The sequence below is a fragment of the Streptomyces sp. R44 genome (assembly GCF_041053105.1).
Taxonomy (GTDB): Bacteria; Actinomycetota; Actinomycetes; order Streptomycetales; family Streptomycetaceae; genus Streptomyces.
Map to the genome: position 1 here is coordinate 5,006,462 of NZ_CP163444.1, position 223,994 is coordinate 5,230,455.

216 protein-coding genes, 4 tRNA genes and 1 pseudogene (1 of these 221 cut by a window edge) are annotated in these 223,994 nt (G+C 71.3%); 148 read left to right on the plus strand and 73 right to left on the minus strand.

The window, feature by feature from the left end:
• Positions 1-16: 16 nt before the first annotated feature.
• The 14 genes from AB5J54_RS23360 to nuoN all read left to right on the plus strand — a co-directional run bounded on the left by AB5J54_RS23360 (position 17) and on the right by nuoN (position 15,884).
• The gene (locus AB5J54_RS23360; protein ID WP_019888619.1) at positions 17-376 is read left to right on the plus strand and encodes an NADH-quinone oxidoreductase subunit A; all 360 of its coding nucleotides are present in this window, start codon (positions 17-19) and stop codon (positions 374-376) included.
• Positions 377-395: 19 nt separating this feature from the next.
• On the plus strand, positions 396-950 hold the full coding sequence (locus tag AB5J54_RS23365; protein WP_351185255.1) for an NADH-quinone oxidoreductase subunit B family protein: 555 nt from the start codon (positions 396-398) through the stop codon (positions 948-950).
• 88 nt (positions 951-1,038) lie between these two features.
• Positions 1,039-1,770, plus strand: a complete 732-nt coding sequence (locus tag AB5J54_RS23370) for an NADH-quinone oxidoreductase subunit C (protein WP_369145868.1) — start codon at positions 1,039-1,041, stop codon at positions 1,768-1,770.
• Positions 1,770-3,092, plus strand: coding sequence for an NADH-quinone oxidoreductase subunit D (locus AB5J54_RS23375; RefSeq protein WP_369145869.1), 1,323 nt, complete (start codon positions 1,770-1,772; stop codon positions 3,090-3,092). Before AB5J54_RS23370 ends, AB5J54_RS23375 begins: the two co-directional genes overlap by 1 nt.
• Entirely contained in the window at positions 3,089-3,829 is a 741-nt protein-coding gene (gene nuoE / locus AB5J54_RS23380; protein ID WP_369145870.1) for an NADH-quinone oxidoreductase subunit NuoE, read from the plus strand. Before AB5J54_RS23375 ends, nuoE begins: the two co-directional genes overlap by 4 nt.
• On the plus strand, positions 3,826-5,178 hold the full coding sequence (nuoF, locus tag AB5J54_RS23385) for an NADH-quinone oxidoreductase subunit NuoF (protein ID WP_369145871.1): 1,353 nt from the start codon (positions 3,826-3,828) through the stop codon (positions 5,176-5,178). Before nuoE ends, nuoF begins: the two co-directional genes overlap by 4 nt.
• On the plus strand, positions 5,175-7,682 hold the full coding sequence (locus AB5J54_RS23390; protein ID WP_369145872.1) for an NADH-quinone oxidoreductase subunit G: 2,508 nt from the start codon (positions 5,175-5,177) through the stop codon (positions 7,680-7,682). Before nuoF ends, AB5J54_RS23390 begins: the two co-directional genes overlap by 4 nt.
• Positions 7,679-9,043 carry an NADH-quinone oxidoreductase subunit NuoH gene (gene nuoH / locus AB5J54_RS23395; protein WP_369145873.1) on the plus strand — a complete coding sequence of 455 codons (1,365 nt, stop codon included), beginning with the start codon at positions 7,679-7,681 and terminating at the stop codon, positions 9,041-9,043. Before AB5J54_RS23390 ends, nuoH begins: the two co-directional genes overlap by 4 nt.
• Positions 9,018-9,614 (plus strand): NADH-quinone oxidoreductase subunit NuoI, encoded by a 597-nt coding sequence (nuoI, locus tag AB5J54_RS23400; protein ID WP_369145874.1) that lies wholly within the window; start codon positions 9,018-9,020, stop codon positions 9,612-9,614. Before nuoH ends, nuoI begins: the two co-directional genes overlap by 26 nt.
• Positions 9,611-10,429 carry an NADH-quinone oxidoreductase subunit J gene (locus AB5J54_RS23405; protein ID WP_369145875.1) on the plus strand — a complete coding sequence of 273 codons (819 nt, stop codon included), beginning with the start codon at positions 9,611-9,613 and terminating at the stop codon, positions 10,427-10,429. The genes nuoI and AB5J54_RS23405 overlap by 4 nt, the downstream gene beginning before the upstream one ends.
• On the plus strand, positions 10,426-10,725 hold the full coding sequence (gene nuoK / locus AB5J54_RS23410; protein WP_017239464.1) for an NADH-quinone oxidoreductase subunit NuoK: 300 nt from the start codon (positions 10,426-10,428) through the stop codon (positions 10,723-10,725). Before AB5J54_RS23405 ends, nuoK (AB5J54_RS23410) begins: the two co-directional genes overlap by 4 nt.
• Before the next feature lie 10 nt (positions 10,726-10,735).
• Positions 10,736-12,652: an NADH-quinone oxidoreductase subunit L gene (gene nuoL / locus AB5J54_RS23415; RefSeq protein WP_369145876.1), complete on the plus strand. Its 1,917-nt coding sequence runs from the start codon at positions 10,736-10,738 to the stop codon at positions 12,650-12,652.
• Between the two features lie 5 nt (positions 12,653-12,657).
• Positions 12,658-14,238, plus strand: coding sequence for an NADH-quinone oxidoreductase subunit M (locus tag AB5J54_RS23420; RefSeq protein WP_369145878.1), 1,581 nt, complete (start codon positions 12,658-12,660; stop codon positions 14,236-14,238).
• Positions 14,235-15,884 carry an NADH-quinone oxidoreductase subunit NuoN gene (nuoN, locus tag AB5J54_RS23425; protein ID WP_369145880.1) on the plus strand — a complete coding sequence of 550 codons (1,650 nt, stop codon included), beginning with the start codon at positions 14,235-14,237 and terminating at the stop codon, positions 15,882-15,884. The genes AB5J54_RS23420 and nuoN overlap by 4 nt, the downstream gene beginning before the upstream one ends.
• Positions 15,885-15,953: 69 nt before the next feature.
• Here the strand turns inward: nuoN and AB5J54_RS23430 are convergent, their stop codons facing one another.
• The 3 genes from AB5J54_RS23430 to AB5J54_RS23440 form a co-directional block, all read right to left on the minus strand.
• On the minus strand, positions 15,954-16,658 hold the full coding sequence (locus AB5J54_RS23430) for a DUF6445 family protein (RefSeq protein WP_369145881.1): 705 nt from the start codon (positions 16,656-16,658) through the stop codon (positions 15,954-15,956).
• Between the two features lie 140 nt (positions 16,659-16,798).
• Positions 16,799-18,025 carry a fumarylacetoacetase gene (gene fahA / locus AB5J54_RS23435; RefSeq protein ID WP_369145882.1) on the minus strand — a complete coding sequence of 409 codons (1,227 nt, stop codon included), beginning with the start codon at positions 18,023-18,025 and terminating at the stop codon, positions 16,799-16,801.
• Between the two features lie 220 nt (positions 18,026-18,245).
• Positions 18,246-18,824 carry an SMI1/KNR4 family protein gene (locus tag AB5J54_RS23440; RefSeq protein ID WP_369145883.1) on the minus strand — a complete coding sequence of 193 codons (579 nt, stop codon included), beginning with the start codon at positions 18,822-18,824 and terminating at the stop codon, positions 18,246-18,248.
• Positions 18,825-19,120: 296 nt separating this feature from the next.
• Between AB5J54_RS23440 and AB5J54_RS23445 the strand changes: the two genes are divergently transcribed.
• Positions 19,121-20,446 carry a peptidase gene (locus AB5J54_RS23445; protein WP_369145884.1) on the plus strand — a complete coding sequence of 442 codons (1,326 nt, stop codon included), beginning with the start codon at positions 19,121-19,123 and terminating at the stop codon, positions 20,444-20,446.
• Between the two features lie 31 nt (positions 20,447-20,477).
• Here AB5J54_RS23445 and AB5J54_RS23450 read toward each other — a convergent pair whose 3' ends face one another.
• Complete coding sequence (locus tag AB5J54_RS23450; protein WP_369145885.1) at positions 20,478-22,475, minus strand: CocE/NonD family hydrolase; 1,998 nt, start codon at positions 22,473-22,475, stop codon at positions 20,478-20,480.
• A gap of 18 nt (positions 22,476-22,493) precedes the next feature.
• Positions 22,494-23,999 carry a peptide MFS transporter gene (locus AB5J54_RS23455; protein WP_369145886.1) on the minus strand — a complete coding sequence of 502 codons (1,506 nt, stop codon included), beginning with the start codon at positions 23,997-23,999 and terminating at the stop codon, positions 22,494-22,496.
• 198 nt (positions 24,000-24,197) lie between these two features.
• Between AB5J54_RS23455 and AB5J54_RS23460 the strand changes: the two genes are divergently transcribed.
• Together AB5J54_RS23460 and AB5J54_RS23465 are read left to right on the plus strand one after the other, a co-directional pair.
• Positions 24,198-25,208 carry a polyprenyl synthetase family protein gene (locus AB5J54_RS23460; RefSeq protein ID WP_369145887.1) on the plus strand — a complete coding sequence of 337 codons (1,011 nt, stop codon included), beginning with the start codon at positions 24,198-24,200 and terminating at the stop codon, positions 25,206-25,208.
• A 131-nt stretch (positions 25,209-25,339) separates the two neighbouring features.
• Positions 25,340-26,527 carry an outer membrane lipoprotein carrier protein LolA gene (locus AB5J54_RS23465; protein WP_369145888.1) on the plus strand — a complete coding sequence of 396 codons (1,188 nt, stop codon included), beginning with the start codon at positions 25,340-25,342 and terminating at the stop codon, positions 26,525-26,527.
• Between the two features lie 79 nt (positions 26,528-26,606).
• Here AB5J54_RS23465 and AB5J54_RS23470 read toward each other — a convergent pair whose 3' ends face one another.
• The 3 genes from AB5J54_RS23470 to AB5J54_RS23480 all read right to left on the minus strand — a co-directional run bounded on the left by AB5J54_RS23470 (position 26,607) and on the right by AB5J54_RS23480 (position 29,247).
• Positions 26,607-27,914 carry a M28 family peptidase gene (locus tag AB5J54_RS23470; RefSeq protein ID WP_369145889.1) on the minus strand — a complete coding sequence of 436 codons (1,308 nt, stop codon included), beginning with the start codon at positions 27,912-27,914 and terminating at the stop codon, positions 26,607-26,609.
• Between the two features lie 189 nt (positions 27,915-28,103).
• Positions 28,104-28,889 carry a HEAT repeat domain-containing protein gene (locus AB5J54_RS23475; RefSeq protein WP_369145890.1) on the minus strand — a complete coding sequence of 262 codons (786 nt, stop codon included), beginning with the start codon at positions 28,887-28,889 and terminating at the stop codon, positions 28,104-28,106.
• A gap of 13 nt (positions 28,890-28,902) precedes the next feature.
• Entirely contained in the window at positions 28,903-29,247 is a 345-nt protein-coding gene (locus AB5J54_RS23480) for a hypothetical protein (protein WP_369145891.1), read from the minus strand.
• 169 nt (positions 29,248-29,416) lie between these two features.
• Between AB5J54_RS23480 and AB5J54_RS23485 the strand changes: the two genes are divergently transcribed.
• Positions 29,417-30,064: an NADPH-dependent F420 reductase gene (locus AB5J54_RS23485; protein ID WP_369145892.1), complete on the plus strand. Its 648-nt coding sequence runs from the start codon at positions 29,417-29,419 to the stop codon at positions 30,062-30,064.
• On the opposite strand, the gene AB5J54_RS23490 is transcribed toward AB5J54_RS23485, so the two are convergent.
• Positions 30,013-30,654 (minus strand): DUF4291 domain-containing protein, encoded by a 642-nt coding sequence (locus AB5J54_RS23490; RefSeq protein ID WP_369145893.1) that lies wholly within the window; start codon positions 30,652-30,654, stop codon positions 30,013-30,015. The genes AB5J54_RS23485 and AB5J54_RS23490 overlap by 52 nt on opposite strands.
• Before the next feature lie 47 nt (positions 30,655-30,701).
• Positions 30,702-31,151: a winged helix-turn-helix transcriptional regulator gene (locus AB5J54_RS23495; RefSeq protein ID WP_369145894.1), complete on the minus strand. Its 450-nt coding sequence runs from the start codon at positions 31,149-31,151 to the stop codon at positions 30,702-30,704.
• Between the two features lie 99 nt (positions 31,152-31,250).
• Here AB5J54_RS23495 and AB5J54_RS23500 point away from each other — a divergent pair, with 99 nt between their 5' ends.
• Together AB5J54_RS23500 and AB5J54_RS23505 are read left to right on the plus strand one after the other, a co-directional pair.
• Entirely contained in the window at positions 31,251-32,705 is a 1,455-nt protein-coding gene (locus tag AB5J54_RS23500; protein ID WP_369145895.1) for an MFS transporter, read from the plus strand.
• A gap of 29 nt (positions 32,706-32,734) precedes the next feature.
• Positions 32,735-33,052, plus strand: coding sequence for a DUF6401 family natural product biosynthesis protein (locus AB5J54_RS23505; protein ID WP_369145896.1), 318 nt, complete (start codon positions 32,735-32,737; stop codon positions 33,050-33,052).
• A 6-nt stretch (positions 33,053-33,058) separates the two neighbouring features.
• Here AB5J54_RS23505 and rarD read toward each other — a convergent pair whose 3' ends face one another.
• On the minus strand, positions 33,059-34,024 hold the full coding sequence (gene rarD, locus AB5J54_RS23510; protein WP_369145897.1) for an EamA family transporter RarD: 966 nt from the start codon (positions 34,022-34,024) through the stop codon (positions 33,059-33,061).
• Between the two features lie 93 nt (positions 34,025-34,117).
• Positions 34,118-34,993, minus strand: a complete 876-nt coding sequence (locus AB5J54_RS23515) for an SDR family oxidoreductase (protein ID WP_369145898.1) — start codon at positions 34,991-34,993, stop codon at positions 34,118-34,120.
• A 98-nt stretch (positions 34,994-35,091) separates the two neighbouring features.
• On the opposite strand from AB5J54_RS23515, the gene AB5J54_RS23520 reads away from it, so the two are divergent.
• The 4 genes from AB5J54_RS23520 to AB5J54_RS23535 all read left to right on the plus strand — a co-directional run bounded on the left by AB5J54_RS23520 (position 35,092) and on the right by AB5J54_RS23535 (position 40,829).
• Positions 35,092-35,472 (plus strand): winged helix-turn-helix transcriptional regulator, encoded by a 381-nt coding sequence (locus AB5J54_RS23520; protein WP_369145899.1) that lies wholly within the window; start codon positions 35,092-35,094, stop codon positions 35,470-35,472.
• 85 nt (positions 35,473-35,557) lie between these two features.
• On the plus strand, positions 35,558-36,370 hold the full coding sequence (locus tag AB5J54_RS23525) for a hypothetical protein (RefSeq protein WP_369145900.1): 813 nt from the start codon (positions 35,558-35,560) through the stop codon (positions 36,368-36,370).
• 68 nt (positions 36,371-36,438) lie between these two features.
• On the plus strand, positions 36,439-38,643 hold the full coding sequence (locus AB5J54_RS23530; protein WP_369149434.1) for a bifunctional serine/threonine-protein kinase/ABC transporter substrate-binding protein: 2,205 nt from the start codon (positions 36,439-36,441) through the stop codon (positions 38,641-38,643).
• 2 nt (positions 38,644-38,645) lie between these two features.
• Positions 38,646-40,829 carry a bifunctional serine/threonine-protein kinase/ABC transporter substrate-binding protein gene (locus tag AB5J54_RS23535; RefSeq protein WP_369145901.1) on the plus strand — a complete coding sequence of 728 codons (2,184 nt, stop codon included), beginning with the start codon at positions 38,646-38,648 and terminating at the stop codon, positions 40,827-40,829.
• A 47-nt stretch (positions 40,830-40,876) separates the two neighbouring features.
• Here the strand turns inward: AB5J54_RS23535 and AB5J54_RS23540 are convergent, their stop codons facing one another.
• From AB5J54_RS23540 to AB5J54_RS23560, 5 genes are all read right to left on the minus strand, one after another.
• Positions 40,877-41,938 (minus strand): 2-oxoacid:ferredoxin oxidoreductase subunit beta, encoded by a 1,062-nt coding sequence (locus AB5J54_RS23540; protein WP_369145902.1) that lies wholly within the window; start codon positions 41,936-41,938, stop codon positions 40,877-40,879.
• Positions 41,931-43,868, minus strand: coding sequence for a 2-oxoacid:acceptor oxidoreductase subunit alpha (locus AB5J54_RS23545; protein ID WP_369145903.1), 1,938 nt, complete (start codon positions 43,866-43,868; stop codon positions 41,931-41,933). Before AB5J54_RS23545 ends, AB5J54_RS23540 begins: the two co-directional genes overlap by 8 nt.
• Before the next feature lie 283 nt (positions 43,869-44,151).
• The gene (locus tag AB5J54_RS23550) at positions 44,152-44,823 is read right to left on the minus strand and encodes a response regulator (RefSeq protein ID WP_369149435.1); all 672 of its coding nucleotides are present in this window, start codon (positions 44,821-44,823) and stop codon (positions 44,152-44,154) included.
• A 492-nt stretch (positions 44,824-45,315) separates the two neighbouring features.
• Positions 45,316-46,605 carry a sensor histidine kinase gene (locus AB5J54_RS23555; protein ID WP_369145904.1) on the minus strand — a complete coding sequence of 430 codons (1,290 nt, stop codon included), beginning with the start codon at positions 46,603-46,605 and terminating at the stop codon, positions 45,316-45,318.
• A gap of 134 nt (positions 46,606-46,739) precedes the next feature.
• A complete protein-coding gene (locus AB5J54_RS23560; protein ID WP_369145905.1) occupies positions 46,740-47,975 on the minus strand; it encodes a sensor histidine kinase in 1,236 nt (411 codons plus the stop codon).
• Positions 47,976-48,134: 159 nt separating this feature from the next.
• On the opposite strand from AB5J54_RS23560, the gene AB5J54_RS23565 reads away from it, so the two are divergent.
• The 13 genes from AB5J54_RS23565 to AB5J54_RS23625 all read left to right on the plus strand — a co-directional run bounded on the left by AB5J54_RS23565 (position 48,135) and on the right by AB5J54_RS23625 (position 59,993).
• Positions 48,135-48,563 carry an NADH-quinone oxidoreductase subunit A gene (locus AB5J54_RS23565; protein WP_327163673.1) on the plus strand — a complete coding sequence of 143 codons (429 nt, stop codon included), beginning with the start codon at positions 48,135-48,137 and terminating at the stop codon, positions 48,561-48,563.
• Positions 48,554-49,132 (plus strand): NADH-quinone oxidoreductase subunit B, encoded by a 579-nt coding sequence (locus AB5J54_RS23570; RefSeq protein WP_369145906.1) that lies wholly within the window; start codon positions 48,554-48,556, stop codon positions 49,130-49,132. The genes AB5J54_RS23565 and AB5J54_RS23570 overlap by 10 nt, the downstream gene beginning before the upstream one ends.
• Positions 49,129-50,502 (plus strand): NADH-quinone oxidoreductase subunit C, encoded by a 1,374-nt coding sequence (locus AB5J54_RS23575; protein ID WP_369145907.1) that lies wholly within the window; start codon positions 49,129-49,131, stop codon positions 50,500-50,502. The genes AB5J54_RS23570 and AB5J54_RS23575 overlap by 4 nt, the downstream gene beginning before the upstream one ends.
• Complete coding sequence (locus AB5J54_RS23580) at positions 50,499-51,467, plus strand: NADH-quinone oxidoreductase subunit H (protein ID WP_369145908.1); 969 nt, start codon at positions 50,499-50,501, stop codon at positions 51,465-51,467. Before AB5J54_RS23575 ends, AB5J54_RS23580 begins: the two co-directional genes overlap by 4 nt.
• On the plus strand, positions 51,467-52,096 hold the full coding sequence (locus tag AB5J54_RS23585) for an NADH-quinone oxidoreductase subunit I (RefSeq protein ID WP_369145909.1): 630 nt from the start codon (positions 51,467-51,469) through the stop codon (positions 52,094-52,096). The genes AB5J54_RS23580 and AB5J54_RS23585 overlap by 1 nt, the downstream gene beginning before the upstream one ends.
• Positions 52,093-52,644 (plus strand): NADH-quinone oxidoreductase subunit J, encoded by a 552-nt coding sequence (locus AB5J54_RS23590; protein WP_369145910.1) that lies wholly within the window; start codon positions 52,093-52,095, stop codon positions 52,642-52,644. Before AB5J54_RS23585 ends, AB5J54_RS23590 begins: the two co-directional genes overlap by 4 nt.
• Complete coding sequence (nuoK, locus tag AB5J54_RS23595; protein WP_356903044.1) at positions 52,644-53,003, plus strand: NADH-quinone oxidoreductase subunit NuoK; 360 nt, start codon at positions 52,644-52,646, stop codon at positions 53,001-53,003. The genes AB5J54_RS23590 and nuoK (AB5J54_RS23595) overlap by 1 nt, the downstream gene beginning before the upstream one ends.
• A complete protein-coding gene (locus tag AB5J54_RS23600) occupies positions 53,000-54,979 on the plus strand; it encodes an NADH-quinone oxidoreductase subunit L (RefSeq protein WP_369145912.1) in 1,980 nt (659 codons plus the stop codon). The genes nuoK (AB5J54_RS23595) and AB5J54_RS23600 overlap by 4 nt, the downstream gene beginning before the upstream one ends.
• Positions 54,980-55,006: 27 nt before the next feature.
• Positions 55,007-56,560, plus strand: coding sequence for a NuoM family protein (locus AB5J54_RS23605; RefSeq protein WP_369149437.1), 1,554 nt, complete (start codon positions 55,007-55,009; stop codon positions 56,558-56,560).
• Positions 56,560-58,098 (plus strand): NADH-quinone oxidoreductase subunit N, encoded by a 1,539-nt coding sequence (locus tag AB5J54_RS23610; protein WP_369145913.1) that lies wholly within the window; start codon positions 56,560-56,562, stop codon positions 58,096-58,098. Before AB5J54_RS23605 ends, AB5J54_RS23610 begins: the two co-directional genes overlap by 1 nt.
• Before the next feature lie 34 nt (positions 58,099-58,132).
• Positions 58,133-58,588 carry a large conductance mechanosensitive channel protein MscL gene (mscL, locus tag AB5J54_RS23615; protein WP_369145915.1) on the plus strand — a complete coding sequence of 152 codons (456 nt, stop codon included), beginning with the start codon at positions 58,133-58,135 and terminating at the stop codon, positions 58,586-58,588.
• A gap of 146 nt (positions 58,589-58,734) precedes the next feature.
• On the plus strand, positions 58,735-59,598 hold the full coding sequence (htpX, locus tag AB5J54_RS23620) for a zinc metalloprotease HtpX (RefSeq protein WP_369145917.1): 864 nt from the start codon (positions 58,735-58,737) through the stop codon (positions 59,596-59,598).
• A complete protein-coding gene (locus tag AB5J54_RS23625; RefSeq protein ID WP_369145918.1) occupies positions 59,595-59,993 on the plus strand; it encodes a YccF domain-containing protein in 399 nt (132 codons plus the stop codon). The genes htpX and AB5J54_RS23625 overlap by 4 nt, the downstream gene beginning before the upstream one ends.
• 320 nt (positions 59,994-60,313) lie before the next feature.
• On the opposite strand, the gene AB5J54_RS23630 is transcribed toward AB5J54_RS23625, so the two are convergent.
• The 4 genes from AB5J54_RS23630 to AB5J54_RS23645 all read right to left on the minus strand — a co-directional run bounded on the left by AB5J54_RS23630 (position 60,314) and on the right by AB5J54_RS23645 (position 63,345).
• On the minus strand, positions 60,314-61,552 hold the full coding sequence (locus AB5J54_RS23630) for an APC family permease (RefSeq protein ID WP_369145919.1): 1,239 nt from the start codon (positions 61,550-61,552) through the stop codon (positions 60,314-60,316).
• Positions 61,553-61,562: 10 nt separating this feature from the next.
• Positions 61,563-62,192, minus strand: coding sequence for an alpha-ketoglutarate-dependent dioxygenase AlkB (locus AB5J54_RS23635; protein ID WP_369145920.1), 630 nt, complete (start codon positions 62,190-62,192; stop codon positions 61,563-61,565).
• A complete protein-coding gene (locus tag AB5J54_RS23640) occupies positions 62,189-62,746 on the minus strand; it encodes a methylated-DNA--[protein]-cysteine S-methyltransferase (RefSeq protein WP_369145922.1) in 558 nt (185 codons plus the stop codon). Before AB5J54_RS23640 ends, AB5J54_RS23635 begins: the two co-directional genes overlap by 4 nt.
• Before the next feature lie 107 nt (positions 62,747-62,853).
• Complete coding sequence (locus tag AB5J54_RS23645; protein WP_030757368.1) at positions 62,854-63,345, minus strand: YajQ family cyclic di-GMP-binding protein; 492 nt, start codon at positions 63,343-63,345, stop codon at positions 62,854-62,856.
• A 171-nt stretch (positions 63,346-63,516) separates the two neighbouring features.
• On the opposite strand from AB5J54_RS23645, the gene AB5J54_RS23650 reads away from it, so the two are divergent.
• Positions 63,517-63,598, plus strand: a tRNA-Tyr gene (locus tag AB5J54_RS23650).
• A gap of 89 nt (positions 63,599-63,687) precedes the next feature.
• On the opposite strand, the gene AB5J54_RS23655 is transcribed toward AB5J54_RS23650, so the two are convergent.
• Both AB5J54_RS23655 and AB5J54_RS23660 read right to left on the minus strand, forming a co-directional pair.
• A complete protein-coding gene (locus AB5J54_RS23655) occupies positions 63,688-64,344 on the minus strand; it encodes an NAD(P)H-binding protein (protein ID WP_369145923.1) in 657 nt (218 codons plus the stop codon).
• 2 nt (positions 64,345-64,346) lie between these two features.
• Entirely contained in the window at positions 64,347-65,627 is a 1,281-nt protein-coding gene (locus AB5J54_RS23660) for an amidohydrolase family protein (protein WP_369145924.1), read from the minus strand.
• Between the two features lie 206 nt (positions 65,628-65,833).
• Between AB5J54_RS23660 and AB5J54_RS23665 the strand changes: the two genes are divergently transcribed.
• The 8 genes and pseudogenes from AB5J54_RS23665 to AB5J54_RS23700 form a co-directional block, all read left to right on the plus strand.
• A tRNA-Thr gene (locus AB5J54_RS23665) sits at positions 65,834-65,906 on the plus strand.
• A gap of 44 nt (positions 65,907-65,950) precedes the next feature.
• Positions 65,951-66,023: transfer RNA gene (locus tag AB5J54_RS23670), tRNA-Met, on the plus strand.
• Positions 66,024-66,111: 88 nt separating this feature from the next.
• Positions 66,112-66,276: a 50S ribosomal protein L33 gene (gene rpmG, locus AB5J54_RS23675; protein ID WP_003956487.1), complete on the plus strand. Its 165-nt coding sequence runs from the start codon at positions 66,112-66,114 to the stop codon at positions 66,274-66,276.
• A gap of 105 nt (positions 66,277-66,381) precedes the next feature.
• Complete coding sequence (locus tag AB5J54_RS23680) at positions 66,382-66,834, plus strand: MaoC family dehydratase N-terminal domain-containing protein (protein WP_317874077.1); 453 nt, start codon at positions 66,382-66,384, stop codon at positions 66,832-66,834.
• Between the two features lie 2 nt (positions 66,835-66,836).
• Positions 66,837-67,265: a MaoC family dehydratase gene (locus AB5J54_RS23685; RefSeq protein WP_369145925.1), complete on the plus strand. Its 429-nt coding sequence runs from the start codon at positions 66,837-66,839 to the stop codon at positions 67,263-67,265.
• A 91-nt stretch (positions 67,266-67,356) separates the two neighbouring features.
• Positions 67,357-67,926 (plus strand): TetR/AcrR family transcriptional regulator, encoded by a 570-nt coding sequence (locus AB5J54_RS23690; protein ID WP_369145927.1) that lies wholly within the window; start codon positions 67,357-67,359, stop codon positions 67,924-67,926.
• Between the two features lie 84 nt (positions 67,927-68,010).
• Positions 68,011-69,480: an MFS transporter gene (locus AB5J54_RS23695; protein WP_369145928.1), complete on the plus strand. Its 1,470-nt coding sequence runs from the start codon at positions 68,011-68,013 to the stop codon at positions 69,478-69,480.
• 80 nt (positions 69,481-69,560) lie between these two features.
• A pseudogene (locus AB5J54_RS23700) lies at positions 69,561-70,634 on the plus strand (UDP-N-acetylmuramate dehydrogenase); the annotation flags it as partial.
• A 34-nt stretch (positions 70,635-70,668) separates the two neighbouring features.
• Here the strand turns inward: AB5J54_RS23700 and AB5J54_RS23705 are convergent.
• Entirely contained in the window at positions 70,669-71,301 is a 633-nt protein-coding gene (locus AB5J54_RS23705; RefSeq protein ID WP_369145929.1) for an NAD(P)-dependent oxidoreductase, read from the minus strand.
• An 87-nt stretch (positions 71,302-71,388) separates the two neighbouring features.
• On the opposite strand from AB5J54_RS23705, the gene AB5J54_RS23710 reads away from it, so the two are divergent.
• Positions 71,389-71,985, plus strand: coding sequence for a TetR/AcrR family transcriptional regulator (locus tag AB5J54_RS23710; protein ID WP_369145930.1), 597 nt, complete (start codon positions 71,389-71,391; stop codon positions 71,983-71,985).
• On the opposite strand, the gene AB5J54_RS23715 is transcribed toward AB5J54_RS23710, so the two are convergent.
• Complete coding sequence (locus AB5J54_RS23715) at positions 71,982-72,998, minus strand: adenosine deaminase (RefSeq protein ID WP_369145931.1); 1,017 nt, start codon at positions 72,996-72,998, stop codon at positions 71,982-71,984. The two genes, AB5J54_RS23710 and AB5J54_RS23715, sit on opposite strands and share 4 nt — an antisense overlap.
• A gap of 131 nt (positions 72,999-73,129) precedes the next feature.
• On the minus strand, positions 73,130-74,356 hold the full coding sequence (locus AB5J54_RS23720; RefSeq protein WP_369145932.1) for a pyridoxal phosphate-dependent aminotransferase: 1,227 nt from the start codon (positions 74,354-74,356) through the stop codon (positions 73,130-73,132).
• Between the two features lie 206 nt (positions 74,357-74,562).
• Here AB5J54_RS23720 and AB5J54_RS23725 point away from each other — a divergent pair.
• From AB5J54_RS23725 to AB5J54_RS23770, 10 genes are all read left to right on the plus strand, one after another.
• Positions 74,563-74,635 (plus strand) — tRNA-Trp (locus AB5J54_RS23725).
• A 103-nt stretch (positions 74,636-74,738) separates the two neighbouring features.
• The gene (gene secE, locus AB5J54_RS23730) at positions 74,739-75,026 is read left to right on the plus strand and encodes a preprotein translocase subunit SecE (protein WP_369145933.1); all 288 of its coding nucleotides are present in this window, start codon (positions 74,739-74,741) and stop codon (positions 75,024-75,026) included.
• Positions 75,027-75,070: 44 nt separating this feature from the next.
• A complete protein-coding gene (nusG, locus tag AB5J54_RS23735) occupies positions 75,071-75,937 on the plus strand; it encodes a transcription termination/antitermination protein NusG (protein WP_369145934.1) in 867 nt (288 codons plus the stop codon).
• 158 nt (positions 75,938-76,095) lie between these two features.
• The gene (gene rplK / locus AB5J54_RS23740; protein ID WP_030687894.1) at positions 76,096-76,530 is read left to right on the plus strand and encodes a 50S ribosomal protein L11; all 435 of its coding nucleotides are present in this window, start codon (positions 76,096-76,098) and stop codon (positions 76,528-76,530) included.
• A 107-nt stretch (positions 76,531-76,637) separates the two neighbouring features.
• Positions 76,638-77,366 (plus strand): 50S ribosomal protein L1, encoded by a 729-nt coding sequence (gene rplA, locus AB5J54_RS23745; protein ID WP_369145935.1) that lies wholly within the window; start codon positions 76,638-76,640, stop codon positions 77,364-77,366.
• Between the two features lie 118 nt (positions 77,367-77,484).
• Positions 77,485-78,417, plus strand: coding sequence for a hypothetical protein (locus tag AB5J54_RS23750; protein ID WP_369145936.1), 933 nt, complete (start codon positions 77,485-77,487; stop codon positions 78,415-78,417).
• A 251-nt stretch (positions 78,418-78,668) separates the two neighbouring features.
• Entirely contained in the window at positions 78,669-79,199 is a 531-nt protein-coding gene (gene rplJ, locus AB5J54_RS23755; RefSeq protein WP_030687887.1) for a 50S ribosomal protein L10, read from the plus strand.
• A 111-nt stretch (positions 79,200-79,310) separates the two neighbouring features.
• A complete protein-coding gene (rplL, locus tag AB5J54_RS23760; RefSeq protein ID WP_319310704.1) occupies positions 79,311-79,694 on the plus strand; it encodes a 50S ribosomal protein L7/L12 in 384 nt (127 codons plus the stop codon).
• 564 nt (positions 79,695-80,258) lie between these two features.
• Positions 80,259-83,741 (plus strand): DNA-directed RNA polymerase subunit beta, encoded by a 3,483-nt coding sequence (gene rpoB, locus AB5J54_RS23765; protein WP_369145937.1) that lies wholly within the window; start codon positions 80,259-80,261, stop codon positions 83,739-83,741.
• A 100-nt stretch (positions 83,742-83,841) separates the two neighbouring features.
• Positions 83,842-87,741, plus strand: coding sequence for a DNA-directed RNA polymerase subunit beta' (locus AB5J54_RS23770; RefSeq protein ID WP_369145938.1), 3,900 nt, complete (start codon positions 83,842-83,844; stop codon positions 87,739-87,741).
• Between the two features lie 73 nt (positions 87,742-87,814).
• On the opposite strand, the gene AB5J54_RS23775 is transcribed toward AB5J54_RS23770, so the two are convergent.
• The 14 genes from AB5J54_RS23775 to AB5J54_RS23840 all read right to left on the minus strand — a co-directional run bounded on the left by AB5J54_RS23775 (position 87,815) and on the right by AB5J54_RS23840 (position 99,865).
• The gene (locus AB5J54_RS23775) at positions 87,815-88,078 is read right to left on the minus strand and encodes a hypothetical protein (protein ID WP_369145939.1); all 264 of its coding nucleotides are present in this window, start codon (positions 88,076-88,078) and stop codon (positions 87,815-87,817) included.
• Positions 88,065-88,298: a hypothetical protein gene (locus AB5J54_RS23780; RefSeq protein WP_369145940.1), complete on the minus strand. Its 234-nt coding sequence runs from the start codon at positions 88,296-88,298 to the stop codon at positions 88,065-88,067. Before AB5J54_RS23780 ends, AB5J54_RS23775 begins: the two co-directional genes overlap by 14 nt.
• 17 nt (positions 88,299-88,315) lie before the next feature.
• Positions 88,316-89,227, minus strand: a complete 912-nt coding sequence (locus tag AB5J54_RS23785; RefSeq protein ID WP_369145941.1) for a peptidoglycan-binding protein — start codon at positions 89,225-89,227, stop codon at positions 88,316-88,318.
• 74 nt (positions 89,228-89,301) lie between these two features.
• The gene (locus AB5J54_RS23790; RefSeq protein ID WP_369145943.1) at positions 89,302-89,682 is read right to left on the minus strand and encodes an ATP-binding protein; all 381 of its coding nucleotides are present in this window, start codon (positions 89,680-89,682) and stop codon (positions 89,302-89,304) included.
• Positions 89,683-89,716: 34 nt separating this feature from the next.
• Positions 89,717-90,286, minus strand: a complete 570-nt coding sequence (locus AB5J54_RS23795; RefSeq protein ID WP_369145944.1) for a hypothetical protein — start codon at positions 90,284-90,286, stop codon at positions 89,717-89,719.
• A complete protein-coding gene (locus AB5J54_RS23800; protein WP_369145945.1) occupies positions 90,286-91,425 on the minus strand; it encodes a hypothetical protein in 1,140 nt (379 codons plus the stop codon). Before AB5J54_RS23800 ends, AB5J54_RS23795 begins: the two co-directional genes overlap by 1 nt.
• Positions 91,426-91,435: 10 nt before the next feature.
• Positions 91,436-92,575 carry a hypothetical protein gene (locus tag AB5J54_RS23805; protein WP_369145946.1) on the minus strand — a complete coding sequence of 380 codons (1,140 nt, stop codon included), beginning with the start codon at positions 92,573-92,575 and terminating at the stop codon, positions 91,436-91,438.
• 49 nt (positions 92,576-92,624) lie between these two features.
• A complete protein-coding gene (locus AB5J54_RS23810) occupies positions 92,625-93,833 on the minus strand; it encodes a hypothetical protein (protein WP_369145947.1) in 1,209 nt (402 codons plus the stop codon).
• A 36-nt stretch (positions 93,834-93,869) separates the two neighbouring features.
• Positions 93,870-95,063: a hypothetical protein gene (locus tag AB5J54_RS23815; protein ID WP_369145948.1), complete on the minus strand. Its 1,194-nt coding sequence runs from the start codon at positions 95,061-95,063 to the stop codon at positions 93,870-93,872.
• A gap of 53 nt (positions 95,064-95,116) precedes the next feature.
• The gene (locus tag AB5J54_RS23820) at positions 95,117-96,049 is read right to left on the minus strand and encodes a phage tail protein (protein ID WP_369145949.1); all 933 of its coding nucleotides are present in this window, start codon (positions 96,047-96,049) and stop codon (positions 95,117-95,119) included.
• A 59-nt stretch (positions 96,050-96,108) separates the two neighbouring features.
• A complete protein-coding gene (locus AB5J54_RS23825; protein WP_369145950.1) occupies positions 96,109-97,356 on the minus strand; it encodes a tape-measure protein in 1,248 nt (415 codons plus the stop codon).
• Positions 97,353-98,555, minus strand: coding sequence for a phage tail protein (locus AB5J54_RS23830; RefSeq protein WP_369145951.1), 1,203 nt, complete (start codon positions 98,553-98,555; stop codon positions 97,353-97,355). Before AB5J54_RS23830 ends, AB5J54_RS23825 begins: the two co-directional genes overlap by 4 nt.
• Before the next feature lie 29 nt (positions 98,556-98,584).
• Complete coding sequence (locus tag AB5J54_RS23835) at positions 98,585-99,559, minus strand: hypothetical protein (RefSeq protein WP_369145952.1); 975 nt, start codon at positions 99,557-99,559, stop codon at positions 98,585-98,587.
• Positions 99,560-99,652: 93 nt separating this feature from the next.
• Positions 99,653-99,865 (minus strand): hypothetical protein, encoded by a 213-nt coding sequence (locus AB5J54_RS23840; protein WP_369145953.1) that lies wholly within the window; start codon positions 99,863-99,865, stop codon positions 99,653-99,655.
• A 303-nt stretch (positions 99,866-100,168) separates the two neighbouring features.
• Between AB5J54_RS23840 and AB5J54_RS23845 the strand changes: the two genes are divergently transcribed.
• Positions 100,169-100,963, plus strand: coding sequence for a hypothetical protein (locus AB5J54_RS23845; RefSeq protein ID WP_369145954.1), 795 nt, complete (start codon positions 100,169-100,171; stop codon positions 100,961-100,963).
• 31 nt (positions 100,964-100,994) lie between these two features.
• Here the strand turns inward: AB5J54_RS23845 and AB5J54_RS23850 are convergent, their stop codons facing one another.
• The 4 genes from AB5J54_RS23850 to AB5J54_RS23865 all read right to left on the minus strand — a co-directional run bounded on the left by AB5J54_RS23850 (position 100,995) and on the right by AB5J54_RS23865 (position 102,920).
• Positions 100,995-101,285, minus strand: coding sequence for a hypothetical protein (locus AB5J54_RS23850; protein ID WP_369145955.1), 291 nt, complete (start codon positions 101,283-101,285; stop codon positions 100,995-100,997).
• Positions 101,286-101,398: 113 nt separating this feature from the next.
• Positions 101,399-101,689, minus strand: coding sequence for a hypothetical protein (locus AB5J54_RS23855; RefSeq protein ID WP_369145956.1), 291 nt, complete (start codon positions 101,687-101,689; stop codon positions 101,399-101,401).
• A gap of 88 nt (positions 101,690-101,777) precedes the next feature.
• Positions 101,778-102,389: a hypothetical protein gene (locus tag AB5J54_RS23860; RefSeq protein WP_030687846.1), complete on the minus strand. Its 612-nt coding sequence runs from the start codon at positions 102,387-102,389 to the stop codon at positions 101,778-101,780.
• A gap of 123 nt (positions 102,390-102,512) precedes the next feature.
• The gene (locus AB5J54_RS23865) at positions 102,513-102,920 is read right to left on the minus strand and encodes a hypothetical protein (RefSeq protein WP_369145957.1); all 408 of its coding nucleotides are present in this window, start codon (positions 102,918-102,920) and stop codon (positions 102,513-102,515) included.
• 277 nt (positions 102,921-103,197) lie between these two features.
• Between AB5J54_RS23865 and AB5J54_RS23870 the strand changes: the two genes are divergently transcribed.
• Complete coding sequence (locus AB5J54_RS23870; RefSeq protein ID WP_369145958.1) at positions 103,198-104,031, plus strand: hypothetical protein; 834 nt, start codon at positions 103,198-103,200, stop codon at positions 104,029-104,031.
• A 53-nt stretch (positions 104,032-104,084) separates the two neighbouring features.
• On the opposite strand, the gene AB5J54_RS23875 is transcribed toward AB5J54_RS23870, so the two are convergent.
• The 3 genes from AB5J54_RS23875 to AB5J54_RS23885 form a co-directional block, all read right to left on the minus strand.
• On the minus strand, positions 104,085-104,288 hold the full coding sequence (locus tag AB5J54_RS23875; RefSeq protein WP_030687838.1) for a hypothetical protein: 204 nt from the start codon (positions 104,286-104,288) through the stop codon (positions 104,085-104,087).
• Positions 104,282-104,986 (minus strand): hypothetical protein, encoded by a 705-nt coding sequence (locus tag AB5J54_RS23880; protein WP_369149438.1) that lies wholly within the window; start codon positions 104,984-104,986, stop codon positions 104,282-104,284. Before AB5J54_RS23880 ends, AB5J54_RS23875 begins: the two co-directional genes overlap by 7 nt.
• A gap of 61 nt (positions 104,987-105,047) precedes the next feature.
• Complete coding sequence (locus AB5J54_RS23885; protein ID WP_369145959.1) at positions 105,048-105,323, minus strand: WhiB family transcriptional regulator; 276 nt, start codon at positions 105,321-105,323, stop codon at positions 105,048-105,050.
• A gap of 252 nt (positions 105,324-105,575) precedes the next feature.
• Between AB5J54_RS23885 and AB5J54_RS23890 the strand changes: the two genes are divergently transcribed.
• From AB5J54_RS23890 to tuf, 5 genes are all read left to right on the plus strand, one after another.
• Positions 105,576-106,028, plus strand: a complete 453-nt coding sequence (locus AB5J54_RS23890) for a helix-turn-helix domain-containing protein (protein ID WP_369145960.1) — start codon at positions 105,576-105,578, stop codon at positions 106,026-106,028.
• Between the two features lie 283 nt (positions 106,029-106,311).
• Positions 106,312-106,683: a 30S ribosomal protein S12 gene (gene rpsL, locus AB5J54_RS23895; RefSeq protein WP_003948652.1), complete on the plus strand. Its 372-nt coding sequence runs from the start codon at positions 106,312-106,314 to the stop codon at positions 106,681-106,683.
• Between the two features lie 2 nt (positions 106,684-106,685).
• On the plus strand, positions 106,686-107,156 hold the full coding sequence (gene rpsG / locus AB5J54_RS23900) for a 30S ribosomal protein S7 (RefSeq protein ID WP_015035567.1): 471 nt from the start codon (positions 106,686-106,688) through the stop codon (positions 107,154-107,156).
• A 39-nt stretch (positions 107,157-107,195) separates the two neighbouring features.
• Positions 107,196-109,325 (plus strand): elongation factor G, encoded by a 2,130-nt coding sequence (gene fusA / locus AB5J54_RS23905; protein ID WP_369145961.1) that lies wholly within the window; start codon positions 107,196-107,198, stop codon positions 109,323-109,325.
• A 153-nt stretch (positions 109,326-109,478) separates the two neighbouring features.
• Positions 109,479-110,672: an elongation factor Tu gene (gene tuf, locus AB5J54_RS23910; RefSeq protein ID WP_369145962.1), complete on the plus strand. Its 1,194-nt coding sequence runs from the start codon at positions 109,479-109,481 to the stop codon at positions 110,670-110,672.
• Between the two features lie 95 nt (positions 110,673-110,767).
• On the opposite strand, the gene AB5J54_RS23915 is transcribed toward tuf, so the two are convergent.
• Complete coding sequence (locus AB5J54_RS23915) at positions 110,768-112,738, minus strand: PIG-L family deacetylase (protein ID WP_369145963.1); 1,971 nt, start codon at positions 112,736-112,738, stop codon at positions 110,768-110,770.
• 198 nt (positions 112,739-112,936) lie between these two features.
• Here AB5J54_RS23915 and AB5J54_RS23920 point away from each other — a divergent pair, with 198 nt between their 5' ends.
• The 33 genes from AB5J54_RS23920 to truA all read left to right on the plus strand — a co-directional run bounded on the left by AB5J54_RS23920 (position 112,937) and on the right by truA (position 133,187).
• Complete coding sequence (locus AB5J54_RS23920) at positions 112,937-113,299, plus strand: YciI family protein (protein WP_369145964.1); 363 nt, start codon at positions 112,937-112,939, stop codon at positions 113,297-113,299.
• A complete protein-coding gene (locus AB5J54_RS23925; protein ID WP_369145965.1) occupies positions 113,296-114,537 on the plus strand; it encodes an RNA polymerase sigma factor in 1,242 nt (413 codons plus the stop codon). The genes AB5J54_RS23920 and AB5J54_RS23925 overlap by 4 nt, the downstream gene beginning before the upstream one ends.
• 459 nt (positions 114,538-114,996) lie before the next feature.
• Positions 114,997-115,305 carry a 30S ribosomal protein S10 gene (gene rpsJ, locus AB5J54_RS23930; RefSeq protein WP_003948644.1) on the plus strand — a complete coding sequence of 103 codons (309 nt, stop codon included), beginning with the start codon at positions 114,997-114,999 and terminating at the stop codon, positions 115,303-115,305.
• A gap of 13 nt (positions 115,306-115,318) precedes the next feature.
• The gene (rplC, locus tag AB5J54_RS23935) at positions 115,319-115,963 is read left to right on the plus strand and encodes a 50S ribosomal protein L3 (RefSeq protein ID WP_030687820.1); all 645 of its coding nucleotides are present in this window, start codon (positions 115,319-115,321) and stop codon (positions 115,961-115,963) included.
• Positions 115,964-115,970: 7 nt separating this feature from the next.
• The gene (gene rplD, locus AB5J54_RS23940; protein ID WP_369145966.1) at positions 115,971-116,621 is read left to right on the plus strand and encodes a 50S ribosomal protein L4; all 651 of its coding nucleotides are present in this window, start codon (positions 115,971-115,973) and stop codon (positions 116,619-116,621) included.
• A complete protein-coding gene (gene rplW, locus AB5J54_RS23945; protein WP_024755407.1) occupies positions 116,621-116,944 on the plus strand; it encodes a 50S ribosomal protein L23 in 324 nt (107 codons plus the stop codon). The genes rplD and rplW overlap by 1 nt, the downstream gene beginning before the upstream one ends.
• 40 nt (positions 116,945-116,984) lie before the next feature.
• Entirely contained in the window at positions 116,985-117,821 is an 837-nt protein-coding gene (gene rplB / locus AB5J54_RS23950; protein WP_030208986.1) for a 50S ribosomal protein L2, read from the plus strand.
• A gap of 12 nt (positions 117,822-117,833) precedes the next feature.
• Positions 117,834-118,115, plus strand: a complete 282-nt coding sequence (rpsS, locus tag AB5J54_RS23955) for a 30S ribosomal protein S19 (RefSeq protein WP_015035577.1) — start codon at positions 117,834-117,836, stop codon at positions 118,113-118,115.
• A gap of 42 nt (positions 118,116-118,157) precedes the next feature.
• Positions 118,158-118,505: a 50S ribosomal protein L22 gene (rplV, locus tag AB5J54_RS23960; protein WP_004571827.1), complete on the plus strand. Its 348-nt coding sequence runs from the start codon at positions 118,158-118,160 to the stop codon at positions 118,503-118,505.
• Positions 118,505-119,344: a 30S ribosomal protein S3 gene (gene rpsC, locus AB5J54_RS23965; protein ID WP_015035579.1), complete on the plus strand. Its 840-nt coding sequence runs from the start codon at positions 118,505-118,507 to the stop codon at positions 119,342-119,344. Before rplV ends, rpsC begins: the two co-directional genes overlap by 1 nt.
• A gap of 5 nt (positions 119,345-119,349) precedes the next feature.
• Positions 119,350-119,769 (plus strand): 50S ribosomal protein L16, encoded by a 420-nt coding sequence (gene rplP, locus AB5J54_RS23970; protein ID WP_017239579.1) that lies wholly within the window; start codon positions 119,350-119,352, stop codon positions 119,767-119,769.
• On the plus strand, positions 119,769-119,993 hold the full coding sequence (rpmC, locus tag AB5J54_RS23975) for a 50S ribosomal protein L29 (RefSeq protein WP_017239580.1): 225 nt from the start codon (positions 119,769-119,771) through the stop codon (positions 119,991-119,993). The genes rplP and rpmC overlap by 1 nt, the downstream gene beginning before the upstream one ends.
• The gene (gene rpsQ / locus AB5J54_RS23980; protein ID WP_024755411.1) at positions 119,993-120,274 is read left to right on the plus strand and encodes a 30S ribosomal protein S17; all 282 of its coding nucleotides are present in this window, start codon (positions 119,993-119,995) and stop codon (positions 120,272-120,274) included. The genes rpmC and rpsQ overlap by 1 nt, the downstream gene beginning before the upstream one ends.
• A 129-nt stretch (positions 120,275-120,403) precedes the next feature.
• Positions 120,404-120,772, plus strand: a complete 369-nt coding sequence (gene rplN, locus AB5J54_RS23985) for a 50S ribosomal protein L14 (protein ID WP_003956455.1) — start codon at positions 120,404-120,406, stop codon at positions 120,770-120,772.
• Between the two features lie 2 nt (positions 120,773-120,774).
• On the plus strand, positions 120,775-121,086 hold the full coding sequence (rplX, locus tag AB5J54_RS23990) for a 50S ribosomal protein L24 (protein WP_024755412.1): 312 nt from the start codon (positions 120,775-120,777) through the stop codon (positions 121,084-121,086).
• Positions 121,083-121,640: a 50S ribosomal protein L5 gene (gene rplE / locus AB5J54_RS23995; RefSeq protein ID WP_026058276.1), complete on the plus strand. Its 558-nt coding sequence runs from the start codon at positions 121,083-121,085 to the stop codon at positions 121,638-121,640. The genes rplX and rplE overlap by 4 nt, the downstream gene beginning before the upstream one ends.
• Positions 121,641-121,645: 5 nt before the next feature.
• Positions 121,646-121,831 carry a type Z 30S ribosomal protein S14 gene (locus tag AB5J54_RS24000; protein WP_003948630.1) on the plus strand — a complete coding sequence of 62 codons (186 nt, stop codon included), beginning with the start codon at positions 121,646-121,648 and terminating at the stop codon, positions 121,829-121,831.
• A gap of 208 nt (positions 121,832-122,039) precedes the next feature.
• The gene (rpsH, locus tag AB5J54_RS24005) at positions 122,040-122,438 is read left to right on the plus strand and encodes a 30S ribosomal protein S8 (RefSeq protein ID WP_015035585.1); all 399 of its coding nucleotides are present in this window, start codon (positions 122,040-122,042) and stop codon (positions 122,436-122,438) included.
• 21 nt (positions 122,439-122,459) lie between these two features.
• Entirely contained in the window at positions 122,460-122,999 is a 540-nt protein-coding gene (rplF, locus tag AB5J54_RS24010) for a 50S ribosomal protein L6 (RefSeq protein WP_073810162.1), read from the plus strand.
• A 3-nt stretch (positions 123,000-123,002) separates the two neighbouring features.
• Complete coding sequence (gene rplR, locus AB5J54_RS24015) at positions 123,003-123,386, plus strand: 50S ribosomal protein L18 (RefSeq protein ID WP_015035587.1); 384 nt, start codon at positions 123,003-123,005, stop codon at positions 123,384-123,386.
• 45 nt (positions 123,387-123,431) lie between these two features.
• Positions 123,432-124,034, plus strand: coding sequence for a 30S ribosomal protein S5 (gene rpsE / locus AB5J54_RS24020; protein WP_015035588.1), 603 nt, complete (start codon positions 123,432-123,434; stop codon positions 124,032-124,034).
• Entirely contained in the window at positions 124,034-124,216 is a 183-nt protein-coding gene (gene rpmD / locus AB5J54_RS24025; protein ID WP_041130781.1) for a 50S ribosomal protein L30, read from the plus strand. Before rpsE ends, rpmD begins: the two co-directional genes overlap by 1 nt.
• A gap of 1 nt (position 124,217) precedes the next feature.
• On the plus strand, positions 124,218-124,673 hold the full coding sequence (gene rplO / locus AB5J54_RS24030) for a 50S ribosomal protein L15 (protein ID WP_369145967.1): 456 nt from the start codon (positions 124,218-124,220) through the stop codon (positions 124,671-124,673).
• 213 nt (positions 124,674-124,886) lie between these two features.
• Entirely contained in the window at positions 124,887-126,206 is a 1,320-nt protein-coding gene (gene secY / locus AB5J54_RS24035; RefSeq protein WP_369145968.1) for a preprotein translocase subunit SecY, read from the plus strand.
• Entirely contained in the window at positions 126,206-126,853 is a 648-nt protein-coding gene (locus tag AB5J54_RS24040; RefSeq protein ID WP_369145969.1) for an adenylate kinase, read from the plus strand. Before secY ends, AB5J54_RS24040 begins: the two co-directional genes overlap by 1 nt.
• 97 nt (positions 126,854-126,950) lie before the next feature.
• A complete protein-coding gene (gene map / locus AB5J54_RS24045; RefSeq protein ID WP_369145970.1) occupies positions 126,951-127,802 on the plus strand; it encodes a type I methionyl aminopeptidase in 852 nt (283 codons plus the stop codon).
• 1,189 nt (positions 127,803-128,991) lie between these two features.
• Positions 128,992-129,213: a translation initiation factor IF-1 gene (gene infA / locus AB5J54_RS24050; protein ID WP_003956442.1), complete on the plus strand. Its 222-nt coding sequence runs from the start codon at positions 128,992-128,994 to the stop codon at positions 129,211-129,213.
• 63 nt (positions 129,214-129,276) lie between these two features.
• Positions 129,277-129,390: a 50S ribosomal protein L36 gene (gene rpmJ / locus AB5J54_RS24055; protein ID WP_003956441.1), complete on the plus strand. Its 114-nt coding sequence runs from the start codon at positions 129,277-129,279 to the stop codon at positions 129,388-129,390.
• A 189-nt stretch (positions 129,391-129,579) separates the two neighbouring features.
• The gene (gene rpsM, locus AB5J54_RS24060) at positions 129,580-129,960 is read left to right on the plus strand and encodes a 30S ribosomal protein S13 (RefSeq protein WP_015035595.1); all 381 of its coding nucleotides are present in this window, start codon (positions 129,580-129,582) and stop codon (positions 129,958-129,960) included.
• Between the two features lie 66 nt (positions 129,961-130,026).
• Entirely contained in the window at positions 130,027-130,431 is a 405-nt protein-coding gene (gene rpsK, locus AB5J54_RS24065; protein ID WP_003956432.1) for a 30S ribosomal protein S11, read from the plus strand.
• A 133-nt stretch (positions 130,432-130,564) separates the two neighbouring features.
• A complete protein-coding gene (locus AB5J54_RS24070) occupies positions 130,565-131,587 on the plus strand; it encodes a DNA-directed RNA polymerase subunit alpha (protein WP_003966937.1) in 1,023 nt (340 codons plus the stop codon).
• 189 nt (positions 131,588-131,776) lie between these two features.
• Positions 131,777-132,247 carry a 50S ribosomal protein L17 gene (rplQ, locus tag AB5J54_RS24075; protein ID WP_189847048.1) on the plus strand — a complete coding sequence of 157 codons (471 nt, stop codon included), beginning with the start codon at positions 131,777-131,779 and terminating at the stop codon, positions 132,245-132,247.
• Positions 132,248-132,329: 82 nt separating this feature from the next.
• Positions 132,330-133,187 (plus strand): tRNA pseudouridine(38-40) synthase TruA, encoded by an 858-nt coding sequence (truA, locus tag AB5J54_RS24080; protein WP_369145971.1) that lies wholly within the window; start codon positions 132,330-132,332, stop codon positions 133,185-133,187.
• Here truA and AB5J54_RS24085 read toward each other — a convergent pair.
• Positions 133,158-134,138, minus strand: coding sequence for a hypothetical protein (locus AB5J54_RS24085; protein ID WP_369145972.1), 981 nt, complete (start codon positions 134,136-134,138; stop codon positions 133,158-133,160). The two genes, truA and AB5J54_RS24085, sit on opposite strands and share 30 nt — an antisense overlap.
• 56 nt (positions 134,139-134,194) lie before the next feature.
• Between AB5J54_RS24085 and AB5J54_RS24090 the strand changes: the two genes are divergently transcribed.
• From AB5J54_RS24090 to glmM, 4 genes are all read left to right on the plus strand, one after another.
• Positions 134,195-135,817 (plus strand): ABC-F family ATP-binding cassette domain-containing protein, encoded by a 1,623-nt coding sequence (locus tag AB5J54_RS24090; RefSeq protein WP_369145973.1) that lies wholly within the window; start codon positions 134,195-134,197, stop codon positions 135,815-135,817.
• A gap of 291 nt (positions 135,818-136,108) precedes the next feature.
• Positions 136,109-136,552: a 50S ribosomal protein L13 gene (gene rplM / locus AB5J54_RS24095; RefSeq protein ID WP_041130788.1), complete on the plus strand. Its 444-nt coding sequence runs from the start codon at positions 136,109-136,111 to the stop codon at positions 136,550-136,552.
• A gap of 44 nt (positions 136,553-136,596) precedes the next feature.
• Positions 136,597-137,109, plus strand: coding sequence for a 30S ribosomal protein S9 (rpsI, locus tag AB5J54_RS24100; RefSeq protein ID WP_015035601.1), 513 nt, complete (start codon positions 136,597-136,599; stop codon positions 137,107-137,109).
• Between the two features lie 116 nt (positions 137,110-137,225).
• The gene (gene glmM / locus AB5J54_RS24105) at positions 137,226-138,584 is read left to right on the plus strand and encodes a phosphoglucosamine mutase (protein WP_369145974.1); all 1,359 of its coding nucleotides are present in this window, start codon (positions 137,226-137,228) and stop codon (positions 138,582-138,584) included.
• A gap of 61 nt (positions 138,585-138,645) precedes the next feature.
• Here the strand turns inward: glmM and AB5J54_RS24110 are convergent, their stop codons facing one another.
• Positions 138,646-139,590, minus strand: coding sequence for a DUF389 domain-containing protein (locus AB5J54_RS24110; protein ID WP_369145975.1), 945 nt, complete (start codon positions 139,588-139,590; stop codon positions 138,646-138,648).
• An 18-nt stretch (positions 139,591-139,608) separates the two neighbouring features.
• Complete coding sequence (gene coaA / locus AB5J54_RS24115; protein ID WP_369145976.1) at positions 139,609-140,661, minus strand: type I pantothenate kinase; 1,053 nt, start codon at positions 140,659-140,661, stop codon at positions 139,609-139,611.
• 131 nt (positions 140,662-140,792) lie between these two features.
• On the opposite strand from coaA, the gene glmS reads away from it, so the two are divergent.
• The 8 genes from glmS (at position 140,793) to AB5J54_RS24155 (ending at position 148,915) form a co-directional block, all read left to right on the plus strand.
• Complete coding sequence (glmS, locus tag AB5J54_RS24120; protein ID WP_369145977.1) at positions 140,793-142,640, plus strand: glutamine--fructose-6-phosphate transaminase (isomerizing); 1,848 nt, start codon at positions 140,793-140,795, stop codon at positions 142,638-142,640.
• A gap of 7 nt (positions 142,641-142,647) precedes the next feature.
• Positions 142,648-143,016 carry a holo-ACP synthase gene (locus tag AB5J54_RS24125; protein WP_351192667.1) on the plus strand — a complete coding sequence of 123 codons (369 nt, stop codon included), beginning with the start codon at positions 142,648-142,650 and terminating at the stop codon, positions 143,014-143,016.
• A gap of 351 nt (positions 143,017-143,367) precedes the next feature.
• Complete coding sequence (locus AB5J54_RS24130; RefSeq protein ID WP_369145978.1) at positions 143,368-144,819, plus strand: NAD(P)H-hydrate dehydratase; 1,452 nt, start codon at positions 143,368-143,370, stop codon at positions 144,817-144,819.
• Positions 144,820-144,960: 141 nt separating this feature from the next.
• The gene (locus AB5J54_RS24135) at positions 144,961-145,788 is read left to right on the plus strand and encodes a L,D-transpeptidase (RefSeq protein ID WP_369145979.1); all 828 of its coding nucleotides are present in this window, start codon (positions 144,961-144,963) and stop codon (positions 145,786-145,788) included.
• 20 nt (positions 145,789-145,808) lie between these two features.
• Entirely contained in the window at positions 145,809-146,957 is a 1,149-nt protein-coding gene (gene alr / locus AB5J54_RS24140) for an alanine racemase (RefSeq protein ID WP_369145980.1), read from the plus strand.
• A gap of 6 nt (positions 146,958-146,963) precedes the next feature.
• Positions 146,964-148,127 (plus strand): alpha/beta fold hydrolase, encoded by a 1,164-nt coding sequence (locus tag AB5J54_RS24145; RefSeq protein ID WP_369145981.1) that lies wholly within the window; start codon positions 146,964-146,966, stop codon positions 148,125-148,127.
• Positions 148,128-148,137: 10 nt separating this feature from the next.
• Positions 148,138-148,638: a tRNA (adenosine(37)-N6)-threonylcarbamoyltransferase complex ATPase subunit type 1 TsaE gene (tsaE, locus tag AB5J54_RS24150; RefSeq protein ID WP_369145982.1), complete on the plus strand. Its 501-nt coding sequence runs from the start codon at positions 148,138-148,140 to the stop codon at positions 148,636-148,638.
• 115 nt (positions 148,639-148,753) lie between these two features.
• On the plus strand, positions 148,754-148,915 hold the full coding sequence (locus tag AB5J54_RS24155; RefSeq protein ID WP_369145983.1) for a hypothetical protein: 162 nt from the start codon (positions 148,754-148,756) through the stop codon (positions 148,913-148,915).
• Positions 148,916-148,933: 18 nt separating this feature from the next.
• Here the strand turns inward: AB5J54_RS24155 and AB5J54_RS24160 are convergent, their stop codons facing one another.
• Positions 148,934-149,500 carry a hypothetical protein gene (locus tag AB5J54_RS24160; RefSeq protein WP_369145984.1) on the minus strand — a complete coding sequence of 189 codons (567 nt, stop codon included), beginning with the start codon at positions 149,498-149,500 and terminating at the stop codon, positions 148,934-148,936.
• Between the two features lie 96 nt (positions 149,501-149,596).
• On the opposite strand from AB5J54_RS24160, the gene tsaB reads away from it, so the two are divergent.
• The 7 genes from tsaB to AB5J54_RS24195 all read left to right on the plus strand — a co-directional run bounded on the left by tsaB (position 149,597) and on the right by AB5J54_RS24195 (position 154,745).
• A complete protein-coding gene (gene tsaB, locus AB5J54_RS24165; RefSeq protein ID WP_369145985.1) occupies positions 149,597-150,253 on the plus strand; it encodes a tRNA (adenosine(37)-N6)-threonylcarbamoyltransferase complex dimerization subunit type 1 TsaB in 657 nt (218 codons plus the stop codon).
• Positions 150,254-150,285: 32 nt separating this feature from the next.
• Positions 150,286-150,750 carry a ribosomal protein S18-alanine N-acetyltransferase gene (gene rimI, locus AB5J54_RS24170; protein ID WP_369149439.1) on the plus strand — a complete coding sequence of 155 codons (465 nt, stop codon included), beginning with the start codon at positions 150,286-150,288 and terminating at the stop codon, positions 150,748-150,750.
• Positions 150,750-151,856 carry a tRNA (adenosine(37)-N6)-threonylcarbamoyltransferase complex transferase subunit TsaD gene (gene tsaD / locus AB5J54_RS24175; RefSeq protein WP_369145986.1) on the plus strand — a complete coding sequence of 369 codons (1,107 nt, stop codon included), beginning with the start codon at positions 150,750-150,752 and terminating at the stop codon, positions 151,854-151,856. Before rimI ends, tsaD begins: the two co-directional genes overlap by 1 nt.
• An 11-nt stretch (positions 151,857-151,867) precedes the next feature.
• The gene (locus AB5J54_RS24180; RefSeq protein WP_369149440.1) at positions 151,868-152,113 is read left to right on the plus strand and encodes a hypothetical protein; all 246 of its coding nucleotides are present in this window, start codon (positions 151,868-151,870) and stop codon (positions 152,111-152,113) included.
• 57 nt (positions 152,114-152,170) lie between these two features.
• On the plus strand, positions 152,171-153,019 hold the full coding sequence (locus AB5J54_RS24185) for a polysaccharide deacetylase family protein (protein WP_369145987.1): 849 nt from the start codon (positions 152,171-152,173) through the stop codon (positions 153,017-153,019).
• A 99-nt stretch (positions 153,020-153,118) separates the two neighbouring features.
• Complete coding sequence (locus tag AB5J54_RS24190; RefSeq protein WP_369145988.1) at positions 153,119-153,484, plus strand: YciI family protein; 366 nt, start codon at positions 153,119-153,121, stop codon at positions 153,482-153,484.
• Between the two features lie 61 nt (positions 153,485-153,545).
• The gene (locus AB5J54_RS24195; RefSeq protein WP_369149441.1) at positions 153,546-154,745 is read left to right on the plus strand and encodes an RNA polymerase sigma factor; all 1,200 of its coding nucleotides are present in this window, start codon (positions 153,546-153,548) and stop codon (positions 154,743-154,745) included.
• Here the strand turns inward: AB5J54_RS24195 and AB5J54_RS24200 are convergent.
• The 3 genes from AB5J54_RS24200 to AB5J54_RS24210 are packed head-to-tail and all read right to left on the minus strand — an operon-like array spanning position 154,739 to position 158,012.
• Positions 154,739-156,175 carry a hypothetical protein gene (locus tag AB5J54_RS24200; protein ID WP_369145989.1) on the minus strand — a complete coding sequence of 479 codons (1,437 nt, stop codon included), beginning with the start codon at positions 156,173-156,175 and terminating at the stop codon, positions 154,739-154,741. The genes AB5J54_RS24195 and AB5J54_RS24200 overlap by 7 nt on opposite strands.
• A complete protein-coding gene (locus tag AB5J54_RS24205) occupies positions 156,168-156,815 on the minus strand; it encodes a hypothetical protein (RefSeq protein WP_369145990.1) in 648 nt (215 codons plus the stop codon). Before AB5J54_RS24205 ends, AB5J54_RS24200 begins: the two co-directional genes overlap by 8 nt.
• 9 nt (positions 156,816-156,824) lie before the next feature.
• Entirely contained in the window at positions 156,825-158,012 is a 1,188-nt protein-coding gene (locus AB5J54_RS24210; RefSeq protein ID WP_369145991.1) for an SAM-dependent methyltransferase, read from the minus strand.
• A 99-nt stretch (positions 158,013-158,111) separates the two neighbouring features.
• On the opposite strand from AB5J54_RS24210, the gene AB5J54_RS24215 reads away from it, so the two are divergent.
• The 4 genes from AB5J54_RS24215 to groL all read left to right on the plus strand — a co-directional run bounded on the left by AB5J54_RS24215 (position 158,112) and on the right by groL (position 161,486).
• The gene (locus tag AB5J54_RS24215) at positions 158,112-159,056 is read left to right on the plus strand and encodes a polysaccharide deacetylase family protein (RefSeq protein ID WP_369145992.1); all 945 of its coding nucleotides are present in this window, start codon (positions 158,112-158,114) and stop codon (positions 159,054-159,056) included.
• Positions 159,053-159,292 carry a hypothetical protein gene (locus AB5J54_RS24220; protein ID WP_369145993.1) on the plus strand — a complete coding sequence of 80 codons (240 nt, stop codon included), beginning with the start codon at positions 159,053-159,055 and terminating at the stop codon, positions 159,290-159,292. Before AB5J54_RS24215 ends, AB5J54_RS24220 begins: the two co-directional genes overlap by 4 nt.
• Positions 159,293-159,438: 146 nt before the next feature.
• The gene (groES, locus tag AB5J54_RS24225) at positions 159,439-159,747 is read left to right on the plus strand and encodes a co-chaperone GroES (RefSeq protein ID WP_017239619.1); all 309 of its coding nucleotides are present in this window, start codon (positions 159,439-159,441) and stop codon (positions 159,745-159,747) included.
• A 110-nt stretch (positions 159,748-159,857) separates the two neighbouring features.
• The gene (gene groL / locus AB5J54_RS24230) at positions 159,858-161,486 is read left to right on the plus strand and encodes a chaperonin GroEL (protein ID WP_369145994.1); all 1,629 of its coding nucleotides are present in this window, start codon (positions 159,858-159,860) and stop codon (positions 161,484-161,486) included.
• 64 nt (positions 161,487-161,550) lie between these two features.
• On the opposite strand, the gene AB5J54_RS24235 is transcribed toward groL, so the two are convergent.
• The 6 genes from AB5J54_RS24235 to AB5J54_RS24260 all read right to left on the minus strand — a co-directional run bounded on the left by AB5J54_RS24235 (position 161,551) and on the right by AB5J54_RS24260 (position 167,682).
• Positions 161,551-162,249 carry an ester cyclase gene (locus AB5J54_RS24235; RefSeq protein ID WP_369145995.1) on the minus strand — a complete coding sequence of 233 codons (699 nt, stop codon included), beginning with the start codon at positions 162,247-162,249 and terminating at the stop codon, positions 161,551-161,553.
• 82 nt (positions 162,250-162,331) lie between these two features.
• A complete protein-coding gene (locus AB5J54_RS24240) occupies positions 162,332-163,351 on the minus strand; it encodes a hydroxyacid dehydrogenase (protein WP_369145996.1) in 1,020 nt (339 codons plus the stop codon).
• 17 nt (positions 163,352-163,368) lie between these two features.
• Positions 163,369-164,220: a carbohydrate ABC transporter permease gene (locus AB5J54_RS24245; protein WP_369145997.1), complete on the minus strand. Its 852-nt coding sequence runs from the start codon at positions 164,218-164,220 to the stop codon at positions 163,369-163,371.
• Positions 164,217-165,161 (minus strand): carbohydrate ABC transporter permease, encoded by a 945-nt coding sequence (locus AB5J54_RS24250; protein ID WP_369145999.1) that lies wholly within the window; start codon positions 165,159-165,161, stop codon positions 164,217-164,219. Before AB5J54_RS24250 ends, AB5J54_RS24245 begins: the two co-directional genes overlap by 4 nt.
• A gap of 4 nt (positions 165,162-165,165) precedes the next feature.
• Positions 165,166-166,482, minus strand: a complete 1,317-nt coding sequence (locus AB5J54_RS24255) for an ABC transporter substrate-binding protein (protein WP_369146000.1) — start codon at positions 166,480-166,482, stop codon at positions 165,166-165,168.
• Positions 166,483-166,584: 102 nt separating this feature from the next.
• Positions 166,585-167,682 (minus strand): substrate-binding domain-containing protein, encoded by a 1,098-nt coding sequence (locus AB5J54_RS24260; RefSeq protein ID WP_369146001.1) that lies wholly within the window; start codon positions 167,680-167,682, stop codon positions 166,585-166,587.
• A gap of 163 nt (positions 167,683-167,845) precedes the next feature.
• Between AB5J54_RS24260 and AB5J54_RS24265 the strand changes: the two genes are divergently transcribed.
• Both AB5J54_RS24265 and AB5J54_RS24270 read left to right on the plus strand, forming a co-directional pair.
• Positions 167,846-169,678: a DUF2264 domain-containing protein gene (locus tag AB5J54_RS24265; RefSeq protein WP_369146003.1), complete on the plus strand. Its 1,833-nt coding sequence runs from the start codon at positions 167,846-167,848 to the stop codon at positions 169,676-169,678.
• Positions 169,675-171,195: a right-handed parallel beta-helix repeat-containing protein gene (locus tag AB5J54_RS24270; protein ID WP_369146004.1), complete on the plus strand. Its 1,521-nt coding sequence runs from the start codon at positions 169,675-169,677 to the stop codon at positions 171,193-171,195. Before AB5J54_RS24265 ends, AB5J54_RS24270 begins: the two co-directional genes overlap by 4 nt.
• A 6-nt stretch (positions 171,196-171,201) precedes the next feature.
• Here the strand turns inward: AB5J54_RS24270 and AB5J54_RS24275 are convergent, their stop codons facing one another.
• Positions 171,202-171,975, minus strand: coding sequence for an SDR family NAD(P)-dependent oxidoreductase (locus tag AB5J54_RS24275; RefSeq protein WP_369146005.1), 774 nt, complete (start codon positions 171,973-171,975; stop codon positions 171,202-171,204).
• Between the two features lie 28 nt (positions 171,976-172,003).
• The gene (locus AB5J54_RS24280) at positions 172,004-172,678 is read right to left on the minus strand and encodes an MOSC domain-containing protein (protein ID WP_369146006.1); all 675 of its coding nucleotides are present in this window, start codon (positions 172,676-172,678) and stop codon (positions 172,004-172,006) included.
• 80 nt (positions 172,679-172,758) lie between these two features.
• Between AB5J54_RS24280 and AB5J54_RS24285 the strand changes: the two genes are divergently transcribed.
• A complete protein-coding gene (locus AB5J54_RS24285) occupies positions 172,759-173,652 on the plus strand; it encodes a LysR family transcriptional regulator (RefSeq protein WP_369146007.1) in 894 nt (297 codons plus the stop codon).
• 58 nt (positions 173,653-173,710) lie between these two features.
• Here AB5J54_RS24285 and AB5J54_RS24290 read toward each other — a convergent pair whose 3' ends face one another.
• The gene (locus AB5J54_RS24290; RefSeq protein ID WP_369146008.1) at positions 173,711-174,085 is read right to left on the minus strand and encodes a WhiB family transcriptional regulator; all 375 of its coding nucleotides are present in this window, start codon (positions 174,083-174,085) and stop codon (positions 173,711-173,713) included.
• A 431-nt stretch (positions 174,086-174,516) separates the two neighbouring features.
• Between AB5J54_RS24290 and AB5J54_RS24295 the strand changes: the two genes are divergently transcribed.
• The 4 genes from AB5J54_RS24295 (at position 174,517) to AB5J54_RS24310 (ending at position 178,933) form a co-directional block, all read left to right on the plus strand.
• Positions 174,517-175,128 carry a response regulator transcription factor gene (locus tag AB5J54_RS24295; RefSeq protein WP_003948568.1) on the plus strand — a complete coding sequence of 204 codons (612 nt, stop codon included), beginning with the start codon at positions 174,517-174,519 and terminating at the stop codon, positions 175,126-175,128.
• 243 nt (positions 175,129-175,371) lie between these two features.
• Complete coding sequence (locus AB5J54_RS24300; RefSeq protein ID WP_308433031.1) at positions 175,372-175,974, plus strand: sigma-70 family RNA polymerase sigma factor; 603 nt, start codon at positions 175,372-175,374, stop codon at positions 175,972-175,974.
• Between the two features lie 226 nt (positions 175,975-176,200).
• Positions 176,201-177,703 carry an IMP dehydrogenase gene (gene guaB, locus AB5J54_RS24305; protein WP_369146009.1) on the plus strand — a complete coding sequence of 501 codons (1,503 nt, stop codon included), beginning with the start codon at positions 176,201-176,203 and terminating at the stop codon, positions 177,701-177,703.
• Positions 177,704-177,808: 105 nt separating this feature from the next.
• Positions 177,809-178,933: a GuaB3 family IMP dehydrogenase-related protein gene (locus AB5J54_RS24310; protein ID WP_369146010.1), complete on the plus strand. Its 1,125-nt coding sequence runs from the start codon at positions 177,809-177,811 to the stop codon at positions 178,931-178,933.
• Between the two features lie 49 nt (positions 178,934-178,982).
• Here AB5J54_RS24310 and AB5J54_RS24315 read toward each other — a convergent pair whose 3' ends face one another.
• Positions 178,983-180,224, minus strand: a complete 1,242-nt coding sequence (locus tag AB5J54_RS24315; RefSeq protein WP_369146011.1) for a nucleotide sugar dehydrogenase — start codon at positions 180,222-180,224, stop codon at positions 178,983-178,985.
• Between the two features lie 316 nt (positions 180,225-180,540).
• Here AB5J54_RS24315 and AB5J54_RS24320 point away from each other — a divergent pair, with 316 nt between their 5' ends.
• From AB5J54_RS24320 to AB5J54_RS24345, 6 genes are all read left to right on the plus strand, one after another.
• Entirely contained in the window at positions 180,541-182,247 is a 1,707-nt protein-coding gene (locus AB5J54_RS24320) for a glycerol-3-phosphate dehydrogenase/oxidase (protein ID WP_369146012.1), read from the plus strand.
• Positions 182,248-182,479: 232 nt separating this feature from the next.
• Positions 182,480-184,894, plus strand: a complete 2,415-nt coding sequence (locus tag AB5J54_RS24325; protein ID WP_369146013.1) for a protein kinase — start codon at positions 182,480-182,482, stop codon at positions 184,892-184,894.
• A gap of 158 nt (positions 184,895-185,052) precedes the next feature.
• Positions 185,053-188,100 carry a protein kinase gene (locus AB5J54_RS24330; RefSeq protein WP_369146014.1) on the plus strand — a complete coding sequence of 1,016 codons (3,048 nt, stop codon included), beginning with the start codon at positions 185,053-185,055 and terminating at the stop codon, positions 188,098-188,100.
• A gap of 112 nt (positions 188,101-188,212) precedes the next feature.
• Positions 188,213-189,919: a protein kinase gene (locus tag AB5J54_RS24335; protein WP_369146015.1), complete on the plus strand. Its 1,707-nt coding sequence runs from the start codon at positions 188,213-188,215 to the stop codon at positions 189,917-189,919.
• Positions 189,920-190,143: 224 nt separating this feature from the next.
• Entirely contained in the window at positions 190,144-191,811 is a 1,668-nt protein-coding gene (locus tag AB5J54_RS24340) for a succinic semialdehyde dehydrogenase (protein WP_369146016.1), read from the plus strand.
• 66 nt (positions 191,812-191,877) lie between these two features.
• A complete protein-coding gene (locus AB5J54_RS24345; protein WP_369146017.1) occupies positions 191,878-193,683 on the plus strand; it encodes a GMC oxidoreductase in 1,806 nt (601 codons plus the stop codon).
• A gap of 671 nt (positions 193,684-194,354) precedes the next feature.
• On the opposite strand, the gene AB5J54_RS24350 is transcribed toward AB5J54_RS24345, so the two are convergent.
• The gene (locus AB5J54_RS24350) at positions 194,355-194,660 is read right to left on the minus strand and encodes a chorismate mutase (protein WP_369146018.1); all 306 of its coding nucleotides are present in this window, start codon (positions 194,658-194,660) and stop codon (positions 194,355-194,357) included.
• A gap of 374 nt (positions 194,661-195,034) precedes the next feature.
• Between AB5J54_RS24350 and guaA the strand changes: the two genes are divergently transcribed.
• The 4 genes from guaA (at position 195,035) to AB5J54_RS24370 (ending at position 199,704) form a co-directional block, all read left to right on the plus strand.
• On the plus strand, positions 195,035-196,627 hold the full coding sequence (gene guaA / locus AB5J54_RS24355; protein WP_369146019.1) for a glutamine-hydrolyzing GMP synthase: 1,593 nt from the start codon (positions 195,035-195,037) through the stop codon (positions 196,625-196,627).
• A 114-nt stretch (positions 196,628-196,741) separates the two neighbouring features.
• Positions 196,742-197,530, plus strand: a complete 789-nt coding sequence (locus AB5J54_RS24360) for a class II aldolase/adducin family protein (protein WP_369146020.1) — start codon at positions 196,742-196,744, stop codon at positions 197,528-197,530.
• 178 nt (positions 197,531-197,708) lie between these two features.
• Positions 197,709-198,950 (plus strand): hypothetical protein, encoded by a 1,242-nt coding sequence (locus tag AB5J54_RS24365; RefSeq protein WP_369146022.1) that lies wholly within the window; start codon positions 197,709-197,711, stop codon positions 198,948-198,950.
• A 304-nt stretch (positions 198,951-199,254) separates the two neighbouring features.
• Positions 199,255-199,704 carry a DoxX family protein gene (locus tag AB5J54_RS24370; protein ID WP_369149443.1) on the plus strand — a complete coding sequence of 150 codons (450 nt, stop codon included), beginning with the start codon at positions 199,255-199,257 and terminating at the stop codon, positions 199,702-199,704.
• Between the two features lie 156 nt (positions 199,705-199,860).
• Here AB5J54_RS24370 and AB5J54_RS24375 read toward each other — a convergent pair whose 3' ends face one another.
• Positions 199,861-201,201 carry a PspC domain-containing protein gene (locus AB5J54_RS24375; RefSeq protein ID WP_369146023.1) on the minus strand — a complete coding sequence of 447 codons (1,341 nt, stop codon included), beginning with the start codon at positions 201,199-201,201 and terminating at the stop codon, positions 199,861-199,863.
• Between the two features lie 156 nt (positions 201,202-201,357).
• On the opposite strand from AB5J54_RS24375, the gene AB5J54_RS24380 reads away from it, so the two are divergent.
• Positions 201,358-202,620 carry a PspC domain-containing protein gene (locus AB5J54_RS24380; RefSeq protein WP_369146024.1) on the plus strand — a complete coding sequence of 421 codons (1,263 nt, stop codon included), beginning with the start codon at positions 201,358-201,360 and terminating at the stop codon, positions 202,618-202,620.
• On the plus strand, positions 202,617-203,333 hold the full coding sequence (locus AB5J54_RS24385; RefSeq protein ID WP_369146025.1) for a LuxR C-terminal-related transcriptional regulator: 717 nt from the start codon (positions 202,617-202,619) through the stop codon (positions 203,331-203,333). The genes AB5J54_RS24380 and AB5J54_RS24385 overlap by 4 nt, the downstream gene beginning before the upstream one ends.
• Positions 203,334-203,339: 6 nt before the next feature.
• On the opposite strand, the gene AB5J54_RS24390 is transcribed toward AB5J54_RS24385, so the two are convergent.
• Positions 203,340-204,449, minus strand: coding sequence for an NlpC/P60 family protein (locus AB5J54_RS24390; protein WP_369146026.1), 1,110 nt, complete (start codon positions 204,447-204,449; stop codon positions 203,340-203,342).
• A gap of 345 nt (positions 204,450-204,794) precedes the next feature.
• On the opposite strand from AB5J54_RS24390, the gene AB5J54_RS24395 reads away from it, so the two are divergent.
• Together AB5J54_RS24395 and pcrA are read left to right on the plus strand one after the other, a co-directional pair.
• Positions 204,795-205,148 carry a hypothetical protein gene (locus AB5J54_RS24395; protein WP_369146027.1) on the plus strand — a complete coding sequence of 118 codons (354 nt, stop codon included), beginning with the start codon at positions 204,795-204,797 and terminating at the stop codon, positions 205,146-205,148.
• A 79-nt stretch (positions 205,149-205,227) separates the two neighbouring features.
• On the plus strand, positions 205,228-207,675 hold the full coding sequence (pcrA, locus tag AB5J54_RS24400; protein ID WP_369146028.1) for a DNA helicase PcrA: 2,448 nt from the start codon (positions 205,228-205,230) through the stop codon (positions 207,673-207,675).
• A gap of 72 nt (positions 207,676-207,747) precedes the next feature.
• Here the strand turns inward: pcrA and AB5J54_RS24405 are convergent, their stop codons facing one another.
• Positions 207,748-209,325 (minus strand): M23 family metallopeptidase, encoded by a 1,578-nt coding sequence (locus AB5J54_RS24405; RefSeq protein ID WP_369146029.1) that lies wholly within the window; start codon positions 209,323-209,325, stop codon positions 207,748-207,750.
• A gap of 223 nt (positions 209,326-209,548) precedes the next feature.
• On the minus strand, positions 209,549-210,388 hold the full coding sequence (locus tag AB5J54_RS24410; protein ID WP_369146030.1) for a lipase family alpha/beta hydrolase: 840 nt from the start codon (positions 210,386-210,388) through the stop codon (positions 209,549-209,551).
• Positions 210,389-210,690: 302 nt separating this feature from the next.
• On the opposite strand from AB5J54_RS24410, the gene AB5J54_RS24415 reads away from it, so the two are divergent.
• Positions 210,691-211,098: a cobalamin B12-binding domain-containing protein gene (locus tag AB5J54_RS24415; protein WP_369146031.1), complete on the plus strand. Its 408-nt coding sequence runs from the start codon at positions 210,691-210,693 to the stop codon at positions 211,096-211,098.
• Positions 211,099-211,219: 121 nt separating this feature from the next.
• On the opposite strand, the gene AB5J54_RS24420 is transcribed toward AB5J54_RS24415, so the two are convergent.
• Both AB5J54_RS24420 and AB5J54_RS24425 read right to left on the minus strand, forming a co-directional pair.
• Positions 211,220-212,884, minus strand: coding sequence for a DUF5691 domain-containing protein (locus tag AB5J54_RS24420; RefSeq protein WP_369146032.1), 1,665 nt, complete (start codon positions 212,882-212,884; stop codon positions 211,220-211,222).
• 131 nt (positions 212,885-213,015) lie between these two features.
• The gene (locus AB5J54_RS24425; protein ID WP_369146033.1) at positions 213,016-214,362 is read right to left on the minus strand and encodes an SWIM zinc finger family protein; all 1,347 of its coding nucleotides are present in this window, start codon (positions 214,360-214,362) and stop codon (positions 213,016-213,018) included.
• Between the two features lie 129 nt (positions 214,363-214,491).
• Here AB5J54_RS24425 and AB5J54_RS24430 point away from each other — a divergent pair, with 129 nt between their 5' ends.
• The 5 genes from AB5J54_RS24430 (at position 214,492) to sucD (ending at position 221,693) form a co-directional block, all read left to right on the plus strand.
• Complete coding sequence (locus AB5J54_RS24430) at positions 214,492-215,649, plus strand: AAA family ATPase (protein WP_369146034.1); 1,158 nt, start codon at positions 214,492-214,494, stop codon at positions 215,647-215,649.
• On the plus strand, positions 215,646-218,087 hold the full coding sequence (locus AB5J54_RS24435) for a DUF5682 family protein (RefSeq protein ID WP_369146035.1): 2,442 nt from the start codon (positions 215,646-215,648) through the stop codon (positions 218,085-218,087). Before AB5J54_RS24430 ends, AB5J54_RS24435 begins: the two co-directional genes overlap by 4 nt.
• Positions 218,084-219,208, plus strand: coding sequence for a VWA domain-containing protein (locus tag AB5J54_RS24440; protein ID WP_369146036.1), 1,125 nt, complete (start codon positions 218,084-218,086; stop codon positions 219,206-219,208). The genes AB5J54_RS24435 and AB5J54_RS24440 overlap by 4 nt, the downstream gene beginning before the upstream one ends.
• A 400-nt stretch (positions 219,209-219,608) precedes the next feature.
• Positions 219,609-220,787, plus strand: a complete 1,179-nt coding sequence (gene sucC / locus AB5J54_RS24445; protein WP_369146037.1) for an ADP-forming succinate--CoA ligase subunit beta — start codon at positions 219,609-219,611, stop codon at positions 220,785-220,787.
• A 21-nt stretch (positions 220,788-220,808) separates the two neighbouring features.
• On the plus strand, positions 220,809-221,693 hold the full coding sequence (sucD, locus tag AB5J54_RS24450; RefSeq protein ID WP_369146038.1) for a succinate--CoA ligase subunit alpha: 885 nt from the start codon (positions 220,809-220,811) through the stop codon (positions 221,691-221,693).
• Positions 221,694-221,815: 122 nt separating this feature from the next.
• Here sucD and AB5J54_RS24455 read toward each other — a convergent pair whose 3' ends face one another.
• Positions 221,816-223,147, minus strand: coding sequence for a sigma factor-like helix-turn-helix DNA-binding protein (locus tag AB5J54_RS24455; RefSeq protein WP_369146039.1), 1,332 nt, complete (start codon positions 223,145-223,147; stop codon positions 221,816-221,818).
• Positions 223,148-223,266: 119 nt separating this feature from the next.
• On the opposite strand from AB5J54_RS24455, the gene AB5J54_RS24460 reads away from it, so the two are divergent.
• Positions 223,267-223,994 carry the beginning of a DUF6350 family protein gene (locus AB5J54_RS24460; RefSeq protein WP_369146040.1) on the plus strand. The gene runs 748 nt beyond the window's last position, so 728 of the gene's 1,476 nt are visible here — the first part of the coding sequence; the start codon lies at positions 223,267-223,269; its stop codon lies off the right edge, out of view.

Consider the following 223,994-nt stretch of genomic DNA (forward strand, 5'->3'; position numbering starts at 1 on the left):
GGAAGGAGCGAGGAGCGTGAATGCGTACGCGCCCGTCCTCGTGCTCGGCGCCCTGGGTGCGGGGTTTGCGATCTTCTCCGTGGTCATGGCCACGCTTATCGGGCCAAAGCGGTACAACAGGGCGAAACTAGAGGCGTACGAGTGCGGCATCGAGCCGACGCCCACTCCCGCCGGAGGCGGCCGCTTCCCGATCAAGTACTACCTGACGGCGATGCTCTTCATCGTCTTCGACATCGAGATCGTCTTCCTCTACCCCTGGGCCGTCACCTTCGACGCCCTGGGGCTTTTCGGGCTCGTGGAGATGTTGCTCTTCGTGCTCACCGTCTTCGTCGCCTACGCGTACGTGTGGCGGCGCGGCGGGCTGGAATGGGACTGAGGGGCTGAGAGGCACACTCATGGGACTCGAAGAGAAACTCCCGAGCGGCTTTCTGCTGACGACGGTCGAACAGGCCGCGGGCTGGGTGCGGAAGGCGTCCGTGTTCCCCGCGACCTTCGGCCTCGCCTGCTGCGCCATCGAGATGATGACCACCGGCGCCGGCCGGTACGACCTGGCCCGCTTCGGCATGGAGGTCTTCCGCGGCTCGCCGCGCCAGGCCGACCTCATGATCGTCGCCGGCCGGGTCAGCCAGAAGATGGCGCCCGTCCTGCGGCAGGTCTACGACCAGATGCCCAATCCCAAGTGGGTCATCTCGATGGGCGTCTGCGCCTCCTCGGGCGGCATGTTCAACAACTACGCGATCGTCCAGGGCGTCGACCACATCGTGCCGGTCGACATCTACCTGCCCGGCTGCCCGCCGCGTCCGGAGATGCTCCTGGACGCGATCCTCAAGCTCCACCAGAAGATCCAGACCTCCAAGCTCGGCGTGAACGCCGAGGAGGCGGCCCGCGAGGCGGAGGAGGCGGCGCTCAAGGCGCGGCCGACGATCGAACTGAAGGGGCTGCTGAGGTGACCGACGCACGCGCGGCCGCCGGGCCGCAGACGACAACTATGGCCGCACCTCTGCGCCGCGTGGGCGGAGAAGGGAACAGGGCTGCACAGTGAGCGACGAAACCCCGAACCCCGAGAAGGACCTCAGCGAGCAGAACCTGCCGGGTCAGCGCGGGGACCACGGCGAGGAGGTCCGCGTCCAGCGCGGCATGTTCGGCGCCAACAACGGCGGCGACACCTCCGGCTACGGCGGCCTCGTCCGCTCCGTCCGGCTCCCCGGTCCGGCCGCCCGCCCGTACGGCGGCTGGTTCGACGAGGTGGCCGACGAGCTGGAGGGCGCACTGGAGGAGCAGGGACTCCTCCCTGAGAACGCCATCGAGAAGACGGTCGTCGACCGCGGCGAGCTCACCTTCCACGTCGAGCGCGAGCACCTCGTCCGCGTGGCCCGCACCCTGCGCGACGACCCGGCGCTCCGCTTCGAGCTCTGCACCGGCGTCTCCGGCGTCCACTACCCCGGGGACAAGGGCCGCGAGCTGCACGCCGTCTACCACCTGCGCTCGCTGACCCACGGCCGGCTGATCCGCCTGGAGGTCTCGGCCCCGGACAGCGAGCCGCGCATCCCGTCCCTCGTCGCGGTCTACCCGACGAACGACTGGCACGAGCGCGAGACGTACGACTTCTTCGGCATCGTCTTCGACGGCCACCCCGCCCTCACCCGGATCATGATGCCGGACGACTGGCAGGGCCACCCGCAGCGCAAGGACTACCCCCTCGGCGGCATCGCCATCGAGTACAAGGGCGCCCAGATCCCGGCTCCGGACCAGCGGAGGTCGTACAGCTGATGTCCACCGAACACGCGTCTCCCCGCGAGACGACCGAAGGCGCCGTCTACACGGTCACCGGCGGCGACTGGGAAGAGGTCGTCCAGTCCGCCGCGAAGGCCGACGACGAGCGCATCATCGTCAACATGGGCCCCCAGCACCCGTCCACCCACGGCGTGCTCCGCCTGATCCTGGAGATCGACGGCGAGACCGTCACCGAGGCCCGCTGCGGCATCGGCTACCTCCACACCGGCATCGAGAAGAACCTCGAGTACCGGACCTGGACGCAGGGCACCACCTTCGTCACGCGCATGGACTACCTCACCTCGTTCTACAACGAGACGGCGTACTGCCTCGGCGTGGAGAAGCTCCTCGGCATCACCGAGCAGATCCCGGACCGCGCCAGCGTCATCCGCGTCCTGCTGATGGAGCTCAACCGGCTCTCCTCGCACCTGGTGTGCATCGCCACCGGCGGCATGGAGCTCGGCGCCACCACGATCATGATCTACGGCTTCCGGGACCGCGAGATGATCCTGGACCTGTACGAGCTGATCACCGGCCTGCGCATGAACCACGCGTTCATCCGCCCCGGCGGCCTCGCCCAGGACCTTCCGCCCGGCGCCGTCGACGCCGTGCGCGAGTTCGTGAAGACCATGAAGAGGAACCTGCCGGAGTACGACAAGCTCGCCACCGGCAACCCCATCTTCAAGGCCCGCATGCAGGACGTCGGCTACCTCGACCTCACCGGCTGCATGGCCCTCGGCGCCACCGGACCGATCCTCCGGTCGGCGGGCCTCCCGCACGACCTGCGGAAGACCGACCCGTACTGCGGCTACGAGAACTACGACTTCGACGTCCCGACCGCCGACACCTGCGACTCCTACGGACGCTTCCTCGTCCGCCTGGAGGAGATGCGGCAGTCCCTGCGGATCGTCGAGCAGTGCCTCGACCGCCTGGAGCCCGGCCCGGTCATGGTCGGCGACAAGAAGATCGCCTGGCCGGCGCAGCTCGCGCTCGGCGCGGACGGCCTCGGCAACTCCACCGACCACATCGCGAAGATCATGGGCACCTCCATGGAGGCCCTGATCCACCACTTCAAGCTGGTCACCGAGGGCTTCCGGGTCCCCGCCGGGCAGGCCTACGCGGCCGTCGAGTCGCCCAAGGGCGAGCTCGGCGTCCACGTCGTCTCCGACGGCGGCACCCGCCCCTACCGGGTCCACTTCCGCGACCCGTCCTTCACCAACCTGCAGGCGATGGCCGCGATGTGCGAGGGCGGCCAGGTCGCCGACGTCATCGTCGCCGTCGCCTCCATCGACCCCGTGATGGGAGGCGTCGACCGATGACGGAGAACGTCAGCCTCGGGATGCCCCAGCTCCCGGCGCCCGCGTACCCGGCGGACGTCCACGCCCGTCTGGAGGAGGACGCCCGGGCGATCATCGCCCGCTACCCGGACTCCCGCTCCGCACTCCTGCCGATGCTGCACCTCGTGCAGTCGGAGGAGGGCCATGTGACCCGTACCGGCATGCGGTTCTGCGCCGAGATCCTCGGCCTGACCACCGCCGAGGTCACCGCCGTCGCCACCTTCTACACGATGTACCGGCGCAAGCCCTCCGGCGACTACCAGGTCGGCGTCTGTACGAACACGCTCTGCGCGGTCATGGGCGGCGACGCCATCTTCGAGGAGCTCAAGCAGCACCTCGGCGTCGGCAACGACGAGACGACGGACGACGGCAGGATCACGCTCGAACACATCGAGTGCAACGCGGCCTGCGACTTCGCGCCCGTCGTGATGGTCAACTGGGAGTTCTTCGACAACCAGACGCCCGAGTCCGCCAAGAAGATGGTCGACGACCTCCGGGCCGGACGCACCGTCGAACCCACCCGGGGCGCCCCGCTCTGCACCTTCAAGGAGACCGCCCGCATCCTCGCCGGCTTCCCCGACGAGCGCCCGGGCGCCGTCGAGGCCACCGGCGGAGCCGGACCCGCCTCCCTCGTCGGCCTGCGCCTGGCCAAGGGCGAGACCCCGCACCGCCGAATCGTCCACCCGCGCGGTGAGGCAGCCAGTCAGGAGGGGGAGTGATGACCTTGGCCGCCGAGATCAACAACAGCAGCCCCGAGAAGCTGCTCGCACCCGTCCTGTCGGCCTTCTGGGACCAGCCCGACTCCTGGACCCTGGAGACCTACCGGCGGCACGAGGGCTACGAGGGCCTGCGCAAGGCCCTCGCGATGAGCCCCGACGACCTCATCGCGTACGTCAAGGAATCCGGCCTCCGCGGACGCGGCGGCGCCGGCTTCCCCACCGGCATGAAGTGGCAGTTCATCCCGCAGGGCGACGGCAAGCCGCACTACCTCGTCGTCAACGCCGACGAGTCCGAGCCCGGCACCTGCAAGGACATCCCGCTCCTCTTCGCCAACCCGCACTCCCTCATCGAGGGCATCGTGATCGCCTGCTACGCGATCCGCTCGAACCACGCCTTCATCTATCTGCGCGGCGAGGTCGTCCCCGTCCTGCGCCGTCTCCACGAGGCCGTCCGCGAGGCCTACGCCGCCGGCTACCTCGGCACGAACATCCTCGGCAGCGGACTCGACCTCGAACTCACCGTGCACGCCGGCGCCGGCGCGTACATCTGCGGTGAGGAGACCGCGCTGCTCGACTCGCTCGAAGGGCGCCGCGGCCAGCCCCGGCTGCGACCCCCCTTCCCCGCGGTCGCCGGTCTGTACGCCTGCCCCACTGTGGTGAACAACGTCGAATCCATCGCCTCGGTTCCCGCGATCCTGAACAAGGGCAAGGACTGGTTCACGTCGATGGGGACCGAGAAGTCCCCGGGCTTCACCCTGTACTCGCTCAGCGGGCACGTCGCCTCGCCCGGCCAGTACGAGGCCCCCCTCGGGATCACCCTGCGCCAGCTCCTCGACATGAGCGGCGGCATGCGGCCCGGGCACCGGCTGAAGTTCTGGACGCCCGGCGGCTCCTCCACGCCGATGTTCACCGACGAGCACCTCGACGTGCCCCTCGACTACGAGGGCGTCGGCGCCGCCGGCTCCATGCTCGGCACCAAGGCGCTCCAGTGCTTCGACGAGACCACCTGTGTCGTCCGGGCCGTCACCCGCTGGACCGAGTTCTACGCCCACGAGTCCTGCGGCAAGTGCACACCCTGCCGCGAGGGCACGTACTGGCTGGTCCAGCTGCTCCGCGACATCGAGGCCGGCAAGGGCAGGCTCTCCGACCTCGACAAGCTCAACGACATCGCCGACAACATCAACGGCAAGTCGTTCTGCGCCCTCGGCGACGGCGCCGCCTCGCCGATCTTCTCCTCGCTGAAGTACTTCCGCGAGGAGTACGAGCAGCACATCACGGGCAAGGGCTGCCCCTTCGACCCGGCCAAGTCGACCGCCTGGGCGGACAACCACAAGGAGGTGACCGCATGACCGTCACGCCGCAGTCCATGAGCGGCTCCGCCGCGGGCCACCCCGGCGGCGGCGGCAGCCCGGCCGTACCGCCCGAGGACCTCGTGACGCTGACCATCGACGGCGCCGAGATCTCCGTCCCCAAGGGGACGCTGGTCATCCGCGCCGCCGAACAGCTCGGCATCGAGATCCCGCGCTTCTGCGACCACCCGCTCCTCGACCCCGCCGGCGCCTGCCGCCAGTGCATCGTCGAGGTCGAGGGCCAGCGCAAGCCGATGGCCTCCTGCACCATCACCTGCACCGACGGCATGGTGGTGAAGTCCCAGCTGACCTCGCCCGTCGCCGAGAAGGCCCAGCACGGCGTGATGGAGCTGCTGCTCGTCAACCACCCGCTGGACTGCCCGGTCTGCGACAAGGGCGGCGAGTGCCCCCTGCAGAACCAGGCCATGTCCCACGGACAGGCCGAATCCCGCTTCGAGGGCGTCAAGCGGACCTACGAGAAGCCCGTCCCGATCTCCACCCAGGTGCTGCTCGACCGCGAGCGGTGCGTGCTCTGCGCCCGCTGCACCCGCTTCTCCAACCAGGTCGCGGGCGACCCGATGATCGAGCTCATCGAGCGCGGCGCGCTCCAGCAGGTCGGCACCGGCGAGGGCGACCCCTTCGAGTCGTACTTCTCCGGCAACACCATCCAGATCTGCCCGGTCGGCGCCCTCACCTCGGCCGCCTACCGCTTCCGCTCCCGCCCCTTCGACCTGGTCTCCACGCCGTCCGTCTGCGAGCACTGCGCCGGCGGCTGCGCCACCCGCACCGACCACCGGCGCGGCAAGGTCATGCGGCGGCTCGCCGCCGAGGACCCGGAGGTCAACGAGGAGTGGATCTGCGACAAGGGCCGCTTCGGCTTCCGGTACGCCCAGCAGCGCGACCGGCTCACCACCCCGCTCGTCCGGAACACCGACACCGGTGAGCTGGAGCCCGCCTCCTGGCCCGAGGCCCTGGAGGCCGCCGCCCGCGGGCTCGTCCGCGGCCGGACCGGCGTCCTGACCGGCGGCCGTCTGACCGTCGAGGACTCCTACGCGTACGCCAAGTTCGCCCGGGTCGCCCTCGACACCAACGACATCGACTTCCGGGCCCGGATCCACTCCGGCGAGGAGGCCGACTTCCTGGCCTCCGCCGTCGCCGGACGCGGCCGCGACCTGGACGGCTCGGGCGTCACGTACACCTCGCTCGAAGCCGCCCCGGCCGTGCTCCTCGTCGGCCTGGAGTCCGAGGAGGAGGCCCCCGGCGTCTTCCTGCGGCTCCGCAAGGCCTGGCGCAAGCACGGCCAGAAGACGTACGCGGTCGCGCCGTTCGCGACCCGGGGCCTGGAGAAGGCGGGCGGCACCCTGCTGCCCGCCGCCCCCGGCACCGAGACCGAGTGGCTCGACGCCCTCACCGCCCGGGTCGGCCTCTCCGAGGACGGCGCCGCCGCGGCCGAGGCCCTCCGCCAGGAGGGCGCCGTCCTCGCCGTCGGCGAGCGGCTCGCGGGCGTGCCCGGCGCGCTCACCGCCGCCCTGCGCGCCGCCGCCGCCACCGGCGCCCGCCTCGTGTGGATCCCGCGCCGGGCCGGCGAGCGCGGCGCCGTCGAGGCCGGTGCGCTCCCGGCGCTGCTGCCCGGCGGCCGGCCCGCGACCGATCCCCGCGCGCGTGAGGAGGTCGCCGCCGCCTGGGGCGTCCGCGAACTCCCGCACCGCTACGGCCGCGACACCGGCCAGATCGTGGAAGCCGCCGCCGGCGGCGAACTCGCCGCGCTGCTCGTCGCCGGCGTCGAGGTCGCCGACCTGCCGGACCCGGCACGCGCGCGCGAGGCCCTCGACACGGCCTTCGTGGTCTCCCTGGAGCTGCGGCCGAGCGAGGTCACCGAGCGCGCCGACGTGATCCTGCCGGTCGCGGCCGTCGCCGAGAAGCCCGGCACCTTCCTCAACTGGGAGGGCAGGGCCCGGCTCTTCGAGTCCGCGCTCAAGCCCGAGCAGATGACCCGGCCGCTCGCGCCGACCGACGCCCGCGTGCTCCACATGCTCGCCGACGCCCTCGACGTCCACCTCGGCCTGCCCGACCTGCGGTCGGCCCGCCGGGAGCTGGACCGGCTCGGCGGCTGGACCGAGGAGCGGGCCACCGAGCCCAGCTCGCCCGGTCAGCCGGCGGCCCGGCCCGGCGACGGCGAGGCCGTCCTCGCCGGACACCGGCTCCTCCTCGACCTCGGCAGGCTCCAGGAGGGCGACACCGCCCTGGCCGGCACCCGGCACGCCGCCGTCGCCCGGCTCTCCGCCACCACCGCCGCGGACACCGGCGTCAAGGACGGCGACGTCCTGGAGGTGACCGGCCCCGCGGGCTCCGTCACCTTCCCGCTCCAGGTCACCGAGATGCCCGACCGGGTCGTCTGGCTCCCGCTGAACTCGGCGGGCCGCGGTGTCCTCTCCGACACCGGCGCCCACCCCGGCGACCTGGTCCGCATCGGCCCGGCGACCTCGCAGGAGGTGCAGGCATGACCCAGAACGTCCTCGCGGCGGAGGATCTGTCGATGTTCGGCACGGACCCCTGGTGGCTCGTGCTGATCAAGGCGGTCTTCTGCTTCGCCTTCCTGATGATCACCGTGCTCTTCTCCATCGTGTGGGAGCGCAAGGTCGTCGCCTGGATGCAGCTGCGCATCGGCCCCAACCGGCACGGCCCCTGGGGTCTCCTCCAGTCCCTCGCGGACGGCATCAAGCTGATGCTCAAGGAGGACGTGATCGTCAAGAAGGCCGACAAGGTCGTCTACGTCCTCGCCCCGATCGTCGCCGCGATCCCCGCGTTCATGGCGATCGCCGTGATCCCCTTCGGCCCGGCCGGCAACGAGGTCTCGATCTTCGGCCACCGGACCGCCATGCAGCTCACCGACCTGCCGATCGCGATGCTGTACGTCCTCGCGGTCGCCTCCGTCGGCATCTACGGCATCGTCCTCGCCGGCTGGTCCTCCGGCTCCACGTACCCGCTGCTCGGCGGCCTCCGCTCCTGCGCGCAGATGATCTCGTACGAGATCGCCATGGGCGCGGCCTTCGCCTCGGTCTTCCTCTACTCCGGGTCGATGTCGACCTCGAAGATCGTCGAGGCGCAGGCGGACCGCTGGTTCGTGATCCTGCTGCCGGTGTCGTTCATCATCTACATCGTCACGATGGTCGGCGAGACGAACCGCGCCCCCTTCGACATGCCGGAGTCCGAGGGCGACCTCGTCGGCGGCTTCAACACCGAGTACTCGTCCATCAAGTTCGCGATGTTCATGCTCGCCGAGTACGTGAACATGGTGACGGTCTCGGCCGTGTCGGTGACCCTCTTCCTGGGCGGCTGGCGGGCCCCGTACCCGATCTCCACCTTCTGGGAGGGCGCGAACCACGGCTGGTGGCCGATGCTCTGGTTCGTCGTCAAGGTGCAGCTGCTGCTGTTCTTCTTCATCTGGCTCCGCGGCACCCTGCCCCGCGTCCGCTACGACCAGCTGATGAAGCTCGGCTGGAAGGTCCTCATCCCGGTCGCCGTGGTCTGGCTGATGCTCGTCGCCACCGTCCGCGCGCTGCGGAACGAGAACATCGCCTTCTCCAACATCGTGCTGTACGTGGCCGGTGCCGTCCTCGCCCTGCTCCTCCTCTCCTTCCTCTACGACGCGTTCCGCGACCGGAAGGCGAAGGAGGCCGCGGCCGGACCCGCCGAGGAGCCGGCCTTCGACCCGATGGCCGGCGGCTTCCCCGTACCGCCCAAGCCCGGACAGTCCCTGCCGCCCGTGCCGCGGCGCAGGCCCCGGCACGACCGGGACCTCGTTGTCAGTGGTGGCCCCGATACTGCTACTGCGAGTGATGGAAAGGAGACGGACGGTGTCTGATTTCCAGAATCCGGTGGCCGGCTTCGGCGTGACCTTCAAGGCCATGTTCAAGAAGCGGCTGACCGAGCAGTACCCGGAGCAGCAGAAGACGACGGCGCCCCGCTTCCACGGCCGGCACCAGCTCAACCGTCACCCCGACGGTCTGGAGAAGTGCGTCGGCTGCGAGCTGTGCGCCTGGGCCTGTCCCGCCGACGCCATCTACGTCGAGGGCGCGGACAACACCGACGAGGAGCGCTACTCGCCGGGCGAGCGGTACGGCCGCGTCTACCAGATCAACTACGCCCGCTGCATCCTCTGCGGACTGTGCATCGAGGCGTGCCCCACGCGCGCGCTGACGATGACCAACGAGTTCGAGCTGGCCGACTCCTCCCGCGAGGCCCTGATCTACACCAAGGAGCAGCTCCTCGCGGGCCTGGAGGAGGAGATGGTCGACACCCCGCACGCGATCTTCCCGGGCATGACCGAGCAGGACTACTACCGGGGCCTGGTCACCGGGGCCGCGCCCGGCACCGTCCGTCAGGTGGCGGTGTCCAAGGGGGAGAAGGGCGAGCCGGAGGGGGCGGGCGCATGAGCGCGAACCTCGCGGCCTACGCGACCTCTTCCGGCGAGGCCTTCCAGTTCTGGGTCCTCGGCACCGTCGCCGTCGTCGGCGCGCTGTCCACGATCCTGATGAAGAAGGCCGTGCACTCGGCGCTCTCCCTCGCCGGGACGATGATCGTCCTGGCGGTCTTCTACCTCGCCAACGGCGCGTACTTCCTCGGCATCGTCCAGATCGTCGTCTACACCGGCGCGATCATGATGCTCTTCCTCTTCGTCGTCATGCTGGTCGGTGTCACCGCCGCGGACTCGCTGAAGGAGACCATCAAGGGGCAGCGCTGGTGGGCCGTCGCCTGCGGTCTCGGCTTCGGCATCCTGCTCATCGCCGGCATCGGCCACGCCTCGCTGACGGAGTTCGCCGGACTCGGCGCCGCCAACAGCGCGCACGGCGGGAACGTGGAGGGCCTCGCCGCCCTCATCTTCACCAAGTACGTCTTCGCCTTCGAGATCACCGGCGCGCTGCTGATCACGGCGGCCGTCGGCGCGATGGTGCTCACCCACCGCGAGCGCACCGAGCGGGCCCGCACCCAGCGCGAGCTCTCCGAGCAGCGCGTCCGCGAGGGCACGCACGTGCCGCCGCTGCCCGCGCCCGGTGTGTACGCCCGGCACAACGCCGTCGACATCGCCGGTCTGCTGCCCGACGGCACCCCGGCGGAGCTCACCGTCATGGGGACCCTGCGCAAGCGGGGCCAGATCCGGGACGTGTCCACCGAGGCGCTCTCGGACCTCAAGGCCCTGGAGCAGCGGTCGGCGGAGCGCCTGGGCCGCGAAGAGGAGGCTTCTCGGTGAATCCCGTCAACTACCTGTACCTGGCCGCCCTGCTGTTCACCATCGGTGCGGCCGGTGTACTGATCCGGCGCAACGCGATCGTCGTGTTCATGTGCGTGGAGCTCATGCTCAACGCCTGCAACCTCGCGTTCGTCACCTTCTCCCGCATGCACGGCAACCTCGACGGACAGATCATCGCCTTCTTCACGATGGTCGTCGCCGCCGCGGAGGTCGTCGTCGGGCTCGCGATCATCGTGTCCGTCTTCCGTGCCCGCCACTCGGCCTCGGTCGACGACGCCAGCCTGATGAAGCTGTGAGGGGCTGACCGTGGAAAATCTCATTGCGCTGCTCATCGGGGCGCCCCTGCTCGGGGCGGCGGTGCTGCTCTGCGGCGGCCGGCGGCTCGACAAGTCCGGGCACTGGCTCGGCACGCTCCTCGCGGGCGTGTCGTTCGTGATCGGGCTTGCGCTCTTCGCCGACATGCTCGGCAAGAGCGCCGACGACCGGGCCCTGCACCAGACGCTCTACACCTGGATCCCCGTCGAGGGCTTCCAGGCGGACATGGCCTTCCAGCTCGACCAGCTGTCGATGACCTTCGTCCTGCTGATCACCGGGGTCGGCACGCTCATCCACGTCTACTCCATCGGCTACATGGAGCACGACGAGCGCCGCCGCCGCTTCTTCGGCTACCTCAACCTGTTCGTCGCGGCGATGCTCCTGCTCGTCCTCGCCGACAACTACCTGCTCCTGTACTTCGGCTGGGAGGGCGTCGGCCTCGCCTCGTACCTCCTGATCGGCTTCTGGCAGCACAAGCCCACCGCGGCCACCGCCGCGAAGAAGGCGTTCATCGTCAACCGTGTCGGCGACATGGGCCTCTCGATCGCCATCATGATCATGTTCACCACCTTCGGCACCTTCACCTTCGGTCCGGTGCTCGAAGCGACCGGCCAGGCCTCCGAGGGCAAGCTGACCGCGATCGGCCTGATGCTGCTCCTCGCCGCCTGCGGCAAGTCGGCCCAGGTGCCGCTGCAGTCCTGGCTCGGGGACGCGATGGAGGGCCCGACCCCGGTCTCGGCCCTCATCCACGCGGCCACGATGGTGACCGCCGGTGTCTACCTGATCGTCCGCTCCGCCGACATCTTCAACGCCGCGCCGGACGCCCAGCTCGTCGTCACCGTCGTCGGCGCCGTCACGCTCCTCTTCGGTGCGATCGTCGGTTGCGCGAAGGACGACATCAAGAAGGCCCTCGCCGGTTCGACGATGTCGCAGATCGGCTACATGATCCTGGCGGCCGGCCTCGGCCCCATCGGCTACGTCTTCGCGATCATGCACCTGGTGACGCACGGCTTCTTCAAGGCCGGGCTGTTCCTCGGAGCCGGATCCGTCATGCACGGCATGAACGACGAGGTCGACATGCGGAAGTACGGCGGCCTGCGGAAGTACATGCCGGTCACCTTCATCACCTTCGGCCTCGGCTACCTCGCGATCATCGGCTTCCCCGGCCTGTCCGGCTTCTTCTCCAAGGACAAGATCATCGAGGCGGCCTTCGCCAAGGGCGGCACCGAGGGCTGGATCCTCGGCGCGGTCACCCTGCTCGGCGCGGCCATCACCGCGTACTACATGACCCGCGTGATGCTGATGACCTTCTTCGGCGAGAAGCGCTGGCAGGACACTGTGTCTGATGGCGGCTCCGCCGCGGGGAACGGGCAGCAGCCGCACCCGCACGAGTCGCCCAGGTCCATGGTCATCCCGATGGTGCTGCTCGCCGTCGGCTCGGTCGCCGCGGGCGCGCTCTTCGAGTTCTCCGGCTTCGTCGAGTGGCTGGAGCCGGTCACCGGCTTCGAGCACGGCCACTCGCCGATCAGCGCCGCCGCCGTCACCGCCGCCACCGTCGCCGTCATGGTGATCGGCGTCGGCCTCGCGTACGTCCAGTACGGCCGCCGGCCCGTCCCGGTGGTCGCCCCGCGCGGCTCGCTCCTCACCCGGGCCGCCCGCCGCGACCTGCTCCAGGACGACTTCAACCACGTCGTCTTCGTCCGGGGCGGCACGCACCTGACCCGCTCGCTCGTCTACGTCGACCACAGCCTGGTGGACGGCGTGGTCAACGGCACCGCGGCCTCGGTCGGCGGACTCTCCGGCCGGCTGCGCAAGCTCCAGAACGGCTACGTCCGCTCGTACGCGGTCTCCATGTTCGGAGGTACGGCGGTGCTGATCGCCGCGACCCTGCTGATGAGGGCGGTGTAACGCTCATGTCCTTCCCGCTCCTTACGGCGACGGCAGCGGTGCCGGCGGTCGGTGCGATCCTCACCGCCGCCGTGCCCGCCGCCCGCCGCACCGCCGCCAAGTGGCTGGCGCTGCTCGTCTCGCTCGCCACACTCGTCCTCGCCGCCGTCGTCTGGGCCCGGTTCGAGCCCGGCGGCGACCGCTACCAGCTCACCGAGAACCACTCCTGGATCAAGGACTTCGGCGTCCGGTACGAGCTCGGGGTCGACGGGATCGGGGTGGCGCTCATCGCGCTCACCGCACTGCTGATCCCCTTCATCGTCCTGGCCGGCTGGCACGACGCCGACCCGCTGGAGACCTCCTCGAAGAGGTGGCGGCCGACGCAGGGCTTCTTCGCCCTGATCCTCATGGTCGAGGCGATGGTGATCCTCTCCTTCGAGGCCACCGACGTCTTCCTCTTCTACATCCTCTTCGAAGCCATGCTCATCCCGATGTACTTCCTCATCGGCGGCTTCGGCGACCGCGCCCACAGCGGCTCCGACGAGAACGCGGCGGCCCAGCGCTCCTACGCGGCCGTCAAGTTCCTGCTCTACAACCTCGTCGGCGGCCTCATCATGCTGGCCGCCGTCATCGGGCTCTACGTGGTCGCGGGGAACTTCTCGCTCACCGAGATCGCCGCGGCCCGGGCCAACGGCTCCCTGGAGATGGCGACCAGCACCGAGCGGTGGCTGTTCCTCGGCTTCTTCTTCGCCTTCGCGGTGAAGGCGCCGCTCTGGCCGCTGCACACCTGGCTGCCGAACGCGATGGGGGAGGCCACCGCCCCGGTCGCCGTCCTCATCACCGCCGTCGTCGACAAGGTCGGCACCTTCGCGATGCTCCGCTTCTGCCTCGGCCTCTTCCCCGAGGCGAGCAAGTGGGCCACCCCGGCGATCGTCGTCCTGGCGCTGATCAGCATCGTCTACGGCGCGCTGCTCGCCGTCGGCCAGCGGGACATCAAGCGCCTGGTCGCCTACGCGTCCATCTCGCACTTCGGCTTCATCATCCTGGGCATCTTCGCGATGACCAGCCAGGGCCAGTCCGGTGCCACCCTCTACATGGTCAACCACGGCATCTCGACGGCCGCGCTGATGCTGGTCGCCGGATTCCTGATCTCCCGGCGCGGCTCGCGGCTCATCGCCGACTACGGCGGTGTGCAGAAGGTCGCCCCGGTGCTCGCCGGCACCTTCCTGATCGGCGGCCTCGCGACCCTGTCGCTGCCCGGACTCGCGCCGTTCGTCAGCGAGTTCCTGGTGCTGGTCGGCGCGTACGCCCGGTATCCGGTGGCCGGCATCATCGCCACCACCGGCATCGTCCTCGCCGCGCTCTACACCCTCGTCCTGTACCAGCGGACGATGACCGGGCCGGTGAAGGAGGAGGTGCGGGCACTGCCCGACCTGCGGGCGCGCGAGCTGGCCGTCGTCGTCCCGCTGATCGCCGTCCTCATCTTCCTCGGGGTCTTCCCGAAGCCGCTGACGGACGTCGTCAACCCGGCCGTGCGGCACACCATGTCGGACGTCCAGCAGAAGGACCCCCAGCCCCAGATTCAGAACGTGGAGGCGGCCCAGTGAGTTCCATGGCTGTCCACAGCTTGTGGACGACGGCTGCCGGGCCGCTCGACAAGATCCCGGCGCCCCACATCGAGTACACGCAGCTCTCGCCCGTGCTGATCGTGCTCGGCGCCGCGGTCGTCAGCGTCCTCGTCGAGGCCTTCGTGCCCCGCAGGGCCCGCTACCACAGCCAGGTGTTCCTCTCCGTCGCGGCGCTCGCCGCCGCCTTCGCCGCCATCGTCGGCCTGGCGGCGGGCGGTTACGGCTCCACCAAGGCCCACATCGCGGCCATGGGAGCCATCGCCGTCGACGGACCCGCCCTCTTCCTCCAGGGCACCATTCTCCTCGCCTCCGTCGTGGCGCTGTTCACCTTCGCCGAGCGCAGGCTCGACCCGGCCGACCACGGCCACAAGGTCGACTCCTTCGCCGCCGAGGCCGCCGCCGTCCCCGGCAGCGACCACGAGCGGGCAGCCGTCAAGGCCGGGTTCACCACCACCGAGGTCTTCCCGCTCGCGCTGTTCGCGATCTCCGGCATGCTGGTCTTCCCGGCGGCCAACGACCTCCTGACGCTCTTCGTCGCCCTGGAGGTCTTCTCCCTCCCGCTGTACCTGCTGTGCGCCGTCGCCCGCCGCAAGCGGCTGATGTCGCAGGAGGCGGCCGTCAAGTACTTCCTGCTCGGCGCCTTCTCCTCGGCCTTCCTGCTCTTCGGGATCGCCCTGCTCTACGGCTACGCGGGCTCCGTCTCGTACGCCACCATCGCCCGGGTCGTCGACGGCTCCATCGGCTCCGTCGACCCGGCGCTCGCCGACACCATGGGCAACGACGCGCTGCTGCTCATCGGCTTCGCGATGGTCCTCATGGGGCTCCTCTTCAAGGTCGGCGCCGTGCCGTTCCACATGTGGACCCCGGACGTCTACCAGGGCGCCCCGACCCCGGTCACCGGCTTCATGGCCGCCGCCACCAAGGTCGCCGCCTTCGGCGCGCTGCTCCGCCTGCTGTACGTGGTGCTGCCCGGTCTCACCTGGGACTGGCGGCCGGTCATGTGGGGCGTCGCCATCGTCACCATGCTGGGCGGTGCGATCGTCGCCATCACCCAGACCGACATCAAGCGGCTCCTGGCGTACTCGTCGATCGCGCACGCCGGCTTCCTGCTCGCGGGCGTCATCGCGGCGACGCCGTCCGGCATCTCGTCCGTCCTGTTCTACCTGGGCGCCTACTCCTTCGTGACGATCGGCGCGTTCGCCGTCGTCACCCTGGTCCGGGACGCGGGCGGCGAGGCCACCCACCTGTCCAAGTGGGCCGGGCTCGGCCGCCGTTCGCCGCTCGTCGCGGCGGTCTTCGCGGTCTTCCTGCTGGCCTTCGCCGGCATTCCGCTGACCTCCGGCTTCTCCGGGAAGTTCGCGGTCTTCAAGGCGGCGGCGGAGGGCGGCGCCGGCGCACTCGTCGTGGTCGGTGTGATCTCCTCGGCGATCGCCGCGTTCTTCTACATCCGGGTCATCGTGCTCATGTTCTTCAGCGAGCCGAAGGCGGACGGCCCCACGGTCGCCGTGCCCTCGGCCCTGACGAGCATCACGATCGCGGCGGGCGTCGCGGTCACCCTGGTCCTCGGCCTCGCCCCGCAGTACTTCCTGGACCTGGCGAACCAGGCGAGCGTGTTCGTCCGGTAGACCGGGCGGTACGTCGGAAGGGCCCGGCTCGGGGGCGAGCCGGGTCCTTCGTCGTGTGCGGCGTACCGGTCAGGCCATCCAGAAGAAGACGGCGGTCATCCGCTTGTCCTCCAGGGTGGTGCCCCAGTAACCGGTCGCGCTGTGCATCAGGTTCGCGGAGTAGAGCAGCAGCCGGTTGTACCGGTGGGGGACGCGGACGTCCTCGGTGAAGGAGTCCTGGGGGACGAAGCGGGTGCCCAGGGCGTCGACCAGGTTGTCGTGCGGGGCCAGGACCTGGTTGCCGCCGAGCCGGCCGCCCGGGAGGTTCTGGCGGTAGAAGCTGGTGCCGCAGTCCTCGGGGGTGTCCGGGCTGAGGTAGAGCACGGCGGCGTAGCGGCACAGGCTGCGGGAGTCGGTGTGCGGGCGGGGCTCGCACTCGTCCTTGCCGACGGCCTGGACGCAGTTGTGGTTGAAGGTGCCCGCGCGGTCCGGCTCCACGGCCCAGATCCGCGGGGCGCCGGTGGCCTTGCGCACCAGCCGTTCCACGCGGGCGAGTTCGTCCGGCTCCAGGCCCGGCATGGCCCGCTGGCCCGGCCAGGGCTCGGGGTTGACCGGGGCGCCCTGGACCCAGTCCTCCTTGGCGAGACAGCGGGCGCGGACGGAGTCGACGTTCGGCAGCACGTCGTCGATGACCCAGAAGTCACGGCCCTTCGTCGGCTTCCGGTACGGGAGGACGGGCAGGCCGGCGCCTGGGGAGGGGGGACGGAAGGGGTGATGTGGGGGGTTCGGAGACATGCCGGGAACGCTAGTTCGGGCCCGGAAAGGGGGTGCCAAAGCGGCGGCCAAGTCTCCGACAAGAGATGGTGTGCGCCTGCCCAAGAAAGGGGAGGGGCGCCCCCTCCCGTGCGGGGGCGCCCCTCATGCGTCGGTACGGATCAGGCGGAGGGGACGATCCGGCCCCGGACCTCGCCGAGGGCCACCCGGGTGCCGTCCGCGCCCGGCGCCCAGGCCGTGAGCACGACCTCGTCGCCGTCCTCCAGGAACGTCCGCTTGCCGCCCGGCAGTTCGAGGGCGTCGCGGCCGTTCCAGGTGAGCTCCAGGAGCGAGCCGCGCTGGTTCACCTCGGGGCCGGAGACCGTGCCGGAGCCGTACAGGTCACCCGTACGGAGCGAGGCGCCGTTCACCGTCATGTGGGCGAGCTGCTGGGCCGCCGTCCAGTACATCGAGGAGAACGGCGGCTCGGCCACCACCTCGCCGTTGATCTCCACCGAGATCCGCAGGTCGAAGCCGCCCGGCTCCTCCTCCGCCGCGTCGTCCAGGTACGGAAGCAGCGGGAAGTCCCGCGCGGGCGGGGCCGTACGGGCCGCGTCCAGGGCCTCCAGGGGCGTCACCCACGCCGAGACGGAGGTCTGGAACGACTTGCCGAGGAACGGGCCCAGCGGCACGTACTCCCAGGCCTGCACGTCCCGCGCCGACCAGTCGTTGAGCAGCGTCAGACCGAAGACGTGCTCCCGGAAGTCGGCCAGCGGGACCGGCTTCCCGAGCTCGGACGGGGCGCCGACGAGGAAGCCGACCTCCGCCTCGATGTCCAGCTTGACCGACGGGCCGAAGACCGGCGCCGGGTCCGAGGGGGCCTTGCGCTGCCCGGAGGGGCGTACGACATCGGTGCCGGAGACCACGACCGTGCCCGCGCGACCGTGGTAACCGATCGGCAGGTGCTTCCAGTTGGGGGTGAGCGCGTCGCCGTCCGGGCGGAAGATCTTCCCCACGTTCGTCGCGTGGTGCTCGCTCGCGTAGAAGTCGACGTAGTCCGCGACCTCGTACGGCAGGTGCAGCGTCACCGCGTCCAGCGGGTGCAGCAGCGGCTCGATGTCCGCCCGGTGCGCGGGCACCGTCACCCAGGCCGTCAGCGCCCGGCGGACGTCGCGCCAGGCGGTCCGCCCGGCCGCGAGCAGCGGGTTGAGGCTGGGCTGCGCGAGCAGCGCCGCGTACGGCGAGCCGAGCGCGTGCGCCGCGGCACCCGCGTCCAGGACGTGCCCGCCGATCCGGACGCCGAGCCGGCGCCGCCCGGGCTCGTCGGCGGTGGAGAAGACGCCGTACGGGAGGTTGTGCGGGCCGAAGGGATCACCCTCGGCCAAGTCGAGCGGGCTGTGCTCGGACATCGGTGCGTGCCTCGCTTTCCACGTGTGTGGGGGACACGTTACGACGAGGGTGGGGCGTGGCGGCAGTGTCCGATGGCCGGAGCCTCATGTCCGTCTGGAGGAACAGCGGACACCGCATCGGGGTGGAAACGGCCGCAAACCACCCTGTAGGGAGGGGCTGCCGTGACCGTGCAGGGGGCAGCGCGCATCACCGCGGAACACGGGCCCCCTCCACGCGTCTCTACCGCTCGGGTCCCTCCCACACGACGGGGGATCCTCCGGCGGCCACGGGCGAGCGTTCCAGCCGAATCGGTCCCGGGCAGAAGACAGAACTTCCCGGGCCGACCATGTCGCCGCCGGCCAGATATCCGTGCAGCCACTCCGCGAATCCCATGCGGTATGCGGAGAAGGCCTGTTCGTCGCCGTCGCAGGTCAGGACCCTCCAGCCGCCCGTCCGCTCGTCGCGGGCGGCGAACACGTACTCGCCACGGTCGGTGGTGGCGAGGGGCACCATTCCGGTCCTTCCGCCGAACAGCGGCCCGGTCTCCTCGAAGCCGGGGCATGCGACGTCCTCGTCCCAGGAGGTGTTCCGGAAGACCTGGACGGTCTGTTCCATCCACAGGCCGAGGTCCTCCGAGGGGTGGAGGAGGTACAGGTGCCGGTTCACCTGCACGGGGGCGTAGGCCTCCACGATCTTCTTGTAGTCGTCCGGAACAGCGACGCCGAGCCCTGTCTCCAGGCGTTCCCACGCCTCGACGGGGGCGGAGTGGGCAGTACGCGGCTCGCCCAACACGGCGAACACGGCTTCCAGGTGCTGCATGGTCGTCTGTCTTCCCTCGATGTCGCGCGTAGGAGCACGTTACGGGGCGGGCCGGCGGGTGCGGATGACATGGATCACACAGAAAGTGCGGCCTCCGTGGGCAACTGCCCGTATTCGCGCCCTTTGTGTCGCGACCGGGCCCGGAACACCCCTGCGAGCTGCGGAAACAAGGCTCCCTCAGGGCCCCTTCCGGCTCTACGATCAGGCTGACGTCGCGCCGCGTGAAGTAGCCGCGGGCGCGCGTCCCACCACCATTCTTCGCAGTCTTTCTCTCTGACCAGGAAAAGGTCCGCAACGTGAAGATCCGCCGCATTCTGGCGACCGCCGTGGCCGCCGCCGTGACCACCCCGGTCGTGTTCCTCTCGGCCGCTCCGGCGTTCGCCGACACCAAGCCGTCGCCCACCGCCTCGCAGAAGCCCGCCAAGGCCCAGGGCGACTCCGACGAGGACATGCCGTCCCTCGAGGAGCTCAGGGCCGCCGTCGCCCTGGCGCAGAAGGAGTACGACGAGGCCGTCGTCGAGCTCGACAAGGCCACCGCGGACCGGAAGGCCCTCGACAAGGCCGACAACGTCCTCGTGGTCGCGGTCGCCGACGCCCAGAAGGCCGTCGACGCCGCCGCCGTCAAGAAGACCGAGGCCGACACGGCGCTCGCCGCGGCCGAGGACGCCGTGAAGAAGCTGCCCGAGACCGCGACCGACGAGGAGAAGCAGGCCGCCGCCGACGCCGCCGCCGCCGCGAAGGTGACGGCCACCGAGGCCGCCACCGCCAAGACCGCCGCCGACGCGAAGCTGACGGAGGCCAAGGCCGCCCTCACCGCCGCCAAGGACGCCGCCGACCGTGTGGTCAAGCTCGCCGAGAAGGTGAAGAAGACCGCCGCCGAGAAGCTCGACGACGCCAAGGAAGAGCTCGCGTTCTACGAGGAGATCGGGGAGGAGTGCAAGGAGGACTCCTCCGTGAAGGTCGCCGTCACCGGTCCGAAGACGGTCACCGCCGGTCAGCCCACGGTCTTCTCGCTGCGGGTCACCAACACCTCCGACCACACCCTGGACGCCGTCAACGCCTTCGTGAACGCCGTGCGGCTCCCCGAGCCCGGCACGGACATCGACGACGAGACGGACTTCTCCAAGTACGCCATCCCCGTCGAGTGGTCCTCCGCCGACGTCCTGGAGTGGACGCCGATCAGCGAGGAGTTCCAGTCCATCGAGGCCGGCAAGCTCGCCAAGGGCGCCTCCTACGACGTGAAGCTGCGCCTCACGGTCGACGCCAAGGCCCCCGCCGGCAAGGGCATCCTCTTCGGCTACGGCGAGTGGGAGAACAACGACGGCTCCTGCGGCATCGGCAAGGACTACGCGGACCTGAACTTCGGCATCCTCGCCGCCGACAAGGGCGACAAGCCGACGCCGAAGCCGTCGGAGACCACGCCCACCCCGGCGCCGAGCACCACCGGCAACACCAACACCACCCAGCAGGGCGGCTCGTCCAACACCCCCGTGAACGGCACCCTCGCCGCCACCGGTGCGAACGACACCCTGCCGCTCGGCCTCGCCGCCGCCGGGGCCGTCGCCCTGGGCGCCGGCGCGCTGGTCGTCGCCCGCCGCCGCAAGGTCGGCGCGCAGGCGTAACCCCCCATCCGGTCCCCCGTACGGCGTGAAGTCAGCCCGCCGTACGGGGGATCCGCTTTTCCCAGGTGCGGTGGAAGACGACCTCGCCGCCCTCCTTGCACACCACCTCGTTCTCGGTGCGGAAGGCGTCCGCGTCGCAGGAGATCTCCGAGCGGGTGTCGACGGTGACGTCCCAGGCCAGTTCGGGCCGGTGCAGCCGGATCGTCCACTCGGAGCGGGTCCGGGCGGACAGCGGGCCGCTCTCCTCGATCGTGTAGGTCTCCACGGCGTCCTCGGTGTACTCCAGGCCGTCCGGGTACACGCGCGTGCCGCCGTACTTCGGGTCGACCTCCAGCGTCCACTCGCCCTTCGCCACGTCCCGGACCACCACCCGCTCCGGGCGCGGCTCCTCCAGGGTGGCCGGGTACGCGACCCCGAGGGGCGCGGACTGCTCGGGCTCCTCCCAGGCGACGGCGTCCTGGGTGGGTGCCCGGACCGGGAGGGTGAGGGAGGAGCCGGCCGGGTCGAGGGTGAAGCCGGCGGCGTCGGGCTGGGGCCAGATCCACGGCCAGTACGTGGAGGAGACGGCGAGCCGCACCCGGTGGCCGGGCGGGAAGGTGTGCCCGATGCCGTTCAGCTCGAAGACGAGGCTCTCCGTCTCGCCGATCTGCGCCTCCACGGCCCGGTCGCGGCCGTAGCGGGCGGAGAAGTTCAGGGCGCCCCGGGTGACGAGCGTGGAGGAGCCGTCCGGGGCGATGTCGCAGAGCCGGGCGATGACCTGCCCGGTGGGGGCGGTGGTGCGCAGGGCGAGGCTCACGGAGGGGCGGCCCAGGATCTCGATGGCCGGCCCGTCCGCCGGTACGGGGAAGTCGAAGCAGGCCGAGTGGGCGTCCTCGTCGCGCTGGTCGGGCGGCAGGTCGGCGTCGTTGCCGAAGGGGAAGAAGCGGCCCGCGTCGATGCCGGTCTGCTGCGGCGAGTCGACGACGACCGGGGCGCCCTGGAAGCCGTACGTGACGGGGGTGACGTGCGGGGAGGGCCAGGCGGGGTCGGCGACCCAGCGGCCGGGCAGCTCCTCGTAGACGGTGGCCGGCGGGTGTGAGGCGCTGATCCAGGAGCGGAGCAGCGGCTCGGCCATCACGTCGTTCTCGACGCCCTTGAGGTGGTGGTCCCACCAGCGCAGGGTCTCCTGGAGGAAGCCGATCGCGGGGCCCGGCGGCAGGCCGCGGTCGGGGTACTGGTGGGACCAGGGGCCGATGATGCCGCGGACCCGGTCCTGGGGGAGGTGCCGGGCGAGCCGCAGGACGGTGTCGCGGTACGGGTCGTGCCAGCCGCCGACGGCGAGGACGGCGGCCCGGATCGCGGAGTAGTCCTCGCAGACGCTGCCGTGCTTCCAGTACGCGTCCCGGGTCTGGTGGGCGAGCCAGGTGTGGATGAGCGGTTCGACGGCTTCCAGGCGCTCCAGCCACAGCTCGCGCCATTCCTCGCCGACGTACCGGGGGTCCGGGGGGCGGGAGACGAAGGCGAGCATGGTGGCCGCCCAGGCGTGCATGTCGACGCCGAGGACCGAGCCGCCCATGTAGTGCACGTCGTTGTCGTAGCGGTCGTCGGTGGAGCAGACGGTGACGATCGCCTTGAGCGGCTCGGGGGCGAGGGCGGCGATCTGGAGCGAGTTGAAGCCGCCCCAGGAGATGCCGAACATGCCGACCTTCCCGGTGCACCAGGGCTGCTCGGCGAGCCAGTTCACGACGGCGACGCCGTCGGCGAGCTCGACGGGGTCGTACTCGTCGCCGGGGAGGCCCTCGCTGTTGCCGTGGCCGCGGACGTCGACGCGTACGGAGGCGTAGCCGTGGCCGGCGTACCAGGGGTGGCGCTGCCAGTCGCGGGGGGCCGTCCAGTCGGTGAGGCGGTACGGCAGGTACTCCAGGAGGGCCGGTACGGGTTCGTCGGTGAGCGGGCGCCACACGCGCGCGTACAGCCTGGTGCCGTCCGGCAGCGGGATGCGGATGTCCTCGTGGCGGGTCTCGTACGGGAAGTCGGTACGGATCTTCATCGCGGCTCCCTGAGCGGACTAGTGGACGGGGTGCATCGTGCGGCGCAGCCAGGGCGCCAGGGCGATCACGGCGAGGCCGACGGCGACGGCCACGGCGCCGTTCACGCCGAAGTAGGCGGGCTTGGAGACGTCGTCGTAGAGCTTCACGGTCTGGGCCTGGATGCCGTTGGCGAGGGCGAGGGAGAGGAACCAGAGGGACATCGTCTGGCTGGAGAAGGCCTTCGGGGCGAGCTTGCTGGTCGCGGACATGCCGGAGGTCTCCAGGAGCACGTCGCCGAGGCCGAGCAGCAGGTAGGAGCCGACGATCCACCAGGCGGCCATCTCGTAGGTGTCGTCGGCGTGTCCCGAGGTCGGCAGGACCATCAGGAGGAAGGAGAGGCCACCGAGGATCACCCCGAAGGCGATCTTGTTGGAGGCGTGCGGCTGCCGGGGCCCCATCCGGGCCCAGACGGCGGCCACCACGGGCGCCAGGAGGACCTCGAAGGCGCCGAGGGCGGAGGCGTACCAGCTCGCGGGGAAGTCGAAGCCCAGGAGGGTCGTGCGGGCGTTCGTGGAGGCGAGCAGCATCATCGTCGAGTACGCCTGGAAGAGGATGAAGTTGAACGCCACCGAGGCCAGGAAGAGCACGACGTACGGCTTGAGGCGGCCGCGCTCCTCGGCGGTCACCCGGGGGCTGCGGAACATGACGGCGAAGTACACGACCGGGGCGATCACCGAGATCAGGGTCAGCAGGTCGACGAACCGGTCCATGGTGAGCCGGCCGGCGAGGGCGAGGGCCGTGGCGAGGAGGCCCGTCACGACCGTGCCGGCCACGATCAGGCGCACGGCCCGGCGCATGGCCTCGGGGGCGAGGGCGAACTCGGCGGAGTGCCTGCGTCCGGCCAGGTGACGGCGGCCGGCGACGTACTGGACGAGGCCGAGGGTCATGCCGAGGGCGGCGGCCGAGAAGCCCCAGTGGTAGCCCTTGTGGTCGGCGAGCCAGCCGGTGATCAGCGGTCCCGCGAAGGCGCCGATGTTGATCGCCATGTAGTAGAGCGCGAAGCCGGCGTCGCGGCGGTCGTCGTCCGTGCGGTAGAGCTTGCCGACCATCGTCGCCACGTTCGGCTTGAGCAGGCCCGTGCCGGCGCTGATCAGGCCGAGCCCGACCCAGGTCATGGCGGCGGTCGGCACCGCCATGGCGTAATGCCCGCAGGCGATCAGGATGCCGCCCCAGAGGACCGCGCGGTACGAGCCGAGGATGCGGTCGGCGAGCCAGCCGCCGGCCACGGAGACGAGGTAGACGAGGGTGCCGTAGGCGGCGGAGACGGAGGCCGCGGTGCCCGGGTCCATGCCGAGGCCGCCGTCGGCGACGGTCGCGGCGAAGTAGAGGACGAGGATCGCCTGCATGCCGAGGAACGAGAACCGCTCCCAGACCTCCAGGCCGGAGAGGCTCAGCAGACCCCGTGGATGCCCGAGGAAGGCGTGGTCGTCCTCGGGGGGAGGCTGCTCGCCGTTCGTATCGGTGTCGATCGTTGTTCGGGACAAAACGCCTACTCCTGGTCGTATGAGCTGATCCCGAACATACCGGGGGTGACGGGAAGGCGCCCACGGTGATCGAAAGGTGACCGGATACGCTGGCTTGAGTGAATCGAGCGACACATCGACAATCCATGTGATCGTCAACAGTACATGTGAACAATCCGTGTGATCGTCAGCAGGCGTCAGCAGACAGGAGACCCCCTCGTGACCGTCGTCGGGCCGTTCGGTCTTAGCGTGCGGGACCAGGCTCTTGAGGCCGATGTCCAGACCGGTTTGGCGGCTGTGGAGGCGGGCCTCCTGGACGCCACCAAGAGCGATGTCCCCTTCATCACGGAGGCCGCGCAGCACCTGGTCCTGGCCGGGGGGAAGCGGTTCCGCCCCCTGCTCGTGATGCTCGCCGCCCAGTTCGGCGACCCCTACGCGCCGGGCGTCGTGCCCTCCGCCGTGGTCGTCGAGCTCACCCACCTCGCCACGCTCTACCACGACGACGTCATGGACGAGGCCGACGTCCGGCGCGGCGTCGACAGCGCCAACACCCGCTGGGGCAACTCGATCGCCGTCCTCACGGGTGACTTCCTCTTCGCCCGCGCCTCGCACACGCTCGCGGACCTCGGTCCCGAGGCCGTACGCATCCAGTCCGAGGCGTTCGAACGGCTCGTCACCGGCCAGATCCTGGAGACCGCCGGGCCCACCGACGGCCGCGACCCCGTCGAGCACTACCTCGACGTCCTCGGCGGCAAGACCGGCTCCCTCGTCGCCGTCTCCTGCCGCTTCGGCGCCATGATGGCCGGCGCCGACGAGAGCGTCGTCGACATCCTCACCCAGTACGGCGAGCGGCTCGGCGTCGCCTTCCAGCTCGCCGACGACGTCCTCGACATCGCCTCCGACTCCCACGAGTCCGGCAAGACCCCCGGCACCGACCTCCGCGAGGGCATCCCCACCCTCCCCGTCCTCCACCTGCGGGCCGCGGCGGCCGCCCACGGCCGCCCGGAGGACCTGGAGCTCGTCGCCCTGATCGACGGCGACCTCAGTGACGACGAGCGGCACGCCGAGGCCCTGCGCCTGCTGCGCGCCCACCCCGCCCTGGAGCAGGCCCGCCGCGACACCGTGCGGTACGCCGAGGAGGCGCGCGCGATGCTGGCGCCGCTGCCCGAGTGCTACGCGAAGGCGGCGCTCGCGGAGATGTGCGACGCCGTGGTCCACCGCGCGGGGTAGCTCTTCTCAGGGTCGGGTCATCCCGAAGCAGTACGTGAGGTTGATCCCGGGGTCTGACGCTTTCCCGCCGCCGTCTTGGTGAGATGGAGTCATCATCCAAGGGGCAGCACGGTACGGAGGTAGCGGAGACCATGGCAGAGACCCGTAAGGCGAGCCGGTTCATCGTCCCGGTCGCGGTGGCCGGAGTGGCCGCGGCGACCATCGGGCTCGTCCCGGCGCTCGCGGCGTCCGGCGACCCGGACCTGCCGGAGATCACGGCCCAGCAGCTCATCGAGAAGATCGCCGCCTCGGACACCCAGACCCTGTCCGGCACCTTCAAGATCTCCACCGACCTGGGCCTGCCGGCCCTCGACGGCCTGGCGTCCGGCCTCGGGGGCCTGGACGGCGACGGCGGCCCCTCCTCGGCCGACCCGTCCGAGAAGCTCACCGAGCTCTTCTCGGGCAGCCACACCCTGCGCGTGGCGGCGGACGGCCCCGAGCGCCAGAAGCTCACCCTGCTGGACGGCTCCGACGAGTACAGCCTCATCCACAACGGCGACGACGTCTGGGGCTACGACAGCAAGTCGAACGAGGCCTTCCACGAGAAGGGGGCGTCGTCCGGTGCCCCCGACGCCAACGAGAAGGACCGGAAGCTCCCCGGCACGCCGAAGGAGCTCGCCGACGAGGTCCTGAAGGCCGCCGGCGACACGACGTCGATCACGGTCGACGGCACGGCGAAGGTGGCCGGCCGGGACGCGTACCAGCTGGTGATCAAGCCGAAGCAGGCCGGTTCCACGGTCGAGTCGGTGAAGATCGCGGTGGACGCGGCGAACGGCACCCCGCTGAAGTTCACCCTCTCCTCGGTCGAGGGCGGCAAGCCGGTCGTCGACGCGGGCTTCACGAAGGTCGACTTCGGGAAGCCGGCCGCCTCGGAGTTCACCTTCACCGCGCCGAAGGGCGCGAAGGTGACGGAGGGCGGGGCGGAGAAGGCGAAGGATTCCGCCGAGGACCTGCCGGAGGGCTTCGAGGACTTCGGGAAGGGGTTCCCCGGCCTCGGAGCGGGCTTCGGCGGCGAGGGCGGCGACATGAACGTCATCGGCGAGGGCTGGACGACGATCGCGCGGATCGACTCGGGTGCGCCGGCGCCCAAGACCGACGAGGCGCCGAAGGAGATCCAGGGCTTCCTGGACTCCTTCGGCGACAAGGTCACCGGAAAGTTCGGCTCCGGCACCGTCTTCAAGACGAAGCTGGTGAACGCGCTCCTCACCGACGACGGCAAGGTCTACGTCGGCGCGGTGACGAAGGACGCGCTGGTGAACGCGGCGAACGCCGCGAAGTAGGACCGAAGTTGGGACCCCGGGCGGGTCGGGGGCGATGTTCACCGACCCGCCCGGGAGTTTTCTGCTCCTACGGAAGGCGTTACGGGAACGTCAGCTTGAAGCCGCTGATGTAACCCGTGTCGATCGAGGCCTTGTCCTGGACGCGGAGCTTCCAGGCACCGTTGGCGACCTCCGAGGAGGCGTTCACGGTGTAGGTGGTGTTGATGTTGTCCGCGCTGCCGCCCGCCCGGTTGGACAGGCTGTAGACCGAGCCGTCGGGCGCGATCAGGTCGACGACGAGGTCACCGATGTAGGTGTGGACGATGTCCACGCCGACCTTGAGGGTGCTCGGCGCGTTCCCCGTGATGCCCGTGACGTTCACGGTGGAGGTCACCGCGGCGCCGTTGTCCGGGATGGAGACGTCGGCGGTGTTCTCGAAGACCGTGCCGGTCGGCGGGGTCGTCGTCCCGCTGGACAGGTTCCAGATCGCGTACGCGATGGCGTCCGCGTTCCGGTCCAGGGCGGTGTCGTTGATGTTCGCCGTGGTGTCGCACGACGAGTGGTAGCAGCGGTCGAAGGCCTGGCCGGCCGTGCCGCCCCACTTCTGCGCCTGCGCCGCGGTCTTGGTGTAGTCGGCGCCGGAGAAGAGCCCGCCGACCGGGATGCCCGCGTTCTTGAAGGGTGCGTGGTCGGAGCGGCCGTCGCCCTCGGTCTCGATCTCGGTGGGGATGCCGAGCCCGGCGTAGTAGTCCTTGAAGGTCTGCTCGATCGCCGGGTCGTCGTCGTAGACGAAGTAGCCCGGGTTCGGCGAGCCGATCATGTCGAAGTTCAGATAGCCCTTGATCTTCGAACGCTCGGTGGTGGGCAGGTTGTTGACGTAGTACTTCGAGCCGACGAGCCCGAGCTCCTCGGCGCCCCACCAGCCGAAGCGCAGGTGCTTCGTCGGCTGGAACTGGGCGCGGGAGACGGCCAGCGCGGTCTCCAGGATCGCGGCGGACCCGGAGCCGTTGTCGTTGATGCCGGGGCCGCCGGTGACCGAGTCCAGGTGCGAGCCGGACATGATCACCTGGTTCGGGTCGCCGCCCGGCCAGTCGGCTATCAGGTTGTAGCCGGTGGCGCCGTTGTAGCTGAACTGCTGGAGCGTGGTGGTGTAGCCGGCGGCGTCCAGCTTCGCCTTCACGAAGTCGATCGAGGCCTTGTAGCCGGTACGGCCGTGGGCGCGGTTGCCGCCGTTGGCGGTGGCGATCGACTGGAGGTCCGCCAAGTGCTGCTTGACGCTGGCGAGCGGGATGTCGGGCGCGGCGGCGGCCGCCTGCGACCCGGCGGAGGCGGTACCGGTGAGTCCGCCGAGGGCGAGCGCCGCGAGGGCGGCGGCCGCGGTGACGCGTCTGGGCACGGAGAGGTTCATGTGGGGGCTCCGGATTCCGAACGGGGATGGGACGGAACGTGCGAGACGCCTCGGGCGTGGGTGCCACGAGGCGCTGGAGCTGTGCGGGTGCGCGACTGTTCAGTTGTGCGGTCGTTCGGTCGTGCGTGCTGAATGTTCAGCGAGAGTTTGACTCCGCGTCAAGAGCGGAAACCGGTCAGGTGCGTTCGCTCAGCGGACGGTGGCATCCTCCACCGCCTCGCGCACCCCGGGGTCGGCGTCCCGGCCCAACTCCCGTAGCAGGGCGTCCACTCCGGGGGTCGACCAGTACGCCACCGCCTCGACCAGCGCGGTCCGCACGGCCGGGTCGGGGTGCTGGGCGAGCCCGGACAGCCGCGCCACCGGGCCGCGTCGCCGCATCCCGTACCAGCGCAGGGCCTCGCACAGCGCCGCCGCGTCCCCCCGCGCCTGAGCCGCCTCCACGCGCGCGAGGAGCACGCGCGGCGCGGGCGGGGGCCCGTCGAGGGGATGCGGTCGCCGCTCCGCGAGCCGGCGCGAGCCGTAGCTCCCGCGCTCCCGGCAGCCGAAGCAGGTGCAGGGCGGAGTGCCGTGGGCGTCGGGCAGATAGCGCCACCCGTTGACCTGCCGGACCGCCCGGATGTGCCGTACCTCGGCGGGCGTGACGGAGCGCGGCAGGAACACCTCCCAGCCCCGGGCGTCCGCCGCCCCGGCCGTCCGCCGTACCGCCTCGGCCGCCGTCACCGGCGCCGGCGCGCGGTCGTTGTACCGGCCGACGGTCACCGGTTCCCCGTCGGGCAGCCGTACGTGCACGGCGACGAACCCGCGCGGTCCCGGGCGGCGGGACAGCTCGCGCAGCCACTGGTGGGTGAGGGGGTACGAGGGGAGGACGGGGAAGAGGAACACCCCGCGCCGCTCGCCGTGCCCGGCGGCCCGCAGGCCGGACCGGCGGACGCGTGCCGTGTTCGCGCCGGGGGTGAGGTGGACGAAGGTCGCCATGCGGATGAGCCCCCTAGGGGATGTCGCGGCGGATCATGGCCGGGCGGTCGAGGATCTCGACGTACACGATCCGGCCGTGGACGACGTCGAGGTTGAGCATCCCCGTGTCGGCGAGCAGCGGCACACAGCGGTGACCCTCGCCGAACGGGGTGCCCGGCCGGCGGTCCGCGGTGGAGATGCTCTGGCAGAAGTCGTCGGAGCAGCCGCACGGTCCGTACAGCCGCACGTCCCGCACGATCAGGGACAGGTCCCGTTCGCCCTCCTCTTCGAGGAGGCGGACGAGTTCGGCGACGAGTTCGGGGTACACCTCGCGGACCAGCGGCGGCTCGGCGGGCCGGGTGTCGTTCAGGGCGCTCACAGCCGGAAGTCTGGCGGGTGGCCGGTGTCGCGGCATCCGGTTTTCCGGCCGGGAGGCGTGACCAGGGAGCGGTGCGGGACGGCAGGGGGCGGCGGAAGGGGGGATTCGGGGATTCAGGCACTAGGGTCGGGCTCCCGCGACCCGTCGCCGTCTCGAAGGAGCCCCGCACATGAAGATCGCCGTACTGGGAACGGGCGAGGTCGGGCGCCGGCTCGCCACCAAGCTGGTCTCCCTCGGGCACGAGGTGGCGATGGGGTCCCGGACCCCGGACAACGCCGACGCCGCCAAGTGGGCCGCGGAGCACGGCGGGACGCACGGGACCTTCGCCGACGCGACCGGCCCCGCCGAGCTCGTCGTCAACGCGACCGGCGGGCTCGTCTCCCTGCCCGTCCTCCAGGCCGCGGGCGCCGAGAACCTGCGCGGCAAGGTCGTGATCGACGTGTCCAACGCGCTGGACTTCTCGGAGGGCTTCCCGCCCAAGGTCGGTCTGCCCGACGGCAGGAGTGTCGCCGAGCAGCTCCAGAGCGCCTTCCCGGAGGCGCGCGTCGTCAAGACGCTCAACACCATGACCAACACCGTCATGGTCGAGCCCGGCCGGGTCCCGGGGCGGCACCACGTCTTCCTGAGCGGCGACGACGCGGACGCGAAGGCCGTGGTCGCGGAGCTGCTGGCCTCCTTCGGCTGGGCGGCCGACCAGATCATCGACCTCGGCGAACTGTCGAGCGCCCGCGCCGCCGAACAGCTCCTGCCGATGTGGCTGCGGCTCTACGGGCTGCTCGGCACCGGCGACTTCAACTTCTCCGTCGCGGGGGCCTGAACCCCCAGGTGGTCGAGGAGGCCCTCCCGCTCCGGGTAGGGCCTTTCCCGCGGCAGGAGCCGGGTGGCCGCCTCCAGGTCGCCCGCCCGGACCAGACCGTGGACCTCCCGCGCGAGCGGCGTCACGTCGGTGATCGAGACCGTCCACTCGTCCGCGTACCGGCGCGACGCCTCGCCCGACAGGCCGAGCTGGAGCGAGCGGTACGGGAGGGCCCGGAGGTGCAGATCGCGCTCCGGGTCCCACTGCACCCGGGCCGGCGCCTGCCTCAACTGCCGCTTCCAGGACGCCTGGTCGGTGTGGAAGCCGTGCTTGTAGTGCGAGAGACAGGCGTTCCGCAGGGCCCACTCGAAGCCCTCGCGGCTGATCTCCACGGCGAGGACGGTCTCCTGGCCCTCCTTCGTCCCCCAGCCGCAGCGGTACATCATCCACAGGAACGAGGGCTTGATCCACGTCATCCGGTCCCGCTTCCAGACGTCCGGGAAGCGGCCGTCGCGGGCGGCGGGCAGCCCGATCGCGGGCCGGTACGCCTGATAGACGGTGACCGTGCGCTCGGTGTGGAGCGCGCGGATCCGGTACTTCGGTTCTTCCATGCGCCTCAGGGTGCGGGGACCGCCCCCGGCGGGGCCACCGGTTTTCCTCAGGCCACCCCCGCCGCCTCCCGGGCGTCATAGGCCTCCCGCGCCGCCGCGATCTCGTTCTGGTGCTGCTCGGTCCAGGTCACCAGGGAGCGGATCGTGGTGTGCAACGTGCCGCCCAGGGAGGTCAGTTCGTACTCCACGCGCGGCGGGACCACCGGGTGGACCGTCCGCTTCACCAGGCCGTCGCGCTCCAGCTGACGCAGCGTCACGGTCAGCATGCGCTGGCTGACGCCGTCGATCTCCCGCTTCAGCTCGGTGAACCGCAGGACGCGGCGGTCGAGGAGGGCGATGACGAGGAGGGACCACTTGTCGGCGAATCGGTCGAGGATCTGCCGCACCTCGCAGTCCTCGCGGGTGTCCCACTGGAAGGGATCGGGGTCCCCGTCGCCTCCGTGGGCCCCCTCGGTTCCCGCGCAGTGACTCGGGTACTTCGAAGTGCCTTCTTCCATGACAACCGATGCTCCCGCAGGATGCAGGTGGTTACAAGAGGGAACCGACCCTCACATCCGTAACCGGCCACCCCAACCCATCCCGCCCTGGAGACAGTTGTGCCCCTACGCGCCTGGAGTCTGCTCCTCGTCCTCTGCGGGACGATCTTCCTCGAAGGCATCGACGTCGCCATGCTCGCCGTCGCCGTCCCCACCGTCCGCGCCGACCTCGGCCTCACGACCGGCACCGCCGCCTGGGTCATGTCCGCGTACGTCCTCGGCTACGCCGGCTTCACCCTCCTGGGCGGCCGCGCCGCCGACCTGCTCGGACGGCGCCGGATGTTCCTCGGCTGGCTCACCGTCTTCCTCGTCTTCTCCGGTCTCGGCGGGCTCGCCGACGAGGGCTGGACCCTGATCCTGGCCCGCTTCGTCACCGGCGTCGCCGCCGCCTTCATGACCCCGGCCGCCCTGTCGATCATCACCACCTCGTACGCGGAGGGGCCGCAGCGGAACCAGGCGCTCCTCGTCTTCGCCGGCACCGCCGCGGGCGGCTTCTCGCTCGGCCTCGTCATCGGCGGGCTGCTCACCCAGCTCGGCTGGCGCTGGGTCTTCTTCGCCCCCGTCCTCCTCGCCGCCGCGCTCCTGCTCGCCGCGCTGCGGCTGATCCCGAAGGAGCCGCGCCCGGCCCGGGCGAAGGGCGGCTTCGACCTCGGCGGGGCGCTCACCGCCGCCGGGGCGATGCTCCTCCTGGCGTACGGGGTCGTCCGCCTGGAACACGGGCTCGACGGCTGGAGGGTCACCGCCGGCGCGCTCGCCGCCGGGCTCCTCCTCGCCGGGCTGTTCGTCGCCGTGGAACGCCGGGCCGCCACCCCGCTCGTCCGCCTCGGCATCCTGCGCAGGGCCCCGCTGCTCCGCGCGGACCTCGGCGCCCTCCTCTTCGTCGGCTCCTTCTTCGGCTTCCAGTTCGTCGCCACGCTCTACCTCCAGGAGCTGCGCGGCTGGTCGTCCCTGGAGACGGCGCTCGCCCTGCTGGTCATGGGCTGCGACGCGGTCCTCGCGCCGACGCTGACCCCGCGGCTCGTGGCCCGCTTCGGCAACGCCCGGGTGATCCTCGGCGGCTTCGTCCTCGCCGTCGTCTCGTACGCGCTGTTCCTGCCGGTCGGCCCGGACCGGTCGTACGCGGCGATGTTCCCGACCCTGCTGCTCACCGGGATCGCCTTCGCCCTCGCGTACGGGCCGCTCACGATCGCCGGCACGGAGGGGGTCGGGGAGGAGGAGCAGGGGCTCGCGAGCGGACTGCTCACCACGGCGACCCAGTTCGGTTCGGCGGTCGGCATCGCGGCGGTGACCGCGGTGTACGGCATGGCGGGCGGCGGGCTCGGCGGCTTCCGGGCGGCACTCTTCGTGCCCGTGGCGATGGTCGCGCTCGGGGCCGTGATCACGGCGACGGGGGTGCGGCGGAGGCCGGGGGCCGAGGCGCCGGGCGTGCGGGAGAGGCCGGGGGCCGAGGCGCCGGGCGGGCGGGAGAGGCCGGGGGCCCAGGCGCCGGGCGCTGCGAGCAAGGTCACGGCCTGAACGCCCTCGTACGACCCTAGTGTGGAGGGATGGACGATTCGCCCGGCTGCCCGCTGACCGACGTGGCCGCCACGTACATGCCCCGGCTCTCGGAGTTCTCCTTCGAGCCGGGGCTCGTGGCCGCCGTCGACCAGCACGCGGCCGCCGTGTGCGACGCGCTGCTCCCGGCCCGGCGGGGCCCGGAGGGGCGGATCGTCCGCCGGGAGGAGCTCGCCGACTATGTGCTCGGGTTCACCGACCGGCTCTCCGAGGCCGAGTGGACCGAGCCCGTCGGCCACGACTTCGCGACCCTGCGGCTGACGGCGGTCTGCTGGCTGATCCGGGAGCACGACCTCCTGGACGCCTGACGCCCGTCAGGGGGCGGAGGTCACGGAGGGCGCGGGAGCGGTCTCCGTACGGGCCGCGGCAGCCGCCGCCTCGACCGCCGCGCGGCTCTTGCGGGCCGTCCGCAGCGCGTCCCAGGTGAGGATCGTCAGGGCCAGCCAGACGAGGGAGAAGCCCGCCCAGCGCTCCGCCGGCATCTCCTCGTGGAAGTAGAGGATCCCGAGCAGGAACTGGAAGGTCGGCGCGAGGTACTGGAGGAGGCCCAGCGTCGACAGCGGCACCCGGATCGCCGCCGCCCCGAAGCAGACGAGCGGTGCGGCCGTGACGATGCCGGTGGCGGCGAGCAGCGCCGTGTGGCCGGCGCCGTGGTGGCCGAAGGCCAGGGTGCCCCGGGTCCCGATCCAGACGAGGTAGCCGAGGGCGGGCAGGAACTGCACGGCCGTCTCGGCGGCGAGCGACTCCAGGCCGCCGATGTTGACCTTCTTCTTCACCAGGCCGTAGAGGGCGAAGGAGAAGGCGAGGGTGAGCGAGATCCACGGCGGCCGCCCGTACCCGATCGCCAGGACGAGCACGGCCGAGAGACCGACGCCGACCGCCGCCCACTGTGCGGGGCGCAGCCGCTCCTTCAGGACGAGGACGCCCAGGGCGATGGTGACGAGCGGGTTGATGAAGTAGCCGAGGGAGGCCTCGACGACGTGGCCCGTGTTCACGGACCAGATGTAGAGCCCCCAGTTCACCGTGATGACGGCGGCGGCGAGGGTGATCAGGCCGAGCTTGCGCGGGCTGCGCACGAGCTCGGGTATCCAGGCCCAGCGGCGCAGCGCGAGCAGCGCGATGCCGACGAAGGCCAGGGACCACACCATCCGGTGGGCGAGGATCTCGATCGCGCCGGCGGGCTTGAGGAGCGGCCAGAAGAGCGGGACCAGTCCCCACATGCCGTAGGCGCCGATCCCGTAGAGCAGTCCTGCTCGTCCTTCGTTCGTCTCCGTCTTCACCGGACCTCCCGCCCTGTGCCGCGCTGTCCTGTCGAAGGTAGCGCCGCACGGGGCGGGTTGTCATGCCCGTACCGCTATACGGTCATGACAACGTCACGAGGCGGCCAGGGCGACCTTGATCGACTCGGCGACCGGGGTGGTCGGGCGGCCGATCAGCCGGGTCAGGTCGCCGGTCCGCAGGGCGAGCGCGCCCAGGGCGACGGCCCGGTCGACGTCGACGAGGATCTCGGCGAAGGGCCCAGGGACGCCGGCGCCGGTGAGGATCTCCAGGTGGGTCGCGGCGGGGACGTCGCTGTACGCGATCTCCCGGCCGGTCTGGGCGCCGACCTCGGCCGCGTACTCGGCGAGGGACCAGGCGGTGTCGCCGCTCAGCTCGTAGGTCTTGTTCAGGTGCTCCTCGGCCGGGCCGGTCAGGACGGCGGCCGCGGCGGCGGCGTAGTCGGCGCGGGCGGCGGAGGCGATCCGGCCCTCGCCGGCGCTGGCGACGACGGCGCCGTGGGCCAGGACCGGGGCGAGGTTCGCGGTGTAGTTCTCGGAGTACCAGCCGTTGCGCAGGAAGGTGTACGGCAGGCCGGACGCGAGGATCAGCTCCTCGGTCGCCTTGTGCTCGTCGGCGAGCGTGAAGTCGGCCTCCGGGCCGCCGAGGACGCCGGTGTACGCGAGCTGGGCCACGCCCGCCGCCTTGGCCGCGTCGATCACGGCGCGGTGCTGGGCGACGCGCTGCCCGACCTCGCTGCCCGAGATCAGGAGCACCCGGTCGCCGGCCTCGAAGGCCTCCGCCAGGGTCTCCGGGCGGCTGTAGTCGGCGATCCGCAGCTCGACACCGCGCTCGGCCAGGTCGGCGGCCTTCGCCTTGTCACGGACGACGGCGACGACGGACGAGGCGGGGACGGCGGACTCGCCGGAGAGGAGTGCGTCGACGACGAGACGTCCGAGCTGTCCGGTGGCTCCGGTGACGACGATGCTCATGGGGCTTCCTTCTTCCCGTGGGGTGCGGTGGCTGACGTACTTACCGTACGGCGGGCGCTAACCATTCGTAAGTACCCACTTTGAAGTAAGGTACTGGTATGGGAGTAAGTAAGCCGCCGAACGTGAACGAGCCGATGTGCCCCTCGCGCCTCGTCCTGGAGCACGTCACCAGCCGCTGGGGCGTCCTCGTCCTCGCGGCCCTCCTGGAGCGCTCGTACCGCTTCAGCGAACTGCGCCGCGAGATCGGCGGCGTCAGCGAGAAGATGCTGGCCCAGACCCTCCAGACCCTGGAGCGCGACGGCTTCGTCCACCGCGACGCCAAGCCCGTCATCCCGCCCCGCGTCGACTACAGCCTCACCCCCCTCGGCGAGGGGGCCGCCCGCCAGGTCTGGGAGCTCGCCCGCTGGACCGAACAGCAGGTGGGCGCGGTCGAGGAGGCGCGTGTGCGTTACGACACGGTGCGTGCGGCGTCCCAATGACGTTGTAGCCCGGGCGAGTTGATCTGCGGGGCCGTACGATCTCGTTCACCGACCGGGGGATCGTGTGAGCGACCGTGGGGGAATCGTGAGGGACACGTACGGAAGAACGCTGCGCACCGGTGCCGCACTGGCGGCCGGTGTGGCACTCCTGGCGGGCTGCTCGTCGGGAGGAGGCGGAGACGACGGGAAACCGCCCCGGAGCACACCGAGCGCGAGCGCGTCGGCGCCCTCGACCGCGAAGCCCACGCCCACCGCCCTCGACTTCACCGCGGACCCGAAGCGCGTCCCGAAGAACGCCGCCGAGGGCCGACGCCTGGCGCTGGCGATCGTGGCGGGGCCCGAATCCTGGGGCCCCGACTTCGTCAAGCGCAGCCCGTACCTCAGCGACCCCGACTCCTGGCCGGTCCTCGACGCGAACTGCACGTGGGAGACCGGAACCCCGCCCCGCTCCGTCCTGGCCAGCGTCACCGCCCACAGCGAGATTCCGGCCGCCGGCGGCAAGGGCCCCCTGCGGGTCGCCGCCACCGTCACCGTGCACCGCACCGAGTCCGACGCCGACTGGGAGATGGCCGAGACCCTGGAGGAGGCGCTGCGCTGCCCCGACCAGCAGTTGCGGCAGGGCGAACGCATCATCGGTCTCGGATCCCTCGGCCTGCCCTACGGCGTCGGCGGCAACGTCCGAGTGAGCGACTCCCTCTCCGAGAACGGCCTCTACGTCAACGACGCCTTCAAGGGGCAGCAGGGCTACACCTGGTACCAGGTCCGCATCGGCCAGGTCACCATCGCCACCGCCGTCAAGGGCGCACCCGGCCGCACCGCGGACCTCGTCGCCGTCCTGACCCAGGCCCAGGTCGCCATGGAGCAACGCGTCAACAAGCAGATGGGAGCCGCGTCGTGAGCCCGACGTCCCAGCCCGCCCCGGGGCCCGAGCCCGTTCCCGCCTCCGGCCCTGCCGCGCTCCAGCCGCTGCTCCCCTCCGACCCGTCCACGATCGCCGGCTACCGGCTCCTCGGCCGCCTCGGCGCCGGCGGCATGGGCGTCGTCTACCTCGGCCGCACCGACACCGGCGCGCTCGCCGCCGTCAAGGTCACTCTCGCCGATCAGGCCGACCAGCCCGACTTCCGGGCCCGCTTCCGCCGCGAGGTCGAGGCCGCCCGCCGGGTCGTCAGCCCCTGGGCCGTACCCGTGACCGGTGCCGACCCCGACGCCCCCGAACCGTGGATGGCGACCGCCTTCGTGCCCGGCCCGTCCGTCGGAGAGGCCGTCCGAGCCCACGGGCCGCTGCCGGAGCGGAGCGTACGGATCCTCGGCGGCGCCGTCGCCCGCGCGCTCGCCGCCGTCCACGCGGCCGGGCTCGTGCACCGGGACGTGAAGCCCGGGAACGTCCTGCTCGCCGTCGACGGCCCCCGGCTCATCGACTTCGGCATCGCCCGCGCGACCGACGAGACCGGGCTGACCTCGGCCGACATGGTCGTCGGCACCCCCGGCTTCCTCGCCCCCGAGCAGGCCGAGGCCCGCGCCGCCGACATCGGCCCCGCCTCCGACGTCTTCGCCCTCGGCTGCCTGCTCGCCTTCGCGGCCACCGGACGCCCGCCGTTCGGTACGGGCGCCCTGGACGCGCTCCTCTACCGGACCGTGCACGACGAGCCCGACCTCGCCGGCGTACCGGAGCGGCTGCTCGACCTCGTACAGCAGTGTCTCGCCAAGGAACCGGCCGCACGCCCCACCGCCCAGGAGGTCGCCGACCGGCTCACCGAGGACACCCCCGGAGCTCCCTCCGACTGGCTGCCCGCGCCCGTCGTCGCCACCATCGCCACCCGCTCGGCGGCCATGCTGGCGCTCCCCGACATCGACCCGACCGCGCCCGGCACGGACCCCGCCGCCCCGGCCGGGCCCAGCAGGCGCGGCTTCCTGCTGCTCGGCGCCGGTGCCGCGGTGCTCGCGGCCGGCGGCGGCGCCTACGCCCTGTGGAACTCCGGGCGCGACGGCGGCAACGGCACCGGCGACGGCAAGCCCCCCGCGCCGAAACCCCGGAACACCTGGGCCATCGGCGTCCTCGCCGACCTGTCCGGCCCCGCCCAGGAGATCGGCAAGGCCCAGGAGCGCGGCGCCCGGCTCGCCGTCGAGCGGTTCAACGCCGTGCACAAGGGCAAGCCCTTCACCCTCGAACTCAAGGTCTCCGACGACCGTGGGGACCGCGGCGGCGCCTTCGCCGCCGCCCGCCGACTCACCTCCGACCCCTCCGTGATCGCCGTGCTCGGCCCCACCTCCGACGACACCGGCGCCGCCGCGCTCCCCGCCTTCGAGGAGGCCGGTGTGCCGCTCCTCACCACCTCGGCGGGCTACAACCTCTTCACTCTGCGCGGTGAGGCCGGTCCACGGAACACGACCGTGCTGCGCGCCATCCCGAGCCACTTCATGGCGGGCACCTACCTCTCCTGGTCCACGACGCTGCTGCCGCAGGTCCGCCGCCCCGGAGTCCTCCAGGAGCGCACCGACGACTACTACAGCTGGCAGTACGTCAGCGGTGCCCGCTTCGGCTTCCGACAGGCCGGGCTCCAGCCGCACTTCCGGGTGGTCCCGGGCCGGGTCACCGACTACCGCCCGATCCTCGCGGAGATGATCGACGCCGGCATGGACGCGTACGTCCACTGCGGGGTCCGCTCCACGGCCGTGCTCGCCGCCCGCGCCCTGAACCGACTCGGCTTCACCGGACCCCGGTTCACCGGACAGCACGTCTTCGGGTCGGAGTTCCTGAAGGAGGCCGGGAGCGACGCCGAGGGCTGGTTCGTCTGCGCGCCCGTCATCGACCCCGTCCAGCGGGCCGCCGACACCAAGCAGAAGGCCGCCGACCGCAAGCTCACCCAGGACTTCCTCGACGCCCACCGCAAGCGCTACGGCACCACTCCGGCCTTCTACACCGGAGAGTCCTTCGACGTGGTCGGCCTGATCACGTCCTGGCTCGCCACGAGCGCGGCCAAGGGCCCGCTCACCCGCAAGGGCCTGTGGGAGGCCCTGCTCCGGCAGAAGTACACCGGGGCCATGGGCGGTTACACGTTCGACAAGAACGGCGACCTGTCCGGCGTCGGCACCTTCCTCTACGGCGTGCAGAAGGGGGCCTACAAGTTCATCGGCGCCGCCCCCAACGAGCCCCAGAACAAGAAGAGCTGACGGTGCAGCCGCTCAAGAAGGCCGACCCCTCCGTCCTCGCCGGCTACCGCCTCCTCGGGCGGCTCGGCACCGGCGGCATGGGCGTGGTCTACCTCGCCCGGTCCGCCGGCGGCGCGCTCGCCGCGCTCAAGCTCATCCGCGCCGAGCACGCCGCCGACCCCGGCTTCCGGGCCCGCTTCCGCCGCGAGGCGACCGCCGCCGAGCGGATCACCGGCCGCTGGGTCGTCCGCGTGCTCGGCGCCGACCCGGAGGCCCGGGAACCGTGGCTCGCCACCGAGTACGTGCCCGGGCCCTCGCTCGCCGAGGCCGTCGCCCTGCACGGCGCCCTGCCCGAGCCGACCGTGCGGGCCCTCGGCGCTCGGCTCGCCGACGCCCTCGACGGCATGCACGCGGCCGGGCTCGTCCACCGGGACGTCAAACCCGGCAACGTCCTCCTCGCCCTCGACGGGCCCCGCCTCATCGACTTCGGCATCGCCCGGGTCAGCGGCGCCACCGCGCTCACCGCGACCGACGCGATGATCGGCACCCCCGGCTTCCTTGCCCCGGAACAGGCCCGGATCGCGGGCGCGGGCGAGGTCGGCCCGGCCGCCGACGTCTTCTCGCTCGGCTGCGTCCTCGCCTACGCACTGACCGGACGCCGCCCCTTCGGCACGGGCGGGGTGGCCGCCGTGGTCTACCGCACCGTCCACGAGGAGCCCGACCTCGACGGGCTGCCCGGGCCGCTGCTGCCGCTGGTCGAGGCCTGTCTCGCCAAGGACGCCGTCGACCGCCCCGGCGCCGCGGAGGTACGGGACGCCCTCGGCCCGTACGAGGGCCCGGCCGCGGGCGACTGGCTGCCGCCCGGCCTGCCCGCGCTGATCGCCCAGCGCTCGTCGCGGGTCCTGGACCTGCCGGTCGCCGACCCGACCCTCCTCGCCCCCGAGGAGACGCCCGGGACTTCGCGGCGCCGCTTCCTGGCCCTCGGCGCGGCCGGGGCCGTCGCGGGCACGGGAGGCCTCACCGCCTGGCTGCTCGGCGGCCGTGACCCCGCGACCGGAGCCGGCGGCGGTACGGGGGCGCCGAGAAAGGCCTACACGCTGGGTGTGCTCACCGACCTCAGCGGACCGGGCAAGGCGGACGGACGCGCCCAGGAACGCGGGCTGCGTCTCGCCATGGAGACCTTCAACGCCCACGCGGACCGGCCCTTCGACCTGGTGCTCAAGGTGACGGACGACGGTGGGGACCCGAAACGGGCCACCGCCGGGGCCCTCGCCCTCCTCAAGGATCCGGCCCTGGTCGCCGTGCTCGGCCCGACGACCGCCGACACGGCCGTCGCCACGACGGACGCGCTCGTCGACGCGAAGGTGCCGGTGCTGAGCGTGGCGGCGTCGGTCCCCTCCGGGACGACGATCCGGGGGCAGATGCCGGACATGCGCACCTACTTCGAAGCGCGGCCCTACGCCCAGGCGATGATCCTGCCCTTCGGCCGCTACCTCACCGCGCACCGCCGGGACCGCACCGCGGTCATCGAGGACCGGGCCGCCGGCACCTACGGCTGGCTCACCGCCCAGACCGTGCAGCAGTCGCCTCCCGCCGGCGGCACGGCCACCGTGCACCAGGTCGCGGCGGACAGCGAGGACTTCGGTCCGGCGGTCCGGGAGGCGCTCGCCACCTCCCCGACCGGCGTGATCTACGTGGGGATCTCGCCGCGCAGGGCCGCCCTGTGCGCCAAGGCCCTGTGGCAGCAGGGTTACCGGGGCCCGTGCGGAAGCGTCGAGACGGCGCTGCAGCCGGAGTTCATCGCCGTGGCGGGTCCGGCCGCCGAGGGCTGGTACTTCGGGACGGGTTACATCGACCCCGACACGGTTCCGGCCGCGAAGGCCTTCGCGGCCGCGTACCGCAAGCGCTGGCGGCTCGCCGCCTCGGACCCCGTCGACCGCTTCGCGGTGGAGTCGTACGACGCCCTGTACTGGACGGGGCAGGCACTGCGTACCGCCGCCGGGAGGAACGCGGAGCGCCCGGGCGAGGCGATGCCGAACGTGTTCATGAGGGACAACCGGCGGTACCGAGGCGTGGCCAGGTCCTACGAATCCATGGCCGCCGAGGGCTCGAACGCCAGCCTCGACGGACTGACCCTCTGGCGGATCCGCTCAGGGAGACCCCATTGCCTCGGCCCCTACGCCGAGGCGGCGAAGCGCGACGACTGACCGCGCGGTCGGGCCGGGTCCACCGACCCGGGCCGACCGCGCGGCCGTCAGCCGACGACCGTCCAGGTGTCGTTGCCCGTGAGGAGCTGGCCCAGGTCGCCCTTGCCGTGTCGCTCCACCGCCGTCTCCAGCTGGTCCGCCATCAGCGTGTCGTACACCGGGCGGTCCACCGAGCGGAAGACGCCGATCGGCGTCTGGTGGAGGGTGTCCGGGTCGGCCAGGCGGGAGAGGGCGAACGCCGTCGTCGGGGTGGCCGCGTGGGCGTCGTGGACGAGGATCCGGGCCTCGTTCTCCGGGGTCACCGTGACGACCTGGAGGTCGCCGGTGGCCGGGTCGCGGACGACGCCCTTCTCGTTGTCGGCGCCGAAGCGGATCGGCTGCCCGTGTTCGAGGCGGATGACCGCCTCCTTGGCCTGGTCCTTGTCCTTGAGGACCTCGAAGGCGCCGTCGTTGAAGATGTTGCAGTTCTGGTAGATCTCGACGAGCGCGGTGCCGTTGTGCTCGGAGGCCTGGCGGAGCACCTCGGTGAGGTGCTTGCGGTCGGAGTCGACCGTGCGGGCCACGAAGCTCGCCTCGGCGCCGAGCGCGAGGGAGACCGGGTTGAAGGGGGCGTCGAGGGAGCCCATCGGGGTCGACTTGGTGATCTTGCCGAGCTCGGAGGTGGGGCTGTACTGGCCCTTGGTGAGGCCGTAGATCCTGTTGTTGAAGAGCAGGATCTTCAGGTTGACGTTGCGGCGCAGGGCGTGGATGAGGTGGTTGCCGCCGATGGACAGCGCGTCGCCGTCGCCCGTGACCACCCAGACGGACAGGTCGCGGCGCGAGGTGGCGAGACCGGTCGCGATGGCCGGGGCGCGGCCGTGGATGGAGTGCATCCCGTAGGTGTTCATGTAGTACGGGAAGCGGGAGGAGCAGCCGATGCCGGAGACGAAGACGATGTTCTCCTTCGCCAGTCCGAGCTCGGGCATGAAGCCCTGCACGGCGGCGAGGACCGCGTAGTCACCGCAGCCCGGACACCAGCGGACCTCCTGGTCCGACTTGAAGTCCTTCATGGACTGCGTGGCCTCGGCCTTGGGCACCAGGTGCAGGAGCGACTCGGTGGGCTCAGGCATCGATGGCCTCCTTGAGAGCGGCGGCGAGCTGCTCGGCCTTGAACGGCATGCCGTTGACCTGGGTGTGGCTGCGGGCGTCGACGAGGTACTTCGCCCGGACGAGGGTGGCGAGCTGGCCCAGGTTCATCTCGGGGATCACGACCTTCTCGTACCGCTTCAGCACCTCGCCGAGGTTCTTGGGGAAGGGGTTGAGGTGGCGGAGGTGGGCCTGGGCGATGGGGCCGTTCTCGCGGCGGATGCGGCGGACGGCCGCGGTGATCGGCCCGTAGGTGGAGCCCCAGCCCAGGACCAGGGTGCTCGCGCCGTCCGGGTCGTCGACCTCGATGTCCGGGACCTCGATGCCGTCGATCTTGGCCTGGCGGGTGCGGACCATGAACTCGTGGTTCGCGGGGTCGTACGAGATGTTGCCGGTGCCGTCCTGCTTCTCGATGCCGCCGATGCGGTGCTCCAGGCCGGGCGTGCCGGGCACCGCCCACGGGCGGGCGAGGGTCTCGGGATCGCGCTTGTACGGCCAGAAGACCTCGGTGCCGTCGGCGAGGGTGTGGTTCGGGCCGGTGGCGAACGGGGTCGTGAGGTCGGGCAGGTCCTCGGTCTCCGGGATCCGCCACGGCTCCGAGCCGTTGGCCAGATAGCCGTCGGAGAGCAGGAACACCGGCGTGCGGTACGTGAGCGCGATCCGGGCGGCCTCCAGGGCCGCGTCGAAGCAGTCGGCCGGCGTCCTGGGGGCCACGACCGGGACCGGGGCCTCGCCGTTGCGGCCGTACATCGCCTGGAGCAGGTCGGCCTGCTCGGTCTTGGTGGGCAGGCCGGTGGACGGGCCGCCGCGCTGGATGTCGACGACGAGGAGCGGCAGCTCCAGGGAGACGGCAAGTCCGATGGTCTCGGACTTCAGCGCCACACCGGGACCGGAGGTGGTCGTGACGGCGAGGGAGCCGCCGAAGGCCGCGCCCAGGGCGGCGCCGATGCCGGCGATCTCGTCCTCGGCCTGGAAGGTCCGCACGCCGAAGTTCTTGTGCTTGCTGAGCTCGTGCAGGATGTCCGAGGCCGGGGTGATCGGGTACGAGCCGAGGTAGAGCGGCAGGTCCGCCTGGCGGGCGGCGGCGATCAGGCCGTAGGACAGGGCCAGGTTCCCGGAGATGTTGCGGTACGTGCCGGTGGGGAAGGCCCGGGTCGCCGGGGCGACCTCGTAGGAGACGGCGAAGTCCTCGGTGGTCTCGCCGAAGTTCCAGCCGGCCCGGAAGGCGGCCACGTTGGCCTCGGCGATCTCCGGCTTCTTCGCGAACTTCTGCCGCAGGAAGGTCTCGGTGCCCTCGGTGGGGCGGTGGTACATCCAGGACAGCAGCCCGAGCGCGAACATGTTCTTGCTCCGCTCGGCCTCCTTGCGGGAGAGCCCGAACTCCTTGAGCGCCTCCAGGGTGAGCGTCGTCAGCGGCACGGGGTGGACCCGGTAGCCGTCGAGCGAGCCGTCCTCGAGGGGCGAGGAGTCGTAGCCGACCTTGGCCATGGCGCGCTTGGCGAACTCGTCGGTGTTGACGATGATCTCGCCGCCGCGCGGCACGTCCCCGATGTTCGCCTTCAGGGCGGCCGGGTTCATCGCGACCAGCACGTTCGGGGCGTCGCCCGGGGTCAGGATGTCGTGGTCGGCGAAGTGGAGCTGGAAGGACGAGACACCCGGCAGGGTCCCGGCAGGCGCCCGGATCTCGGCCGGGAAGTTCGGCAGCGTGGAGAGGTCGTTCCCGAAGGACGCCGTCTCCGAGGTGAAACGATCACCCGTCAGCTGCATGCCGTCACCGGAGTCACCCGCGAAACGGATGATCACCCGGTCGAGCCGGCGCACTTCCTTCTCGGTGCCGTGGTGGGGCGTCGCCGGGGCGCTGCGCTGCTCCCCGACCAGGGCCTCACCGGCCTCGCTACTGACCTGGCTGGTCACTGAACTGGACCTCCCTCGCGGCAAGGGGACTCTCCGCCGGAGGCGGGGAGAAGGCTCGGGGTGCGGCAGGCGGCCTCTGTACGGAGATCACCTTCCGTCCCGTGGCCCACCCTACGACGGTAAGGGGGGCCTTCCCGGGACTTCTCATATCGCGGACCTCTCTTTGAGACGCCCTCTTGCCCTGAATCGTCACGTTCTGTCGCCACCCCGAGCCTTCCGGAGAGTCGGATTCCGCCTCATCCTTTGGAACTAGGACCAGGATATCTGACAGAGTGTCAGATGATCAGGACTTCAGGTACGTCAATACCGCGAGTACCCGGCGGTGATCACCGTCACTCGGGGAGAGGCCCAGCTTCAGGAAGATGTTGCTGATGTGCTTCTCCACCGCGCCGTCGCTCACGACCAGGGCCTTCGCGATCGCCGAGTTCGTCCGCCCCTCGGCCATCAGACCGAGGACCTCCCGCTCGCGCGGGGTCAGGTTCGCCAGCACGTCCTGCTGCCGGCTCCGGCCGAGGAGCTGCTGCACGACCTCCGGGTCCAGGGCCGTACCGCCCCCGGCGACCCGGACGACCGCGTCCACGAACTCGCGGACCTCCGCGACACGGTCCTTCAGGAGGTAGCCCACGCCACGGCTGGAACCGGCCAGAAGTTCGGTGGCGTACTGCTCCTCCACGTACTGCGACAGCACGAGCACGCCCAGTCCGGGGTGCTCCTTCCTGAGCCGCACCGCCGCCCTCACACCCTCGTCGGTGTGCGTCGGCGGCATCCGTACGTCGGCCACGACCACGTCCGGCAGCGCGCCGTCCCCGGCGAGCGCCGCGACGGTCTCCACCAGGGCCTCCCCGTCGCCGACGCCGGCGACGACCTCGTGACCCCGATCGGTCAGGAGCCGCGTCAGCCCCTCCCGGAGCAGTACGGAATCCTCGGCGATGACCACCCGTACGCGCCCCGCCACACCTTGCCCACTCACGCCCTGCCGCCCCCTGCTCCGGTCCTCCGTCTGGACCTTCAGCATGTCAGCTCGGTCGCCGGCACGGTGCACCCGCCGTGTGGCGCCCGCGCCCGGCTGGGCGGTGCCCTCCGCCGACCCCCGTGTGGGCCCGCGCCCGCGCCGGGCGGTGCCCCCCGCCCGTGTGGGCAATCGTCCCGCTGGGGCGATGGGGGTCCCCCCTGCTCGAGCGAAGCCGAGAGCTTGGGGGAGGGTGGGCACACGGGACGGCGCCCTCTCGCGGCGCCTCCGCGTTCCGCGCCCTGACCCGCACCACGTCCGCGCCGTCACCGGGGGTGCGGGTTCAGGCGCGGGAAGCCTAGGCCCGGCAGGGGGGCGCCGTCCGTTGTGCCCACCCGTTCCGCCCCTGCGGAACGTATGCCCACAACGGGGTGGGCGTCGCCCAGGGGGAACGCGGGCCCGCAACGGCGCGGCGCGGGCCCACAACGGCGCGGTCGGCTACGCCCGCCACGGGAGTTCTGCCGTCACCGTCGTCGGGCCACCCGTCGGTGAGTCCACCGCGAGCACCCCGTCCACCGCACCGACCCGCTCCGCGAGCCCCGCCAGGCCCGACCCGCCGTCGCCGACGGCCGCGCCGCCCACCCCGTCGTCCCGTACCTGAAGCATCAGCCGGTTCTCGGTGCGCCACACGTCCACCCACGCCCGCCGCGCCCCCGAGTGCCGGCTGACGTTCTGGAGGAGTTCCGAGACCGTGAAGTACGCGATGCCCTCGATCGCCGGCACCGGCCGGGCCGGCAGGTCCACGTCCACGGACACCGGGACCGAGCACCGGGAGGCCACGGCGGACAGCGCCGCGTCCAGGCCGCGGTCCGTGAGGACGGCCGGGTGGATGCCCCGGGCGAGGTCCCGCAGCTCCTGGAGGGCCAGCTTCACCTCACCGTGCGCCTCGTCGACGAGGACCGCCGCCGCCCGCGGGTCCTGCGCCAGCTTCTCCTTCGCGAGCCCCAGGTCCATGGCGAGCGCGGCCAGCCGCGCCTGCGCGCCGTCGTGCAGGTCGCGCTCGATCCGCCGCAGATCGGCCGCCGCGGTGTCGACGACGACGCCCCGGTCGGACTCCAGCTCCGTGACGCGCGAGGCCAGCCGGGACGGGCCGAGGAGCCCGGAGACGAGGAGCCGGTCGACGGAGACGAGCCCCCGCAGCACCCACGGCCCGATGAGGACGAACACGAGCCCGATGGCGCTGGTCACGGCGATCTCGAAGGGCGCGTCGAGGTAGAAGGCGTGGGTGGCGTCCCCGTACAGCTGGATCCCGTCCTGCCCGACCCACGCGGGGAAGACCCACTGCCACAGCGGATAGGTGAAGAGGCTCCAGCCCCAGGCCCACAGTGCCACGGTCACCGAGAAGGAGAAGACCGCCCACGGCATGTGCAGGACCGCGTACAGCAGGTGCCGCCACGACGCGCCGCTCTTCAACATGGCCCCCATCCAGGAGAACGCCCCGCCGGTCCGCCCGCGCACCGGCTCCGGCGCGGCGACGTCGAGATCCAGCAGCCCGCGCGCCCGGGCCCGCTCCACCGCGCCGAAGCCCCGGCACATCCCGAGCGCCGCCGCCAGGATCGGCACCCCGAGGAAGGTGATGAGCAGCCCGGCGCCGGCCGACACGAAGGCGATGGAGAGCGCGAACCAGCAGATGCTCAGCGGGAGCCCGATCAGCACGTACAGGAAGGCGCGCCAGGTGCGGGCCTCGAACGGCGCGCGGATCGCGGCGGGGAGCGGGTGGGAGGCCATCACGGTGTTCCTTCTCTGCGAGGAGGGGCGGGGAGGGGCGAGGAGGGGCGGGGCGGGCGGTACGTGTTCCAGGGTTCCGTCCCGAGCCCCGCCGGACCATGAGGCGGGTGGGCGTCCGCAGGCGGGGGTTTTCCCTACCTGCCGGAGGGGGCCGCCGGCCGGGACCGCCACGGCAGCTCCGCCGTGACCGTCGTCGGACCGCCCTCGGGGGAGTCCAGGACCAGCAGCCCGTCGACCGCGCCGAGCCGCTCCGCGAGCCCCGCAAGACCCGTACCGCCGTCGAAGCGCGCCCCGCCGGCCCCGTCGTCCCGCACCTGGAGCATCAGCCGCTCGCCCGCCCGCCAGACCTCCACGGAGGCGGACCGGGCACGCGCGTGCTTGGAGATGTTCTGGAGGAGTTCCGAGACCGTGAAGTACGCGATGCCCTCGATCGCCTCCGCCGGCCGCTCCGCCAGGTCCACGTTCACCGCCACCGGCACCGTGCAGCGCGCGGAGACGGAGGAGAGCGCCGCGCTCAGGCCCCGGTCGGTGAGGACGGCCGGGTGGATGCCCCGGGCGAGGTCCCGCAGCTCCTGGAGGGCGAGCTTCACCTCGCCGTGCGCCTCGTCGACCATCGCCGCTGCGGCCTCCGGGTCCTCCAGCAGCTTCTCCTTGGCGAGGCCGAGCCCCATCGCGAGGGCCACGAGCCGGGCCTGGGCGCCGTCGTGCAGGTCGCGCTCGATGCGCCGCAGGTCGGCCGCGGCGGTGTCGACGACCACGCCCCGGTCCGACTCCAGCTCGGCGATCCGCCGCTCCAGCTCGTCGGAGGGCGAGAGCAGCCCCCGGACCATGCCCCGGTCGCCGTTGGCGAGGCCACGGGCCAGGAAGGGCAGGACGGGCCAGAGGACGACGAGCGAGATCAGGGCGACGGTGAACGTCACGATCCCCCACGGCAGCCGGATCAGCCCGTACAGCTGGGTCCGCCAGGCCACCGGGTCCTTCAGCGATCCCCACAGCCAGCCGAAGAAGCCGCGGTGCCGGGGCAGCGGGGAGGGCTCGACGACCTTCACCCCGAGCAGCCCGCGGGCCCGCGCCCGCTCCGAGCGGCCGATCAGGCGGGCGCCGCCGAGGCCGAGGGCGAGCAGCGGCAGCCCGACGACGGTCACCGAGAGGCCCACGCCGAGGGCGATGCTGACGATCGCGTACACGAAACCGGCCAGCGACGTGAAGAGGTTGGAGAGGAGGAAGGCGATCTCCTTCCAGGTCTCCTTGCCGTAGGCGAGCCGCAGCGGCGGACGCGGGTTCTCGGAGGAGCCGGAGGAGCCGGCGGGGGCGGAGCCGACGGAGTCGGACGACTCGGAGGACTCGACGGGATCAAGATCGGCGCTCATGGTCCCCAGACTGCCGTTCGAGGCGGGCGCGACGCCATGGGGGAGGTGGGTGAGCCGAAGGGGGGCTATCCCCACGTGCCGGAGCGGCCACGAAGGCACCCGCGACTGCTTACGGTCCCTTTAGCAGGGCCTAGACTCGCGTCCGTACAGAAGTGACTCATGAGACACCGAGACCGAGGGGCGGACGTGCGGGAACCGACCGTTGTCGCGGCCGACGCGGCGGACTACTTCCAGACGTACTCCGTCGTCGGCCTGCTCGCCGTCGTCGGCGTGCTGTTCGTCGCCGTGGCGTTCGGCGCGGGCCGGCTGCTCCGGCCCGTCGTGCCGACGCCCGAGAAGCTCCTCACCTACGAGTGCGGTGTCGACCCCGTCGGGGAGGGCTGGGCCCACACCCAGGTCCGCTACTACGTGTACGCCTTCCTCTACGTGATCTTCGCCGTCGACTCGATCTTCCTCTTCCCCTGGGCGACGGTCTTCGCCGCGCCCGGCTACGGCGCCACGACCCTGGTCGAGATGTTCGTCTTCCTCGGCTTCCTGGCCGTGGGGCTGCTCTACGCGTACAAGAAGGGCGTCCTGGCATGGACGTAACACCCCTGCCGGCTCCGAAGCTGGGGCCGCTCGCCCGCCTGGCCCCCGAGCCGATGAAGGTGGTCCTGAACTGGGGCCGCCGCTACAGCCTGTGGGTCTTCAACTTCGGCCTCGCCTGCTGCGCGATCGAGTTCATCGCCGCGTCGATGGCCCGGCACGACTTCATCCGGCTCGGCGTGATCCCCTTCGCGCCGGGCCCGCGCCAGGCCGACCTGATGATCGTCTCGGGCACGGTGACGGACAAGATGGCGCCGGCCGTGAAGCGTCTGTACGAGCAGATGCCCGAGCCGAAGTACGTCATCTCCTTCGGCGCCTGCTCGAACTGCGGCGGCCCGTACTGGGACTCGTACTCGGTCACCAAGGGCGTCGACCAGATCATCCCCGTCGACGTGTACGTACCCGGCTGCCCGCCGCGCCCGGAGGCCCTGCTCCAGGGCATCCTCAAGCTCCAGGAGAAGATCGCCCGCGAGAGCCTGGCGGAGCGGTACACGACGACTCCGTCGGTGGCGCAGCTGACGAGCCCCCTGGTCGAGCGGCCGGAAGGCACCGCACCGGGAGGCACGGCATGACCGGCTACGACACGCTCCCCGAGTCCGTGACGGAGATCTTCGGCGAGGAGGCGACGGCGGAGCAGGCGTACGACCTCCTGACCGTCGACGTGCCCCCGGCGGCCTGGCTCACGGCGCTCACCGCCGCCCGCGACGAGCTGGGCTGCACCTACTTCGACTGGCTGAGCGCCGTGGACGAGCCCGGTACGGGCTTCCGCGTCTGCGCGCACGTGGTGGCGCTGGGGGAGGGGGCCCCGAAGCGCCTCCTCCTGCGCACGACGGTCCCGCACGACGCCCCCGCCCTCCCGACGGCGATCGGGGTGTACGCGGGCGCGGGCTGGCACGAGCGCGAGACGCACGAGATGTTCGGCGTGACCTTCGAGGGCCACCCGCACCTCGTCCCCCTCCTGCTCCCCGAGAACTTCGAGGGCCACCCGCTGCGCAAGGACTTCGTCCTGGCGGCGCGGGTCGCCAAGGCGTGGCCGGGCGCGAAGGAACCGGGCGAGTCGCACGACGGCGGCGGCCCGAAGCGCCGCCAGATGCTCCCGCCGGGCGTCCCGGACCCGAACGAATGGGGCCCCCTGAAGGGCCAGCTCCCGCCGGCCCCGGCCCGCCCGGCCCGCGCGGCGGCAGGCGAACGCCCCGCCCGAGCGGCAGCAGGCGACCGCCCGGTCCGCCGTGCCCGCACGACCACGGAGGGCTCGGCAAGCCAGCCGGCCGCGGAGCCGGGCGCCCCGATCCGCCGCTCCCGCTCGGCATCCGAGGGCTCGGCGAGCCAGGCGACGACCTCGGAGCCGGGTGCTCCGGTACGCCGCTCCCGCTCGGCGGCCGACGGCTCGGCGAGCCAGGCGGCCCCGGAGCCGGGCGCGTCCACGGAGGCCCCGGCCTCCCCGGCCCGCCCGCCGCGCCGTTCCCGTACGGCCGCGGACGGCTCGGCGAGCCAGTCGGCCCCGGAGGCCCCGGCCCCGGACACGGACGGCCCCGCGCCCCGCGCGGCGGCCGCCACTCCGCGTACCCGCAGCGCGGACGCCCCCTGGCACCACGCCCGCCCGGCCTTCGACGACGAGCCGCCCAAGGCGGCCGCCGCCGAGTCCGCCACGACGGAGGCCACGGCCCCGGCCGGGACCGAGGGCCCGGAGGCCCGGAAGCCCGACGCCGCCGAGGCACTGACGGCCACCGAGGCTCCGGCCGCCACCGAGGCACCGACGGCCACCGAAGCTCCCGCCGCCACCGAACCCGCCACCGAAGCACCGGCGGCCACCGAACCCGGCGCCGCCGAGAAGGCCGCACCGAAAGCCGCCGAACCGGCGGACGCCGACGCCGCCGAGCCGCCCGCCGACCGCGACGGCACCGACAACCCCACCCACCCCGCCGGAGGCGATCCCGCGTGAATGACGCACTCGACGTCGCCCTCCGGCTGCTCGTCGTCTTCGCCGTCTTCCTCGTGCTGCCGCTCGTCATCGGGCAGACCGAGCACAAGGTCATGGCCCACATGCAGGGCCGCCTCGGCCCCATGTACGCGGGCGGCTTCCACGGCTGGGCCCAGCTCGTCGCCGACGGCGTGAAGTTCGCGCAGAAGGAGGACGTGGTCCCGAAGGACGCGGACCGGCGGATCTTCCAGCTCGCGCCGGCCGTCGCCCTCCTCCCGTACCTCCTGGTCCTCGTCGCGATCCCGATCGGCCCGAGCGAGGGCGCCGTCGGTCAGCTCGTCGACGCCGGCATCTTCTTCGTGCTCGCCGTGATGGGCGTCGGCGTCCTCGGCAGCCTCATGGCCGGCTGGGCCTCCGCGAACAAGTTCTCGCTGCTCGGCGCCCTGCGTACCGCCGCCCAGCTCCTCGCGTACGAGCTTCCGATGCTGCTCGCCGCCGCTTCCGTCGCTATGGCCGCCGGCACCGTCTCCCTGCCCGGCATCCTGAACGCCTTCGAGTGGTGGTGGCTGCCCTGGCAGATCATCGGCGCGCTCGTGTTCTTCGTCGCCGGCCTCGCCGAACTCCAGCGGCCCCCGTTCGACATGCCGGTGGCCGACTCGGAGATCATCTTCGGTGCGTACACCGAGTACACCGGCCTCCGCTTCGCGCTCTTCCTGCTCGCCGAGTACGCGGGCATCGTCGTCCTCTGCGGACTCACCACCGTCCTCTTCCTCGGCGGCTGGCACGGCCCCTTCGGCGCCGACGGCCTCGGCTGGGTCTGGACCCTCCTCAAGACGGCCGTCCTCGCCTTCGTCGTGATCTGGCTGCGGGTGACCTACCCGCGCCTGCGCGAGGACCAGCTCCAGAAGCTCGCCTGGACGGCCCTCGTCCCGCTCGCGCTCGCGCAGATCGCGCTCACCGGCATCGTGAAGGTGGCGATCCAGTAATGCCCATCCCCGGCTCCGGCCTCGCCAAGGGCCTCGCCGTCACCCTCCGCACGATGACGAAGAAGACCGTCACCGCGCAGTACCCCGACGTGCAGCCCGAGCTGCCGCCCCGCACCCGCGGGGTCATCGGCCTGTTCGAGGAGAACTGCACGGTCTGCATGCTCTGCGCCCGTGAGTGCCCCGACTGGTGCATCTACATCGACTCCCACAAGGAGACGGTGCCGCCCGCCGCCCCCGGCGGCCGCGAGCGCAGCCGGAACGTCCTCGACCGCTTCGCCATCGACTTCTCGCTCTGCATGTACTGCGGCATCTGCATCGAGGTCTGCCCCTTCGACGCGCTGTTCTGGTCGCCCGAGTTCGAGTACGCGGAGACCGACATCCACGAGCTCACCCACGAGCGCGACAAGCTCCGCGAGTGGATGTGGACGGTCCCCGAGCCGCCCGCGCTCGACCCGTGCGCGGAGGAGCCGAAGGAGATCGCCGCGGCCCGCAAGGCGGCGGAGAAGGCCGCGGCCCAGGCCGCCGCCGAGGCAGAGGCCGCCGCCCAGGCCCAGGCCGACGCCGCCGCCCAGGCCCAGGCCGACGCCGCCGCGCAGGCCGAAGGCCAGGCCCAGGAGGACCAGCAGTGACCCTCGCAGCACAGGCCGCCCACGGCTTCCTTTCGGCCACCGGCGTCGAGATCGCCTTCGTCCTCGTCGGCATCGCCACCCTCGGCGCCGCCCTCGTCACCGTCACCACCCGCCAGCTGGTGCACGCCGCCCTCTGGCTGGTCGTGGCGCTCGGCGGGCTCGCCGTCGAGTACCTGCTCCTGACCGCCGAGTTCATCGCCTGGGTCCAGGTCCTGATCTACGTCGGCTCCGTCGTCGTCCTCCTCCTCTTCGGTCTCATGCTCACCAAGGCCCCCATCGGCCGCTCCCCGGACGCCGACTCCGGCAACCGGCCGGTCGCCCTCGCCGTCGCCCTGGCCGCCGCGGCCGCCCTCGTCTGGGTCGTCGTCGACGCCTTCCGTACGACCTGGATCGATCTGGACGGCCCCGCCCAGGGCTCCACGGGCGTGACCGGCGAGATCCTCTTCCAGCACTGGGTGCTGCCCTTCGAAGCGCTGTCGGTGCTGCTCCTCGCCGCCCTGGTCGGCGCGATCGTCCTCTCCCGGAAGAAGAAGGAGGACGAGAACTGATGCACCTCGCCTACCCGGCCGTCCTCGCCGCCCTCCTCTTCGCCGTCGGTCTCTACGGTGTCCTCGCCCGCCGCAACGCGATCCTGGTCCTGATGTCCGTCGAGCTCATGCTCAACGCCGTCAACCTCAACCTGGTCGCCTTCGACGTCTGGCTCCGCGACACCCTCCACGCCGGCCAGGCCCTCACCCTCTTCACCATCGCCGTCGCCGCCGCGGAGATCGGCATCGGTCTCGCGATCGTCCTGATGGTCCACCGCAACCGCGGCACCTCGGACGTCGACCGGCTGCGCGACACCAAGGAACGGCCGTCGGCCGAAGAACAGCCGTCCGCCGAGGAGAAGGCCGAGGCCGCCGCGTGACCACGACCACCCTCGCCGTCCTCGTCCCCCTCCTCCCCTTCCTCGGCTCCGCCGCCGGACTCCTGCTCGGCCGCACCGCGCCCGGCTTCGTCCGCCCGCTGGCCGTGCTGCCGACCCTCGCCGCCGCGGTCCTCGCGGCCCTGGTCGCCGCCCGCCAGGGCGGGGGCAGGGCCATCGTCGCCGCCACCGAGCTCACCCCGACCGGCTCGATCCCCATCGACCTGAGCCTCTCCATCGACGGTTTCGCCGCGCTCGTCGCCGTCCTCGTCGGGGTCGTCGCGACCTGCGTGCAGATCTACTCGACCGGCTACCTCCGCGACGACCCGCGCTACCCCTCGTACGCCGCGCTCGTCTCCCTCTTCACCTCCGCGATGCTGCTCGTCGTCTACTCCGGCGACCTGATGGTGCTCCTGGTCGGCTGGGAGATCATGGGCATCTGCTCGTACTTCCTCGTCGGCCACTACTGGGAGACCCCCGAGGCGCGGTCCGCCTCCCTCAAGGCCTTCCTCGTCACCAAGCTCGGTGACGTCCCCTTCCTCATCGGTCTCTTCGCGCTCGCCGCCGACGCGGGCACGTTCCAGATCAGGGGAGTCCTCGGCGCCGTCGCGAGCGGCGGCCTCGGCCACCCCACCCTGATCGCGCTGCTGCTGCTCGCCGGCGTCGCGGGCAAGTCCGCGCTGTTCCCGCTCCACACCTGGCTCCCGGACGCCATGGCCGGCCCCACCCCCGTCTCCGCGCTCATCCACGCGGCGACGATGGTCGCCGCCGGCATCTACTTCGTCGCCCGGCTGCTGCCCGTCTTCGCCGCCTCCGCCGCCGCGATGACCGTGCTCGCCGTGATGGCCGCGATCACCATGGTCGGCTCGGGGCTCGCCGCGCTCGCCCAGGACGACATCAAGCGGGTCCTCGCCTACTCGACGATCGGACAGCTCGGCTACATGGCCGGAGCCCTCGCCGTCGGCGACCGCGGGGCCGCCGTCTTCCACCTCCTCTCGCACGCCGCCTTCAAGGCGCTCCTGTTCCTCGCCGCCGGTGCGGTCATCCACGCCGCCGGCACGAACTCGCTCACCGCCATGTCCCGCATGAGCGGCCTCGCGAAGCGCATCCCCGACGCGTACTGGACGATGACCGTCGCCCTCCTCGCGCTCGCCGCGATCCCGCCCTTCGCCGGCTTCTTCTCCAAGGAAGCCGTCCTCGTGGCCGCCGAACACACCGCCCTCGGCGAGCGGGACGTCGCCCCCGCCGGGGCCGGCTGGATCGTCCTCGTCGCCGGACTGCTCACGGCCCTGCTGACCGCCGCGTACGCGCTCCGGCTCTGGCTGCGGACCTTCCGCGGCCGCGGCGCCGAGGCCCCCGACCACGGCCGTCAGCCGATCGCCATGACGAGCGTCCTGTGGGTCCTCGCGATCCCCACCCTGGGCTTCGGTCTGACCGCCTCGTACCTCGACGACTGGTTCGACGGCAACGCCCTCACCCCGACCCTGACCACGGCCGTCCTCGGCACGGGCCTCGCCGCCGCCGGAGCCGTCATCACCTACGCGGTCTGGCGCACCCTCGCCGCCCGCACCCCGGTGACGGCCCCCGTCCCGCACGTCGCCCACCCGGACGCCGAGGCGGGTCAGGTCGAGGCCGAGGCGCTGCACCTGCCGCACCCCGCCGAGGACCCGGCCGACCCCGGCCGCGCCCTCCTGGGGCCGCTGCACGGACCGGCCGCCGACGGCTTCCGCCTGGACGCCGTCTACCGGACCGCCTTCGTCCGCCCCGTACTCGCCGCCGCCTCCCTGGTCCGCTTCCTGGACCGCGAGGTCGTCGACACCTACGTCCGCGCCGCGGGCGATTCCGCCAAGGGGCTCGGCTGGCTCGTCCGCCGCGCCCAGACCGGCAACGTGCAGACCTACCTGAGCGCCCTGCTCGCCGGCTCCGTCGTCCTGGCGATCGTCGCCGTCGCCCTCGCCAACGCCGCCGCCGGAGCGTGAGCCGTGATCGATATCAGCGAATCCGTGATGCAGTTCCTTCTGGCGTTGATCGTCGCCGGCCCGCTCCTCGGCGCCGCCGCCGCTCTCCTCCCGGCCCCGCCCGGACTGAAGGGGAAGTCGCCCGACCAGGCCGTGCTCCGCCACGGCGTCACCGTCACCGGCGTCATCCTGCTCGCCGCGCTCGTCCTCGCCCTCGGCTTCGACCACGACCACCCGTCGAAGATGCAGGCCACGACGGACATCAGCTGGATCAGGGCACTCGACGTGCGCATCCACCTCGGTGTCGACGGCATTTCCCTCCCCCTCCTGGTCCTGACCGCGCTGCTGACCTTCCTCTGCGCGCTGTACAGCTACTTCAAGATGCCGTCGGGCCCGTCCCCGAAGGCCTTCGTCGCGCTCCTGCTCGTCCTGGAGTCCGGCACCCTCGCCACCTTCGCCGTCCTCGACCTCGTCCTGTTCTTCCTGGCCTTCGAGATGGTCCTCATCCCGATGTACTTCCTCATCGCCCGCTGGGGCGGCGAGGGCAGGCGGGCCGCCGCCTGGAAGTTCATCCTCTACACGCTGCTCGGCTCCGTCGTCATGCTGCTCGGCCTGCTCCTCATCGGCGTGAAGGCGGGCACGTTCGACATGGTGGCACTCGCCACTGACAACGGCCGTGGACTGACCACGTCCGTGCAGGTCATCGCCGTTCTCGCGATCGGTCTCGGGCTCGCCGTGAAGACCCCGATGTGGCCGCTGCACAGCTGGCTCCCGGACGCCCACACCGCCGCCCCGACCGTCGGCTCCGTCCTCCTCGCCGGCGTCCTGCTGAAGATGGGCACCTACGGCTTCGTCCGGATCGTCCTGCCGATCACCCCCGACGGCATGCGGACCTTCGCCCCGTACCTCGCGGCCTTCGCCGTCGCCGGGATCATCTACGGATCGCTCGCCTGCCTCGCCCTCGCGAAGCCCGGCAACAAGGGCGACCTCAAGCGCCTCATCGCGTACTCCTCCGTCGGCCACATGGGCTTCGTGCTCCTCGGCATCGCCACCATGACCCCCACCGGGGTCAACGGCGCCCTCTTCGCCAACATCGCCCACGGCCTCGTCACCGGCCTGCTGTTCTTCCTGGTCGGCGCGGTCAAGGACCGGTACGGCACCGCCGACCTCGACACCCTCGCCGGAGCCACCGGCGCCGCCCTCTACGGCCGCGCCCCCCGCCTCGGCGCCCTCCTCGCCTTCGCCTCCGTCGCCTCCCTCGGACTGCCCGGCCTCGCCGGCTTCTGGGGCGAGATGCTGGCCCTCTTCGGCGCCTTCGACCCGGCCGAGGGCCTCAGCCGCCCCGCCTTCCTCACCTTCATGGCGATCGGCGCCTTCGGCACCCTCCTCACCGCCGCCTACCTCCTCGTCGTCGTCCGCCGCGTCTGCATGGGCGGCCCGCGACCCGCGGGGGAGACGGCGATCGCCGACGTCCAGGGGTACGAGTTCGCCGCCTGGACCCCGCTCGTCGCCCTCACCGTCCTCGCCGGACTCTGGCCCGCCGTCCTCCTCGGCCTCACCGACCCGGCCGTCCAGCAGCTCCTCGCCGGAGGCACCCAGTGATGTCGTTCGCCAGCGAGTCGCTCGTCCAGTCCGTCGACTGGCTCACGATCGCGCCCCCCACCCTCACGGCCGTGGTCGCCCTCGTCGTCCTCGTCGCCGACCTCTTCGTGCCGCAGGAACGCAAGCAGCTCCTCGGCTGGACCGCGATCGGCGGTCTCGTCGCCGCCCTCGCCCTCCTCCTGCCGCTGCGCTCCGGCGACCGCGCCACCTTCTGCCTGACCGCCCAGGCCCAGGCCGAGGGCCACGCGCCCGCGTGCAGCTACACGGCCGACCACTTCACCCTCGTCATCCAGCTGCTCGTCCTCGCCGGAGCGCTCCTGACGGCGCTGCTCTCCCTCTCGGAGACCCGCGAGAAGCTCCCGGCCGGCGAGTACTGGTTCCTGCTGCTGTCCTCGGCCGCCGGCGCCGCCCTGCTGCCCGCCTCCCGCGACCTCGCCACCCTCGTCGTCGCCCTCGAAGTGGCCTCGCTGCCCGCGTTCGCGCTCGTCGGCCTCAAGCGCGGCGACCGCATGTCCGGCGAGGCGGCGCTCAAGTTCTTCCTGTCCTCCGTCACCGCGACCGCCGTCACCCTGCTCGGCGTCAGCTTCGTGTACGCGGCGACCGGCACCCTGCACCTCGCGGAGATCGCCCAGCGCCTCGACGACGTCCCCGGGCAGCTCCAGACGCTCGCCGAGGCCGGAGTCGCCCTCACCCTCGTCGGCTTCGCCTTCAAGACGGCCGCCGTGCCCTTCCACTTCTGGGTGCCCGACACCTACGTCGGAGCCCCGCTGCCCGTCGCCGCCTACCTCTCCGTCGTCGGCAAGGCCGTCGGCTTCACCGGCCTGATCCTGGTGACGGTCGTCGCCTTCCCGTCGTACGCGGACGTGTGGGGCCCGGCGCTCGCCGTGCTCGCCGCGCTCACCATGACCGCCGGGAACGTCGCCGCGGTCCGCCAGGTGTCCACGCGCGCGTGGAGCGCGGTACGCCTCCTCGCCTGGTCCTCCGTCGCCCAGGCCGGCTACCTCCTGGTGCCGATCGCGGCCGCCGCGTACTCCAGTGACGACCAGATCGGCGCCACCGTCGCGTACGCCCTGATGTACGCCGTCGTGAACCTCGGCGCCTTCGCGATCGTCGCCCTCGTCGCCCGGACCCACCCCGAGAACCGGATCGCGGACTACCGGGGCCTGTACGCCGCCAGCCCGGCCGCGGCCCTCGCGCTCGGGTTCTTCCTCCTGAATCTGGCCGGTTTGCCCCCGGGTATCATCGGCCTCTTCGCCAAGGTGACCGTCTTCTCGGCGGCCGTCGACGCGGGCCTCGGGTGGCTGGCCGTGATCATGGGCGTCAACGTCGTGATCGCGCTGTACTACTACCTGCGCTGGACGGCGCTGCTCTTCCGCGCACCTTCAGGTGCACCGGAGGGCGCACCGGAAGGCGCCCCCGTCACGCACAGGGCCCCCGCGCCGGTCACCGTGGCGATCGTGCTGACCGCCGCCGCCGGAGTCGTCCTGTCGGGCTACCCGCAGTTCGCCCTCCGCTTCGCGACGGGCAGCCTCTTCTGATCCCCCCACAGAGAGAACCGAGGAGCAACACCCCGTGCTGAACGGATTCAAGGACTTCATACTTCGCGGGAACGTCGTCTCGATGGCCATCGGTCTGGCCGTCGGCTCCGCGTTCACGGCCGTCGTCACGGGCTTCAGCAAGGCGTTCATCACCCCGCTCATCGGTCTGGCGACCGGCTCGGTCGGCGACTTCAGCGAGGCCAGCTTCACCGTCGGCAAGACCGTCTTCCCCTACGGTCTGGCGATCGCCGCGGCCATAGCGTTCGTGATCACCGCCGCCGTCCTCTACTTCCTCATCGTCGTCCCGATGACGAAGATCCAGGAGAAGTTCGCCAAGGAGGAGGCGAACGACCCGAAGTCGGAGAAGCGCGACTGCCCCCGCTGCTTCACCGAGATCCCGGCCATCGCCTCCCGCTGCGCCCACTGCACCAGCGAGGTCGAGCCCACGGCCGCCGTCATCGGCCTGGGGAAGGTCCCCGCGGCCCGCTGATCACCCGTACGGCCCACACGGCGCCCCGTGCGAGCTGGGGAACCCGAACCTTCCGCCTGGCGTTGACCAGTACGGGAGGGTCCACTGGAGACGTGGATCACCACGAGGAAAAGGGTTCCCCTGCCGCACCACCTGGAGGGCGTACCGTGCACCGCCGGCACAACGGGCTGAGGACCGCCGTCCTCCTCGGAGGGCTCTCGGCCCTCATCATCGTCATCGGCAGCTTCTTCGGGCGCACGGGGCTGATCGTCGCACTGCTCGTGGCGCTCGGCACCAACGCGTACGCGTACTGGAACAGCGACAAGCTGGCGCTGCGGGCCATGCGCGCCCGCCCGGTGAGCGAGTTCGAGGCCCCGGCCCTGTACCGGATGGTGCGCGAGCTCTCCACGCAGGCGCGTCAGCCCATGCCCCGGCTCTACATCTCGCCGACGCAGGCGCCGAACGCCTTCGCGACCGGCCGCAACCCGCGCAACGCCGCCGTCTGCTGCACCGAGGGCATCCTCGCGATCCTCGACGAGCGCGAGCTGCGCGGGGTCATCGGCCACGAGCTGAGCCACGTCTACAACCGGGACATCCTCATCTCCTCGGTCGCCGGAGCGCTCGCCTCCGTGATCATGTTCCTGGTCAACTTCGCCTGGCTGATCCCGGTCGGCCGCTCCAACGACGACGACGGCCCGGGGATCCTCGGCTACCTGCTGATCCTCATCCTCGGCCCGATCGCCGCCTCGGTCATCCAGCTCGCCATCTCCCGCTCCCGGGAGTACGAGGCCGACGCCTCCGGCGCCCAGCTCACCGGGGACCCGCTCGCCCTCGCCAGCGCCCTGCGGAAGCTGGAGGCCGGCACCAAGCAGCTGCCGCTGCCGCCCGAGCCGAGAATCGAGACCGCGAGCCACATGATGATCGCGAACCCTTTCCGGCCCGGACAGGGCCTCTCCAAGATGTTCTCCACCCATCCGCCGATGGCCGAGCGGATCGCCCGGCTCGAACAGATGGCAGGTCGACGCCTGTGAAGACGATCCTCAACGTCATATGGCTGATCCTGTGCGGATTCTGGATGTTCCTGGGCTACATGCTCGCGGGCGTCCTGCTCTGCATCACGATCATCGGCATCCCCTTCGGACTCGCCGCGTTCCGCATCGGCATCTACGCGCTCTGGCCCTTCGGCCACACGGTCGTCGACCGCCGCGACGCGGGCGCGCCCTCCTGCGTCGGCAACGTGCTGTGGCTGATCCTCGCGGGCTGGTGGCTCGCGCTGGGCCACATCACGACCGGGATCGCGCTCTGCATCACGATCATCGGCATCCCGCTGGGCATCGCGAACTTCAAGATGATCCCGGTGTCACTGCTGCCGCTGGGCAAGGAGATCGTCCCGACGAACCAGGCGTACGGCTACGGCGCGCGCTGACGGGCGCCCGCCCGTGTGGCCCGCGCCTGTGCTGGGCGGTGCCCCCCGCCCGTGTGGGCAATCGTCCCGCTGGGGCGGGACGGGTGGGCACACGGGACGGCGCCCTCTCGCGGCGCCTCCGCGTTCCGCGCCTGGACCCGCACGGGATGTGTGCGGCGCACGCGTGGTGCGGGTCAGGGCGCGGAAGCCTCTGGCGCCGGCAAAGGCGCCGTTCCGTGTGCCCACCCTCCCCCAAGCTCTCGGCTTCGCTCGAGCAGGGGGGACCCCCATCGCCCCTGCGGAACGTATGCCCACAACGGGGTGGGCACCGCCCCTGCGGACTACGCGCCCGGTGGGACGGCTCGGCCTCGGCTTACGGCCCAGGCCACCACTCCCGCCGCCATGACCCCCGAGCCCGCCAGGACCGAGCCGACGGGGAGGGCGAAGGCGAGGGCGCCGCAGCCGGCGAGGCCGAGGGCGGCGAGGGGGCGGTTGCGGCCGCCCAGGGTCCAGGCGGAGGCGTTCGCGATGCCGTAGTAGACGAGCACGCCGAACGAGGAGAAGCCGATCGCACCCCGTATGTCCACGGTCGCCGCCACCACGGCCACCACCGCGCCCACCGCGAGCTCCGCGCGGTGCGGCACCTGGAAGCGCGGATGGACGGCCGCGAGGGCCGTCGGCAGGTAGGCGTCGCGGGCCATGGCCAGGGTCGTACGGGACACCCCGAGGATCAGCGAGAGCAGCGAGCCGAGCGCCGCGACGGCCGCGCCCACCGCGACCAGCGGCACCAGCCAGCCGGCGTGCGCCGCGCGGGCCGCGTCGGCGAGCGGTGCGGGGGAGGCGGCGAGGGCCGCCGGACCGAGGACGGTGAGGACGCCGACCGCGACGAGCCCGTAGACGACGAGCGCGAGGCCGAGGGCGAGCGGCACCGCCCGGGGGATGGTGCGGGCCGGATCGCGGACCTCCTCGCCGAGCGTGGCGATCCGCGCGTACCCCGCGAATGCGAAGAAGAGCAAACCAGCGGCCTGGAGCACGCCCCCCGTTGTGAGCTCTGTGCCGACCGTCGTGACCCCGCTGCCGCCCGCCCCGAAGGAGACCGCGACGACACATGCGAGCACCGCGAGGACCACCGCCACGATCACCCGCGTGAGCAGCGCCGACTTCTGAACTCCCCCGTAGTTGACGGCCGTCAGGGCCACCACGGCGGCGACCGCCACCGCGTGCGCCTGCTCCGGCCACACGTAGGTCCCGACCGTGAGCGCCATGGCCGCGCAGGAGGCCGTCTTGCCGGCGACGAACGCCCAACCGGCGAGGTATCCCCAGAAGGATCCCAGGCGTTCGCGACCGTACACGTAGGTGCCGCCGGAGGCCGGGTAGAGGGCGGCGAGCCGGGCCGAGGCCATGGCGTTGCAGTAGGCGACGGCCGCGGCGAGCCCGAGCGCCCAGAGCAGCCCCGCACCGGAGCCGGCCGCGTCCGTGGCGGGCCCGAGCGCGACGAAGATCCCCGCTCCGATCATCGAGGCGAGGCCGATCACGACCGCGTCGAAGAGGCCCAGGGAGCGGCGGAGTTCCGGTGTCATGCTCCGCACATTAGACGCTGAGGCCGGTCTCCCTGAGCGTGATGTTCAGGCGCCCGGTCAGGCCGAGTTCGGGTTCGGCCGTCCCCGGGAACACCTTGGGAACCCCGTGGTGAACCCACCGCGAAGCCCCGCCGAAGACGAAGAGGTCGCCGGAGACGAGGTCGACGTCCTGGTACGGCCTGCCGCGGGTCTCCTCGTTCCCGAAGCGGAACACACACCGGTCCCCGAGGCTCAGCGACACCACCGGCGCCGGGGAGCGCTCCTCCCGGTCCTGGTGCATCCCCATCCGCGCCCCCGGCGCGTAGAAGTTCACGAGCGCGGTGTCGGGCGTGAAGCCGCCGTGGTCCCCGTACGCCTCGACGAGCGCCTCCCGGCCCAGCGCGACCAGCCAGTCGGGCAGCGCGATCCCGAAGGTGTCGAGGTAGCGGTACGGCACCCACTGCCGGCCCAGGGCCAGCGACCGCACCGACATCACGCCGCCGCCGGGCAGCACCGTCTGCCGGTACGGGAAGGGCCCGCGCCCCCACTCCCGGCAGGCGTCCACCAGCTCCCGCTGGCGCGCGAACGGGAGCCACGCGGGCACGTGCACCGCCCCGGGCGCCACCGTGACCCGCTCGCGCGGGAAGAGCCCCTCACTCACACGAGCGCCCCTCCGAGGGGCCCTCCAAGGGCCCCGTCGAGCGCCCCTTCGAGCGCCCCGTCGAGCGCCCCTTCGAGTCCGAGGAGCCGCTCCTTGCGGTCGAGCCCGGCGGCGTAACCGCGGAGGTTCCCGTCGGCCCCGATCACCCGGTGGCAGGGCCGCACCACGAGCAGCGGATTGCGCCCGATCGCGGTGCCCACGGCCCGTACCCCGGCGCCGGCCGAACCGACGCGCCGGGCGATCTCCCCGTACGAGACGGTCGTCCCGTACGGGATCTCCTCCAGGGCCCGCCAGACGCGCCTCTGGAACTCCGTCCCGGCGTCACCGGCGAGCGGCAGGTCGAAGCGGTCGCGGCGCCCGGCGAAGTACTCGCCCAGCTGCCGTGCGGCCTCGGCGAACGCCTCGGGCGCGAGCGTCCAGCCGTCCTCGACCTCGACGGCGCCCTTCTGCCCCGGCAGGGACAGCGAGCGCAGCACGGCGCGGCCCCCTTCGGCGAGCTGTCCGACCAGGAGCATCTCGCCCAGGGGGCCGTCGACGTACGCGTACACGGTCATGACTGGTTCCTCTCCCCGCACGGGTCTTCCTCGGACCCAGTGTGCGGGGACCACCGAGCCCCGGGCTGGCGGTATTCGGACACGACCCTCACGACCTCACGACAGGGTCAGCGGTAGTTCACGAACTGGATCGCGAAGTCGAAGTCCTTGCCCTTGAGCAGCGCCTGCACGGCCTGCAGGTCGTCCCGGCTCTTCGAGCTGACGCGCAGCTCGTCGCCCTGGACCTGCGCCTTGACGCCCTTGGGGCCCTCGTCGCGGATGGCCTTCGCGACCTTCTTGGCGTTCTCCTGGGAGATGCCCTCCTGGACGGAGGCGAAGAGCTTGTACTCCTTGCCGGACAGCTGCGGCTCGCCCTCGACCTCCAGCGACTTCAGCGAGATGCCCCGCTTGATCAGCTTGGACTGGAAGATGTCGAGGATCGCCTTGACGCGCTCCTCGCCGCTCGCCTGCATCAGGATCTTCTCGCCCGACCAGGAGATCGAGGCGTTGGTTCCCTTGAAGTCGTAGCGCTGGGAGATCTCCTTCACGGCCTGGTTGAGGGCGTTGTCGACCTCCTGCCGCTCGACCTTGGAGACGATGTCGAAACTGGAGTCGGCCATGACTCGTGGCTCCTTGCTCGGATGCTTGGGGTACCCCCAAAGCCTAGGGGGTGAGCAGCCGGCCGAACCGCTGATCAATCCGGTGGCGAACCACCCCCCGGGATCAGGTATTGTTTACGTCGTTGCCGGGGAACACCGCAGAAACGCGGTGAACCAAGGCAGCGAACCCATGGCGATGTGCCCGAGTGGCCAATGGGAGCGGACTGTAAATCCGTCGGCTTAGCCTACCCAGGTTCGAATCCTGGCGTCGCCACGTGAAGAAGGTCCCCGGTGCTTGCACCGGGGACCTTCACTCGTTTCCGGGGGCGTTTCCGGGGGCGTTTCCGGGAGGGGCCCGAAGGGTCAGTTGCCGGCCACGTCCTTCACCGCGACCGAGAGCGGGACCGAACCGGCGATCAGCTCCAGGGTGAGGCCCGCGGTCGCCGGGGTGTCGAGGAGTTCGGCCAGGGTCGCGGCCACGTCGTCCCGGGGGACCGGGCCACGGCCCGTGTGGGCCTCCAGGCGGACCATGCCCGTGCCCGCGTCGTCCGTGAGGGAGCCGGGCCGCAGGATCGTCCACTCCAGGGCCGTACGGGAGCGGATGTCGTCGTCGGCCGCGCCCTTCGCGCGCAGGTAGGCGTCGAAGATGTCGTCGCCCGGGTGGGAGGCGTCCGCGCCCATCGACGAGACGACCAGATAGCGGCGCACGCCCGCGCGTTCCGCCGCGTCGGCGAACAGCACCGCCGCCGCGCGGTCCACCGAGTCCTTGCGCGCGGCGCCGCTGCCCGGGCCCGCGCCCGCCGCGAAGACGGCCGCGTCGGCGCCCTGCAGCACCGCGGCGACCATCTCGACCGACGCCGACTCCAGGTCGAGGGCGACGGGCTCGGCGCCCGCCTCCCGCAGGTCGGCGCCCTGTTCCGGATTGCGGATGATCCCCGCGACCTCGTGCCCCGCCGCCGAGAGCAGCCTCTCCAGACGCAGGGCGATCTGACCGTGTCCTCCAGCGATGACGATGCGCATACTCACGACCGTACGTCGGGTCCGGCCTGAGGGCTTCCCGGCCCGGGCGGCCGCTCCGGGCGCGCCTGACGCGGCAGGTCCAGGGCCGCCGCCGAGTCGCAGTACTCCCGCACCGCGCTCGTCCGTGCCACCACCCGCCCCCGGTGCACCACGATCCGGCTGTACGCGAGGGACAGCACGCCCGCCAGGCGCTCACCGCGCACCGCGAGCAGCTCCGCCGGGAAACCGGCCTCCACCCGCACCTCCGGCAGCCCCATCACGGCCCGCGCCTCCGCGCTCACCGCCCCGTACGCCTCCTGGGGCGACAGACCGCCGAGCGAGGCCAGCAGATACGCCGCCTCCAGCGGGTCCCCGCGCCCCACCGGGTTGGCCACGTCCCGCAGCGTCCCGCCGCCCGCCGCGACCCGCACGCCGGCCGCCCGCAGCAGCCGCACCGGCGCCGCCCCGCGCAGCTCCGTGCCCCCGCAGCCGCCCTGCGGCAGGCACACCACCGTCACCCCGGCCGCCGCGAGCCCGTCCGCGGCCCGGCGGGCCGCCTCGGACGGAAGCCGGGAGAGCCCCGCGCACGGCCCGATCGTCACCCCCGGCCGCAGCCCGCCGGCCATCGCCGCGAGCCGGGCCAGGCGCGCCGGGTCGTCCCCGTCGGTGTGCAGGTCGACCGGGACGCCGTTCTCGGCCGCCACCTCCAGGACCGCCTCCACGTACCCGGCCGGGTCCGGGTCGAGGTCCGGGCAGCCGCCGACCACGCCGGCGCCCATCTTCACCGCGTCCCGCAGCATCGCGAGCCCGTCCGCGCCCGCGACGCCCGTGAGCAGCCGGGGCACGGCGACGGCCGTCAGATCGGCGAGGCCGCGCAGCGAGCGCCGGGCCTGGAGCACGGCCTCCAGCGGGCCGAGCCCCTGGACGTCGCCGATGCGCACGTGCGCGCGGAGCGCCGTCGCGCCGTGGCCGAGCTGGAGCAGCGCCGCTTCGGTGGCCCGCCGCTGCACCTCCTCGGGGGCGTACGAGACGGGTCCCGGGGTGTCGGCGGAGAGCGCGGTGTCGGCGTGGGCGTGGGGTTCGGCGGCGGCGGGCAGCAGCAGATAGCCGGAGAGGTCGACCCTGGCGCCCGCGGCGGGAAGGCTGCCCGCGGTGCCGACGGCCTCGATGCGGCCGCCGACGAGCTTGACGTCCACGGTCCGTCCGTCGGTGAGCCGCGCGTGGGAGAGCAGGAGCGAGGTCGAGTCGGCGGTGGTGGCGGCCCCGTCCTCGGGCGGCTGGGGCTGCTTGCTGTCGGCTGACATCGGGCTCCTCAAGGCTCCTCAAGATCAAGATCACGCAGCGTGGGGCCGAGCCTAGGGGCGCTCGCAGCGCGCTTCGAGGAGGAGCGCAATAGTCGTACCGATGAGGCCACGAGTGGCGTACGGGACGCCTGGTGAGGGCCGCCGCGAGGCCGCGGAGAAACGGATTTGGGTGATGGGCCGGAGACCGTGTAATGTCTTCCTCGCTCGCCCCAATAGCTCAGTCGGTAGAGCGTCTCCATGGTAAGGAGAAGGTCTACGGTTCGATTCCGTATTGGGGCTCTGGTGAGAGGGATCCCGCCTTCGGGCGGGGTCCGGATCATCAAAGCGGTGTAGCTCAGTCGGTAGAGCAAGCGGCTCATAATCGCTGTGTCACCGGTTCAAGTCCGGTCACCGCTACAGACAGTAGCCGATTGTGGGGTCGGTCCTTCGATCGGCTACTCTTCTATGCGTTCATCCGTCCATCCGTCCGTCAAGGAGCACTCACGTGGCTGCCACCGACGTCCGCCCGAAGATCACGCTGGCCTGCGTGGAGTGCAAGGAGCGGAACTACATCACCAAGAAGAACCGGCGTAACAACCCGGACCGTCTTGAGATGAAGAAGCACTGCCCTCGCTGCAACTCGCACACTGCGCACCGCGAGACGCGCTAATCAGGCTCGTACACGAGGCCGTCCCCACTCGGGGGCGGCCTCGTGTCGTTTGTCGGCTCCCCCCGACAGGCATCGGCAACGAATTCAGCAGGAGGTATCGAGTCCATGGCGCTCGACCAGTCCTTCGTGGGCCGGACCTATCCGCCCACCGCGCCCTACGAGGTCGGCCGCGAGAAGATCCGCGAGTTCGCCGAGGCGATCGGTGACGCCAATCCCGCGTACACCGACACCGAGGCGGCCAAGGCGCTCGGACATTCCGATGTGATCGCTCCGCCCACTTTCGTGTTCGCCATCACATTCAAGGCGGCCGGCGCCGTCATCGAGGACCCGCAGCTGGGCCTCGACTACAGCCGCGTCGTCCACGGCGACCAGAAGTTCGCCTACACCCGGCCCGTGCGCGCCGGGGACCGGCTCTCGGTCACCTCCACCATCGAGGCGATCAAGTCCCTCGCCGGCAACGACATCCTCGACATCCGGGGCGAGGTCCACGACGCCTCCGGCGAGCACGTCGTCACCGCCTGGACCAAGCTCGTCTCCCGCGCGCCCGAGGGGGTCTGACCATGACCGCGAAGATCGCCTACGACGAGGTCGAGGTCGGCACCGAGCTGCCCGCGCAGACCTTCCCCGTGACCCGCGCCACGCTCGTGCAGTACGCCGGAGCCTCCGGGGACTTCAACCCGATCCACTGGAACGAGAAGTTCGCGGTCGAGGTCGGCCTCCCGGACGTCATCGCCCACGGCATGTTCACCATGGCCGAGGCGATCCGCGTCGTCACCGACTGGGCCGGCGACCCCGCCGCCGTCGTCGAGTACGGCGTCCGCTTCACCAAGCCGGTCGTCGTCCCCAACGACGACAAGGGCGCCGAGATCGAGGTCTCCGCCAAGGTCGCCGCCAAGCTGGACGACCGGCAGGTGCGGGTCGACATCACGGCCATGAGCGCCGGGCAGAAGGTCCTGGGCATGAGCCGGGCCGTCGTCAGGCTCGCGTAGCACGGCCGGGGAGAACGGGGAGGGGCGGCCGCGGAAAGCGGCCGCCCCGATCCCCTTGACCAAGTTAGTGATTGAGTACTAACTTGGTCGCATGGTCAGGATGAGTGCGGAGGAGCGGCGCGAGAGCGTCATCCGCGCGGCGATGAGCGAATTCAGCCGCGGCGGCTACTACGGCACCTCCACCGAGGCGATCGCCAAGCGCGTCGGTGTCTCGCAGCCGTATCTCTTCCGGCTCTTCCCGGGCAAGAAGGCCATCTTCCTGGCCGCCTCCGAGCGCTGCATCAGCGACACCGTCCGCGTCTTCGAGGAGGCCGCGGAAGGGCTGTCCGGCGAGGAGGCCCTGCACGCCATGGCCAACGCGTACACCCGGATCATCGCCGAGGACCCCGACCGGCTCCTGATGCAGATGCAGGTGTACGTGACCGTCGCCGCCGCCGAGGCGGCCGGTGACCACGAGTTCGGCGAGGCCGTCCGGGCCGGCTGGACGGTGCTCTGGGAGACCGTCCACCTCGCGCTCGGCGCCGAGGCCGAGGAGACCACGACCTTCCTGGCGTACGGGATGCTCATCAACACCCTCGTCGCCATGGGCTTTCCGCCCGAGCACCGGGTCTGGGAGGGGTTCTACCCCTCCGCCCGCCGCCTCGGCCGGCTGGAGAAGTAGCGCCGCCCGCGTTCGCGCGTCCCGGCTTTTTCATGAGCGCGAAAGTTAGTCAGTGATAACTAACATGAGATCTGAGGGGCAGAAATGACTCAGCCAGCAGCCCGCCGCGGTTCCGCCGCCTGGGCCCTCGTCATCACCAGCGTCGCCGGCTTCATGGCGGCCCTCGACAACCTCGTCGTCACCACCGCCCTCCCCTCCATCCGCGAGGACCTCGGGGGAGCGCTGGACGACCTCGAATGGACGGTGAGCGCCTACACCCTCACCTTCGCCGTCCTGCTCATGTTCGGAGCCGCCCTCGGTGACCGCTTCGGCCGTCGCCGGCTCTTCGTCGCCGGCCTCGCCGTCTTCACCGGCGCCTCCGCCGCGGCCGCGCTCGCCCCCGGCATCGACGCCCTGATCGCCGCCCGCGCCGTCCAGGGCGTCGGTGCCGCGATCATGATGCCGCTCACCCTCACCCTGCTCACCGCGGCCGTCCCGGCCGCCAGACGAGGGATGGCCTTCGGTATCTGGGGCGCCGTCAACGGCCTCGCCGTCGCCTCCGGTCCGCTCATCGGCGGCAGCCTCACCGAACACATCTCCTGGCAGTGGATCTTCTGGCTGAACGTCCCGCTCGGCCTCGCCCTCCTGCCGCTCGCCCGGCTGCGCCTCGCCGAGTCGCACGGCGCCGGAGCCCGCCTCGACATCGCCGGCACGCTCCTCGCCAGCGGCGGCCTTTTCGGCATCGTGTACGGGCTGATCCGCGGCCCGATCGACGGCTGGACCTCCGCCTCCGTCCTCACCGGACTGATCGCCGGCTCCGCGCTCATCGGCGGATTCATCCACCACGGCATCCACAACAAGGCGCCGATGCTGCCCATGCGGCTCTTCCGCAACCGCGCCTTCTCCGGCATCAACGCGGCCAGCCTGCTGATGTTCCTCGGCATGTTCGGCTCGATCTTCCTGCTCAGCCAGTACATGCAGGGCGTTCTCGGCTACTCGCCCACCGAGGCGGGGCTGCGGATGCTGCCCTGGACCGGCATGCCGATGATCGTCGCGCCGATCGCGGGCGCCCTCTCCGACCGGATCGGCGGCCGCCCGGTCGTCGCCGCGGGCCTCGCCCTCCAGGCGCTCGGCCTGGCCTGGTTCGCGCTCGTCCTGACGCCCGACGCCTCGTACGCCGTCCAGCTCCCCGCCCTCGTCGTGAGCGGCATCGGCATGGCGCTGTACTTCGCACCCGCGGCCAACCTCGTGATGTCCAGCGTCCGTCCGTCCGAGCAGGGCATCGCGTCCGGTGCCAACAACGCACTGCGCGAGGTCGGCGGCGCGCTCGGCGTCGCCGTGATGGCCTCGATCTTCGCCGCGCAGGGCGGGTACGAGTCGGGCCAGAGCTTCGTCGACGGCCTGGTGCCCGCGCTGTGGGTCGGCGCCGGGGCGGTGGCCCTCGGCGCGGCGGCGGTGCTCTTCGCCCCGTCACGGCGCCAGGAGGCGCGACGGAAGGCGGAGGCACAGGCCGAGGCGCAGACCGAGGCCGGGACGGAGTCCGAAGGCGGGAAGCGACGTCTGATCGACGCGTGACAGCGCCCGCGGCACCGCGCCGTGGCCGGCCCCGCCACCCCCGGCGGGGCCGTCGTCTTTTCTCCTGCCGCGGGCGCGCCCGTACGCTTGAGCCCGTGCAGCAGATCGCAGACGCCCCCCTCGCGCCCCTGACCACCTTCCGGCTCGGCGGGCCCGCCACCCGGCTCGTCACCGCCACCACCGACGACGAGGTGGTCGCCGCCGTCCGTGCGGCCGACGCCGCCGGGACCCCGCTGCTGATCATCGGCGGCGGATCCAACCTGGTCATCGGGGACAAGGGCTTCGACGGCACGGCGCTGCGCATCGCCACCACCGGCTTCCACCTGGACGGCACCCGCCTGGAGCTCGCCGCCGGCGAGGTCTGGACGGACGCCGTGGCCCGGACCGTCGAGGCCGGGCTCGCCGGGATCGAGTGCCTGGCCGGCATCCCCGGCTCGGCCGGCGCGACCCCCATCCAGAACGTCGGCGCCTACGGGCAGGACGTCTCCGCCACCGTCACCGAGGTCGTCGCCTACGACCGGCGCGCCGAGGAGACCGTCACCCTCACGAACGCCGAGTGCGCCTTCTCGTACCGGCACAGCCTCTTCAAGGACCAGCCCGACCGGTACGTCGTGCTGCGGGTCCGCTTCGAGCTCGAGGACGCCGACGGGCTCTCCGCGCCGGTCAAGTACGCCGAGACCGCCCGCACCCTGGGCGTCGAGGCCGGGGACCGGGTGCCGCTGGCCACCGCCCGCGAGACCGTGCTGCGGCTGCGCGCCGGCAAGGGCATGGTCCTGGACCCGGAGGACCACGACACCTGGTCCGCGGGCTCCTTCTTCACCAACCCGATCCTCACGGCGGGGGAGTACGAGACCTTCCTCGCGCGCGTGGCCGGGAGGCTCGGCCCGGACGTCACCCCGCCGGCCTTCCCGGCGGGCGAGGACGGCGCCGTGAAGACCTCGGCGGCCTGGCTGATCGACAAGGCCGGCTTCACCAAGGGGTACGGCTCCGGGCCCGCCCGGATCTCCACCAAGCACACGCTCGCCCTGACCAACCGCGGCGAGGCGACCACCGAGGACCTCCTCGCCCTCGCCCGCGAGGTCGTCGCCGGGGTACGGGACGCCTTCGGGATCACCCTGGTCAACGAGCCGGTGACCGTGGGCGTCGAGCTCTAGGCCGTCGCGAGATCCGGAAGGGACGGCCCAGCGCCTAGTACGCGACGCCGACGCCCTGCCTGACCGTCGCGGGGTCGTCGATCATCGCCAGCATCGCGTGCGCCACGTCCGCGCGGGCCAGCGAGCGGCCCCGGGACGGGGTGCCGCCGACGACCCTGCGGTACCGGCCGGTGCCCGGCTTGTTCGTCAGCTTGGGCGGGCGTACGGAGGTCCAGTCGGCCTCGCTCGCGGCGAGGTCCGACTCCATGACCCGCAGATCGGCGTAGACGTCCTTCAGGACGTTGTTGATGATCGCCAGGACCGCCTTGTCGACCAGGGCCTGGCCGTCCGGGACCGGGCCCAGCGGGGCCGCGCTGACCACCAGGAGCCGGCGCGTCCTCTCGGCCTCCATCGCCGTGAGCACCGAGCGGGTCAGCCGGGCCGCCACGCCCGCGTCCGCCCGGGTCCGGGCGCCGAGGCCCGAGAGCACCGCGTCCCGTCCCGCCACGGCACCGCGCAGGGCCTCCGGGTCGGACAGGTCGGCCCGCAGGACCGTCAGGCGCGTGCCCGTCGCGGTGAGCCGTGCCGGGTCCCGTACCACCGCCGTCACCTCGTGGCCCGAGGCCAGGGCCTGCCGGACGACCTCCTGGCCGATGCCGCCGGTCGCACCGAAGACTGTGAGCTTCATGTCGCACCCTCCCGGGGTGGGTAAGTGTTCACTCACCCCCAGGGTGAGTGGATACTCACTCAGACGTCAAGCGTGGCTGGAGGATGCATGGAACAGAGGCCGACCCGGACCCGGATCGTCGACGCCGCCCGTGACCTCATGCGGACGGCGGGGCTCGCCCGCACCACCACCAAGGAGATCGCCAAGGCGGCCGGCTGCTCGGAAGCCGCGCTCTACAAGTACTTCAGCAGCAAGGAAGAGCTCTTCCTGACCGTCCTGAACGAGCGCCTGCCCCAGCTCGCCGGACTCCTCGGCACGCTCGTCGCCGACCCGGGCGGCCGCACCGTCGAGGAGAACCTCACCGAGGTCGCCCGGCAGGCCGCGCTCTTCTACGAGCAGACCTTCCCGGTCGTCGCCTCCCTCTACGCCGAACCGCAGCTCAAGCGGCGCCACGAGGAGGCCATGCGCACCTACGGCAGCGGCCCCCACAAGCCCATCGAAGGCCTCGCCGCCTATCTCCGCGCCGAGCAGCGGCACGGCCGCATCAGCCCCGACGCCGACCCGGTGGCCGCCGCCTCCCTGCTCCTCGGGGCCTGTGTGCAGCGCTCCTTCGCCTGGGAGATGAGCCCGGACCGCCGGCCCCCGGACTCCCTCGACCACTTCGCGCGCACGCTCGCCCGCACCCTGCTCCGCGGGATCGGCTAGGCGATCCAGTCGTCGATCCCCGCCAGGAGCTTCGCCCTGACGTCCTCCGGCGCCGCCGAGCCCCGCACCGACTGACGGGCCAGCTCCGCCAGCTCCGCGTCCGTGAACCCGTGGTGCCGCCGCGCGATCTCGTACTGGGCGGCGAGGCGCGAGCCGAAGAGGAGCGGGTCGTCGGCGCCCAGGGCCATCGGGACGCCCGCCTCGAAGAGGGTCCGCAGCGGGACGTCCTCGTGCTTCTCGTACACCCCGAGCGCCACGTTCGACGCCGGGCACACCTCGCAGGTCACGCCCTTCTCGGCGAGCTTCCGCAGCAGTCGCGGGTCCTCCGCCGAGCGCACCCCGTGGCCGACCCGCGACGCCCGCAGATCGTCCAGGCAGTCCCGTACCGACGAGGGGCCCGTCAGCTCGCCGCCGTGCGGGGCCGCCAGCAGGCCGCCCTCGCGCGCGATCGCGAAGGCCCGGTCGAAGTCCCGGGCCATGCCCCGCCGCTCGTCGTTGGAGAGCCCGAAGCCGACCACGCCCCGGTCCGCGAACCGCACCGCGAGCCGGGCCAGGGTCCGCGCCTCCAGGGGGTGCTTCATCCGGTTCGCCGCCACCAGGACCCGCATCCCGAGCCCGGTCTCCCGCGAGGCCGAGTCGACCGCGTCCAGGATGATCTCCAGAGCCGGGATCAGACCGCCGAGATGTGGGGCGTACGAGGTGGGGTCGACCTGGATCTCCAGCCACCCCGAGCCGTCCCTGACGTCCTCCTGGGCCGCCTCCCGGACGAGCCGCTGGATGTCCTCCGGCGCGCGCAGGCAGGAGCGGGCGATGTCGTAGAGCCGCTGGAAGCGGAACCAGCCGCGCTCGTCGGTCGCCCTCAGCTTGGGAGGCGTACCGCTGCTCAGCGCCTCCGGGAGATGCACGCCGTACTTGTCGGCCAGCTCGATCAGCGTCGTGGGCCGCATCGAGCCGGTGAAGTGCAGGTGCAGATGGGCCTTGGGCAACAGGGTGAGATCGCGTACATGCTCCATTGGCCGATACTGCCGCACCCGAATGGACGAATACAGTCCGTTTCCCCGATCGGGACCTTGCTAGAACGCAAAAACGGGCCCCCGGTTCCGGAGAACCGGGGGCCCGCAGTCCCCGAATTCGGGGACTGGGATCAGTCCCGCGCCTCGGCGAGCAGCTTCTGGATCCGGGACACGCCCTCCACCAGGTCCTCGTCACCGAGCGCGTACGAGAGCCGCAGGTAGCCCGGGGTGCCGAAGGCCTCGCCCGGGACGACCGCGACCTCGGCCTCGTCCAGGATCAGCGCGGCGAGGTCGACCGAGGTCTCCGGGCGCTTGCCGCGGATCTCCTTGCCGAGCAGCCCCTTCACCGACGGGTACACGTAGAACGCGCCCTCCGGGGTCGGGCAGAGGACGCCCTCGATCTCGTTGAGCATCCGCACGATCGTCTGGCGGCGGCGGTCGAAGGCCTTGCCCATCTCCTTGACCGCGTCCAGGTTCCCGGAGACGGCGGCGAGCGCGGCCACCTGCGCCACGTTGGAGACGTTGGACGTGGCGTGCGACTGCAGGTTGGTCGCGGCCTTGACGACGTCCTTCGGGCCGATGATCCAGCCCACGCGCCAGCCCGTCATCGCGTACGTCTTCGCCACGCCGTTGACGACGATGCACTTGTCGCGCAGCTCCGGCAGGACGGCCGGGAGCGAGACGGCGGAGGCGTCGCCGTAGACCAGGTGCTCGTAGATCTCGTCCGTGAGGACCCACAGGCCGTGCTCGACGGCCCAGCGGCCGATCGCCTCGGTCTCGGCCTCGCTGTAGACGGCACCCGTCGGGTTCGAGGGGGAGACGAAGAGGACGACCTTGGTCTTCTCCGTGCGCGCCGCCTCCAGCTGCTCCACCGAGACCCGGTAGCCGGTGGTCTCGTCGGCGACGACCTCCACCGGGACACCGCCCGCGAGGCGGATCGACTCGGGGTACGTCGTCCAGTACGGCGCCGGGACGATGACCTCGTCGCCCGGGTCGAGGATCGCGGCGAAGGCCTCGTAGATCGCCTGCTTGCCGCCGTTGGTCACCAGGACCTGGGAGGCGTCGATCTCGTAACCGGAGTCGCGCAGCGTCTTGGCGGCGATCGCGGCCTTCAGCTCGGGCAGACCGCCGGCCGGCGTGTAGCGGTGGTACTTCGGGTTCTTGCAGGCCTCGACGGCCGCGTCGACGATGTAGTCCGGGGTCGGGAAGTCGGGCTCACCCGCGCCGAAACCGATCACCGGGCGCCCGGCGGCCTTGAGGGCCTTGGCCTTGGCGTCGACGGCGAGGGTGGCGGACTCGGAGATCGCACCGATCCGGGCGGAGACCCGACGCTCGGTGGGAGGGGTAGCAGCGCTCATACGGCCCATCGTCCCAGACCACGTCGAGGCCCGGCACACAGGTTTCAAGGACCGGACAGGACCGGTCATTACCGGTCGTACGCGCTTCCGACGGCAGGTCGGCGTGCTTTCTGTTCGACGTAGGGGCCCCTGACCACGTATGCTCACTCCTCGTTGGCCCGCACCGACCACATCTCACGATGCGGTACGTTTGGGGGCACCGACAAAGGGTCGTAGCTCAATTGGTAGAGCACCGGTCTCCAAAACCGGCGGTTGGGGGTTCAAGTCCCTCCGGCCCTGCTACACACACCGCCAGGTGTTGTGCGCATGTACGTACTTCATTGCACCGCCGTGCGGCTCCACCCGGGCGCGGCACGGCCGACCCGGAATCAGGTGAGAGATCGTGACGGACGCCGTAGGCTCCATCGACATGCCTGATGCCGACGACGAGACCGCAGAGTCGAAGAAGAAGTTCCGCAAGGGCGGGAAGCGCGGAAAGAAGGGCCCTCTGGGCCGTCTCGCGCTCTTCTACCGCCAGATCATCGCCGAGCTCCGCAAGGTCGTCTGGCCCACGCGCAGCCAGCTGACGACGTACACCACCGTGGTGATTGTCTTCGTCGTCATCATGATCGGCCTTGTCACCGTGATTGACTATGGCTTCCAGGAAGCAGTCAAGTACGTCTTCGGCTGACTTTTTGTTCCACCCCATCTGTATCGCAGGAAGAAGCAGCCACCGTGTCTGACGCGAACCTGAACGACGCCTTCGAGTCCGAGTCCGTCGAGGACGAGCTGGACATCGTCGAGGCCGCCGACGAGGACGTCGAGGACGTCGAGGTCGACGCTGCTGAGGACGCTGCGGACGAGGACGTCGAGATCGACGAGGCCGACGAGGACGAGACCGACGAGGTCGAGGACGAGACCGACGAGGTCGAGGTCGAGGACGCCGAGGAAGAGACCGAGGAGGAGGCCGAGCCGGCCGCCCCGGTCGACCCGGTCGCCGCGCTCCGCGAGGAGCTCCGCACCCTCCCCGGCGAGTGGTACGTCATCCACACCTACGCGGGCTACGAGAAGCGCGTGAAGGCCAACCTCGAGCAGCGTGCCGTCTCGCTCAACGTCGAGGACTTCATCTACCAGGCCGAGGTCCCCGAGGAAGAGATCGTCCAGATCAAGGGCGGCGAGCGGAAGAACGTCAAGCAGAACAAGCTTCCCGGCTACGTTCTCGTCCGCATGGACCTGACGAACGAGTCCTGGGGCGTCGTCCGCAACACCCCCGGCGTCACCGGCTTCGTGGGCAACGCCTACGACCCGTACCCGCTGACCCTGGACGAGATCGTCAAGATGCTCGCCCCGGAGGCCGAGGAGAAGGCCGCCCGCGAGGCCGCCGAGGCCGAGGGCAAGCCGGCTCCGGCCCGCAAGCTGGAGGTCCAGGTCCTGGACTTCGAGGTCGGCGACTCGGTCACCGTCACCGACGGCCCGTTCGCGACCCTCCAGGCCACGATCAACGAGATCAACCCGGACTCGAAGAAGGTCAAGGGCCTCGTCGAGATCTTCGGTCGCGAGACCCCGGTCGAGCTGAGCTTCGACCAGATCCAGAAGAACTGATCTCACCGTCTTCCGACCAGGTCAGAGTGGCTCTCGTAGCCGCTCTGACCTGCTCGGTTTTTAGCCGCACGTCTATACCCGTTATCGTTGTGCGGTATGCCTGCATCCGGATGACCGGAAGGCGGGCTGAACACTCTCACTAGGACCCGGAGAGAGCAATGCCTCCCAAGAAGAAGAAGGTCACGGGGCTTATCAAGCTCCAGATCAACGCCGGTGCGGCCAACCCGGCCCCGCCGGTCGGCCCCGCGCTCGGTCAGCACGGCGTCAACATCATGGAGTTCTGCAAGGCCTACAACGCCGCGACCGAGTCGCAGCGTGGCATGGTCGTGCCGGTGGAGATCACGGTCTACGAAGACCGCACCTTCACCTTCATCACCAAGACTCCGCCGGCCGCCAAGCTGATCCTCAAGGCCGCGGGTGTGGAGAAGGGCTCCGGCGAGCCGCACAAGACCAAGGTCGCCAAGCTCACGGCCGCCCAGGTCCGCGAGATCGCCACGGTCAAGCTCCCCGACCTCAACGCCAATGACCTGGACGCCGCGTCCAAGATCATCGCCGGCACCGCCCGTTCCATGGGCATCACGGTCGAGGGCTGATCAGCCCCCGTTTGACCACGCGGCGGTAGCCGCATGATCGACACAGACAGTGGTAGGGCCGGCGCGGCCCGCACCACGACTCCACACCTGAACCAACAGGAGAAGCAGTGAAGCGCAGCAAGGCTCTCCGCTCCGCGGACGCCAAGATCGACCGCGAGCGGCTCTACGCTCCCCTCGAGGCCGTCCGCCTCGCGAAGGAGACCGCCACCACGAAGTTCGACGGCACCGTCGAGGTCGCCTTCCGCCTGGGCGTCGACCCGCGCAAGGCCGACCAGATGGTCCGTGGCACCGTGAACCTCCCGCACGGCACCGGCAAGACCGCCCGGGTCCTGGTCTTCGCGACCGGTGACCGTGCCGAGGCCGCGATCGCCGCTGGCGCCGACATCGTCGGTTCCGACGAGCTCATCGACGAGATCTCCAAGGGCAACCGCCTGAACGAGTTCGACGCCGTGGTGGCCACCCCGGACCTCATGGGCAAGGTCGGCCGCCTCGGCCGCGTCCTCGGCCCGCGTGGTCTCATGCCGAACCCCAAGGTCGGCACCGTCACCCCCGATGTCGCGAAGGCTGTCAACGACATCAAGGGCGGCAAGATCGAGTTCCGCGTCGACAAGCACTCGAACCTGCACTTCATCATCGGCAAGGTTTCCTTCGATGACACGAAGCTGGTCGAGAACTACGCCGCGGCGCTGGAGGAGATCCTCCGTCTGAAGCCGTCCGCCGCCAAGGGCCGCTACATCAAGAAGGCCGCCCTCAGCACCACGATGGGCCCCGGCATCCCGCTGGACTCCAACCGCACCCGTAACCTCCTCGTCGAGGAGGACCCGGCCGCGGTCTGAACCTCACCGGTTCGCTGAGTGGTCAGCCGGCCCCGCACCTCTCCGGAGGTGCGGGGCCGGCTCTTTGTTACGGTTCAAGAGACCGTAAAGAACTTGGATCAAGGGGTGGGGAACGCTCATGAACAAGTCCGCATGGAAGCGCGCGGGCGTCGCTCTCACGGCCGTGGCGGTCGTGACCGGCGTCGCGGGCTGTCAGGACGGCGGGGACGCAAAGGGGGCCGCCCCGGCCGCTCCGGCCGCGCCCGAGGCGCAGGGCCACGGTGACGTCACGAAGGTCATCCAGGCCGCGTACGAGAAGACCTCGGCCGCCAAGGCCGCCAAGGTCAAGATGACCATGACGATGGAGGGGCTCGGCAGCGAGTCCGGCACGATCGAGATGAGCGGCGTCCAGGGCTGGGACCCGGCGGTGATGGACATCACCATGAAGGGCTCCATGCTCTCCGCCGGCGACCCCGACGGACCCCAGCAGATGCACATGATCATGCTCGACCAGGTCATGTACATGGACATGGGCGCCAAGCAGGCCGCCGAGCTGGACGGCAAGCGCTGGATGAAGCTCGACATGAAGGCCGCGGCCGACGCCTCCGGCGACAAGGCGCTGCAGAAGCAGATGACCGGCGGCCTGGACAACATGAACCAGGACCCGGCCCAGCAGCTCGCCCTGCTCCTGGACTCCCCGGACCTGAAGCACCTCGGTGCCGAGAAGATCAACGGCATGGAGACCCAGCACTACAAGGGCACGCTCACCTTCGAGCAGATGCTCAAGGCCAACGAGTCGTCGAAGCTCCTCTCCAAGGAGGACCACGACGAGCTCATCGCCGGCGTGAAGAAGGCGGGCCTCAAGGGCTACGAAACCGAGCTCTGGGTCACCGAGGACGGCTACCCGGCCCGTATGGACGTCGGCATGACCATGGCCCAGGGCACGATGCGGATGCGGGCCGACTACACCGACTACGGCACGAAGTCCGCCGTGCAGGCCCCGCCGGCCAAGGACACCGTGGACCTCTTCGAGATGATGAAGGACTTCGGGAAGGAGTCCGGTCAGAGCTGATTTGCTCCTGGCCCAGGCCATCACGTACGCTTCCCCAGAAGCCAAAGACCGCTGGTCGTTGCTGTGCCCTCACCGGGTGCGGTGGCCGAAGGATCCGCTGACAACGGACGACCCGCGCAGGTGACTGTGGAAGTGTTCCCGGACTTCATCGTCCGGTCGAGCTCAGCCCCGTGCGCCTGCGCCCGGGGCGTTTTGTTTTGTCCAGCCTCCTTCTGAGCGGTCCTCATCACCCGGAAGGAGGCCGACGCACTATGCCGACGCCCAACAAGGCTGCATCGGTGGCCGAGCTCAAGGACGCGTTCCAGAGCTCCAACGCCGCCGTGCTGACCGAGTACCGGGGTCTCACCGTCGCGCAGCTCAAGACGCTGCGTCGCTCTCTCGGTGAGAACGCCCAGTACGCCGTGGTGAAGAACACGCTGACCAAGATTGCGGCCAACGAGGCCGGGATCACCGCACTGGACGAGCACTTCGCTGGTCCGACCGCGGTCGCCTTCGTCACCGGTGACCCGGTGGAGTCGGCGAAGGCCCTGCGTGACTTCGCCAAGGAGAACCCGAACCTCATCATCAAGGCTGGTGTCCTTGACGGTAAGGCTCTCTCCGCCGACGACATCAAGAAGCTTGCGGACCTCGAGTCCCGCGAGGTTCTGCTCAGCAAGCTGGCCGGTGCCTTCAAGGGCAAGCAGTCTCAGGCTGCCTCGCTCTTCCAGGCGCTGCCGTCGAAGTTCGTCCGCACCGCGGAAGCGCTTCGCGTCAAGCTCGCCGAGCAGGGCGGTGCCGAGTAATTCGGCTCGCGCATTGATCCGCGCCGCCTAGTGCGCGGGTCGTAGCGGGCCGTTACGCCCGCCTCTATAGACACATCGGCACCTGCCGAATTAGTGGAAGGATCGCCCATCATGGCGAAGCTCTCTCAGGACGACCTCCTCGCCCAGTTCGAGGAGATGACCCTCATCGAGCTCTCCGAGTTCGTGAAGGCCTTCGAGGAGAAGTTCGACGTCACCGCCGCCGCGGCCGTCGCCGTTGCCGGCCCCGCCACCGGTGGCGCTGCCCCCGAGGCCGCCGAGGAGCAGGACGAGTTCGACGTCATCCTCGAGGGTGCCGGCGACAAGAAGATCCAGGTCATCAAGGTCGTGCGTGAGCTCACCTCCCTGGGCCTCAAGGAGGCCAAGGACCTCGTCGACGGCACCCCGAAGCCGGTCCTCGAGAAGGTCGCGAAGGAGGCCGCCGAGAAGGCTGCCGAGTCCCTCAAGGCCGCCGGCGCCTCCGTCACGGTCAAGTAAGACCGTTTCGGCTCGCTGAGCTGACTCCTGCCCCCGTGTCACGCGAATCCGTGTAACGCGGAGGCACCGAGAGGCGATCACCCATCTGGGTGGTCGCCTTTCGGCGTTCCCGGGAAACGGGCGTGGCGGGGGTCCTGCGGGCCGCCGGAAGCGGAGTATGGTGATCTTCGCCGTGCGCCCCGCAGACCGGCGGGTCTTGACGAACCGCACGCAGCGCGCAATTCTCAGGACGCGTCGTCACAACGATCCGTATCCGAGGCATGGATCGACGGCTGAACGGGCAGTATCGAGGTGCGCCGCACGGCGCGAGGTACCGCGGAGTTGAGAGCAACGAGGGTCGCGAAGAAGTCGCCCTGGACATCAGTGGGCCAAGTGGCTACACTGACCCTTTGCGCTGCCTGTTAGCTGCCTCCTGCCCGTCACCAGGGGCATACCTTCGCATCAGCTTCGTGGACCGACCCCGTCTGACCTGGCCTTTTGGTCATCTCAGGAAAAGTCTGCCGTGAAGCGTTGCTGGGGACCGGTACGCGCGTAGTGAGTCCGAGCCCTCGGAAGGACCCCCTCTTGGCCGCCTCGCGCAACGCCTCGACCAATACGAACAACGGCGCAAGCACCGCCCCGCTGCGCATCTCCTTTGCAAAGATCAAGGAGCCCCTCGAGGTTCCGAACCTCCTCGCGCTGCAGACCGAGAGCTTTGACTGGCTGCTCGGCAACGCCGCCTGGAAGGCTCGCGTCGAGGCTGCCCTTGAGTCGGGACAGGACGTCCCCACGAAGTCCGGCCTGGAGGAGATCTTCGAGGAGATCTCCCCGATCGAGGACTTCTCCGGGTCGATGTCGCTGACCTTCCGCGACCACCGCTTCGAGCCGCCGAAGAACTCGATCGACGAGTGCAAGGACCGTGACTTCACGTACGGCGCCCCGCTCTTCGTCACGGCCGAGTTCACCAACAACGAGACCGGCGAGATCAAGTCCCAGACGGTCTTCATGGGCGACTTCCCGCTCATGACGAACAAGGGCACCTTCGTCATCAACGGCACCGAGCGTGTCGTGGTGTCGCAGCTGGTCCGTTCCCCCGGTGTCTACTTCGACTCCTCCATCGACAAGACGTCCGACAAGGACATCTTCTCCGCCAAGATCATCCCGTCCCGGGGTGCCTGGCTGGAGATGGAGATCGACAAGCGCGACCTGGTCGGTGTCCGCATCGACCGCAAGCGCAAGCAGTCCGTCACCGTCCTCCTCAAGGCTCTCGGCTGGACCACCGAGCAGATCCTGCAGGAGTTCGGCGAGTACGAGTCGATGCGCGCCACCCTGGAGAAGGACCACACCCAGGGCCAGGACGACGCGCTGCTGGACATCTACCGCAAGCTCCGTCCGGGCGAGCCGCCGACCCGTGAGGCCGCTCAGACGCTGCTCGAGAACCTCTACTTCAACCCGAAGCGCTACGACCTCGCGAAGGTCGGCCGCTACAAGGTGAACAAGAAGCTCGGCGCCGACGAGCCGCTGGACGCCGGTGTCCTCACCACCGACGACGTCATCGCCACGATCAAGTACCTGGTGAAGCTCCACGCGGGCGAGACCGAGACGATCGGCGAGAACGGCAACGAGATCGTCGTCGAGACCGACGACATCGACCACTTCGGCAACCGTCGTCTGCGCAACGTCGGCGAGCTCATCCAGAACCAGGTCCGCACGGGTCTGGCTCGTATGGAGCGCGTCGTCCGCGAGCGGATGACCACCCAGGACGTTGAGGCGATCACGCCGCAGACCCTGATCAACATTCGCCCGGTCGTGGCGTCGATCAAGGAGTTCTTCGGCACCTCGCAGCTGTCCCAGTTCATGGACCAGAACAACCCGCTGTCGGGTCTGACGCACAAGCGTCGTCTCTCGGCTCTGGGTCCCGGTGGTCTCTCCCGTGAGCGGGCCGGCTTCGAGGTCCGAGACGTGCACCCGTCCCACTACGGACGCATGTGCCCGATCGAGACCCCCGAAGGCCCGAACATCGGTCTGATCGGTTCGCTCGCCTCGTACGGCCGCGTCAACGCGTTCGGCTTCATCGAGACGCCGTACCGCAAGGTCGTCGACGGCCAGGTCACCGACGAGGTCGACTACGTCACCGCCGACGAGGAGGACCGGTTCGTCATCGCGCAGGCCAACGCTGCGCTGAACGACGAGCTCCGCTTCTCCGAGCCGCGCGTCCTCGTTCGTAAGCGTGGCGGCGAGGTCGACTACGTCGAGCCGTCGGACGTGGACTACATGGACGTCTCGCCGCGCCAGATGGTGTCGGTCGCGACCGCCATGATCCCGTTCCTCGAGCACGACGACGCCAACCGTGCCCTCATGGGCGCGAACATGATGCGTCAGGCCGTCCCGCTGATTAAGTCGGAGGCCCCGCTCGTCGGCACCGGCATGGAGTACCGCTGCGCCACCGACGCCGGCGACGTGCTCAAGGCCGAGAAGGACGGTGTCGTCCAGGAGCTGTCGGCCGACTACATCACGGTCGCCAACGACGACGGCACGTACATCACGTACCGCCTGCACAAGTTCTCCCGCTCCAACCAGGGCACCTCTGTGAACCAGAAGGTCGTCGTGGACGAGGGGCAGCGCGTCATCGAGGGCCAGGTCCTCGCCGACGGTCCCGCCACCGAAGACGGCGAGATGGCGCTCGGCAAGAACCTCCTCGTGGCGTTCATGCCGTGGGAGGGCCACAACTACGAGGACGCGATCATCCTGTCGCAGCGCCTCGTGCAGGACGACGTCCTCTCCTCGATCCACATCGAGGAGCACGAGGTCGACGCCCGTGACACCAAGCTCGGCCCCGAGGAGATCACCCGGGACATCCCGAACGTCTCCGAGGAGGTCCTCGCGGACCTCGACGAGCGCGGCATCATCCGCATCGGTGCCGAGGTCGTCGCCGGCGACATCCTGGTAGGCAAGGTCACGCCCAAGGGTGAGACCGAGCTGACCCCGGAGGAGCGCCTGCTCCGCGCGATCTTCGGTGAGAAGGCCCGTGAGGTCCGTGACACCTCGCTGAAGGTGCCGCACGGCGAGATCGGCAAGATCATCGGCGTCCGCGTCTTCGACCGCGAGGAGGGCGACGAGCTTCCCCCGGGCGTGAACCAGCTGGTCCGCGTCTACGTCGCCCAGAAGCGCAAGATCACCGACGGTGACAAGCTCGCCGGCCGTCACGGCAACAAGGGCGTCATCTCGAAGATCCTCCCGATCGAGGACATGCCGTTCCTCGAGGACGGCACCCCGGTCGACATCATCCTCAACCCGCTGGGTGTCCCGTCCCGAATGAACCCGGGACAGGTCCTGGAGATCCACCTCGGCTGGCTCGCCAGCCGCGGCTGGGACGTCTCCGGTCTCGCGGACGAGTGGGCGCAGCGCCTCCAGGCGATCGGCGCCGACCAGGTCGCCCCGGGCACCAACGTCGCGACCCCGGTCTTCGACGGTGCGCGTGAGGACGAGCTCGCGGGTCTGCTCCAGCACACCATCCCGAACCGCGACGGCGAGCGCATGGTGCTCCCGACCGGTAAGGCGAGGCTGTTCGACGGCCGCTCCGGCGAGCCGTTCCCGGACCCGATCTCCGTCGGGTACATGTACATCCTCAAGCTCCACCACCTGGTCGACGACAAGCTCCACGCGCGTTCGACCGGCCCGTACTCGATGATCACCCAGCAGCCGCTGGGTGGTAAGGCCCAGTTCGGTGGCCAGCGCTTCGGTGAGATGGAGGTGTGGGCGCTGGAGGCATACGGCGCCGCGTACGCCCTCCAGGAGCTGCTGACGATCAAGTCCGACGACGTGACCGGCCGCGTGAAGGTCTACGAGGCCATCGTCAAGGGCGAGAACATCCCTGAGCCCGGCATCCCCGAGTCCTTCAAGGTCCTCATCAAGGAGATGCAGTCCCTGTGCCTCAACGTGGAGGTGCTGTCCTCGGACGGCATGTCCATCGAGATGCGCGACACCGACGAGGACGTCTTCCGCGCAGCGGAGGAGCTCGGCATCGACCTGTCCCGGCGCGAGCCGAGCAGCGTCGAAGAGGTCTGACGGGAGTCCGGCAGGGGGACCAGTGATGGTCCCCCCGCCGGCCCCAGGACCCCCGTATCAGACCCCAAAGCCTTACAACCCTGAGAGGGATTGACGCATAGTGCTCGACGTCAACTTCTTCGACGAGCTCCGGATCGGTCTGGCCACCGCTGACGACATCCGTCAGTGGAGCCACGGCGAGGTCAAGAAGCCGGAGACCATCAACTACCGCACGCTCAAGCCCGAGAAGGACGGACTCTTCTGCGAGAAGATCTTCGGTCCGACCCGGGACTGGGAGTGCTACTGCGGCAAGTACAAGCGCGTCCGCTTCAAGGGCATCATCTGTGAGCGGTGTGGCGTCGAGGTCACCCGCGCCAAGGTGCGCCGTGAGCGGATGGGCCACATCGAGCTCGCCGCTCCCGTCACCCACATCTGGTACTTCAAGGGCGTTCCGTCGCGTCTTGGCTACCTGCTCGACCTCGCCCCGAAGGACCTGGAGAAGGTCATCTACTTCGCGGCGTACATGATCACGTACGTCGACGACGAGCGCCGTACGCGTGACCTGCCCTCGCTGGAGGCGCACGTCTCCGTCGAGCGTCAGCAGATCGAGAACCGTCGCGACTCCGACCTGGAGGCCCGCGCCAAGAAGCTCGAGAACGACCTCGCCGAGCTGGAGGCCGAGGGCGCCAAGGCCGACGTGCGCCGCAAGGTGCGCGAGGGTGCCGAGCGCGAGATGAAGCAGCTGCGCGACCGTGCGCAGCGCGAGATCGACCGTCTGGACGAGGTCTGGTCGCGCTTCAAGAACCTCAAGGTCCAGGACCTGGAGGGCGACGAGCTCCTCTACCGCGAGCTGCGTGACCGCTTCGGCACGTACTTCGACGGTTCGATGGGTGCCGCGGCGCTGCAGAAGCGCCTGGAGTCCTTCGACCTGGAGGAGGAGGCCGAGCGCCTCCGCGAGATCATCCGTACCGGCAAGGGCCAGAAGAAGACCCGTGCGCTCAAGCGCCTCAAGGTCGTCTCCGCGTTCCTGCAGACCGCGAACAGCCCCAAGGGCATGGTTCTCGACTGCGTGCCGGTCATCCCGCCGGACCTGCGTCCGATGGTGCAGCTGGACGGTGGCCGCTTCGCGACCTCCGACCTGAACGACCTGTACCGCCGTGTGATCAACCGCAACAACCGCCTGAAGCGGCTTCTCGACCTCGGCGCGCCCGAGATCATCGTGAACAACGAGAAGCGCATGCTCCAGGAGGCGGTCGACGCCCTCTTCGACAACGGCCGTCGTGGTCGCCCGGTGACGGGCCCCGGCAACCGTCCGCTGAAGTCCCTCAGCGACATGCTGAAGGGTAAGCAGGGTCGATTCCGTCAGAACCTGCTCGGCAAGCGTGTCGACTACTCGGCGCGTTCCGTCATCGTCGTCGGCCCGCAGCTCAAGCTGCACCAGTGCGGTCTGCCGAAGGCCATGGCGCTCGAGCTCTTCAAGCCGTTCGTGATGAAGCGCCTGGTCGACCTGAACCACGCGCAGAACATCAAGTCGGCCAAGCGGATGGTCGAGCGCGGCCGCACGGTCGTGTACGACGTCCTCGAAGAGGTCATCGCCGAGCACCCGGTTCTGCTGAACCGTGCGCCCACGCTGCACCGCCTCGGCATCCAGGCCTTCGAGCCGCAGCTGGTCGAGGGCAAGGCCATCCAGATCCACCCGCTCGTCTGCACCGCGTTCAACGCGGACTTCGACGGTGACCAGATGGCCGTCCACCTGCCGCTCTCCGCGGAGGCGCAGGCCGAGGCCCGCATCCTGATGCTGTCCTCGAACAACATCCTGAAGCCCGCCGACGGCCGTCCGGTGACGATGCCGACCCAGGACATGGTCCTCGGTCTGTTCTTCCTCACCACCGACGGTGAGCTCCGTGACACCAAGGGCGAGGGTCGCGCGTTCGGCTCCACGGCCGAGGCGATCATGGCGTTCGACGCCGGCGAGCTCGCGCTCCAGTCGGAGATCGAGATCCGCTTCCCCGTCGGCACCGTCGCTCCGCGTGGCTGGGTTCCCCCGGTCGCCGAGGAGGGCGAGCCGGAGTGGCAGCAGGGTGACACGTTCCGTCTGCGGACGACCCTGGGCCGTGCGCTCTTCAACGAGCTGCTGCCCGAGGACTACCCGTTCGTCGACTACTCCGTCGGCAAGAAGCAGCTCTCCGAGATCGTCAACGACCTCGCCGAGCGCTACCCCAAGGTCATCGTGGCGGCGACGCTCGACAACCTGAAGGCGGCGGGCTTCTACTGGGCGACCCGTTCCGGTGTCACCGTGGCCATCTCCGACGTCGTCGTTCCCGAGGCGAAGAAGGAGATCGTCAAGGGCTACGAGGCGCAGGACGAGAAGGTCCAGAAGCAGTACGAGCGCGGTCTGATCACCAAGGAAGAGCGCACGCAGGAGCTCATCGCGATCTGGACCAAGGCGACCAACGAGGTCGCCGAGGCGATGAACGCGAACTTCCCGCGGACGAACCCCATCTTCATGATGGTTGACTCGGGTGCCCGAGGAAACATGATGCAGATGCGTCAGATCGCCGGTATGCGTGGTCTGGTGTCCAACGCCAAGAACGAGACGATCCCGCGTCCCATCAAGGCGTCGTTCCGCGAGGGCCTCACCGTCCTCGAGTACTTCATCTCCACGCACGGTGCCCGTAAGGGTCTCGCCGACACCGCCCTGCGTACCGCCGACTCGGGTTACCTGACCCGTCGTCTGGTGGACGTCTCGCAGGACGTCATCATCCGCGAGGAGGACTGTGGCACCGAGCGCGGTCTGAAGCTGCGGATCGCGGCCAAGGACGAGGCCGGTGTCCTGCGGAAGACGGACGACGTCGAGACCTCCGTGTACGCGCGGATGCTCGCCGAGGACGTCGTCGTCGACGGCAAGGTCATCGCGCCGGCCAACGTCGACCTGGGTGACGTGCTCATCGACGCCCTGGTCAACGCGGGCGTCGAGGAGGTCAAGACCCGTTCGGTCCTGACCTGTGAGTCCGCCGTCGGTACCTGTGCGTTCTGCTACGGCCGTTCGCTCGCCACCGGCAAGCTGGTCGACATCGGTGAGGCGGTCGGCATCATCGCCGCCCAGTCCATCGGTGAGCCCGGTACCCAGCTGACGATGCGTACCTTCCACACCGGTGGTGTGGCCGGTGACGACATCACCCAGGGTCTGCCCCGTGTCGTCGAGCTCTTCGAGGCGCGGCAGCCGAAGGGTGTCGCCCCGATCTCCGAGGCGGCCGGTCGCGTCCGCATCGAGGAGACCGAGAAGACCAAGAAGATCGTCGTCACCCCGGACGACGGCACCGACGAGACGGCGTTCCCGATCTCGAAGCGTGCCCGTCTGCTCGTGGGCGAGGGCGACCACGTCGAGGTGGGCCAGAAGCTCACCGTGGGTGCCACCAACCCGCACGACGTGCTCCGGATCCTCGGTCAGCGCGCGGTCCAGGTCCACCTGGTCGGCGAAGTCCAGAAGGTCTACAACTCGCAGGGCGTGTCGATCCACGACAAGCACATCGAGATCATCATCCGGCAGATGCTGCGCCGCGTGACGATCATCGAGTCCGGCGACGCGGAGCTCCTGCCGGGCGAGCTGGTCGAGCGGTCGAAGTTCGAGACCGAGAACCGTCGTGTGGTCACCGAGGGCGGTCACCCCGCCTCCGGCCGTCCGCAGCTGATGGGTATCACCAAGGCCTCGCTGGCGACGGAGTCCTGGCTGTCGGCCGCCTCCTTCCAGGAGACGACCCGAGTCCTGACGGATGCGGCGATCAACGCCAAGTCCGACAGCCTCATCGGCCTCAAGGAGAACGTCATCATCGGTAAGCTCATCCCGGCAGGTACGGGTCTGTCCCGCTACCGCAACATCCGGGTGGAGCCGACCGAGGAGGCCAAGGCCGCGATGTACTCGGCCGTCGGCTACGACGACATCGACTACTCGCCGTTCGGCTCGGGCTCCGGCCAGGCCGTTCCGCTGGAGGACTACGACTACGGTCCGTACAACCAGTAAGCGAGTCGCTTGACCGAAGGGCGGTCACCCCGTGGGGGTGGCCGCCCTTCGGCGTTGTGCTTCCCGGGAGGGGTCAGCGCCCGGCCAGCTCCCAGGCCGTGACGACGACCGTCGCGACCGCGGCGAGGGCGCCGATGCTGGCCAGCGGCCAGCGGGCCCGCTCCAGTGCGTCCAGCCGGGCCTCGTGGTCGGCGAGCTGCTTGTCGGTCTGGTCGCTGCGCTGCACGAGCAGCGCGAGCGAGCCGTCGACCCGGGCGAAGCCGGCCTCCAGGGTGCCGCGGAGCCGCTCCAGTTCGAGGGCGACGGCGACGGGGTCGTTCGGGTCAGACTCGGTCATCGGCACCTCCCTGGGTGGGGCGCAGCCAGGACGGCAGCAGGTTCTGCACCAGGTCGAGGGCCATCACCCGGGCCAGCCCGCCGGCGACGGCGAGGGCCCCCGCGACCCAGGGGAGGGTCGCGGGGATGCCGGAGGCGTCGACGATCGCGGGGAGCACGACGGCGATGCCCACGGCGGACTGGAGGACGGTACGGGCCGTGCGCTTGGCGGCATCGGACATCGGTCTGCTCCTCGGGGTCACTTCGTGTACGGGACTTTCAGCGCGTTCCATGAGGCGGCGCCCGGGATGCCGTCGGCGTCGGAGCCGCGGAAGCCGAGCTTGTGCTGCCACTTCGCGTAGCTGAGCCGGTCGGCCTCGCCCCAGCGGGGGCTGGGGCCGACGGTGTAGGCGGAGCAGCCTTCCGCGACGAGGCGGCGGCCCATGGCGGTGATGATCGGGGAGCTCGTCTCCGTGCGGAAGAACGAGGTGCCCGGGAAGGGCTGGAGGCGGGGGGCGGCCGGCTTGCCGGCGTCGGGGGCGGGCCTGGCGGGGGCCTTGTTCAGCCGGGCCTGGATCCGGTCGCGCATCGTCGGCATGGCGAAGCCCCGGGGGTCGTCCTTCCAGTCCGACCACTCCTTGTGGCCGATGACGGAGCGGGCGCCCCAGCCGTGGGCCCGGCACAGGGCGGCGGAGACCCGTTCGATGGCGTCGAGCTGGGCGGGCGGCCAGGGGTCGGTGCCGTTGCCGAGGTTGACGCACTCGAAGCCGTAGAAGCGGGAGTTGCCGTCGACGGCGCCGGCGCTGCCCTGGTGCTGGCGCGGGGCGGGCGGCCGGTCGCCGTACGTCTCGCTGATCACGGCCTGGAGGACGGACGGGTCGCCGCCGCCGGCGTGGTTGGCGCGGCCGTTGGCGACGAGGTGGACGCTGCCGTCCTTGGCGATGACGCCGTGGCAGAGCGGGCCCGGCAGCCCTTCGTAGCCGTTGAAGCACATCTCGACGGTGTTGGCGGTGCCGGCGGAGACGGTGTGGTGGATGACCACGCCGGTGACCGGGCCCCAGGCGCCGACGTGGTTGCGGTTGTGGGTGCGCCAGCCGGGGTGTTCGACGACGTTGACGCCTTCGGCGCGGAGCGCGGCGACGAGCCGGTCCGCGGTGAGGGGAGTGGCCATCTGGTGTCCTCCAGGCATGAAAAAAGCCCGCGCCGGCGGAGCCGTTCGGGCGTGCGGGCGGGGGTACGGGGCTGTTACGGGGTGGGGGCCGGGGCGGTCGGGGCCCAGGCGGCGCACAGTGCGGCGCTGGCGGCCCGGCGGGTCTCGAAGTCGGCGAGCGCGGCGGCGACCGCGCGCTGGACGGCGGTCTGGTCGGGGACGGCCGGGACGCCGTCCCGGGCGTCGACGACGATCAGGCCGGAGCCGCGCAGGGTGGCGTCGCCGGTGCCCTTCTCGGTGACCTCGGCGGTGATGTACACCGACGGGTACTGCCCTGTGACCGGGTCGCGCTGCAGGGTGTAGCCCATGGTGTTGTCGTACACGCGTACGGTGAGGGTGTGGCCGTCCTCGGTGACGACGGCGCGGCCCGCGTAGTCGATGGCGACGCCCCAGGGCTGGGTGGGGTCGATGTTCATGGGGTGCTCCTCGTGTCGCTCTTCGGCGAGTGGGTCAGGTCTGGGCGCCGTGGATGAGGGCGGGCTGGGCGTAGACCGTGCCGGCCGTGGCCATGGCCTGGATCTCGATGTACATCGTCTGGCCGAAGCGGGTCTTCATGTCGCCGGGCAGCAGGCCGAGGTAGTCGTAGGTGATGCCCGCACCGACGGTGGGCCCGAAGGGGACGCCGTCGACGAGGACCCGGATCTGGCCGGCGCCGCCGGTCGACGCCGCCGTGTTGACGGCGAGCCGCATCTTCGGCTGCCAGATGGGGTTGGAGCAGCGGGCGATGGTGGTGAAGGCGGCGGCGGTGGTGGAGGGCCACTTGGTCTGGTCACTGGCCAGCGGCGGCATGAGCGGCAGCCAGGGCCGGGCGAGACCGCCGGTCATGATGTCGTCGGCGAAGATCTCGTGGTTGTAGCCGTCGAAGATCCGGAACAGCGGCCGGGTGATGGTGACGCTGCTGGTCTGCGGGGGGCGGAACTCGTTGACGGCGGGGCGGGTGTTGACGGCCGTGGACAGGGCCTTGAGCCGGCGTTCCATCTGGTTCAGCCGGTCGATGATGTCCTCGGGCAGCTGGGGCATCAGGACTCCTCGAGGTAGAGCTCGGCGGTGTCGGGGCGGCCGCGTTCCGGCGGGGTGACCTTGACGCCGATGATGCGGTAGCGGGCGTCGAGGCCCTGCGAGAACCACTCGTCGTGGATCCGGATGCGGGCCATGCGCCCGATGAGGGCGGGCGGGACGATCCCGCCGAGGTGGATGGTGATCGCCGGGATCACCACGGCGCCCATGACCTGGTCCAGCTCGGCCGATGCCAGCGCCTCCAGGGCGAGTTCGTCCGTGATCTCGTTGTGGTCCGAGGACAGGTCGATCAGGGGCCAGCCGTCGGCGAGCAGCTCGCTGCGGTACTGCTCCTTGCCGTACAGCGGCCGGGACTCCTCGGCCGCGTTGGCGTTCGCCGAGGCGCCGCGGGCGACGGCGGTGGTGGCGCCGCGCGTCGCGTCGTACGGGAAGGAGTACGACAGGATGACGCCGGGGCGGTCGAAGAGCAGATCGGTCGAACCGTTGACGATCTTGGGCTCGCCGAGCCGGAGCTGCCGGATCCGCTGTCCTGAGATGGGGTCGCGGTAGACGAGGATCTGGTGCTCGAAGCCGTCCTGCATGTCGGCGATCTGGTTGAGCGCGTCCAGGTAGACGGTCTCGTCGCCCTTCCGCCACGAGACGGTGCGCTTGACCTCGGGCTTCCGGGGCTCCTCGTCGCCGAAGGTGATCCCGAGGCGCTTCGGGTGGTCGGCGTCCGGGTCGCCGGGGTAGGTCTGGAGGTCGAGCTCGGCCCACAGCCTGCGCGCGATCTCCAGCTGCTGGGTCGGGGTGTTGTAGGTGATGTCGGTGCGGATGCGGCGGCGTCCGGCGTACGAGTCGAAGGTGGCGGCCTGGATGCCGAGGGTCAGCACCCCGCGGCCGCTGGACTGCAGGGTGGTGGTCCAGACGATGCCGCCCCACCACAGGTCGCCGCCGCGCTCCAGGTAGACCGCGGTGCGGCCCTCCCGGACCTTCTTCACGCGCTCGGCGATGGCCTTGTCGGGGATGGGGATCGTGCCGGAGAGCGAGCCCGCCTTGCCGATGTAGTCGTCGAAGGAGACGTCCCGCAGCGGCAGGATGTCCAGCGTCTGGTCGGTGAGCAGGTCGCAGAAGATAGCCCGGTAGGGCGTGTCGATTGCCATCGAGGGCCCCTCAGAGGACGTAGGTGGCGGTGATGCGGACGTTCCGGCCGGCGGTCAGGACGCCGTTCGCGGACCAGGTGCGCACATGGACGTTGCCGTCGGGCGAGAAGGTGAAGGCGCCCTGGCCGTAGAAGTCGGTGCCGGAGGCCTCGTAGGCGAACGAGGGACGCCAGCCCGTCGGCAGGGTGCAGACCAGCTCGTCGGGGCTGAGGTTGCCGGCGGTGGTGGCGGTGAGGTCGGCACCGGCGCGGGTCACCGTCACGGAGACGGTGGCCACTCCGCGGGTCCTGCGGCCCGCGAAGCCCACCAGCGTCCAGCCGGCGGCCGGGGTCGCGCCCGTGCTGCTCGTCTCCACCTCGACGGGCGGCTGGTAGGCGGCCCAGGCGTTGTTGTTCCAGCGCTGGAGCTGCCCGCCGTAGTCGCGGTACTGGCCGGTGTAGCTGCCGGTGGTGATCGTGCCGCTGGGCGCGATGCCGCCGATCTCCTTGGGGTAGGCGACCCAGGCGGTGCCGTCCCAGCGCTGGAGGAAGTGGGCGTTGTCGTTGTCCTGGTACTGGCCCGGGTAGGAACCGGGGACACCGGCGTTGTTGTAGACGGGCAGGATGCCGCCGGCGGAGACCAGCGTGGTGCGCAGGTCGGTGGAGGCGCCGCCGGCCCAGTCGATGCCGCCGTTGCCGGCGGAGGCCCCGGCCTTGACCTTCACGGTGAACAGGACCAGCGAGCGGGCCGGGGCGGCCGGGGCCACCGGAGCGGCCTTCGCCTCGCCCTTGACGATCTCGACGACGGCTTCGTACCTGCCCTGGGTGTCGGCGTCGTGGTCGTAGACGCGGAGCACGACCAGGTCGATCCGCGGGTTGAGCGGGTCCCCGTCACCGAAGGTGATGGCCATGTCCTGGTCGAGGGTGACGGGGTAGGCGCCGTCGCTGTTGCTGCCCTGGACGACGGCCCGGCCGTGGTAGACGGTGGCCGTCATCGGGCCGGTGGAAGCCATCCACAGGCCGCCGACCCGGAACTTGCCGTCGTACGTGCCCGGCAGGATGCCGGAGCGCGAGGCCAGCGGATTCGCGGGGGTGGTGGCGCCGATGTTGGTGAGACGGGTGTTCTGGCGGGTCTGACCTGTGGGCGTCAGCCAGCCGGATCGTACGGGCATGCGGTTCTCCTGTCGGGCGGGGCGTGGGCGGGCCGGCGGCCGTGCGGGCTCAGTACTGCGGGGTGACCTGCATGAAGCTGTTGTCGAACCACGCCCGGATGTTGGTGTGCGAGGAGCGGTAGAACGCGGTGAGCGTGTACGGGGCGCCCGGGGTGAGGCCGGACAGGCGCTGCACCGTCGACGCGGAGACGCCGTCCGCCGGGGTCGCCCCTCGGCCGCCCTTCACCGCCAGCTCGTCGTCCAGGTCACGGACGACCGTGCTGCCCTGGGTGATCTTCAGGCACATCCAGCCGGTCGAGGCGGCGTTGGTGCCGGTCTCCAGGATGGTCTCCACCCGCGAGCCGAAGGTGACCAGCACGTTCTTGGACGGCGGGGCCGTGAAGGTCAGCGTGAAGGGGTTCGAGGCCCGGTCGAGCAGGGTGTCCACGTACGTCGTCGACAGGGTGTAGCCCGCGTCCAGCTGGTCGTTGAAGTACGGCCCCGGGAACGCCGGCGCCCACGCCGTCCCGCTCCAGCGCTGGAGCACGCCCGTGGTGTCCCGGTACTGACCGGTGTAGCTGCCCTGCGTGGTGGAGGCGGAGGCCGGGATGATGCCGCCGACGGCCTCCGGGTACGACACCCACTTGCCGCCGTCCCAGCGCTGGAACTGGCTGTTCGGGGTGTCCTGGTACTGGCCCGGGTAGGCGCCCGGCTGGACCGGCCCCTCGACCGGCAGGATGCCGCCCGCGGAGACGACGGTGGTGCGCAGGTCCTTCAGGGCGGAGGCCCACGGGATGCCGCCGTTGCCCGCGCTGGCGTTGATCGGGACCCGCACCTCGTACAGCGGAAGACTGCGCGCCGGCACCGGCTGCGCCTTCGGGCTCGCCTGGGGGACGCCCTGGATGACCTCGATGACGGCCTCGTTGCGGGTGCCCTCGTAGAGCTTGTCGTAGATCCGCAGGACGACGAGGTCGATCCGGTCGAACTGCGCGTTGCCGGGCGCGAAGGTGACGACCTCGGAGGTCGGCAGCGTCACCGGGTAGGCGCCCTGGGAGATGTCGCCCTGGATGACCGCCCGGCCCTCGGAGACGACCGCGGACATGGCGGAGGCGTTCGTCATCCAGAAGCCGGACAGCCGGAACTTGCCGTCGTACGAGCCCGGCAGGATGCCGGACCGCACCTGGACGGGGTTGAGAGCGTTGGTGGCGCCCATCTGGGTGAGGCGGGTGTCCTCGCGGGTCTGGCCGGACTCGAGGACCCAGCTGCTGCGCAGGTTCATGAGGTTGCTCCAATCGGGGTTACGGGGAGGACGGGGTCAGGACCGGATCCACTGGGCGGTCAGCGTGCTGTAGTAGCCCGAGCCGCCGAGGGTGCGGACGGCGGCGGTGTGGTTGTGGTAGCCGGCGAGCTGCAGGACGTTGCCCGCGGTGAGCTTGATGAGGCCCTCGCCGCCGACGGTGACGGCGCCGGTGGACGCCGGGGACAGCCAGGTCATCCGCGGCACTCCGACGCCGCCGAGGTGGATGCGGGCGCCGCGCACGCCGGTGGTGGAGTCGCCGTTCCAGGCGACGTGGCCGGTGACCCGCCACCAGCCGGTGCGCGGGACGACGAAGCTGTCCGTGCCGTTCCAGCCGGCGAGGTCGTCGATGTCGACGTAGTTGAGGGTGATCGGCGTCCAGGCGCCGGCCGGCACGCTCTGCATCGTCGTCTGCGAGACGGTGAACAGGACGGACGCCTTGCCTTCGGCGTACTGCCAGGCCGCGCCGTCCCAGCGCTGCAGGACGCCGGCGTTGTCGCGGTACTGGCCGGTGTAGGTGCCGGTCGTCACCGTCCCGTTCGCGGCGATGCCGCCGTACGCCTTCGGGTACGACTGCCAGGTCGTGCCGTCCCAGCGCTGGAGCAGGCCCGAGACGTCGCGGTACTGGCCGACGTACACGCCGTTGAAACCGCTGGTCGGCATGATGCCGCCGAGCGCCGTCATCGGGTAGTGCTTCGTCGTGACGACGCCCGGGGTGGTCCACTGGACGCCGCCGTTGCCGGCGGAGGTGCCTGCGGGCACCGAGATCGTGTAGAGCTGGAAGGAGCTGCCGGGGCCCGAGGCGGGGACCGCCGGGATGGCCGAGGGCGTGCCCTTGATCAGCCGGATCACGGCGTCGGTGGCGCCGCTCTTGTCGTAGGCGTCGTCCATGACGGCCAGTTCGATGACGTCGATCCGGCCGTACTGCGGGTCGCCGTCGGCGATGGTGAGCGTCTCGGGGGCGGTCACAGCGATCATGTACGCGCCCTGGGCGGTCTCGTAGCCCTGGAGGACGGCCCGGCCGGTGCCGATGGTGCACTGCATCGCGGAGCTGCCGGTCAGCGCGAAGCCGCCCGGCACGATGCCGGGCCGCGAGCGCAGCGGCGGCGAGGTGGCGCTCGATCCGCTGGGAGTGAGCAGCGCGGACAGGGCGAGCCGGGTGTCCTCGCGGGTCTGGCCGGACGAATGGAGCCAGGCGGCCCGTACGGTCATGGGTTCACCTCTTCTGTGCGGGGCGGAAAGGGGGGCCGGTCACCATGGGGCGGTCACCATTCGGCGCTGCGCCAGCGGACCGTCATCACGGCCTCGGGCGTCGCACCGTCGGGCCGGAACGCCAGCTCCGTACGGCCCGGTTCGAGCACGAAGAGCTCCTCCGGGCTGGAGTCCGCCATGGCGGTGTGGCGCCGGGACGCGGTGCCGTTGAGCATCACGGTGCCGTTGGCGGTGTCGACGACGAGCTCGTCGCCGGCGGCCAGGTCGATCGCGTAGCGCAGCCGGCGCTTGCTGACCCGCTCGGTGACGGTCGGCATGGAGCAGGGGCCGCGGAAGGTGATCAGCGGGTGGGCGGCGGCGGAGCCGGTGTTCTCGGCGACGGCGTCGCCGGTGGAGGTGGCCTGGCCCCAGGAGAGCGGCCACTGCAGCCCCTCCGGCGGCCAGGTCAGACCGGACTCGGGCTGCGGGGCCGTGGTGCTCGTGGACTCCTCGTTGACGCCGTAGCGGCGCGGGTCGGAGGCCAGCCACTGGATCGACATCCTGGAGCTGCCCTGGGTGGCGAAGCCCTGGTCGGCGGGGACCACGCGCTGGGCGATCCGGGCGCGTACGGCGAGGAGTTCGCCGTGCAGCCGGACGGTGAGCCAGCGCTCCTCGTCGAGCAGGGCGAGCGACTGGCGCAGGGCGCGGATGGCCTCGGCGGCGGCGGAGTACTCCGGCATCAGCACGATCGTGCCGCTGATCTTGCGGGGCTTGGCGTAGCGGGAGCCGGGCCAGGCGCCGTGCGAGGTGGGCCGGTCGGCGTCGGAGGAGTCGTACTCGGGCAGGTCCTCCCAGCCCTGGAGTCCGGAGCGGTCGACGTTGAAGGGCGTACCGGGGCCGATGAGAAGCCCGGCCCACTGGATCTGCCCGTCCTGGGTGATCAGTGAGCCGGGCGCGAGGTCGGCGGTGAGGTTGTTTCCGGCGTATGTGGTGGTGGTCTCGGCCATGGGGCCGTCACCTCACTTCTGAGGGGGTGTCGGGTGAGCGGGCTTCAGCGGCGAGGGCATCAGTGATGGGCGGCGAGGAGGAAGAGCAGGTCCTCGGCGGTCGACCGCGGGCCGGCGCCCGGATCCTCGTGGAACTCCGCGATGCGGTGGGGCCGCCGGGGAGCCTCGGTGAGGGCCGGGACGCGCCGCTGTTCGAGGACGGTGAGCGGGTCGATGCGCGGCGCGCTGTCGGCACCGGGGAAGACGACACCGCCCTCGGCGAGCATCGGGATCTTGTCGATGTCGACGCCGAAGTGCTTGCCGAGGAAGTCGAAGCTCAGCTTGTTGAGCCCGTCGATGATCCAGTTGGCGAAGGCGATGAGCCCGTTGATCGGGCCCTTGACGACGCCGAGCACGGCGGTCAGGGCGCCCTTGATCAGCTCGCCCATGCCGTGCAGGGCCTTGCCGACCGCGTCCTTGGCGTGCCGGAAGAAGCCCGGGATCTTGTCGGTGAAGAAGGACAGGAACGGGTGGATCGCGCCCTTGATGCCGCCGATGGTGCGCGAGGCGATGCCGCGCAGGGCGTTGCTGGCGGAGGTGACGGAGGAACCGACGCGGGAGATGCCGCTGATGCCGGAACCGATGAGCTTCAGCGCCGTCTTGAACAGGGTGAGGTAGGCCTTGAAGTAGGTCCCGACGGCCTGGCCGATGAGCTTGATGACCGGCTGGAGGAACGTCCAGACGGACTGGAAGCCCTTCAGCGCCTGCTGCATCACCTGCTTGATGATCTTCTGGCCGGTCTCGCTGTTCACCGCGTACTCGATGAGCCAGGAGATGACCGGCATGAGGATGCCGAGGATGAAGCCGAGCGGGTTGCTGCGCATGGCGAGGTTGACACCGGTCATGGCGACCGAGGCGATGGTCATGACCGTGCCGTAGGTGTCCATGAGCTTGGTGATGGTGTCGGTGATGGGCAGCAGCGGCACCAGGATCGCCAGGACGGCACCGACCGCGGGACCGAACTTCCCCGCGGCGGTACGGACCTTGCCGGCCGCGACGCCGAGCTTCTGGATGCCGGCGGCCGCCTTCGACCGCTGGAACCGGCCGACGGAGGTCGCCGCGCCGGACGCGGTGCTCCCGAGGGTGCGTACGGAGCCCCCGGCCGTCTTCAGGTCGGAGGCGAACCTGGCGACGCCGCCGGCCGCCGACTGGACGTCCTGCTTGAGTCGCTTGAGCGTGCCGCCGGCCGCCTGGGCGCCCTGGCGCAGGGAGGTCATCGCCGGCGTCACGCTCCTGAACGCCGGCATGCGGACGGCGACGGCACTCATCCGCGTGCCTTCGCCAGGTACATCAGCGCGTCCGCCGTGGACTGCGGGTCGCTGTTACGGGCCGCGTGGTAGTGCTCGATGTGCAGCCCGGCACCGCCGCCGTTGCCCCCCTGCAGCTGCGCCGTCATCCGGGCGCGCCGGGCGGTCATGGCGAGCAGCCGGTCCAGCTTGGACAGCGGCAGGACGGCCTCGGCCTCGCCGGCCTCGGCGAGGATCGCCGGGACACCGCCGCTGCGGGGCATGACGACACCACCGGTGGCGAGCATCGGGATGGTCGGGATGTGGACGCCGAAGGTCTTGCCGCCGACGATCGGGACCCAGCCGGGGACGCTGACCTTGACCCCGTTGACCGCGTTGATCATGCGGTTGATCAGGCTGATGACGGCGTTGACCGGGCCGGACACACCGCTCTTGATGCCCTCGAACGCCCGGGACGCGATGTCCTTGAGGCCGTTCCAGATGGAGGACATCTTGTCCTTGACGGCGGTGAAGGCGTTCGGGATCGCGGACTTGATCCAGTTGACCACCGGGGTGATGACGGCCTTGATGCCGTTCCAGACGGCGCCGACGACCGTCTTGATCGCCTTCATGACGGTCGTGATGACCGTCTTCCAGATGTTGACGTAGGTCTTGATGACCGTGGCGACGGCCTTGACGACGGTGGAGATGGCCTTCTTGATGCCGTTCCAGACCGTCTTGATCAGGTCGCCGGCTTTCTTCATGATCGGGCCGACGGCCTTCATGACCGCGCTGATGACGGTCTTGATGCCGTCGAAGGCCTTCTTGAGGATCTTCTGCATCGTCTTCGACTGCATCGCCATCTCGACGATCTTCTCGATGAGAGGCATGAAGAGTTCGATCAGGCGGGCGAGGAAGTTGCCCTTCATGGACTTGTTGAGCTTGTCCTGGCCCTTGGCGGCCTTGCCCGCGCCGGACTCGTACTTGCCCATCTTCTTGCCGGCGGACTCGGCGGTCGTGCCGGCCTTCGCCATGGACTTCTCGGCCTGGTCCGAGGCCGTCTTGAGGTTCTTGAGCTGGGTGTTGGAACCCTGGGCGTTGGTCTTGAGGGTCTTGAGCTGACCGGATGCGGACTTCCCGGCGTCGCCTACCTTCTTGACCGAGGTGCCGGCGCCGGAGGCCTGGGTCTTGAGGTTGCCGAGGGCGGTGGACGCGTTCTTCAGGTTGCTGATGAGAGACATGGGTTACCTCCTTTCGGGGTGGGGCGGGGTCAGTGGCTGGGGGCGGCGCCGCCGCCCATCTCGGCGTTGAGATCGCGGACCGCCTGGGCGAAGTCGCGCATCCTCCCGGAGAGCGTTCCGGTGTGCTGGGCGAGGTCCCTGGCCGCCGTGGCCGCCGGCCCGAGGGTCCCCGCCTTGGGGACGCTGTTCACGTCGAGGCCGTCCATGGCGAGCTTGAGCTTGCCTATGGCATCGGCGAACTTCTTGGTCTTCTTGGGGTCCGAGTTCCGTACGGCGCCGGTGATCTTGCCCATGCCGGAGGAGACCAGGGGCATGCGCTGGTGGTCGACGTCCTTGATGGCGTCGGCGACCTTCTTGACGCCCTCGGCCGCCTTCCGGGCCGCGCTCTCCTTCGGCAGCTTGGCGAAGTCGCGGAGGAAGGCGGGGGCCTTGTCGTTGAACTTCTCCATCTGCGGGATCAGCAGTTCGAGCTGTGCGCGAAGCCCGTCGAAGTTCGCGGTAGGGGGGAGGTCGGCAAGGCTGGTGCCGCCGTTGGCGACGCGTCGCTCGCGGGCCTCGACGTCCGTGCGGCTCTGCCGGGTGATGTTGCCGTCCGCGTCGTAGGCGCGGATGAGGCGGTTGGGGTCGCCCCATTGCTGGAGGGTCCGCTGGATGCTGGTCAGCTTGCCCGTGAGGTAGACGCCGATGCCGCCGACGACGATGGCCGCGAAGGCGCCGGCGCCGGTCGACATCCAGTACTTGAAGGCCGTGCCGAGGCCCTCGCCCTCGTACAGCTTCTCGATGCCGGCGGCGATGCCGTCGAAGCCGGCAGCTTCCCAGTACTCCGAAACCGGGTTCTTGACGATCTCCTTGTGGATCTCCAGGAACTTGTCTTTGAACTCCGGGACGATCAGGTGTTCTTTGAGCCAGTTGGTCGAGGGCAGCCAGCCTCCGTCCACGATCCGTAGTTTGTGGCTGAGGCCGGCGATCTGGATCTGGAGATCCCCGGTCGTTACTTCTGCCATGGTTTGCTCCGCTTCCGGCCGGTGACGGCCAAGCGCCGAAAAGCCCCTGCCGGTCGCGGCAGGGGCTCGTTCGTCTGGGGGCGGCGGGGGCGGCTAGGCGTCGTCGTCCCGGCGGGAGCCGCGGCGCACCGTCGCGAGGGCGTCGTTCCAGCCCGCCGTGTACGCGAGGGTCTCGTACCGGCTGACCTCGGCGTACAGCGTGCCGAGCAACGCTCTCTTGTCGAGGGCGACGGGTCCGTCGAGGAGCTGGCGGAGGCGGTCCTGGAGCGGGATGTGCGGTCGCGATGCCTCGGCCTGCTGAGTCATGGACGCCTGCCTTCCGGTTGCTTGCCCGTGCGTGCGTGGCGGCGCCGCGGAGTGAGGCGGGGGCACCACATGTTCGAACTACTGTGCGAACAGAGTTTGGAACACCTGTTCGGGTTTTGTCGAGCGGGAAACGTCTGACGGCGTGTCTTCTTGCGGGTTCCCCGAGGGGGTTGGTCCTCGAACAGAGCTTGTGTTCGACCGGGGTACTCTGGAAGGCGCGTTCCCCGGACCTGACTCATTCGGGGGGCCGGGGGCGCGAGGGGCGCGTGGGGACCCCAGGGGGTTGGAAGGCAGTGCTGACGCATGGACACGGAGCCGGCAGGTAACCGGCGCGAGCAGGTCATCGACTGGCTCGAATCCCACCCTGACCTGCCCCATCTCTTCGCGCGGCTCGCCGAGCTCGTCCACGTCGCCGGGTACGCCCCGGAGGACCTCGTCGTGCTGCCCCGCGCCGAGGTGGACCGCCGCGAGACCGCCGCGTTCACCGCCGGCTGGGCCGAGGCCGTCTCCGACGAACTTCCCCGCATCCGCAGGGAGTACGAGCGGCGCGTGGCCGACGCCTACGCACAGGGGCAGGGTGACGCGCGTGGAATACGCCGCCCGCAGCGCCGTACGGACGCCCACCACGAGGGCGCCCGCGTCATCCCGCTGCCCTTCGCCCGGCTCATGGAACCGCCGGCCGTGGTGGTCGACGCCGAGGAGCGCGTCCGCCGGGAGCGCGAGCTGTTCGAACAGCGCTCCGAGCCGGAGTACGAGGAGTACGCGCCGGAGCCCGAGTCCGTGCCGACGCCCGTGCCGACGCCCGTGCCCGCGAACGAGCCGGAGCCCGAGCGCACGGCGGAGCCCGAGCCGGAGCCCGAGCCGGAGGTCCGGGCCGGCGCCCAGGAGAGCCGCACCCGCCGGAACCCCCAGCCGGTGCGGAAGGTCGTCCGCGGCAAGGGCGGCCGCCCGATCGTGCCGCCGCTCAGCGGCGTACCCGGCCAGACCGGAGGGACCCCCGAGCGGCGCGGCCGCCGGCTCTCCGAACGGGCCAGGACCCTGGAGGAGGAGCTGGCCGCCGAACGAGCACAGGAAGCGCCCCCGGATCCCGCTTCCTGAGGGGAGCGGGATCCGGGGGCGAAGGCGCACGTCAGCCGAAGAAGCGGGCGAGGGCCGACGGGGAGACGGCCGCGTCCTGTGTCGGCTCGCCGTCCTGCTTCTCCTCGTCCTCGTCCGTGACACCCGGACGGGGAACGGGCTTCGGCGGATCCGGGGTCTCGTCGTCCTCACCGGAGTTGACGCTCTGGAACATCCAGTTGGAGATGGCCAGATGGTCCACCGTGGCGGCGAGGAGATGGTCGGTCAGCGACCACTCCGCCGACTCGCCGTGGATCTCGCGCTGCACCGCGCCGTCCGCCGGAAGGTGCTTGATCATCACCATCAGGCGCCGGCTGGAGAGCTCGCCCCGGTGCCAGTCGAGGAGATCGGTGGCGTAGTAGCGGAGGAGGTCCGCCTCAAGGGCCTCGGCGTGTTCGTCGACGAACTCGACGAGGCTCAGTCTTCCCCCAGGCCGAGCCCGGTCTCCTTGCCGTAGGCCTCCAGGATCGCGGCGATGTCCTGCATCGTGAGGTCGTGCTCCTCGAAGCGGACGTACTGCTCCTCACCCATCAGGAGTTCGAGCAGACCGTCCACGTCGTTGTCGTCGAGCTTCCGCAGCGCCTTCGCGGTCTTGCGGGAGAGCTCGGTGGGAAGCGTGTAGGACTCGCCGTCCAGCTCGAAGGACCAGCTGCGGCCGTGGGCCTCCAGTCGCTGGGCGCGGGCGGCGTTGACGTCGAAACGGGCCATGGTGATGCGTACTCCTTGTTCGATCGAGTGAGGAGGAGAGGGGTGGGGCGGGACGGCGGTGCGCCGTCCCGCCCCGGGTGGAGAAGGATCAGACGGTCGCGGAGTACTGGCTGTCCTTCATGAGGAAGGTCGCCAGCGGCTTGCCGTCGCCCTTCGACATGGCGGTGAAGGTGACACCCAGCTGGGAGGCCGCCTTGCGGGCCAGCTTGATGTCGTCGGTCGCGGTGACCTGGCCGCGCGGGATGATGAAGCGGTACTTCACCGCGGTCGTGCCACCGGCCTTGACGTCGGTGAACTCCAGGCCGAGGGCGCGGACGTCCGCGAACGGACGCTCGGCGATCTCGTACCGGTAGGTGTCGACCGCCGGGGTCGGCTCGGCCTTCACCGCGTCGCCGCCCATGAAGAACGGCAGCGTGTCCTCGTTGAACTGGAGCAGCGAGAACTTCAGCGACAGGTCACGGCTCGAGTAGATGTAGTGGACCGGGGAGACCGACTGCCACGAGTCGATGGCCTCCAGCTTGTCCTTCTTCGAGAACGTGACGCCGTCGCCGGAGGTGAAGCCGAGGTCCTTCCAGCCCGCGCCGGACCAGTCGGCGGCGGAGTCCGTGCCGAAGGTGGCGGGGAGGGAGGTGCCGGCGTCGGCGACGTAGAGCTTGCCGATGCCTGCGACGCGGATCTCAGCGGAGTTGTTTCCGGCCATGGTGGGTTTCTCCTTGGGTTGGGTGAGAAGGCCGCCCCGGGTCGGCTGATCCGGGTACGGCAAAGGCCCCGCCGAATGGCGAGGCCTGGTCTGTGGGTCGCTGGGTGTCCCCGGGCCGGGTGGCTAGAAGACGTTCAGCGAGAGCTGGATGACGCAGAGGTAGCGGTTGGCGCCCCGGTAGAGGTAGTCGGGCATCCAGCGCGGCCCGTCCTGCTCCTCGACGTCGCTGACGAAGGTGGCGCCGAGCTGCTTGCCGATGGTGGCGAGCAGCGCCCGCCGGGCGGCGTTGGCGAGGACGTGGGCCGCGTTCTTGGTCGGCCCGTACACCTCGAACTCGATCAGCGGCTTGTCGACGTGCAGGTCGCCGATCCAGGCGCCGCCGCGGCGGTTCACCAGGACGGCGTTCTGCGTGCCGTCGAAGCCGGCCGGCGCCTGGACGGCGACCGTGACGCCGGCCATCGCCGGGTCGGCCTTGAGGACGTCGACGACCAGCTTCTCGACGTCCGGGAACGCACTCGGGGGAGTGGTCATGACGGTTCTCCTCGGGAGAAGGGGAGGCGGGACGGGCGGTACGGGGGCCGCCCGGGGCGCTCGACGCGGGGGAGGGGCGGGGGCGCGGAGCGCTCCCGGACGGCGTACGGCGGAGACTGCGGCCCGTCTCGCGGGCACAGCTCCGCCGCTGCACCAACTGTGACAGGGAGCGTGCGCGCACGCAACTAGTTCTGGATGCGATGTGCTCGTGACCCTGCGGGCGGGCGGCTGTACGGGCCCCCGATAGGTTGAACGGCCCCGACCCAGGAGCCGCCCCGTGTCCGCCCGCCCCCGCCTGCTCTACGTGACCGACCTCGCCTACCCGGCCCGGGGCCGCCGCTACTGCGACGAGGACATCCACCTCACCGCCCGGCTCCGCGAGAACTTCGACCTGGCGCTCTGCCACCCGCTCGACGCCGCCGCCCTCATGGACGCCTTCGACGCCGTCGTCGTCCGCAACAGCGGCCCGGTCCTCGGCTACCAGAAGGAGTACGAGGCCTTCCGCACGCAGGCCCTGGCCCGCGGAACCCGCGTCTACAACCCGCTCCACGGCCGCGGCGACATGGCCGGCAAGCAGTACCTCCTCGACCTCACCGCCGCCGGCCACCCCGTCATCCCCACCGCCGACCGGCCCGAGGACCTCCACCGCCTGCCCGAGGCCGAGCGGTACGCGGTCAAGCCCAAGGCCGGCGCCGACTCCATAGGGCTGCGTTTCGTCCGGTACGAAGACCTCACAGAGCTCGCCGGTCTCGCCTACGGCGACGTGCTGGTCCAGCCGCGCGTCGACTTCCGGTACGAGGTCTCCTTCTACTTCGTCGACGACCTCTTCCAGTACGCCCTGTACGCCCCCGACCCCGAGCGCCGCTGGGTCCTGGAGCCGTACGAACCGACCGCCGACGACCTCGCCTTCGCCCGCCGCTTCATCGACTGGAACACCCTCGACCACGGCATCCAGCGCGTCGACGCCTGCCGCGCCCCCGGCGGCGAGCTGCTCCTCGTCGAGCTGGAGGACCTCAACCCGTACCTCTCCCTCGACCGCGTGCCCGAGGAGACCCGCGAGCGCTTCGCCACGGTCCTCGCCGACTCGCTCCGCCGCTTCCTGGCGGCATGACGAAGCGCCCCGGGTCCGGAAGACCGGACTCGGGGCGCTGCGGTGACGGGCGGTCAGGCGGTACGGGGGCGGCGGCGGGCCAGCCGCTCGGCCGCGAAGACGTCCTCCAGGCGGAAGAGCTGCGCGCGGCCCGCCCGGCCCGCGGCCCGCAGATGGCCCAGCTGGACCCACTTGCGGATCGTCGCGGGCGCCACCCCCGCCTCCTCGGCCGCCAGCGGGCCGGGGACCAGGGTGGGCAGTGCGGGCGAGCTCAGCATGAGGTCTCCTTCGGGTCGTCCATCGCCGCCTCGATCTCCTCGGTACGGGTCCCCGACGCCTCCGACAGCTCCTCCCACCGCTCCTCCGGCCACAGGTGCCGGTAGGCGGGGTCGTCCTGGCAGCCGCACACCTCGTCCGTGCAGACACAGGCCGGGTTCACGCACAGCACCGCGCGCCGGTCGGGGAACGCCCGCAGCGACACCGAGTCGCACCAGGGGCAGCGGCCCGAGACCCGCACGATCGTCTCCGAGTCGCCGAGCGTCCTCGCGCAGCGCCGGGCCATCCTGCGGATCTCGTCCCGCACGTGCCGGGCCAGGTCCGGGTGGGCCGCGATCGGGTCGAGCAGGCCCACGAGGCGCCGGAGCCGGTCGATCACGCCGGCGCGGGGCGGACGGGGGAGCGTGAGCCGGGCGCACACCGCCTCCTCCAGCTCCACCACCCCGTCGGTGATGTCGCGGATGGCGTCGGAGACGTGCAGCCGGATCGGGGCGGCCCCGTGGCCGGGGACGGCGAGCCCGTGCCGCTGCTGGAGCAGCAGCGCCTCCCGGCGCTCCTCGCGGATCAGCTCGTCACGGCCGGCCGGGGAGGGGGCGGGCGCGGTGCCGGCGGGCCCGCGCCGGCCGGGCGCGAGCTCCTCGGCGAGCTCGGGGAACTGTCGTACGAGGGAGGCGGTCCAGAGCGCGATGTCCCGCAGCACGAGCGCGACGGCGGGGTCCGTGGGGGAGACCTCGCCGGCCGGGCGCGCGGGCGTGGTGTCGTCAGTCACGGCGGCCGCTTCCCGTCTTCGCGAGGGCCTTGGCCACGCGGTGGGCGTCCGCCGGGCGGCCGTTGCGCCAGAGGCGGCCCGCGCAGACACCGTCGAAGTAGCTCTCGGCCGGGGCCACCGCCGTCTCGCACTCGTTCCGCACGGGGCAGGAGGCGCAGGCCCGCAGGGCCGGGGCCGCCTCCTTGGCGCGGCGGGCGAAGACGACGGACGGGGAGAGGCCGGCGCACGCGGCGGAGGCCTGCCAGGGGGACGGGTCGGGATGGAACAAGGGGTTCTCCACGGTCCGGGGCCCGCCCGGGCCGACCACGGGGCCGGTGGGGCGCCTGGGGCTCAGGGGGCCGACGAGTGCGGCGGCGAGCCAGACTTACACGTTGCGTGCGAGCGCGCAACAAAAATCCGAAGGGCCGTGGACCCCTCTTCACCGATTCGACACGATTGCGTGCCCGAAAGCACGTAATTCCGTGCGCGCAAGCACGCTAAGGTATGGGATCCGGAGGGTGGGGAGCGAGGAGCGGTACACATGAGCACTCAAGGGCTCGACGAATTCGCAGGCTGGGTCGAAGGCCTGATGAGACAGCGCGGCTACGACATCGACAGCCCGCGCGGCGGCGGCAAGTCCCGGATCGCGGACGAGGCCGGTGTCCACCGCGCGGCCGTCACGCGCCTGCTGCAGCGGCAGAGCATGCCCGACCTGGAGACCATGCGCCGGATCGCCCCGCTGCTCGGCGTCTCGGTCCGCGACATGCTCATCCGGTCCGGTCGCGTGACCCCCGAGGAACTCCCGATGGCGGCGGACCTGCTGCCGCCGAGCGACTGGCAGCCCTCGATGGAGGACTTCGCCCGCTGGCTGGGCGTGCCCGACGAGCGGATGGGCGTCTTCGTCAAGGTCGTGAACCAGTTCCTGGAGCCCGACGTCGACACCGGCGCCGCCGCCGGCGAGGCCGCCGAGCCCCGCCGCACGGCCCGGGACTGACCGGGCGCGCTCCCGCCCCCGGTCCGCTCCGGCCGGGGGCGGGAGCGCGTGGGCATTTGTTTTGACCGGAGTCCATGCGATAGGTACGCTCATGCCTTGTGCCTGGGGTGTGCCTGGGCTCCCGTGCGTGTCCTCAACCGCACGGCGAGTCATATATCGGCCACCGTGATCCGCGCCTTTTCCGCCCCGTGCGGAGGTCCGCGAGATTCGACACACCCGACCGCGTGGGTCGGCGAATGTTCCAGGTTAGTTTTACCGACGGCACACAGAAACCGGAGAAGTAGTGCCTACGATCCAGCAGCTGGTCCGTAAGGGCCGGCAGGACAAGGTCGAGAAGAACAAGACGCCCGCACTCGAGGGTTCCCCTCAGCGTCGCGGCGTCTGCACGCGTGTGTTCACGACCACCCCGAAGAAGCCGAACTCGGCCCTCCGTAAGGTCGCGCGTGTGCGTCTGACCTCGGGCATCGAGGTCACGGCCTACATCCCGGGTGAGGGTCACAACCTGCAGGAGCACTCCATCGTGCTCGTGCGCGGTGGCCGTGTGAAGGACCTGCCGGGTGTTCGCTACAAGATCATCCGCGGTTCCCTCGACACGCAGGGCGTCAAGAACCGTAAGCAGGCTCGCAGCCGCTACGGCGCCAAGAAGGAGAAGTAAGAATGCCTCGTAAGGGCCCCGCCCCGAAGCGCCCGGTCATCATCGACCCGGTCTACAGCTCTCCTCTTGTCACCTCGCTGATCAACAAGATCCTGCTGGACGGCAAGCGTTCCACCGCCGAGCGCATCGTGTACGGCGCCATGGAGGGTCTTCGTGAGAAGACCGGCCAGGACCCGGTCATCACGCTGAAGCGCGCTCTCGAGAACGTCAAGCCGGCCCTCGAGGTCAAGTCCCGCCGTGTCGGTGGCGCCACCTACCAGGTGCCGATCGAGGTCAAGCCGGGCCGCGCGTCCACGCTGGCCCTCCGCTGGCTCGTCGGTTACTCCCGCGCCCGTCGCGAGAAGACCATGACCGAGCGCCTCATGAACGAGCTCCTGGACGCCTCCAACGGTCTCGGCGCTGCGGTCAAGAAGCGTGAGGACACGCACAAGATGGCCGAGTCCAACAAGGCCTTCGCGCACTACCGCTGGTAGTCGCAACCCACATCGAGACCGAGAGAAGACTGAGCCGATATGGCTACCACTTCGCTTGACCTGGCCAAGGTGCGCAACATCGGCATCATGGCCCACATCGACGCGGGCAAGACGACCACCACCGAGCGGATCCTGTTCTACACCGGTGTCTCGTACAAGATCGGTGAAGTCCACGACGGCGCTGCCACGATGGACTGGATGGAGCAGGAGCAGGAGCGCGGCATCACGATCACGTCTGCCGCGACGACCTGCCACTGGCCGCTCGAGAATGTCGATCACACGATCAACATCATCGACACGCCGGGTCACGTCGACTTCACCGTCGAGGTGGAGCGTTCGCTGCGCGTGCTCGACGGTGCTGTCACCGTGTTCGACGGTGTGGCCGGTGTCGAGCCCCAGTCCGAGACTGTCTGGCGTCAGGCGGACCGCTACGGCGTGCCGCGCATCTGCTTCGTCAACAAGCTCGACCGCACGGGCGCCGAGTTCCTCCGCTGCGTCGACATGATCGTGGACCGCCTCGGCGCCGTCCCGATCGTCATGCAGCTCCCGATCGGCGCCGAGATGGACTTCCAGGGCGTCATCGACCTGGTCCGCATGAAGGCGCTTGTCTGGTCCGCCGAGGCCAGCAAGGGTGAGATGTACGACGTCGTCGACATCCCGGCGGACAAGCTCGAGCAGGCCGAGGAGTACCGCGCCAAGCTCGTCGAGACCGTCGCGGAGAACGACGAGGAGCTCATGGAGCTCTTCCTCGAGGGCGTCGAGCCCACCGAGGAGCAGCTCTACGCTGCCGTCCGCCGCATCACCATCGCGTCCGGCAAGGGCAACGGCGAGAAGACGGTCACCCCCGTCTTCTGCGGCACCGCGTTCAAGAACAAGGGCGTTCAGCCCCTGCTCGACGCTGTCGTCCGTTACCTCCCCTCGCCCCTGGACGTCGAGGCCATCGAGGGCCACGACGTCAAGGACGCCGAGGTCGTCGTGAAGCGCAAGCCGTCCGACGACGAGCCGCTGTCGGCCCTCGCGTTCAAGATCGCGAGCGACCCGCACCTCGGCAAGCTCACCTTCGTCCGGATCTACTCCGGTCGCCTGGAGGCCGGCACCGCGGTGCTGAACTCCGTCAAGGGCAAGAAGGAGCGCATCGGCAAGATCTACCGCATGCACGCGAACAAGCGTGAGGAGATCGACTCGGTGGGCGCCGGCGACATCGTCGCCGTCATGGGCCTCAAGCAGACCACCACCGGTGAGACGCTGTGCGACGAGAAGAACCCGGTCATCCTGGAGTCCATGGACTTCCCGGCCCCGGTCATCCAGGTCGCCATCGAGCCCAAGTCCAAGGGTGACCAGGAGAAGCTGGGTGTCGCCATCCAGCGTCTCGCGGAGGAGGACCCCTCCTTCCAGGTCCACTCGGACGAGGAGACCGGCCAGACCATCATCGGTGGTATGGGCGAGCTTCACCTCGACATCCTCGTCGACCGCATGCGTCGCGAGTTCAAGGTCGAGGCGAACGTCGGCAAGCCGCAGGTCGCGTACCGCGAGACGATCCGCAAGGCCGTCGAGCGCGTGGACTTCACCCACAAGAAGCAGACCGGTGGTACCGGTCAGTTCGCCAAGGTGCAGATCGCGATCGAGCCCATCGAGGGTGGCGACGCCTCCTACGAGTTCGTGAACAAGGTCACCGGTGGCCGCATCCCGAAGGAGTACATCCCTTCGGTCGACGCGGGTGCGCAGGAGGCCATGCAGTTCGGCATCCTGGCCGGCTACGAGATGACTGGCGTCCGCGTCATCCTTCTCGACGGTGCCTACCACGAGGTCGACTCCTCCGAGCTCGCGTTCAAGATCGCCGGTTCGCAGGCCTTCAAGGAGGCCGCGCGCAAGGCTTCTCCCGTCATTCTCGAGCCCATGATGGCCGTTGAGGTCGTCACGCCCGAGGACTACATGGGCGAGGTCATCGGTGACATCAACTCCCGCCGTGGCCAGATCCAGGCCATGGAGGAGCGCAGCGGCGCCCGCGTCGTGAAGGGCCTCGTGCCGCTCTCGGAGATGTTCGGCTACGTCGGAGACCTCCGCAGCAAGACCTCGGGTCGCGCAAGCTACTCGATGCAGTTCGACTCCTACGCCGAGGTTCCGCGGAACGTCGCCGAGGAGATCATCGCGAAGGCCAAGGGCGAGTAACTCTCCCGAGTTCACGCTTTAGGCTTGACACCAGTCGCCGGGGCTCAGCCCCCCGAAACCCGAGGGATCGGGCCCCGGTTTACTGGCATCCCAGCAAAGATCACCTGGCGCCGATGAAGCAAGGCGTACAGAACCACTCCACAGGAGGAACCAGTGGCGAAGGCGAAGTTCGAGCGGACTAAGCCGCACGTCAACATCGGCACCATCGGTCACATCGACCACGGTAAGACGACCCTCACGGCCGCCATTACCAAGGTGCTGCACGACGCGTACCCGGACCTGAACGAGGCCTCGGCCTTCGACCAGATCGACAAGGCTCCCGAGGAGCGCCAGCGCGGTATCACCATCTCGATCGCGCACGTCGAGTACCAGACGGAGTCGCGTCACTACGCGCACGTCGACTGCCCCGGTCACGCTGACTACATCAAGAACATGATCACGGGTGCCGCGCAGATGGACGGCGCCATCCTCGTGGTCGCCGCCACCGACGGCCCGATGCCGCAGACCAAGGAGCACGTCCTCCTTGCTCGCCAGGTCGGCGTTCCGTACATCGTCGTCGCCCTGAACAAGGCCGACATGGTGGACGACGAGGAGATCCTGGAGCTCGTCGAGCTCGAGGTCCGTGAGCTCCTCTCCGAGTACGAGTTCCCGGGCGACGACCTGCCGGTCGTCCGTGTCTCGGCGCTCAAGGCGCTCGAGGGCGACAAGGAGTGGGGCGAGAAGCTTCTCGGCCTCATGCACGCCGTCGACGAGTCGATCCCGCAGCCCGAGCGTGACGTCGACAAGCCGTTCCTGATGCCGATCGAGGACGTCTTCACGATCACCGGTCGTGGCACCGTCGTCACCGGTCGTATCGAGCGTGGTGTCCTCAAGGTCAACGAGACCGTCGACATCATCGGCATCAAGACCGAGAAGACCACCACCACGGTCACCGGCATCGAGATGTTCCGCAAGCTGCTCGACGAGGGCCAGGCCGGTGAGAACGTCGGTCTGCTCCTCCGTGGCATCAAGCGCGAGGACGTCGAGCGCGGCCAGGTCATCATCAAGCCGGGTTCGGTCACGCCGCACACGAACTTCGAGGCCCAGGCCTACATCCTGTCGAAGGACGAGGGTGGCCGTCACACCCCGTTCTTCAACAACTACCGCCCGCAGTTCTACTTCCGTACCACGGACGTGACCGGCGTCGTGACCCTCCCCGAGGGCACCGAGATGGTCATGCCGGGCGACAACACCGCCATGTCCGTCGAGCTGATCCAGCCCGTCGCCATGGAGGAGGGCCTCAAGTTCGCCATCCGTGAGGGTGGCCGGACCGTCGGCGCCGGCCAGGTCGTCAAGATCACTGCCTGATCTTGAACTGACCTGGTAGCTCCTACGAGCTGCTGAGCAGTGAGGGAAGGCCCCGCACCGAAAGGTGCGGGGCCTTCTCGCGTTCCCGGGCGGCGCTACGGCCGCCAGCTCCACGGGTGGCCGTCCGCACCCAGGCCCACCACGGTCACCCCGCGCGCGCCCAGGTGGAGCGCGGCCGGCCCCTTCCCGGTACGGGTACGGAGCCGGCCGCCGGCCCTGAACACCGTCCGGCCCTTCCCGTCCGTGCCGAGGAGCACGGTCCCGTGCGCCGGGGACCGCGCGGCGACCACGTCCCCGTACCCGTCGAGGCCGGCGTCTCCCGCCGGGCCGGTCAGCCGCGCGGCCGCGGGCGCCCGGAACCAGAGCTCGCCGGCCGCGCTCGCCACCGCGGACCCGGAGAGCGGCAGCCGCGCGGACCGCGGCACCCCGTCCAGCCAGTGCCGTACGGACTCCCGCCCCGCCGCGTACACATGCACCCGGCCGGCCGGGTCCGTCGACACCGCCAGGCCGTCCTGGACCTCCGCGTCGCCGGGGAGCGGCCGCCACGGGGACCAGGAGCCGTCACCCGCACGCACGCGCGTGGAGACGCCCTTGTCCGCGTTCCGTACGAAGAGGTGGACCCGGCCGTCGGGGGCCGTCACCGCCACCGGGGCGCCGATCCGGCGGCCCAGGTCGTCCGAGCGCTCCGGATTCCCCAGGCCCCGCCAGGCCAGGAAGCCGCCGCCGGGGGAGCGCTGCTCCAGGAGCACCACCTCGCGCCGGTTGGCCCCGCCGTGCCCGTCGAGCGCGGCGAACCGCACGCCGAGCAGCAGCACCCGGCCGTCGGGGAGGACCGCCGAGCCGAGCGCCGGCGCGAGCGGGCCGCCGCCCAGGTCCACCGGCTCGCCCCAGACGCCGGGCGCCGACTCCCGCCAGCGGACCGCGCGCAGCCCGAGCACCCCGTACGCGGCGAGCCGGCCGTCCGGCTCCTCGGCGAGCGCCGGGGCGGCGCCGGGCCAGCGGTGGTGGGTGGAGCGGACCCAGCCCTTGCGGTTGGTCAGCGGCCGGTCGCCGCCGACGCCGTAGTCGCCGCAGCCCGAGGGGTTCCCGCACTGCCAGGAGGGGGCCCCGCCGTACGGGACGAGCCGGGCCGCCTTCTCCGCGAGCACCGCCGGGGGGAGGTTCTTGGGCCAGTGCCGGTTGTAGTAGCCGCGGAAGGCGGTGGTCGTGAAGGCCGGTATGGGTTCGCCGTCCCGTACGGCGTCGGTGACCCAGCGGCACAGCGCGGCCCAGGTGAAGGAGGCGACCGCCGTGTGGTCCCCGTGGTCCGAGTAGCCCGGCTGCTCGGAGTCCCGCTGCCGGGTGGCCTCCGGGCTCCGCTGGATGTCGGGGTCCGGGTCCAGGGTGTGCACGACCGTGGGCCGGTAGCGGCGGAGCAGCCCCACGAGGACGTCGACCAGCCGGTCGTAGTCGTAGGTGTCGGCGCGGGTGACGGGGGAGCCGGCCGACAGATGGGTGCGCAGCTCCAGGGCCCGGTCCTGCCAGAGCGCGGGCACGGCCATGTAGCGGCGGGCGGTGTGCATCGGCAGGTTGAGGAAGACGAGTTCGATCCTGCGGGTGCCGTGCGCGAGGGTGTCGATCTCGGCCCGCCGGCCGCCGGGGAGCGTCAGGACCTCCCGCCGCCACGGCGTGAAGGCCGGGAGGCCGAGCGCCACCGCGTACGACTGGCGCAGGCCCTGGTGGCGGGCGGAGGAGTAGGCCGCCCGGTCCGGGGGAGTCTCGGGCATCCCCGCGATCCGGTTCCGGCCGGTGTGCTCGCCCGCCGTCACATACACGGAGACGAGCGGGACGCCCGCGTCGAGCAGCCGCTGGGTGTCCGGGTTCATGAAGTACAGGTCGTCGTCCGGATGCGCCGAGAACTGCAGGAGCAGCGCCCGCCGGGCCCGCGCCGGGTCGATCGGCTTGCCCGGCGCCGGATCGGCGGTCGGCGCTGTCCGGCGCGGCTCCGGTACGGAACACCCGGCGGCGGCCGCGGTGACCGCGAGGGCGGCGGCGAGGACCGTCCGCCGACGGGGTGGAGTGTGCACGACAGGGCCTTTCGCTCAATCGGTCCACTGGAAGACGGATTTGCGAGTGAGCCGGTTGTGCGCCGGGCGGGGCCGCCGGGAAGATCGCCGGAAAAGATCTCCGAAATCGTGCGGCCGGATGTCGAGAGGCCGATCCTGGTTCCGACCGAAGGGTGACAGCGCGCCACCGGGGCGGGCGGGACGGGGAGGACACCCGAGATGAAGTACGTCGCGATGATCTACGGCAACCAGGCCAAGTGGGACTCCTTCCCGGCCGAGGCCTGGCCCGAGGCGATCGCCCGGCAGGAGGCCTTCAACCGCAGGTACCGGGAGAGCGGCGAGCTGATCGGCGCGTACGGCCTCGCCGACGCGGCCGCCGCCCAGCTCGTCCGGCGCGAGGGCGGGGTCCCCGCGGTCACCGACGGCCCGTACCTGGAGACCAAGGAGTACCTGGCCAGCTTCTACCTGCTCGACTGCGACAGCCTGGAGCGCGCCCAGGAGATCGCCGCGGACATGCCCTTCGCGGACGTCGACCCCGTCGAGCTCTGGCCGGTCCTGCACGAGTCCGCGGCGGACGTGTGAGCGGCACGCACGACATCGAGGACCTGCTGCGCGCCTGCGCGCCGCAGGTCCTCGGCACGCTCGTCCGCCGGTTCGGCGACTTCGACCTCTGCGAGGACGCCGTCCAGGAGGCCCTGATCGCCGCCGCGCGACAGTGGCCGCAGGAGGGGGTCCCCGAGCACGCGCGCGCGTGGCTGCTGACCGTCGCCCACCGCAAGTACGTCGACCAGGTGCGCAGCGAGGCCGCGCGCCGGCGCCGTGAGGACGCCGTCGCGCTCGCCACCCCGGACTCCGCGCTCCTCGCGCACGCCGCCGACGACACTCCGGCCGGCGACCGGGACGACTCCCTGTCGCTGCTCTTCCTCTGCTGTCACCCGGACCTGTCGCCGCCCAGCCGGATCGCGCTCACCCTGCGCGCCGTCGGCGGCCTCACCACCGCGCAGATCGCCGCCGCCTTCCTCGTGCCCGAGCCGACCATGGCGCAGCGGATCAGCCGGGCCAAGCAGGCGATCAAGGACGGCGGCCTGTCCCTCGTACCGCCCGAGGGCGAGGACCGCACCGCCCGCCTCGCCGAGGTGCGGCACGTGCTGTACCTGGTCTTCAACGAGGGCTACACGGCCAGCGGCGGCGACGAGCTCACCGCGCCCGAGCTCTCCACCGAGGCGATCCGGCTCGCCCGGATGCTGCACCGGCTCGTCCCCGAGGACACCGAGACGGCGGGCCTGCTCGCGCTGATGCTGCTCACCGACGCCCGCCGCACGGCCCGCACGGGCCCGCACGGGGAACTCGTACCGCTCGCGGAGCAGGACCGGGGGAGCTGGGACGGCGCTCTGATCGCCGAGGGCGTGGAGCTGATCAGCCGCACCCTGCCGCAGGGCCGGGTCGGCCCGTACCAACTCCAGGCGGCGATCGCGGCGGTGCACGACGAGGCCGCCTCCGCCGAGGCCACGGACTGGCCGCAGATCCTCGCCCTGTACGAGCTCCTGGAGCGGACCGGGCCGAATCCGATGGTCACCCTCAACCGCGCGGTCGCCGTCGCCATGGTGCACGGCCCGCGGGCCGGCCTCGATCTGCTGGACGGCCTGGCGGAGGACCGGCGGCTCGCCAGGAACCACCGCCTCCTCGCGACCCGCGCGCACCTGCTCGAACTCCTCGGCGACGGGGAGGGGGCGGCCGCGGCCTACCGCGAGGCGGCCCGCCACACCACCAGCGCGCCCGAGCGGCGGCATCTGACGGAGCGGGCCCGGCGCCTGGGCTGACCGTCCGGAGGACGGGGGAGAGGGCGCGCGCGGCGGGCGCATGCGCCCGCGCGCATGGGTCTACGTGACGTGGGGTACAGTCTTCGCCCCCGATTGGCGGCCGGAAGGCCCCGTATGGCAGACTGTCCAAGTTGCTCGGTTGAGTGCCGATGCTGCGCGCCTCCCGTCGGGAGGACCGGAAGCGAGTCCCACAGTACTCGTCGCTCCTTCTCAGGAGCGGACGTACGGGAATCTTCTGGGAAGCGTCAGCGGGGTGCCGGCCAGGCGCCCGGTGGGTGTTCTGCCCCCGGCCTGCGGTCATGGCGACCGCGTCCCCTTGGTTGGGAGATCCCTATGGGATTTCTGCGTAGAGGGAGCGCGACACGCCCGACCGCGTGGGTCGGAGGAGGACGGAACTTCTCAGGAAGTGCAGCCGACCGGGTTCCAGAGCGTTTACGAGACAAAGGACTACTAGTAGCCATGGCGGGACAGAAGATCCGCATCCGGCTCAAGGCCTACGACCACGAGGTCATCGACTCCTCGGCGAAGAAGATCGTCGAGACGGTGACCCGCACTGGTGCGTCGGTCGCGGGCCCGGTGCCGCTGCCCACTGAGAAGAACGTGTACTGCGTCATCAAGTCGCCGCACAAGTACAAGGACTCGCGCGAGCACTTCGAGATGCGCACGCACAAGCGCCTCATCGACATCCTCGACCCCACGCCGAAGACGGTTGACTCGCTCATGCGCCTCGACCTGCCGGCTGGCGTCGACATCGAGATCAAGCTCTGAGGTGACGCGCGAGATGGCTAAGAACATCAAGGGCATCCTGGGCGAGAAGCTCGGCATGACGCAGGTCTGGGACGAGAACAACCGGGTCGTCCCGGTGACCGTCGTCAAGGCCGGCCCGAATGTCGTGACCCAGGTCCGTACGAACGACGTCGACGGCTACGAGTCGGTCCAGATCGCCTTCGGCGAGATCGACCCGCGCAAGGTGAACAAGCCCCTCAAGGGCCACTTCGCCAAGGCCGACGTCACCCCGCGCCGCCACCTGGTGGAGCTCCGCACCGCTGACGCCTCCGAGTACACGCTCGGCCAGGAGATCACCGCCGAGGTCTTCGAGGCCGGCGTGAAGGTCGACGTCACCGGCAAGAGCAAGGGCAAGGGCTTCGCCGGTGCGATGAAGCGCCACAACTTCCGTGGTGGCAAGGCCTCGCACGGTGCCCACCGCGTGCACCGCAAGCCGGGTTCGATCGGTGGCTGCGCCACCCCGGGCCGCGTCTTCAAGGGCATGCGCATGGCCGGTCGCATGGGCAACGAGCGTGTGACCACCCAGAACCTGACCGTCCACGCCGTTGACGCCGAGAAGGGTCTGCTGCTCATCAAGGGCGCCGTCCCCGGCCCCAACGGTGGCCTCGTCCTGGTCCGCACCGCGGCCAAGGGGGTTTGAGGAACCGATGAGCACCATTGACATCCTTTCGCCGTCTGGCGACAAGGCCGGGACCGTCGAGCTCCCCGCGGAGATCTTCGGCGCCAAGGTCAGCGTCCCGCTGATCCACCAGGTCGTCGTCGCGCAGCTGGCCGCGGCCCGTCAGGGCACGCACAAGACCAAGACCCGTGGCGAAGTCCGTGGTGGTGGCAAGAAGCCTTACCGCCAGAAGGGCACCGGCCGCGCCCGTCAGGGTTCGACCCGCGCCCCGCAGTTCGCCGGTGGTGGCGTCGTCCACGGCCCGCAGCCGCGTGACTACTCCCAGCGGACCCCGAAGAAGATGAAGGCCGCCGCCCTCCGCGGTGCCCTGTCGGACCGGGCGAACCACTCCCGCATCCACGTCGTCACCGGCGTGGTCGAGGGTGGCATCTCCACCAAGGCCGCCAAGACGCTGTTCGGCAAGATCTCGGAGCGCAAGAACCTGCTCCTGGTCGTCGAGCGCTCCGACGAGGCCGCGTGGCTGTCCGCTCGTAACCTGCCCCAGGTGCACATCCTGGAGCCGGGCCAGCTCAACACGTACGACGTGATCGTCTCTGACGACGTGGTCTTCACCCAGGCCGCCCTCGAGTCCTTCGTGTCTGGCCCCCAGACCGCTGAGACCGAAGGGAGCGACGCCTGATGACTGAGGCCGTCGTCACCAGCAAGACCTTCTCGGACCCGCGCGACATTCTCGTCAAGCCGGTTGTCTCGGAGAAGAGCTACGCACTGCTGGACGAGAACAAGTACACGTTCATCGTCGCGCCTGGCTCCAACAAGACCCAGATCAAGCAGGCCGTCGAGGCGGTCTTCTCGGTCAAGGTCACCGGGGTCAACACGATCAACCGCCAGGGCAAGCGCAAGCGGACCAAGGCCGGTTTCGGCAAGCGCAAGGACACCAAGCGCGCCATCGTGACCCTTGCCGAGGGCAACCGTATCGACATCTTCGGCGGTCCGACCGCCTAACGGCGGTCTGGATCGTCCGGAATCGGACGAGGACTGAGAAATGGGAATCCGCAAGTACAAGCCGACTACGCCGGGCCGCCGTGGCTCCTCCGTAGCCGACTTCGTCGAGATCACGCGGTCCACGCCGGAGAAGTCGCTGGTCCGCCCCCTGCACAGCAAGGGCGGCCGTAACAACACCGGTCGTGTGACCGTCCGTCACCAGGGCGGTGGCCACAAGCGCGCCTACCGCGTGATCGACTTCCGTCGTCACGACAAGGACGGCGTGCCGGCCAAGGTCGCTCACATCGAGTACGACCCCAACCGCACCGCGCGCATCGCGCTCCTCCACTACGTGGACGGCGAGAAGCGCTACATCATCGCCCCCAAGGGTCTGACCCAGGGCGACCGCGTCGAGAACGGCCCGGGCGCGGACATCAAGCCCGGCAACAACCTGGCGCTCCGCAACATCCCGGTCGGTACCACGATCCACGCGATCGAGCTCCGTCCCGGTGGCGGTGCCAAGTTCGCCCGCTCGGCCGGTGCCTCCGTGCAGCTGCTGGCGAAGGAGGGCACGATGGCCCACCTTCGTATGCCGTCCGGTGAGATCCGTCTCGTCGACGCCCGCTGCCGCGCCACCATCGGCGAGGTCGGCAACGCCGAGCAGTCGAACATCAACTGGGGCAAGGCCGGCCGTAAGCGCTGGCTTGGCGTTCGCCCGACCGTCCGCGGTGTGGCGATGAACCCGGTCGACCACCCGCACGGTGGTGGTGAGGGCAAGACCTCCGGTGGTCGCCACCCGGTCTCCCCGTGGGGTCAGAAGGAGGGTCGTACTCGTTCGCCGAAGAAGGCTTCGAACAAGTACATCGTCCGCCGCCGCAAGACGAACAAGAAGCGCTAGGAGCGGGTTTAGATGCCGCGCAGTCTCAAGAAGGGACCCTTCGTCGACGGCCACCTCGTCAAGAAGGTGGACGCCCAGAACGAAGCCGGTACCAAGAACGTCATCAAGACCTGGTCCCGTCGCTCGATGATCATCCCGGCCATGCTCGGCCACACGATCGCGGTGCACAACGGCAAGACCCACATTCCGGTGTTTGTCACCGAGTCGATGGTCGGCCACAAGCTCGGCGAGTTCTCGCCGACGCGCACCTTCCGGGGTCACGTGAAGGACGACCGGAAGTCGAAGCGCCGCTAGTAGCGGGGTGGAATGACCATGACAGACACTGGAAGGACAACCATGGAAGCCAGGGCCCAGGCGCGGTACATCCGCGTCACGCCCATGAAGGCCCGCCGCGTGGTGGACCTTATCCGTGGCATGGACGCCACGGAGGCTCAGGCGGTCCTGCGTTTCGCCCCGCAGGCCGCGAGCGTGCCCGTTGGCAAGGTGCTGGACAGCGCCATCGCCAACGCTGCACACAACTACGACCACACCGACGCCTCTTCGCTGGTCATCAGCGAGGCGTACGTGGATGAGGGCCCGACCCTGAAGCGGTTCCGTCCGCGTGCCCAGGGCCGTGCCTACCGGATCCGTAAGCGGACCAGCCACATCACCGTGGTCGTCAGCAGCAAGGAAGGAACCCGGTAATGGGCCAGAAGGTTAACCCGCATGGGTTCCGGCTCGGCATCACCACGGACTTCAAGTCCCGCTGGTACGCCGACAAGCTGTACAAGGACTACGTCAAGGAAGACGTCGCCATCCGTCGGATGATGACGTCCGGCATGGAGCGCGCCGGCATCTCGAAGGTTGAGATCGAGCGCACCCGTGACCGCGTGCGGGTGGACATCCACACCGCGCGTCCCGGCATCGTCATCGGCCGCCGTGGCGCCGAGGCCGACCGCATCCGCGGCGACCTCGAGAAGCTCACGGGCAAGCAGGTCCAGCTGAACATCCTCGAGGTCAAGAACCCCGAGATGGACGCCCAGCTGGTTGCTCAGGCCGTTGCCGAGCAGCTCTCCTCCCGCGTCTCCTTCCGTCGCGCCATGCGTAAGAGCATGCAGGGCACGATGAAGGCCGGCGCCAAGGGCATCAAGATCCAGTGTGGCGGTCGTCTCGGCGGCGCCGAGATGTCCCGCTCGGAGTTCTACCGCGAGGGTCGTGTGCCGCTGCACACGCTCCGCGCGAACGTGGACTACGGCTTCTTCGAGGCCAAGACGACCTTCGGTCGCATTGGCGTCAAGGTCTGGATCTACAAGGGCGACGTCAAGAACATCGCCGAGGTCCGCGCCGAGAACGCCGCTGCCCGTGCGGGTAACCGCCCGGCCCGTGGCGCCGGCGCTGGCGACCGCCCGGCCGGCCGTGGTGGCCGCGGTGGCGAGCGTGGCGGCCGCGGCCGCAAGCCGCAGCAGTCGGCTCCGGCCGCCGAGGCCCCCAAGGCCGAGGCTGCCGCCGCTGCTCCGGCTGAGAGCACCGGAACGGAGGCCTGACCGACATGCTGATCCCCCGTAGGGTCAAGCACCGCAAGCAGCACCACCCGAAGCGCTCCGGCGCGAGCAAGGGTGGTACGCAGGTTGCGTTCGGCGAGTACGGCATTCAGGCCCTCACGCCGGCTTACGTGACCAACCGCCAGATCGAGGCGGCTCGTATCGCGATGACCCGCCACATCAAGCGTGGCGGCAAGGTCTGGATCAACATCTACCCGGACCGCCCGCTGACGAAGAAGCCCGCCGAGACCCGCATGGGTTCCGGTAAGGGTTCTCCGGAGTGGTGGATCGCGAACGTCAAGCCGGGTCGGGTGATGTTCGAACTGTCCTACCCGAACGAGAAGATCGCGCGCGAGGCCCTGACCCGTGCGGCCCACAAGCTGCCGATGAAGTGCAAGATCGTGAAGCGCGAAGCAGGTGAGCTGTGATGTCGGCCGGTACCAAGGCGTCCGAGCTGCGCGAGCTGGGCAACGAGGAGCTTCTCAACAAGCTCCGCGAGGCCAAGGAAGAGCTGTTCAACCTCCGCTTCCAGGCGGCGACCGGTCAGCTCGAGAACCACGGTCGGCTCAAGTCCGTCCGTAAGGACATCGCCCGGATCTACACCCTGATGCGTGAGCGTGAGCTGGGCATCGAGACGGTGGAGAACGCCTGATGAGCGAGAGCAACGTGACTGAGAAGACCGAGCGCAACGCTCGCAAGGTCCGCGAGGGCCTGGTCGTCAGCGACAAGATGGACAAGACCGTCGTCGTCGCTGTCGAGGACCGCGTCAAGCACGCGCTGTACGGCAAGGTCATCCGCCGTACGAACAAGCTCAAGGCTCACGACGAGCAGAACGCTGCCGGCATCGGCGACCGCGTCCTCCTGATGGAGACCCGGAAGCTGTCGTCGACGAAGCACTGGCGCGTCGTCGAGATCCTCGAGAAGGCCAAGTAAGGAATTTCCCGCAAGGGAAATCCAACTGTTCAGCCTGAGGGGTGTCCCTCAGGTCAGTTCCGCCAGGCTCGGCCGGGGCTTCCTCGTGAAGCCCCGGCCGGGAACCGGCAGACAAATCAGGAGATAGACGTGATCCAGCAGGAGTCGCGACTGCGTGTCGCCGACAACACTGGTGCCAAGGAGATCCTTTGCATCCGTGTTCTCGGTGGCTCGGGTCGCCGCTACGCGGGCATCGGTGACGTCATCGTCGCCACCGTCAAGGACGCGATCCCCGGTGGCAACGTGAAGAAGGGTGACGTCGTCAAGGCGGTCATCGTTCGCACCGTCAAGGAGCGCCGCCGCCAGGACGGCTCGTACATCCGCTTCGACGAGAACGCCGCTGTCATTCTCAAGAACGACGGCGACCCTCGTGGCACCCGTATCTTCGGCCCGGTCGGCCGTGAGCTGCGCGAGAAGAAGTTCATGAAGATCATCTCGCTCGCGCCGGAGGTGCTGTAAGCATGAAGATCAAGAAGGGCGACCTGGTCCAGGTCATCACCGGTAAGGACAAGGGCAAGCAGGGCAAGGTCATCACGGCCTTCCCCCGCGAGAACCGCGTCCTCGTCGAGGGTGTCAACCGGGTCAAGAAGCACACCAAGGCCGGCCCGTCGCAGGCCGGTGGCATCGTCACGACCGAGGCTCCGGTCCACGTCTCCAACGTCCAGCTGGTCGTGGAGAAGGACGGCAAGAAGGTCGTCACGCGTGTCGGTTTCCGCTTCGACGACGAGGGCAACAAGATCCGCGTTGCCAAGCGGACGGGTGAGGACATCTGATGGCTACCACCACTCCGCGTCTCAAGACGAAGTACCGCGAGGAGATCGCGGGCAAGCTGCGTGAGGAGTTCTCCTACGAGAACGTCATGCAGATCCCCGGCCTCGTGAAGATCGTGGTCAACATGGGTGTCGGCGACGCCGCCCGTGACTCGAAGCTCATGGACGGTGCCGTCCGTGACCTCACCACGATCACCGGCCAGAAGCCGGCCATCACCAAGGCTCGCAAGTCCATCGCGCAGTTCAAGCTGCGTGAGGGCCAGCCGATCGGTGCGCACGTCACCCTCCGTGGCGACCGCATGTGGGAGTTCCTGGACCGCACCCTGTCGCTCGCGCTCCCGCGCATCCGCGACTTCCGTGGTCTGTCCCCCAAGCAGTTCGACGGGCGTGGCAACTACACCTTCGGTCTCACGGAGCAGGTCATGTTCCACGAGATCGACCAGGACAAGATCGACCGTGTCCGGGGTATGGACATCACCGTGGTGACCACGGCGACCAACGACGACGAGGGCCGTGCCCTTCTGCGTCACCTCGGCTTCCCGTTCAAGGAGGCGTAAGCGAGATGGCGAAGAAGGCTCTCATCGCGAAGGCTGCCCGCAAGCCCAAGTTCGGCGTGCGTGGCTACACGCGCTGCCAGCGCTGTGGTCGTCCCCACTCCGTGTACCGCAAGTTCGGCCTGTGCCGCGTGTGCCTCCGTGAGATGGCTCACCGTGGCGAGCTGCCGGGCGTGACCAAGAGCTCCTGGTAATCCCCTAGTTGGGATGACCGGAGTCTCTCGGTAAGCACTGGGTCGGCGGATGCCTGCCCCCGCATGCCTTAGGCTTGTGGGGTTGGGCGTCCGCCGCCCGTACGACTTACTACGCCGTAGGTCCCCGCGCCGCACCCGTCCCGCCCCTGTGTGGGGAGAGGGATGGCGCATACAGGAAACCCCGGCGAGAGAGGCCGAAGGCCAATTCATGACCATGACTGATCCGATCGCGGACATGCTGACTCGTCTGCGTAACGCGAACTCGGCATACCACGACTCCGTGACGATGCCGCACAGCAAGATCAAGTCTCACATCGCGGAAATCCTCCAGCAGGAGGGCTTCATCACGGGCTGGAAGGTCGAGGACGCCGAGGTCGGCAAGAACCTCGTCCTCGAGCTCAAGTTCGGTCCGAACCGTGAGCGCTCCATCGCGGGCATCAAGCGGATCTCGAAGCCCGGTCTCCGGGTTTACGCGAAGTCCACCAACCTGCCGAAGGTCCTCGGCGGCCTGGGCGTGGCGATCATCTCCACGTCCCACGGTCTCCTGACCGGCCAGCAGGCAGGCAAGAAGGGCGTAGGTGGGGAAGTCCTCGCCTACGTCTGGTAGTCGGGAACGGAGGAATAGCTAATGTCGCGTATTGGCAAGCTGCCTATCCAGGTTCCCGCCGGCGTGGACGTCACCATCGATGGCCGCACGGTCACGGTCAAGGGTTCCAAGGGCACCCTGAGCCACACCGTCGCCGCCCCGATCGAGATCGTTAAGGGCGAGGATGGCGTGCTCAACGTCAACCGTCCGAACGACGAGCGTCAGAACAAGGCCCTGCACGGCCTGTCCCGCACGCTGGTGGCCAACATGATCACCGGTGTGACCCAGGGTTACGTGAAGGCGCTCGAGATCAGCGGTGTCGGTTACCGCGTGGCCGCGAAGGGCTCCGCTCTGGAGTTCCAGCTCGGCTACAGCCACCCGATCCTGATCGAGGCGCCCGAGGGCATCTCGTTCAAGGTCGAGTCGCCGACCAAGTTCTCGGTCGAGGGCATCGACAAGCAGAAGGTCGGCGAGGTCGCGGCGAACATCCGCAAGCTGCGGAAGCCCGACCCGTACAAGGCCAAGGGCGTCAAGTACGCCGGCGAGGTCATCCGCCGCAAGGTCGGAAAGGCTGGTAAGTAAGCCATGGCATACGGTGTGAAGATCGCCAAGGGCGACGCTTACAAGCGTGCGGCCAAGGCTCGCCGCCACATCCGCATCCGCAAGAACGTGTCGGGTACGGCGGAGCGTCCGCGCCTCGTCGTGACGCGTTCCAACCGTGGCATCACCGCTCAGGTCATCGACGACCTCAAGGGTCACACCCTTGCGTCTGCGTCGAACCTGGACGCGTCGATCCGCGGTGGCGAGGGTGACAAGTCCGCGCAGGCCAAGCAGGTCGGTGCTCTTGTCGCTGAGCGCGCCAAGGCCGCCGGTGTCGAGGCCGTCGTGTTCGACCGTGGTGGCAACAGGTACGCCGGGCGCATTGCCGCTCTGGCTGACGCCGCCCGCGAAGCCGGGCTGAAGTTCTAAGCCCCGGTTCCGGGACTAACGGACGTAACAGAGAGAGGTAATCCAATGGCTGGACCCCAGCGCCGCGGAAGCGGTGCCGGTGGCGGCGAGCGGCGGGACCGGAAGGGTCGCGACGGTGGCGCTGCCGCCGAGAAGACCGCGTACGTTGAGCGCGTTGTCGCGATCAACCGCGTCGCCAAGGTTGTCAAGGGTGGTCGTCGCTTCAGCTTCACCGCGCTCGTCGTGGTGGGTGACGGTGACGGCACCGTAGGTGTCGGTTACGGCAAGGCCAAGGAAGTTCCCGCGGCCATCGCCAAGGGCGTCGAGGAAGCCAAGAAGAACTTCTTCAAGGTTCCCCGCATCCAGGGCACCATCCCTCACCCGATCCAGGGCGAGAAGGCCGCGGGCGTCGTCCTGCTCAAGCCGGCTTCCCCCGGTACCGGTGTTATCGCCGGTGGCCCGGTGCGCGCCGTGCTCGAGTGCGCCGGCGTTCACGACATCCTGTCGAAGTCGCTCGGCTCCGACAACGCGATCAACATCGTGCACGCGACCGTGGAGGCCCTCAAGGGCCTGCAGCGTCCCGAGGAGATCGCGGCTCGCCGTGGTCTGCCCCTCGAGGACGTCGCTCCCGCGGCTCTGCTCCGTGCGCGTGCTGGGGCGGGTGCGTAATGGCTCGCCTCAAGGTCACGCAGACGAAGTCGTACATCGGCAGCAAGCAGAACCACCGCGACACCCTGCGTTCCCTGGGCCTCAAGCGCCTGGGTGACGTGGTTGTCAAGGAGGACCGCCCCGAGTTCCGCGGAATGGTGCACACCGTCCGCCACCTCGTGACGGTCGAGGAGGTTGACTGACATGGCGGAGACCAACCCGCTGAAGGCCCACAACCTCCGTCCCGCCCCGGGCGCCAAGACCGCCAAGACCCGTGTGGGTCGTGGTGAGGCGTCCAAGGGTAAGACGGCCGGTCGTGGTACGAAGGGTACGAAGGCCCGTTACCAGGTTCCGGAGCGCTTCGAGGGTGGCCAGATGCCCCTCCACATGCGTCTTCCGAAGCTGAAGGGCTTCAAGAACCCCTTCCGCACCGAGTTCCAGGTTGTGAACCTGGACAAGCTCGGCGCTCTCTACCCCGAGGGTGGAGAGGTCACGGTGGCCGACCTGGTCGCCAAGGGCGCGGTTCGCAAGAACCAGCTCGTCAAGGTGCTCGGCACCGGCGAGATCACCGTGGCGCTGCAGGTTTCGGTTGACGCCGTCTCCGGCTCCGCCAAGGAGAAGATCGTCGCCGCCGGCGGCACCGTCACCGAGCTCGTCTAAGACGACTCGATGGCTTGAACATCCGATCGGGGATGCCTCTCAAAAGGGGCATCCCCGATTGGTCGTTCCTAGGGGGGCACGGTCGCCGGTAAGGTGGCGTGCACCGTCTAGGCTCCGTGCGGTATGCCCGCACGGAATTGATGACCGATACCCAATCGTCGAACCTCAAGACCGTCACCCTTGACGCATAGCGCGGGGGTCGCAGGAGGCACCGTGCTCACCGCGTTCGCCCGGGCGTTCAAGACGCCCGACCTGCGCAAGAAGCTGCTCTTCACGCTCGCCATCATCGTGCTGTACCGCCTCGGGGCCCACATCCCGGTGCCCGGCGTCAGCTACGAGGCCGTCCAGCAGTGTGTCAAGCAGGCCAGCGAGGGCAACAACAGCCTGTTCGGCCTGGTCAACATGTTCAGTGGCGGAGCGCTGCTGCAGATCACCATCTTCGCGCTCGGCATCATGCCGTACATCACGGCGAGCATCATCCTGCAGCTGCTGACCGTCGTGATCCCGCGCCTCGAAGCCCTCAAGAAGGAGGGTCAGGCCGGTACTGCCAAGATCACGCAGTACACCCGGTACCTGACCGTGGCTCTCGCCATCCTCCAGGGCACCGGTCTCGTCGCGACCGCCAAGAGCGGTGCGCTCTTCAGCGGCTGCATCGTCGCCGACCAGGTCGTGCCGAACCAGTCGATCTTCACCATCGCCACCATGGTCATCACGATGACCGCGGGCACCTGCATCGTCATGTGGCTCGGTGAGCTGATCACCGACCGCGGCATCGGCAACGGCATGTCGATCCTGATGTTCATCTCGATCGCCGCCGGCTTCCCGGGCGCCCTGTGGGCCATCAAGGAGAGCGGCAAGCTCGCCAAGGGCTGGATCGAGTTCGGCACCGTCATCCTCATCGGCTTCGTGATGGTGGCCCTCGTCGTCTTCGTCGAGCAGGCCCAGCGACGCATCCCGGTCCAGTACGCGAAGCGGATGATCGGCCGCAGGTCGTACGGCGGTACGTCCACTTACATCCCGTTGAAGGTGAACCAGGCGGGTGTGATTCCTGTCATCTTCGCGTCGTCGCTGCTCTACATCCCGGCCTTGATCGCGCAGTTCTCGAACTCCACCGCAGGGTGGAAGACCTGGATCGAAGCCCACTTCGTCAAGGGTGACCACCCCTACTACATCGCCGCGTACTTCCTTCTGATCGTGTTCTTCGCCTTCTTCTACGTGGCGATCTCGTTCAACCCCGAGGAAGTCGCGGACAACATGAAGAAGTATGGTGGCTTCATCCCGGGTATCCGGGCTGGTCGACCTACTGCCGAGTATCTGAGCTACGTGCTCAACCGGATCACTTGGCCGGGCTCGCTGTACTTGGGTCTGATCGCTCTTGTGCCGACGATGGCGTTGGCAGGCTTCGGTGGCGCCAATGCCAACTTCCCCTTCGGTGGGACGAGCATCCTCATCATCGTGGGTGTGGGGCTGGAGACCGTGAAGCAGATCGAGAGCCAGCTCCAGCAGCGCAATTACGAAGGGTTCCTCCGCTGATGCGAATCGTCCTCGTCGGACCGCCCGGTGCGGGCAAGGGCACGCAGGCCGCGTACCTCGCCAAGAACCTGGGCATCCCGCACATCTCTACGGGCGACCTGTTCCGTGCCAACATCTCGCAGGGCACGCCGCTGGGCGTAGAGGCGCAGTCGTACATGAAGGCCGGCCAGCTGGTGCCGGACTCCGTGACGATCGGGATGGCCGAGGACCGCATGCGCCAGGCGGACGCCGAGGGCGGCTTCCTGCTCGACGGGTTCCCGCGGAACGTGGCCCAGGCCGAGGCTCTGGACGCCTTCCTGAAGGCCGACGGCATCGAGCTGGACGCGGTCCTGGACCTCGAGGTCCCCGAGGACGAGGTCGTGAAGCGGATCGCGGGTCGCCGCATCTGCCGCAACGACTCCTCGCACGTGTTCCACGTGACGTACAACGCTCCGAAGACCGAGGGCGTCTGCGACGCCTGCGGCGGCGAGCTGTACCAGCGCGAGGACGACACGGAGGAGACCGTCCGCAAGCGTCTGGCGGTCTACCACACCGAGACCGAGCCGATCATCGACTACTACCGGGAGCAGAACCTGGTGGAGACGATCCTGGCGCTCGGCAAGGTGGACGAGGTCACCGCCAAGGCGATGGAAGCACTCAAGAAGTAACCCCTGGTTCGTGCGATACGGCCGCGGTGCCCCTCGGGGGCGTCGCGGCCGTATCGTTGTTCTGTTCCCCGTACTCGATGGAAAGGCCGCGGCCACGATGGTGCAGATCAAGACCCCCGAGCAGATCGCGAAGATGCGCGAGGCGGGGCTTGTCGTCGCCGCCATCCATGCGGCGACCCGCGAGGCGGCCGTGCCGGGCGCCACGACGAAGGACCTGGACGAGGTCGCGCGGAAGGTCATCGCCGACCACGGGGCGAAGTCGAACTTCCTCGGGTACGGCGGCTTCCCCGCGACGATCTGCACCTCGGTGAACGAGGTCGTCGTCCACGGCATCCCCGACGACAAGACCGTCCTCAAGGACGGCGACATCATCTCCATCGACTGCGGCGCGATCGTGGACGGCTGGCACGGTGACGCGGCCTACACGGCCTTCGTGGGCACGGGCCACGCCCCGGAGCTCATCGAGCTCTCCCGGGTGACCGAGGAGTCGATGTGGGCCGGCATCGCGGCCATGAAGCTCGGCAACCGCCTGGTGGACATCTCGAAGGCGATCGAGACGTACATCAAGCGGCAGCCGCGGCCGGCCGTCGGCGACCACAGCCTCGGCCGGTACGGGATCATCGAGGACTACGGCGGCCACGGCATCGGCACCGAGATGCACATGGACCCGCACCTGCTGAACTACGTCTCCCGCAAGCGCGGCAAGGGCCCGAAGCTGGTCCCCGGCCTGTGCCTCGCCATCGAGCCCATGGTCTCCCTCGGCACCCCCCACACCGAGGTCCTGAAGGACGACTGGACGGTCATCACGACGGACGGCACCTGGTCCTCCCACTGGGAGCACTCCATCGCCCTCACCGAGGAGGGCCCCCTGGTCCTGACCGCGGTCGACGGCGGCAAGGCGAAGCTGGCCGAGCTGGGCGTCACGGCGGCGCCGGACCCGTTGGCGTAGGGCCGGGCTTGGCGGCCGGGCGGTCCTGAGCTGGTGGCGCGGGGCTCCCGTCCGACGGACGGAGTCCGGCGCAGCGGGCCGAAGCCTGTGAGGCGCCCCCGGCGCCGAGCCCGCGAGGGCTGCGTCGGGGATGGGGCCGGCGGCAAGGCGAAGCTGGCCGAGCTGGGCGTCACGGCGGCGCCGGACCCGTTGGCGTAGGGCCGGGCTTGGCGGCCGGGCGGTCCTGAGCTGGTGGCGCGGGGCTCCCGTCCGACGGACGGAGTCCGGCGCAGCGGGCCGAAGCCTGTGAGGCGCCCCCGGCGCCGAGCCCGCGAGGGCTGCGTCGGGGATGGGGCCGGCGGCAAGGCGAAGCTGGCCGAGCTGGGCGTCACGGCGGCGCCGGACCCGTTGGCGTAGGGCCGGGGCCTGGCGGCCGGGCGGTCCTGAGCTGGTGGCGCGGGGCTCCCGTCCGACGGACGGAGTCCGGCGCAGCGGGCCGAAGCCTGTGAGGCGCCCCCGGGCGCCGAGCCCGCGAGGGCTGCGTCGGGGATGGGGCCGGCGGCAAGGCGAAGCTGGCCGAGCTGGGCGTCACGGCGGCACCGGACCCGCTGGCGTAGGGCCGGGGCCTGGCGGCCGGGCGGTCCTGAGCTGGTGGCGTGGGGCTTCCGTCCGACGGACGGAGTCCGGCGCAGCGGGCCGAAGCCTGTGAGGCGCCCCCGGGCGCCGAGCCCGCGAGGGCTGCGTCGGGGATGGGGCCGGCGGCAAGGCGAAGCTGGCCGAGCTGGGCGTCACGGCGGCACCGGACCCGCTGGCGTAGGGCCGGGGCCTGGCGGCCGGGCGGTCCTGAGCTGGTGGCGTGGGGCTTCCGTCCGACGGACGGAGTCCGGCGCAGCGGGCCGAAGCCTGTGAGGCGCCCCCGGGCGCCGAGCCCGCGAGGGCTGCGTCGGGGATGGGGCCGGCGGCAAGGCGAAGCTGGCCGAGCTGGGCGTCACGGCGGCACCGGACCCGCTGGCGTAGGGCCGGGGCCTGGCGGCCGGGTTCGCCTGGGTGGCGATTTCGGGGTTCGCGTAATGATCTTCTACCGTGGGCAGACTTCCCGATTCGTCTTTTCCTGGGGCCTGACGTAGACTGATGCGTCGGCTCTCGTGTACCCGTGTGTCCGCACCCGGCGGCGAGAGTCGATCAAGGTAGCCGATTCGAAAGGCGAAGCGTGGCCAAGAAGCAAGGTGCCATCGAAATCGAGGGCACCGTGATCGAGTCCCTCCCGAACGCCATGTTCAAGGTGGAGCTCCAGAACGGTCACAAGGTCCTCGCGCACATCTCCGGCAAGATGCGGATGCACTACATCCGAATCCTCCCGGACGACCGGGTCGTCGTGGAGCTCTCTCCGTACGACCTGACGCGTGGCCGGATCGTCTACCGGTACAAGTAGATCTTGCCCGCACCCCGCCTCCGCGCGCGGGTGGTGGCACTGACCCGGAGAACCTCACATCCCATGAAGGTCAAGCCGAGCGTCAAGAAGATCTGCGACAAGTGCAAGGTGATCCGCCGTCACGGCCGGGTCATGGTCATCTGCGACAACCTGCGCCACAAGCAGCGCCAGGGCTGACGCACGCCGACCGACCTGCATCTCGCAGTTCTTCGCGCGACGCATAGCAATACGTACATACGCAGAGCCCGTCCGACCGTGTCCCACGGTTGACGGCACCTCCGGCGGGGGCCGGGGACCCGACCTGTACCTCATACGGCAGCCGGGAACGGTTCTGCAGCAGACCCCCGAGAACACAGGAGCCATTGAATGGCACGCGTTTCCGGTGTTGACATCCCGCGCGAAAAGCGTGTGGTGGTCGCACTCACCTACGTCTTCGGCATCGGGCGTACCCGGTCCGAGGAGATCCTCGCCGCGACCGGCGTGAACCCGTCCACCCGTGTCCGCGACCTTGCCGAGGAAGACCTCGTCAAGATCCGCGAGTACGTGGACGCCAACCTCCAGACCGAGGGTGACCTCCGCCGCGAGATCGCCGCCGACATCCGCCGCAAGGTCGAGATCGGCTGCTACCAGGGCCTGCGCCACCGTCGTGGCCTGCCCGTCCGCGGCCAGCGCACCAGCACGAACGCTCGTACCCGCAAGGGCCCGCGTCGCGCCATCGCCGGCAAGAAGAAGCCGGGCAAGAAGTAGTCCTCAGCGGACGCTTGACCAAGCGGTCTTCGCTGTAGGACCGACCACCTCCCGTAGGAGTAAGAGATGCCCCCCAAGGGTCGTCAGGGCGCTGCCAAGAAGGTGCGCCGCAAGGAAAAGAAGAACGTCGCTCACGGCCACGCGCACATCAAGAGCACGTTCAACAACACGATCGTCTCGATCACGGACCCCTCGGGCAACGTGATCTCCTGGGCCTCCGCCGGCCACGTCGGCTTCAAGGGCTCGCGCAAGTCCACCCCGTTCGCCGCGCAGATGGCCGCCGAGTCGGCCGCTCGCCGCGCGCAGGAGCACGGCATGCGCAAGGTCGACGTCTTCGTCAAGGGTCCCGGCTCCGGCCGTGAGACCGCGATCCGCTCCCTCCAGGCCACGGGCCTCGAGGTCGGTTCGATCCAGGACGTCACCCCCACGCCGCACAACGGCTGCCGTCCCCCCAAGCGCCGCCGCGTCTGACGCACTGGCTGCTTGACCAGGACTTTCGGGCGGTGCGTCCCCTTTCGGGGGCGTACCGCCCGTACCCTTGCAGTACGTAACACCCCCGTCGGGCGTCAAATAGTGGGCGTCCACGACTGAAGGAATCACAGACATGCTTATCGCTCAGCGTCCGTCGCTGACCGAAGAGGTCGTCGACGAGTTCCGCTCCCGGTTCGTCATCGAGCCGCTGGAGCCGGGCTTCGGCTACACCCTCGGCAACTCCCTCCGCCGTACCCTCCTCTCCTCGATCCCGGGTGCCGCTGTCACCAGCATCCGCATCGACGGTGTCCTGCACGAGTTCACCACCGTGCCGGGCGTCAAGGAGGACGTCACCGACCTCATCCTCAACATCAAGCAGCTGGTCGTCTCCTCGGAGCACGACGAGCCGGTCGTGATGTACCTGCGCAAGCAGGGCCCGGGTCTGGTCACCGCCGCCGACATCGCGCCCCCGGCCGGTGTCGAGGTGCACAACCCCGACCTCGTTCTCGCCACGCTCAACGGCAAGGGCAAGCTGGAGATGGAGCTGACCGTCGAGCGCGGTCGCGGCTACGTCTCCGCCGTCCAGAACAAGCAGGTCGGCCAGGAGATCGGCCGCATCCCGGTCGACTCCATCTACTCGCCGGTCCTCAAGGTCACCTACAAGGTCGAGGCGACCCGAGTCGAGCAGCGCACCGACTTCGACAAGCTCATCGTCGACGTCGAGACCAAGCAGGCCATGCGCCCGCGTGACGCCATGGCGTCCGCCGGCAAGACCCTGGTCGAGCTGTTCGGTCTGGCCCGCGAGCTCAACATCGACGCCGAGGGCATCGACATGGGCCCGTCCCCGACGGACGCCGCCCTCGCCGCCGACCTCGCGCTGCCGATCGAGGAGCTCGAGCTCACCGTTCGTTCGTACAACTGCCTCAAGCGTGAGGGCATCCACTCCGTGGGTGAGCTCGTCGCCCGCTCCGAGGCCGACCTGCTCGACATCCGCAACTTCGGTGCGAAGTCGATCGACGAGGTCAAGGCGAAGCTGGCCGGTATGGGCCTCGCGCTGAAGGACTCGCCGCCCGGATTCGACCCCACCGCCGCCGCGGACGCGTTCGGTGCGGATGACGACGCCGACGCCGGTTTCGTCGAGACCGAGCAGTACTGAGAGCTCGGGACCGACGGTCCAGATTTGGCTGCGGACCGGCTTTGGCCGGTCGCGCCCACGCGGCGTCAGCCGCAAGATTGACACCTCCCCGCGCCCCCATGGGGCGCGGGGTCTCCGACGGGTGACCGCCCGCTCGGACACTGACATCGGTACCTCATACGGCCGGTGCAGATCACAAGGAGAAACACCATGCCGCGTCCCGCGAAGGGTGCCCGCCTCGGCGGTTCCGCCGCGCACGAGAAGCTGCTCCTCGCCAACCTGGCGAAGTCGCTCTTCGAGCACGGCCGCATCACCACGACCGAGGCCAAGGCCCGTCGCCTGCGTCCGGTCGCCGAGCGCCTGATCACCAAGGCGAAGAAGGGCGACATCCACAACCGTCGCCTGGTGCTGCAGACGATCACCGACAAGGGCGTCGTCCACACCCTCTTCACCGAGATCGCCCCGCGTTACTCGGAGCGTCCGGGTGGCTACACCCGCATCACCAAGATCGGCAACCGTCGTGGCGACAACGCCCCGATGGCCGTGATCGAGCTGGTCGAGGGCGAGATCGCCAAGAAGGCGACCGTCGCCGAGGCCGAGGCCGCCACCAAGCGCGCCGTCAAGGAGGCCGACGAGGCCGCCGCCGTCGAGGCCACCGAGGACGAGGCGAAGGACGCGTAAGCGTTTTTCGTACGTTTCTCGTGAGCGGGCCCGTACCCCCTGGGGTGCGGGCCCGTTCCCGTGTGTTTGAGAGGATCTCCGCGTGAGCGATGACGTGCAGGACGGGTTCGTACGGGTTCGGCTGGACCTTTCGTACGACGGCAAGGACTTCTCCGGCTGGGCCAAGCAGGCCCAGGGGCAGCGGACCGTACAGGGAGAGATCGAGGACGCCCTGCGGACCGTGACCCGGTCCAAGGAGACGTACGAGCTGACCGTCGCCGGCCGGACCGACGCCGGGGTGCACGCGCGCGGCCAGGTCGCCCACGTCGACCTGCCCGTGGAGCTGTGGGCCGAGCACCGGGACAAGCTGCTCCGGCGGCTCGCGGGGCGCCTCCCGCACGACGTGCGGGTGTGGTCCGTGGAAGAGGCCCCCGCCGGCTTCAACGCGCGGTTCTCCGCCATCTGGCGCCGCTACGCCTACCGCGTCACCGACAACCCCGGCGGCGTCGACCCGCTGCTCCGCGGGCACGTGCTGTGGCACGACTGGACCCTCGACATGGACGCCATGAACGAGGCCGCCACCGCGCTCGTCGGGGAGCACGACTTCGCCGCGTACTGCAAGAAGCGCGAGGGCGCCACCACCATCCGGACCCTCCAGGTGCTGCGCTGGGAGCGACGGGACGACGGGATCCTGGAGGCGACCGTGAAGGCGGACGCCTTCTGCCACAACATGGTCCGCTCGCTCGTCGGCGCCCTGCTCTTCGTCGGCGACGGCCACCGGCCGGTCGACTGGCCCGGCAAGGTGCTCGCCGCCGGCGTCCGCGACTCGGCCGTCCACGTCGTGCGGCCGCACGGGCTCACCCTCGAAGAGGTCGGCTACCCGGCGGACGAGCTGCTCGCCGCCCGCAGCAGGGAGGCCCGCAACAAGCGGTCACTCCCCGGGGTTGCCGGCTGCTGCTGAGGCCTGGGCGCGGCCCCGGGCGTAGATCTGGTTGAAGGCGAAGGTGCCGAGGTCGTCGCTGGCCTGGAAGACGGCCTTGTCGGCCTTGGTGACCTTCTTGCCGTTGGCGAAGCCGCCCTGGGTGAAGTACGCGTACCGGCCGATCGCGTTCGAGCGGCGCAGGCAGACCGTGGCGTGGCAGAAATCACCCACGCCCGCGCCCGTCAGGGGCGCGACGCCGCCGGTGGCCTGGTCCTTCGCCTTCTGGGCCGCCGCCTCGGACGGGAAGACGGCGACGCCGACGGTGATCGCCACGCCGTCCTTCACATAGGTGGCGCGGAGCACCCGCTGGCAGCCGTTCCGCTTCAGGACCGCGCCGAGGCCGCCCTGGGTGACGGCCGCGCAGTCGGTCGTGGCGGAGGTCGCGCCCTTGTTGTAGGCGCGGCCGTTCATGCTCATCTTCTTGCCCGGGAAGAGGCCCTCGGCGGTGAGCGGGGCCTTGTCCTTCTTCGGGTCCGAGATGTAGTCCTTCGGGTTCGGCGGGGGCGGCGGAGCCACCGACGAGAACGTCGGCTCCGGGGTCAGGGTGCCGGTGGGGGAGACCGTGCCGGTGGGGACGGGACCGTTCTTGGCCTCGTCGTTCTTCTTGTTGGTGCTCACGACGGCCGTCGCGACGATCGCGCCGACCGCCACCGCGGCCAGGACGCCGCCGCCGATCAGCAGGAGTCGCTTGCGGCGGCCGCGCGAGGCGCTGGCGTCGGCGAGGGCGCCCCAGTCGGGGGTGTCAGAGCTGCCCTGGGCACCCGGGAAGGGGTTCGGCTGCGCCGGCGGCTGCTGGGGCTGCGGATAGCCGTAGCCCGGCTGCTGCCCGTTCCCCTGCTGCGGCGGATACCCGTATCCGGGCTGCTGTCCGTACCCCTGCTGCCCCTGCTGCTGCGGCTCCTGCGGCCACTGCGGTCCCCCAAAGCTCATGCCGCGCATCCTAAACCGGTTGGGCCGGGCCCACGCGGGCGGTGACAATGCATCCCATGGGACATGTCGAGGCCGCGCATCTGGAGTACTACCTTCCCGACGGGAGGGTCCTGCTCGGGGACGCCTCCTTCCGGGTCGGGGAGGGCGCCGTCGTCGCCCTCGTCGGGGCCAACGGCGCCGGCAAGACCACACTGCTCCGGATGATCGCCGGAGAGCTCCAGCCGCACGGCGGCACGGTCACCGTCAGCGGCGGCCTCGGTGTGATGCCGCAGTTCGTCGGCTCCGTACGGGACGAGTCCACCGTCCGCGACCTGCTGGTCTCGGTCGCGCAGCCGCGGATCCGGGAGGCCGCCAAGGCCGTCGACGAGGCCGAGCACCTGATCATGACGGTCGACGACGAGGCCGCGCAGATGAAGTACGCGCAGGCCCTCAGCGACTGGGCCGAGGTGCAGGGCTACGAGGCCGAGACCCTCTGGGACATCTGCACCATGGCCGCGCTGGGCGTCCCGTACGAGAAGGCGCAGTTCCGTGAGGTCAGGACGCTCTCCGGCGGCGAGCAGAAGCGGCTGGTCCTGGAGTCGCTGCTGCGCGGGCCCGACGAGGTGCTGCTGCTCGACGAGCCCGACAACTACCTCGACGTGCCCGGCAAGCGGTGGCTGGAGGAGCGGCTGCGGGAGACCCGTAAGACCGTGCTCTTCATCTCCCACGACCGGGAGCTGCTCTCCCGGGGCGCGCAGAAGATCATCGCGGTCGAGCCCGGCCCGGCCGGCTCGGACGTCTGGGTGCACGGCGGCGGCTTCGACACCTTCCACGAGGCGCGGCGGGAGCGGTTCGCCCGCTTCGAGGAGCTGAAGCGGCGCTGGGACGAGAAGCACGCGCAGCTGAAGAAGCTGGTCGTCAACCTGCGGCAGGCGGCCGCGGTCAGCCACGAGATGGCCTCCCGGTACGCGGCGGCGCAGACCCGCCTGCGGAAGTTCGAGGAGGCGGGCCCGCCGCCGGAGCCGCCGCGCGAGCAGGACATCCGGATGCGGCTGCGTGGCGGGCGGACCGGGGTGCGGGCCGTGACCTGCGAGAACCTTGAGCTCACCGGTCTGATGAAGCCGTTCTCGCTGGAGATCTTCTACGGGGAGCGGGTCGCCGTCCTCGGCTCGAACGGGTCCGGGAAGTCGCACTTCCTGCGGCTGCTCGCGGGGGACCCGTCGGTCGCCCACACGGGTGACTGGAAGCTCGGCGCGCGGGTCGTGCCGGGGCACTTCGCGCAGACCCACGCGCACCCCGAGCTGGCCGGGCGGCCGCTCGTCGACATCCTGTGGACCGAGCACGCCAAGGACCGGGGCGGGGCGATGTCGATGCTGCGGCGGTACGAGCTGGAGCGCCAGGGCGACCAGTCCTTCGACAGGCTCTCGGGCGGGCAGCAGGCGCGGTTCCAGATCCTGCTCCTGGAGCTGGCGGGGACGACGGCGCTGCTCCTCGACGAGCCCACGGACAACCTGGACCTGGAGTCGGCGGAGGCGCTGCAGGAGGGCCTGGAGTCGTACGACGGGACCGTGATGGCCGTCACGCACGACCGCTGGTTCGCGAAGAGCTTCGACCGGTTCCTGGTCTTCGGTTCCGACGGGGTCGTACGGGAGACGGCGGAGCCGGTGTGGGACGAGCGGCGGGTCGAGCGGGCGCGGTGACCTCGGGCGGTCGGCGGTCGGGGCTCGGGCCACGGCCGACGGTCGGCGGTCGGCGGTCGGGGCGGGGCTAGGGGCGGCGCGTTTTGACCCGCCCCGGGTGCCGCGGGTACTGTTGCGGTTTGTTATGCGTATTGGCTTCGTCGTTCTCACGCGATAGGCCCTTACGCAGGTTCCCTGGAGCAGTTACCAGTGGCTCGCATACGGGCGATGTTCCCGGCAGTGCAGGCCCCAGCTGCATGATCGCTTCAGGTGTGTCTGGACTCCATCCACTGAAGAAGCGAAGGCTACGAAGTGCGTACGTACAGCCCCAAGCCCGGCGATGTCACTCGCCAGTGGCACATCATCGACGCGCAGGACATCGTCCTGGGCCGTCTGGCGACCACGGCTGCGAACCTCCTGCGAGGCAAGCACAAGCCGGTCTACGCCCCCCACATGGACATGGGCGACTTCGTCATCATCATCAACGCTGACAAGGTCCACCTGTCCGGCAACAAGAAGACCCAGAAGATGGCCTACCGCCACTCTGGCTTCCCGGGTGGTCTGCGCTCCGTCCGTTACGACGAGCTGCTCGACAAGAACCCCGAGAAGGCCGTCGAGAAGGCCATCAAGGGCATGATCCCCAAGAACTCCCTGGGCCGTCAGATGCTCTCGAAGCTGAAGGTCTACGCGGGCGAGAACCACCCGCACGCTGCTCAGCAGCCGGTCCCGTTCGAGATCACCCAGGTCGCGCAGTAGTTCCGGCCACACCCCCTAAGAACGAAAGAAATCTGAGGAGCATCGTGGCCGAGACCACCCCCGAGACCCCCGTCGACGAGTTCGAGGGCGTCGAGGAGTACACCACCGAGACCGAGCTCGTCGAGGGTGAGTACACCTCCGAGTCGCTCGCGTCCCGCTTCGGCGACCCGCAGCCGGCCGCCGGCCTGGGCCGTCGCAAGAACGCCATCGCCCGCGTCCGGATCGTTCCGGGCACCGGCAAGTGGAAGATCAACGGGCGTACGCTCGAGGACTACTTCCCGAACAAGGTCCACCAGCAGGAAGTCAACGAGCCCTTCAAGGTGCTCGAGCTCGACAACCGCTACGACGTCATCGCCCGCATCGCGGGTGGCGGTGTCTCCGGCCAGGCCGGCGCCCTGCGCCTCGGCGTGGCCCGTGCGCTGAACGAGGCGGACGTCGAGAACAACCGCCCGGCGCTGAAGAAGGCCGGCTTCCTCTCCCGTGACGACCGTGCGGTCGAGCGGAAGAAGGCCGGTCTCAAGAAGGCCCGCAAGGCTCCGCAGTACAGCAAGCGCTAATCGCCTGCTCGGTCTGCTTTTCGTACGCCCCGGCGGCACTGCCCGTGCCGTCGGGGCGTACGTTTTTTCATAACCTCTTTCTCTTTCGCTTGGGCACGTATTTTCGGAGGACAGCTGTGGGACGACTCTTCGGCACGGACGGCGTACGCGGCGTCGCCAACGCGGACCTGACGGCGGAGCTGGCGCTCGGTCTGTCGGTCGCGGCCGCGCACGTGCTCGCCGAGGCGGGCACCTTCGAGGGCCACCGGCCCACCGCCGTGGTCGGGCGGGACCCGCGCGCCTCCGGAGAGTTCCTGGAGGCGGCCGTCGTGGCCGGCCTCGCCAGCGCGGGCGTGGACGTGCTGCGCGTCGGCGTCCTGCCCACCCCGGCCGTGGCCCACCTCACCGGCGTCCTCGGCGCCGACCTCGGCGTGATGCTCTCCGCCAGCCACAACGCCATGCCCGACAACGGCATCAAGTTCTTCGCGCGCGGCGGCCACAAGCTCGCCGACGAGCTGGAGGACAAGATCGAGGCCGTGTACGAGGAGCACCGCACCGGCGCCCCCTGGGAGCGCCCGACCGGTGCCGGCGTCGGCCGCGTCCGTGACTACGACGAGGGCTTCGAGACGTACGTCTCCCACCTGCTCTCCGTCCTCCCCAACCGGCTCGACGGGCTGAAGATCGTCCTCGACGAGGCCCACGGCGCCGCCGCCCGCGTCTCGCCCGAGGCCTTCTCCCGGGCCGGTGCCCAGGTCGTCACCATCGGCGCCGAGCCGGACGGCCTCAACATCAACGACGGCTGCGGCTCCACCCACCTGGGGCTGCTCAAGGCCGCCGTCGTCGAGCACGGCGCCGACCTGGGCATCGCCCACGACGGCGACGCCGACCGCTGCCTCGCCGTGGACGCCTCCGGCAACGAGGTCGACGGCGACCAGATCCTCGCGGTGCTCGCCCTCGCCATGCGCGAGGCCGGCACCCTGCGCGGCGACACCGTCGTCGCGACCGTCATGTCCAACCTGGGCTTCAAGCTCGCCATGGAGCGCGAGGGCCTGAACCTCGTCCAGACCGCGGTCGGCGACCGCTACGTCCTGGAGTCCATGAAGGAGAGCGGCTACGCCCTCGGCGGCGAGCAGTCGGGTCACGTCATCGTGCTCGACCACGCCACCACCGGCGACGGCACCCTCACCGGCCTGATGCTGGCCGCCCGCGTCGCCGCCACCGGCAAGTCGCTCGCGGACCTCGCCGGCGTCATGGAGCGGCTGCCGCAGATCCTCATCAACGTCAAGGACGTCGACAAGTCCCGGGTCACCACCTCCGGTGAGCTCGCCGCCGCCGTCACCGACGCCGAGCGCGAGCTCGGCTCCACCGGCCGCGTCCTGCTCCGCCCCTCCGGCACCGAGCCGCTGGTCCGCGTCATGGTCGAGGCCGCCGACATCGAGCAGGCCCGCGCGGTCGCGCAGCGCCTGGCGGATGTCGTGAAGTCCGCGCTGGGCTAGGCTTTCTGAGGCATCGTCATGCAGGGAGGGCCCCCGCCGAAGTCTTCGGCGGGGGCCCTTTTCAGGTCGACGCGCGACGCCAGCTGCCGCGCTTGGTGCGCCACAGCATCTTCTGCGCGTACAGGGTGAGCGTCCCGGACAGCATGATGGCGAACAGGTTGAGCGTCAGCTGCGCGATCGAGCCCCACATCTGGCTCAGGTCGCCGTAGCTGAGCGCCACCGCCGCGTTCGCGGCCGCCGGGACCGTCGTCACCGAGATCGCCACGCCCACCAGGGCCCCGGACTTGGCGGAGGTCAGGGACAGGGTGCCGGCGATGCCCGCGAGCAGCGCCACGACGAAGGAGAACGGGTCCGGCTGCCAGATGAAGTTGGTGTTGGGACGGTCCGCGTCCAGCTGCGCCTTGCTGAACAGGCCGAGCGCGTCCATCCCCAGGCTGAACACCGTCGTCGCCACCATCGCCGCCGTGAAGCCGATGAACAGCGCCATCAGCGAGCGCGCCGCCAGCCTCGGGTGGCGCTGCACGATCGCCGTACAGACACCGGCCAGCGGGCCGAACTCCGGGCCGACCGCCATCGCGCCCACGATCAGGATCGCGTTGTCCAGGACGACACCGCAGGCCGCGATCATCGTCGCCAGGATCATGAACGCGCTGTATGTGATCGAGAGCGTCGACTCCTCGTGCGTCGCGCCCGCCAGCTGCTCCCAGATCACCGCGTCCGCGGGCTCGCCCGGGGCCTCCTCCTCGGCCGCGTCCGCGCGCGTGGAGAGCGAGAGGTCGATGTTCTCGACGGCGATCGAACCGTCCTGATCGATCCTCAGCCCGCGCAGCCCCTGCAGCAGTTCGTCCCCCGCCTCGCGGGCGACGTCGCACATGACGAGGTCGCCGGAGGGGTCCCGGGCCGCGCCGGGCAGCACCACCAGATGGGTGGTGCCGACGGTCGACTCGATCAGGCGGACCGCTTCGAGCGTCCGGTCGGGCGGGACGATCATCCGGAGATGCAGCATGAGGAGAGCGTACGGAGGTCAGAGCTTCCGCAGGCTCAGGCGCTGCACCTTGTGGTCGGGGCCCTTGCGGACGACGAGGGTGGCCCGGCCGCGGGTCGGGGCCACGTTCTCCAGGAGGTTCACCTTGTTGATGGTGCGCCACATCGTGCGGGCGTAGTCGAAGGCCTCGTCCTCGGAGACCTGGGTCCAGCGCCGGAAGTACGAGGACGGGTCCTGGAAGGCGGTGTCCCGCAGCTTGCGGAAGCGGTTGAGGTACCAGCGCTCGATGTCCTCGGGGCGGGCGTCCACGTACACCGAGAAGTCGAAGTAGTCGGCGAGACCGACGCGGGTCCGGCCGTCCTTGCCGGGGAGGGCGGGCTGGAGGACGTTCAGACCCTCCACGATGAGGATGTCCGGGCGGCGCACGACGAGGCGCTCGCCGGGCACGCGGTCGTAGATCAGGTGCGAGTAGACCGGGGCCGTGACCTCGTCCTTGCCCGCCTTGACGTCCGCGACGAAACGGGTGAGGGCCCGGCGGTCGTACGACTCGGGGAAACCCTTGCGGGACATCAGGCCGCGCGCCTTCAGCTCCTCCATCGGGTAGAGGAAGGCGTCGGTGGTCACCAGCTCGACGCGGGGGTGCTCGGGCCAGCGGGCGAGGAGGGCCTGCAGCAGACGGGAGACGGTCGACTTGCCGACCGCCACGGAGCCGGCGACGCCTATGACGAAGGGGGTGCCGCGCTGCTCGGCGTTCTCGCCGAGGAAGGTGTTCAGGGCGCCGCGGAGACCGCTGGTGGCCTGCACGTACAGGTTGAGCAGCCGGGAGAGCGGGAGGTAGATGTCCCGGACCTCGTCGAGGTCGATGACGTCCCCGAGCCCGCGGAGCCGCTCGACCTCGTCGGCGGTCAGCGGGAGCGGCGTCTTGTCGCGCAGCGCGCTCCACTCGGCCCGGGTGAGGTCGACGTACGGGGTCGCCTCGGAGGGCCGACGCTGTCCGGCCCCATGACGGGAACTACCGGAAGCACCGGCCTTGCCGGCCCCGGCACCGTCGCCGGGATCTCCATCGGGGCTTCGTGGCGGCGAAGTGATCACCCGGCCATTGTCCCGGGTCGGCGGGCTCCTTGGGCCGTGGGGTCGGTCACGCGCCGCCGCGGTTGACGCGGCCCGCGTCGACTCCGGTCGGGGTCCGGCCGGTGGGGCGGGTTCCGCCGTAGTCTGCCGTCATGTGCGGAATCGTGGGATACGTCGGCGGGCAGTCGGCGCTTGATGTGGTGGTCGCGGGCCTCAAGCGGCTCGAATACCGGGGCTACGACTCGGCCGGTGTCGCGGTGCTCGCCGACGGCGGGCTCGCCGCGGCCAAGAAGGCGGGCAAGCTCGTCAATCTGGAGAAGGAACTCGTCGACCGCCCGCTGCCCGGCGGCTCCGTCGGCATCGGACACACCCGCTGGGCCACCCACGGCGGGCCCACCGACGCCAACGCCCACCCCCACCTGGACAACGCCGGGCGGGTCGCCGTCGTCCACAACGGCATCATCGAGAACTTCGCCTGCCTGCGGGAGGAGCTCGCCGAGCGCGGCCACACGCTGCTCTCCGAGACCGACACCGAGGTCGTGGCCCACCTCCTCGCCGAGGAGTTCTCCTCCGCCGGGGACCTCGCCGAGGCCATGCGGCTCGTCTGCCGCCGGCTCGACGGGGCCTTCACCCTCGTCGCCGTCCACGCCGACCAGCCCGGCGTCGTCGTCGGCGCCCGCCGGAACTCGCCGCTCGTCGTCGGCGTGGGGGAGGGGGAGAACTTCCTCGCCTCCGACGTCTCCGCGTTCATCGCCCACACCCGGTCCGCGATCGAACTGGGCCAGGACCAGGTCGTCGAGCTCACCCGGGACGGCGTCACCGTCACCGACTTCGACGGGGTGCCCGCCGACGTACGGGCCTACCACGTCGACTGGGACGCCTCCGCCGCCGAGAAGGGCGGCTACGACTACTTCATGCTCAAGGAGATCGCCGAGCAGCCCAAGGCCGTCGCCGACACCCTCCTCGGGCGGATCGACGGGGCCGGCCGGCTCACCCTCGACGAGGTCCGCATCCCCGACGCCGTGCTCCGCGAGGCCGACAAGGTCGTCATCATCGCGTGCGGCACCGCCTTCCACGCCGGGCTCATCGCCAAGTACGCCATCGAGCACTGGACCCGGATCCCCTGCGAGGTCGAGCTCGCCAGCGAGTTCCGCTACCGCGACCCGATCCTCGACCGGCGCACCCTGGTCATCGCGATCTCCCAGTCCGGCGAGACCATGGACACCCTGATGGCCCTGCGGCACGCGCGGGAGCAGGGCGCGAAGGTGCTGGCCGTGTGCAACACGAACGGCTCGACGATCCCGAGGGAGTCGGATGCGGTTCTCTACACGCACGCCGGGCCCGAGGTCGCCGTCGCCTCCACCAAGGCCTTCCTCACGCAGCTGGTGGCCTGCTACCTGCTCGCGCTCTACCTCGGCCAGGTCCGCGGCACCAAGTGGGGCGACGAGATCCACTCCGTCGTCCGTGACCTCGCCCGGATCGGCGACGACGTCGAGCGCGTCCTGGAGACCATGGAGCCGGTACGGGCCCTGGCCCGGTCCCTCGCCGACAAGAACACCGTGCTCTTCCTGGGGCGTCACGTCGGCTACCCCGTGGCCCTGGAGGGCGCGCTGAAGCTCAAGGAGCTCGCGTACATGCACGCCGAGGGCTTCGCGGCCGGCGAGCTCAAGCACGGGCCGATCGCGCTCATCGAGGAGGACCTGCCGGTGGTCGTGGTCGTGCCCTCGCCGCGGGGACGGTCCGTCCTCCACGACAAGATCGTCTCCAACATCCAGGAGATCCGCGCGCGGGGCGCCCGGACCATCGTCATCGCCGAGGAGGGCGACGAGGCCGTCGTCCCGTACGCCGACCACCTCGTCCGCATCCCCGCCACGCCTACGCTGCTCCAGCCGCTGGTCGCCACGGTGCCGCTCCAGGTCTTCGCCTGCGAGCTCGCCACCGCGCGGGGCAACGAGGTCGACCAGCCGCGCAACCTGGCCAAGTCCGTGACCGTGGAGTGAGTGGGAAATGATCATTGGGGTGGGGATCGACGTGGCGGAGATCGACCGCTTCGCCGCGTCGATCGAACGCACACCGGGGCTGCTGCAGCGCCTCTTCGTCGAGCGGGAACTGCTGCTTGCGAGCGGCGAGCGGCGCGGCGTCGCCTCGCTCGCCGTGCGGTTCGCCGCGAAGGAGGCGGTGGCGAAGGCGCTCGGCGCGCCGGGCGGGCTGCACTGGACCGACGCGGAGGTGTACGTCGAGGACAGCGGGCAGCCGCGGCTCCGGGTCCGGGGGACGGTGGCGGCGCGTGCGGCGGAACTGGGAGTTCGCCACTGGCACGTCTCGCTCAGCCATGACGCGGGGGTGGCGTCGGCGGTGGTGATCGCGGAGGGGTGAGGGCCGGCGCGGTCGCTGGGCGGTGGCCACCTGCCGTGTGGCCCGCGCCTGTTGCTGGGAGGTGCCCCGGTCCACCCGCCGTGTGGGCCTGCGCCCGCGCCGGGCGGTGCCCCCGCCCACCCCCGTGTGGGCAATCGTCCCGCTGGGGCGGGACGGGTGGGCACACGGGACGGCGCCCTCTCGCGGCGCCTCCGCGTTCCGGGCCTGGACCCGCACCCCGATGCGCGGCGCAGATCCGGTGCGGGTGCAGGCGCGGAAGCCTCTGGCGCCGACAGGGGCGCCGTCCGTTGTGCCCACCCGTTCCGCCCCTTGCGGAACGCCTGCCCACAACGGACGGGGCAGACTGCTGGCATGCGTAGTGCTTATCGCGTGGAGACCGTACGGGCCGCCGAGGCCGAGCTCATGGCGCGGCTTCCCGACGGCGCCCTCATGCAGCGTGCCGCCGCCGGGCTCGCCGCCGCCTGTTGTTCGCTGCTCGGCAAGGGCCGGGTGTACGGCGCCCGCGTCGTCCTCCTCGTCGGCAGCGGCGACAACGGCGGCGACGCCCTCTACGCCGGCGCCCGGCTCGCCCGGCGCGGCGCCGGCGTCACGGCGGTGCTGCTCGGGGAGCGGGCGCACGACGGCGGGCTCGCGGCGCTCCGGGCCGCCGGAGGCCGCGTCGCCGACGAACCGTTCGAGCCCCTCGCCCGCGCCGACCTCGTCCTCGACGGCATCACCGGCATCGGAGGCCGCGGCGGGCTCCGCCCCGACGCCGTCCCCGTCGCCCGCGCCGCTCGCGGCTCCGACGCCGTCGTCGTCGCCGTCGACCTGCCCAGCGGCGTGGACGCCGACACCGGCGAGGTCCACGGGGAGGCGCTGCCCGCCGACGCGACGATCACCTTCGGCGCGTACAAGCCCGGTCTGCTCGTCGACCCGGCTCGTGAGTACGCCGGTGCCCTGCGGCTCGTCGACATCGGGCTCGGCCCCCTCCTCCCGGGCGTGCCCGACCTGGAGGCCCTCCAGCACGGTGACCTGGCGTGGCTGCTGCCCGCGCCGGGCGCCGAGAGCGACAAGTACCGGCGCGGTGTCGTCGGCATCGTCGCCGGTTCCACCCGCTACCCGGGCGCCGCCGTGCTCGCCGTCGCGGGCGCCCTGCGCGGCGGGGCCGGGGCCGTGCGGTACGTCGGCTCCGCCGGGGACACCGTGCTCGCCGCCCACCCCGAGACCCTCGTCCACTCCGGACGCCCCGAGAAGGCCGGCCGGGTCCAGGCCTGGGTCGTCGGGCCCGGCCTCGGCGAAGGGCCGGGCGCCGGGGTCGCGGTCGGCGAGGTCCTCGACTCCGACGTCCCCGTCCTCGTCGACGCCGACGGGCTCCGGGGCCTCGACCCCTCCGCCGTCCGCGGCCGCGGCGCCGCGACCCTGCTCACCCCGCACGCCGGCGAGGCGGCGGCGCTCCTGGGCGTCGCCCGTGAGGAGGTCGAGGCCGGGCGCCTCGCGGCCGTCCGCGAGTTGGCGCGCCGCTTCGGGGCGACCGTGCTGCTGAAGGGTTCGACGACGGTGGTGTGCGGGGCGGGTGGGGCCGGTCCCGTACGGGTCAACCCGACCGGGACCTCCTGGCTCGCCACGGCCGGCAGCGGCGACGTCCTCTCCGGCCTCGCGGGCTCGCTCCTCGCGGCCGGCCTCCCGGCCCTGGACGCGGCCTCCTGCGCGGCCTACCTCCACGGTCTCGCCGCCCGGAGGGCGGCGGAGGGCGGCGCACCGGTGACGGCGACGGAGGTGGCGGACTCCCTGCGGGGGGCGTGGCGGGACGTGACGGCGGCGTAGGTCCTCCCTCCGGAGGGCCCGGCCCGGACCCCCACTCGGGTCAACCCCGTTCGCCCACCCGTGGGTTCCCGCGTGCCCGTCCGGCGGTGGGCGGATTGGGTGGGTGGGGTGATCCGTTGGAGAAGTCGTACCGCGCCCCTGTTGTTCGTCCTCGCCGCCTCCCTCGCGCTGGCGCCCGTCGCCGGCGCCGCCCCGCTCTTCGGAGAACCCGACCCGCTCGTGCCCGGGGTCGTCGGGGGCGGGCGGGCCGAGTACCCGATGGACACGCCCGATCAGGTGCTGCCGCCGCTGCACGAGGAGGAGGCGGACGGCGTCCCCGTGCCCGAGCCCGAGGAGGAGGTCGACGAGCTCGTCGAGTACCTGCCCCGGAGCGCCGTCGGAGCCGCGTGCACCGCGAAGGCCGGCGTCCATCAGCGGCGGGTCGAGCGGCTCCTCGGGCTGCCCGTCGACGGGAAGCAGTCCGCCGCCGACTGCCGGGCCATCCGCGCCTTCCAGGTGAAGGAGAGGATCAAGCCGGCCGTCGGCTACGCCGGACCCGTCACCTGGGCCCGCGCCGAGCTGCTCGCCGCCCGGAAGAACCTCGACCCCGGCCGGCGCTGCCCGGTGAAGACGTACGCCGTCGCCTGCGTCGACCTCGACCGGCAGCTCATGTGGGTGCGGAAGGGGAAGAAGGTGACATATCAGGTCGTCAACATGCGGAGCGGGCGGCCCGGATACGCCACCCGTACCGGCTGGCACACCGTCTACTGGCGCCACAAGGACCACTGGTCGTCCATCTACGACACCCCCATGCCGTACGCCCAGTTCTTCAGCGGCGGCCAGGCCTTCCACGCGGTGTACGGGCAGCTCGCCACGCCCGGCGGAAGCCGTGGCTGCGTCAATCTGAGCTACGCCGACGCGCGGAAACTCTGGGGCGTCCTCCGTAAGGGTGACCGGGTCTACATCTGGGGAAAGCGGCCCGGCAGCTGACACCTGAGAGACTGGGCGCGATGACTGAGACACCTCCGCCCCCCAGGGCCCGCGCCGAGATCGACCTCGGCGCGCTGCGTGCGAACGTCCGCACGCTGCGCGCCCGCGTCGCCCCCCACGTCCGGATCATGGCCGTGGTCAAGGCCGACGCGTACGGACACGGCGCCGTGCGCTGCGCCCGTGCCGCCCTGGACGCGGGCGCGGACTGGCTCGGCACGGCCACTCCGCACGAGGCGCTCGCCCTGCGCGCCGCGGGCATCACGGACGTTCCCGTCATGTGCTGGCTCTGGACCCCGGGCGACCCCTGGGACCAGGGCATCGAGGCCGGGCTCGACATGTCCGTGAGCGGGATGTGGGCCCTGGAGGAGGTCGTCCGGGCAGCGAAGAAGGTCGGCAGGACCGCCCGGATCCAGCTCAAGGCCGACACCGGGCTCGGGCGCAACGGCTGTCAGCCCGCCGACTGGCCCGAGCTGGTCGGCGCCGCCCTGAAGGCCGAGGTCGACGGGCTCGTGAAGGTGACCGGCCTCTGGTCGCACTTCGCCTGCGCCGACGAGCCGCACCACCCGTCGATCGCCGCCCAGCTCGACGTCTTCCGCTCGATGCTGGACCACGCCGAGCAGGCGGGCGTACGCCCCGAGGTCCGGCACATCGCGAACTCGCCGGCCACCCTCACGCTGCCCGAGGCGCACTTCGACCTGGTCCGGCCCGGCATCGCGATGTACGGCGTCTCGCCGAGCCCCGAGCTGGGTACGTCCGCCGAGCTCGGTCTGCGGCCCGTCATGTCGCTCAAGGCGACCGTCGCGCTGGTGAAGCACGTCCCCGCCGGGCACGGGGTGAGTTACGGGCATCACTACGTGACCGGTGACGCGACCACCCTGGGGCTCATTCCGTTGGGGTACGCCGACGGGGTTCCCCGGCACGCCTCCGGGCGCGGGCCCGTCCTCGTCGACGGCCGGGTCCGCACCGTCGCCGGGCGCGTCGCCATGGACCAGTTCGTGGTCGACCTCGGCGGGGACACCCCCGAGCCCGGCACCGAGGCGGTGCTCTTCGGCCCCGGCGACGGGGGCGAGCCGACGGCCGAGGACTGGGCGGTGGCCGCCGACACCATCGCGTACGAGATCGTCACCCGGATCGGGGCGCGTGTCCCGCGGGTCTACCTGGGGGAGTAGCCCGCCATGGCGGAGTCGAGTGGCAGCAGCTGGCGGCGTGCAGGGTTCGCCGGCGCCGCGATAGGCGTCCTCGCCGCCGGCGCGGCCGCCGGGGTCGCCGTCGAGCGGCTCACCGTCGGCCGTTCCGTACGGCAGAAGGCACGGCTCGCCCTGGACGCCACCGGCCCGTACGGCGGTCTGCGCGGCACCCCCGGCCGGGCCCTCGCCGACGACGGGACCGTCCTTCACTACGAGGTGGACGAGGTGGAGGCGGACGCCCCGCCGGCCCGCCGCCGGAGGCTCTTCGGGCGCCGGGAGCCCGCTCCCGTCACCGTCGTCTTCAGCCACGGCTACTGCCTCAACCAGGACTCCTGGCACTTCCAGCGGGCCGCTCTGCGCGGGCTCGTCCGTACCGTCCACTGGGACCAGCGCAGCCACGGCCGCTCCGGGCACGGGGCCTCCCAGGCCGGGCCGGACGGGGTTCCGGTCTCCATCGACCGGCTCGGCCGCGACCTCAAGGCCGTCCTCGACGCCGCCGCGCCCGAAGGGCCGCTGGTCCTCGTCGGGCACTCGATGGGCGGCATGACGGTGATGGCGCTCGCCGAGCAGTACCCGGAGCTGATCCGCGACCGGGTCGTCGGCGTCGCCCTGGTCGGCACCTCGGCGGGGAAGCTCGGCGAGGTGACGTACGGGCTGCCGCTCGCCGGCGTCAACGCCGTCCGGCGGGTCCTGCCGGGCGTGCTGCGGGCCCTCGGCTCCCAGGCGGAGCTGGTCGAGCGCGGGCGCCGGGCGACCGCCGACCTGTTCGCCGGGCTGATCAAGAAGTACTCCTTCGCCTCGAAGGACGTGGACCCGGCGGTCGCCCGCTTCGCCGAGCGGATGATCGAGTCGACCCCGATCGACGTCGTCGCCGCCTTCTACCCGGCCTTCGCCGAGCACGACAAGGCCGCCGCCCTCGCCGCCTTCCGCGAGCTGCCGGTGCTGGCGCTCGCCGGGGACAACGACCTGGTCACCCCCAGCTCGCACACCGAGGCCATCGCCGCGCTCCTGCCGGACGCGGAGCTGGTCATCGTCCCGGACGCGGGCCATCTGGTGATGCTGGAGCACCCGGAGGCGGTCACCGACCGGCTCGCCGACCTGCTGGTACGGTCCGGTGCCGTCCCGGCCGGGGAGGGCTTCCGTACGCGCTAGGTTTGCACGTATGGAAGCAGCGCACCCGCCCGTCTCCGGCGCCACCCTCTCCGTCGACTCCCCGCAGCGGATGCAGGAGCTCGGCCGCCGGCTCGCGAAGATCCTCCGGCCCGGCGACCTCGTCATGCTCACCGGTGAGCTCGGCGCCGGGAAGACCACCCTGACCCGCGGCCTCGGCGAGGGCCTCGGCGTGCGGGGGGCCGTCACCTCGCCGACCTTCGTCATCGCCCGCGTCCACCCGTCCCTCGTCGGTGGTCCGGCCCTGGTCCACGTCGACGCGTACCGGCTGGGCGGCGGTCTCGACGAGATGGAGGACCTCGACCTGGACGTCTCGCTGCCCGAGTCCGTGGTCGTCGTCGAGTGGGGCGACGGCAAGGTCGAGGACCTGACCGACGACCGGCTGCACCTGCTCATCCACCGGGTGACCGGCGACACCGACGACGACCGGCGCACGGTCGTGCTGCGCGGGATCGGCGAGCGCTGGGCCGACGAGGACCTCGATCTGTTCTGAGGCGGCCGTACGTAGGTTCCGACAACGTGTCGGGAAGGTGTTGCGTGGGTCGCACGAGCCGTGGTGACATGGATGCACGAGCTGGTTAGGTGTACCTAACCTACGGGAGGCAAGCATGGCGACGCCCGAACGCGCGGAACCCGGCCGGGACCACGTCTCGATGAGTGAGCTGCTGGCGTCCTGCGCGGCCGCGCGCGCCCTGTCGACCCCGCCGCCGGCGGAGCCCGAAGGACCCGAAGAGGGGGAACCCGTTCCCGTACGGGACGAAGCCGCTTAGCCGACGACGACCTTCGCGTCAGCCGACGACGACGACCTTCGCGCCGATCACCGCGAACGTCCACATCGCGTTCCCGTCGGCCCGCTTCATCCGGATGCCGCCGGTCTTCCGCGCCGGGTCCGGGGACGGCGTCGAGCCGTCGACCGCCGCGCTGAAGCCGATCGCCACGTCCTGGTTCGTGGCGAACCGCACCACGTGCTCGATCTGCACCCCGTCCGAACCGCGCACCGAACCCGAGCGCGAGGTCACGGTGTACGCCCCCGGAACCGGGTCGACCGTGCTCGGCCACACGGTGAACGTCCGGGTCGCCTTGCCCTTGCCGTCCACGAGCCACACCCGGCGGTCGCCGAGCGCGTACACGACCCGCTCGCCGCTGCCCGAGCCCGCGGGGACGGTGAGGGGGTCCTTGGCCGGCTGCTTGGGGCCGCCGCTCGGCGAGACGGAGGGGGCGGCCGTGCCCGGAGTCCGCGGCTTCACCGACAGATCGGCGGGCGCGTTCGCCGAGGCCTGGTAGGCGAGGACGCCGACCGCGACGATGGCCGCCGCCGTGAGCCCGGCCACGAATCCCGAGCTGCTCCGTGCCACCGTGCCCACCTCTCGTACGTACGTATCGAAGGGTGACGGTAGCAGCCGCCCGCCCGAGGTTCGGGGCAGCGTGCCCGGGAGCCGTAGGCTGTTCGCGTGCTGTTGCTCGCCATGGATACCGCCACCCCCGCCGTCACCGTCGCCCTCCACGACGGCGAGGCCGTCGTCGCCTCGTCGAGCCAGGTCGACGCCCGCCGTCACGGGGAGCTGCTGCTGCCCGCCGTCGACCGGGTCCTCGCCGAGGCCGGTCTCAAGCTCGACGCGGTCACCGGGATCGTCGTCGGCGTCGGCCCCGGCCCGTACACCGGGCTCCGCGTCGGCCTCGTCACGGCCGCGGCCTTCTCCTCCGCGCTCGGCGTGCCGGTGCACGGCCTGTGCACCCTCGACGGCCTCGCGTACGCCTCCGGGATCGAGGAGCCCTTCGCCGTCGCGACGGACGCGCGGCGCAAGGAGGTCTACTGGGCGCGGTACGAGAACGCCCGCACCCGCGTGACCGACGCGTCCGTCGACCGGCCCGCCGACATCGCCGCCTCGCTCGCCGGACTCCCCGTCGTCGGCGCCGGCGCCCTCCTCTACCCCGAGGCCTTCCCGGACGCCCGCGAGCCCGAGCACCAGTCGGCCGCCGCGCTCGCGGGGCTCGCCGCGGAGAAGCTCAAGGCCGGCGAGGGCGGCTTCCTCGACCCGCTGCCGATGTACCTGCGCCGCCCCGACGCGCAGGTGCCGAAGAACTACAAGGTGGTCACCCCCAAGTGAGCGCCGCGACGCAGGCCGCCGTGCTGCGCGAGATGCGCTGGTGGGACATCGCGCCGGTGCTCGCGCTCGAAGCCGAGCTGTTCCCCGAGGACGCCTGGTCGGAGGGGATGTTCTGGTCGGAGCTCGCGCATGCCAGGGGCCCGAAGGCCACCCGCCACTACGTCGTCGCGGAGGACCCGGCCGACGGCCGGCTCGTCGGCTACGCCGGCCTGGCCGCCGCCGGCGGACTCGGCGACGTGCAGACCATCGCCGTCTCCCGCGACCAGTGGGGCACGGGCCTCGGCGCCCGGCTCCTCACCGACCTGCTGAAGGAAGCCACCGCCTTCGAGTGCGAGGAGGTCCTCCTCGAAGTGCGCGTGGACAACACCCGGGCCCAGAAGCTCTACGAGCGCTTCGGCTTCGAGCCCATCGGGTTCCGGCGCGGCTACTACCAGCCGGGCAATGTCGACGCGCTCGTGATGCGACTGATCGTTCAAGGAACTGGGACTGAGATCTGATGGCTGCTGACGAACCGCTGGTACTCGGCATCGAGACCTCCTGCGACGAGACCGGCGTCGGCATCGTCCACGGGACCACCCTCCTCGCCGACGCCGTCGCCTCCAGCGTCGACACCCACGCCCGCTTCGGCGGCGTCGTCCCCGAGATCGCCTCCCGCGCCCATCTGGAGGCCATGGTCCCGACGATCGAGCGCGCCCTGAAGACGGCCGGGATCTCCGCGAAGGACCTCGACGGCATCGCCGTCACCGCCGGACCCGGTCTCGCGGGCGCGCTGCTCGTCGGCGTCTCCGCCGCCAAGGCGTACGCGTACGCCCTCGGCAAGCCGCTCTACGGCGTCAACCACCTCGCCTCGCACATCTGCGTCGACCAGCTGGAGCACGGGAAGCTGCCCGAGCCGACGATGGCCCTCCTGGTCTCCGGCGGGCACTCCTCGCTGCTGCTCTCGTCCGACATCACCTCCGACGTGCGGCCGATGGGCGCCACCATCGACGACGCGGCCGGCGAGGCCTTCGACAAGATCGCCCGCGTCCTCGACCTGGGCTTCCCCGGCGGACCGGTCATCGACCGGCTCGCCAAGGAGGGCGACCCGGCGGCGATCGCGTTCCCGCGTGGCCTCAGCGGCTCCCGCGACCCCGCCTACGACTTCTCCTTCTCCGGCCTCAAGACGGCCGTGGCGCGCTGGATCGAGGCCAAGCGGGCGGCCGGCGAGGACGTGCCCGTACGGGACGTGGCCGCGTCCTTCCAGGAGGCGGTCGTCGACGTGCTCACCCGCAAGGCCGTCCGGGCCTGCAAGGACGAGGGCGTCGACCACCTGATGATCGGCGGCGGCGTCGCCGCGAACTCGCGGCTGCGGGCCCTCGCCCAGGAGCGCTGCGAACGCGCCGGGATCCGGCTGCGGGTGCCGCGGCCGGGCCTGTGCACGGACAACGGCGCGATGGTCGCGGCCCTCGGCTCCGAGATGGTCGCCCGCAACCGGCCGGCCTCGGACCTGGAGCTGTCCGCGGACTCGTCGCTGCCGGTGACGGACCCGCACGTGCCCGGGGCGTCGCACGACCACGACCACGATCACGTGCACGAGGTCAGCAAGGAGAACCTGTACTCGTGAGGCTCACGCTCATGTGGGAGGCCAGGGCCGCCCAGGGCCGGGGCGCCGAGCTCCTGGAGTGGGCGCGGGCGCGGGCGCGGGTCCTCGCCCGGGAGCCGGTCCGCCGGGAGATCTTCCGGGCCCCGCAGGACCGGGTCCTCGTCCTCACCTGGTGGGAGGCGGAGGCCTTCGACGCCGAACTGCCCGAGCTGCCGGAGCCGGACGCGGAGCTGATCACCCGTCCGGTCCACCGCTGGCGCTTCGAATCGGTCGAGTAAGCGATTCCCGGCCGAAAATAGAGCAACCTTTCGAGCGTTTCGGGCATCCCACAGCGCGTGAAGAAGACGATCGCGCTGTGGGCGGCCCTGACCACCGTCGCCCTCCTGGTGACCGGCTGCACGGCCTCGGCGGCCGAGGAGCCCGCCGCCGTGCAGACCCCCGGGCCGAGGACGACCACCCCCGCGGCCGGACACGAGGCGCCCGCGGCCCCCGGAGCCGCCGCGGCCGCCGCGTACCGGAAATGGGGCCTGAAGCCCTTCGCCGCCCCGCCCGCCCCGCCCGCGGTCAAGCCCGTCGTCCGCCCGGCCGGCGGGCCGGTGCCCGTCATCAGCGAGATACCCACCCGCGAGAAGATCGTCTTCATCACGATCGACGACGGGGCCGAGAAGGACCCCGAGTTCGTCCGGATGATGAAGGACCTCAAGGTCCCCTTCACGATGTTCCTCACGGACTCGGCCATACGCGCCGACTACGGCTACTTCGCCCCGCTCATCGCCCAGGGCAACGGCCTCGCCAACCACACCCTCACCCACCCCAACCTGCGCACCCTCTCCCAGGAGGGGCAGCGCCGGGAGATCTGCGGCCAGCAGACGAGGCTGAAGGAGCGGTACGGCACCACCCCGCGGCTCTTCCGCCCGCCGTACGGCAACTGGAACGAGGCCACGCGCGCGGCGGCGGGGGAGTGCGGGGTCGACGCGATCGTGCTGTGGCGCGAGTCCATGCAGATCAAGAACATGCAGTACCAGCGCGGCGACCGGAAGCTGCACCCCGGCGACATCGTCCTGGCCCACTTCCGGGGCCCGTCCGAGCTCAAGGGCCGGACGATGACCGAGATGACGGCGACGATGCTGCGGAGGATCCAGGAGCAGGGCTTCACGGTCGCGCGCCTGGAGGACTACGTCTGAGAAATTCTCCGGGCGCGGTGTCGATGCGGGCGGACCCCGTTCGACGTATGTGTGGACGGCGGGGAACGGCCCCGCCCACCGCACCACCGAGGAGTCGTCATGCCCCGCTTCCTGTCCCTCGTCCGCATCGAGGAGAACACCATCGACATGGAGAGCGCCGACCCCGGCTTCGAGGAGCGCATGGGCGCGCTCTTCGAGGAGATCACCAAGGCCGGCGCCATGGTGGACACGGCCGGGCTCAAGCCCACCGCCGAGGCCACCCGGATCACCTGGTCGGACGGGAAGCTGTCGTTCACCGACGGCCCGTTCACCGAGACCAAGGAGGTCGTCGGCGGCTACGCGATGCTCCAGTGCAAGGACATGGCCGAGGCCGTCGAGTGGGGGAAGCGGTTCCTGGCCGTCCACCCGACGCACTGGAAGGTCGGCCTGGAGGTCCGCGAGGTCGAGGAGATGCCGGAAGGCTGACGCGCGCTGTGCTGTCATACGGGATGTGACGGTGCAGAGCACGCTGGAGACGGTCTTCCGGATGGAGTCGGCGCGGATCATCGCCACGGTGGCGCGGATCGTCAGGGACGTCGGCATCGCCGAGGAGCTCGCCCAGGACGCGCTCGTCTCCGCCCTGGAGCAGTGGCCGCGGTCAGGGATCCCGGACAGCCCGGGAGCCTGGCTGACGGCCGCGGCCAAGCACCGCGCCGTCGACCTCGTACGGCGGCGCGAGACGTACGCCCGGAAGCTCGCCGAGGTGGGCAGGACGCTCTCCGAGGAGTCGTACGACCCCGAGCCGGCCGGCCCGGGCGACATCGACGACGACGTCCTCCGGCTCGTCTTCACCACCTGCCACCCGGTGCTCTCCGCCGACGCGCGGGCGGCGCTCACGCTGCGGCTCGTCGGCGGGCTGCGGACGGACGAGATCGCCCGCGCCTTCCTCGTGCCGGAGGCGACGGTCGCGGCGCGGATCACCCGGGCCAAGCGGACGCTCGCGAAGGCGGGCGTGGAGTTCGAGGTGCCGTACGGGGCGGACCGGGCGGCACGGCTCGGCTCCGTCCTGGAGGTCGTCTACCTGATCTTCAACGAGGGGTACGCGGCGACCGCCGGCGACGACCTCCTTCGCCCCGGCCTCTGCGAGGACGCGCTGCGGCTCGCGCGGGGCCTGGCCGCGCTGATGCCGGGGGAGAGCGAGGCCCACGGCCTCGCCGCCCTGCTCGAACTCCAGGCCTCCCGGACGGCGGCCCGGACCGGCCCCGACGGGCGGCCGGTGCTCCTGGCGGACCAGAACCGCAGCCGCTGGAACCGTCTCCTCATGCGCCGCGGGTACGCCGCCCTCGCGCGCGCCGGGGACGGGCGCTCCTACGGGCCGTACGCCCTCCAGGCCGCGATCGCCGCCTGCCACGCGCGGGCCGCCTCGTACGAGGCCACGGACTGGTCGACCATCGCCGCGCTGTACGCCCGGCTCGGCACCCTGACACCGTCTCCGGTGGTCGAGCTGAACCGCGCGGTCGCGGTGTCGATGACCGAGGGCCCGGCCGCGGCCCTCGCCCTCGTCGACGCCCTCGCCGGCGAACCCTCCCTGGCCCGCTACCACCTGCTGCCGAGCGTCCGCGGCGACCTCCTCGCCCGCCTGGGCCGTACGGCGGAGGCGCGGGCGGAGTTCGAGCGCGCGGCCGCGCTCACCCGCAACGAGAGCGAGCGGGCGCTGCTGCTCGAACGGGCGCGGGGGGCTCAGTAGCGCAGGATGTGGCCGACCGACGTGCCGACGAGGACCGTGCCGTCGGGGGCCGCGTGGACCGAGAGCTGCCCGTGGCGGGGAAGCGGGCGCCGGGCGAGGACGGTGCCGTCGGCCGTGGCGACCGAGACGAGGGTGCCGTCCGCGCACAGGGCGTGCGCGACGCCTGCGTGCGTGTCGAGGTCGACGATCTCCGCGTCCAGGGGCCGGGTCCAGACCACGTCCCCGGCGGGGAAGGTCCGGCGGACCAGCTCCTGCCGTCCGTGCAGGAGGGCGGGGCCGGCGGTGTCGGAGACGTACACGGTTCTGCCGAGCGGCGCGTCGGCGGCGAAGAGCACCGTCTCGGCGGTGGAGCGGGGGTCCAGCGCGATCACCTCGCGGCGCCGTCGCGTGAACAGCAGCTCGGGGCAGCGGCGCGCGTCGAGCGGGACGAGCTCGTCACGGTCCGGCTCGTGGACCGTGGCGAGCGGGGTGCCGTCGGCGGCGAAGAAGCGGGTGTCGGGCGGGTCGGGGCGTTCGTTCCGGTAGCTGCGCTCGAAGGTGTCCCGGACCGCCCAGGTGCCGTCCGTACGGGCCGACAGCGCCGCCGAGAAAGGCACCGAGGGGTGGTCGAGGACCGTGCCGTCCGAAGTGTCGACGAGCGGGAAGTCGGTTCGGTCCATCGGGCGGGGGACGGCCACGCGTGCCGTCCGCTCGTCGGCGGCGACCACGATCCGCGTACCGCCGAGCGGCGTCGGCGCGGGAATGCTCCACAGCGGTGATCCGTCGGGGGCCCAGCACTCCAGCGTGGTGCGGTTGCGGGTGGCGAGCACGCGGCCGTCGCTCAGCCCGGCCACGGACCGGACGGCGGTCCTGCCGACGTAGTTCCTGCCCGCCCGCGCGGCGAACGGCTGGAGGAGTGTCAGGGGGGATCCCGTGTCCGGGTACGTGACCTGGTCGAGCACGGGCCCGTCGAGGGCGGTCAGGTCGAGGGCATCGGCGGCGAGGCCGCGCCAGTCGTCCCGGACGACGGTGGGCCGGGAGACGTGGTGAACGTACTCGTCGTGCATGTCCACCGCGCGGAAGGTGAGTTCGAGCGTACGGGGATCCGGCCAGCGGACCAGGTCGATGCCCCGGCGGGGGTCGGTGAAGTCGACGCGGTGGCCGGTGTCGGCTTCGAGGAGGGTGAGGCCGCCCGCGCGGAGGTACTCGTCGCCGTTGTCGAGGCCGATGGCGAGGAGCGGGAGCGTGGGGTGGAAGGCGATCGGCTCGGCCTCCTCGGTGAACGTCAGGAGGTGCGCGCAGGAGAGGTCGGCCGCGCGGTAGACGGCCACGCGGCTCTGTCCGGCCCAGCACGCACTGGCCGCGATCCACTGCCCGTCGGCGCTGACGACCGCCTGGTCGGCGTTCCCGAGCAGTTCGGAGAAGGGCTCGTCGTGCAGGAGATCAGCCATGGTGCTCCGTCAGGTGGGCGAACGTGGTCCTGGCGAGGACGTCCAGGGTCTCCGGGGTCGCCGTCGGGGCGAGCTGCGCGAAGGACGCGGCGAAGGCCGGGGAGTCCGCGCGGAGCGTCCGCGCCTCCAGGGCCTGGGTGAGGCGCGGGATCAACTCATGGAAGCAGAAGGGGTGTTCGGCCTCGACGAAGGCCCGCAGGCTCTCCTCGTACGAGGCGTACTCGCCGTCGTACGCCCAGCCGTCGAGGGAGAGCAGGAGGGGGAACTGGGCCCGTACCTCCCAGGCGGACAGCGGCACGTCCTCGTACCGGGCGTCGCCCTCGCGGTCCGCGAGCCGCAGCAGCGTCGCGAGGTCCGTCATGAAGGCGGGTACGCCCTTGGTGCCGGCGGCCGTCCGCCAGGCGCGGCGGGCCGCCTCCGGGCAGGTCGCGAGGAACTCCTCGGTGAACGCGGTGGACAGGTAGTCCAGTTGGGAGGCGAGTGTCTGCGGGGTCTCCCGCCAGGCCGCGTCCCAGTGGTTCAGGCGCAGGACCCGCTTCAGGCGCAGGACCTCCCACTCCAGCGGGTCCGGCCCGGCGGCCAGGCCGGCGAGGTGCGCGAGCGGGCCGCCGGTGAACATGCCTTCCGGGTGCAGTGCCATGAGCTCCCCCTAGGACTTGTTCGCCGGCCGGCCGATCAGCATCGTCGGGGCCCCCGCGACCCGGGTGAGGAGGACGGTCGCCGCGTTCGGGCCCTTCGGCTTCACCCTGCGGCGGATCTCCTCCGGTTCGACCGCCGAGCCGCGCTTCTTCACCGTCAGGGTGCCGACCTCGCGCTCCCGCAGCAGGGCCTTCAACTTCTTCAGGTTGAAGGGGAGTTCGTCGGTGATCTCGTAGGCGGCGGCGTACGGGGTCGGGTGCAGCTCGTCCGCCGTGACGTACGCGATCGTCTCGTCGATCAGGCCGCCGCCCAGCTCCTCCGCCACCTCGGCGACCAGGTGCGCGCGGATGACGGCGCCGTCCGGCTCGTACAGATAGCGGCCGACCGGGCGGACCGCCGGGTCCGGCAGCCCCCGGCCCGTCAGGGTGGTCCCGGAGGGCAGCAGGGTGGCCCGGCGGGCGCCCGGCTCCGTGCCGAACCAGAGCACGGCCTCCTTGACGTCCCCGCCGTCCGAGATCCACTCGGCCTCCGCCTCCTCGGGCACCGCCTCGTGCGGGATGCCCGGCGCGATCTTGAGCGCGGCGCGCGGGGCCTTGCGGGCCGCCTCGATCGCCCAGGACAGCGGCGGGGAGTACGCCTCGGGGTCGAAGATCCTGCCCCGGCCGCCGCGCCGCGCCGGGTCGACGAAGACCGCGTCGTACGGGCTCGTGTCGATCTCCGTCACGTCCGCGCAGCGCACCTCGATCAGCCCCGCGAGGCCCAGCGCCTCGGCGTTGGCCCGGACGGTCTCGGCGGTCAGCGGGTCCCGGTCGACGGCGAGGACGGAGATCCCGGCGCGGGCGAGGGCGATCGCGTCGCCGCCGATCCCGGAGCAGAGGTCGGCGACACTGCCGACGCCCATCGCCTTCAGCCGGGCCGCCCGGTACGTACCCACCGAGGCGCGGGTCGACTGCTCGACGCCGTGGGGCGTGAAGTACATCCGGTACGCGTCCTCGGCGCCGAACTTCGCCACCGCCCGCTGCCGCAGCCGCGCCTGCCCGAGGGCCGCGCCGACCAGCTCGGCGGGGTGGTCGCGGCGCAGCCGGGAGGCGATCGCCAGCTCCTGGGCGGGGTCGTGGTCGCGCAGGGCGGCGAGGAGCGTCTGCCCCTCGGGGCTGAGCAGGGCGGCGAAGGAGGCGAGGTCGGTCACCCGTCCCATTCTGGCCCCTGGAGCACTGTGGGCCGGCCGGGGGACGGTGGGCGCCGTACGGCGGTGTCGTGGCCCGGAGGGGCGCTCGCGCTGACAGGATGCGGCGCCATGCAGCTCGTACGACAAAAGGACCAGATGATGGCAAAAGGTGCGCATCGCTCCCGTCGGACGCTCGGGGCGGCGCTCGCCGTAGCCGCCCTCGCCTCCACCGCCACGGCCTGCGCCGGCAGCGCCGAACCCGAGCGCGGCGCACCCGCCCCCGCCGCCGGACAGAAGGCCCAGGGCGCCGCCGGCGCCCTCGACGCGTACATCGAGAAGGTCCGCGCGCAGCGGGCCGCCCGCGTGCTCGCCGCCAAGAAGTGGGGCCTCGCCAAACCCCCGCTCGACGCGCCCGCCCCGCCCGCCGTCAAGCCGAAGATCACCACCCGCAAGGGCTTCGAGACGGACGGCGAGGACATGCCGCCCGTCTTCACCACCGTGCCGACCAAGCAGAAGGTCGTCTTCCTGACCATCGACGACGGCGCGGAGAAGGACCCCCGGCTGATCACGATGATGAAAGAGCTGCGGATCCCTTACAGCGCCTTCCTCAGCGACTACGTCGTCAAGGACGACTACGGCTACTTCAAGAAGATGCAGACGTCACAGGAGTCCGGCATCTCCCTGCACAACCACACCCTCAACCACCGCTACCTCCCCGGACTCTCGTACAGCGGGCAGAAGCGCGAGATCTGCGGCATGCAGGACGTCATCGAGAAGCAGTTCGGCAAGCGGCCCCCGCTCTTCCGCCCGCCGTACGGCAACTACAACGAGGACACCCTGCGCGCCGCGAAGTCCTGCGGCGTCAAGGCGGTCCCGCTCTGGGCCGCCGAGGCCTTCCCCGACCACATGGAGTGGCGCGAGTGGGACCGGGACCTGCACCCCGGCGACATCGTGCTCACCCACTTCCGGGGCAAGGAGGACTGGAAGGGCACCATGCCGGACATGATCCGCCGCGTGATGAACGTGATCACGTCGAAGGGGTACGCGGTGGCGAAGCTCGAGGACTACGTGTGAGGCGCGTCGCCGTCCTCGCCGTGACCGGGGCGCTGCTCGCCCTCCCCGCCTGCGCCCCCTCCGTCGACCCGATCGGGCGGCTCGGCCGGAAGGCGGCGGAACGGGTGAGTCCCCGGCCCGCCCCGGCCGAGACCGTACGGGCGGCATTCGACGTGAAGGCCTGCGAGGGGGCCGGAGGGGTCCGTCCCGTCACGCCACGGAGCGATGAATTGGCACTCCGCTTGACCGAGTGCTAATCGCGGTCATAGTCTCGGCTCTGGCACTCCCCATTGGAGAGTGCCAACACAGCGACGGGCAGGTCCGGCACCCGCGACGACGGATCCACCTGGTCGCCACCTCAGACAGTTAACCCCGTGAGATCTCCGAAGGGGGAGGTCGGATCGTGACGACCACCAGCTCCAAGGTTGCCATCAAGCCGCTCGAGGACCGCATCGTGGTCCAGCCGCTCGACGCCGAGCAGACCACCGCCTCTGGCCTGGTCATTCCGGACACCGCCAAGGAGAAGCCCCAGGAGGGCGTCGTCCTGGCCGTGGGCCCGGGCCGCTTCGAGAACGGCGAGCGTCTGCCGCTCGACGTCAAGACCGGCGACATCGTGCTGTACAGCAAGTACGGCGGCACCGAGGTGAAGTACAACGGCGAGGAGTACCTCGTCCTCTCGGCTCGCGACGTGCTCGCGATCGTCGAGAAGTAATTCGCCGAAGTATCTGAAGCAGATGCTTTGAGCTGCGCCCCTTGACCCCGCACCGGGCGTCCGGGGGCGCAGTTCGTTCCACCCCATTCCGAGAGGGCTGAACCGCTCCCATGGCGAAGATCCTGAAGTTCGACGAGGACGCCCGTCGCGCCCTTGAGCGCGGCGTCAACAAGCTTGCCGACACGGTGAAGGTGACGATCGGTCCCAAGGGCCGCAACGTCGTCATCGACAAGAAGTTCGGCGCCCCCACCATCACCAACGACGGTGTCACGATCGCCCGCGAGGTCGAGATCGAGGACCCGTACGAGAACCTCGGCGCCCAGCTCGTGAAGGAGGTGGCGACCAAGACCAACGACATCGCGGGTGACGGCACCACCACCGCCACCGTGCTCGCCCAGGCCCTGGTCCGCGAGGGTCTGCGCAACGTCGCCGCCGGCGCCTCCCCGGCCGCCCTGAAGAAGGGCATCGACGCCGCCGTCAAGGCCGTCTCCGACGAGCTCCTCGCCACCGCGCGCCCGATCGAGGACAAGTCCGACATCGCCGCCGTCGCCGCGCTCTCCGCGCAGGACCAGCAGGTCGGCGAGCTCATCGCCGAGGCGATGGACAAGGTCGGCAAGGACGGTGTCATCACCGTCGAGGAGTCCAACACCTTCGGCCTGGAGCTCGACTTCACCGAGGGCATGGCCTTCGACAAGGGCTACCTGTCCCCGTACATGGTCACCGACCAGGAGCGTATGGAGGCCGTCCTCGACGACCCGTACATCCTGATCAACCAGGGCAAGATCTCCTCGATCCAGGACCTGCTGCCCATCCTGGAGAAGGTCATCCAGGCCGGCGCCAGCAAGCCGCTCCTGATCATCGCCGAGGACGTCGAGGGCGAGGCCCTCTCCACCCTCGTCGTCAACAAGATCCGTGGCACCTTCAACGCCGTGGCCGTCAAGGCCCCCGGCTTCGGTGACCGCCGCAAGGCGATGCTCGGCGACATGGCCACCCTCACCGGTGCCACCGTCATCGCCGAGGAGGTCGGCCTCAAGCTCGACCAGGCCGGTCTGGACGTGCTGGGCACCGCCCGCCGCGTGACCATCACCAAGGACTCCACCACCATCGTCGACGGTGGCGGCAACGCCGAGGACATCGCCGGTCGCGTCGGCCAGATCAAGGCCGAGATCGAGTCCACGGACTCCGACTGGGACCGCGAGAAGCTCCAGGAGCGCCTCGCGAAGCTCGCCGGCGGCGTGTGCGTGATCAAGGTCGGCGCCGCCACCGAGGTGGAGCTGAAGGAGAAGAAGCACCGTCTGGAGGACGCCATCTCCGCGACCCGCGCCGCGGTCGAGGAGGGCATCGTCTCCGGTGGTGGCTCCGCTCTGGTCCACGCCGTCAAGGTCCTGGAGGGCAACCTCGACAAGTCCGGCGACGAGGCCACGGGTGTCGCGGTCGTCCGCCGCGCCGCCGTCGAGCCGCTGCGCTGGATCGCCGAGAACGCCGGCCTCGAGGGCTACGTCATCACCTCGAAGGTGGCGGAGCTCGACAAGGGCCAGGGCTTCAACGCCGCGACCGGCGAGTACGGCGACCTGGTCAAGGCCGGCGTCATCGACCCGGTGAAGGTGACGCGCTCCGCCCTGGAGAACGCCGCCTCGATCGCCTCCCTCCTCCTCACCACCGAGACCCTCGTGGTGGAGAAGAAGGAAGAGGAGCCGGCGGACCACGGCCACGGCCACGGTCACGGCCACTCCCACTGAGGCTCGTAGCTGACAGCTGAGGCCCGGTGCCCCCGTCGCGGGGGCACCGGGCCTCACTGCTTCCCTACGCCTCCACGGCGCCGAGCTGCCCCATCAGCCCGAGCATGTCGTACTGCCACCAGCCCTCGACGGCCTTGCCGTCCTCCCGGAAGCGGTGGACGACCATCCCGGTCATGCTCACCTCCATGCCCGTCGGCTGGATGCCCATGAAGTCGCCGACATGGGTGCCGTTCCAGGTCCAGCGGGTGCAGACCCGGTCGCCGTCGGCGATCTGGTCCTCGACGGTGAAGGTGAAGTCGAACGCCGCCCGCCACATCTCGGCCTCGCGCCGCAGCGCGTCCATGCCGACCGTGTCGGTCGGATTGCTCGGATCGTGGTCGTGGTACCCCTCGGCGAACACCTCGTCGAGCGGCGGCAGCTCCCCCGGGGTCCCCATCAGCTCGAAGGCCCGGCGGGAGGCCGCCTTGTACATCTGCTCGTCCCGGACCACGTCCAGATCGGTGAAGGTCGGCATCTCGTCACAGAGCGCGACCATCTCCCGGAAGATCCGGTCGGTCTCGGGGAGCTGCGAATTCTGCATGGCCACGTCGTACGACGGGAACTCGACGATCTCCACGACGTGCGAGGCATCGGAACGGTCCTTGCCGACGATGCTGTGCGTCGCGGTCCGCTTGCCCTTGGTCTGCTCGACCCACCGGTCCATGAGCCGGTTCAGGTCCTCGACCCGGCTCGTCTTGCAGTCGATGATCTGCACGAAAGTCATGACGCCTCCCGACCCAGGTAGGACCTTTCCAGTCTAGGTCGGTACCGGCCGAGTGCCCTGGCGGCACGGGCCCGGCGGGCGGCTACGCCGAGCGCGTCAGATCCGAGGCCCGGACCTCCTCCGCGAACGGCTCCCCCCGCCCGTACCGGGCCACCTCCTCGATCGCCTGGTCCGCCATGCGGTGGAGTTCGTTGCCGAGGGAGCCGGCGACGTGGGGGGTGAGGAGGACGTTGGGGAGGGTCCACAACGGTGATTCCGACGGGGGGAGTTCCGGGTCCGTCACGTCGAGGATCGCGTGGAGGCGGCCCGAGAGCAGGTGGGGGAGGAGGGCCGTCTCGTCGACGAGGGAGCCCCGGGCCGTGTTGATCAGGGTCACCCCGTCCGGCATCGCCGCCAGCTGCGCCGCGCCGATCATGCCGTGGGTGGAGGGGAGTTGCGGGGCGTGGATCGAGACGATCGTGCTGCGGGCGCACAGCTCGTCGAGGCCGACGAGTTCCACGCCGGGGGGCGGGGCGTCCGCGTACGGGTCGTACAGGAGGATCTCGAAGTCGAAGGGGCGGAGGAGTTCGACGACGCGGCGGCCGATGCGGGAGGCGCCGACGATGCCGATCGTGCGGCGGTAGTTGCCCCACGGGGTGGATTCGGTGAGCCAGGCGTCGTCGGTGCGGAGTTCCGCGTACCGCTGGGCCGAGCGCAGGACCCGCTTCCCGGCGAGGAGGATCGCGGCGAGGGTGTACTCGGCGACCGGCAGCGCGTTGGCCGCGGCGGCCGAGGTGACCCGGAGGCCCCGCTCCCAGCAGGCTTCGGTGATGTGGTGTTTGACCGAGCCCGCCGCGTGGACGACGGCTCGCAGCCGGGGCGCGCGGGCCAGCACCTCGGTCGTCAGCGGGGGCGCTCCCCAGCAGGTCAGGAGGATCTCCGCCTCGGCCAGGGCGGCGGCGACCCGTGGCTCCGGGGCCGTCAGGTCGTGGGCGACCAGGTGGGGGTCGGTCCGCGTGAGGCGGGCCAGGCGGGCGCGGTGGGCTCCGGTGAGCAGGCGGTCGTCCACCCCGGGGCCCATGGCGAGGAGGAGGGACGGGCGGTTGTCAGTGGTCGGGTGCATCGTGGGACCTGTGCTCCTCACTTGACGCTGCCGGCCGTCAGGCCGGCCTTCCAGTGGCGCTGGAGGGAGACGAAGGCGACGACGAGGGGGACGACGGCGAGCAGGGATCCGGTGACGACGAGGGGGTAGTAGTCGGGTTCGGCGTGGGCGTTGCTGTTCCACGCGTACAGGCCGAGGCTCAGCGGGAAGAGCTTCTGGTCCGAGAGCATCACCAGGGGGAGGAAGAAGTTGTTCCATACGGCGGTGAACTGGAAGAGGAAGACGGTCACGAAGCCGGGCATGACCATGCGCAGGCCGATGGACCAGAAGACGCGCATCTCGCCGGCCCCGTCGATACGGGCGGCCTCCAGGGCCTCGTCGGGGATGTAGCCGGCGCAGAAGACCCGGGAGAGGTAGACGCCGAAGGGGTTGACGAGGACGGGGATCAGCACGGCCCAGTAGGTGTTGACGATGCCGACCTCGCTGGCGAGGAGGTACATCGGCAGGGCGAGCGCGGTGGTGGGGACGAGCACGCCCAGGAGGACGAGGCCGAAGAGCTTCTCCTTGCCCCGGAAGTCGTAGACGTGGAAGGCGTATCCGGCGGCGACGCTGATGAGGGAGCAGGCGAGGGCGCCGACTCCGGCGTAGAGCAGGCTGTTGGCGTACCAGTGGAAGTAGAGGCCGTCGCTGTACGCGGCGAGCCGGGAGAGGTTGCCGTCGAGGTCGAAGCCCTCGAAGGAGAAGGCGTCTCCGGCGAGGAGGCCTCCGGCGTCCTTGGTGGCGGCGGTGAGCAGCCAGACGAGGGGGAAGAGCATGTAGACGACGGCGAGGACGAGGGCGCCGTTGACGGCCGTCTTCGAGAGCCATCTGCTCGGGGTGCGGGTGCTCATGCCGTCTGCTCCTTCCGCGCCGCGGCGGGCTTGCGCGCCGGGGCCTGCTTCGGTGCCGTGCCCGCCTTCCGGCGCCCGGTGAGTCTGGTGACCGCGAAGGAGAGCAGCGCCGCCGTCAGGGCGAGGAGTACGGAGGCCGCGGCGGCGAGTCCGTAGTCGTTGCGGTCGAAGGCCGCGGTGTAGGCGTACATGTTCGGCGTCCAGGTGGAGGTGACGGCGGAGCCGGTGCCCTTGTTGAGGATGAGCGGCTCGGTGAAGAGCTGGAGGGAGCCGATGATCGTGAAGAGGCCGACCATGGCGAGGGAGGCCCTGACGAGGGGGACCTTGATGGCGAAGGCGATGCGCCAGGCGCCGGCGCCGTCGACGGTGGCCGCTTCGATGACGGACCGGTCGATGGCCTGGAGGGCGGCGTAGAAGATGACCATGTTGTAGCCGAGCCATTCCCACAGGGCGATGTTGACGACGGACGGCAGGGTGCCCTCGGGGGAGAAGAAGTCGAAGCCGATGCCTCCGGCGTCCATGGCCTGGACGACGGGACTGAGCTGGGGTGTGTAGAGGTAGACCCAGATCAGGGCGGCGATGATGCCGGGGACGGCGTGCGGCAGGAAGAGCGCGAGCTGGAAGAAGCGGCGGGCGCGGGCGAGCGCCGAGTCGAGCAGGAGGGCGAGGCCGAGGGCCCCGGCGAGCAGCAGCGGGATGTAGAGCAGGCAGTACCCGAGCAGGACGCCGAAGCCCTCCAGGAAGGCCCGGTCACCCAGCGCCGCGGTGTAGTTGTCGAGGCCGGTGAAGACGGTCTCGGTGCCGCCGAAGCCCAGTCCGGACTGCTTCTCGGTGAAGAGGCTGAGCCAGACCGCGTATCCGATCGGCACCACCATCACCGCGGTGAAGAGGACGAAGAAGGGGGTCAGCAGAAGGGTGGCGGCGCGGGTGCGGGCCTTCATCGGGTCAGCCCTCGACCTTCAGGCCGCGCTTGGTGAGTTCGGCGACGGTGGCGTCGTGGCCGGCCTTGACGGCGTCGGCGATGGACGGACCGCCCTTCGCGAGCTTGCCGAACGCGTCCTTGATCGCGGTGTTGGTGGTGCCGGAGGTCGGGCCCCAGGACCAGCCGGGGTTGATGGAGGCGCCGGCGGCCTCGAAGAGGGTGTAGATGTCCTGGCCGCTGTAGAAGCTCGCGTCGAAGGCCTTCTTGGCGACCGGGCGCAGGGACGCGGCGGCCGGGAAGGCGGAGGAGGTGCCGGAGGCGATCCGGGCCTTCACGCCCGCCTCGGTGGTGGACATCCACTCGGCGAAGGTGACGGCCGCGGCCTTCTGCCTGCTGTCCTTGGTGACGGCGAAGGAGGTGCCGCCGAGCATGCCGCTGGCGGGCTTGCTGTCCCAGGTGGGGATGGGGGCGACGGCCCACTTGCCGCCCATCTCGGGCACGTTGCCCTTGAGGACGCCCGCGCCCCAGGAGGCGCCGAGGTAGCCGACGGTGGTGCCGTTCTTGAGGGAGCCGACCCATTCGGGGCTGAAGGAGGCGTCCTTGTGGACGAGGTCGGCGTCGAGGAGGCCCTGCCAGTAGGCGGTGACCTTGGTGGTGGCCGGGTCGGTGGTGTTGATCTTCCAGGTGTCGTTCTCGGCCTTGAACCACTGGCCTCCGGCCTGCCAGACCTGGGCCTCGAAGGTGGCCGGGTCGTCGGGGAAGAAGGTGGCGATACGGGCCTTGGCGTCGGCCTTCTTGACCTGCTCGGCGGCCTTCTTGAACGCGTCCCAGGTGGTGGGGACCTCGACCTTGTACTTCGCGAAGAGGTCCTTGCGGTAGAAGAAGGCCTGTGGGGCGGCGTCGAAGGGGACGGCCCAGGACTTCCCGCCGAGGGTGGTGAGTTCGACGGACTGCGGGAGGAGCTTGGCGCGGTCGGCCTCGGTGAACTGGTCGCCGATGTCCTGGAGGGCTCCGGAGCTCACGAACTCGGGGAGTGCGGCGTACTCGATGGAGACCAGGTCGGGGGCGTTGCCCGCCTTCACGGCGTTGGAGATCTTGGCGTAGCCGCCGGCGTTGCCGGAGGGGATCTCCTCGAACTTCACCTGGATGTCGGTGTGGGAGGCGTTGAAGGCGTCCACGACGTCCTTGGAGCCCTTGGCCCAGCCCCAGAAGGTGATGGTCACGGGGCCGTTCGGCTTGTTTGCGGTGTCGTCACCGCCGCCGCCGCAGGCCGTGAGGACGGCCAGGGCGGTGGCGGTGCCGGCTATGACGCGGGACGTTCTGCTCCAGGTACGGGTCACGGCACGGCTCCTGAGGGCGGGGCGGCTGGGTGGTTGTGGCCGTGATCCTGTGACCGTTCATGACCGAAGTCAAGAGCGAAAGATTGATTGATCGAAAAAAGATCAAAGCGAGGGTGTCGTGCTCGCCCCGCACGAGGCCCGTACCCGCAGCCACGGCAGCAGGCTCAGATGGCGCCGCGCCGCGTCCTCGTCGGGGGCCTCCGTGAGCCGCTCCACCAGGAGTTCCGTGGCGTGCCGGCCCACCTGGCGCTTCGGCGGGGCGACCGCCGTCAGCGGGGTGTCGGCGAGGGCGGCGACCTCGTCGTCGTACGCGATCACGGCCAGGTCCTCCGGGACCCGCACGCCCAGCTCGGCCAGGCGCTGCACGATCTCGATCGCGTCCACGTCGTTGTGGACCAGGGCCGCGCTCGCCAGGCCCGAGCCCACCGCCTCGTGCAGCGCCCGCACCGCCCGCTCGAAGCCCTCCGGGTCCGCCTCCGCCGGTACGGACTCGATGACCGGGCGCGGCTCCTTGAGGCCCAGCGTGCCCAGCGCCTCGGCGTAGCCCGCGCGCACGGCGAACGCGGTCGGGGAGTCCCGGCGGGCCACGAGCAGCGGCGTCGCGTGGCCGAGCGAGAGCAGATGGCGCAGGGCGAGCAGCACGCCGTGGGCGTGGTCGGAGGCGACCCGGTCCAGGCCGTCGAGCGGGCTGCCGGGCGCGGCGCGGCGCTCCAGGAGCACGGCCGGCACGGGCAGTTCGGCCAGCCAGTCGCCGTACGCGAGCCGGTCCTCGGGCAGTCCGCGCCAGCCGGGCGCGACGAGGACGCCCTCGGCGCCCGCCGCGAGGAGGCCCTCGGTGCGGGCGCGGTCCTCCTCCGGCCGGTAGTCGGAGATCCGCAGCACGAGCCGCGCCCCGGCGCGGGCCGCCGCCTCGTGCGCCCCCCGGATGACCTCGGCGAAGTAGTACGTGGCGGAGGGCACGAGCAGGCCGAGGACCAGGCCCTCGCCGGAGCGTCCGCCGCCGGCGGCCCCCCGCTGCGGCCAGGAGACCTGGCCGTGCACCCGGTCGAGCAGGCCCCGGCCGGCCAGGACCTCGACGTCCCGGCGGGCGGTGACGGGGGAGACCCCGAGGCGTTCGGCCAGTTCGGAGACGCGGGCGGTGCCGCGCTCGCGCACCAGGGCCAGCAGTCGGTCGTGTCGTTCGGCAGCACTCTCGCGCACGGCGCAGTTCCCCCTCGCGGTGGTGGTGGTCCGTCGAGCCTAGCTCCAGAAATGATCGAACGACAGGAGTTTCGATCATTCGCTCCGATTGTCTTGACGTTCGATCGGAGTCTGTTCAGGATTCCCGGCGACGCAGACGTCCCAGGGAACCCCAGGGAGCATCATGCCCACGCCGCCCGAGAACCGTGAGCTCAGCCCGTACACCGGTTGGACCCGTGCCCACTGGGAGGCCACGGCCGACCGGCTCCTCCTGGACGTACGCCCCTTCGCCTCCCCCGGAGGCGGCCTCATCGACCTCCCCGGCCCCCGCCCCAGCTGGTCCGGCCCCCGCTCCGACGGCCTGGAGGGCTGGGCCCGCACCTTCCTCCTCGCCGCCCTCCGCGTCGCGGGCGCCCACGGCGCGGACCCCCTCGGCCACCTCGACCGGTACGCCGAGGGCCTCGCGGCCGGGAGCGAGAAGCCGGGACGGGAGGACGAGGACTCCTGGCCCCCGATGGCCGGAACCCGCCAGGCGATCGTCGAATCGGCCTCGATCGCCCTCGGCCTCCGCCTCACCCGCCCCTGGCTCTGGGACCGTCTCGACGACCGCACCCGACGGCAGGTCGCCGACTGGCTCCTGCCCGCCCTCGGCCCCTCACCCGTCGACAACAACTGGTGGCTCTTCGGCCTCACCGTCGCCGGCTTCCTCCAGGACGCCGGCGTCGAGACCGACCGCGCCGCCGCCACGATCGACCGCTCCCTCGCCCGGATCGAGGACTGGTATCTCGGCGACGGCTGGTACAGCGACGGAGACAACCGCGCCTTCGACCACTACAACGCCTGGGCCCTGCACTTCTACCCCGTCCTCCACGCCCACCTCTCCGGCGACCAGGACCTCCTCGACCGGTACGGCCCCCGGCTCCGCGCCCACCTCGACACCTACGTGCACCTCTTCGACGCGAACGGCGCCCCCGTCCCGTACGGGCGGTCCCTGATCTACCGCTTCGCCGCGGCCGCCGCCCCCTGGCTCGGCACCCTCACCGGCCACACCCCGCTCACCCCCGGCGCCACCCGCCGCCTCGCCTCCGGCACCCTGCGGTACTTCCTCGACCGCGGCGCCACCGACGAGCGCGGGCTCCTCACCCTCGGCTGGCACGGCCCCCACCCGCCGCTCGTCCAGGAGTACTCGGGCCCCGGCTCCCCCTACTGGGCGTCCAAGGGCTTCCTCGGCCTCCTCCTGCCCGCCGGCCACCGCGCCTGGACCGACCCCGAGGAACCCCTGCCCGCCGAACACGCCGACACCGTCCTCCCCGTCGCCCCCGCCGGACTGCTCGTCCAGACCACCGCCGCCGACGGGCTCGTACGCCTCCACAACCACGGCAGCAACCACGTCCACAGCGCGCCGGGCGAGGAGGACGACCCCGGCTACGCCCGCCACGCCTACTCCACCCGTACGGGACCCGCTACGGGAACCGCCGACAACCACTTCGCCCTGCTCGTCGAAGGACGGGCCACCACCCGGGGCCCCGCCGTCCCGCTCACCACAGGGCCCGACCGGGCCGCCTCCCGCCACCACCCGCTGCCCGGCGTCCGGGTCCTCTCCGCGACCCTCGTCCACGGCCGCGCCGAACTCCGCGCCCACCTCGTCCTCGGCGCCCCGGAAGGGACCCCCGTACGGCAGACCGGCTGGGCCGTCACCCCCGACGGCCCGCACGCGCAGCTCCACCCGGTCCACGGCTACCGCCCCGAAGCCGCGGAACTCCCCACCGGCCAGACCCTTCAGGGCCCCGGCAGCCGCACCCTCGCCCTGCACGGCACCACCCGCGGCCCCGCCACGCTCTTCGTGGCCCTCGCCTCCCTCACCGCCGCACCCGACCCCGCCCCCGTGTCGGACCTCGCACACGTCCGGGTCACCGGCCCCCACACGCTCACCGTGACCTGGCAGAACGGCACCACCGCACACCTCGATCTCGAAGAGCTCGAAGCCCTCGAAGCCCCCGATTCGGAGGATCTGTGACCCAGCGCCGTACGTACACCGCGCTCGCCGCCCTCACGCTGTCCCTGCTCGCGGCCGCCCCGGCCCGGGCCGCGTCCCCGCCCGGCGACCGCCACTACGTCGACTGCTCCGCGGCCGAAGCCGGCGACGGCTCCGTCCAGCACCCCTGGACCACCCTTGCCGAGGCCAACGCCCACCCCTACGGGCCCGGCGACCGCCTCCTGTTCAAGCGCGGCACCACCTGCACCGGCACCCTGAGCCCCCAGGGCTCGGGCTCCGCCGCCCACCCCTTCACCATCGCCGACTACGGGGACGCGGCCGGACGCGCCGTCATCGACGGGAACGGCGCCCACGACGCCGTACTCCTCGCCGACAGCCAGTACCTGCGCCTCACCCGCCTGGAGATCACCAACGCCGCCGCCCCCGGCACCGAACGCAACGGTGTCCGGCTCCGCCTCGCCGACTTCGGCGTCGCCCGGGGCATCACGATCGACCACCTGTCGATCCACGACGTGCGCGGCGGCGACTTCAAGACCATCACCGGCTCCAGCGCGATCCACATCGCCGTCGAGGGAACGACCGTCCCCAGCCGGTACGACGGCCTGGAGATCCACCACAACGACATCCGGGACGTCGACCGCGAGGGCATCTACTTCAAGTCGCGCTTCTCCAAGCGCGATCTGGTCGGCAACCAGCAGGACCCGAACGTCTACCCCGGAGCCTGGACCCCGAGCCTGAACGTCCGGATCCACCACAACACCCTGACCTCACTCGCCGGCGACGGCATCAAGATCGACACGACCGCCGGCGCCCGGATCGACCACAACAGGCTCGACGGCTTCCAGCTCCGCTCCAAGGCCGCCAACGCCGGCATCTGGACCTTCAACACCGACGACACCGTCATCGAGTACAACGAGGTCTCCGGCGGCGGGAACACCAAGGACGGCATGTCCTTCGACGCCGACGGGGCCTCGAAGGGCACGGTCCTCCAGTACAACCACAGCCACGACAACGCCGGCGGCTTCCTGCTGATCTGCCCCTACAGCGGCGCCAAGACCCTCGACACGCTGGTCCGTTACAACCTCAGCGTCGACGACGGTGCCCGCCTGATCCAGAACTGCTGGGGCCCCATCCTGAACACGCAGATCCACAACAACACCTTCGTGAACAGGACCGTCCGTCCCGGCCACCTCGTCCAGGACGACGCCGGCAGCCCAGCCACCACCCGGCACGAGCTGTCGATCCGCAACAACATCTTCGTCAACGAGGGCGCGAGCGGCGGCTACGCCTTCAAGAACCCCACGCCCGGGCTCTCCTTCTCGCACAACCTCTTCCACGGCATCACCATGACCCGCCCCAACCCCGGTGGCCTCGACGCCGACCCGCTGCTCCGCCCCGACCTGCGGCTGGCCGCCGGCTCCCCGGCCCTGTCCGCCGGAACGCCGATCGCGGACAACGGCGGCAGGGACTGGTTCGGGAACGCCGTGCCGGCGACGGAGGCTCCCAACATCGGGGCGTACGAGGGACCGGGGCTGTAGCGAGCCCTACTCCGGGCCGTACTTGCGGCCCGCCTTCGACGACACCCCGCCGAGCAGGCCGCGCGGCGCCAGCTTCACCACACCCATGAGGGCCTTGTAGCGGGGGTCCGGGATCGACAGGGTCTTCCCCCGCTCCAGGTCCTGGAGGGCGGCCGTCACCAGCTTGTCCGCGTCGAGCCACATCCAGCCCGGGATGTTGTCCGTGCCCATCCCGGCCCGCTCGTGGAACTCGGTCCGTACGAAGCCGGGGCAGAGCGCCATCAGCCGCACCCCGCTGCCCGCGAGGTCCCGCGCCGCGCCCTGGGTGAACTGCACGACCCAGGCCTTGGAGGCGCCGTAGGTGCCGCGGGGCACGAAGGCCGCCACCGACGCCACGTTCACCACGGCGCCCCGGTGGCGGCCCTTCATGGCGGCGGCGGCCGCCGAGGTCAGCCGCAGCACCGCCTCGCAGTGCACCGTCAGCATCTTCAGCTCGTCGGCCATGGAGACCTCGAGGAAACGGCCCTTGTTGCCGAAGCCGGCGTTGTTCACCAGCATGTCCACCGGCTGCTTCGGGTCCGAGAGCCGGGCCTCGACGGCGGCGATGCCGTGCTCCTCGGAGAGGTCCGCCGCGAGCACCTCGGCCTCGACGCCGTGCCGGTCGTGCAGCTCGGTCGCCTGCTCCCGGAGCCGCTTCACGTCCCTGGCCACGAGCACGACGTCGTGGCCGTCCGCCGCCAGTCTCCGTGCGAAGGCGGCCCCGATGCCCGCGGTGGCGCCCGTAATCAGTGCAGTCGTCATACGGGCAACCTAGTGCCCCGTCCCCCCGCTACGACTTGGCGTACTTCTCCTTGTACTGGCGGGCGAGCGCCAGGAGTCCGGACTCCATCCACTCCGCGGCCACCAACGTGCCGGGCAGCAGGGCGCGTTCGGTGGTCGCGGCGCGGTGCAGCAGCGCCGCCGTGATGTCGTGGTCCGGCCGGTGCACCACCGTGATCGGATCGCCCGCCCGCACCTCGCCCGGCACGATCACCCGCAGCAGCGCGCCGGGCCCGGCCTCGGACTGCGTGAACCGCTTCACCCAGCCCTTCTCCTCGACGAAACCGGCGAAGGTACGGCACGGGATGCGACCGCCGGTCACCTCCAGGACCACCTCCTCGCCGATCCGCCACCGCTCGCCGATCAGGGCGCCGTTCACGTCGAGGCCTCGGGTGGTGAGGTTCTCGCCGAAGGAGCCGTTGGCCAGCTCGCGGCCGAGCTCCCGCTCCCACAGGTCCATGTCCTCCCGGGCGAAGGCGTACGCCGCCCGGTCGTCGCCGCCGTGGAAGCGCAGGTCGCAGACCGCGTCGCCGGCGACCCCGCTCGCCCCGACACCGGGCGCGCCCGGCGCCTCGATCCGTACGGGACCCTCCACGGGCCGCTTGTCGATGCCCGTCATCCCCGAGGCGGCGTCGGTGTACTCCACGGGCCTGGCGCGGCCCACATTCACGCTCAGCAAGGTCATGCGGGCACTGTACGGGCGCCGATCTCAAAGGCGCTCGCAAGAATAGGAAGCTTCACCCAAGAGTCGCTTATGCTGGACGCATGATCGAGGCACGCCACCTCCGCGTCCTGCGCGCCGTCGCCGCCACCGGCTCCTTCTCGGCCGCCGCGCGCGAACTCGGCTGCACCCAGCCCGCCGTCAGCCAGCAGATGAAGGCCCTCGAAGCCTCCGCCGGCACGCCGCTGCTGATCCGCACGGGACGCGAGATGCGCCTCACCCAGGCCGGCGAGGTCCTGGTGCGCCACGCCTCCGGCATCCTCGCCGGGCTGACCGCCGCCGAGGAGGAGGTCGCCGCCATCGCCGGGCTCCGGGCGGGCCGGGTACGGCTCGTCTCCTTCCCGAGCGGCAGTTCCACGCTCGTGCCGACCGCGCTCGCCGCGCTGCGGGCCGCGCACCCCGGCACCCGGGTCTCCCTCGTCGAGGCCGAGCCGCCGCGCTCGATCGAGATGCTCCGCGAGGGCGACTGCGACATCGCGCTCGCCTTCCGGTACGGGGCGGGGCAGGCCGAGTGGGACGACCTGGTGGTCCGCCCGCTGCTCGCCGACCGGCTCGTCGGCCTGGTGCCCGAGGGCCACCGGCTCGCCGGGGCCGGCTCGGTCGGCATCGCGGAACTCGCCGACGAGCCCTGGATCGCGGGCTGTCCGCGCTGCCGCCGCCAGCTCGTGGACGTGTGCGAGGACGCGGGCTTCACCCCCCGCATCGACTTCGCCACCGACGACTACCCGGCCGTGGTGGGCCTGGTCGGCGCCGGTCTGGGCGTCGCCGTCCTGCCGGAGCTGGCCATCGAGTCCGTACGGCCCAAGGGGGCGCGGACCGTGGCCGTGGAGCCGGCCGTGGAGCGGGAGATCGTGGCCCTGACGCTGCCGGACCTCGCGCAGGTCCCGGCCGTCGCCGCCACGCTCGACGAACTGATCCGCGCCGCCACGCGCGCGTAGGGCGCGCGGGCGCGCGGGTCCGTTCAGGTGGTTCTCAGCCCACTGAAGAAACGTTCCTTCACATACGTTCCCCGAGGGATGTCATAGATGTCATGGGTGTGACGGACGCGGCGGACGTGGCCGGCGGGGAGGCCGGCGCCGTCGTGATCAGGCGATTGCGCGCGCGTCCCATGAGCTCTTCGCGTTCGTCCTCGGTGAGGCCGCCCCATACGCCGTAGGGCTCCCGCACGGCGAGTGCGTGTGCCGCGCACTCCGCGCGCACCGGGCACCGCATGCAGACCTCTTTCGCCGAGTTCTCACGCGCACTCCGTGCCGCGCCGCGCTCTCCCTCGGGGTGGAAGAACAGGGAGCTGTCGACCCCGCGGCAGGCCGCGAGGAGTTGCCAGTCCCACAGATCGGCGTTGGGTCCGGGAAGGCGGGAGAAATCTGCCATTGCGCTTGTCCCCTTGAAACCGTGTCGAACGGATAGGTGGGCGGGTGGATGGCTGATCGCCGGGGCTCCTCGGGTCCCGACAGGTCCGGTAGCTACACCTACTGTCGAAGTAGATGTAAATATGACTCATTGCGAATCTAGCCACAGACACTGCGAAAAGGGAAGAAAACCCGCTAAATGGGGCATACCTTTTGATGTTGGGACGAACGACCTGCGACACTCTCCTCCGCGCACGACTCCTCACGTAGAGTGCCGAAGACGCCGTCCGACCCGTAACTCTTTCGAGTGACCGTCGTTGAGAGTGCGGAGGCGGTTGAAGGAACAAGCGATCGGGCAAACGTCCGAGAGCGTCAACCGCACAGGTGACGATACGTACAGCCCTGGAGGCTCAAGGTGACGCGCAACAGCTGCGAGAGCCGCGGAGGTCAGGCATGACATCCGTCCTCGTCTGCGACGACTCCCCGCTTGCCCGAGAGGCGCTCCGTCGGGCGGTCGCGACCGTGCCCGGCGTCGAGCGCGTGACCACCGCGGCCAACGGCGAGGAAGTCCTCCGCCGCTGGGGCGCGGACCGCTCGGACCTGATTCTGATGGACGTACGCATGCCCGGTCTGGGCGGCGTGGAGACCGTCCGCCGGCTGCTCTCCGCGGACCCCGGCGCCCGCATCATCATGCTCACGGTCGCCGAGGACCTCGACGGCGTCGCCCTCGCGGTCGCCGCGGGCGCCCGTGGCTACCTGCACAAGGACGCCTCGCGCGCCGAGCTGCGGGCCACGGTCACCCAGGCGCTCGCCGACCCGACCTGGCGGCTCGCCCCGCGCCGCCTCCGTTCGGCCGAGATGGGCGCCGCGCCCACCCTCACCGCGCGCGAGATCCAGGTCCTCGAAGGCATGAGCCACGGCCGGTCCAACGCGGAGATCGGGCGCGAGCTCTTCCTCTCCGAGGACACGGTCAAGACGCACGCCCGGCGCCTCTTCAAGAAGCTGGGCGCCTCCGACCGGGCGCATGCCGTCGCGCTCGGATTCCGCTGGGGCCTGGTCCGCTGAATCGCAGGTCACCTGCCCTCTCCCCGTCCTCGCCCGCGTCCGTCGTGGGGTGGACGGGGCGGGCTTGTGTCACTTCCCCGCGGAATGCCGCATCCTTGAGATGTGGAGTTCCTCGGGGACGAGTCGATCGAGCGGGAGGAGGGGGCGCGGGAGATGAGTGCCGGCGCACCTGCTCATAACGCTTCGGTGCACAACTACGGACGCGGTGCCACGAACGCGGAGGCGTCGGGGCACCATGGAGCGATGCGCGACGACGAGACCGTGGGTACCCCCATGCCTGCCGGGCAGGGGGAGATCGGTGCGCTCGTGCACCGCGCGGTCGACGGCGACGCGCAGGCCACGCACGACCTGCTCGCGCGTGTCCACCCGCTCGCCCTGCGGTACTGCCGCACCCGCCTCAACCGGCTGCCGGGCGACGCCCGGCACTTCGTCGAGGACCTGGCCCAGGAGGTCTGCGTCGCCGTCCTGATGGCGCTGCCGCGCTACAAGGACACGGGCAGGCCCTTCGAGGCCTTCGTCTTCGCCATCGCCGGACACAAGGTCGCGGACCTCCAGCGCGCCGCCATGCGGCACCCCGGGTCCACGGCCGTTCCCTCCGACGAGATGCCCGAGCGGCCCGACGACTCCCTCGGCCCCGAGGAGCGCGCCCTGCTCAGCGACGACGCCGAGTGGGCCAAGAAGCTGCTCGCCAACCTCCCGGAGAACCAGCGCGAACTGCTCGTGCTGCGGGTCGCGGTCGGACTGACCGCCGAGGAGACCGGCCAGATGCTCGGCATGTCCCCGGGCGCCGTCCGGGTCGCCCAGCACCGCGCCCTCAGCCGGCTCCGGGCCCTGGCGGAGCAGTGACCCCGACTCGCGTACGTGCCGAGCGGCGACCCCGCCGCGCGCACGACGGAGCAGAGGACCGACCGCGCGCACTGGCCGAGCAGTAAGCCTTGCCGGGCGCCGTCATCCCTTTCGTACACGTGCGAACGTCCAAAGCTTCCCGGTGATCTTGATCGTGGAATGAGACACCGCTCAGGCCCGTTAGCATGGACATCCCGCACCGATCAAGGCCATTTGGGAAGGTGTCATGACTGCCAACGTCGACGGAGTGCCCGAGAAATTCGCGACACTCGGGCTGACCTACGACGACGTGCTGCTGCTGCCGGGCGCGTCCGACATGGCGCCCGACCAGATCGACACCGCCTCGTACATCTCGAAGAACGTGCGGGTGAACATCCCGCTGCTCTCCGCCGCGATGGACAAGGTCACCGAGTCCCGCATGGCGATCGCCATGGCGCGACAGGGTGGTGTCGGTGTGCTGCACCGCAACCTCTCCATCGCCGACCAGGCGAACCAGGTCGACCTGGTGAAGCGTTCCGAGTCCGGCATGGTCTCGGACCCGATCACGGTCCACCCGGACGCGACGCTCGCCGAGGCCGACGCGATCTGCGCCAAGTTCCGCATCAGCGGCGTCCCGGTGACCGACCCGGCCGGCAAGCTGCTCGGCATCGTCACCAACCGCGACATGGCCTTCGAGTCGGACCGCAGCCGCCAGGTCCGCGAGGTCATGACCCCGATGCCGCTGGTCACCGGCAAGGTCGGCATCTCCGGCGTGGACGCCATGGAGCTGCTGCGCCGCCACAAGATCGAGAAGCTGCCGCTGGTCGACGAGGCGGGCATCCTCAAGGGCCTCATCACGGTCAAGGACTTCGTCAAGGCCGAGAAGTACCCGAACGCCGCCAAGGACAAGGAAGGCCGGCTGCTCGTCGGCGCCGCCGTCGGTGTCGCCGGTGACGCGTACGAGCGCGCCCAGGCCCTGATCGAGGCCGGCGTCGACTTCATCGTCGTCGACACCGCGCACGGCCACTCCCGCCTGGTCGGCGACATGGTCGCCAAGATCAAGTCGAACGCCTCGGTCGACGTCATCGGCGGAAACGTCGCCACCCGCGATGGCGCCCAGGCGCTGATCGACGCCGGTGTCGACGGCATCAAGGTCGGTGTCGGCCCGGGCTCCATCTGCACCACCCGCGTGGTCGCCGGCATCGGCGTCCCGCAGGTCACCGCGATCTACGAGGCCTCCCTCGCCGCGAAGGCGGCCGGCGTCCCGGTCATCGGCGACGGCGGTCTGCAGTACTCCGGCGACATCGCGAAGGCCCTCGTCGCGGGCGCCGACACGGTGATGCTCGGCTCGCTGCTCGCGGGCTGCGAGGAGTCCCCGGGCGAGCTGCTCTTCATCAACGGCAAGCAGTTCAAGTCGTACCGCGGCATGGGCTCGCTCGGCGCCATGCAGTCCCGCGGCGAGCAGCGCTCCTTCTCCAAGGACCGCTACTTCCAGGAGGGCGTCGCCTCCGACGAGAAGCTCGTCCCCGAGGGCATCGAGGGCCAGGTGCCCTACCGCGGCCCGCTCTCGGCCGTCGTCCACCAGCTGGTGGGCGGTCTGCGCCAGTCGATGTTCTACGTCGGCGGGCGCACGGTGCCGGAGCTCCAGGCGAACGGCCGCTTCGTCCGGATCACCTCGGCGGGTCTCAAGGAGAGCCACCCGCACGACATCCAGATGACGGTCGAGGCGCCGAACTACAGCAGGAAGTAACAGCGCGCGACGGAGGGGGCGGTTCCGGCATGTGGCCGGAGCCGCCCCTCCGGCGTGTGTCGGGGATACTGGTAGGCGCAGACATAGAGGGAAAGGCCACACATCGTGACTGAGATCGAGATCGGGCGCGGCAAGCGCGGCCGCAGGGCGTACGCGTTCGACGACATCGCCGTCGTCCCGAGCCGGCGCACCCGGGACCCGAAGGAGGTCTCGATCGCCTGGCAGATCGACGCCTACCGCTTCGAGCTGCCGTTCCTGGCCGCCCCGATGGACTCGGTCGTGTCGCCGCAGACCGCCATCCGCATCGGCGAGCTGGGCGGCCTGGGCGTCCTGAACCTGGAGGGTCTCTGGACCCGGTACGAGGACCCGCAGCCGCTCCTCGACGAGATCGGCGAGCTGGACGAGGCGACCGCGACCCGCCGTCTGCAGGAGATCTACGCCGCCCCGATCAAGGAGGAGCTGATCGGGCAGCGCATCAAGGAGGTGCGCGACTCCGGTGTCGTCACCGCCGCCGCGCTCTCCCCGCAGCGCACCGCGCAGTTCTCGAAGGCCGTCGTCGACGCCGGCGTGGACATCTTCGTCATCCGCGGCACGACGGTCTCCGCCGAGCACGTCTCCGGCGCGGCCGAGCCGCTGAACCTGAAGCAGTTCATCTACGAGCTGGACGTCCCGGTCATCGTCGGCGGCTGCGCCACGTACACCGCGGCCCTGCACCTGATGCGCACCGGCGCGGCGGGTGTCCTGGTCGGCTTCGGCGGCGGCGCCGCGCACACCACCCGTAACGTCCTGGGCATCCAGGTCCCGATGGCGACCGCGGTCGCCGACGTGGCCGCGGCCCGCCGCGACTACATGGACGAGTCCGGCGGCCGGTACGTGCACGTCATCGCCGACGGCGGCGTGGGCTGGTCCGGCGACCTGCCGAAGGCGATCGCCTGCGGCGCCGACGCCGTGATGATCGGCTCCCCGCTGGCCCGTGCCACGGACGCGCCCGGCAAGGGCCACCACTGGGGCATGGAGGCCGTCCACGAGGACGTGCCGCGCGGCAAGCTGGTCGACCTGGGCATCGTCGGCACCACCGAGGAGATCCTCGCGGGCCCGTCGCACACCCCGGACGGCTCGATGAACTTCTTCGGCGCCCTGCGCCGCGCGATGGCCACGACGGGCTACAGCGAGCTCAAGGAGTTCCAGCGCGTCGAGGTCACGGTCGCGGACGCCCAGCACAAGCGCTGACGACCTGCAGGAAAGCCCCGCACCGGGTGGTGCGGGGCTTTTCTGCTTCTCACAGCCGGTGGGCCGCTCCGGCGGGGGTGGCGCCGCGGGTGTCGAGGAGGAGCTGGGCCTTCACCGAGAGGCCCTGGAGGTCGTACGTGCGGTGGTGCTGGAGCAGGATCGTCAGGTCGGCGTGGGCGGCGGCCTCGTAGAGGGAGTCCGCGCGGGGGACGGGGAGCTCGCGGACGCGCCAGTCGGGGACGTGGGGGTCGTGGTAGCTGACGGCCGCGCCCAGGTCCATGAGGCGGCGGGCGATCTCGTCGGCGGGGGAGCCCTGGCGGTCGGGGAGGTCGGGCTTGTACGTGATGCCGAGCAGCAGGATCCGGGCGCCGCGGGCCGACTTGCCGTGCTCGTTGAGGAGGGTGGCGGCGCGCTGGACGACGTACTGCGGCATGCGCTCGTTGACCTGTCCCGCGAGCTCGACGAGGCGCAGCGGGCGGTGGGCGCCGACGGTGTCGACGGGGACGCCGTGGCCGCCGACGCCGGGGCCGGGGCGGAAGGCCTGGAAGCCGAAGGGCTTGGTCTCCGCGCAGCGGATGACGTCCCAGAGGTCGACGCCGAGTTCGTGGCAGAGGACCGCCATCTCGTTGACGAGGGCGATGTTGACGTGCCGGAAGTTGGTCTCCAGGAGCTTGACCGTCTCCGCCTCGCGGGGGCCACGCGCGCGTACCACCTTGTCGGTGAGCCGGCCGTAGAAGGCGGCCGCCGACTCGGTGCAGGCCGGGGTGAGGCCGCCGATGACCTTGGGCGTGCCGGCGTAGCCGTGGGTGCGGCTGCCGGGGTCGAGGCGGCCGGGGGAGTACGCGAGGTGGAAGTCGCGCCCGGCGCTCAGGCCCGAGCCCGCCTCCAGGACCTCGCGGAGGTGGCCCTCGGTGGTGCCCGGGGGGACCGGGGACTCCAGGAGGACGGTGGTGTGGGGGCGCAGTCGGGCGGCGAGGGCGCGGGCGGCGTCGGTGACGGCGGTGAGGTCGAGGGTGCGGTCGGGGCCGGGGGAGGTCGGGGCGCAGAGGACTGCGGTGCGGACCCGGCCGAGCTCGGCGGGGTTGGTGGTCGGCCGGAAGCCCCCCGAGAGCATCCGGCGGATCTCGGGGGCGGTGAGCGAGCCGTCGACCGGGGAGCGGCCGGCGGCGAGTTCGGCGACGGGGCGGGGGTCGGTGTCGTAGCCGATGGTGTCGATGCCTGCGGCGGTGGCGGCCTGGGCCAGGGGGAGTCCGTGGTGGCCGAGGCCGATGACGGCGAGGTCAGCGGGCATGGGGGGTGGGCCGTCCTTCCCAGTAGCCGGAGGGGACGCGACGCGCAAGCCCGGTGGACAGAACGGGTCGAGCGCAATGTCAGACTAGGCGTAAATATGACCGATATGCGGCATTGTGAAGCTGAACGTCGCCGAGTGTTATCCACAGGTCGGTCGCGAGGCGGTGGCTGAAGTCGCGGGACCGGGCCAGAATCGAGCTGTGAGCCGGACCACACGGGGCCCGGTTCGCGGTTCGTGCACGTCGCCACGGCCCCGGTGTGTGCGGGGCCTAGGGGCGGGCGTGTGGGACGGACGGGGGACGACGGGAGGCAGCAGCGTGAGGACAGCGACACTGGGACCCGCCGAGCGCGCCGAGGCACTCGCGGCCATGGCCGAGCGAGAGCTGGACGTGCTGGTCGTCGGCGCCGGGGTCGTCGGCGCCGGAACCGCCCTCGACGCCGCCACGAGAGGTCTCTCCACCGGCATCGTGGAGGCCCGCGACTGGGCCTCCGGCACCTCCAGCAGGTCCAGCAAGCTCATCCACGGCGGCCTGCGCTATCTGGAGATGCTCGACTTCGCGCTCGTACGGGAGGCGCTCAAGGAGCGCGGACTCCTCCTGGAGCGGCTCGCCCCCCACCTGGTGAAGCCGGTCCCCTTCCTCTATCCCCTCCAGCACAAGGGCTGGGAGCGGTTCTACGCCGGCTCGGGCGTCGCGCTGTACGACGCGATGTCGCTCTCCTCCGGCCACGGCCGCGGCCTCCCGGCCCACCGGCACCTCTCCCGGCGGGGCGCCCTGCAGGTCGCGCCCTGCCTGAAGAAGGACGCCCTGGTCGGCGCCCTGCAGTACTACGACGCCCAGATGGACGACGCCCGCTTCGTCACCACCCTGGTGCGCACGGCCGCCTCCTACGGCGCCCGGGCCGCCAGCCGGGCCCGCGTCACCGGCTTCCTCCGCGAGGGCGAGCGGGTCGTCGGCGCGCGCGTCCAGGACGTCGAGGCGGGCGTCGCGTACGAGATCAGGGCCAAGCAGATCGTCAACGCCACGGGCGTGTGGACCGACGACACCCAGGCCCTCATCGGGGAGCGCGGCCAGTTCCACGTCCGCGCCTCCAAGGGCATCCACCTCGTCGTGCCCAAGGACCGCATCCACTCGACCACCGGACTGATCCTGCGCACCGAGAAGTCCGTGCTGTTCGTCATCCCCTGGGGACGCCACTGGATCGTCGGCACCACCGACACCGACTGGGACCTCGACAAGGCGCACCCCGCCGCCTCCAGCGCCGACATCGACTACCTCCTGGAGCATGTGAACACCGTCCTCGCCACCCCGCTCACCCGGGACGACGTCGAGGGCGTCTACGCGGGCCTGCGGCCGCTCCTCGCCGGCGAGTCGGACGCCACCAGCAAGCTCTCCCGCGAGCACACCGTCGCCCACCCGGTCCCCGGCCTCGTGGTCGTGGCCGGCGGCAAGTACACGACGTACCGCGTGATGGCGAAGGACGCCGTCGACGAGGCGGTGCACGGACTCGACCAGCGCGTCGCCCCCTGCGTCACCGAGGACACCCCGCTCCTCGGCGCCGAGGGCTACCGCGCCCTGTGGAACGCCCGGGCCAAGACCGCCGCGAGGACCGGGCTGCACGTCGTCAGGGTCGAGCATCTCCTCAACCGCTACGGCTCCCTGACGGAGGAGATCCTCGACCTGATCGCGGCCGACCCCGGCCTCGGCGAACCGCTCGCCGCGGCCGAGGACTACCTGCGCGCCGAGATCGTCTACGCCGCCTCGCACGAGGGGGCGCGCCACCTCGACGACGTCCTCACCCGGCGGACCAGGATCTCCATCGAGACGTTCGACCGCGGCACGCTCAGCGCCCGCGAATGCGCGGAACTCATGGCACCGGTCCTCGGCTGGGACGACGGCCAGATCGAGAAGGAGGTCGAGCACTACGAGAAGCGGGTCGAGGCCGAGCGCGAGTCGCAGCGCCAGCCCGACGACCTGACGGCGGACGCCGCGCGGCTCGGGGCGCCGGACATCGTGCCGATCTGACGGGACGTCCGGGGGAGTCCGGGAGGTGAGGGGGGAGGCCCGGCGGCGTGTCCGGGGGATCCCCGTCCCGCGGGAACCTCGGGGGCGTACGGAGGCGTCGTATCCCGGAGTGCGGACCCGGGGGCGCCACCCGCCCCGAGGTGAGGGACAATGGCCTCTCTTCCAGGGCGGGTTACCGCATCGCGCGGGAAGCGGCAGACGCGGCGAAGATCAGGGATCGCAGAGGGGACGCATGTCGGAGGCGGAGCAGTCGCGGGACAAGGCGAGGGACCCCAGGCGGGACGCCGCCGCGGGGGCCGCGACCGACGGCGACCGAGGAGCGGTTCCGGCCGCGCGTGAGCCGGAGCGGGACACGGAGGACGCGCAGGTCAGCCGGGGTGCACAGGCCCCGGAGGAGGTGCGCGAACCGGAGCGGGGCGTCGAGGACGCGAAGCCCGCGGGGACCGCTGGTGACGTGAAGGGCGCTCAGGTGAAGGACCCTCAGGACGCACCCTCCGACGGGGCGACGGCTCCGGGCGCGACCGGCGTGGAGGCCGGGACCGAGGCTGGTGCTGGTGCTGGTGCTGGTGCTGGTGCCGCGGCCGGGGGTGGGACCGCGAGCGGGGCCGGGGCCGCCGGTGACGACGCCGTCGCGAACGGGCGGCTGCGCGGCACCGAGCCGTCGACCGGACGGGCCGGTTTCGGCGCCGGGGACGGCGACGGCGAGAGCGACCGCCGGCCTGCCGCCGTCGGCACGCGAGGCGCCGACAAGTTCCGCAAGGAACCGGCCGGCGAAGGACGACTGCTCGCGGGCCGCTACCGGCTCGGCGCGGTCCTCGGCCGCGGCGGCATGGGCACCGTGTGGCGCGCCGTCGACGAGACCCTCGGCCGAACCGTCGCCGTGAAGGAGCTCCGCTTCCCCACCAGCATCGACGAGGAAGAGAAGCGGCGCCTCATCACCCGGACCCTGCGCGAGGCGAAGGCCATCGCCCGGATCCGCAACAACGGCGCCGTCACCGTCTACGACGTCGTCGACGAGGACGACCGCCCGTGGATCGTCATGGAGCTCATCGAGGGCAAGTCCCTCGCGGACGCCGTCCGTGAGGACGGCACCCTCACGCCCCGGCGCGCCGCCGAGGTCGGCCTCGCCATCCTCGACGTCCTGCGCTCGGCGCACCGCGAGGGCATCCTGCACCGCGACGTGAAGCCGTCCAACGTGCTCATCGCCGAGGACGGCCGGGTCGTCCTCACCGACTTCGGCATCGCCCAGGTGGAGGGCGACCCCTCGATCACCTCCACCGGCATGCTGGTCGGCGCCCCCTCGTACATCTCCCCGGAGCGCGCCCGCGGCCACAAGCCCGGTCCCGCCGCCGACATGTGGTCGCTCGGCGGCCTCATCTACGCCGCGGTCGAAGGCAGCCCGCCGTACGACAAGGGCTCCGCCATCGCCACCCTCACGGCCGTGATGACCGAGCCGGTCGACCCGCCGAAGAACGCCGGGCCCGAGCTGGAGAAGGTCATCTACGGCCTCCTCGCCAAGGACCCGGCGCAGCGGCTCGACGACGCCGGCGCCCGGGTCCTCCTGCGGGCCGTGCTCGACGCGCCCGAGGCGCCGCCCGTGGCCTCGCCCGAGGTCACCACCGTCGTACCGCTGCCGCCGCACCCCGACCAGGCCCCGGTGGTCCCGGCGGCCGACCGGGGTCCCGACGTGGCCGCCGAGCGGATGCGGGGCGCGCTGAAGTCCGTACGGAACGCGGCCGCCTCCGTGAAGGCCGAGCCGAAGCCCGCGCCGCGACCGGCGACCGAGCCGCTGCGGGGCGGCGGCAAGCCCGCCCCCGCCCGCGCGCCGCTGACCGACGTCGTACCGCGCCGCACCCTGGTGATCATCGCCGCGGTCGCCGTCCTCGCCGTGCTCGGGACGATCCTCGCGGTCTCCCTCGGCGGCGGAGGCGACGAGGGCAACCAGGGCAAGGGCGACGGGGGCACCACCGCCTCGGCCGGCGCCTCGACCGGTGGAGCCGACGGTTCCGGCGGCTCCGGCGGTGCCCAGGGCCAGTCCTCGGGCGGCCCCGGGCAGCAGGGCGGCACCCAGCCCGGCGACAACGGCGCCACGGGATCGACCGGCAGCACCGACGGCACCACGGCGTCCACGGACGGGCAGAACGGCACCACGCCCTCCGGGAAGCCCGGCGGCGGCGCGGGCGCACAGCTGCCCGCCGGCTACACCCTCGTCAGCAACGACAAGCTCCACTTCTCGATGGCGATGCCGGCGTCCTTCAAGCTCCGCTCGATCCCGGGCTACGACCTCGGGGCGATATTCAACGAGAGCGGCGGCTTCCCGCGCGTCCAGGTCGACTACAACGGCAGCCCGAAGGACAACGCGGCGAACGCCTGGGAGCTGGCCAGGTACGGCGTGGCCGCCTCCAGCCAGGACTACAAGCACCTCGGCATAAGGCCGGTCTCGTACAAGGGCTACCCGACCGTCGCCGACTGGGAGTTCGAGCGCACGCAGAAGGGCATCCGTGTCCACGTGCTCAACCGCGGCTTCAAGGTGGACGCCAAGCACGGCTACTCCATCATGGTCAGCTGCGCGGCGGACGAGTGGAACGGCGCGGAGTGCAAGACGCTGCGGGACACCGCGTTCGCCACGTTCAGCCCCAAGGACTGACCGGTGGCACGTATCGTGAGGTTCATGGACCGAACGCAGCCGAACAGAGCCGTCAACTGCGCGGTGCCGGACCGGAACTGACGAGACCCGCGTGATCCCGCCCGATCCCGAGGGATCCGCGGGACCACGGGGGACAGCGTGCGCGCGGGGGAGGCGTCGTGGACGACTACGCGGGAAGGGTGCTCGCCGACCGCTACCGCCTGCCGCTGCCACCGGCGGACGCCGACGCGTACGAACCGGTGGAGACGCGCGCGTTCGACACCTACAGCGGGCAGGAGGTCCTGGTCCGCCAGGTGCCGCTGCCGGAGTTCGTCGACGCCGAGGTCCTCGACGGCCAGGGCGGCCCCGCCGGGCCCTACGGCGGCGCGGGCCCGGCCACCCGCAGGCCGGCCGAGCCCGTCGTGCGCCGCGCGATCGAGGCGGCCCAGGCCGCCGCGCAGATCCCCGACCATCCCCTGCTCGACCAGGTCTTCGACGTCTTCGCCGAGGCCGGCTCGCTGTGGATAGTGAGCGAGCGCGTGGCGGCCAGACCGCTGGCCGCGCTCCTCGCCGAGCGGCCCCTCAACCCGTACCGCGCGGCCGAGATAGGCGCCGACGTCCTCACCGCCCTGCGCGCGCTCCACGCCCACGGCTGGGTGCACCGGAACATCACCGCCCGGACCGTGCTCGTCTGCGACGACGGCCGTGTGGTCCTCAGCGGCCTCGCGGTGGGCGCCGCCGAGGAGGCCCTCTGCGGCTACGCCCCGGTCCCGGAACAGTCCGACGAGTTCGCGTCGCCCCCGGCCGCCGAGCCCGAGATCCACGAGCCCGAGATCCACGAGCCGGAGGAGCCCGGGTCGGTCGAGCTCGTGACCGATCCGGATGCGCCTGAGGAGTACGAGGCGGGGGAGTACGAGGCCGGTGGGTACGGCTCCGAGGGGTACGGCTCCGAGGGGTACGCGCGGGAGCCGTACGAACTGGAGCCGTACCGGCGGGAGCCGTACGCGCCCGAGCCGTACGCGTTCGAGGCTGTCGACGCGTACGAGTCCGAGGCGTACGACCCCGAGGCGTACGACGTCGAGGTGTACGAGGAGCCGGACGCCGCGGCATCCGACCCCTACGGGGCCCCGGACCCGGGCGACACCGACGACGACACCGGTACAGGCGCCGGTCCCGATCCCGGTCCCGGTCCCGGTCCTTACGGGGGGTACGGGTCCGACCCCTACGGGCGGGCCACGCCGACCGCCGCCACCGAGACGCAGCCCGTCGCCACGCCGCCCACCGCCGACGTGCGGGCCGCGCGGGCCGGGGCCATCGCCGCGTACCGGGCAGGTGCGCGAGCCGCCGCCGCGCTCGGCGAGACCGGGGCCCTCCCCGTCCAGCGCCCCGCGCCGCCGGAGGGGCCCGAGCCGCCCCCGCCGCCCACGGCACAGGCGTCCGGCGCGCCCGAGCCGCAGTGGTGGGCCCGGGTGGCGGACGACGAGGACGACGACGAGGACGGCGACGAGCCGTACGGCGGTGGCCCGCAGGCAGGCCCGCCGCCGCGCGTGATGCTGGCCGGCAGCTGGAGCGACGGCCCGCACGCCGCACGGGACGGCTCGGGGCCGATCCCGGCCGGCGGGGGTTCCGTACTGCCCGGTTCGGGCCGTCCGGCGCTGCCCGCCGGGTACACGGCGGCGACCCCGGATCCCGCGCGGCTTCCGGCACCCGCCGGCCCCCGTGAGGAAGCGCCGCTCGCGATCCCGGCCCAGGCGCACCGCGGCCCGACCACGCGGCTCGCCGCCGAGCGGGCGCGCCAGACCCGGATCGCGGTCGTCGGCGCCGTGACCGAGCGCTGGGCGCCCGAGCAGGCCGGCCCCGTGCACGAGAACTGGCGCCTCGCCCCGCCCATCACCCCCGCGACCGACCTGTGGGCGCTCGGCGCGCTCCTCTACCGGGCGGTCCAGGGCCATGCCCCGTACCCCGAGGACAGCGCGGCCGAGCTCGTCCAGCTGGTCTGCGCCGAGCCGCCGGCCTTCGCCGAGGAGTGCGGGCCGCTGCGCCCGGTCGTGGAGTCCCTGCTGCGTCAGGACCCGACCGAGCGGCCCGACTTCGAGGAGCTGCGCGGCTGGCTGCGCTCCCTGGTCCGCTCGGCGCCGGAGCCGGAGGCCGGGCTCGGAGTCGTACCGCTGCCGTCCTTCGACGAGGCGCGGCTGCCGATCGTGCGCCGGCGCGGGGAGCTGGTGCGCCGGTGGCGCGGGGGAGCGGGCGCGGGCCGGCACCGTCACAAGCGCGGCAAGGACCCGCGCCCGGCGGCCCGGCGCGAGCCTTCGCGGGGCCCCGAACTCGATCAGGAGCACGACCACGAGTACGGCCACGCGCGCGACCACGAGCGCGACCACGAGTACGGCCACGCGCGCGTACAGCCGGATTACCGCGAGGAGTTCACGCACGGTTTCCGCGAGGACTTCGACGAGGAGATCCCGCAGCGCGCCCCGCGCGCCCCCCGGTCCTCCGCGCGCCCGTCGTCCTCCCGTACGCCGGGTTCCCCGCGCTCCCTGGGCCGTACGCTCCTGATCCTTGTCCTCCTGCTGCTCGCGGGGGCCGTCGCGTACGCCGTCCTGTTCATGCCCCGAGAGGGCGAGCAGCCGCGTGGTGCGCCGACCACCCCGCCCACCACGACCACGAAACCCTCCGCGCAGCCGTCGGCCGAACCCTCGGCCGAACCCTCGGCCGAGCCGTCGACGAGACCGGCCACCACCCCGCCCCCCGCGGACACTTCGTCCCCCGCGCTCGCCGCCGGGTACGACCTGCGCCAGGACCCGGAGGGCTTCCGGGTCGGGGTTCCGAAGGGGTGGCGGCGCAGCCCGATCAACGACGCCGGGCAAGTGCGCTACGCCGGCGGAGACTTCACGCTGATCGTCGTCCCCGGCCGGGACGGCGTCCAGGGCAACGGCTCGGACCCGCTGGAGTACCAGAACGCCAAGGAGCGCGAGCTGGAGCCGTACCGCTCGTCCAGCTGGTCGCGGGTGGAGCGGGCGCGCCGGGTGGACATCGGCCGGACGCCGACGGCCGAGGGGTCCTACACCTGGCTGGACAGCACGGGCCGCGAGGTGTTCGTGCGCAATCTCGCCCTGATCGACGGCGGTCGGTACCACGTCGTCCAGGTGATCGGGCCGGAGAGCGAGCGTGACAAGGTGTCGGAGATCTACGAGCAGGCCACGAGGGGTTTCCGGCCGGGACGCTGATACGAATGTCTCACTGGCCCCTGGTCACAGTGCTGTTCCTATGACGGCCCCGAGGTTCCGCCGCCCGTACCCCCCTCCGTAACCTGGCATCAGAAGGAACGGGCGGGGGCAAGTGGAACATTCTCAGAGCGCTTCTCAGAGCACAGGGTCGGGGCTTCTGCTCGCCGGTCGCTACCGGTTGGGCGAGTCCATCGGCCGCGGCGGCATGGGCAAGGTCTGGCGCGCGCACGACGAGGTGCTTCACCGTGTGGTGGCGGTGAAGGAGCTGACGGCGGGCCGGTTCGTGGCCGAGGCCGACCGGCTCGTGCTGCACGCCCGTACGCAGAAGGAGGCGCGGGCCGCCGCGCGGATCACGCACCCGGGTGTGGTGACCGTCCACGACGTCCTGGAGCACGACAACCGGCCCTGGATCGTCATGCAGTACGTCGACGGGCCCTCGCTCGCCGACGCCGCCAAGGAGGCCGGCACGATCGAGCCCCGCGAGGCGGCCAGGATCGGGCTGCACGTCGTCGGCGCGCTGCGTGCCGCGCACGCGGCCGGGGTGCTGCACCGGGACGTCAAGCCGGGCAACGTGCTGCTCGCGCGCGACGGGCGCGTCCTCATCACGGACTTCGGGATCGCGGCGATCGAGGGGGACTCGACGATCACCCGTACGGGCGAGATCGTCGGCTCCATCGACTATCTGGCGCCCGAGCGGGTACAGGGCGGCGATCCGGGCCCCGCCTCCGACCTCTGGTCCCTCGGTGCCACGCTCTACACGGCGGTGGAGGGCACCTCGCCGTTCCGCCGCACCTCCCCGATCAGCACCATGCAGGCCGTGGTGACCGAGGAGCCGCCGCACCCGGCGAAGGCGGGGCCGCTGGCCTCCGTCATCGTGGCCCTGCTGCGCAAGGACCCGGCGCAGCGGCCGCGCGCGGACGAGGCCGAGCGGATGCTCCTCGACGCGATGGAGGGGCGTGCGCCGGCGGCGGCCCAGGCGTACGTGCCGACCCAGCGCGTGGCCAGGGAGGAGCTGGACTCGGCGGCGCGCGAGGCCCGGCAGGCGGACGGCACGGGTACGGAGATCCTGGCGGGCGGGACGGCGAAGGCCACCGCGCAGTGGCCCCAGTCCCCCCAGGAGCCGCAGCCGTCCTCCGTACCGCACCAGCCGCAGACCTCGCATCCCACCCTCGTCCCCTCCTCCCCGCCGCCCTCCGGCCGTGGCCGCTGGCGTTCCGCCGTGCTCGCGGCGCTGCTCGCCGGGGTCGTCGCCGGTGGTGCCGTCTTCGCAGCCATGAACTACGCGGGCGGCGACCGCGGCGACCGCGGCGACGGAATCCGGACCACACCGGCGACCTCCCCCGCCACCAAGGGCGCCGCGGACGGCATCCCGGCCGGCTGGCACCGCGTCGAGGACCCGGAGGGCTTCAGCCTCGTCGTACCGGACGGCTGGAAGCGGCAGACGGAGGGCGACCAGATCGACTACACCCCGGACAACGGCCGCCACCGCATCCGGATCAGCATCGACAAGAGCCCCGACTTCGAGAACCCGTACATGCACGCCATCGACCTGGAGCGGCAGCTCGGGAAGCGCATGGACTACAACCGGGTCAAGCTCCTCCAGACCACCTATCGCGACGAGGTCCGCTCCTGTCTGTGGGAGTTCACCTGGACCGAGAAGAAGACCTTCCCCGGGCCGCGGCACGCGATCGACCAGATGTACTACGAGGACGACGGCACCGAGTACGCCATCTACATGTCCTCGCCGGAGTCGAGCTGGGAGACCACCCGGGAGCAGTTCGACATCGTCGTCCAGCACTGGCGCGCACCGGAGGACTGAGGCGCGGACCGAGGAGCCGACCGACGGGCGTACCGAGGCGCGGACCGAGGAGCGGACCGAGGAGCCGACCGAGGGGCGGGAAAATCTCCAGGCGCGGCCGCGGACGGCCGTAAGCCACTGATCAGGGCTTATGTGCCAGTGATCGCTGGCGCGATGTGCGGAGAGGGTGAAAACGCGTTACCGACGGGTACCCAAAGGTCGGAACGCGGCCTACGCTCGCCCTCATGACGGACTCGCAGGCCCCCGCCGCCCCCACGGTTCTCGCCGACACCGCCGCCGAGGCGGCCCGCCCGGCCGCGCCCGCCGGCGCGACCAACCCGGTCGCGCCCGCGCCCGCCGGCGCGCGGACCGCCGCCGACGTCGTCACGCCCGAGCTGGTCGCCCGGCTCACCCGTGGAGTCGTCGGCTCCGGCCGGACCGCCAACCACACCCCCTTCACCGGGGACAAGCTGGCGGACCTGCCCGAGTCCACCCCCGAGGACGTCGCCGAGGCCTTCACGCGCGCGCGTGCCGCCCAGGCCGTCTGGGCCGCCACCCCCGTCCGGGCCCGCGCCGCCGTCCTCCTGCGCTTCCACGACCTCGTCCTCCAGCGGCAGGCCGAGGTCCTCGACCTCATCCAGCTGGAGACCGGCAAGGCCCGCCTGCACGCCCACGAGGAGGTCCAGGCGGTCGCCGTCGCCGCCCGCCACTACGGCCGCAAGGCCGCCTCGTACCTGCGCGCCAAGCGCCACACCGGCGTCGTGCCGACCCTCACCAAGGTCACCGAGCTGCGCCAGCCGCGCGGGGTCGTCGGCCAGATCGCCCCCTGGAACTACCCCCTCGAACTCTCCGTCGGCGACGCGCTCCCCGCCTTCGTCTCCGGCAACGCCGTCGTCATGAAGCCCGACACCGAGACCGCGCTCACCGCGCTCTGGGCCCGTGACCTGCTCATCGAGGCCGGACTCCCCGCCGAGGTCTTCCAGGTCGTCCTCGGCGAGGGCCCGGTCGTCGGCCCCGAGGTCGTCAAGCACGCCGACTACGTCTCCTTCACCGGCTCCACCCGCACCGGCCGCGAGGTCGCCCAGGGCGCCGCGGCCCGGCTCGTCGGCGTCTCCCTCGAACTCGGCGGCAAGAACGCGATGCTCGTCCTCAAGGACGCCGACATCGAGAAGGCCGCCGCCGGAGCCGTCCGCGCCTGCTTCTCCTCCGCCGGCCAGCTCTGCATCTCCATCGAGCGGCTCTACGTGCACGAGTCGATCGCCGACGCCTTCCTGGCGCGCTTCGCCGCCCGCACCAGGGCCATGCGCCTCGGCAGCTCCCTCGCGTACGGCGCGGACATGGGCTCCCTCGTCGGCGAGCGGCAGCTGGAGACCGTCACGAAGCACGTCGAGGAGGCCGTCGCCAAGGGCGCCACGCTCGTCGCCGGCGGCGTCGCCCGCCCCGACATCGGCCCCCTCTTCTACGAGCCGACCATCCTCGACGGCGTCGAGGCCCCGATGGCCGTCTGCGGCGAGGAGACCTTCGGCCCGGTCGTCTCCGTCTACCGCTTCACCGACGAGGACGAGGTCGTCGAGCTCGCCAACGCCACCCCGTACGGGCTCAACTCCTCCGTCTGGACGAAGGACTCGCGCCGCGGCCACGCCGTCGCCGCCCGGCTGCGCACCGGAACCGTCAACATCAACGAGGGGTACGCGCCCGCGTACGGCAGCGTGCAGTCCCCGATGGGCGGCATGAAGGACTCCGGGCTCGGCCGCCGCCACGGCTCCGAGGGCATCCTCAAGTACACCGAGGCGCAGACCGTCGCCCAACAGCGGCTGATTCCGCTCGCGCCGTCCTTCGGGATGGACGACGAGAAGTACGCCGCGTTCATGAGCGTGTCCCTGAAGGCGATGAAGGCCCTGCGCCTGCGCTGACGCCCCTTCACCCGCGTCCGCGCCGACGCCCTTTCCCTTTCACACCTTTCCGTTGCGAGGAGAGCCATGACCGCGGTACCCCCTGCCCAGAATCAGGACGAGGACGACTCGTACGACTACGACGTCCTGGTCGTCGGCTCCGGCTTCGGCGGCTCGGTCACCGCCCTTCGCCTCACCGAGAAGGGCTACCGCGTCGGCGTCCTGGAGGCCGGGCGCCGCTTCGCGCGCCACGAGCTGCCGAAGAACTCCTGGGACCTGAAGAACTTCCTGTGGGCGCCGACGCTCGGCCTGTACGGCATCCAGCGCATCCATCTGCTGGGGAACGTCATGGTCCTCGCCGGCGCGGGCGTCGGCGGTGGCTCGCTGAACTACGCCAACACCCTCTACGAGCCGCTCGCGCCCTTCTTCGACGACCCGCAGTGGAAGGACATCACGGACTGGCGTGCGGAGCTCGCGCCCTACTACGACCAGGCCAAGCGGATGCTCGGCGTGCGCCTCAACCCGACGATGACGCCCTCCGACGTGCACCTGAAGGCCACGGCCCAGGCGATGGGGATCGGCGACACCTTCCACATGGCGCCGGTCGGCGTGTTCTTCGGGGACGGGCAGGACGGCGACGGGACGGCGAAGGCGAAGCCCGGCGGCGAGGTCGCCGACCCGTTCTTCGGCGGCGCGGGGCCCTCCCGCAAGGCCTGCACCGAGTGCGGCGAGTGCATGACCGGCTGCCGCCACGGCGCCAAGAACACCCTCAACGAGAACTACCTCCACCTCGCCGAGAAGGCGGGCGCGGTCGTCCACCCGATGACCTCGGTCGTCGCGGTCACCGAGGACTCGCGAGGCGGCTACGCGGTCAAGACCCTCCCGACCGACAACAAGAAGAAGGGCGCCGGCCGGACCTTCACCGCCCGCAAGGTCGTCATCGCCGCCGGCACGTACGGCACGCAGACCCTGCTGCACCGGATGAAGGACACCGGGCTGCTGCCCCGCATCTCCGGCCGGCTCGGCGAGCTGACCCGCACGAACTCCGAGGCGCTGGTCGGCTCGCAGACCACCGACCGCCGCTACCGCAAGCGGCACGGCAAGGACCGGGTCGACTTCACCAAGGGCGTCGCGATCACCTCGTCGATCCACCCGGACGACAACACCCACATCGAGCCGGTCCGCTACGGCAAGGGCTCCAACTCCATGGGCGGCATGACCGTCCTCCAGGTGCCGTACGGCGCGCACCGGGTGCGCAGGTGGCTGCTCGAACTGGTCAAGCACCCCACGCTCGCGGCCCGCTCGCTGTCCAACCGGCGCTGGTCGGAGCGGACCATCATCGGCCTCGTCATGCAGTCCCTGGACAACTCGCTGACCACCTTCCGCAAGCCGGGCGGCCTCGGGAAGGGCCTGCTCACCGCCCGCCAGGGCCACGGCGCCCCCAACCCGACGCAGATCGAGGCGGCCACCCGGGCCGCCACCCTCCTCGCCGAGGAGATCAACGGCTTCGCCGGCTCCAACGTCGGCGAGCTGATGGGCACCCCGCTGACCGCGCACTTCCTGGGCGGCTGCCCGATCGGCGCCGACGGCGAGAGCGGCGTCATCGACCCGTACCACCGGCTCTTCGGCCACCCCGGGATCTCCGTCGTCGACGGCGCGGCCGTCTCCGCCAACCTCGGCGTCAACCCGTCCCTGACGATCACGGCCCAGGCCGAGCGCGCCATGTCCTTCTGGCCGAACAAGGGCGAGGAGGACCCGCGCCCGCGGCAGGGGGAGGCGTACGTACGGCTCTCGGCGGTCGAGCCGAAGTCCCCCGCCGTCCCGTCCGAGGCCTTCGGCGCCCTGCGGCTGCCGTTCCTGGGGATGCCGGCGGTCCCGCCGAAGAAGGACTGATCCGCACCGGCTCACGTGCCGGCTCGCGTGAAAGGGCGCTGCACCCCCCTCCGAGTGCAGCGCCCTTCCAGCTTTGGTGTTGCTGCATAGATGACCTTCGGCCCCCGCGATTGGTTGTAGCGGTTGCACAGGATCTTCGTGTGACGCGCGTCACGTCCTGTGGGGGGAGGTCCGGCAGACGTGAAAAGGGCCCCGCGCTCGCGATTCCGGTCGCGGCGCGGGGCCCTTGAGGTCGGCACCGGTGTCAGGGCAGCGGCGGTGCCGAGCGGGGCGGCGCCGGGGGGTTGCGCCGCGAGGGGGAGGGGATCGGGGGGATCGGGGGACGGGAGGATCGGAAGATCGGCCGGTTGCGGCCGGCCCCGGGCGTCCCCGGGACCGACCGCCCTTTCTGGGTGACCGGGCTGCTGTCCCCTGCTGTCCGGTCACGCGCGCTGGTGCGAGGTCCCACGACGTACCCGAGAGGTACGCCACACGCCCCAGCGAAGCCACGCGTGGTTTCTACGGGCCCGCCCCTGGCTGGCACGGACAACCGGACCAACGAAGCCCGGCCGGAACCGGTCACGCGCCGTACGGGTGAGAGCGCGACCGAACTCGGGTACGGAGGCCCACCCGGGCGCGTCCTACCTCGGGTACGGAGGCCCACCCGGGCGCGTCCGCCGGAGTCACCGGATTCAGATGCGGCCCCGGCACAGCTCCAGCATCGTCATCGCGAGCGCCGTGCCCGGCTTGCCCAGGGCGTCCCTGTAGTGGCCGAGGACCTCCATCTCGCGGGCCAGGTTCACCCGGCGGCCGCCGGAGGAGATCCGGGCCTGCTGGATGACGGCCGAGACCGCCATCCGTTCCTGGATGAGGCCGATGATCCGGTCGTCGAGGGCGTCGATGCGCTCACGGGCGTCGCCGATCAGCGTCGCCGCCTCGTCCGTGCGGGCGCCGGTCCGCTCGGTGATGGTCTTCGTGGTCGTGGTGTTCGTCGTCATGGCGGGGCTCCTCGGGTGTCGGGTCCTGGAGCCCCGGGGCGACATCGCCCGGAGACAAGCAGAACGCCCCGGGCCTTGTCGGCCCGGGGCGCCTGGGAAGTCGCTTGTCAGTTGCTCAAGCAGCACGACCATGGCAGCCGGTGGGCCGGTTGCCATAGGTAAAGACGAAGGTCGAGTGCTTGCGCATGGCGACAGTATGGACCCCTTCGCGCACCCCGGGACAACCCGGGTTCGGATGGTGAGACGAAAAACGACACCGGCGCGCCGGTAGAATCGACAAATAGCCCCCCTTTCGAGGGAACCCTCAGGGACCCCACGGGAACCGCCAGGGGACCTCACGAGGGAACCTCTCCTACCGCCGGAAGGCCGCCGTAGTGTCATCAGCGACTCCCGCTGCCGCGCCCGACGTCTCCAACCCGGACGTAGTCCTCGTTGTCGACTTCGGCGCCCAGTACGCCCAGCTCATCGCCCGTCGCGTCCGTGAGGCGCGGGTCTACAGCGAGATCGTCCCGTCCACCATGCCGGTGGCCGAGATGCTGGCCAAGAACCCCAAGGCGATCATCCTCTCCGGCGGCCCGTCCTCCGTGTACGCCGAGGGCGCCCCGCGCCTCGACCGCGCGATCTTCGAGGCGGGCGTCCCCGTCTTCGGCATGTGCTACGGCTTCCAGCTGATGGCGACCACCCTCGGCGGCACCGTCGACAACACCGGCGCCCGCGAGTACGGCCGGACCCCGCTGCACGTCTCCAAGGCCGGCTCCACCCTCTTCGAGGGCACCCCGGTCGAGCAGTCGGTGTGGATGTCGCACGGCGACGCCTGCTCCGCCGCCCCCGAGGGCTTCAGCGTCACCGCCTCCACGGACGTCGTGCCGGTCGCCGCCTTCGAGAACGACGAGAAGAAGCTGTACGGCGTCCAGTACCACCCCGAGGTGCTGCACTCCACGCACGGCCAGCAGATCCTCGAGCACTTCCTCTACCGCGGCGCCGGCATCGAGCCGAGCTGGACCACGGGCAACGTGATCGAGGAGCAGGTCGCGGCCATCCGCGCCCAGGTCGGCACCAAGCGCGCCATCTGCGGTCTCTCCGGCGGCGTCGACTCCGCCGTGGCCGCCGCGCTCGTGCAGAAGGCCATCGGCTCGCAGCTCACCTGCGTGTACGTCGACCACGGTCTGATGCGCAAGGGCGAGACCGAGCAGGTCGAGAAGGACTTCGTCGCCGCCACCGGCGCCAACCTGGTGGTCGTCGACGCGCAGGAGCGCTTCCTGAACGCGCTCGCCGGCGTCTCCGACCCGGAGACCAAGCGCAAGATCATCGGCCGCGAGTTCATCCGCGTGTTCGAGCAGGCGCAGCTGGAGATCCTCCAGGAGGAGGGCCCCGAGGTCGCCTTCCTCGTCCAGGGCACCCTCTACCCGGACATCGTCGAGTCCGGCGGCGGCACCGGCACGGCCAACATCAAGTCCCACCACAACGTGGGCGGCCTCCCCGACGACATCGAGTTCGAGCTCGTCGAGCCGCTGCGGCAGCTCTTCAAGGACGAGGTCCGCATGGTCGGCCAGGAGCTCGGCCTGCCCGAGGAGATCGTCCAGCGCCAGCCGTTCCCCGGCCCCGGCCTCGGCATCCGCATCGTCGGCGAGGTCACCAAGGAGCGCCTGGACCTGCTGCGCGATGCCGACGCCATCGCCCGCGAGGAGCTCACCGCGGCCGGCCTCGACCGCGAGATCTGGCAGTGCCCGGTCGTCCTGCTCGCCGACGTCCGCTCCGTGGGCGTCCAGGGTGACGGCCGCACCTACGGTCACCCGATCGTGCTGCGCCCCGTCTCCTCCGAGGACGCCATGACGGCCGACTGGTCGCGCCTGCCCTACGAGGTGCTCGCCAAGATCTCGACCCGTATCACCAACGAGGTCGCCGACGTCAACCGTGTCGTCCTGGACGTCACGAGCAAGCCGCCGGGCACCATCGAGTGGGAGTAGTCCCTCCCGCTCGGTGAGCCGACCGAAGCCGCCGCCCCCGCGAAGGGCGGCGGCTTCGTCGCGTTCACGTCCAGGCTCTGGTGACTTGACCGGCCGGGCGTTACCTTCCGGCGCATGAGCGTGATACCGGACCCCGTCCCCGTCGAACGGCTCCACTTCGCCCTGCCGCCCGTCCACGCGACGGCCGAGGAGGAACGCACCCACCGCAAGCAGCGGCTCGCCGGCGCGCTCCGGCTCTTCGGACGGCTCGGCTACGAGGAGGGCGTCTCGGGCCACATCAGCGCCCGCGACCCGGAGTACCCCGACTGCTTCTGGGTGAACCCCTTCGGCGCGCCGTTCGAGGACCTCACCGCGAGCGACCTCATCCTGGTCAACGGCGACGGACAGGTCCTCCGCGGCGGCCACCACGTCAACCAGGCCGCCTTCACCGTCCACGCCCAGGTCCACCGGGCCCGGCCCGACGCCGTCGCCGTCGCCCACACCCACTCCGTCCACGGGCGGGCCCTCGCCGCGCTCGGCGAACTCCTCGACCCGATCACCCAGGAGGCCTGCGCCTTCTATCAGGACCACGCCCTCTACGACGCCTACACCGGCGTCACCGTGGACCCCGAGGAAGGCCGCCGCATCGCCGTCGCCCTCGGCGGCTTCAAGGCGATCGTGCTCCGCAACCACGGGCTGCTCACCGTCGGCACCTCCGTCGACGCCGCCGCCTGGTGGTTCATCGCCCTCGAACGCTGCGCCCAGGTCCAGCTGACCGCGCGGGCCGCCGGCAAACCGGTGCTCATCGACCACCGCGAGGCCGTCGCCACCCGGGAACAGCTCGGCAGCGACCTCGTCGCCTGGATCAACTACCAGCCCCTCTGGCGCAGGATCAGTCGAACGGACCCCGAACTCCTGTCGTAACACCATCGCCTCACCCTTCTGTACGTCAATGAGATGGCGCGGCAATCACTCTCCGGCGGGGCGCACGCGGCAGGCGCGGGAGCCGCCGGTACGGCACAATTCCGTGGAATCAACGGCTGGTTGGCCCTTCGGGGAGCGCCGGGACGCATCGACGCGGGCCGTGAAGTGAGCTCCGGGAGTGAGCACCGTGGCGGTTCAAGAGGCGAGACAGTACGGCGAGCACGCGACGGCCTGTGCCGGCTGCGCCCACTGCGGGCAGGCAGGGCACCGGCGGGCGGTCGCCGCCTTCCTGGCCCGGCGCGACGAGCTCGCCGCCGGCCACGGCGTCCCCGCCGCCGTCGCCCACTCCCCGGTCGCCGCCCGCCAGTGGGTCTCCGACGAGCTCGCCCAGTCCGCCCGCGCCGTGGCCGTACGGGGCAGGGAGGCCGGACTCGCCTGGCTCGACCGGGTACGGAGCGGAGGTCTGGGCGCGGTCTGGGGCGCCGTCCTGGCCCTTCTCCTCGGCCAGGCCCTCACCGCCGTCGACGGCGGCTGGACCGGCGCCCGCACCGCCGGCCTCTGCACCGCCGTGGTCCTCGCCGTCCTGCTCAGCGCCGCCGCCCACGCCCACCGGGCCCGCGGCGGTCTCCTCGCCCCGCTGATCGGCGAGGACAACCGGCTCTCCACCACCCGCGCCGTCGCCGCCGGCTGGCTCCTGCTCCTCGGTTACACCCTCCTCTTCCTCGCTTTCCGCTCCGCGGGCGCGACCGCCTTCGGTCTGGCCCGGGGCGCCGGCCTGCTGACCGTCCTCGCCCTCGTCGCCTCCGTCACCGTCACCGCCCGTCTCGTCGTCGCGCTGGGGATCGCGGCCGGCCGCCTCCAGAAGGTGCGCGCCGACCGCCCGCGCACCGCCGACCTGGTCTGCGACGACAGCGGCCGCGCCGCCCTCGCCGACGTCCAGTACCTCCTCGTCTCCGGCGCCGTCCTCGTCCTGGCCGCGGTCGGCCTGGTCCGCGACCCCGACCGGCTCCCCGACGTGCCCTGGTCCCTCGTGCTGCTCGTCGGCCTCTCCGCGGCCTGGCACCTGGCCGCCAAGTGCACCGAGGGCGTCCGCCCCACGATCCACTCGGTGGTCCGGTCCCGGGAGGCGGGCGACCTCGACGCCCCGATCCGTACGGGCGACGACATCGAGATCCGCGGCTGCGGCTTCGTCCCGCCCGGCGCCGGTGCCCCCGACCCGCTGACCCGTCTCGTCGTGCGCATCGGCCCCGTCCACGCCCATGTGCCGCTGGTCCCGGTCCCGGGCGGCTTCGCCAACCCCACCGACGCGTCCCTGACGGTCCCCCTCCCGGCGGACGTGGAACCGGGCCGGGTGGAGGTCTCGGTCGTCACCGCGGCCGGCGTGGAGACCAACCGGGTCACGATCGACGTCGTGGACTGAGCGTCCTGCCCCCTTCCCGTGTCCCCGGGCGCCCGGTGCGAGGAGAATCGATCCGCGAACAGTCGTACGGGGCGTGGAGAGGTGACCGACGATGACGGGACAGACGGACCGGCCGCACGACCCGAGCGACGGCCCGGGCGGCACCAGGGGCCCGGGCGGGTCCGGCGGCCCGAGCGGCGCCGGCGCTTCCTCGGGTGGGTCCGGCGCTTCCCCGGGCGGGGCCCGGGACGCCGACGGCTCCGAGGGCGGCGGTGACGGTGGACGCTTCGTCGAGCGGAAGGCCACCTTCGACCAGTGGAAGGCGATCGCCTCCCGCTATGCCCTCCTCCCGCTGCGGATCTTCCTCGGGATCACCTTCGTCTACGCCGGACTCGACAAGCTCACCGACTCCGCCTTCTTCGCCGACACGGGCAGCGGCTCCATCGGCGAGATGATGCGCGGCGTCCGCGACAGCTCCGCGATCCCCGCCCTCGTCGACCTCGCCCTCAACAACCCGACCGGCTTCGGCTACGCCATCGCCTTCGGAGAGCTCGCCGTCGGACTCGGGACCCTCTTCGGTCTCTTCGCCCGACTGGCGGCGCTCGGCGGCGCCCTGATCTCACTGAGCCTCTGGCTGACCGTGAGCTGGCAGGTGCACCCCTACTACCTCGGCAACGACCTGGCCTATCTGATGTCCTGGCTCCCGCTGCTGCTGGCCGGGGCCCCGGTGCTGTCACTGGACCGGCTCCTCGCCGAACGGCGCCGTATTCGATAGGCGAAGAAGGTCGCGAAGGCGGCGGTGCCCAGGCCGCCGCAGAGCACCGGGACCACCGCGTACCACGGGGTCGTCCAGGCGCCGGCGGCGTCGCCCGCGTAGGCCGCGGCCAGCGCGAGGGCCGTCAGGCCGACGAGCAGCCGGCCGGGGCGGAACTCATGAAGCAGCACGGGTGACCTCCACCTGTCCGAGTCCGACCTCCAGCGAGAGGTCCAGGGTGCCCGCCGGGGCGGTCCCGGCCGGCGGGGTGAGCGTCCGGGTCACATCACGGTCCGGCGCGATGTCGATGTCGCCCGCGGGCGCCCCCGGCAGCTGCAGATCGCCCAGACCCACCTGGGCGTGCAGCTTCACCACCGCGCTCTTCGGCACGATCACCTTGAGCCGCCCGGCGCCCACGGAGGCGCGGGTCGTCACCGTCGTGCCGGCCGGGAGCGGGACCCGGGAGAGATCGAGCGTGCCGACCCCGGTGCCCAGACCGTAGTCCGGCTGCACGGCGGCCACCGAGACCGGCTGCCAGGACTCACGGACCCATTCCGTGGCGATCCGGTCCGGCAGCGCCGAGGCCGTCGCGAGCAGGCCCGCCGTGATCACGGTCAGGAAGATCGTGCCGAACCCGGTCCGCCCGAGGAAACTGCTGACGACGAGGCCCAGGCCGAACACCGCCAACGCGGCCGCCAGGCCTATCTGCAGGCTGGTGCCCAGCGGATGGGTGTCCCACGTCAGGCCCGTGCCGAGACCGCCCGCGAGCAGGGCGAGCAGGAAGACGAGCCCTCCGATGGAGAGCGGGCTCCGGCGGACCGAGGGCGTCGGACGCCCGGGCGCCGACGGTCCGGGACCCCACTGACTGCCCGGCTTCGGCACCTCGCCGTTCACCCGGCCGTCCTCGTCCAGGATTCCGTGCGGTCCCCACAGGTAGCCGACGGCCACCTTGCCCGTCGAGCCGTCCTTGACGATCGGGTCCCGCCACCAGGAGGGGGACTCGTAGATCGGCGGGGCCTTGGTCTCGGGCGGCGCCTCGGCGACGGTGAGACCGGTCGCGGAGTCCGCTCTGCCCTCGGTCTCGCCGCCGGCCCGCCGCCGCTGCGACCAGACCGCCGCCCCGCACACCGCGAGCGACAGGGTCAGCGTGAAGCCGAGCAGCTGGCCGCTGTGCAGCGTCGACAGGAAGATCCCGCAGCCGATCAGCGCCATCAGCAGGGCCGCCAGCGAGGCCCCGGACACCCGGCCCGTGAGCAGTCTGCGTCCCTCGCTCTCCTCCTCGCCCGCGAGCGGGATCAGCAGCCACGCGAAGCCGTAGAACACCAGGCCCAGGCCACCGGTCACCGCCAGCACGCCGATCACCACGCGGAAGATCACCGGGTCGAGGTCGAAGTACCGCCCGAGACCTCCGCAGACGCCGCCCACGACGTTGCTTCCGCGCGAGCGCCGGAGCGGCGGGGCGGGATCGGCCTCCGCCGGCGGCGGGGCCTCGTGCTGCGAAGGCATCGAACTCGTCATGCCTCCATGGTGACGGCCGGTGACGCCCAGCGGCACCGGGGCCGACCCTGGCCCGACCCTGATATTCGCGCGGCCGCCGCCCCCGAGTCCGTACCAGGGACGATCTCAGGGCGGACCCTGATGTCCCGGGCGGGCCGGACGTGTGACGATCGGTGCATGTCCGCAACCGCTCGTGTCACCGAGACCGACGAACCACCCGTGCGCAGGCTCTACCGGAGCGCCGACGGGCGGTGGCTCGGCGGTGTCGCGCGCGGTCTCGCGGGCCACCTCGGCCTCCCGGTCGTGTGGGTGCGCGCACTCTTCGTGGTGCTGTCGTTCTCGAACGGCCTGGGCATCGTGCTCTACGCGGTCTTCTGGATCGTCGTCCCCCTCGGCGTCGGCGGCCGGTCCGCCCCGCGCTCCCTCTTCGAGACCACCCCGGACGGGCGGCGCAGACTGCGCAAGCCCGACAGCGGGCAGGTCGTCGCCCTGATCGCGCTCGGCATCGGCATCGCGGCCCTCGTCGGGAACGTCAGCGTCGACAACGAGAACGGCCGCTACATATGGCCGCTCCTCCTCATCGCCGTCGGTGTCGTCCTCGTCTGGAGACAGGTCGACAACGCCCGCCGGGCCAGCTGGACCGACTCCGGACGCCACAGACGCACGTTCCAGATCGTCCGGGGCCTGGTCGGCGTCGCGCTCGTCGGCACCGGCCTCGCGGTGTTCGTGGTGGTCCGCGGCTCCGTCGCCCAGCTCGGCACGGCCCTCACCGCAGCCGTCGCGGTCCTCACCGGGATCGCGCTGCTCGCCGGCCCCTGGCTGGTCCGGATGTCGCAGGACCTCACGGAGGAGCGGACCATGCGTATCCGCGCCCAGGAGCGCGCCGAGGTCGCGGCCCACGTCCACGACTCCGTGCTGCACACCCTGACCCTGATCCAGCGCAACGCCGACGACGCCGGTGAGGTGCGCCGCCTCGCCCGCGCGCAGGAGCGCGAGCTGCGGAACTGGCTGTACAAGCCCGAGGGCACCGGCCGGGACGAGGAGCCCGAGACCATGGCCGAGGCGGTGAAGCGGGCGGCGGCCGAGGTCGAGGACAACCACGGGGTCCCGCTGGAGGTGGTCGTCGTCGGCGACTGCCCGCTCGACGAGAAACTGGCCGCGCAGATGCAGGCCGCGCGCGAGGCGATGGTCAACGCCGCCAAGTACGGTGGCGAGGGAGGGGCTGTGCAGGTGTACGCCGAGGTCGAGGGGCGCACGGTCTTCGTGTCGGTGCGGGACCGGGGGCCGGGCTTCGACCTGGATTCGGTGCCCGAGGACCGGATGGGCGTACGAGAATCGATCATCGGTCGTATGCAGCGCAACGGCGGTACGGCCCGGCTGCGGTCGCCGCAGGGCGGGGGCACCGAAGTGGAGCTCGAGATGGAGAGGGCGGACGGATGAGCGACGAGACCGGAGCGGCGACCGGAGCCGATGCGGGGGCGAAGGGCGCGGAGCGTCGGGTGCGGGTGGTGCTCGTCGACGACCACCGGATGTTCCGCACCGGGGTGCAGGCCGAGATCGGGCGGACCGAGGTGACCGGCGTCGAGGTGGTCGGCGAGGCCGCCGACGTCGACCAGGCGGTCACGGTCATCACCACGACCCGCCCCGAGGTCGTCCTCCTCGACGTGCACCTGCCGGGCGGCGGCGGGGTCGAGGTGCTGCGGCGCTGCGCGAGCCTGATGGGCGTGCCCGAGAACCCGGTCCGTTTCCTGGCCCTGTCGGTCTCGGACGCGGCCGAGGACGTCATCGGGGTGATCCGGGGCGGTGCCCGTGGCTATGTCACCAAGACGATCACCGGCACCGACCTGGTGGACTCGATCTTCCGGGTCCAGGAGGGCGACGCCGTCTTCTCGCCGCGGCTCGCCGGTTTCGTCCTGGACGCGTTCGCGTCGACGGACGCGCCGCCGGTGGACGAGGACCTGGACCGGCTCACCCAGCGGGAGCGGGAGGTGCTGCGGCTGATCGCCCGGGGATACGCGTACAAGGAGATCGCCAAGCAGCTCTACATCTCGGTGAAGACGGTCGAGTCGCACGTCTCGGCGGTGCTGAGAAAGCTCCAGCTGTCCAACCGCCACGAGCTGACCCGCTGGGCCACCGCCCGCCGCCTGGTCTGAGGGCGCTCAGCCGACGCGGGTCGCTCCGGCGAAGGGCATCTCGTCGATGGGGGCGATCCGCACCGGGGCGCCCGGCCGGGGGGCGTGGATCATCTGGCCGCCCCCGATGTAGAGCCCGACGTGGCTGATGCCGGAGTAGAAGAAGACCAGGTCGCCGGGGGCGAGCTGGGAGCGGGAGACGCGCCGGCCGGCGTTGATCTGGGTGTACGTCGTGCGGGGCAGGGAGATGCCGGCCGCGCGCCAGGCGGCCTGGGTGAGGCCGGAGCAGTCGTACGCGGAGGGGCCCGTCGCCCCCCACACGTACGGTTTGCCCAGCTGGGCGTGGGCGAAGGCGATGGCCGCGGCGGCCCGGTCGTTCGGGGCGGTCACCGGCCCGCGCTCGCCGCCCGAGGAGCGGTCGGCCCGCACCATGGGGGAGCCGCCGGACATGCCGCTCGTTCCGTCGGCCCGGGTGGTGGCGCCGGAGCCGTCGCGGGCCGCGGCGGCGGCCTCGTACCGGGCGCGTTCCTCCTCGGTCAGCCGGGCGAGGAGCGTCCTGGCCTCCGTCAGCTTGCCGACCACGGCCGCCTTCTGCCGGCGCAGCTCCGCCTCGTGCCCGCGCAGCGCGGCCAGCTTCCCGGCCGACTCGCCGCGGAGCTGCCGGATCGCGGCGAGCTCGCGCCGTACGGCCGTGACGGCGGCCGCCTGCCGGTCCCCGGCCTTCTCGGCGAGCGCGGCCCGCTCCAGGTACTGGTCGGGGTTCGAGGTGAGGGCGAGCTGTACCGCGGGGTCGAGTCCTCCGGTGCGGTACTGGGCGGCGGCCATGGTCCCGAGGGCGTCCCGGGCGGTGTTGAGCCGCTCGGTCCTGCGGGCGGCCTCGTCGCGCAGCCGGTCGAAGGCGGTGCGGGCCTCGTCGGCCTTCTCCTTCGCCCCGTTGTACCGCTCCGTCGCGACCTCGGCCTCCTCGTAGAGCCGGTCGACCTTGGCCTTGACCTGGGCGGTGGTGGGCCGGGGGTCCGCGTGGCCGGATCCTTCGAAGAGCGTCGCCGTCGCCGCCGAGGCGAGGGCGAGGGTCGCGGCGGTACGGACCGCCGAGCCGCCGAGGGGGGACTGCCTGGACTTCCGGTGCGCTGCCACGAGGGCGGGTCACATCCTCTTCCCTGAGGGGGACGGTGCCCGCCGGGCCGACGGCGGGCCGCACAGGGGAGACGGACCGCCGCCGGGTTTTCTCGGCGGGGGTGACCGACAGCCGCCGGATCGCCGGCGGTGGTGGGGAGCCGGTCACCTGGTGGAGGACGCTAAACCTGGGGTCACGGCCGGACGGGGAGTTGACCGTTATTGGCGTCAGTTGACGTGTCGGGGACCGATCTCTTTCGCTCGGAGTGAGAGGCCGGGATCATTCCGGCGGCCGTCCGACCGAAGCGGCGAGGGGAGTGGACCCGGCCGGAGAGGGGTGCTAGGGGCCCCGTTAGGCTCCGCCCCATGGACGTACTCATCAATGTCTTCGTCGCCCTGCACATCATCGGTATCGCCTCCCTCCTCGGCGGCTTCCTCACCCAGATGAAGGCGATGGGCGCCGGTACGGCCCGCTTCAGCCCCGCGATGATGCACGGCGCGCTGACCATGCTGATCACGGGCGTCGCGCTCGTCGGCCTCAACCAGGCCGACGACCAGACCGTGAACAACCTCAAGGTCGGCATCAAGCTGGCGATCCTCGTCGTGATCCTCGGTCTCGTCTACGTCAAGCGGGACGAGGAGCGGGTCGAGAAGGGTCTCTTCGGCGCCGTCGGCGGCCTGACCATGGCGAACATCTTCATCGCGACCCTCTGGGTCTGAGCCCCGTGTGAGCCCTTCCACAGAGACCGTCCCGAAGGCGGACCCGGATGTCGGTGGGGCGTCCTAGACTCGTGAGGCGATGAGCAGCCTCTTTGACGACAGCTTCCTGGCCGGCCTCCAGAACCACTCGGAGGAGCCCCCGCCCCACCCCGAGGACGACGAGCACGGCTCCCCGGCCACGGAGGAGGTCCCGCACGACCTCTTCGGGGAGCACTTCGACGCGCCCCCGCCCGCCCGGGACACGCACTACCGCGACGGCCACCCCCGGCCCGTCGTGGACGCCGCCGCGCTCCTGGAGGGGCTGAACGAGCAGCAGCGCGCCGCCGTCGTCCACACCGACACCCCGCTGCTCATCGTCGCCGGCGCCGGCTCCGGCAAGACCCGGGTCCTCACCCACCGCATCGCCCACCTCCTGGCCACCCGGCACGTGCACCCGGGCCAGATACTGGCGATCACCTTCACGAACAAGGCCGCCGGCGAGATGAAGGAGCGCGTCGAGCAGCTCGTCGGACCGCGGGCGAACGCGATGTGGGTCATGACCTTCCACAGCGCCTGCGTCCGCATCCTGCGCCGCGAGTCGAAGAAGCTCGGCTTCACCTCCTCCTTCTCGATCTACGACGCCGCGGACTCCAAGCGGCTGATGTCGCTGGTCTGCCGGGACCTGGACCTCGACCCGAAGAAGTTCCCGCCTAAGTCGTTCAGCGCCAAGATCTCGAACCTCAAGAACGAGCTGATCGACGAGGAGACCTTCGCCGACCAGGCCGCCGACGGCTTCGAGAAGACGCTCGCCGAGGCGTACCGGATGTACCAGGCGCGGCTGCGCGAGGCCAACGCCCTGGACTTCGACGACATCATCATGACGACGGTCCACCTGCTCCAGGCGTTCCCGGACGTCGCCGAGCACTACCGCCGCCGCTTCCGCCACGTCCTCGTCGACGAGTACCAGGACACCAACCACGCCCAGTACACCCTTGTGCGCGAGCTCGTCGGCACCGGCTACGAGGACCTCGGCCCGGCCGAGCTGTGCGTCGTCGGCGACGCCGACCAGTCGATCTACGCCTTCCGCGGCGCGACCATCCGCAACATCCTCCAGTTCGAGGAGGACTACCCGGACGCGACGACGATCCTGCTGGAGCAGAACTACCGCTCCACCCAGACGATCCTCTCCGCCGCCAACGCCGTCATCGAGCGCAACGAGTCCCGCCGCCCCAAGAACCTGTGGACGAACGCGGGCGCGGGATCGCAGATCACCGGCTACGTCGCCGACACCGAGCACGACGAGGCCCAGTTCGTCGCCGACGAGATCGACCGGCTCACCGACGCGGGCGACGCCAAGGCCGGAGACGTCGCCGTCTTCTACCGGACCAACGCCCAGTCCCGCGTCTTCGAAGAGATCTTCATCCGCGTCGGACTGCCCTACAAGGTCGTCGGCGGCGTGCGCTTCTACGAGCGCAAGGAGGTCCGGGACGTCCTGGCGTACCTCCGGGTCCTCGCCAACCCCGAGGACAACGTGCCGCTGCGCCGCATCCTCAACGTGCCCAAGCGGGGCATCGGCGAGCGCGCCGAGGCGATGATCGACGCCCTCTCCCTGCGCGAGAAGATCACCTTCCCGCAGGCCCTCAAGCGGGTCGACGAGGCGTACGGCATGGCGGCGCGCTCGGCGAACGCGGTGAAGCGGTTCAACGCGCTCATGGACGAGCTGCGCACCGTCGTCGAGTCCGGCGCCGGCCCCGCCGTCGTCCTGGAGGCCGTCCTGGAGCGGACCGGCTACCTGGCCGAGCTCCAGGCCTCCACCGACCCGCAGGACGAGACCCGGATCGAGAACCTCCAGGAACTCGCCGCCGTCGCCCTCGAGTTCGAGCAGGAGCGCGGCGAAGAGCCCGCGACCCTCGCCGAGTTCCTGGAGAAGGTCGCCCTCGTCGCCGACTCCGACCAGATCCCGGACGAGGACGAGGAGGGCCGGGGCGTCATCACCCTGATGACCCTGCACACCGCCAAGGGCCTCGAATTCCCGGTGGTGTTCCTCACCGGCATGGAGGACGGCGTCTTCCCGCACATGCGCGCCCTCGGGCAGGCGAAGGAGCTGGAGGAGGAGCGGCGCCTCGCGTACGTCGGCATCACGCGCGCGCGTGAGCGGCTCTACCTCACCCGCTCGTCGATGCGCAGCGCCTGGGGCCAGCCCTCGTACAACCCGGCCTCGCGCTTCCTGGAGGAGATCCCGCCCACGTACCTGGAGTGGAAGCGGACCGGTCCGATGGCGAGGCCCGCCGGACCGACCTCGGGGATCACCTCCTCGCTCTCCTCCTCCCGCGCGCGCTCCGGCCCCTCCGGCTTCGCCACCCGGCGCGCCGGCGAGAAGCCGGTGGTCTCCCTCCAGGTCGGCGACCGCGTCACGCACGACCAGTTCGGCCTCGGCACGGTCACGGCGGTGACCGGTGCGGGCTCGGAGGCCCAGGCGACGATCGACTTCGGCGACGAGAAGCCGAAGCGGCTGCTGCTGCGGTACGCGCCGGTCGAGAAGCTGTAGCGGGGCGGGCATGAGAAGGGCCCCCGGCGGAAAGCTGCCGGGGGCCCTTCTCGTACGTGTGCGGGGGAAGGCTCAGCCGGTCGGGTCGAGGCCGTGGCTGCGGAGCCAGGGCAGCGGGTCGATCGCGGAGCCGCCGCCCGGCCGGACCTCGAAGTGGAGGTGCGGGCCGGTGGAGTTGCCGGAGTTGCCGGAGTAGGCGATGACGTCGCCGGCCTTGACGTACCCCGAGCGGAGCTTGGTGCTGCTCAGGTGGCAGTACCAGGTCTCGGTGCCGTCGGGGGCGGTCACGATCGCCATGTTGCCGTAGGCGCTGTTCCACTGGGTACGGACGGTGCCGTCGGTCGCGGACATGACGGGGGTGCCGTACTGCACGGGGAAGTCGATGCCGGTGTGCAGCGACATCCAGTTGACGCCGGCCTGGCCGAACCGGGCGCTGAGCTGGTGCAGCTTCACCGGCAGCAGGAACTTGGGGCGGAGCGCCTCCTTGCGGGCCGCCTCCTCCTCGCGCTTCTTCTTCTCGGCGGCCTGGCGGGCGCGGAGGTCGATGCGCTCCTGGGTGCGGCTGGCGCGGTCGCCGAAGTCACGGGCGTCGGCGCTGAGCGCGGCGAGCTGGGTGTCGAGGGCGTTGTTGGCGGCGACCTGCTTGACCGAGGCCGGGTCGGCGGCGGCGAGCGCGGTCGTGTCGTCCTTCTGCCCGCCGGTCGTGCCGGGGCCGGTGAGGCCGCCGACGGAGGCGGCGGCGATGCCGGCGACCCCCATGACGCAGGCGGAGGGGACGGCGACGGTCAGCAGCGCGGACCGTTTGGCGGGGGTACGGCGACGGCCGCGGCTGCCGCCGGAGGAGCGGCGCACGGAGCGGCCGGCGAGGGGCGCGTCGGTACGGACCTCGACGGCCGGCGCGTCGGCCGTCATGTCGTCGGCTTCATGACCGTCGTAGCTGTCGTACCCGTCGTAGCCGTCGTCCTCGCCGTCGTCGAGGGCTTCGAGCGCTTCCGGCTCCCCGGCATCGGCCAGGCCGTCGGCCTGGGCGTAGCTCTCGTCGGTCTCGTCGGCGCCGTACTCGAAGGCGAACTCGGCGGTGTGCTCGGCCTGCGGGGTGTACTGCTGGGGGACGACCGGCTCGGGCTCCGGGGTCGCGTGGTTCCACGCGGTCGCGTCGAAGGCACCGGTCTCGGTGGCGAAGGCGGGGGCGGCCCACTGGCCGGTGGCGTCGTAGGCCTCGTAGCCGTACGTGCCCTGGGCGGCGTACGCGCCGGCGTGGGCGGTCTCGTACTGGCCGGTGTGCTGGGCCTCGGTCCAGGCGGAGGCGTCCCACTGGCCGGTGGTGTCGTACTGCGTCGCGGTGGTGTCGTACTGCGCCGTCGTCGCGTACGTGCCCGTCGCGTAGGTGCCCGTGGCGTCGTAACCGCCGGCGGCGGCGTTCCACTGGCCCGTGGTGTCCCACTGGCCGGTCGTGTCGTACTGCCCGGTGGTGTCGTACTGACCCGTCGTCGCGTACGTGCCGGTGGCCGCGTACTGGCCGAGGTCCCACTGGCCGCTGTGGTCGGCCTGACCGCCGGGGTAGGCGCCGAACAGCGGGTCGATGGCGTAGCTGCCGGTGGTGTGGGCGCCGTCTCCGACGTACCCGGCGTGGGGGTGCTGGTCGTTCACCAACGTCTCTCTCGCCTCGGCAGCAGGACCAAGTCCGGGGCGGGCCCGTGAGGGGTGCCCCGGGGGTAAGCAGTGGCGCGACTGTACCCGGCGGTACGCGCGGCGGACAATCTTCGGAGGGGTTTGGGCCTGCAGGAAACGGGCAATCGACCGTGTTTTGCCAGCTCGGGTGGAGAGCTTTGGCCTTGTGTTCGATGAACGTTCGAAGAACGGTGTCGTGCGGTCAGGCCACGGAGGTGGCGCCCGGCCCCTCTTCCCGCGCCCCGTCGCCCGTCCCGGAGGCGGCCGGACCACCGGCGTCGAGGGCCTCCCGGACCCCGGCGGCCACCGTCGGATGCACCGGCAGCGCGAGATGACCGATCCCGCTCACCCGCACGTTGTGCACGAGCAGGTCGGGATGGTCGAGACGGGCGGTCTCCACGGGCACCATCACCTGGTCCAGATCGCTCCAGAAGCTCACGAACCGCGTCCGGCAGCCGGGCGCGGGCCCGGCGAGCTCCCGCAGGACCTCCGAACCGGGCCGCATCTGCCGCACCAGCGGATGCGCGTCGGCGAGCGGAGCCACCGTGGTGCCGGAGTGCGGGGTGCCGAGCGTGACCAGGGTGCGGACCCGGGTGTCACCGCCCAGTCGCTGCACGTAATAGCGGGCGATCAGCCCGCCCAGACTGTGCCCGACGATGTCGACCTCGTCGTGCCCGGTACGGGCGCGGATCTCGTCGACCCGGCGGCCGAGCAGCTCGGCGGCGGCCCGCAGGTCGCAGGTGAGCGGGGAGTAGTTGAGCGACTCGACACAGTCACGGCCGTGCCGGGTGAGGGAACGGCGCAGCAGGACGAAGACCGAGCGGTTGTCGACGAAACCGTGCAGCAGGACCACCGGGCGGCTGCCCGGGGCGATCGTCGTGGCCGGTGCGGCGGGGTCGGCGGTGGGGTCCGCGGTGGGGTCCGACGTGGGGGAGACCCGCTCGGCGACGATCCCGTACGGGTAGAGGACGAGATGGCCGGTGAGGATCGCGACTTCCAGCGCGGTGGCCTTCATCAGGGCGGTGACCTTGCCGAGCTCCATGGCCGGCCTCCCGAACGGCACGCGGGGCGCGAACGGTACGCCGGTCCGCCGCGCCCCCGCGCCGCACGGACGGCGGCACGGGGGCGCGGCGACCTCGTCGCGGCTCCCTTCGCGACCGGCCCCGCTCGCGGCTGGTGGGCCCAGGAGGAGGGCCCGTGAGCGGGGACGGCGCAGAGCGAACATGTCCCACGTGTGATTTCCCCCTCGGTCGCCACCGCGAAACGGCCGGGTGCGGGATGCTGGAGATAACGTTCGTTCACCTCCCCGGCAACGAGGCGCGGGGGTCGCATGTGGAGGCAGTCATGGGTGTGAGCGGTCCGATCCGCGTGGTGGTCGCCAAGCCGGGTCTCGACGGCCACGATCGCGGAGCCAAGGTGATCGCGCGGGCGCTCCGCGACGCCGGCATGGAGGTCATCTACACCGGGCTCCACCAGACGCCCGAGCAGATCGTCGACACCGCGATCCAGGAGGACGCCGACGCGATCGGTCTCTCGATCCTCTCCGGAGCGCACAACACGCTGTTCGTGAAGGTCCTGGAGCTCCTCAAGGACCGCGACGCGGAGGACATCAAGGTCTTCGGCGGCGGCATCATCCCCGACGCGGACATCCCGCCGCTGAAGGAGAAGGGCGTCGCGGAGATCTTCACGCCGGGCGCGACGACCACGTCGATCGTCGACTGGGTGAACGCGAACGTCCGCGTCGCCGCGTGATCCGACGCGCGATGCGCAGGTGACGACAGGGCCCTCCTGAACGGGGGCCCTGTCGCCGTTCAGGGGTTCCTCCTCGTTCAGGGGGTCCTCCTCGCGGGCGTGGTTCCGGCGGGCCCGCGCCTCAGGGGGCGGACGGCTGTACGGGGGCGGGCTCCGGTGGCATGAGCTCGGCGCGCATCGCCGCTCGGAGCCGTAGCGTCGAGACCAGGCGCTGGAAGGCCTCCGCCCAGTAGTCGCCCGCGCCGGGGGAGTGGTCCTCCGCCTCGTCGGGGCGGGCGGTCAGGGACTCCAGCTGCCGTGCCGCCTCCGGGGCGAGGCAGCGCTCCGCCAGGCCCATCACCCCGCTGAAGCTCCACGGGTAACTGCCCGCCTCCCGCGCGATGTCGAGGGCGTCGATCACCGCAGCCCCGAGCGGCTCCGCCCACGGGACGGCGCAGACACCGAGCAGCTGGAACGCCTCCGAGAGGCCATGGGCCGCGACGAACGAGGCGACCCAGCGCGCCCGTTCCTCCAGGGGCAGCGTCGACAGGAGCTGGGCCCGCTCGGCCAGGGACGAGGTGCCGGGGCCCGTCGCGGGCGGTGTCGAGGGGGCACCGAGCAGCGCCCGCGACCAGGCCGGGTCCCGCTGACGCACGGCGGCCCGGCACCAGGCCGCGTGCAGCTCGCCCTGCCAGTCGTCGGCGACCGGCAGCGCCACGATCTCCTCCGGGGTGCGGCCCCCGAACCTGGCCGGCCAGGAGGGCAGTGGCGCGGCCTCGACGAGCTGGCCCAGCCACCAGGAACGCTCGCCCCGGCCCGCCGGAGGCGTCGCCGCAAGACCGTCCCGCTGCATCGCCGCGTCGCACTCGTGCGGGGCCTCGACCGCGATCGTCGGCACCGGGGCCGTACGGTCCAGACCGACGCAGGTGGCGGCCCGGACCGCCATCCGGCCCGCGAGAGCGGAGGCCGGCAGGGCGGAGAGCAGCTCGGCCGCGGTGGCCCGGACATTACGGCTCCGGTCGCCGAGGGCCTCCTCCAGGAACTCCTCGTCGGCGTCGGACAGTCCGGTCCGCAGCGAGTCCAGGAACATCAGCCGGTCCTCCGCCCGCTCGGCGGACCACGTGGAGGCGAGCAGCGCGAGACCGGCGGCGGGGTCCTCGGTCCGCACGGCGGCGAGCAGGGCGACCCGCTCGGCGAACAGGCCCTCCTCCCACAGGGCGCGGACCCCCTCCGGGTCCTGCGGGGACGGGAGGTTGCCGCCCGCGCCCGTGCCCCGGAGGGCGAACCTCCACTCGGGGTTGAGCCGGGCCAGCCACAGACCGCGCGGACCGGCCAGCCGCAGCGCCTGGGGCCGCAGATCGGTGCGGGCCCTGGCCGCGTCGAGCAGCGCCGGCAGGGCGGCGGGCGAGGCCTTGTATCCGTACCGGTTGGCGAGGGCCAGCCACTGGGGGAGCAGCTCGGCCAGGTCGGGAGCGGCCCCGCGCCGCCCGGCGGGCGAGGGTGCGGCCCGGCCGGCGAGCAGCTGGTCGAGCCGGCGCCGGGCGGCCTCGGGCAGCGGGGCGCGAGGGTCCTCCGGCGCGGGGTCCGGCAAGGGCGCGGCGGGCCCGGGCCGCAGCCCCGCCCTGCGCCGTACGGTGTGCAGCGCGGCCGCGTCGAGCAGCGCGTCCGGCATGTCCCGGGGTGCCGTCGAGCCCGCGAGCCCGGCGGGCGGCCGCCGGTCCGTGCCGAGCAGCGCCGAGCTGACGAGCTCGTCCCAGGCCGCGTCGTCGGCGGGGGGCGTGGTGGAGGTGGTCGTGGTGGTGTCCATCGGGCTCCTCCCGTGGGTCGGTGCGCGGTGGTCGGGTCCTTGAGGGGTGGACGTCATGTGAGCGGGCGTCATGCGGGTGTGGGTGTCATGCGGGTGGGTGTCACAGGGGCCGGCCTCATATCGAGGGGGCGTCATGTGAGGGGGACCGTCTCGCCCGGTGTCTCCGGCGACCAGGCGGCGAGCGGGGTGAACCCCCGGTGCCCGCACTCCCCGAAGACGGTCACCGGGGCGCCGCCGGACAGGGCGAGCAGGCGCCAGAGGCCGGGCCGGGACTGGGCGGCGGGCGTCAGGGGCAGCGCCTCGCGGCCGTCGGCGTCGGCGAGCTGCCAGCCGTACTCCGCGCGGGCCGGGACGACCCCGCTCAGCGTCACGGGCCAGGACTCCAGCCACGGGTCCTCGGACAGCGCGCGGCCGTACGCGTCGAGTGCCGCGCCGACCGGTCCGCCCGCCGGCGGGGCGACGGGGCCCGCGACCGGGACGAACCGCTCGCCCGGCTCCGCCCGCACCTGCCCGGAGCCGGTGTGCGGGGTCAGTTCGCCGTCGAGCAGCGCGCCCACGGGGAGCGCGAGCTGGGGCGCCCTGCCCGCCGCGCCGAAGGAGAGGAGGAGGGCGGTGCGGCCGGTCGACGTGCCGTGCAGCCAGATCCGACGGGTGGTCAGCCGGGAGTCCGCCGCGTCGTACTGGGCGAGGACCAGCCAGTGGTCGCGCACCGGGACGCCGTCGGCCGGGGCGGTGAGGCCCACCCGGGTCCGTACCGTCGTCGCGAGCGGGGCGGGCAGCCGGTCCGCCGCCAGCCACGCCCGGTCGAGGAGATGGGTCAGCGCGCACTCCTCCAGGAGCCGCACGGGCCAGCCGGGCCCCGAGCCCGGTATCGCCCCCAACTCCCGGACCCGCCCCGCGAGTCCCGGCGCCTGGGCGTCGACCATGCGGGCCGCCGTCTCCTCCCACAGCCCGTACCCCGCCTGCCCGGCCGCCGCCAGGCCGCCGCGCAGCAGATCGGCCAGCCGCTGCTCCAACTCCCGCGCGCCCGAGGTGATCCGGGCCGCCCGCCGCTCGGCCCTGCAGCGCGCAGCCTCCGGGTCCGCCGTCGCCGTCGGAGCCGCCTCCCCGGCCCGCCGCCCGGCGTCCGCGCCCCGGGCCCGGCGCGCGGTGAGCCACTGCGCGGCCCAGTCGGGAGCGGCGGCGTCCTCGGCGGCGATCCCGTCCGCCGCCTGGAGGAGGAGCAGGCCCAGCGCGTGCTTGCAGGGGGACTTCCGGCTGGGGCAACCGCAGGAGTACGCCGGGCCCGTGGTGTCGACGACCGTCCGGTACGGCGTGCTTCCGCCGCCCTTGCACAGGCCCCAGACGGCGCCGTCCCCGCTCCCCGTCTCCGACCAGGGCCCGGCCGTGCCGAGCTTGCTCCCCGCTCTGCGCGACGCCTCGTCAGGAGCCAGTGCCAGCACCTGTTCAGCCGTCCGGCGCACCCCCATGCCATTCATGCCTTCGACGGTAGAGGTCGCCACTGACAACGCCCCTGACAATGCCCCTGACCAGCGGTGACATCCGATTGTCAGTGGCATGGTGCACGGTGGATCGCACAGCAGGTCGAACGATCTGGAGGGGGATCCATGCCCGTGCCCGAAACCATCGCGAAGCCCGGTTCCGGTGTCGAGACGGACACCGGAGCGGGACGGCAGCAGACCGCCGCCGAGGCCCTGCGGCCGCACGCCGAGCACGCCTTCGCCCATGAACTCGCGGCCCTCGCCGCCGCCGACGACCGGCCCCGGCCCGCCCGCTGGCGCCTCTCGCCCTGGGCCGTCGCCACCTACCTCCTCGGCGGCACGCTCCCCGACGGGACCGTCGTCACGCCCAAGTACGTCGGACCGCGCCGCATCGTGGAAGTCGCCGTCACCACCCTCGCCACCGACCGGGCGCTGCTCCTGCTCGGTGTCCCCGGCACCGCGAAGACCTGGGTCTCCGAGCACCTCGCCGCCGCCGTCAGCGGCGACTCCACCCTCCTCGTCCAGGGCACCGCCGGCACGCCCGAGGAGGCCATCCGGTACGGCTGGAACTACGCCCGGCTCCTCGCGCACGGGCCCAGCCGGGACGCCCTCGTGCCCAGCCCCGTCATGCGCGCGATGTCCCATGGCAAGACCGCCCGCGTCGAAGAGCTCACCCGCATCCCCGCCGACGTGCAGGACACCCTCATCACGATCCTGTCCGAGAAGACCCTGCCCGTCCCCGAACTGGGCGAGGAGGTGCAGGCCGTCCCCGGCTTCAACCTGATCGCCACCGCCAACGACCGCGACCGGGGCGTCAACGAACTCTCCAGCGCCCTGCGCCGCCGCTTCAACACCGTCGTCCTCCCGCTGCCCGCGACCCCCGAGGCCGAGGTCGACATCGTCGCCCGCCGGGTCGAACAGCTCGGACGCTCCCTCGAACTGCCCGCCCTGCCCGACGGCGTCGACGAGATCCGCCGGGTCGTCACCGTCTTCCGCGAGCTGCGGGACGGGGTCACCACCGACGGCCGGACGAGGGTCAAGTCCCCCTCGGGGACGCTCTCCACGGCCGAGGCGATCTCCGTCGTCACCGGCGGACTCGCCCTCGCCGCCCACTTCGGCGACGGCGTCCTGCGCCCCGCCGACATCGCCGCCGGCATCCTCGGCGCGGTCGTCCGCGACCCGGCGGCCGACCGGGTCGTCTGGCAGGAGTACCTGGAGACGGTCGTACGGGAGAGAGACGGCTGGAAGGACTTCTACCGCGCCTGCCGCGAGGTGAGCGCATGACGCCCACGGCATCGGAGCTGTCTCGGGACGTGCGTCCGGACGTGGGCCCGGCCTCGGGTGTCGGCGCCGGGGGCCGCCGGCCGCGGGGTGGGCCCCTGTTGCTCGGGGTGCGGCATCACGGGCCCGGGTCCGCGCGGGGGGTGCGGGCCGCCCTGGAGGCGGAGCGGCCCGCCGCGGTGCTCGTCGAGGGCCCCGCCGAGGCCGACGCCCTCGTGCGGCTCGCCGCCGACCCCGGCATGCGGCCGCCCGTCGCGCTGCTCGCCCACGCCGTGGACGACCCCGGGCGGGCCGCTTTCTGGCCGATGGCCGCGTTCTCGCCCGAGTGGGTCGCGATCCGCTGGGCCCTCGACCACGGCGCCGCCGTCCGCTTCGTCGACCTGCCCGCCGCCCACACCCTCGCCGCCGCCGACCCCACCTGGAGCGACGAGGAGGAGGAAGTCAGTGGGAGCGGTCTGCGGATCGACCCCGTTGCCGAACTGGCCAGGACCGCCGGGTACGAGGACGCCGAGCGCTGGTGGGAGGACGTCGTCGAGCTGCGCGGGGACGGCGACCCCACCGCCCCCTTCGAGGCCCTCGCCGAGGCCATGGGCGCCCTCCGCGAGACGTACGGGCACGGCGGCCACCCCCGCGACCTCGTCCGCGAGGCGTACATGCGGCTCCGGCTGCGCGCCGCCCGCAAGGAGTTCGGGGACTCCGTCGCCGTCGTCTGCGGGGCCTGGCACGTCCCCGCGCTCACCCGCAGGACCACCGTCGCCGCCGACAAGGCCCTCCTGAAGGGCCTGCCCCGGGCGAAGACCGAACTGACCTGGGTCCCCTGGACCCACCGCAGGCTCGCCCGCCGCTCCGGCTACGGCGCCGGGATCGACGCGCCCGGCTGGTACGGGCACCACTTCGCCGCCCCCGACCGGCCCGTCGAACGCTGGATGACCAAGGTCGCCGGCCTGCTCAGGGCCGAGGACCATCCCGTCTCCTCCGCCCACGTCATCGAGGCCGTCCGGCTCGCCGAGAGCCTCGCCGCCCTGCGCGGCCGCCCGCTCCCCGGCCTCGACGAGACGACCGACGCCGTCCGTGCCGTCCTCTGCGAGGGCTCCGACGTGCCGCTCGGCCTCGTCCGCGACCGGCTCGTCGTCGGCGACGTCCTCGGCGAGGTCCCGGCCGCCGCCCCCGCCGTACCCCTCCAGCGCGACCTGGCCCGCCGCCAGCGCAGCCTGCGCCTCAAGCCCGAGGCCGAGGAGCGTGAGCTCGGCCTCGACCTCCGCAAGGACATCGACGGAGAGCGCAGCCGCCTGCTGCACCGGCTGCGGCTCCTCGGCGTCCACTGGGGCGAGCCGGCCGCCGGACGGGCCGGCACCGGCACCTTCCGGGAGACCTGGCGGCTGCGCTGGGAGCCCGAGCTGCACGTCCAGGTCGCCGAGGCCGGCGTCTGGGGCACCACCGTCGAGGCCGCCGCCACCGCCAGGGCCGAGTCCCGCGCCCTCGCCGCGACCGCGCTCACCGACATCACCGCCCTCGCCGAGCAGTGCCTCCTCGCCGGGCTCGCCGACGCCCTGCCCGTCGTCATGCGGGCCCTCGCGGACCGCGCCGCGCTCGACACCGACGTCGCCCACCTCGCCGAGGCCCTGCCGGCCCTGGCCCGCTCCCTGCGCTACGGCGATGTCCGCGGCACCGGCACGGCGGCGCTCGGCGAGGTCGCCGCCGGGCTCGCCGAGCGGATCTGCGTCGGCCTGCCGCCCGCCTGCGCCGGCCTCGACGCGGACGCCGCGACCGGGATGCGGGACCGCCTCGACGCGGTCCACACGTCGATCGCCCTCCTCCAGGACCATTCCGCAGCGCCGGCCGCGCCCACCGCGCCCACCGCGCCCTCAGCGACCCCAGCACCCACCGCGCCCTCCGCCCCCGGCACCCCCGTCGCCACCCCCGCCGCCGACCTCCCCCGGCGCTGGGCCGGGGTGCTTCGCAGGCTTGCCGAGCGGGACCGGACACCGGGTGTCCTTCGGGGGCGGGCCGCACGGCTGCTGCTCGACGAGGGGCGGATCGCCGACCAGGAGGCCGCGGTGCTCATGAGCCGTGCCCTCTCGCCCGGCACCCCGCCGGCCGACGCCGCCGCCTGGGTCGACGGGTTCGTCGGCGGGGCCTCCGGCGGCGGGCTGCTCCTCGTCCACGACGAGCGGCTCCTCGGGCTCGTCGACGCCTGGCTGAGCGGTGTGCCGGACGAGGCCTTCGCCGATGTCCTGCCGCTCCTGCGCCGCACCTTCTCCGCGTACGAGACGGGCGTCCGCCGCACCCTCGGCGAGCTCGTCGCCCGGGGCCCCCGTTCCGGCGGGTCCGGCCCCGCCGCGCCCGGCACGCCCGGCTTCGGGGCCACCCCCGATCGCGCGCGGGCCGACGGCGTGCTCCCCCTGCTCCACCTCATCCTCGGAAGGGAGGCCCTCACATGACCACCGACGAGCGGCTGCGGCGCTGGCGGCTCGTGCTGGGCGGCGGGGACGCCGACGGCACCGGCCGCGCGCTGACGGGCACCGACGCCCTCATGGACGGCGCCCTCGGCAGGCTCTACGACCAGACCGGCGACCGCTCGGGCGGGCTCGGCGCCTCCGCGCCCTCCGTCGCCCGCTGGCTCGGCGACATCCGCACGTACTTCCCGAGCTCCGTCGTCCAGGTCATGCAGCGCGACGCCATCGACCGGCTCGGGCTCGCCACCCTCCTCCTGGAGCCGGAGATGCTGGAGGCCGTCGAGCCCGACGTGCACCTCGTCGGCACCCTGCTCTCCCTCGGCAGGGCCATGCCCGAGACGACCAGGGAGACCGCCCGGGCCGTCGTCCGCAAGGTCGTCGACGACCTGGAGAAGCGCCTCGCCGCCCGCACCCGCGCCACCCTCACCGGCGCCCTCGACCGCTCCGCCCGGATCAGCCGCCCCCGCCACCGCGACATCGACTGGGACCGCACGATCCGCGCCAACCTCAAGCACTACCTGCCCGAGCACCGCACGGTCGTCCCCGAGCGGCTCATCGGCCACGGGCGCGCCTCCCGGGCGGTCAGGAAGGAGGTGGTGCTCTGCATCGACCAGTCGGGCTCCATGGCGGCCTCCGTCGTCCACGCCGCCGTCTTCGGCGCCGTGCTCGCCTCGCTGCGGTCGCTCGCCACCCGCCTCGTCGTCTTCGACACCTCCGTCGTCGACCTGACCGAGCAGCTCGACGACCCCGTCGACGTCCTCTTCGCCACCCGGCTCGGCGGCGGCACCGACATCAACCGCGCCCTCGCCTACTGCCAGTCCCGCATCACCCGCCCCGCCGACACCGTCGTCGTCCTCATCAGCGACCTGTACGAGGGGGGCATCCGCGACGAGATGCTGAAGCGGGTCGCCGCGATGAAGGCCTCCGGGGTGCAGTTCGTGAGCCTGCTCGCGCTCTCCGACGAGGGCGCGCCCGCCTACGACCGGGAGCATGCCGCCGCCCTGGCCGCGCTCGGCGCCCCCGCCTTCGCCTGCACCCCCGACCTGTTCCCGGAGATCATGGCCGCCGCCCTGGAGAAGCGCCCCCTTCCGATACCCGAGGCCTGACGGGCGGGGTGCGGAATCCGTCGTCCCCGGACCACCCGGTCGGGTGCCCGCGAGCCGACTGAGGCCCATATCACACTCGTGACGGAACGCCCCTCACTCCGGCGCCCGGCGCGTCGTGAGTGCCCCGAAGGCCAGTCCCCGCCTGCCGCGTGGGGTTCCCGGTCCCACCTCGGCACCCCTACGGACAGCCCTCCCGCCCGTACGGTCTGTGACCCGTATCACCGCTCTGTTGTGATCTGCGATTTAGGGACCCACGGCCCTCGGGGATAACCTGCGAGACGGACATGCCGCGTCCACGGACTCCGTGCACGCCTCCCTTGTGACAGCGCAGTCACGTTGCCCTCCGCGGCACGCCCACGCAGACAACGAACCGCGATCATCAGAAAAGGGACGGACGCGCGTGGACCTGTTCGAGTACCAGGCGAGGGACCTCTTCGCCAAGCACGGTGTACCGGTGCTGGCCGGTGAAGTCATCGACACGCCTGAGGCGGCGCGCGAGGCCACCGAGCGTCTTGGCGGCAAGTCGGTCGTCAAGGCGCAGGTGAAGGTCGGTGGCCGCGGCAAGGCCGGCGGCGTGAAGCTGGCCGCCACCCCGGACGAGGCCGTCGCCCGCGCGACGGACATCCTCGGGATGGACATCAAGGGCCACACGGTCCACAAGGTGATGATCGCGGAGACCGCTCCGGAGATCGTCGAGGAGTACTACGTCTCGTACCTCCTCGACCGCACCAACCGCACCTTCCTCGCCATGGCGTCCGTCGCCGGTGGCATGGACATCGAGGAGGTCGCCGCGACGACCCCCGAGAAGCTCGCGAAGGTGCCGGTCGACTCCAACAAGGGCGTCGACATCGAGAAGGCCCGCGAGATCGTGGCCCTGGCGCAGTTCCCGGCCGAGGTCGCCGAGAAGGTCGCCGAGGTCCTCGTGACCCTGTGGAAGACCTTCGTCGCCGAGGACGCGCTCCTCGTCGAGGTCAACCCGCTGGCCAAGGTCGCCTCCGGCGAGGTCATCGCCCTCGACGGCAAGGTGTCCCTCGACGAGAACGCCGACTTCCGTCAGCCGGAGCACGAGGCGCTCGAGGACAAGGCCGCAGCCAACCCGCTCGAGGCTGCCGCCAAGGCCAAGGGCCTGAACTACGTCAAGCTCGACGGCGAGGTCGGCATCATCGGCAACGGCGCCGGCCTGGTCATGTCGACCCTGGACGTCGTCGCGTACGCCGGTGAGAACCACGGCGGCGTGAAGCCGGCCAACTTCCTCGACATCGGTGGCGGCGCCTCCGCCGAGGTCATGGCGAACGGCCTGGAGATCATCCTGGGCGACTCGGACGTCAAGTCCGTGTTCGTCAACGTCTTCGGTGGCATCACCGCCTGTGACGAGGTCGCCAACGGCATCGTCCAGGCCCTGGAGCTCCTCGCCTCCAAGGGCGAAGAGGTCACCAAGCCGCTGGTCGTGCGCCTCGACGGCAACAACGCGGAGCTGGGTCGCAAGATCCTGTCGGACGCCAACCACCCGCTCGTGCAGCGCGTGGACACCATGGACGGCGCGGCCGACAAGGCCGCCGAGCTCGCGGCTGCGAAGTAAGGGACAGGGGAAACCACAGCCATGGCTATCTTCCTCAACAAGGACAGCAAGGTCATCGTCCAGGGCATGACCGGTGCCACGGGCATGAAGCACACCAAGCTCATGCTGGGTGACGGCACCAACATCGTCGGTGGCGTGAACCCGCGCAAGGCCGGCACGACCGTCGACTTCGACGGCACCGAGATCCCCGTCTTCGGCACGGTCGCCGAGGCCATGGAGAAGACCGGCGCCAACGTCTCGGTCCTCTTCGTGCCGCCGGCCTTCGCGAAGGCCGCCGTCGTCGAGGCGATCGACGCCGAGATCCCGCTCGCCGTCGTCATCACCGAGGGCATCGCCGTCCACGACTCCGCCGCGTTCTACGCGTACGCCGTGGACAAGGGCAACAAGACCCGCCTCATCGGCCCGAACTGCCCCGGTCTCATCACCCCGGGCCAGTCCAACGCCGGCATCATCCCGGGCGACATCACGAAGCCGGGCCGCATCGGCCTGGTCTCGAAGTCCGGCACGCTGACGTACCAGATGATGTACGAGCTCCGTGACATCGGCTTCTCGTCCGCCGTCGGCATCGGTGGCGACCCGGTCATCGGCACCACGCACATCGACGCCCTCGCGGCGTTCGAGGCGGACCCCGACACCGACCTGATCGTCATGATCGGCGAGATCGGCGGCGACGCCGAGGAGCGTGCGGCCGACTTCATCAAGGCCAACGTCACCAAGCCGGTCGTCGGCTACGTCGCGGGCTTCACCGCGCCCGAGGGCAAGACCATGGGCCACGCCGGCGCCATCGTCTCCGGCTCCTCCGGCACCGCCCAGGCGAAGAAGGAGGCCCTTGAGGCCGCCGGCGTCAAGGTCGGCAAGACGCCGACCGAGACGGCCAAGCTGGCGCGCGCCATCCTCGCGGGCTGAAAAAGCTGAAGAACGGGCTGGTGCGCACAGCAGCCTGAAAGCAGTGCGAGGCAGTACGTGAGTGGGCCCCGCCCCTCCCGGGAGACCGGGGGGGGCGGGGCCCTTTCACGTCGTCGTACGCGTCACTCGACCGCCGGGACCAGCCGCTCCGGACCCGGGTTGGGCTCCGAGCGCAGCTTCTCGCGCAGCTCCAGGTCCTCCGGGCGGAGCTTCTGCGGGCCGCCGCGCACGGGCACGCCGTTGACGGTCTCGCCGGGGGCGTTCACCGGGATGTAGCGGGTCGGCGCGGTCGCCGCCGTGAAGCCGGTGACCCCGATGAGGACCGCCGTCACCCCGAGCACCGCGCGCGTCCAGGTCCGGGTCCGGTGCTCGCTGCCCGTCCGGACCGAGCGGGCGGCCGGCAGGGTCGCGGACGGCGCGTCCGCGACCAGCGCGCTCAGCCGCCGGTGCAGGTCCTCGGGGGCGGCGAGCTCGGGGATCCGCTTCGCGATGACCGTACGGGCGTGCAGCAGCCGGTTCGCGGCCGCCGGGGTGCTCGCCTCCGTCTCGGCCGCCGTCTCCGGCAGGTCGAGGCCGAGCCCGTCGTAGAGCAGGACGGTCCGGCGGTACGGCGGCGGCAGTTCCAGGAGCGCGTCGAGCAGCGCCCGCCGGTGCGCCTCGGCCGGCGGGGCGTCGGGGTGCTTGTGCGCACGGCGCAGCCGGTGCCAGGGCGAGAGGGCGTACTCGTACGCCGCCGCCCGCACCCAGCCCACCGGGTCCGGGTCCTGGGCGACCTCGGGCCAGTGCCCCCAGGCGTGGTGGAAGGCGTGCTCGACCGACTCGCGGGAGAGTCGGCGGCGCCCGGTGAGCAGGTACGTCTGGTGGACGAGGCCCGGTGCGGCGTACGCGTACAGCGCGTCGAAGGCCTCCTCCGGGGTGAGGCCCGGTACGGCCGGTTCCGCGGGGGCCTCGGCCGCCACCGGTTTCAGTCGCTCCGGCGGCTTCGAGGTGCCCTTGCGGGCCGGGCCGGGGGTGATGGCCGGGGCGGGGGACGGCGCACCCGGCGGCTTGGCGGCCCGCTTGACGGCGGCCTTGGGCCGGACGCTGGCGGAGGCCGGCGAGGGGGTCGCCGCGGGCTGGGCCTGACCCTGGCCGTGGGCCGGCGCGGCCATCGACCGGGCCTGGGCGTGCGCCTGCGGTGGCCGGGCCGGCTGCCCGGGCTCCGGGGCGGGTTCCGGGGCGGCCGGGAGCGGGGCTTCCGGCCCGTGCGCGCCGAGCAGTCGCGCGTACGCCTCGCGCTTGCGGCCCCGGGGAGCCGAGCGCCCGGTCTCCCAGGACCTGACCGTGGCCTTCGTGACGCCCATGGCCTCGGCGACCTGCTCCTCGCTCAGGGCGAGGGCCTCACGCAACCTGCGCCGCTCCTTCGGCGTCGGCAGGGTGACGGAGGATGCGGAATCCGCGGTGCTCCGGCTCATCGGCGTCGACCTCCCGCAGAGCTGCTCTGGGCGGAAAAGTACATAAACGTATATTGAGCGACACAACGGAGGTTTGCCTGTTACGCGGCAAAAGCGCGTGTCGTTGGGAGCATGACCCCGTGACCCATGTGACCGAGCAACCCCTGGTCCAGGGCGGCCGTTCCGCCGCGCTCGCCACCGCCTGCGTCCGGGGCGGGGTCGCCGCCGGGCTCGGTCTCGGCGCGCTCGCGGTCCTGGTGATCGTGGCCTGGATCAGCTCCCCGTACCCCGACAGCGGCCCCGCCGGCGCCCTGCACGCCGCCGCCGGGATCTGGCTGCTCGCGCACGGCGTGGACCTGGTCCGCACGGACACCCTGTCCGGCCTGCCCGCGCCCCTCGGCATCGTCCCGCTGCTGCTCGTCGCCCTGCCCGTCTGGCTCGTGCACCGGACCGCCCGCGACACCCTCGACCCGGGCGACGACGGCTCCCGGCCGCGCCCCTCCCCGGCCGGCGCCCTCGCCTCCGTCGCCGGGGGGTACCTCCTCGTCGCGGCCGCCGTCGTGGTCTACAGCGAGAGCGGCCCGCTCCCCGCCGACCTGCTCACGGCCGGACTCTGGCTGCCCGCCGTCGTCACCGGAGCGGCGGGCGCGGGCGTCTGGACCGCGCTCGGCCGCCCGCTGCCCGGGCAGTGGCAGGCGGCCGTCGCCCTGCGCGCCGCGGGGCTCGGGACCCTGACGCTGCTCGGCGGCGGTGCGGTGGCCGCGGCGGTCTCGCTGGCCTGGCACGCGAGCCGGGCGCAGGCCTCGTTCGAGGGCCTCGCGGGGGAGTGGTCCGGTCGGGTGACGGTCCTGCTGCTCGTCCTCGCGCT

Bases quoted from the DNA above. Each gene is read 5' to 3' on its own strand.
- AB5J54_RS23785 (WP_369145941.1), bottom strand. From the start codon at position 89,227: ATGGCCACTCCCCTCACCGCGGACCGGCTCGTCGCCGCGCTCCGCGCC.
- nuoH (WP_369145873.1), top strand. From the start codon at position 7,679: ATGACCCAGAACGTCCTCGCGGCGGAGGATCTGTCGATGTTCGGCACG.
- rpsG (WP_015035567.1), top strand. From the start codon at position 106,686: ATGCCTCGTAAGGGCCCCGCCCCGAAGCGCCCGGTCATCATCGACCCG.
- AB5J54_RS23660 (WP_369145924.1), bottom strand. From the start codon at position 65,627: ATGTCAGCCGACAGCAAGCAGCCCCAGCCGCCCGAGGACGGGGCCGCC.
- AB5J54_RS24070 (WP_003966937.1), top strand. From the start codon at position 130,565: ATGCTTATCGCTCAGCGTCCGTCGCTGACCGAAGAGGTCGTCGACGAG.
- AB5J54_RS24285 (WP_369146007.1), top strand. From the start codon at position 172,759: ATGATCGAGGCACGCCACCTCCGCGTCCTGCGCGCCGTCGCCGCCACC.
- AB5J54_RS24375 (WP_369146023.1), bottom strand. From the start codon at position 201,201: ATGACGAGTTCGATGCCTTCGCAGCACGAGGCCCCGCCGCCGGCGGAG.
- AB5J54_RS23775 (WP_369145939.1), bottom strand. From the start codon at position 88,078: ATGACCGAGTCTGACCCGAACGACCCCGTCGCCGTCGCCCTCGAACTG.
- AB5J54_RS23830 (WP_369145951.1), bottom strand. From the start codon at position 98,555: ATGTCTCTCATCAGCAACCTGAAGAACGCGTCCACCGCCCTCGGCAAC.
- AB5J54_RS23485 (WP_369145892.1), top strand. From the start codon at position 29,417: ATGAAGATCGCCGTACTGGGAACGGGCGAGGTCGGGCGCCGGCTCGCC.
- guaB (WP_369146009.1), top strand. From the start codon at position 176,201: ATGACTGCCAACGTCGACGGAGTGCCCGAGAAATTCGCGACACTCGGG.
- AB5J54_RS23800 (WP_369145945.1), bottom strand. From the start codon at position 91,425: ATGGCAATCGACACGCCCTACCGGGCTATCTTCTGCGACCTGCTCACC.
- AB5J54_RS23875 (WP_030687838.1), bottom strand. From the start codon at position 104,288: ATGCTGAGCTCGCCCGCACTGCCCACCCTGGTCCCCGGCCCGCTGGCG.
- rpsK (WP_003956432.1), top strand. From the start codon at position 130,027: ATGCCCCCCAAGGGTCGTCAGGGCGCTGCCAAGAAGGTGCGCCGCAAG.
- AB5J54_RS24155 (WP_369145983.1), top strand. From the start codon at position 148,754: ATGGCGACGCCCGAACGCGCGGAACCCGGCCGGGACCACGTCTCGATG.
- rpsJ (WP_003948644.1), top strand. From the start codon at position 114,997: ATGGCGGGACAGAAGATCCGCATCCGGCTCAAGGCCTACGACCACGAG.
- AB5J54_RS23750 (WP_369145936.1), top strand. From the start codon at position 77,485: ATGAACAAGTCCGCATGGAAGCGCGCGGGCGTCGCTCTCACGGCCGTG.
- rplP (WP_017239579.1), top strand. From the start codon at position 119,350: ATGCTGATCCCCCGTAGGGTCAAGCACCGCAAGCAGCACCACCCGAAG.
- AB5J54_RS23645 (WP_030757368.1), bottom strand. From the start codon at position 63,345: ATGGCCGACTCCAGTTTCGACATCGTCTCCAAGGTCGAGCGGCAGGAG.
- fusA (WP_369145961.1), top strand. From the start codon at position 107,196: ATGGCTACCACTTCGCTTGACCTGGCCAAGGTGCGCAACATCGGCATC.
- sucD (WP_369146038.1), top strand. From the start codon at position 220,809: ATGGCTATCTTCCTCAACAAGGACAGCAAGGTCATCGTCCAGGGCATG.
- rpmC (WP_017239580.1), top strand. From the start codon at position 119,769: ATGTCGGCCGGTACCAAGGCGTCCGAGCTGCGCGAGCTGGGCAACGAG.
- AB5J54_RS23570 (WP_369145906.1), top strand. From the start codon at position 48,554: ATGGACGTAACACCCCTGCCGGCTCCGAAGCTGGGGCCGCTCGCCCGC.
- AB5J54_RS24290 (WP_369146008.1), bottom strand. From the start codon at position 174,085: ATGGCAGATTTCTCCCGCCTTCCCGGACCCAACGCCGATCTGTGGGAC.
- rplW (WP_024755407.1), top strand. From the start codon at position 116,621: ATGACTGAGGCCGTCGTCACCAGCAAGACCTTCTCGGACCCGCGCGAC.
- AB5J54_RS23505 (WP_369145896.1), top strand. From the start codon at position 32,735: ATGGACGATTCGCCCGGCTGCCCGCTGACCGACGTGGCCGCCACGTAC.
- AB5J54_RS23680 (WP_317874077.1), top strand. From the start codon at position 66,382: ATGGCGCTCGACCAGTCCTTCGTGGGCCGGACCTATCCGCCCACCGCG.
- AB5J54_RS23560 (WP_369145905.1), bottom strand. From the start codon at position 47,975: ATGAGCGCCGATCTTGATCCCGTCGAGTCCTCCGAGTCGTCCGACTCC.
- AB5J54_RS23840 (WP_369145953.1), bottom strand. From the start codon at position 99,865: ATGACTCAGCAGGCCGAGGCATCGCGACCGCACATCCCGCTCCAGGAC.
- AB5J54_RS23520 (WP_369145899.1), top strand. From the start codon at position 35,092: ATGGGAGTAAGTAAGCCGCCGAACGTGAACGAGCCGATGTGCCCCTCG.
- AB5J54_RS23465 (WP_369145888.1), top strand. From the start codon at position 25,340: ATGGCAGAGACCCGTAAGGCGAGCCGGTTCATCGTCCCGGTCGCGGTG.
- AB5J54_RS23605 (WP_369149437.1), top strand. From the start codon at position 55,007: ATGCAGTTCCTTCTGGCGTTGATCGTCGCCGGCCCGCTCCTCGGCGCC.
- groL (WP_369145994.1), top strand. From the start codon at position 159,858: ATGGCGAAGATCCTGAAGTTCGACGAGGACGCCCGTCGCGCCCTTGAG.
- AB5J54_RS24265 (WP_369146003.1), top strand. From the start codon at position 167,846: ATGCCCACGCCGCCCGAGAACCGTGAGCTCAGCCCGTACACCGGTTGG.
- AB5J54_RS24455 (WP_369146039.1), bottom strand. From the start codon at position 223,147: ATGAGCCGGAGCACCGCGGATTCCGCATCCTCCGTCACCCTGCCGACG.
- AB5J54_RS24340 (WP_369146016.1), top strand. From the start codon at position 190,144: ATGACGGACTCGCAGGCCCCCGCCGCCCCCACGGTTCTCGCCGACACC.
- AB5J54_RS23640 (WP_369145922.1), bottom strand. From the start codon at position 62,746: ATGACCGTGTACGCGTACGTCGACGGCCCCCTGGGCGAGATGCTCCTG.
- AB5J54_RS24295 (WP_003948568.1), top strand. From the start codon at position 174,517: ATGACATCCGTCCTCGTCTGCGACGACTCCCCGCTTGCCCGAGAGGCG.
- AB5J54_RS23710 (WP_369145930.1), top strand. From the start codon at position 71,389: ATGGAACAGAGGCCGACCCGGACCCGGATCGTCGACGCCGCCCGTGAC.
- fahA (WP_369145882.1), bottom strand. From the start codon at position 18,025: ATGTCCGAGCACAGCCCGCTCGACTTGGCCGAGGGTGATCCCTTCGGC.
- AB5J54_RS24205 (WP_369145990.1), bottom strand. From the start codon at position 156,815: ATGGCACTGCACCCGGAAGGCATGTTCACCGGCGGCCCGCTCGCGCAC.
- nuoI (WP_369145874.1), top strand. From the start codon at position 9,018: ATGGAAAGGAGACGGACGGTGTCTGATTTCCAGAATCCGGTGGCCGGC.
- AB5J54_RS24210 (WP_369145991.1), bottom strand. From the start codon at position 158,012: ATGGGACGGGTGACCGACCTCGCCTCCTTCGCCGCCCTGCTCAGCCCC.
- AB5J54_RS23820 (WP_369145949.1), bottom strand. From the start codon at position 96,049: ATGGCCGAGACCACCACCACATACGCCGGAAACAACCTCACCGCCGAC.
- AB5J54_RS23795 (WP_369145944.1), bottom strand. From the start codon at position 90,286: ATGCCCCAGCTGCCCGAGGACATCATCGACCGGCTGAACCAGATGGAA.
- AB5J54_RS24040 (WP_369145969.1), top strand. From the start codon at position 126,206: ATGCGAATCGTCCTCGTCGGACCGCCCGGTGCGGGCAAGGGCACGCAG.
- rpmJ (WP_003956441.1), top strand. From the start codon at position 129,277: ATGAAGGTCAAGCCGAGCGTCAAGAAGATCTGCGACAAGTGCAAGGTG.
- AB5J54_RS23610 (WP_369145913.1), top strand. From the start codon at position 56,560: ATGTCGTTCGCCAGCGAGTCGCTCGTCCAGTCCGTCGACTGGCTCACG.
- AB5J54_RS23470 (WP_369145889.1), bottom strand. From the start codon at position 27,914: ATGAACCTCTCCGTGCCCAGACGCGTCACCGCGGCCGCCGCCCTCGCG.
- rplF (WP_073810162.1), top strand. From the start codon at position 122,460: ATGTCGCGTATTGGCAAGCTGCCTATCCAGGTTCCCGCCGGCGTGGAC.
- AB5J54_RS23780 (WP_369145940.1), bottom strand. From the start codon at position 88,298: ATGTCCGATGCCGCCAAGCGCACGGCCCGTACCGTCCTCCAGTCCGCC.
- AB5J54_RS23715 (WP_369145931.1), bottom strand. From the start codon at position 72,998: ATGGAGCATGTACGCGATCTCACCCTGTTGCCCAAGGCCCATCTGCAC.
- AB5J54_RS24215 (WP_369145992.1), top strand. From the start codon at position 158,112: ATGCAGCTCGTACGACAAAAGGACCAGATGATGGCAAAAGGTGCGCAT.
- rplR (WP_015035587.1), top strand. From the start codon at position 123,003: ATGGCATACGGTGTGAAGATCGCCAAGGGCGACGCTTACAAGCGTGCG.
- AB5J54_RS24280 (WP_369146006.1), bottom strand. From the start codon at position 172,678: ATGACCTTGCTGAGCGTGAATGTGGGCCGCGCCAGGCCCGTGGAGTAC.
- AB5J54_RS23540 (WP_369145902.1), bottom strand. From the start codon at position 41,938: ATGCCTGAGCCCACCGAGTCGCTCCTGCACCTGGTGCCCAAGGCCGAG.
- AB5J54_RS23810 (WP_369145947.1), bottom strand. From the start codon at position 93,833: ATGAACCTGCGCAGCAGCTGGGTCCTCGAGTCCGGCCAGACCCGCGAG.
- AB5J54_RS24350 (WP_369146018.1), bottom strand. From the start codon at position 194,660: ATGACGACGAACACCACGACCACGAAGACCATCACCGAGCGGACCGGC.
- AB5J54_RS23585 (WP_369145909.1), top strand. From the start codon at position 51,467: ATGCCCATCCCCGGCTCCGGCCTCGCCAAGGGCCTCGCCGTCACCCTC.
- AB5J54_RS23825 (WP_369145950.1), bottom strand. From the start codon at position 97,356: ATGAGTGCCGTCGCCGTCCGCATGCCGGCGTTCAGGAGCGTGACGCCG.
- AB5J54_RS23390 (WP_369145872.1), top strand. From the start codon at position 5,175: ATGACCGTCACGCCGCAGTCCATGAGCGGCTCCGCCGCGGGCCACCCC.
- AB5J54_RS24195 (WP_369149441.1), top strand. From the start codon at position 153,546: ATGGAGTCGGCGCGGATCATCGCCACGGTGGCGCGGATCGTCAGGGAC.
- rimI (WP_369149439.1), top strand. From the start codon at position 150,286: ATGCGCTGGTGGGACATCGCGCCGGTGCTCGCGCTCGAAGCCGAGCTG.
- AB5J54_RS24235 (WP_369145995.1), bottom strand. From the start codon at position 162,249: ATGACTTTCGTGCAGATCATCGACTGCAAGACGAGCCGGGTCGAGGAC.
- AB5J54_RS24325 (WP_369146013.1), top strand. From the start codon at position 182,480: ATGTCGGAGGCGGAGCAGTCGCGGGACAAGGCGAGGGACCCCAGGCGG.
- AB5J54_RS23690 (WP_369145927.1), top strand. From the start codon at position 67,357: ATGGTCAGGATGAGTGCGGAGGAGCGGCGCGAGAGCGTCATCCGCGCG.
- AB5J54_RS24420 (WP_369146032.1), bottom strand. From the start codon at position 212,884: ATGGACACCACCACGACCACCTCCACCACGCCCCCCGCCGACGACGCG.
- rplV (WP_004571827.1), top strand. From the start codon at position 118,158: ATGGAAGCCAGGGCCCAGGCGCGGTACATCCGCGTCACGCCCATGAAG.
- AB5J54_RS24425 (WP_369146033.1), bottom strand. From the start codon at position 214,362: ATGAATGGCATGGGGGTGCGCCGGACGGCTGAACAGGTGCTGGCACTG.
- AB5J54_RS23655 (WP_369145923.1), bottom strand. From the start codon at position 64,344: ATGCGCATCGTCATCGCTGGAGGACACGGTCAGATCGCCCTGCGTCTG.
- rpsH (WP_015035585.1), top strand. From the start codon at position 122,040: ATGACCATGACTGATCCGATCGCGGACATGCTGACTCGTCTGCGTAAC.
- AB5J54_RS24250 (WP_369145999.1), bottom strand. From the start codon at position 165,161: ATGAAGGCCCGCACCCGCGCCGCCACCCTTCTGCTGACCCCCTTCTTC.
- AB5J54_RS23695 (WP_369145928.1), top strand. From the start codon at position 68,011: ATGACTCAGCCAGCAGCCCGCCGCGGTTCCGCCGCCTGGGCCCTCGTC.
- AB5J54_RS24000 (WP_003948630.1), top strand. From the start codon at position 121,646: ATGGCGAAGAAGGCTCTCATCGCGAAGGCTGCCCGCAAGCCCAAGTTC.
- rpsC (WP_015035579.1), top strand. From the start codon at position 118,505: ATGGGCCAGAAGGTTAACCCGCATGGGTTCCGGCTCGGCATCACCACG.
- tsaE (WP_369145982.1), top strand. From the start codon at position 148,138: ATGGAAGCAGCGCACCCGCCCGTCTCCGGCGCCACCCTCTCCGTCGAC.
- rpsS (WP_015035577.1), top strand. From the start codon at position 117,834: ATGCCGCGCAGTCTCAAGAAGGGACCCTTCGTCGACGGCCACCTCGTC.
- rpsE (WP_015035588.1), top strand. From the start codon at position 123,432: ATGGCTGGACCCCAGCGCCGCGGAAGCGGTGCCGGTGGCGGCGAGCGG.
- AB5J54_RS23490 (WP_369145893.1), bottom strand. From the start codon at position 30,654: ATGGAAGAACCGAAGTACCGGATCCGCGCGCTCCACACCGAGCGCACG.
- AB5J54_RS24200 (WP_369145989.1), bottom strand. From the start codon at position 156,175: ATGGCTGATCTCCTGCACGACGAGCCCTTCTCCGAACTGCTCGGGAAC.
- AB5J54_RS24440 (WP_369146036.1), top strand. From the start codon at position 218,084: ATGACCACCGACGAGCGGCTGCGGCGCTGGCGGCTCGTGCTGGGCGGC.
- AB5J54_RS24245 (WP_369145997.1), bottom strand. From the start codon at position 164,220: ATGAGCACCCGCACCCCGAGCAGATGGCTCTCGAAGACGGCCGTCAAC.
- pcrA (WP_369146028.1), top strand. From the start codon at position 205,228: ATGAGCAGCCTCTTTGACGACAGCTTCCTGGCCGGCCTCCAGAACCAC.
- AB5J54_RS23920 (WP_369145964.1), top strand. From the start codon at position 112,937: ATGAAGTACGTCGCGATGATCTACGGCAACCAGGCCAAGTGGGACTCC.
- AB5J54_RS24125 (WP_351192667.1), top strand. From the start codon at position 142,648: ATGATCATTGGGGTGGGGATCGACGTGGCGGAGATCGACCGCTTCGCC.
- AB5J54_RS23805 (WP_369145946.1), bottom strand. From the start codon at position 92,575: ATGCCCGTACGATCCGGCTGGCTGACGCCCACAGGTCAGACCCGCCAG.
- AB5J54_RS24430 (WP_369146034.1), top strand. From the start codon at position 214,492: ATGCCCGTGCCCGAAACCATCGCGAAGCCCGGTTCCGGTGTCGAGACG.
- AB5J54_RS24380 (WP_369146024.1), top strand. From the start codon at position 201,358: ATGTCCGCAACCGCTCGTGTCACCGAGACCGACGAACCACCCGTGCGC.
- AB5J54_RS23365 (WP_351185255.1), top strand. From the start codon at position 396: ATGGGACTCGAAGAGAAACTCCCGAGCGGCTTTCTGCTGACGACGGTC.
- rplJ (WP_030687887.1), top strand. From the start codon at position 78,669: ATGCCGACGCCCAACAAGGCTGCATCGGTGGCCGAGCTCAAGGACGCG.
- AB5J54_RS24300 (WP_308433031.1), top strand. From the start codon at position 175,372: ATGCGCGACGACGAGACCGTGGGTACCCCCATGCCTGCCGGGCAGGGG.
- AB5J54_RS23835 (WP_369145952.1), bottom strand. From the start codon at position 99,559: ATGGCAGAAGTAACGACCGGGGATCTCCAGATCCAGATCGCCGGCCTC.
- rpsM (WP_015035595.1), top strand. From the start codon at position 129,580: ATGGCACGCGTTTCCGGTGTTGACATCCCGCGCGAAAAGCGTGTGGTG.
- AB5J54_RS24180 (WP_369149440.1), top strand. From the start codon at position 151,868: ATGTGGGAGGCCAGGGCCGCCCAGGGCCGGGGCGCCGAGCTCCTGGAG.
- AB5J54_RS23495 (WP_369145894.1), bottom strand. From the start codon at position 31,151: ATGGAAGAAGGCACTTCGAAGTACCCGAGTCACTGCGCGGGAACCGAG.
- AB5J54_RS23430 (WP_369145881.1), bottom strand. From the start codon at position 16,658: ATGTCTCCGAACCCCCCACATCACCCCTTCCGTCCCCCCTCCCCAGGC.
- rplK (WP_030687894.1), top strand. From the start codon at position 76,096: ATGCCTCCCAAGAAGAAGAAGGTCACGGGGCTTATCAAGCTCCAGATC.
- AB5J54_RS23845 (WP_369145954.1), top strand. From the start codon at position 100,169: ATGGACACGGAGCCGGCAGGTAACCGGCGCGAGCAGGTCATCGACTGG.
- nuoK (WP_356903044.1), top strand. From the start codon at position 52,644: ATGCACCTCGCCTACCCGGCCGTCCTCGCCGCCCTCCTCTTCGCCGTC.
- alr (WP_369145980.1), top strand. From the start codon at position 145,809: ATGACTGAGACACCTCCGCCCCCCAGGGCCCGCGCCGAGATCGACCTC.
- AB5J54_RS23555 (WP_369145904.1), bottom strand. From the start codon at position 46,605: ATGGCCTCCCACCCGCTCCCCGCCGCGATCCGCGCGCCGTTCGAGGCC.
- map (WP_369145970.1), top strand. From the start codon at position 126,951: ATGGTGCAGATCAAGACCCCCGAGCAGATCGCGAAGATGCGCGAGGCG.
- AB5J54_RS23565 (WP_327163673.1), top strand. From the start codon at position 48,135: ATGAGACACCGAGACCGAGGGGCGGACGTGCGGGAACCGACCGTTGTC.
- glmS (WP_369145977.1), top strand. From the start codon at position 140,793: ATGTGCGGAATCGTGGGATACGTCGGCGGGCAGTCGGCGCTTGATGTG.
- AB5J54_RS24110 (WP_369145975.1), bottom strand. From the start codon at position 139,590: ATGCTGCATCTCCGGATGATCGTCCCGCCCGACCGGACGCTCGAAGCG.
- rplO (WP_369145967.1), top strand. From the start codon at position 124,218: ATGGCGGAGACCAACCCGCTGAAGGCCCACAACCTCCGTCCCGCCCCG.
- AB5J54_RS24275 (WP_369146005.1), bottom strand. From the start codon at position 171,975: ATGACGACTGCACTGATTACGGGCGCCACCGCGGGCATCGGGGCCGCC.
- rpmD (WP_041130781.1), top strand. From the start codon at position 124,034: ATGGCTCGCCTCAAGGTCACGCAGACGAAGTCGTACATCGGCAGCAAG.
- AB5J54_RS24385 (WP_369146025.1), top strand. From the start codon at position 202,617: ATGAGCGACGAGACCGGAGCGGCGACCGGAGCCGATGCGGGGGCGAAG.
- AB5J54_RS24395 (WP_369146027.1), top strand. From the start codon at position 204,795: ATGGACGTACTCATCAATGTCTTCGTCGCCCTGCACATCATCGGTATC.
- AB5J54_RS23375 (WP_369145869.1), top strand. From the start codon at position 1,770: ATGTCCACCGAACACGCGTCTCCCCGCGAGACGACCGAAGGCGCCGTC.
- AB5J54_RS23450 (WP_369145885.1), bottom strand. From the start codon at position 22,475: ATGAAGATCCGTACCGACTTCCCGTACGAGACCCGCCACGAGGACATC.
- tsaD (WP_369145986.1), top strand. From the start codon at position 150,750: ATGGCTGCTGACGAACCGCTGGTACTCGGCATCGAGACCTCCTGCGAC.
- AB5J54_RS23865 (WP_369145957.1), bottom strand. From the start codon at position 102,920: ATGACCACTCCCCCGAGTGCGTTCCCGGACGTCGAGAAGCTGGTCGTC.
- AB5J54_RS23475 (WP_369145890.1), bottom strand. From the start codon at position 28,889: ATGGCGACCTTCGTCCACCTCACCCCCGGCGCGAACACGGCACGCGTC.
- AB5J54_RS24130 (WP_369145978.1), top strand. From the start codon at position 143,368: ATGCGTAGTGCTTATCGCGTGGAGACCGTACGGGCCGCCGAGGCCGAG.
- AB5J54_RS24240 (WP_369145996.1), bottom strand. From the start codon at position 163,351: ATGCACCCGACCACTGACAACCGCCCGTCCCTCCTCCTCGCCATGGGC.
- AB5J54_RS23575 (WP_369145907.1), top strand. From the start codon at position 49,129: ATGACCGGCTACGACACGCTCCCCGAGTCCGTGACGGAGATCTTCGGC.
- rpsQ (WP_024755411.1), top strand. From the start codon at position 119,993: ATGAGCGAGAGCAACGTGACTGAGAAGACCGAGCGCAACGCTCGCAAG.
- AB5J54_RS23420 (WP_369145878.1), top strand. From the start codon at position 12,658: ATGTCCTTCCCGCTCCTTACGGCGACGGCAGCGGTGCCGGCGGTCGGT.
- AB5J54_RS23855 (WP_369145956.1), bottom strand. From the start codon at position 101,689: ATGGCCCGTTTCGACGTCAACGCCGCCCGCGCCCAGCGACTGGAGGCC.
- rplC (WP_030687820.1), top strand. From the start codon at position 115,319: ATGGCTAAGAACATCAAGGGCATCCTGGGCGAGAAGCTCGGCATGACG.
- AB5J54_RS24145 (WP_369145981.1), top strand. From the start codon at position 146,964: ATGGCGGAGTCGAGTGGCAGCAGCTGGCGGCGTGCAGGGTTCGCCGGC.
- AB5J54_RS23890 (WP_369145960.1), top strand. From the start codon at position 105,576: ATGAGCACTCAAGGGCTCGACGAATTCGCAGGCTGGGTCGAAGGCCTG.
- AB5J54_RS23685 (WP_369145925.1), top strand. From the start codon at position 66,837: ATGACCGCGAAGATCGCCTACGACGAGGTCGAGGTCGGCACCGAGCTG.
- rplL (WP_319310704.1), top strand. From the start codon at position 79,311: ATGGCGAAGCTCTCTCAGGACGACCTCCTCGCCCAGTTCGAGGAGATG.
- AB5J54_RS23515 (WP_369145898.1), bottom strand. From the start codon at position 34,993: ATGAGCATCGTCGTCACCGGAGCCACCGGACAGCTCGGACGTCTCGTC.
- AB5J54_RS24345 (WP_369146017.1), top strand. From the start codon at position 191,878: ATGACCGCGGTACCCCCTGCCCAGAATCAGGACGAGGACGACTCGTAC.
- rplX (WP_024755412.1), top strand. From the start codon at position 120,775: ATGAAGATCAAGAAGGGCGACCTGGTCCAGGTCATCACCGGTAAGGAC.
- AB5J54_RS23630 (WP_369145919.1), bottom strand. From the start codon at position 61,552: ATGACACCGGAACTCCGCCGCTCCCTGGGCCTCTTCGACGCGGTCGTG.
- AB5J54_RS23815 (WP_369145948.1), bottom strand. From the start codon at position 95,063: ATGACCGTACGGGCCGCCTGGCTCCATTCGTCCGGCCAGACCCGCGAG.
- AB5J54_RS23440 (WP_369145883.1), bottom strand. From the start codon at position 18,824: ATGCAGCACCTGGAAGCCGTGTTCGCCGTGTTGGGCGAGCCGCGTACT.
- rplD (WP_369145966.1), top strand. From the start codon at position 115,971: ATGAGCACCATTGACATCCTTTCGCCGTCTGGCGACAAGGCCGGGACC.
- AB5J54_RS23705 (WP_369145929.1), bottom strand. From the start codon at position 71,301: ATGAAGCTCACAGTCTTCGGTGCGACCGGCGGCATCGGCCAGGAGGTC.
- AB5J54_RS24315 (WP_369146011.1), bottom strand. From the start codon at position 180,224: ATGCCCGCTGACCTCGCCGTCATCGGCCTCGGCCACCACGGACTCCCC.
- AB5J54_RS24360 (WP_369146020.1), top strand. From the start codon at position 196,742: ATGAGCGTGATACCGGACCCCGTCCCCGTCGAACGGCTCCACTTCGCC.
- rplQ (WP_189847048.1), top strand. From the start codon at position 131,777: ATGCCGCGTCCCGCGAAGGGTGCCCGCCTCGGCGGTTCCGCCGCGCAC.
- AB5J54_RS23405 (WP_369145875.1), top strand. From the start codon at position 9,611: ATGAGCGCGAACCTCGCGGCCTACGCGACCTCTTCCGGCGAGGCCTTC.
- AB5J54_RS24090 (WP_369145973.1), top strand. From the start codon at position 134,195: ATGGGACATGTCGAGGCCGCGCATCTGGAGTACTACCTTCCCGACGGG.
- AB5J54_RS24085 (WP_369145972.1), bottom strand. From the start codon at position 134,138: ATGAGCTTTGGGGGACCGCAGTGGCCGCAGGAGCCGCAGCAGCAGGGG.
- nuoE (WP_369145870.1), top strand. From the start codon at position 3,089: ATGACGGAGAACGTCAGCCTCGGGATGCCCCAGCTCCCGGCGCCCGCG.
- AB5J54_RS23860 (WP_030687846.1), bottom strand. From the start codon at position 102,389: ATGGCCGGAAACAACTCCGCTGAGATCCGCGTCGCAGGCATCGGCAAG.
- AB5J54_RS23850 (WP_369145955.1), bottom strand. From the start codon at position 101,285: ATGGTGATGATCAAGCACCTTCCGGCGGACGGCGCGGTGCAGCGCGAG.
- AB5J54_RS24415 (WP_369146031.1), top strand. From the start codon at position 210,691: ATGGGTGTGAGCGGTCCGATCCGCGTGGTGGTCGCCAAGCCGGGTCTC.
- AB5J54_RS23790 (WP_369145943.1), bottom strand. From the start codon at position 89,682: ATGAACATCGACCCCACCCAGCCCTGGGGCGTCGCCATCGACTACGCG.
- AB5J54_RS23720 (WP_369145932.1), bottom strand. From the start codon at position 74,356: ATGAGCGCTGCTACCCCTCCCACCGAGCGTCGGGTCTCCGCCCGGATC.
- rplB (WP_030208986.1), top strand. From the start codon at position 116,985: ATGGGAATCCGCAAGTACAAGCCGACTACGCCGGGCCGCCGTGGCTCC.
- AB5J54_RS24190 (WP_369145988.1), top strand. From the start codon at position 153,119: ATGCCCCGCTTCCTGTCCCTCGTCCGCATCGAGGAGAACACCATCGAC.
- AB5J54_RS24435 (WP_369146035.1), top strand. From the start codon at position 215,646: ATGACGCCCACGGCATCGGAGCTGTCTCGGGACGTGCGTCCGGACGTG.
- AB5J54_RS24410 (WP_369146030.1), bottom strand. From the start codon at position 210,388: ATGGAGCTCGGCAAGGTCACCGCCCTGATGAAGGCCACCGCGCTGGAA.